Annotated in this window: 219 protein-coding genes, 3 tRNA genes, 3 rRNA genes and 1 pseudogene (2 of these 226 running past the window's edge); 103 read left to right on the forward strand and 123 right to left on the reverse strand. The window is 69.6% G+C overall.

The annotated features are described in order from the left end of the window. The 3 genes in view from C6C15_RS13940 to C6C15_RS13950 are tightly spaced (at most 1 nt apart) and all read left to right on the forward strand, a layout consistent with a single transcriptional unit that may run on beyond the window. Positions 1-796, forward strand: partial view of an amidohydrolase family protein gene (locus tag C6C15_RS13940; protein WP_105950370.1) — the 3' portion only. The gene continues 224 nt to the left of window position 1, outside the view; the window shows 796 of its 1020 coding nt (coding positions 225-1020); the start codon falls outside the window, past its left edge; its stop codon occupies positions 794-796. Position 797: 1 nt separating this feature from the next. Next, positions 798-2090, forward strand: a complete 1293-nt coding sequence (locus tag C6C15_RS13945) for a kynureninase (protein WP_105950371.1) — start codon at positions 798-800, stop codon at positions 2088-2090. Further along, positions 2080-2901, forward strand: a complete 822-nt coding sequence (locus C6C15_RS13950) for a PaaX family transcriptional regulator (RefSeq protein ID WP_082750071.1) — start codon at positions 2080-2082, stop codon at positions 2899-2901. The genes C6C15_RS13945 and C6C15_RS13950 overlap by 11 nt, the downstream gene beginning before the upstream one ends. Here the strand turns inward: C6C15_RS13950 and C6C15_RS13955 are convergent. Continuing rightward, complete coding sequence (locus C6C15_RS13955) at positions 2898-3389, reverse strand: FBP domain-containing protein (RefSeq protein WP_105950372.1); 492 nt, start codon at positions 3387-3389, stop codon at positions 2898-2900. The two genes, C6C15_RS13950 and C6C15_RS13955, sit on opposite strands and share 4 nt — an antisense overlap. Before the next feature lie 291 nt (positions 3390-3680). Between C6C15_RS13955 and C6C15_RS13960 the strand changes: the two genes are divergently transcribed. After that, complete coding sequence (locus tag C6C15_RS13960; protein WP_199787658.1) at positions 3681-4028, forward strand: hypothetical protein; 348 nt, start codon at positions 3681-3683, stop codon at positions 4026-4028. Positions 4029-4049: 21 nt separating this feature from the next. Here the strand turns inward: C6C15_RS13960 and C6C15_RS13965 are convergent, their stop codons facing one another. Further along, positions 4050-4451 carry a hypothetical protein gene (locus tag C6C15_RS13965; RefSeq protein ID WP_025102514.1) on the reverse strand — a complete coding sequence of 134 codons (402 nt, stop codon included), beginning with the start codon at positions 4449-4451 and terminating at the stop codon, positions 4050-4052. A 209-nt stretch (positions 4452-4660) separates the two neighbouring features. On the opposite strand from C6C15_RS13965, the gene C6C15_RS13970 reads away from it, so the two are divergent. Further along, on the forward strand, positions 4661-4849 hold the full coding sequence (locus tag C6C15_RS13970) for a CsbD family protein (protein WP_370670658.1): 189 nt from the start codon (positions 4661-4663) through the stop codon (positions 4847-4849). 69 nt (positions 4850-4918) lie between these two features. On the opposite strand, the gene C6C15_RS17235 is transcribed toward C6C15_RS13970, so the two are convergent. Next, complete coding sequence (locus C6C15_RS17235; protein ID WP_164498167.1) at positions 4919-5083, reverse strand: hypothetical protein; 165 nt, start codon at positions 5081-5083, stop codon at positions 4919-4921. A 121-nt stretch (positions 5084-5204) separates the two neighbouring features. On the opposite strand from C6C15_RS17235, the gene C6C15_RS13975 reads away from it, so the two are divergent. The 6 genes from C6C15_RS13975 (at position 5205) to C6C15_RS14000 (ending at position 10217) form a co-directional block, all read left to right on the forward strand. Beyond that, positions 5205-5471 carry a DUF7218 family protein gene (locus tag C6C15_RS13975; protein ID WP_025102516.1) on the forward strand — a complete coding sequence of 89 codons (267 nt, stop codon included), beginning with the start codon at positions 5205-5207 and terminating at the stop codon, positions 5469-5471. A 5-nt stretch (positions 5472-5476) separates the two neighbouring features. Beyond that, complete coding sequence (locus tag C6C15_RS13980) at positions 5477-6553, forward strand: carboxylate-amine ligase (RefSeq protein ID WP_083370917.1); 1077 nt, start codon at positions 5477-5479, stop codon at positions 6551-6553. A gap of 38 nt (positions 6554-6591) precedes the next feature. Beyond that, the gene (locus C6C15_RS13985; protein WP_060922965.1) at positions 6592-7998 is read left to right on the forward strand and encodes an MFS transporter; all 1407 of its coding nucleotides are present in this window, start codon (positions 6592-6594) and stop codon (positions 7996-7998) included. Continuing rightward, positions 7995-8864, forward strand: coding sequence for an endo alpha-1,4 polygalactosaminidase (locus tag C6C15_RS13990; protein ID WP_105950373.1), 870 nt, complete (start codon positions 7995-7997; stop codon positions 8862-8864). The genes C6C15_RS13985 and C6C15_RS13990 overlap by 4 nt, the downstream gene beginning before the upstream one ends. Positions 8865-8967: 103 nt before the next feature. Beyond that, positions 8968-10014: an iron-containing redox enzyme family protein gene (locus tag C6C15_RS13995; protein WP_105950374.1), complete on the forward strand. Its 1047-nt coding sequence runs from the start codon at positions 8968-8970 to the stop codon at positions 10012-10014. Then, positions 10011-10217 (forward strand): CDGSH iron-sulfur domain-containing protein, encoded by a 207-nt coding sequence (locus C6C15_RS14000; RefSeq protein ID WP_060922967.1) that lies wholly within the window; start codon positions 10011-10013, stop codon positions 10215-10217. Before C6C15_RS13995 ends, C6C15_RS14000 begins: the two co-directional genes overlap by 4 nt. Before the next feature lie 7 nt (positions 10218-10224). On the opposite strand, the gene C6C15_RS14005 is transcribed toward C6C15_RS14000, so the two are convergent. Then, positions 10225-11004, reverse strand: coding sequence for a YggS family pyridoxal phosphate-dependent enzyme (locus tag C6C15_RS14005; protein ID WP_105950375.1), 780 nt, complete (start codon positions 11002-11004; stop codon positions 10225-10227). 71 nt (positions 11005-11075) lie between these two features. Here C6C15_RS14005 and gabT point away from each other — a divergent pair, with 71 nt between their 5' ends. Next, on the forward strand, positions 11076-12419 hold the full coding sequence (gene gabT, locus C6C15_RS14010) for a 4-aminobutyrate--2-oxoglutarate transaminase (protein WP_105950376.1): 1344 nt from the start codon (positions 11076-11078) through the stop codon (positions 12417-12419). Here the strand turns inward: gabT and C6C15_RS14015 are convergent. Continuing rightward, entirely contained in the window at positions 12403-13083 is a 681-nt protein-coding gene (locus C6C15_RS14015) for an HAD-IA family hydrolase (protein WP_105950377.1), read from the reverse strand. The two genes, gabT and C6C15_RS14015, sit on opposite strands and share 17 nt — an antisense overlap. A 26-nt stretch (positions 13084-13109) precedes the next feature. On the opposite strand from C6C15_RS14015, the gene C6C15_RS14020 reads away from it, so the two are divergent. Further along, complete coding sequence (locus tag C6C15_RS14020; RefSeq protein WP_105950378.1) at positions 13110-13823, forward strand: glutamine amidotransferase; 714 nt, start codon at positions 13110-13112, stop codon at positions 13821-13823. A gap of 65 nt (positions 13824-13888) precedes the next feature. Here the strand turns inward: C6C15_RS14020 and C6C15_RS14025 are convergent, their stop codons facing one another. Next, the gene (locus C6C15_RS14025; RefSeq protein ID WP_105950379.1) at positions 13889-14434 is read right to left on the reverse strand and encodes a carboxymuconolactone decarboxylase family protein; all 546 of its coding nucleotides are present in this window, start codon (positions 14432-14434) and stop codon (positions 13889-13891) included. A 124-nt stretch (positions 14435-14558) separates the two neighbouring features. Between C6C15_RS14025 and C6C15_RS14030 the strand changes: the two genes are divergently transcribed. Then, positions 14559-15410 carry an AraC family transcriptional regulator gene (locus C6C15_RS14030; RefSeq protein ID WP_105950380.1) on the forward strand — a complete coding sequence of 284 codons (852 nt, stop codon included), beginning with the start codon at positions 14559-14561 and terminating at the stop codon, positions 15408-15410. A 2-nt stretch (positions 15411-15412) separates the two neighbouring features. Here C6C15_RS14030 and C6C15_RS14035 read toward each other — a convergent pair whose 3' ends face one another. From C6C15_RS14035 to C6C15_RS17145, 5 genes are all read right to left on the reverse strand, one after another. Then, on the reverse strand, positions 15413-16525 hold the full coding sequence (locus C6C15_RS14035) for a DegT/DnrJ/EryC1/StrS family aminotransferase (RefSeq protein ID WP_105950836.1): 1113 nt from the start codon (positions 16523-16525) through the stop codon (positions 15413-15415). A 44-nt stretch (positions 16526-16569) separates the two neighbouring features. Then, positions 16570-16640 (reverse strand) — tRNA-Cys (locus tag C6C15_RS14040). A gap of 13 nt (positions 16641-16653) precedes the next feature. Then, positions 16654-17901 (reverse strand): aminotransferase class I/II-fold pyridoxal phosphate-dependent enzyme, encoded by a 1248-nt coding sequence (locus C6C15_RS14045; RefSeq protein WP_105950381.1) that lies wholly within the window; start codon positions 17899-17901, stop codon positions 16654-16656. After that, positions 17898-19253 carry an aminotransferase class I/II-fold pyridoxal phosphate-dependent enzyme gene (locus C6C15_RS14050; RefSeq protein ID WP_105950382.1) on the reverse strand — a complete coding sequence of 452 codons (1356 nt, stop codon included), beginning with the start codon at positions 19251-19253 and terminating at the stop codon, positions 17898-17900. The genes C6C15_RS14045 and C6C15_RS14050 overlap by 4 nt, the downstream gene beginning before the upstream one ends. Positions 19254-19303: 50 nt before the next feature. Next, positions 19304-19453: a hypothetical protein gene (locus tag C6C15_RS17145; protein ID WP_157547026.1), complete on the reverse strand. Its 150-nt coding sequence runs from the start codon at positions 19451-19453 to the stop codon at positions 19304-19306. A gap of 195 nt (positions 19454-19648) precedes the next feature. On the opposite strand from C6C15_RS17145, the gene C6C15_RS14055 reads away from it, so the two are divergent. Continuing rightward, entirely contained in the window at positions 19649-20338 is a 690-nt protein-coding gene (locus C6C15_RS14055; RefSeq protein WP_105950383.1) for a DedA family protein, read from the forward strand. Between the two features lie 43 nt (positions 20339-20381). Then, a complete protein-coding gene (locus tag C6C15_RS14060) occupies positions 20382-21167 on the forward strand; it encodes a DNA/RNA non-specific endonuclease (RefSeq protein WP_105950384.1) in 786 nt (261 codons plus the stop codon). A 16-nt stretch (positions 21168-21183) separates the two neighbouring features. On the opposite strand, the gene C6C15_RS14065 is transcribed toward C6C15_RS14060, so the two are convergent. The 4 genes from C6C15_RS14065 to C6C15_RS14080 all read right to left on the reverse strand — a co-directional run bounded on the left by C6C15_RS14065 (position 21184) and on the right by C6C15_RS14080 (position 25039). Then, on the reverse strand, positions 21184-22272 hold the full coding sequence (locus C6C15_RS14065) for an alkene reductase (protein WP_105950385.1): 1089 nt from the start codon (positions 22270-22272) through the stop codon (positions 21184-21186). Between the two features lie 62 nt (positions 22273-22334). Continuing rightward, a complete protein-coding gene (locus C6C15_RS14070; RefSeq protein WP_102208798.1) occupies positions 22335-22802 on the reverse strand; it encodes a MarR family winged helix-turn-helix transcriptional regulator in 468 nt (155 codons plus the stop codon). A gap of 52 nt (positions 22803-22854) precedes the next feature. Next, on the reverse strand, positions 22855-23310 hold the full coding sequence (locus C6C15_RS14075) for a MarR family winged helix-turn-helix transcriptional regulator (RefSeq protein WP_025102534.1): 456 nt from the start codon (positions 23308-23310) through the stop codon (positions 22855-22857). Between the two features lies 1 nt (position 23311). Then, positions 23312-25039 carry an MDR family MFS transporter gene (locus tag C6C15_RS14080; protein ID WP_060922712.1) on the reverse strand — a complete coding sequence of 576 codons (1728 nt, stop codon included), beginning with the start codon at positions 25037-25039 and terminating at the stop codon, positions 23312-23314. Positions 25040-25163: 124 nt separating this feature from the next. Between C6C15_RS14080 and C6C15_RS14085 the strand changes: the two genes are divergently transcribed. Both C6C15_RS14085 and C6C15_RS14090 read left to right on the forward strand, forming a co-directional pair. After that, complete coding sequence (locus C6C15_RS14085) at positions 25164-25625, forward strand: DUF2243 domain-containing protein (RefSeq protein ID WP_105950837.1); 462 nt, start codon at positions 25164-25166, stop codon at positions 25623-25625. Then, on the forward strand, positions 25595-26512 hold the full coding sequence (locus C6C15_RS14090) for a cytochrome c oxidase assembly protein (protein ID WP_234024158.1): 918 nt from the start codon (positions 25595-25597) through the stop codon (positions 26510-26512). Before C6C15_RS14085 ends, C6C15_RS14090 begins: the two co-directional genes overlap by 31 nt. On the opposite strand, the gene C6C15_RS14095 is transcribed toward C6C15_RS14090, so the two are convergent. The 4 genes from C6C15_RS14095 to C6C15_RS14105 form a co-directional block, all read right to left on the reverse strand. After that, positions 26446-26814, reverse strand: coding sequence for a hypothetical protein (locus tag C6C15_RS14095; protein ID WP_105950386.1), 369 nt, complete (start codon positions 26812-26814; stop codon positions 26446-26448). The two genes, C6C15_RS14090 and C6C15_RS14095, sit on opposite strands and share 67 nt — an antisense overlap. 56 nt (positions 26815-26870) lie before the next feature. After that, a complete protein-coding gene (locus tag C6C15_RS17240) occupies positions 26871-27035 on the reverse strand; it encodes a hypothetical protein (RefSeq protein WP_164498166.1) in 165 nt (54 codons plus the stop codon). Between the two features lie 107 nt (positions 27036-27142). Further along, on the reverse strand, positions 27143-28468 hold the full coding sequence (locus C6C15_RS14100; RefSeq protein WP_105950387.1) for a flavin monoamine oxidase family protein: 1326 nt from the start codon (positions 28466-28468) through the stop codon (positions 27143-27145). 109 nt (positions 28469-28577) lie between these two features. Next, positions 28578-28952: a VOC family protein gene (locus C6C15_RS14105; RefSeq protein WP_105950388.1), complete on the reverse strand. Its 375-nt coding sequence runs from the start codon at positions 28950-28952 to the stop codon at positions 28578-28580. 114 nt (positions 28953-29066) lie between these two features. Between C6C15_RS14105 and C6C15_RS14110 the strand changes: the two genes are divergently transcribed. The 3 genes from C6C15_RS14110 (at position 29067) to C6C15_RS14120 (ending at position 30248) form a co-directional block, all read left to right on the forward strand. After that, positions 29067-29273 (forward strand): hypothetical protein, encoded by a 207-nt coding sequence (locus C6C15_RS14110; protein ID WP_105950389.1) that lies wholly within the window; start codon positions 29067-29069, stop codon positions 29271-29273. A gap of 49 nt (positions 29274-29322) precedes the next feature. Next, positions 29323-29757, forward strand: a complete 435-nt coding sequence (gene soxR, locus C6C15_RS14115) for a redox-sensitive transcriptional activator SoxR (RefSeq protein ID WP_060922707.1) — start codon at positions 29323-29325, stop codon at positions 29755-29757. A 152-nt stretch (positions 29758-29909) separates the two neighbouring features. Continuing rightward, complete coding sequence (locus C6C15_RS14120; protein WP_105950390.1) at positions 29910-30248, forward strand: DUF7882 family protein; 339 nt, start codon at positions 29910-29912, stop codon at positions 30246-30248. 39 nt (positions 30249-30287) lie between these two features. On the opposite strand, the gene C6C15_RS14125 is transcribed toward C6C15_RS14120, so the two are convergent. After that, positions 30288-31718: a serine/threonine-protein kinase gene (locus C6C15_RS14125; RefSeq protein ID WP_105950391.1), complete on the reverse strand. Its 1431-nt coding sequence runs from the start codon at positions 31716-31718 to the stop codon at positions 30288-30290. A 134-nt stretch (positions 31719-31852) separates the two neighbouring features. Between C6C15_RS14125 and C6C15_RS14130 the strand changes: the two genes are divergently transcribed. Next, a complete protein-coding gene (locus C6C15_RS14130) occupies positions 31853-33253 on the forward strand; it encodes a threonine/serine ThrE exporter family protein (RefSeq protein WP_060922705.1) in 1401 nt (466 codons plus the stop codon). A 10-nt stretch (positions 33254-33263) separates the two neighbouring features. Here the strand turns inward: C6C15_RS14130 and C6C15_RS14135 are convergent, their stop codons facing one another. Then, positions 33264-33779, reverse strand: coding sequence for a GNAT family N-acetyltransferase (locus C6C15_RS14135; protein WP_105950392.1), 516 nt, complete (start codon positions 33777-33779; stop codon positions 33264-33266). 86 nt (positions 33780-33865) lie between these two features. Then, positions 33866-34357 carry a DUF1269 domain-containing protein gene (locus C6C15_RS14140; RefSeq protein ID WP_105950393.1) on the reverse strand — a complete coding sequence of 164 codons (492 nt, stop codon included), beginning with the start codon at positions 34355-34357 and terminating at the stop codon, positions 33866-33868. A 169-nt stretch (positions 34358-34526) separates the two neighbouring features. On the opposite strand from C6C15_RS14140, the gene C6C15_RS14145 reads away from it, so the two are divergent. Then, positions 34527-35357, forward strand: a complete 831-nt coding sequence (locus C6C15_RS14145; protein ID WP_082750093.1) for a zinc-ribbon domain-containing protein — start codon at positions 34527-34529, stop codon at positions 35355-35357. Between the two features lie 16 nt (positions 35358-35373). Here the strand turns inward: C6C15_RS14145 and C6C15_RS14150 are convergent, their stop codons facing one another. Further along, the gene (locus C6C15_RS14150; protein ID WP_105950394.1) at positions 35374-36969 is read right to left on the reverse strand and encodes a DHA2 family efflux MFS transporter permease subunit; all 1596 of its coding nucleotides are present in this window, start codon (positions 36967-36969) and stop codon (positions 35374-35376) included. A gap of 106 nt (positions 36970-37075) precedes the next feature. Between C6C15_RS14150 and C6C15_RS14155 the strand changes: the two genes are divergently transcribed. Continuing rightward, positions 37076-37420: a hypothetical protein gene (locus C6C15_RS14155; protein ID WP_060922700.1), complete on the forward strand. Its 345-nt coding sequence runs from the start codon at positions 37076-37078 to the stop codon at positions 37418-37420. 27 nt (positions 37421-37447) lie between these two features. Here C6C15_RS14155 and C6C15_RS14160 read toward each other — a convergent pair whose 3' ends face one another. Further along, a complete protein-coding gene (locus tag C6C15_RS14160; protein WP_105950395.1) occupies positions 37448-38104 on the reverse strand; it encodes a metal ABC transporter ATP-binding protein in 657 nt (218 codons plus the stop codon). Between the two features lie 55 nt (positions 38105-38159). Here C6C15_RS14160 and aztB point away from each other — a divergent pair, with 55 nt between their 5' ends. Genes aztB through aztD form a run of 4 tightly spaced genes read left to right on the forward strand, consistent with a single transcriptional unit; the run spans position 38160 to position 42418 of the window. Further along, entirely contained in the window at positions 38160-39026 is an 867-nt protein-coding gene (gene aztB, locus C6C15_RS14165) for a zinc ABC transporter permease AztB (protein ID WP_060923545.1), read from the forward strand. Positions 39027-39046: 20 nt separating this feature from the next. Continuing rightward, entirely contained in the window at positions 39047-40273 is a 1227-nt protein-coding gene (locus C6C15_RS14170; protein WP_105950396.1) for an ABC transporter, read from the forward strand. Position 40274: 1 nt separating this feature from the next. Continuing rightward, positions 40275-41189: a zinc ABC transporter substrate-binding protein AztC gene (gene aztC, locus C6C15_RS14175; RefSeq protein ID WP_105950397.1), complete on the forward strand. Its 915-nt coding sequence runs from the start codon at positions 40275-40277 to the stop codon at positions 41187-41189. A 29-nt stretch (positions 41190-41218) separates the two neighbouring features. Beyond that, positions 41219-42418, forward strand: coding sequence for a zinc metallochaperone AztD (gene aztD / locus C6C15_RS14180; protein ID WP_082750176.1), 1200 nt, complete (start codon positions 41219-41221; stop codon positions 42416-42418). 64 nt (positions 42419-42482) lie between these two features. Here aztD and C6C15_RS14185 read toward each other — a convergent pair whose 3' ends face one another. Then, positions 42483-45254 (reverse strand): hypothetical protein, encoded by a 2772-nt coding sequence (locus C6C15_RS14185; protein WP_158698562.1) that lies wholly within the window; start codon positions 45252-45254, stop codon positions 42483-42485. Between the two features lie 113 nt (positions 45255-45367). Here C6C15_RS14185 and C6C15_RS14190 point away from each other — a divergent pair, with 113 nt between their 5' ends. The 4 genes from C6C15_RS14190 to C6C15_RS14205 all read left to right on the forward strand — a co-directional run bounded on the left by C6C15_RS14190 (position 45368) and on the right by C6C15_RS14205 (position 48741). After that, on the forward strand, positions 45368-45901 hold the full coding sequence (locus tag C6C15_RS14190; RefSeq protein ID WP_105950839.1) for a DUF488 domain-containing protein: 534 nt from the start codon (positions 45368-45370) through the stop codon (positions 45899-45901). A 120-nt stretch (positions 45902-46021) separates the two neighbouring features. After that, positions 46022-47113, forward strand: coding sequence for a YihY/virulence factor BrkB family protein (locus C6C15_RS14195; RefSeq protein ID WP_060922450.1), 1092 nt, complete (start codon positions 46022-46024; stop codon positions 47111-47113). Between the two features lie 120 nt (positions 47114-47233). Continuing rightward, positions 47234-47728 (forward strand): ABC transporter substrate-binding protein, encoded by a 495-nt coding sequence (locus C6C15_RS14200; protein ID WP_234024159.1) that lies wholly within the window; start codon positions 47234-47236, stop codon positions 47726-47728. Further along, positions 47725-48741 (forward strand): cation transporter, encoded by a 1017-nt coding sequence (locus tag C6C15_RS14205; protein ID WP_060922452.1) that lies wholly within the window; start codon positions 47725-47727, stop codon positions 48739-48741. The genes C6C15_RS14200 and C6C15_RS14205 overlap by 4 nt, the downstream gene beginning before the upstream one ends. On the opposite strand, the gene C6C15_RS14210 is transcribed toward C6C15_RS14205, so the two are convergent. From C6C15_RS14210 to C6C15_RS14220, 3 genes are all read right to left on the reverse strand, one after another. Continuing rightward, positions 48709-50196, reverse strand: a complete 1488-nt coding sequence (locus tag C6C15_RS14210) for a thioester domain-containing protein (protein WP_105950400.1) — start codon at positions 50194-50196, stop codon at positions 48709-48711. The two genes, C6C15_RS14205 and C6C15_RS14210, sit on opposite strands and share 33 nt — an antisense overlap. Before the next feature lie 304 nt (positions 50197-50500). Continuing rightward, positions 50501-51016 (reverse strand): hypothetical protein, encoded by a 516-nt coding sequence (locus C6C15_RS14215; RefSeq protein WP_105950401.1) that lies wholly within the window; start codon positions 51014-51016, stop codon positions 50501-50503. Positions 51017-51299: 283 nt separating this feature from the next. Beyond that, positions 51300-51920, reverse strand: coding sequence for a cyclodeaminase/cyclohydrolase family protein (locus C6C15_RS14220; protein ID WP_082750075.1), 621 nt, complete (start codon positions 51918-51920; stop codon positions 51300-51302). A 56-nt stretch (positions 51921-51976) separates the two neighbouring features. Between C6C15_RS14220 and C6C15_RS14225 the strand changes: the two genes are divergently transcribed. Continuing rightward, positions 51977-52366, forward strand: coding sequence for a hypothetical protein (locus C6C15_RS14225; protein WP_105950402.1), 390 nt, complete (start codon positions 51977-51979; stop codon positions 52364-52366). A gap of 16 nt (positions 52367-52382) precedes the next feature. Here C6C15_RS14225 and C6C15_RS14230 read toward each other — a convergent pair whose 3' ends face one another. Together C6C15_RS14230 and C6C15_RS14235 are read right to left on the reverse strand one after the other, a co-directional pair. Next, positions 52383-53036 carry a hypothetical protein gene (locus C6C15_RS14230; RefSeq protein WP_158698563.1) on the reverse strand — a complete coding sequence of 218 codons (654 nt, stop codon included), beginning with the start codon at positions 53034-53036 and terminating at the stop codon, positions 52383-52385. Between the two features lie 20 nt (positions 53037-53056). Beyond that, a complete protein-coding gene (locus tag C6C15_RS14235) occupies positions 53057-54865 on the reverse strand; it encodes an oleate hydratase (protein ID WP_105950404.1) in 1809 nt (602 codons plus the stop codon). 131 nt (positions 54866-54996) lie between these two features. Between C6C15_RS14235 and C6C15_RS14240 the strand changes: the two genes are divergently transcribed. From C6C15_RS14240 to C6C15_RS14255, 4 genes are all read left to right on the forward strand, one after another. Further along, entirely contained in the window at positions 54997-55311 is a 315-nt protein-coding gene (locus tag C6C15_RS14240; protein WP_105950405.1) for a hypothetical protein, read from the forward strand. Between the two features lie 34 nt (positions 55312-55345). Next, on the forward strand, positions 55346-55963 hold the full coding sequence (locus tag C6C15_RS14245) for a hypothetical protein (protein WP_158698564.1): 618 nt from the start codon (positions 55346-55348) through the stop codon (positions 55961-55963). Positions 55964-56046: 83 nt separating this feature from the next. Beyond that, a complete protein-coding gene (locus tag C6C15_RS14250; protein WP_060922461.1) occupies positions 56047-56322 on the forward strand; it encodes a hypothetical protein in 276 nt (91 codons plus the stop codon). A gap of 469 nt (positions 56323-56791) precedes the next feature. Further along, on the forward strand, positions 56792-57220 hold the full coding sequence (locus C6C15_RS14255) for a hypothetical protein (protein WP_105950407.1): 429 nt from the start codon (positions 56792-56794) through the stop codon (positions 57218-57220). Between the two features lie 151 nt (positions 57221-57371). Here C6C15_RS14255 and nrdF read toward each other — a convergent pair whose 3' ends face one another. The 4 genes from nrdF to nrdH are packed head-to-tail and all read right to left on the reverse strand — an operon-like array spanning position 57372 to position 61257. Further along, positions 57372-58352, reverse strand: coding sequence for a class 1b ribonucleoside-diphosphate reductase subunit beta (gene nrdF, locus C6C15_RS14260; protein ID WP_060922463.1), 981 nt, complete (start codon positions 58350-58352; stop codon positions 57372-57374). 39 nt (positions 58353-58391) lie between these two features. Next, positions 58392-60536: a class 1b ribonucleoside-diphosphate reductase subunit alpha gene (nrdE, locus tag C6C15_RS14265; RefSeq protein WP_060922464.1), complete on the reverse strand. Its 2145-nt coding sequence runs from the start codon at positions 60534-60536 to the stop codon at positions 58392-58394. After that, on the reverse strand, positions 60533-60967 hold the full coding sequence (gene nrdI / locus C6C15_RS14270) for a class Ib ribonucleoside-diphosphate reductase assembly flavoprotein NrdI (protein WP_060922465.1): 435 nt from the start codon (positions 60965-60967) through the stop codon (positions 60533-60535). The genes nrdE and nrdI overlap by 4 nt, the downstream gene beginning before the upstream one ends. A gap of 56 nt (positions 60968-61023) precedes the next feature. After that, entirely contained in the window at positions 61024-61257 is a 234-nt protein-coding gene (nrdH, locus tag C6C15_RS14275; RefSeq protein ID WP_017202656.1) for a glutaredoxin-like protein NrdH, read from the reverse strand. 377 nt (positions 61258-61634) lie between these two features. On the opposite strand from nrdH, the gene C6C15_RS14280 reads away from it, so the two are divergent. From C6C15_RS14280 to C6C15_RS14300, 5 genes are read left to right on the forward strand one after another with little or no spacing between them, the layout of a single operon-like run. After that, a complete protein-coding gene (locus C6C15_RS14280) occupies positions 61635-62843 on the forward strand; it encodes an MFS transporter (RefSeq protein ID WP_174521434.1) in 1209 nt (402 codons plus the stop codon). Further along, positions 62840-63757, forward strand: a complete 918-nt coding sequence (locus tag C6C15_RS14285) for a sugar kinase (protein WP_105950408.1) — start codon at positions 62840-62842, stop codon at positions 63755-63757. The genes C6C15_RS14280 and C6C15_RS14285 overlap by 4 nt, the downstream gene beginning before the upstream one ends. 40 nt (positions 63758-63797) lie before the next feature. Continuing rightward, positions 63798-64556, forward strand: coding sequence for an alpha/beta fold hydrolase (locus C6C15_RS14290; protein ID WP_105950409.1), 759 nt, complete (start codon positions 63798-63800; stop codon positions 64554-64556). Beyond that, positions 64553-65713: an acyl-CoA dehydrogenase family protein gene (locus tag C6C15_RS14295; RefSeq protein ID WP_105950410.1), complete on the forward strand. Its 1161-nt coding sequence runs from the start codon at positions 64553-64555 to the stop codon at positions 65711-65713. The genes C6C15_RS14290 and C6C15_RS14295 overlap by 4 nt, the downstream gene beginning before the upstream one ends. A gap of 55 nt (positions 65714-65768) precedes the next feature. Continuing rightward, a complete protein-coding gene (locus C6C15_RS14300; protein ID WP_025102615.1) occupies positions 65769-66236 on the forward strand; it encodes an Lrp/AsnC family transcriptional regulator in 468 nt (155 codons plus the stop codon). Positions 66237-66245: 9 nt separating this feature from the next. On the opposite strand, the gene C6C15_RS14305 is transcribed toward C6C15_RS14300, so the two are convergent. Then, positions 66246-67760: a PucR family transcriptional regulator gene (locus tag C6C15_RS14305; protein ID WP_234024161.1), complete on the reverse strand. Its 1515-nt coding sequence runs from the start codon at positions 67758-67760 to the stop codon at positions 66246-66248. Between the two features lie 123 nt (positions 67761-67883). On the opposite strand from C6C15_RS14305, the gene C6C15_RS14310 reads away from it, so the two are divergent. Both C6C15_RS14310 and C6C15_RS14315 read left to right on the forward strand, forming a co-directional pair. Continuing rightward, positions 67884-69368 carry a CoA-acylating methylmalonate-semialdehyde dehydrogenase gene (locus C6C15_RS14310; protein ID WP_060922946.1) on the forward strand — a complete coding sequence of 495 codons (1485 nt, stop codon included), beginning with the start codon at positions 67884-67886 and terminating at the stop codon, positions 69366-69368. A gap of 15 nt (positions 69369-69383) precedes the next feature. Next, the gene (locus C6C15_RS14315; RefSeq protein WP_105950412.1) at positions 69384-70772 is read left to right on the forward strand and encodes an aspartate aminotransferase family protein; all 1389 of its coding nucleotides are present in this window, start codon (positions 69384-69386) and stop codon (positions 70770-70772) included. A gap of 21 nt (positions 70773-70793) precedes the next feature. On the opposite strand, the gene C6C15_RS14320 is transcribed toward C6C15_RS14315, so the two are convergent. Next, positions 70794-71066 (reverse strand): metal-sensitive transcriptional regulator, encoded by a 273-nt coding sequence (locus C6C15_RS14320; protein ID WP_060922948.1) that lies wholly within the window; start codon positions 71064-71066, stop codon positions 70794-70796. 36 nt (positions 71067-71102) lie between these two features. Between C6C15_RS14320 and C6C15_RS14325 the strand changes: the two genes are divergently transcribed. Both C6C15_RS14325 and C6C15_RS14330 read left to right on the forward strand, forming a co-directional pair. After that, positions 71103-72380, forward strand: a complete 1278-nt coding sequence (locus tag C6C15_RS14325; protein ID WP_060922949.1) for a DUF445 domain-containing protein — start codon at positions 71103-71105, stop codon at positions 72378-72380. A 1-nt stretch (position 72381) separates the two neighbouring features. Next, a complete protein-coding gene (locus C6C15_RS14330; protein WP_105950413.1) occupies positions 72382-73296 on the forward strand; it encodes an agmatinase family protein in 915 nt (304 codons plus the stop codon). An 11-nt stretch (positions 73297-73307) separates the two neighbouring features. Here C6C15_RS14330 and hutI read toward each other — a convergent pair whose 3' ends face one another. From hutI to hutH, 3 genes are read right to left on the reverse strand one after another with little or no spacing between them, the layout of a single operon-like run. Then, positions 73308-74474, reverse strand: a complete 1167-nt coding sequence (gene hutI, locus C6C15_RS14335; protein ID WP_105950414.1) for an imidazolonepropionase — start codon at positions 74472-74474, stop codon at positions 73308-73310. After that, complete coding sequence (hutU, locus tag C6C15_RS14340; RefSeq protein ID WP_105950415.1) at positions 74471-76129, reverse strand: urocanate hydratase; 1659 nt, start codon at positions 76127-76129, stop codon at positions 74471-74473. Before hutU ends, hutI begins: the two co-directional genes overlap by 4 nt. Next, positions 76122-77663, reverse strand: coding sequence for a histidine ammonia-lyase (hutH, locus tag C6C15_RS14345; RefSeq protein WP_105950416.1), 1542 nt, complete (start codon positions 77661-77663; stop codon positions 76122-76124). Before hutH ends, hutU begins: the two co-directional genes overlap by 8 nt. Positions 77664-77757: 94 nt before the next feature. Here hutH and C6C15_RS14350 point away from each other — a divergent pair, with 94 nt between their 5' ends. Continuing rightward, positions 77758-78495 carry an IclR family transcriptional regulator gene (locus C6C15_RS14350; protein ID WP_234024246.1) on the forward strand — a complete coding sequence of 246 codons (738 nt, stop codon included), beginning with the start codon at positions 77758-77760 and terminating at the stop codon, positions 78493-78495. A gap of 82 nt (positions 78496-78577) precedes the next feature. Here the strand turns inward: C6C15_RS14350 and rrf are convergent. From rrf to C6C15_RS14405, 11 genes are all read right to left on the reverse strand, one after another. Then, positions 78578-78694 (reverse strand): 5S ribosomal RNA (gene rrf, locus C6C15_RS14355). A 111-nt stretch (positions 78695-78805) separates the two neighbouring features. Beyond that, positions 78806-81908, reverse strand: a 23S ribosomal RNA gene (locus C6C15_RS14360). Positions 81909-82318: 410 nt separating this feature from the next. Continuing rightward, positions 82319-83837 (reverse strand): 16S ribosomal RNA (locus tag C6C15_RS14365). The 16S, 23S and 5S rRNA genes sit together here, the layout of an rRNA operon. A 493-nt stretch (positions 83838-84330) precedes the next feature. Then, positions 84331-85683, reverse strand: a complete 1353-nt coding sequence (locus C6C15_RS14370) for an MFS transporter (protein WP_234024162.1) — start codon at positions 85681-85683, stop codon at positions 84331-84333. Positions 85684-85725: 42 nt separating this feature from the next. Continuing rightward, entirely contained in the window at positions 85726-86940 is a 1215-nt protein-coding gene (locus C6C15_RS14375; RefSeq protein ID WP_105950419.1) for an alpha-hydroxy acid oxidase, read from the reverse strand. Positions 86941-87091: 151 nt separating this feature from the next. Next, the gene (locus C6C15_RS14380) at positions 87092-87820 is read right to left on the reverse strand and encodes a GntR family transcriptional regulator (protein ID WP_105950420.1); all 729 of its coding nucleotides are present in this window, start codon (positions 87818-87820) and stop codon (positions 87092-87094) included. 146 nt (positions 87821-87966) lie between these two features. Further along, positions 87967-88039: transfer RNA gene (locus tag C6C15_RS14385), tRNA-Ala, on the reverse strand. A gap of 630 nt (positions 88040-88669) precedes the next feature. Then, complete coding sequence (locus tag C6C15_RS14390) at positions 88670-89461, reverse strand: AAA family ATPase (RefSeq protein WP_105950421.1); 792 nt, start codon at positions 89459-89461, stop codon at positions 88670-88672. Positions 89462-89641: 180 nt separating this feature from the next. Further along, positions 89642-91396, reverse strand: a complete 1755-nt coding sequence (locus C6C15_RS14395; RefSeq protein ID WP_105950422.1) for a hypothetical protein — start codon at positions 91394-91396, stop codon at positions 89642-89644. 235 nt (positions 91397-91631) lie between these two features. Further along, positions 91632-94559, reverse strand: a complete 2928-nt coding sequence (locus C6C15_RS14400; protein WP_105950423.1) for a DEAD/DEAH box helicase family protein — start codon at positions 94557-94559, stop codon at positions 91632-91634. Continuing rightward, complete coding sequence (locus tag C6C15_RS14405) at positions 94556-96535, reverse strand: site-specific DNA-methyltransferase (RefSeq protein ID WP_105950424.1); 1980 nt, start codon at positions 96533-96535, stop codon at positions 94556-94558. Before C6C15_RS14405 ends, C6C15_RS14400 begins: the two co-directional genes overlap by 4 nt. A gap of 837 nt (positions 96536-97372) precedes the next feature. On the opposite strand from C6C15_RS14405, the gene C6C15_RS14410 reads away from it, so the two are divergent. Beyond that, positions 97373-97876 carry a hypothetical protein gene (locus C6C15_RS14410; protein WP_105950425.1) on the forward strand — a complete coding sequence of 168 codons (504 nt, stop codon included), beginning with the start codon at positions 97373-97375 and terminating at the stop codon, positions 97874-97876. 348 nt (positions 97877-98224) lie between these two features. Here C6C15_RS14410 and C6C15_RS14415 read toward each other — a convergent pair whose 3' ends face one another. From C6C15_RS14415 to C6C15_RS17160, 4 genes are all read right to left on the reverse strand, one after another. Next, the gene (locus tag C6C15_RS14415) at positions 98225-99328 is read right to left on the reverse strand and encodes a tyrosine-type recombinase/integrase (protein ID WP_105950426.1); all 1104 of its coding nucleotides are present in this window, start codon (positions 99326-99328) and stop codon (positions 98225-98227) included. After that, positions 99328-99555: a helix-turn-helix transcriptional regulator gene (locus tag C6C15_RS14420; RefSeq protein WP_105950427.1), complete on the reverse strand. Its 228-nt coding sequence runs from the start codon at positions 99553-99555 to the stop codon at positions 99328-99330. Before C6C15_RS14420 ends, C6C15_RS14415 begins: the two co-directional genes overlap by 1 nt. A 2288-nt stretch (positions 99556-101843) precedes the next feature. Further along, positions 101844-102680 carry a hypothetical protein gene (locus C6C15_RS17155; protein WP_158698566.1) on the reverse strand — a complete coding sequence of 279 codons (837 nt, stop codon included), beginning with the start codon at positions 102678-102680 and terminating at the stop codon, positions 101844-101846. A 313-nt stretch (positions 102681-102993) separates the two neighbouring features. After that, complete coding sequence (locus C6C15_RS17160) at positions 102994-103545, reverse strand: hypothetical protein (protein ID WP_158698567.1); 552 nt, start codon at positions 103543-103545, stop codon at positions 102994-102996. Positions 103546-103586: 41 nt separating this feature from the next. Between C6C15_RS17160 and C6C15_RS14430 the strand changes: the two are divergent. From C6C15_RS14430 to C6C15_RS17245, 5 genes and pseudogenes are all read left to right on the forward strand, one after another. Continuing rightward, a pseudogene (locus tag C6C15_RS14430) lies at positions 103587-103823 on the forward strand (SOS response-associated peptidase family protein); the annotation flags it as partial. A 121-nt stretch (positions 103824-103944) separates the two neighbouring features. Next, positions 103945-104340, forward strand: a complete 396-nt coding sequence (locus C6C15_RS14435) for a hypothetical protein (protein ID WP_105950430.1) — start codon at positions 103945-103947, stop codon at positions 104338-104340. 55 nt (positions 104341-104395) lie between these two features. Continuing rightward, positions 104396-105130, forward strand: coding sequence for a hypothetical protein (locus C6C15_RS17165; RefSeq protein WP_158698568.1), 735 nt, complete (start codon positions 104396-104398; stop codon positions 105128-105130). Positions 105131-105222: 92 nt separating this feature from the next. Further along, entirely contained in the window at positions 105223-105666 is a 444-nt protein-coding gene (locus C6C15_RS14445) for a hypothetical protein (protein ID WP_105950431.1), read from the forward strand. A gap of 8 nt (positions 105667-105674) precedes the next feature. Further along, entirely contained in the window at positions 105675-106748 is a 1074-nt protein-coding gene (locus tag C6C15_RS17245; protein WP_199787659.1) for a hypothetical protein, read from the forward strand. Positions 106749-106953: 205 nt separating this feature from the next. On the opposite strand, the gene C6C15_RS14455 is transcribed toward C6C15_RS17245, so the two are convergent. Both C6C15_RS14455 and C6C15_RS14460 read right to left on the reverse strand, forming a co-directional pair. Further along, on the reverse strand, positions 106954-107580 hold the full coding sequence (locus C6C15_RS14455; RefSeq protein ID WP_105950432.1) for an NAD(P)-dependent oxidoreductase: 627 nt from the start codon (positions 107578-107580) through the stop codon (positions 106954-106956). Beyond that, positions 107577-108065, reverse strand: a complete 489-nt coding sequence (locus C6C15_RS14460; protein ID WP_158698569.1) for a MarR family winged helix-turn-helix transcriptional regulator — start codon at positions 108063-108065, stop codon at positions 107577-107579. Before C6C15_RS14460 ends, C6C15_RS14455 begins: the two co-directional genes overlap by 4 nt. A 17-nt stretch (positions 108066-108082) precedes the next feature. Between C6C15_RS14460 and C6C15_RS14465 the strand changes: the two genes are divergently transcribed. Next, positions 108083-108955 (forward strand): SDR family oxidoreductase, encoded by an 873-nt coding sequence (locus C6C15_RS14465; RefSeq protein ID WP_158698570.1) that lies wholly within the window; start codon positions 108083-108085, stop codon positions 108953-108955. 34 nt (positions 108956-108989) lie between these two features. Further along, positions 108990-109334, forward strand: a complete 345-nt coding sequence (locus C6C15_RS14470) for a DUF7882 family protein (protein WP_105950434.1) — start codon at positions 108990-108992, stop codon at positions 109332-109334. A 48-nt stretch (positions 109335-109382) separates the two neighbouring features. Here the strand turns inward: C6C15_RS14470 and C6C15_RS14475 are convergent, their stop codons facing one another. Both C6C15_RS14475 and C6C15_RS14480 read right to left on the reverse strand, forming a co-directional pair. Continuing rightward, positions 109383-109655 (reverse strand): hypothetical protein, encoded by a 273-nt coding sequence (locus C6C15_RS14475; protein WP_158698571.1) that lies wholly within the window; start codon positions 109653-109655, stop codon positions 109383-109385. 91 nt (positions 109656-109746) lie between these two features. Then, on the reverse strand, positions 109747-110211 hold the full coding sequence (locus C6C15_RS14480) for a DUF7882 family protein (protein WP_374114491.1): 465 nt from the start codon (positions 110209-110211) through the stop codon (positions 109747-109749). Between the two features lie 2 nt (positions 110212-110213). On the opposite strand from C6C15_RS14480, the gene C6C15_RS14485 reads away from it, so the two are divergent. From C6C15_RS14485 to surE, 4 genes are all read left to right on the forward strand, one after another. Then, positions 110214-110531 carry a DUF7882 family protein gene (locus C6C15_RS14485; protein WP_105950437.1) on the forward strand — a complete coding sequence of 106 codons (318 nt, stop codon included), beginning with the start codon at positions 110214-110216 and terminating at the stop codon, positions 110529-110531. Positions 110532-110624: 93 nt separating this feature from the next. After that, positions 110625-110918: a DUF7882 family protein gene (locus tag C6C15_RS14490; RefSeq protein WP_105950438.1), complete on the forward strand. Its 294-nt coding sequence runs from the start codon at positions 110625-110627 to the stop codon at positions 110916-110918. A 93-nt stretch (positions 110919-111011) separates the two neighbouring features. Continuing rightward, positions 111012-112004: a 1-phosphofructokinase family hexose kinase gene (locus tag C6C15_RS14495; RefSeq protein ID WP_105950439.1), complete on the forward strand. Its 993-nt coding sequence runs from the start codon at positions 111012-111014 to the stop codon at positions 112002-112004. Beyond that, positions 112001-112762 (forward strand): 5'/3'-nucleotidase SurE, encoded by a 762-nt coding sequence (surE, locus tag C6C15_RS14500; RefSeq protein ID WP_105950440.1) that lies wholly within the window; start codon positions 112001-112003, stop codon positions 112760-112762. The genes C6C15_RS14495 and surE overlap by 4 nt, the downstream gene beginning before the upstream one ends. Before the next feature lie 148 nt (positions 112763-112910). Here the strand turns inward: surE and C6C15_RS14505 are convergent, their stop codons facing one another. Next, positions 112911-113876 (reverse strand): helix-turn-helix transcriptional regulator, encoded by a 966-nt coding sequence (locus tag C6C15_RS14505; protein WP_105950441.1) that lies wholly within the window; start codon positions 113874-113876, stop codon positions 112911-112913. A 122-nt stretch (positions 113877-113998) separates the two neighbouring features. Between C6C15_RS14505 and C6C15_RS14510 the strand changes: the two genes are divergently transcribed. Both C6C15_RS14510 and C6C15_RS14515 read left to right on the forward strand, forming a co-directional pair. After that, entirely contained in the window at positions 113999-114394 is a 396-nt protein-coding gene (locus C6C15_RS14510) for a RidA family protein (protein ID WP_105950442.1), read from the forward strand. A 188-nt stretch (positions 114395-114582) separates the two neighbouring features. Further along, entirely contained in the window at positions 114583-115290 is a 708-nt protein-coding gene (locus C6C15_RS14515) for a glyoxalase (RefSeq protein WP_105950443.1), read from the forward strand. 183 nt (positions 115291-115473) lie between these two features. Here C6C15_RS14515 and C6C15_RS14520 read toward each other — a convergent pair whose 3' ends face one another. Together C6C15_RS14520 and C6C15_RS17385 are read right to left on the reverse strand one after the other, a co-directional pair. Further along, positions 115474-115662, reverse strand: coding sequence for a hypothetical protein (locus C6C15_RS14520; protein WP_105950444.1), 189 nt, complete (start codon positions 115660-115662; stop codon positions 115474-115476). 158 nt (positions 115663-115820) lie between these two features. Further along, positions 115821-116513, reverse strand: coding sequence for an SHOCT domain-containing protein (locus C6C15_RS17385; protein ID WP_234024163.1), 693 nt, complete (start codon positions 116511-116513; stop codon positions 115821-115823). A 148-nt stretch (positions 116514-116661) separates the two neighbouring features. On the opposite strand from C6C15_RS17385, the gene C6C15_RS14530 reads away from it, so the two are divergent. Together C6C15_RS14530 and C6C15_RS14535 are read left to right on the forward strand one after the other, a co-directional pair. Then, positions 116662-116928, forward strand: coding sequence for a ribbon-helix-helix protein, CopG family (locus tag C6C15_RS14530; RefSeq protein WP_105950445.1), 267 nt, complete (start codon positions 116662-116664; stop codon positions 116926-116928). Further along, positions 116925-117620, forward strand: a complete 696-nt coding sequence (locus C6C15_RS14535; protein ID WP_105950446.1) for a PIN domain-containing protein — start codon at positions 116925-116927, stop codon at positions 117618-117620. The genes C6C15_RS14530 and C6C15_RS14535 overlap by 4 nt, the downstream gene beginning before the upstream one ends. Positions 117621-117647: 27 nt before the next feature. On the opposite strand, the gene C6C15_RS14540 is transcribed toward C6C15_RS14535, so the two are convergent. Next, on the reverse strand, positions 117648-118136 hold the full coding sequence (locus C6C15_RS14540) for a hypothetical protein (protein WP_105950447.1): 489 nt from the start codon (positions 118134-118136) through the stop codon (positions 117648-117650). A gap of 335 nt (positions 118137-118471) precedes the next feature. Between C6C15_RS14540 and C6C15_RS14545 the strand changes: the two genes are divergently transcribed. After that, complete coding sequence (locus tag C6C15_RS14545; RefSeq protein WP_105950448.1) at positions 118472-119377, forward strand: hypothetical protein; 906 nt, start codon at positions 118472-118474, stop codon at positions 119375-119377. A 54-nt stretch (positions 119378-119431) separates the two neighbouring features. Here C6C15_RS14545 and C6C15_RS14550 read toward each other — a convergent pair whose 3' ends face one another. From C6C15_RS14550 to C6C15_RS14575, 6 genes are all read right to left on the reverse strand, one after another. Next, complete coding sequence (locus tag C6C15_RS14550; protein WP_105950449.1) at positions 119432-121447, reverse strand: hypothetical protein; 2016 nt, start codon at positions 121445-121447, stop codon at positions 119432-119434. Continuing rightward, the gene (locus C6C15_RS14555) at positions 121447-121851 is read right to left on the reverse strand and encodes a hypothetical protein (RefSeq protein ID WP_158698572.1); all 405 of its coding nucleotides are present in this window, start codon (positions 121849-121851) and stop codon (positions 121447-121449) included. The genes C6C15_RS14550 and C6C15_RS14555 overlap by 1 nt, the downstream gene beginning before the upstream one ends. Before the next feature lie 98 nt (positions 121852-121949). Continuing rightward, on the reverse strand, positions 121950-122861 hold the full coding sequence (locus C6C15_RS14560; protein ID WP_105950451.1) for a hypothetical protein: 912 nt from the start codon (positions 122859-122861) through the stop codon (positions 121950-121952). A 358-nt stretch (positions 122862-123219) separates the two neighbouring features. Beyond that, complete coding sequence (locus C6C15_RS14565) at positions 123220-124278, reverse strand: DUF3644 domain-containing protein (RefSeq protein WP_158698573.1); 1059 nt, start codon at positions 124276-124278, stop codon at positions 123220-123222. 220 nt (positions 124279-124498) lie between these two features. Continuing rightward, a tRNA-Ser gene (locus C6C15_RS14570) sits at positions 124499-124589 on the reverse strand. Positions 124590-124634: 45 nt separating this feature from the next. Then, positions 124635-125681 carry a hypothetical protein gene (locus C6C15_RS14575; RefSeq protein WP_105950453.1) on the reverse strand — a complete coding sequence of 349 codons (1047 nt, stop codon included), beginning with the start codon at positions 125679-125681 and terminating at the stop codon, positions 124635-124637. Positions 125682-125856: 175 nt separating this feature from the next. On the opposite strand from C6C15_RS14575, the gene C6C15_RS14580 reads away from it, so the two are divergent. Further along, positions 125857-126639, forward strand: coding sequence for a hypothetical protein (locus C6C15_RS14580; RefSeq protein ID WP_105950454.1), 783 nt, complete (start codon positions 125857-125859; stop codon positions 126637-126639). Positions 126640-126642: 3 nt separating this feature from the next. Here C6C15_RS14580 and cydC read toward each other — a convergent pair whose 3' ends face one another. Genes cydC through C6C15_RS14605 form a run of 5 tightly spaced genes read right to left on the reverse strand, consistent with a single transcriptional unit; the run spans position 126643 to position 133084 of the window. Then, on the reverse strand, positions 126643-128310 hold the full coding sequence (gene cydC / locus C6C15_RS14585) for a thiol reductant ABC exporter subunit CydC (protein ID WP_105950455.1): 1668 nt from the start codon (positions 128308-128310) through the stop codon (positions 126643-126645). Continuing rightward, positions 128307-129968 (reverse strand): thiol reductant ABC exporter subunit CydD, encoded by a 1662-nt coding sequence (gene cydD / locus C6C15_RS14590; protein WP_105950456.1) that lies wholly within the window; start codon positions 129966-129968, stop codon positions 128307-128309. The genes cydC and cydD overlap by 4 nt, the downstream gene beginning before the upstream one ends. Continuing rightward, positions 129965-130993, reverse strand: a complete 1029-nt coding sequence (gene cydB / locus C6C15_RS14595) for a cytochrome d ubiquinol oxidase subunit II (RefSeq protein WP_105950457.1) — start codon at positions 130991-130993, stop codon at positions 129965-129967. Before cydB ends, cydD begins: the two co-directional genes overlap by 4 nt. Before the next feature lie 14 nt (positions 130994-131007). Then, on the reverse strand, positions 131008-132423 hold the full coding sequence (locus C6C15_RS14600) for a cytochrome ubiquinol oxidase subunit I (RefSeq protein ID WP_105950458.1): 1416 nt from the start codon (positions 132421-132423) through the stop codon (positions 131008-131010). Beyond that, positions 132410-133084: a helix-turn-helix transcriptional regulator gene (locus tag C6C15_RS14605; protein WP_060922497.1), complete on the reverse strand. Its 675-nt coding sequence runs from the start codon at positions 133082-133084 to the stop codon at positions 132410-132412. The genes C6C15_RS14600 and C6C15_RS14605 overlap by 14 nt, the downstream gene beginning before the upstream one ends. 100 nt (positions 133085-133184) lie before the next feature. On the opposite strand from C6C15_RS14605, the gene radA reads away from it, so the two are divergent. Beyond that, on the forward strand, positions 133185-134552 hold the full coding sequence (radA, locus tag C6C15_RS14610; protein ID WP_105950459.1) for a DNA repair protein RadA: 1368 nt from the start codon (positions 133185-133187) through the stop codon (positions 134550-134552). A gap of 18 nt (positions 134553-134570) precedes the next feature. Here the strand turns inward: radA and C6C15_RS14615 are convergent, their stop codons facing one another. The 4 genes from C6C15_RS14615 to C6C15_RS14630 all read right to left on the reverse strand — a co-directional run bounded on the left by C6C15_RS14615 (position 134571) and on the right by C6C15_RS14630 (position 139175). Next, the gene (locus C6C15_RS14615) at positions 134571-134990 is read right to left on the reverse strand and encodes a hypothetical protein (protein WP_060922495.1); all 420 of its coding nucleotides are present in this window, start codon (positions 134988-134990) and stop codon (positions 134571-134573) included. A gap of 243 nt (positions 134991-135233) precedes the next feature. Continuing rightward, a complete protein-coding gene (locus C6C15_RS14620) occupies positions 135234-135878 on the reverse strand; it encodes a hypothetical protein (protein WP_105950460.1) in 645 nt (214 codons plus the stop codon). Between the two features lie 61 nt (positions 135879-135939). Continuing rightward, on the reverse strand, positions 135940-136440 hold the full coding sequence (locus C6C15_RS14625) for an amino-acid N-acetyltransferase (RefSeq protein ID WP_060922493.1): 501 nt from the start codon (positions 136438-136440) through the stop codon (positions 135940-135942). Positions 136441-136643: 203 nt separating this feature from the next. Further along, a complete protein-coding gene (locus C6C15_RS14630) occupies positions 136644-139175 on the reverse strand; it encodes an ATP-dependent Clp protease ATP-binding subunit (RefSeq protein WP_025105479.1) in 2532 nt (843 codons plus the stop codon). Positions 139176-139350: 175 nt separating this feature from the next. Here C6C15_RS14630 and C6C15_RS14635 point away from each other — a divergent pair, with 175 nt between their 5' ends. The 6 genes from C6C15_RS14635 (at position 139351) to C6C15_RS14660 (ending at position 143659) form a co-directional block, all read left to right on the forward strand. Then, positions 139351-139974, forward strand: a complete 624-nt coding sequence (locus C6C15_RS14635) for a hypothetical protein (protein WP_105950461.1) — start codon at positions 139351-139353, stop codon at positions 139972-139974. Continuing rightward, on the forward strand, positions 139974-140606 hold the full coding sequence (locus C6C15_RS14640) for a hypothetical protein (protein WP_060922491.1): 633 nt from the start codon (positions 139974-139976) through the stop codon (positions 140604-140606). The genes C6C15_RS14635 and C6C15_RS14640 overlap by 1 nt, the downstream gene beginning before the upstream one ends. Further along, complete coding sequence (locus C6C15_RS14645; protein WP_060922490.1) at positions 140606-141358, forward strand: hypothetical protein; 753 nt, start codon at positions 140606-140608, stop codon at positions 141356-141358. Before C6C15_RS14640 ends, C6C15_RS14645 begins: the two co-directional genes overlap by 1 nt. Then, positions 141355-141591: a helix-turn-helix domain-containing protein gene (locus C6C15_RS14650; RefSeq protein WP_060922489.1), complete on the forward strand. Its 237-nt coding sequence runs from the start codon at positions 141355-141357 to the stop codon at positions 141589-141591. Before C6C15_RS14645 ends, C6C15_RS14650 begins: the two co-directional genes overlap by 4 nt. Positions 141592-141753: 162 nt before the next feature. After that, positions 141754-142095: a hypothetical protein gene (locus tag C6C15_RS14655; protein ID WP_025105474.1), complete on the forward strand. Its 342-nt coding sequence runs from the start codon at positions 141754-141756 to the stop codon at positions 142093-142095. A gap of 142 nt (positions 142096-142237) precedes the next feature. Further along, positions 142238-143659 (forward strand): dicarboxylate/amino acid:cation symporter, encoded by a 1422-nt coding sequence (locus C6C15_RS14660; protein WP_174521436.1) that lies wholly within the window; start codon positions 142238-142240, stop codon positions 143657-143659. Positions 143660-143829: 170 nt separating this feature from the next. Here the strand turns inward: C6C15_RS14660 and C6C15_RS14665 are convergent, their stop codons facing one another. Then, entirely contained in the window at positions 143830-145560 is a 1731-nt protein-coding gene (locus C6C15_RS14665) for a cation:proton antiporter (protein ID WP_060922488.1), read from the reverse strand. Positions 145561-145605: 45 nt separating this feature from the next. Further along, entirely contained in the window at positions 145606-145914 is a 309-nt protein-coding gene (locus tag C6C15_RS14670) for a MerR family transcriptional regulator (protein WP_105950462.1), read from the reverse strand. A 129-nt stretch (positions 145915-146043) separates the two neighbouring features. On the opposite strand from C6C15_RS14670, the gene C6C15_RS14675 reads away from it, so the two are divergent. The 5 genes from C6C15_RS14675 (at position 146044) to C6C15_RS14695 (ending at position 149448) form a co-directional block, all read left to right on the forward strand. Continuing rightward, positions 146044-146466 (forward strand): Hsp20/alpha crystallin family protein, encoded by a 423-nt coding sequence (locus C6C15_RS14675; RefSeq protein WP_060922486.1) that lies wholly within the window; start codon positions 146044-146046, stop codon positions 146464-146466. Between the two features lie 67 nt (positions 146467-146533). Continuing rightward, positions 146534-146761: a DUF2795 domain-containing protein gene (locus C6C15_RS14680; protein WP_060922485.1), complete on the forward strand. Its 228-nt coding sequence runs from the start codon at positions 146534-146536 to the stop codon at positions 146759-146761. A gap of 36 nt (positions 146762-146797) precedes the next feature. Beyond that, positions 146798-147835 carry an LLM class flavin-dependent oxidoreductase gene (locus C6C15_RS14685; protein ID WP_060922484.1) on the forward strand — a complete coding sequence of 346 codons (1038 nt, stop codon included), beginning with the start codon at positions 146798-146800 and terminating at the stop codon, positions 147833-147835. Between the two features lie 370 nt (positions 147836-148205). Beyond that, entirely contained in the window at positions 148206-149141 is a 936-nt protein-coding gene (locus tag C6C15_RS14690) for a hypothetical protein (RefSeq protein ID WP_105950463.1), read from the forward strand. Between the two features lie 100 nt (positions 149142-149241). Further along, positions 149242-149448, forward strand: a complete 207-nt coding sequence (locus tag C6C15_RS14695) for a methyltransferase (protein WP_105950464.1) — start codon at positions 149242-149244, stop codon at positions 149446-149448. A 167-nt stretch (positions 149449-149615) separates the two neighbouring features. Here C6C15_RS14695 and pheA read toward each other — a convergent pair whose 3' ends face one another. Then, on the reverse strand, positions 149616-150599 hold the full coding sequence (gene pheA, locus C6C15_RS14700) for a prephenate dehydratase (RefSeq protein WP_060923520.1): 984 nt from the start codon (positions 150597-150599) through the stop codon (positions 149616-149618). Between the two features lie 45 nt (positions 150600-150644). Between pheA and pgm the strand changes: the two genes are divergently transcribed. Then, the gene (gene pgm / locus C6C15_RS14705) at positions 150645-152288 is read left to right on the forward strand and encodes a phosphoglucomutase (alpha-D-glucose-1,6-bisphosphate-dependent) (RefSeq protein WP_105950465.1); all 1644 of its coding nucleotides are present in this window, start codon (positions 150645-150647) and stop codon (positions 152286-152288) included. Positions 152289-152714: 426 nt separating this feature from the next. Here the strand turns inward: pgm and C6C15_RS14710 are convergent, their stop codons facing one another. The 11 genes from C6C15_RS14710 to C6C15_RS14760 all read right to left on the reverse strand — a co-directional run bounded on the left by C6C15_RS14710 (position 152715) and on the right by C6C15_RS14760 (position 165016). Beyond that, the gene (locus C6C15_RS14710; RefSeq protein WP_105950843.1) at positions 152715-153533 is read right to left on the reverse strand and encodes an ABC transporter ATP-binding protein; all 819 of its coding nucleotides are present in this window, start codon (positions 153531-153533) and stop codon (positions 152715-152717) included. An 11-nt stretch (positions 153534-153544) separates the two neighbouring features. Continuing rightward, the gene (locus tag C6C15_RS14715) at positions 153545-154579 is read right to left on the reverse strand and encodes an ABC transporter substrate-binding protein (RefSeq protein WP_105950466.1); all 1035 of its coding nucleotides are present in this window, start codon (positions 154577-154579) and stop codon (positions 153545-153547) included. Positions 154580-154609: 30 nt separating this feature from the next. Then, complete coding sequence (locus C6C15_RS14720; protein ID WP_105950467.1) at positions 154610-155461, reverse strand: ABC transporter permease; 852 nt, start codon at positions 155459-155461, stop codon at positions 154610-154612. A 141-nt stretch (positions 155462-155602) separates the two neighbouring features. Continuing rightward, on the reverse strand, positions 155603-156706 hold the full coding sequence (locus C6C15_RS14725; RefSeq protein WP_105950468.1) for a glycerate kinase: 1104 nt from the start codon (positions 156704-156706) through the stop codon (positions 155603-155605). Next, entirely contained in the window at positions 156703-157770 is a 1068-nt protein-coding gene (locus C6C15_RS14730) for a LacI family DNA-binding transcriptional regulator (RefSeq protein WP_085605956.1), read from the reverse strand. The genes C6C15_RS14725 and C6C15_RS14730 overlap by 4 nt, the downstream gene beginning before the upstream one ends. Before the next feature lie 43 nt (positions 157771-157813). Beyond that, complete coding sequence (locus C6C15_RS14735) at positions 157814-158578, reverse strand: sugar phosphate isomerase/epimerase family protein (RefSeq protein WP_105950469.1); 765 nt, start codon at positions 158576-158578, stop codon at positions 157814-157816. A gap of 102 nt (positions 158579-158680) precedes the next feature. Further along, a complete protein-coding gene (locus C6C15_RS14740) occupies positions 158681-159598 on the reverse strand; it encodes a sugar phosphate isomerase/epimerase family protein (RefSeq protein ID WP_105950470.1) in 918 nt (305 codons plus the stop codon). Continuing rightward, positions 159595-160815, reverse strand: coding sequence for a DUF993 family protein (locus C6C15_RS14745; RefSeq protein WP_105950471.1), 1221 nt, complete (start codon positions 160813-160815; stop codon positions 159595-159597). The genes C6C15_RS14740 and C6C15_RS14745 overlap by 4 nt, the downstream gene beginning before the upstream one ends. After that, the gene (locus C6C15_RS14750) at positions 160812-161981 is read right to left on the reverse strand and encodes a Gfo/Idh/MocA family protein (protein WP_085605948.1); all 1170 of its coding nucleotides are present in this window, start codon (positions 161979-161981) and stop codon (positions 160812-160814) included. The genes C6C15_RS14745 and C6C15_RS14750 overlap by 4 nt, the downstream gene beginning before the upstream one ends. Positions 161982-162083: 102 nt before the next feature. Next, on the reverse strand, positions 162084-163184 hold the full coding sequence (locus tag C6C15_RS14755; protein ID WP_105950472.1) for a substrate-binding domain-containing protein: 1101 nt from the start codon (positions 163182-163184) through the stop codon (positions 162084-162086). Beyond that, entirely contained in the window at positions 163181-165016 is a 1836-nt protein-coding gene (locus tag C6C15_RS14760) for a heparinase II/III family protein (RefSeq protein WP_105950473.1), read from the reverse strand. The genes C6C15_RS14755 and C6C15_RS14760 overlap by 4 nt, the downstream gene beginning before the upstream one ends. 136 nt (positions 165017-165152) lie before the next feature. Here C6C15_RS14760 and C6C15_RS14765 point away from each other — a divergent pair, with 136 nt between their 5' ends. Together C6C15_RS14765 and C6C15_RS14770 are read left to right on the forward strand one after the other, a co-directional pair. Then, a complete protein-coding gene (locus tag C6C15_RS14765; protein ID WP_105950474.1) occupies positions 165153-166166 on the forward strand; it encodes a hydroxyacid dehydrogenase in 1014 nt (337 codons plus the stop codon). Then, a complete protein-coding gene (locus C6C15_RS14770) occupies positions 166163-168118 on the forward strand; it encodes a DUF2264 domain-containing protein (protein ID WP_105950475.1) in 1956 nt (651 codons plus the stop codon). Before C6C15_RS14765 ends, C6C15_RS14770 begins: the two co-directional genes overlap by 4 nt. A gap of 6 nt (positions 168119-168124) precedes the next feature. Here C6C15_RS14770 and C6C15_RS14775 read toward each other — a convergent pair whose 3' ends face one another. Further along, positions 168125-169114 carry a LacI family DNA-binding transcriptional regulator gene (locus tag C6C15_RS14775; protein ID WP_234024164.1) on the reverse strand — a complete coding sequence of 330 codons (990 nt, stop codon included), beginning with the start codon at positions 169112-169114 and terminating at the stop codon, positions 168125-168127. An 81-nt stretch (positions 169115-169195) separates the two neighbouring features. On the opposite strand from C6C15_RS14775, the gene galT reads away from it, so the two are divergent. From galT to galE, 3 genes are read left to right on the forward strand one after another with little or no spacing between them, the layout of a single operon-like run. Next, positions 169196-170383, forward strand: coding sequence for a galactose-1-phosphate uridylyltransferase (gene galT / locus C6C15_RS14780; protein WP_105950476.1), 1188 nt, complete (start codon positions 169196-169198; stop codon positions 170381-170383). Further along, on the forward strand, positions 170380-171564 hold the full coding sequence (gene galK / locus C6C15_RS14785) for a galactokinase (RefSeq protein WP_105950477.1): 1185 nt from the start codon (positions 170380-170382) through the stop codon (positions 171562-171564). The genes galT and galK overlap by 4 nt, the downstream gene beginning before the upstream one ends. A 46-nt stretch (positions 171565-171610) precedes the next feature. Continuing rightward, entirely contained in the window at positions 171611-172588 is a 978-nt protein-coding gene (gene galE / locus C6C15_RS14790; RefSeq protein ID WP_060923382.1) for a UDP-glucose 4-epimerase GalE, read from the forward strand. Positions 172589-172590: 2 nt separating this feature from the next. Here the strand turns inward: galE and C6C15_RS14795 are convergent, their stop codons facing one another. The 3 genes from C6C15_RS14795 to C6C15_RS14805 are packed head-to-tail and all read right to left on the reverse strand — an operon-like array spanning position 172591 to position 176008. Beyond that, on the reverse strand, positions 172591-173916 hold the full coding sequence (locus C6C15_RS14795) for an MFS transporter (RefSeq protein WP_105950478.1): 1326 nt from the start codon (positions 173914-173916) through the stop codon (positions 172591-172593). Further along, a complete protein-coding gene (locus C6C15_RS14800) occupies positions 173913-174839 on the reverse strand; it encodes a polysaccharide deacetylase family protein (RefSeq protein ID WP_060923380.1) in 927 nt (308 codons plus the stop codon). The genes C6C15_RS14795 and C6C15_RS14800 overlap by 4 nt, the downstream gene beginning before the upstream one ends. A 23-nt stretch (positions 174840-174862) precedes the next feature. Continuing rightward, entirely contained in the window at positions 174863-176008 is a 1146-nt protein-coding gene (locus tag C6C15_RS14805) for an ROK family protein (RefSeq protein WP_083370927.1), read from the reverse strand. Between the two features lie 168 nt (positions 176009-176176). Between C6C15_RS14805 and C6C15_RS14810 the strand changes: the two genes are divergently transcribed. Then, positions 176177-176704 carry a GNAT family N-acetyltransferase gene (locus C6C15_RS14810; protein WP_060923583.1) on the forward strand — a complete coding sequence of 176 codons (528 nt, stop codon included), beginning with the start codon at positions 176177-176179 and terminating at the stop codon, positions 176702-176704. Positions 176705-176717: 13 nt separating this feature from the next. Here C6C15_RS14810 and C6C15_RS14815 read toward each other — a convergent pair whose 3' ends face one another. Beyond that, on the reverse strand, positions 176718-178166 hold the full coding sequence (locus C6C15_RS14815) for a gamma-aminobutyraldehyde dehydrogenase (RefSeq protein WP_060923584.1): 1449 nt from the start codon (positions 178164-178166) through the stop codon (positions 176718-176720). A gap of 99 nt (positions 178167-178265) precedes the next feature. Here C6C15_RS14815 and C6C15_RS14820 point away from each other — a divergent pair, with 99 nt between their 5' ends. From C6C15_RS14820 to C6C15_RS14830, 3 genes are read left to right on the forward strand one after another with little or no spacing between them, the layout of a single operon-like run. Beyond that, positions 178266-178733: an Lrp/AsnC family transcriptional regulator gene (locus C6C15_RS14820; RefSeq protein WP_025105441.1), complete on the forward strand. Its 468-nt coding sequence runs from the start codon at positions 178266-178268 to the stop codon at positions 178731-178733. A 26-nt stretch (positions 178734-178759) separates the two neighbouring features. After that, a complete protein-coding gene (locus C6C15_RS14825; RefSeq protein ID WP_083370928.1) occupies positions 178760-180163 on the forward strand; it encodes an NAD(P)/FAD-dependent oxidoreductase in 1404 nt (467 codons plus the stop codon). Further along, a complete protein-coding gene (locus tag C6C15_RS14830) occupies positions 180160-180510 on the forward strand; it encodes a cupin domain-containing protein (RefSeq protein ID WP_060923656.1) in 351 nt (116 codons plus the stop codon). Before C6C15_RS14825 ends, C6C15_RS14830 begins: the two co-directional genes overlap by 4 nt. Positions 180511-180533: 23 nt before the next feature. On the opposite strand, the gene C6C15_RS14835 is transcribed toward C6C15_RS14830, so the two are convergent. The 5 genes from C6C15_RS14835 to C6C15_RS14855 all read right to left on the reverse strand — a co-directional run bounded on the left by C6C15_RS14835 (position 180534) and on the right by C6C15_RS14855 (position 185735). After that, positions 180534-181451: a DNA-methyltransferase gene (locus C6C15_RS14835; RefSeq protein ID WP_083370929.1), complete on the reverse strand. Its 918-nt coding sequence runs from the start codon at positions 181449-181451 to the stop codon at positions 180534-180536. Between the two features lie 104 nt (positions 181452-181555). Then, on the reverse strand, positions 181556-182605 hold the full coding sequence (locus C6C15_RS14840) for a lipoate--protein ligase family protein (protein WP_060922641.1): 1050 nt from the start codon (positions 182603-182605) through the stop codon (positions 181556-181558). A gap of 33 nt (positions 182606-182638) precedes the next feature. Continuing rightward, positions 182639-183376, reverse strand: coding sequence for a DUF1684 domain-containing protein (locus C6C15_RS14845; protein WP_105950480.1), 738 nt, complete (start codon positions 183374-183376; stop codon positions 182639-182641). A 736-nt stretch (positions 183377-184112) separates the two neighbouring features. Continuing rightward, positions 184113-184967: an alpha/beta fold hydrolase gene (locus C6C15_RS14850; RefSeq protein WP_105950481.1), complete on the reverse strand. Its 855-nt coding sequence runs from the start codon at positions 184965-184967 to the stop codon at positions 184113-184115. A gap of 9 nt (positions 184968-184976) precedes the next feature. Continuing rightward, complete coding sequence (locus tag C6C15_RS14855; RefSeq protein WP_105950482.1) at positions 184977-185735, reverse strand: copper homeostasis protein CutC; 759 nt, start codon at positions 185733-185735, stop codon at positions 184977-184979. Between the two features lie 71 nt (positions 185736-185806). On the opposite strand from C6C15_RS14855, the gene C6C15_RS14860 reads away from it, so the two are divergent. The 3 genes from C6C15_RS14860 to C6C15_RS14870 are packed head-to-tail and all read left to right on the forward strand — an operon-like array spanning position 185807 to position 187929. After that, on the forward strand, positions 185807-186247 hold the full coding sequence (locus tag C6C15_RS14860; RefSeq protein ID WP_060922637.1) for a MarR family winged helix-turn-helix transcriptional regulator: 441 nt from the start codon (positions 185807-185809) through the stop codon (positions 186245-186247). 5 nt (positions 186248-186252) lie between these two features. Then, complete coding sequence (locus C6C15_RS14865; protein ID WP_060922638.1) at positions 186253-187584, forward strand: MFS transporter; 1332 nt, start codon at positions 186253-186255, stop codon at positions 187582-187584. Between the two features lie 60 nt (positions 187585-187644). Continuing rightward, a complete protein-coding gene (locus tag C6C15_RS14870) occupies positions 187645-187929 on the forward strand; it encodes a hypothetical protein (RefSeq protein WP_060922636.1) in 285 nt (94 codons plus the stop codon). Positions 187930-188019: 90 nt separating this feature from the next. Here the strand turns inward: C6C15_RS14870 and rocD are convergent, their stop codons facing one another. The 7 genes from rocD to C6C15_RS14905 all read right to left on the reverse strand — a co-directional run bounded on the left by rocD (position 188020) and on the right by C6C15_RS14905 (position 196840). Continuing rightward, the gene (gene rocD / locus C6C15_RS14875) at positions 188020-189288 is read right to left on the reverse strand and encodes an ornithine--oxo-acid transaminase (RefSeq protein ID WP_105950483.1); all 1269 of its coding nucleotides are present in this window, start codon (positions 189286-189288) and stop codon (positions 188020-188022) included. Further along, positions 189285-190163, reverse strand: a complete 879-nt coding sequence (ddaH, locus tag C6C15_RS14880) for a dimethylargininase (protein ID WP_060922634.1) — start codon at positions 190161-190163, stop codon at positions 189285-189287. The genes rocD and ddaH overlap by 4 nt, the downstream gene beginning before the upstream one ends. A gap of 163 nt (positions 190164-190326) precedes the next feature. Next, a complete protein-coding gene (locus C6C15_RS14885; RefSeq protein WP_105950484.1) occupies positions 190327-191325 on the reverse strand; it encodes an NAD(P)-dependent alcohol dehydrogenase in 999 nt (332 codons plus the stop codon). Continuing rightward, positions 191322-191552, reverse strand: a complete 231-nt coding sequence (locus C6C15_RS14890; protein ID WP_060922632.1) for a helix-turn-helix transcriptional regulator — start codon at positions 191550-191552, stop codon at positions 191322-191324. The genes C6C15_RS14885 and C6C15_RS14890 overlap by 4 nt, the downstream gene beginning before the upstream one ends. Then, positions 191552-191986: a hypothetical protein gene (locus C6C15_RS14895; protein ID WP_060922631.1), complete on the reverse strand. Its 435-nt coding sequence runs from the start codon at positions 191984-191986 to the stop codon at positions 191552-191554. The genes C6C15_RS14890 and C6C15_RS14895 overlap by 1 nt, the downstream gene beginning before the upstream one ends. A gap of 554 nt (positions 191987-192540) precedes the next feature. Next, positions 192541-196215, reverse strand: a complete 3675-nt coding sequence (locus C6C15_RS14900) for a proline dehydrogenase family protein (protein ID WP_105950485.1) — start codon at positions 196213-196215, stop codon at positions 192541-192543. Positions 196216-196279: 64 nt separating this feature from the next. Continuing rightward, a complete protein-coding gene (locus C6C15_RS14905; protein WP_025105424.1) occupies positions 196280-196840 on the reverse strand; it encodes an acyl-CoA thioesterase in 561 nt (186 codons plus the stop codon). A gap of 130 nt (positions 196841-196970) precedes the next feature. On the opposite strand from C6C15_RS14905, the gene C6C15_RS14910 reads away from it, so the two are divergent. Beyond that, complete coding sequence (locus C6C15_RS14910) at positions 196971-197480, forward strand: GNAT family N-acetyltransferase (protein ID WP_105950486.1); 510 nt, start codon at positions 196971-196973, stop codon at positions 197478-197480. A 51-nt stretch (positions 197481-197531) separates the two neighbouring features. Here the strand turns inward: C6C15_RS14910 and C6C15_RS14915 are convergent, their stop codons facing one another. Genes C6C15_RS14915 through C6C15_RS14935 form a run of 5 tightly spaced genes read right to left on the reverse strand, consistent with a single transcriptional unit; the run spans position 197532 to position 202587 of the window. After that, positions 197532-198683 carry an acetyl-CoA C-acetyltransferase gene (locus C6C15_RS14915; RefSeq protein ID WP_060922627.1) on the reverse strand — a complete coding sequence of 384 codons (1152 nt, stop codon included), beginning with the start codon at positions 198681-198683 and terminating at the stop codon, positions 197532-197534. 13 nt (positions 198684-198696) lie between these two features. Next, on the reverse strand, positions 198697-199170 hold the full coding sequence (locus C6C15_RS14920; protein WP_060922626.1) for an ASCH domain-containing protein: 474 nt from the start codon (positions 199168-199170) through the stop codon (positions 198697-198699). A 3-nt stretch (positions 199171-199173) separates the two neighbouring features. Next, positions 199174-200835, reverse strand: coding sequence for a cytochrome b/b6 domain-containing protein (locus C6C15_RS14925; protein WP_105950487.1), 1662 nt, complete (start codon positions 200833-200835; stop codon positions 199174-199176). 2 nt (positions 200836-200837) lie between these two features. Beyond that, complete coding sequence (locus C6C15_RS14930; RefSeq protein WP_105950488.1) at positions 200838-201809, reverse strand: electron transfer flavoprotein subunit alpha/FixB family protein; 972 nt, start codon at positions 201807-201809, stop codon at positions 200838-200840. Between the two features lies 1 nt (position 201810). Further along, the gene (locus C6C15_RS14935) at positions 201811-202587 is read right to left on the reverse strand and encodes an electron transfer flavoprotein subunit beta/FixA family protein (RefSeq protein ID WP_060923513.1); all 777 of its coding nucleotides are present in this window, start codon (positions 202585-202587) and stop codon (positions 201811-201813) included. Positions 202588-202762: 175 nt separating this feature from the next. Here C6C15_RS14935 and C6C15_RS14940 point away from each other — a divergent pair, with 175 nt between their 5' ends. Genes C6C15_RS14940 through C6C15_RS14950 form a run of 3 tightly spaced genes read left to right on the forward strand, consistent with a single transcriptional unit; the run spans position 202763 to position 204209 of the window. After that, positions 202763-203299, forward strand: coding sequence for a MarR family winged helix-turn-helix transcriptional regulator (locus tag C6C15_RS14940; protein WP_025105418.1), 537 nt, complete (start codon positions 202763-202765; stop codon positions 203297-203299). After that, on the forward strand, positions 203299-203769 hold the full coding sequence (locus C6C15_RS14945; protein ID WP_060923512.1) for an SRPBCC family protein: 471 nt from the start codon (positions 203299-203301) through the stop codon (positions 203767-203769). The genes C6C15_RS14940 and C6C15_RS14945 overlap by 1 nt, the downstream gene beginning before the upstream one ends. Then, a complete protein-coding gene (locus C6C15_RS14950) occupies positions 203766-204209 on the forward strand; it encodes a YdeI/OmpD-associated family protein (RefSeq protein ID WP_060923511.1) in 444 nt (147 codons plus the stop codon). Before C6C15_RS14945 ends, C6C15_RS14950 begins: the two co-directional genes overlap by 4 nt. Before the next feature lie 92 nt (positions 204210-204301). Here C6C15_RS14950 and C6C15_RS14955 read toward each other — a convergent pair whose 3' ends face one another. From C6C15_RS14955 to C6C15_RS14970, 4 genes are all read right to left on the reverse strand, one after another. Beyond that, positions 204302-205078 carry an enoyl-CoA hydratase gene (locus C6C15_RS14955; RefSeq protein WP_105950489.1) on the reverse strand — a complete coding sequence of 259 codons (777 nt, stop codon included), beginning with the start codon at positions 205076-205078 and terminating at the stop codon, positions 204302-204304. Positions 205079-205180: 102 nt separating this feature from the next. Next, a complete protein-coding gene (gene mmsB / locus C6C15_RS14960; RefSeq protein WP_105950490.1) occupies positions 205181-206059 on the reverse strand; it encodes a 3-hydroxyisobutyrate dehydrogenase in 879 nt (292 codons plus the stop codon). After that, positions 206056-207237 (reverse strand): acyl-CoA dehydrogenase family protein, encoded by a 1182-nt coding sequence (locus tag C6C15_RS14965; protein ID WP_105950491.1) that lies wholly within the window; start codon positions 207235-207237, stop codon positions 206056-206058. Before C6C15_RS14965 ends, mmsB begins: the two co-directional genes overlap by 4 nt. Positions 207238-207246: 9 nt before the next feature. Beyond that, positions 207247-208746 (reverse strand): CoA-acylating methylmalonate-semialdehyde dehydrogenase, encoded by a 1500-nt coding sequence (locus tag C6C15_RS14970; RefSeq protein ID WP_105950492.1) that lies wholly within the window; start codon positions 208744-208746, stop codon positions 207247-207249. 392 nt (positions 208747-209138) lie between these two features. Here C6C15_RS14970 and C6C15_RS14975 point away from each other — a divergent pair, with 392 nt between their 5' ends. Together C6C15_RS14975 and C6C15_RS14980 are read left to right on the forward strand one after the other, a co-directional pair. Next, entirely contained in the window at positions 209139-210113 is a 975-nt protein-coding gene (locus tag C6C15_RS14975) for a hypothetical protein (protein ID WP_105950493.1), read from the forward strand. A 153-nt stretch (positions 210114-210266) separates the two neighbouring features. Further along, the gene (locus C6C15_RS14980) at positions 210267-210869 is read left to right on the forward strand and encodes an antibiotic biosynthesis monooxygenase (protein ID WP_234024165.1); all 603 of its coding nucleotides are present in this window, start codon (positions 210267-210269) and stop codon (positions 210867-210869) included. Positions 210870-210882: 13 nt separating this feature from the next. Here the strand turns inward: C6C15_RS14980 and C6C15_RS14985 are convergent, their stop codons facing one another. From C6C15_RS14985 to C6C15_RS15010, 6 genes are all read right to left on the reverse strand, one after another. Continuing rightward, on the reverse strand, positions 210883-212370 hold the full coding sequence (locus tag C6C15_RS14985; RefSeq protein WP_105950494.1) for an MFS transporter: 1488 nt from the start codon (positions 212368-212370) through the stop codon (positions 210883-210885). A gap of 171 nt (positions 212371-212541) precedes the next feature. Beyond that, positions 212542-213675 (reverse strand): bifunctional 2-methylcitrate synthase/citrate synthase, encoded by a 1134-nt coding sequence (locus C6C15_RS14990; protein ID WP_105950495.1) that lies wholly within the window; start codon positions 213673-213675, stop codon positions 212542-212544. A gap of 77 nt (positions 213676-213752) precedes the next feature. Then, positions 213753-214661: a methylisocitrate lyase gene (gene prpB / locus C6C15_RS14995; protein WP_105950846.1), complete on the reverse strand. Its 909-nt coding sequence runs from the start codon at positions 214659-214661 to the stop codon at positions 213753-213755. Positions 214662-214783: 122 nt separating this feature from the next. After that, the gene (locus C6C15_RS15000) at positions 214784-216310 is read right to left on the reverse strand and encodes an MmgE/PrpD family protein (protein WP_105950496.1); all 1527 of its coding nucleotides are present in this window, start codon (positions 216308-216310) and stop codon (positions 214784-214786) included. Continuing rightward, positions 216307-216972 (reverse strand): GntR family transcriptional regulator, encoded by a 666-nt coding sequence (locus tag C6C15_RS15005; protein WP_105950497.1) that lies wholly within the window; start codon positions 216970-216972, stop codon positions 216307-216309. Before C6C15_RS15005 ends, C6C15_RS15000 begins: the two co-directional genes overlap by 4 nt. Before the next feature lie 194 nt (positions 216973-217166). Next, entirely contained in the window at positions 217167-218111 is a 945-nt protein-coding gene (locus tag C6C15_RS15010; RefSeq protein WP_186326373.1) for an EamA family transporter, read from the reverse strand. Positions 218112-218149: 38 nt separating this feature from the next. On the opposite strand from C6C15_RS15010, the gene C6C15_RS15015 reads away from it, so the two are divergent. The 7 genes from C6C15_RS15015 to C6C15_RS15045 all read left to right on the forward strand — a co-directional run. Then, entirely contained in the window at positions 218150-218686 is a 537-nt protein-coding gene (locus C6C15_RS15015; RefSeq protein WP_105950498.1) for a CGNR zinc finger domain-containing protein, read from the forward strand. Positions 218687-218826: 140 nt separating this feature from the next. Continuing rightward, positions 218827-220095 (forward strand): ABC transporter substrate-binding protein, encoded by a 1269-nt coding sequence (locus tag C6C15_RS15020; protein ID WP_060922545.1) that lies wholly within the window; start codon positions 218827-218829, stop codon positions 220093-220095. A 99-nt stretch (positions 220096-220194) separates the two neighbouring features. Continuing rightward, a complete protein-coding gene (locus C6C15_RS15025; protein WP_234024166.1) occupies positions 220195-221178 on the forward strand; it encodes a carbohydrate ABC transporter permease in 984 nt (327 codons plus the stop codon). Then, complete coding sequence (locus C6C15_RS15030) at positions 221178-222032, forward strand: carbohydrate ABC transporter permease (RefSeq protein WP_017204137.1); 855 nt, start codon at positions 221178-221180, stop codon at positions 222030-222032. Before C6C15_RS15025 ends, C6C15_RS15030 begins: the two co-directional genes overlap by 1 nt. Beyond that, positions 222029-223945 carry a hypothetical protein gene (locus C6C15_RS15035; RefSeq protein ID WP_105950499.1) on the forward strand — a complete coding sequence of 639 codons (1917 nt, stop codon included), beginning with the start codon at positions 222029-222031 and terminating at the stop codon, positions 223943-223945. Before C6C15_RS15030 ends, C6C15_RS15035 begins: the two co-directional genes overlap by 4 nt. Then, a complete protein-coding gene (locus C6C15_RS15040; protein WP_060922547.1) occupies positions 223942-224724 on the forward strand; it encodes a dimethylmenaquinone methyltransferase in 783 nt (260 codons plus the stop codon). Before C6C15_RS15035 ends, C6C15_RS15040 begins: the two co-directional genes overlap by 4 nt. Beyond that, positions 224694-224824, forward strand: the beginning of a protein-coding gene (locus tag C6C15_RS15045) for an aldo/keto reductase (protein WP_105950500.1). The gene runs 814 nt beyond the window's last position; the window shows 131 of its 945 coding nt (coding positions 1-131); its start codon is at positions 224694-224696; its stop codon lies beyond the right edge, outside the window. The genes C6C15_RS15040 and C6C15_RS15045 overlap by 31 nt, the downstream gene beginning before the upstream one ends.

The following is a 224824-nucleotide window of genomic DNA, read 5'->3' on the forward strand; positions in this document are numbered from 1 at the left end:
CGATCCGTCCACGGTGGCGCGGATCGCCGTTCACAACTCAGGAGTTTCGATCGGCGGAGGCGCTTCCGAGGCGGTTCCGGGTGCAGCTGGGCCGGATTCTCCTGAGTTGCGAACCGTCGACTTCGCCGGCGCGTTCCTCACTCCTCCCGGCGGTTACCCCTCGGACCGCGCGTGGGCGCCGGCAGGTTCGGTGCGCGAGATCGCCGACTCGACGGCGGCCGCGACCGTGATCGAGGAGCTGGTGGCGGCCGGTGTCTCCGGCATCAAGGTCGCGAGCAACAGCACCGCCGGCCCGACCTTCTCCGACGCCCTCTTCCGCGCGATCGCCGAGCTCGCCGTGGCGCACGGCCTCCCCGTCGTCGCCCATGCGGAGGGCACCGGCGAAGCGCAGCGCGTCGTCCGCCTCGGAGCGACGCAGCTGGCCCACGCCCCGTTCTCCGAGCGCCTGGACGACGAGGAGATCGCGGAGCAGACCGCCCGCACCTCCTGGATCAGCACCCTCGCCATCCACGACCCCGCCACGAGGGCCATCGCGATCGACAACGTCGCCCGCTTCCATGCCGCCGGCGGCACCGTCCGCTACGGCACCGACATGGGCAACGGCCCGACCCCCGTCGACCTGAACCCCGCCGAGGTCGCCGCCCTCCGCACCGCCGGGCTCGACGACGACGCCCTCCTCCGCGCCCTCGCGCCGGTCGACCCGCTCGATCCCCGCTCTCTCCTCCTCCTGCTGCCACCGGGATCCGCCGATCCCCTGGCCGCCCGCCCCCTCACCCCCGCCGACCTGAAGGTGTGACATGACCGACCGCTCCGCCGACACCGCCCTCCTCGACGCCGCCCGCGCCCTGGATGCCGCCGACCCGCTCGCCGCGCATCTCGACGCGTTCGTCGAGGCCCCGGGCGTCACCGCCTACCTCGACGGCAACTCGCTCGGGCGGCCGCTGCGCGACGTGCCGGAGAAGCTCGCCGCGTTCGTGCGCGAGGACTGGGGCACCCGCCTCATCCGCTCCTGGGACGAGCAGTGGATGGCCCTGCCGATGGAGCTCGGAGACCGCATCGGCGCCGTCGCCCTCGGTGCGGGCGCGGGGCAGACGGTCGTGTCGGACTCCACGAGCGTCCTGCTGTACAAGCTCATGCGGGGGGCCCTTCGACAGGCTCAGGGACCCAGTGGCGCGACTCAGGGACCCAGGGGCGGGGCTCAGGGACCCGCGGGGCGGACGGAGCTCGTGATCGAGGAGGGGAACTTCCCCACCGACCGGTTCCTCGCCGAGGGCGTGGCGGCGGAGATGGGGGCCACGCTGCGCTGGATCACGCCCGATCCGGTACACGGCGTCACGATCGACGACGTCGCGGCCGTGGTCTCCGAGCGGACGGCGCTCGTCTCGCTCAGCCACGTCGACTACCGCTCCGGCGCCCTCGCCGACATGCCCGGCATCACCGCCGTCGTGCACGAGGCCGGGGCCCTGATGATGTGGGACCTCTGCCACTCGGCGGGCGTCGTGCCGATGCAGCTCGACGACTGGGGCGTCGACATGGCCGTCGGCTGCACCTACAAGTACCTCAACGGCGGCCCGGGATCGCCCGCGTTCGCGTACCTCCGCCACGACCTGCAGGGCCTGCTGCGGCAGCCGATCCAGGGGTGGTGGAGCGCGGCCGACATCTTCGCCATGGGCCCGGAGTACGTCCCCGCCGACGGCATCCGTCAGCTCCTCAGCGGCACGCCGCCGGTGACCTCGATGCTCGCGATGCAGGGCATGATCGACCTCATCGAGCAGTCGGGCATCGACGGCGTGCGCGCGAAGTCGGAGTCGCTCACCGCGCTCGCGGTCCGAGCGTACGACGAGCTGCTCGCGCCCCTGGACGTGCGCCTGCTGAGCCCTCGCGACCCGGCGCGACGCGGCGGACACATCACGATCGGCCACCCCGACTTCCGGGAGGTCACCCGGAGGCTCTGGGCCGACGGCGTCATCCCCGACTTCCGCTTCCCGGACGGGATCCGGCTCGGGCTGTCGCCGCTGAGCACCTCGCACGCCGAGACCGTCGCCGGGGTGCTCGCGGTCAGGGATGCGTTGGAGTCCGGTGTCTCCTGACCCCGCGGCGCCGGTCGTGCTCGATGACATCGACGCGCGCCCCGGCAGCACCGCCTCGCTCCTGCGCACCCTGATCGGCCTGTATCTGCGCCCACTGGGAGGCTGGATCTCGGCCGCCGACCTCGTGGCGCTGGCCGCCGACCTCGGCATCCCCGCCGCTCCCGCCCGGACGGGCATCGCCCGTCTCAAGCAGAAGGGCCTGCTCCTGCCGGAGCGCCGCGACGCCGTCGGCTACCGGCTGAGCCCGGCGGCCGTGCCGATGCTGGAGCGCGGCGACCGCCGGATCTTCCGGATGCAGGAGATGGCCGACGACGATCCGTGGTGCCTGGTGTCGTTCTCGATCCCGGAGAGCGCGCGCAGCGTGCGCCATCAACTGCGCCGTCGACTGCACTGGATCGGCGCCGGCGTCGTCTCCCCCGCCCTGTGGATCTGTCCCGGGCACCTCAGGGCGGAGGCGGAGCAGATCCTCGACGAACTCGGTGCCCGCCGCTGGGCGACGCTGTTCGACGCGTCGGCCCCCGCCCCGGCCGGCACGCTGGCCGAGGCCGCCGCCACGTGGTGGGACCTCGACGCGCTGCGCGGCGAGCACGAAGCCTTCCAGGCCTCGCTCACGGCCCTGCCCGAGGAGCCCTTCCCGGCCTACGTGCACCTCATCGACCGGTGGCGGGTGCTGCCCTACACCGATCCGGGGCTGCCCCCGGCGATGCTGCCGGCCGACTGGCCGGGCGGACGCAGCTTCGAGGCGTTCGCCCGGCTGTCGGCGGCGTGGGAGGCACCCGCCCTGGCTCACGTGCGAGCCGTGACGGCCTAGTCGGTCCGGGCGACCTCGCGCACGAATCCGGTCACGTGCTCCTGCAGCCGCAGGATCCGCATCTCGCGCGCGAGCTCGCGGTCGTACCCCGGATAGGCCAGCGGCGGGAGCTTGCGCACCGCCGCGTTGCAGCCGAACTCCGCGCACGCGAGCACGCCGACCGTGTCGCCCTTGCGACCGGCGGCACCGGCGCGTCGGGCCACGTAGAGCTGCACGTCGTTGCGGAGCGTCACGTCCTCGCACCACGAGCACTGCGCACGGGCGAGCACGCGCTGCTCGGCGCGCTGCAGCACGACGCCCACGGGCTCGTCGTCGATCCACACGACGACATAGGCGCGCCGGGGCAGCTTCGGGTCGATCCACCCGAGGTAGTCGAGCCTTTCGAAGTCGGTCTCGGCGAGGTCGGGCGGCAGAGTGATGTCGGAGACCTCCTTGCGGGAGGCGTTGCAGAAGGAGGCGCGCAGGGCGCGCTCGTCGATGGGACGCATGGGAGAAGAGCTTTCGGTGTGATCGCCGGGTCGGCGAGACGGATCGGAGGATCGCCCGGACGATGCCGGGGTACGACGCAGCACCGGGGACGGGGTTCCGCCTCCGGCCGGTCCTCAGCCTCTGCCTGCGGCGCTGAACGCGCCTGCAGCTCCGCTCCGCGCCCCGAGGGCGCTCATCGACGACAGCACCCGGCGAGCCTACACCCGTTTGTTTCGTCGCGTGTCGGGAGGGCTGCGGGATCCCGACCTCATCGACGTACTCTGGCCGGACGCCGATCCGAAGGAGTCCCCGTGTCCACGCCGCTGCACCGCCGTCCGCCCCTCGAGGTGCGTGAGCGTGCGACGTGCATGTGCCGGAACGGCGGCCGCTGCTCCTCCTCGGCCCCCGGCCACGCCCTGCACCTGATCCAGGAGCGCCTCGCCGCGGCGACCCCGGCGCGATGGGCGGACGCGTTCGTGACCGCGGCGGATCCGGTCACCGGAGACCTTGCCGTCCGCACGCTCGACGGCACCACGCACACGCTGTGGAACGGCTCCGGCGCCGCGCTGGAGGCCGCCATCGGCAGCCCGGTCGCCCTCCACCTCGACTACGCCGTCCTCGCCGTCGGGCGCACCCGCTTCAACGTCGCCGTCGTGTGACGAGGGCCTGATCCCTCCGGGTCAGGCGCTCGCCATCATCATGTCGCGGACCGCCATGCACGCGTTCATGCAGGCCTGGCACGCCTGTGCGCACAGGCGGCAGACGTCACTGTGATCGGCGTGCTGCATGCACTCGTCCATGCACATCTGGCACATCGCGATGCACGCGTCCAGCATCGCCATCATCGTGGCAGGGGTCATCCCCTGCATGCGGAGCATCGATCGCATCATCGTGTGGCACATGTCCGCGCAGTTCATGCACGCGGGGGCGCAGTCCATCTCCTGCGTCGCGCACACCGTGCAGGCCTGCTCGCAGGCGGCACACGCGTCCATACAGGCCTGGAGCACCGACATGTCCATCATCGCCATGTCCGGCATCGACTCCATGTTCTTGGACATGGCACCCATCATCATCGCGTCCATCGCACACCGCTCCCTTCGTCCAGGACGACGGGCAGGACGCCCGCCTGGCGCCAGGCTAACCCCTGTGCGGGCGGGAGTCGATGGGGGCGGAACGCTGACACGCCCGTCGGTGAATGTCAATCCCGTGGACGGACCGCGACGGCGGTGCGACGCTCGAAGAGCAATCGATCCGTCCAGGAGAGGAGCCTCTTATGAGTGGCGCAGATGACATGAAGAATTCCGCTGAGAAGCTGGGTGGCAAGGTCAAGGAAGGCTTCGGCAAGCTGACCGACAACGAGAAGCTCGAGGCCGAAGGCCAGGCGGATCAGGTGAAGGCCGACGCGAAGCAGGCCGGCGAGAACGTGAAGGACGCCGCGGGCAAGGCCGGCGACAGCGTCAAGGACGCGTTCAACCGCTGATCCCCTACCCGCTGAACCCATGAAGAGGGGGAGGCTCGCCGATGGCGAGCCTCCCCCTCCGCACTCGGGTCAGACCTTGCGGCTGCCGGTGATCGCTCGGATCAGCCAGGCGATCACGGCGATGGCCAGGAGCACCAGACCGACCCACAGCAGGAACTGGAGCGACTGCACCAGTCCTCCGGTGATCGCGAGGATCACGGCGATGACGATGACGATGATCAGGAGGATGTTCATCGGTCTTTCCCTTCTCTGGGGGCGCGGGCGCCCGACTGCGGTGACCCCACGCTAGACCCGAACCACGCCCTCTCTGGAGGGGGTTGACTTCGACCCTCCCGATGCGCGAAGGAGCAGAGCAATGCCAGGACGACGCAACAACTCCCTGAAGGATCCGGAACTGTACGAAGAGCTGCGCGACGACGGCGCTTCGAAGGAGAAGGCCGCCCGCATCTCGAACGCTGCCGCACGAGACGGCCGCAGCTCCGTCGGCCGCCGCGGCGGGAAGCACGGGGACTACGAGGACTGGACCGTTCCCGAGCTGCGGAAGCGCGCCAAGGAGCTGGGCCTCACCGGCTACAGCGGCAAGCGCAAGGCCGAGCTCATCTCCGAACTGCGAAACCACTGACCCGGATGACGCGCTTCGGGATCGAGGAGGAGTTCCTTCTGCTCGATGAGGATTCGCTCGTCCCCGTCGCCCTCAGCGGTGACATCCTGGAGCGCATCGGCGATGACGTCACCGCCGGGCGCGTGACCACCGAGTACCTGGCCTCGCAGGTCGAGGCCCTCACCGATCCGGTGCGGACCGGCGCCGAGGCCGTCCAGCAGCTGTCGGCGTTGCGCACGGCCATCGGCACGCAGGCACGCGCCCGGCGCGCGATCGCGGCACCGACCGGCTCGCCGTTCACCACTCTCCGCTCGCCGCGTCTCTCGCCGTCGGCGCACTACGACGACGTCGCCCGGCGGCTGGCGCACCTCACCCGCGAGCACGAGGTGAACGGTCTGCACGTGCACGTCGAGGTGCCGGACGAGGAGGAGCGGGTCCGCGCCCTGAACCGTCTCCGCGCCTGGCTGCCGCTGCTGCTCGCCCTCAGCACGAACAGCCCGTTCGGCAACGGTCTCGACACGGGATTCGCGAGCTGGCGGAGCATGCTCATCCGCCGGCTCCCCTCGTCGTGGTGTCCGCCCCGGTTCGCCGACGTCGACGACTACCGGGCGCGCGTGGACCAGCTCCTGGCCCTCGGGACCATCGGCGAGGCGACATCCCTCTCCTGGGCGGTGCGTCTCTCCGAGCGCTACCCGACGGTCGAGGCGCGCGTCGCGGACACGCAGCTCACCGCGGAGGACGCCGTCCTCTCCGCGCTGCTGACCCGCGGGATCGCCCTGGCGTCCGGGCAGCGGATCGTCGCCGACGAGACGGAGACGATCGACGCGTCGATCTGGATGGCGTCGAGAGCCGGGATGACGGCCCGCATCGTGGATCCGCTCACCGGAGAGGTCTGCCCGGCCTGGACCGTGGCGGAGCACCTGGTCGACGACATCGGGCCGGTGCTGGACGACCTCGGCGATGCGGACGCGGTGCGGGCGGGCCTCGACCGGCTGCGGGCCGACGGGACCGGTGCGGCGCGACAGCGTGCGGCGCACGCACGGGACGGCCTCCCCGGGCTCCGACGGCTCCTGCAGGAAGGTACCGGAACACCGGCCGCCTGACGGGCCCTCGCGTCCGTCGCCCGGAGTAGGGTCGGCCTGTGTCATCCTTCGCCCCGCTCCAGCGGCTCGTCATCGCGATCGCCGTGCTGGCCTCGTTCGTCACGTTCCTCGACGGAACAGTGGTGAACGTCGCCCTTCCCGCCATCAGTGAAGAGCTGGGCGGCGGGATCACCACGCAGCAGTGGGTCGTCGACGCCTACCTCATCACCCTCAGCGCGCTGATCCTGCTCGCCGGCTCCCTGTCCGACGCCTACGGACGGGTGCTGGTGATGCGGATCGGCCTCATCGCCTTCGGCATCGCGTCCGTCGCGGTCGCCGCCGCGATCGACCCGCTCATGCTCATCGTGGCTCGCGGGGCGCAGGGGGCGGCCGGGGCCCTGCTCGTCCCGAGCTCCCTCGCGCTCATCACCGCGACCATGCGCGGCGACCTGCAGGCGCGGGCCATCGGCGTCTGGACGGCCTTCACCACGGCGGCTCAACTGGTCGGCCCCCTGCTCGGCGGGCTCTTCGTCGACTTCCTGTCCTGGCGCTTCGTGTTCCTCATCAACGTCCTCCCCATCGGAGTGACGCTGGTGCTGCTCGCCCGCCTGCATCTGCCGGAGCACCCGAGGGGCGTCCGCGTGGACTGGTGGAGCGGTGCACTGTGCGCGCTGGGACTGGGCGCCGTCGTCTTCGCCCTCATCGAGCAGCCGAACCTCGGGTGGGCCTCCCCCGCGATCTGGATCCCCGCCGTGGCCGGGGCCGCACTCTTCGCCGTCTTCCTGTGGCGCCAGGGCCGCTCGGCCACGCCGCTCATGCCGCTGTGGCTGTTCCGGGTGCGCGACTTCGGGTGGGGCAACCTCGCCACGCTCTTCGTGTACGCCGCGCTCTCCCTCAACGGCTTCGTCGTCGGCGTCTACCTGCAGCAGGGGGCGGGACTGAGCGCGACGGCGGCCGGGCTCGCGAGCCTGCCGATGACGATCCTGATGATCCTGCTGAGCTCGCGTGCCGGCGGGTGGGCAGGGCGCTGGGGCCCGCGCATCTTCATGACGATCGGACCGCTGATCATGGCCGTCGGAGCGCTGATGCTGCTGACCGTGAACGCCACCTTCGACTACTGGGCGCAGGTGCTCCCGGCCATGATCGTGATGGGCCTCGGCCTGTCGCTCACCGTCGCCCCGCTGACGGCCGCGATCCTCGGGGCCATCGACGAGAACCACTCCGGCATCGCCTCCGCCGTGAACAACGCCGTCTCCCGCGTCGCGGGTCTGCTCGTGGTCGCGATGCTGTCGACCATCGTCGGGGGCACGCTCGACCTCGACGGGTTCCACAACGCGGCCTGGGTCACGGCGGCGCTCCTCGTGCTCGGCGGCGTCGTGTCGTGGATCGGGATCCGCCGGAACCCCTCGGAGGCGGCGGCCCCGCCCGTCGACGCCCCCGCGCAGCCGACGCCTCAGCCGCGATGAGCGTCCCTCGTCCCCAGCGCGGTCGAAGGACGACACGCCACTCCCCGGCGCCGGCGGCCCTCATCGCCGTCGGGGTCCTCGCCCTCTCCGCCTGCAGCGCGCCACCCGCTCTCCCCGCTGAGGGAACCGGGTCGTCGGCCACTGTCGCGCTTCCCCCGGCCGGCGCCCTTCCGGACTACCAGCTCGGCGGCGCCTACGATCCGCCCGAGGGTGTGGGCATCGTCGGCCGCGACCGCAGCGCGGAGCCCGCCGCCGGCCTCTACTCCGTCTGCTACGTCAACGGCTTCCAGACCCAGCCGGGCGAGCTGGACACCTGGCCCGACGACCTGCTCCTGCACGACGGCGACGAGGTGGTCTTCGACCCCGACTGGCCCGACGAGGCCCTCCTGGACACCGGCAGCGCGGAGCAGCGGTCCCGCATCGCCGAGATCGTGGTCCCGTGGATCGAGGGCTGTGCGGATGCCGACTTCCAGGCGGTCGAGTTCGACAACCTCGATTCGTTCTCGCGCTCGGGCGGCGCTCTGCGCCTGGACGACAACCTCGCGCTCGCGGAACTGCTCGTCGACGCGGCGCACCGCGTCGGGCTCGCTGCGGGGCAGAAGAACGCGGCCGAGCATGCGGACGCCCTGAAAGAGCGCGCGGGCTTCGACTTCGCCGTGACGGAGGAATGCGCCGCGTACGCGGAGTGCGGCACGTACACCGGGGTCTACGGGCCCCACGTGATCGACATCGAGTACACGGATCAGCTCCCGCGGCCGTTCGCGGAGCTGTGCGCCGACCCGGACACCCCGGCGTCGACAGTGCTCCGCGATCGCGACCTCGTCACTCCGGACGATGAAGGGTACGTGTTCGCCGGGTGCCCCTGACGCCGAGGCGCTTGCCTGGCGAGCGCCTCGGCGTCAAGTCCCTGGCGGTCGCCGCTCGCGCGGGTGAGGATGCGGGTGATCGATCCGATGGGAGCCCCTCCTCATGACCGTTTCCACCCTCGACGCCGACACCGCCGTCGCCTTCTCGCCGCGCGGCCCCCTGTCGAGCGCCGTCCTCGGCGTCCTCACGGGTCGCGGTGACGACGCCGCCACCCTCCCCGACCTCGCCGCCGCAGCCGTCGCCGCGAGCGACGATGCGGTCAGGGACGACGACATCCAGCTCGCCCTGTTCGTCCTCTACGCGTCCTCCTACGGCTCGCTTCCGCAGCTCGATGCGAGTCTCGAGTGGGATGCCGGGGTGGTCACGGCGCGCCGCGTCCTCGAGGACGCCTTCGAGGCCGCACTGCGTGACACCGTGCCGGTGCCCGAGCTTCCCGAACCCACGGTCGACGCCGTGGGTCGTGCCCTGTTCGCCCTCGCTGCCGCGGACACCGGCCCCAGCCTGTCGCGGCACATCGCGAGGAAGGCCACCCGCGAGCAGGCGGAGGAGTCGCTGATCCTGCGATCGGTGTACACCCTGCGGGAGGCCGATCCGCACTCCTGGGCGATTCCGCGGCTGACCGGCCGTCCCAAGGCCGCGCTCGTGGAGATCCAGTCCGACGAGTACGGCGGTGGGCGCCCCCAGCGGGTGCATGCAGAGCTCTATGCGCGGGCCCTGCGCGCCGCGGGACTCGACGACACGTACGGCGCCTATGTCGACGACGCCCCGGCGATCACGCTCGCCTCGCACAACATAATGAGCCTGTTCGGGCTCAACCGCCGGCTCGTCGGCGCGATCGTCGGCCACCTCGCCGCGTACGAGATGACCTCGTCGATCCCCTGCCGGTTCTACGCCGACGGCCTGCACCGGCTGGGGTTCGCCGACGAGGTCGCCGCGTACTTCGAGGAGCATGTGGAGGCCGACGCGGTGCACGAGCAGATCGCCGCCCGTGACCTCGCGGGCAGCCTCGCCGAGGACCGTCCGGAACTGCTGGCGGACATCCTGTTCGGCGCGGCCGCGTGCCTCACGGTCGACGGTTGGGCCGGGGCCCACACCCTGGACGCCTGGACCGAGGGCCGCTCGGCACTGCGGGAGAGGACGACGGCATGAGCGGTCGCGAGGAGCCGGTGACCGTCACGGCGTACCCGGACGGCCCCCTGCTCGTGCGGGGCGAGATCGAGTTGCACGCGAGCGACGGCACGGTGATCGACCCGCGCCGACGCACAGTGGCCCTTTGTCGCTGCGGTCTCTCCGCGCTCAAGCCGTTCTGCGACGGCACGCACAAGGCGGCAGGGTTCCGCACCGAGGACTGAGCGGCGGTCAACCCTCCGGCCAGTAGTGGCTGTCGGGGACGGATCGCGCGCCGAAGATCGCTTGCCCGACCCGCACGCACGTCGCCCCCTCCTCGACGGCGATCTCGTAGTCGCCGGACATTCCCATCGACAGCGCGCCGTCGCCGATGAGTTCGGGAGTCTCTTCGCGGGCCCTGTCGCGGAGGGTGCGCAGCAGCGCGAAGCACTCGCGCACCCGGGCGTCGTCCGGTGTGAGCAGCGCCAGGGTCATCAGACCGCGGACGCGAAGGGCGCCATACGTCGGCAGGGCCTTCAGGAAGCCCGGGAGCTCCTCGGGCGGCATCCCGAACTTCGAGTCCTCCGCCGAGGTGTTCACCTGCACGTACACGTCGAGACTGCGCCCCGCGGCCTGCAGACGCCGGTCGAGGGCCTCCGCGACCCGGAGCCGGTCGAGCGCCTGGAACTCGGCGGCGAAGGAGACGACGTCTCTCGCCTTGTTCGTCTGCAGGTGGCCGATGACCACCCAGTCGACGTCCAGGTCAGCCGTCTCCCGGTTCTTGCGTACCGCCTCCTGCACCTTGTTCTCGCCGAGCCGACGCAGGCCGGCGCCGATCGCCACCCGCACGCGATCGGTCGGGACGGTCTTGCTCACCGGGAGCAGATGCACCGCACCGGGTTCGCGTCCCGCCCGCTCGGCGGCGGCGTCGATGCGCGCACGTACCGCCGCGACGTTGGCCTGGAAGTCGGCGACGGTGAACGCCGTCGGGTAGCGGTCAGCACCGTCATCCCCGGGTTCGAACTTTGACATAGGTCAAAATCTAACATAGCTTCGGGACCACGTCGCGCGACCGCCGACGCCCCCTCACGAAGGAGCCGCCCATGTCCGCACCCGGCCTGTTCTCCGACACCTCGCTGTCGACTCCGCGCCTGCGCACCGAGGTGCCAGGGCCGCGGAGTCGCGCGCTGCACGAGCGCCGGCAACGCGTCGTCCCCCGCGGGGTCGGCAGCGTGCTCCCCGTCTACATCGAGCACGCCGACGGACCCTGGGTCATCGATGTCGACGGCAACCGCTTCCTCGACCTCGGCAGCGGCATCGGCGTGACGACGATCGGCCACACCAACCTCGCCGCCATCACCGCCGCGGCGGAGCAGCTCGACCGGGTCACGCACACGCTCTTCACCGTCACCCCCTACGAGGGGTACGTGCGCCTCGCCGAGCTGCTCGCGGAGAAGGCCCCCGGCACCCACGAGACCCGCACGGCCTTCGCGAACTCCGGCGCGGAAGCCGTCGAGAACGCGGTGAAGATCGCCCGCCGGCACACCGGGCGTCGCGTCGTCGCCGCCCTGGACCACGCCTTCCACGGGCGCACCAACCTCGCGCTCGCGATGAACCACAAGGCGGCGCCGTACGGGACCGGGTTCGGTCCGTTCGCCCCCGACATCCATCGCGTCCCCAACTCCTACCCCTACCGGGACGGACTCGACGGTACCGAGGCCGCGGCGCGCACGATCGCCCATCTCGAACAGCGCATCGGCGTCCACGACCTCGCCGCCGTCATCGCCGAGCCCATCCAGGGCGAGGGCGGCTTCGTCGTCCCTGCCGCGGGTTACCTGTCAACCCTGCAGGAGTGGTGCACCCGCAACGGGGTCGTGTTCATCGCCGACGAGATCCAGACGGGCCTCGGGCGCACCGGGACATGGTTCGCGAGCACGCACTTCGGCCTCGTTCCGGACCTCGTGCTCACGGCGAAAGGCATCGCCGGCGGGCTGCCCCTGGCGGGAGTGACCGGCCGCGCCGAGATCATGGACGCGCCCGACCCGGGCGGCCTCGGCGGCACGTTCGGCGGAAACCCGGTCTCGATCGCCGCCGCCCTCGCGGTGTTCGACGAGCTCGAGCACGGGACGTTCTTCGCGGACGCCCGTCGGATCGGCGCCCACCTGTCCGCGCGACTCGAGGGGCTGCGCGCCCGCCACGCCGTGATCGGCGACGTCCGCGGGATCGGCGCCATGCAGGCCTTCGAGCTGAGCACACCTGGCACGACACGACCGCTGGCCGGGGCCGCGTCCATGGTCGCGGAGTTCGCCGCCCAGCGCGGGATCCTGCTGCTCACCGCCGGCAGCGACGGCAACGTGATCCGCTTCCTGCCGACCCTCACGACGACGGACGAGCAGCTCGACGTCGCGGTGGACGTGATCGACGAGGCCCTCAGCGCGCTCCGTTGAGCACCGGGAGACGCAGCGCTCCGCCGCTCCAACGCACCCGGGAGAGGTCGCGCACGATCAGGTCGGGGTGCGCCGACGCAGAGGCTGCGCCCACCCCGACCACGAGCCCTGCTCCGGCTGCCCTCGCCGCATGGATCCCCGGCGCCGAGTCCTCGAAGACCACGCAGTCCCCCGGGTCCCGCCCGAGCAGGAGCGCGGCGCGGAGGTAGGGGTCGGGCGCGGGTTTGCCGCGGTCCACGTCTTCGGCGGCGACGAGCAGGGCGGGCGCCGGGATGCCCGCTCCGCGCATCCGCGCGGTCGCGACGGTCCTGTTGCTGCTCGTCGCGACCGCCCACAGGTCACCCGGCAGCGCGACGAGCAGAGCGGCCGCCCCGGGGATCCCCGCCGTCGCCGACGCGACGGCGAGCTCACGCGCGAGGAGGTCGGCCGTCGCCTCGTCCGCCCGCTCCGGCTCGACGAGCGTCGCGACCACCTCACTCGGTCGCCTGCCGTGCGGGGCGTCTCGGAGGAAATCGAATCCCGGGGCATACCGACGGGCCCAGGCGCCCCACGCGATCGCCGCCGAGGGGACGGAATCCACCAGCACGCCGTCGCAGTCGAACAGGATCCCCGCCGTGCGCACGATCACCTCGGCACCCTGAACCTCGTGTGCTACTTTTGGCATAGGTCAAATCTAACCGAGGAGAGTGCATGTCCGCGTCCCGCACCCCCCGAACGGCCCTCGCCGTCCGCCACGTCCCCTTCGAAGACCTCGGCATCCTCGCTCCCCTGCTGGCGGAGCGCGGCTACGAGACCACCCTCCTCGATGCCGGCATCGACGAGCTCGACGCGGACGCCGTCGCCGGGGCCGACCTGCTCATCGTCCTCGGCGGACCGATCGGGGTGTACGACGACGATCGCTACCCGTTCCTGCGCTCCTCGAAGACCGCCGTCGCGGCGCGACTCGACAGCGGCGGTGCCACACTCGGTGTCTGCCTCGGCGCGCAGCTCCTGGCCGAGTCCCTGGGCGCAGAGGTCCGGCCGACCGGGGCGGTCGAGATCGGCTTCGGCCCGCTCGCATTGACCCCCGAGGGCCGGGAGTCCGTCCTGGCCCCTCTCGACGGCGAGCCCGTGCTCCACTGGCATGGGGACGAGTTCACGATTCCCGCCGGCGCGCAGTCCCTGGCGCACACGCCCGGCTTCCCGCATCAGGCCTTCGCGGTGGGGCGCACTCTCGGCCTCCAGTTCCACCTGGAAGCCGACCACCGCGCCATCGAGCGCTGGCTCATCGGCCACGCCCACGAACTGCATCACCACGGCATCGACCCGCGATCGATCCGCGAACAGGCACGCACGCTCGGCCCGCGGCTCGAGACTCTCGCCACCCGCGTCCTCACCGACTGGCTGGATGCGGTCGAGGTCTAGCGCGAACGCCCGGGCAGCGGAAGAGGCCGGACCCCCAGCGAATCCGGCCTCTGCTCCCCTCGACCTCAGGCGGCGCGACGCAGCGGCACCGTCGGGAAGTCGATCGGCACGTCGAGCGCGATGTTCACGTAGTTCGTGAAGAGGTTCAGCGCGACCTGGCCGATGGTCTCGACGATCTGCTCGTCGTTCCAGCCGTGCGCGCGGAGGGCGTCGACGTCGGCCGAGGTCACCTGACCCCGCTCCTCGACGAGCTTGAGCGCGAAGGCCAGCAGTGCCGCCGTGCGGGGGTCGTCGGAGTTGCCGGCCTGAGCCTCGGCGAGCGCCTCGGTCGTGAGGCCCGCCTTCTTGCCGAGCGCCGTGTGCGCGGCAAGGCAGTAGCCGCACGAGTTGCGGTTCGCGACGGCGACGGCGATCTGCTCGCCCAGGGCCGCACCGAGCGTGCCCCCACCGTAAGCGCCGAACGCGCTCCACATGCTGGTGAGCGCGGCGGGCGAGTTCGCGACCGCGCGGAACATGGCGGGGACGGCGCCGAAGGCGGAGCCGATCTGCTCCAGCTGCTCCTTGACGGCGCCGGTGGCGGTCTCACGGTCGACGAGAGGGACGTTGGGCATGGGTTGCTCCTTTGTGTTTCGGGACGGGCCGGATTCGGCTTCCCCTTCAGTCTTGCTCGCCGCACAGTACGATACGCATCATTTGATCTTGCGTTCGTGACATATCGTCCAGAAGAATGGAAGCATGCCGCCGCTTGACCGCCTCACCCCGCTGCTCGACCGCTTCCGGGTGCGCAGCCGCCTGTTCCACACCGGACCCCTGTGCGGGACCACGGTCTTCGCCGCGAGTGCGGGCCACGGTTTCCTTCACGTGCTGCGTCGCGGCGAGATGGAGGTGACGCACCAGCGCCCGGACGGCCGCATCGAGCGCGAGACGATCACCCGCCCCAGCCTGCTGTTCTTCCCCCGCCCCATCGATCACACCTTCCTCAACGCCCCGACCGAGGAGTCCGACTTCGCCTGCGCGACGATCGACTTCGACGGCGGAGCGACGCATCCGCTCGTCCGCACCCTCCCGTCCGTGATCGTCCTTCCGCTCGACGAGGTGTCCACCCTCGGCCCAGCACTCGACCTCCTGTTCGCCGAGGTCGACAACGTGCGCTGCGGGCGCCCCCTCCTGGCCGACCGCATGTTCGAGGTCGTCCTCATCCAGCTCCTGCGCTGGATGCTCGATCACTCCGGTGATCTGGCCCTGCCGCCGGGGCTGCTGCCCGGCCTGGCCGACGAGCGCCTCGCCCCGGCCCTCGTGGCGATGCACGAGGCGCCCGGCGAACCGTGGACGCTCGACTCCCTCGCGCGGACCGCAACGATGTCGCGCAGCGCCTTCGCGGCGCGCTTCAAGGACGTCGTGGGCCGCGCCCCAGGGGACTACCTCACGGAGTGGCGCCTCACGATCGCTCAGGAGCAGCTCCGCGCGGGGATGTCGGTGAGCGCTGTCGCCGCCGACCTCGGCTATGCGAGCGCCTCTGCCTTCTCCCGTGCGTTCACCCAGCGTCTCGGCCGCTCGCCGCGCGCCTGGCTCGGCCTCGCCGCCTGAAGTCAGCCGCCGGCCGACATCACCGCCGCGACCCCTGTCACGATCCGGTCGAGATCGCCGGCCGTGAGCGAAGGGTGCACGGGGAGGGAGAGCACCTCCTGCGCCGCCCGTTCCGTCTCCGGCAGCTCATCGGTCGGAGCGAAGCGCGCCAGCGAGGGCAGCCGATGGTTCGGGATCGGGTAGTAGACGCCGGAACCCACCCCGTGCTCATCGCGGAGAGCGTCGCGTACCCGGTCGCGCTCCCCCGCCGCGATCCGCACCGTGTACTGGTGATAGACGTGCTCGGCGCCCTCCGCGACCGCGGGCACCGTGAGCCCGTCGATGCCGGCGAGCGCGGCGTCGAGGAACGCGGCGTTCCCCTGTCGCCGCCGGGTCCAGGCGGCGACCCGCCCGAGCTGCACCCGACCGACCGCGGCATGCACCTCGCTCATCCGGTTGTTGTAGCCGACGACCTCGTTCGCGTACTGCGTCTCCATGCCCTGGTTGCGGAGCAGACGGATACGGCGCGCCACCTGCTCGTCCGCACAGGACACCATGCCGCCCTCGATCGCCGTCATGTTCTTCGTCGGATAGAGGCTGAACATGCCGAACGTGCCGATGGTCCCCGCCGGCCTCCCTCGCCACGCAGCGCCGTGGGCCTGCGCAGCATCTTCGTAGATGGCGAGACCGTGGTCGTTGGCGACCTCCTCGATACCGTCCACGAGGAACGGGTGCCCGTACAGATGCACGGGCATGACGCCCTTCGTGCGGGCGGTGACCGCGGCACGGACCCGGGTCGGATCCAGCGTGAAGTGCGTCGGTTCGATGTCGACGAACACCGGCGTCGCTCCGGCCAGCACCACGGAGTTCGCGACCGCCGCGAAGGTGAAGGACGGCACGATCACCTCGTCGCCCGGCCCCACACCGGCGGCGAGCAGCCCCAGGAGCTGCCCGCTCGTCCCGGAATTGACCGCGACGGTGGTGCGCCCCTCCACGAACCGGGTCGCGAACTCGCGCTCGAACGCCGCCACCTCGGGGCCCTGCGCGAGCATCCCGCTGCGGAGCACCCGTTCGACGGCTGTCACCTCGTCGTCGCCGATGAGCGGCGCGGCGGCCGGGATGAAGTCCTTCTGCATGGAGATGCCCTTCGTCGGGAACGGCTCGTCGAGAGCCGGATCGGAGGTGGAGGCAGGAATCGAACCTGCGTACACGGTCTTGCGGACCGCGACCTGGCCACTCGGTCACTCCACCGGGTCAGGTGTCCTCACGCGCCGGGCGGCGAGTACCCCTGCAGGAAGCGGCCGAAGCGCTGCACCGCATCGACCAGGGTCTCCGTCTCGGGCAGGAAGGCGATGCGCACGTGGTCGGTGTCGGCGCCGTTGAAGGCGCGACCGTGCACGAGGAGGATGCGTTCCGCATCGAGGAAGTCGAGGACCAGGCGCTCGTCGTCACGGATGCCGTACACCTCAGGGTCGAGGCGGGGGAAGAGGTAGAGCCCCCCGCCCGCCTCGTGAACGTCGACGCCGGGGATCGCGCGGAGCGCCGCCGTGGCGGCGTCGCGTTGCGCCGTCAGCCGCCCGTCCGCCGAGACGAGCGCATCGAGCGACGTGTCGTGCTCCAGAGCCGCCGTGATCGCATGCTGCGCGGGCACGGACGCGCACATCCGCATCGACGCGAGCAGCCGCAGACCGGAGAGGAACGGATCGTCCGCAGCGAACCCGGTCGTCACCGCCCAGGCGGCCCGGTACCCGGCGACGCGATGGGTCTTGGACAGTCCGGCGAAGGTGACGCAGGGCACATCGGGGGCGACCTGGGCAGTGGAGACGTGCGTGAATCCGGGGTACACGACCCGGTCGTAGATCTCGTCCGAGAGCAGCAGCAGACCGTGGCGACGGGCCAGCTCCGCGATGCCCTCCAGCGTCTCCCTGGGGTACACGGCGCCGGTCGGGTTGTTCGGATTGATGACGACGACAGCGACGGTCCGGGGGCCGATCGCAGCCGCCATGGCGTCGAGGTCCGGAATCCACCCTGCCTCCTCCACACAGGGGTAATGCACGGGCTCACCCCCGGCGAGGACGGTCGATGCGGTCCACAGCGGATAGTCGGGACTCGGGATCAGGACTTCGTCGCCCGGCTCCAGCAGTGCCTGCAGCGTGAGGCCCACCAGCTCGGACACGCCGTTGCCGACGGTCACCGCCTCGATTCCGAGGGACCGGAACCCTGCCCGCCGCGCGTAGTGCGCGCGGATCGCCTCCCTCGTCTCCGGCAGCCCCGGGGATTCCGAGTATCCGTGGGCATGCGGGAGCGCCTCGCGGAGAGCTTCCACGATCACCGGCGGCGCCTCGAACCCGAACGGCGCCGGGTTGCCGATGTTCAGGCGCAGGATCCGTTCTCCGCGGGACTCCAGCTCGGCGGCACGCGCGGCGACCGGGCCCCGCAGGTCGTAGAGCACGCCGTCGAGACGCGAGGATCGCCCGACCCGGAACGCGGTCCCGGCATCTCCGGTCGTCATCCGTCCCCCTCGGCCGGTGCCGGGCCGGAGGCGGCGGCCACGTCGTCGGCCAGGCGTCGCAGGTCGGCGTCATCGAGGTCGTGCACGGTCAGCCGCAGATGGCGTCCACTGGCGGATTCGTCCTCCAGCGCGAACTCCGACCCTGGTCGCACGAGCCATCCGCGGTGCGCGAGCCGCGCGGCGACGACCCCCGCATCCTCGCGGACGTCGACCCACACGTTCAACCCGCTCTCCGCAGCGACGTCCAGCCCTCGAGCGGACGCGAGCGCGGCGAAGGACCTGTTGCGCGCGGCGTACCGGGCGCCTGCCTCCGCGACCAGCCGGTGCACTCCCTCGTCGCGCAGCATCGTCGCCGCGAGCTGCTGCATGACATGGCTCACCCACATGGTGCCGGGACTGAGCCGAAGGGCAAGGCGCTCAGCGGTGACCGGATCGGACGCCGTGAGGGCCAACCGCATGTCAGGGCCGAGGAACTTGGAGACCGACCGCACCAGCGCCCAGCGCTCCTGGGCCGGCCCGATGATGGTGGCGTACGGGGTCGGGGAGAGCAGCGAGAAGTGGTCGTCCTCGATCACCAGCACGTGGGGGTGCGGAGCGAGCACCTCGCGGAGCTCCTCGGCGCGGGAGGGAGTGATGCTGGCCCCGGTGGGGTTGTGGGCGCGAGGCGTGCAGACGATCGCGCGCACGCCGCTCTCCAGGGCCTCACGGACGCCCTCCACCGTCATCCCCTCCTCGTCGACCGGTATCGCGACCGGGGTGTAGCCGGCCAACCGCGCGGTCTGGATGCTGGACAGGAAGCACGGATCCTCCAGGCCCACCCGGTCGCCGTGCACGAGCGTCTGGGCGAGCAGGCGCTCCACCGCGTCGACCGCGCCCGCGGTGACCGAGAGCCGGAAGGGACGAGGCTGATCCTCCGCGATCCATCGTGTCGCCCACTCGGCGAGCTCGGCATCGATGACGGATTCGCCGTAAAGGACGGGATGGGGACGCACGGTCGCGAGAGCGGCGACGAGGTCGGGGAGCAAGGCGGCCTGCGGGTTGCCGTTGGCGATGTCGCGGAGTGCCGTTCCGGGCGTGAAGCCCTCATCCGGCGTGGCTGCAGGGCCGAGCACGGTCGTCCCGGTGCGCCCGCCGGTGGTCGCGATGCGGGCGGTGACGAGTGCGCGATAGGCGGCGAGCACGGTGTTGCGATTCACGCCCAGCCTCTCGGCGAGAGTGCGGACCGGCGGCAGACGGTCTCCGGCGACGAGCGTCCCCCGCTCGACGAGGTCGCGCACGCTCTCGGAGATCTCCGCGGCGGTGACACCGCTGATCGCATCGGTCTCGCCGTCTCTGCTCTCCGCCGTGCCCATGACTCGACGGTAGGGGAGATTTTGACCTATGTCAAAATCTCCCCTACCGCTCAGGGACGGTCGTCGACCTCCACGCCGTCCTCGATCTCCTCCGGCTCCAGATCGGTCACGTCGACCTCCGGCGCGTCGCCGTCGCCGTTGTTCGCGGTCGGGGGCTCCCCGTGGAATCCGGTCGTCTCGTCCTGTCGCGGATCGGTCATGCTGCCTCCTCGGTCGATGGGGTTCCATGATCTCCGCACCGTCCGGCGGCGGCGAGCACCTTGACAATGCCGGCTCCTCCCGCTCCCTGCGCACGCAGGCGGAGTCCAGGGAAGGGCGATACCGTGCAGAGGCGACGTCCGCTCCGATGGACCCGCTCTCCGCACGATCACCGCGATCCCCCGACAGAGGACACGATGACCCCCGGCACCCTGCCCCTCGCCGCTTCCGCCCCCGGCTACGACGGCTTCATCGGCTGGGTGCTCAGCCTCATCGAGACCCTCGGCGAGGTCGGTGTCGGTCTCGCGGTGCTCATCGAGACGTTCGTCCCCCCGATCCCGTCCGAGGCGATCCTGCCCGCGGCGGGCTTCCTCGCCTACGACGGCCGGATGAACGCCTGGGGCGCCTGGGCCGCAGCCACCATCGGCGGGCTCGCCGGTGCGTGGCTCTGGTACGCGCTCGGCGCCGCGGTCGGCTGGGACCGCACCCGGCGCATCGTCGGACGCATCCCACTCCTCGACCACGACGACTTCGACAAGGCGGAGGCGTTCTTCGCGCGCTGGGGCGGCGGCGCGGTGCTGTTCGGCCGCTGCGTGCCTCTCGTGCGCTCCTTCATCTCGATCCCGGCAGGGATCGAGCGCATGGCCCTGTGGAAGTTCACGATGTACACCCTGGTCGGCTCGGCGGTCTGGAACGGCATCTGGATCGGCCTCGGCTTCGCCTTCGGCCCCGCCATCCGGCCGATCCTCGAGCAGTGGAGCGGCGTGATCTCCGACGTGGTGGTCGGCCTGCTCATCCTGCTGCTCCTGGTGTTCATTGCGCTGCGCATCCGCCGCCGCGTGCGGGAAGCCGCGGCACGGCGCGCCGAGGACAACGGGTCCGCCTGAGATACGGCCACCCGATGTCGGCGGGCCGGGGCACGATGGAGGCATGACGGACGGCTACGACCCCGGGTTCCTCGGCATCCCGCTCCCGCTCCCCGTGCCTCCGATGGCGGTGCGCACCCTGCCGGCTCCGCGGTTCACGGTGCTGCTGGACCCGGAGCGGCGGCTCGCCGCGGTGACGGCCGTCACCATCGACGGCGCCCGCCTGCGGGACCTCCCCCGGACAGGTGAGTGGCGCCTCGATCCCCGGGTACCGGCGGAGGAGCAGGCGGGGCCCGCCGTGTACGCCCGGAACGACCTCGACCGCGGGCATCTCGTGCGCCGCCGCGATCCGGGCTGGGGCGATCTCGCCGACGCCCGCGCGGCCATGGAGGCGACCTTCACGTACCCCAACGCCGCCCCGCAGGCCGCCGTGTTCAACCAGTCGAAAGACCTCTGGCTCGGACTGGAGGATCACGTGCTCGCGTATGCGGAGACCACCGCGCAGCGCCTCACGGTGTTCACCGCCCCCGTGCTCGACGACACCGACCCCCCGTACCGCGGCATCCGTGTCCCCCTCCGGTACTGGAAGATCGCGGCCTGGAATGCCGAGGGCCGACTCGCCGCCGCCGCGTTCCTCCTCGATCAGACCGAACTCGTCGACACCCGGGAGGGTGCCCTCGCCGTCGCGTCGCTCGGAGCCTTCCGCACGTTCCAGGTGCCGGTCTCCGAGATCACCGCCCTCACCGGAGTCGACCTCGGCCCGCTGCCCGACGCCGACGTCCTCCCCCGACGCGGGATCCGCGAGACCGGATGGCGCCCGCTGCACACGGCCGACGACATCGTCGTGTGACAGCGGGCGCTCCGCATCACTCGCCGGCGCGCGCGACCTCCAGCGAGGGGTAGTCGATGTAGCCCTCGGCGGTCGAACCGTAGAACAGCTCCGGGCGCGGTTCGTTCAGCTCGGCCCCGGTCCGCCAGCGCTCCACGAGGTCGGGGTTGGCGATGACGGGACGCCCGGCCGCGACCGCGTCCGCCCAGTCCTCGGCCACCAGCTCCTCGGCCGTCGCACGGGTGGTCTCGACGCCGAAGCCGGTGTTGACGATGAGCGGAGCGCCCGCCGCCCGGCGGATGGCCTGGACGAGCTCTCCGGCGGGCTCGGGGTGCAGCACATCGACGAAGGCCAGCCCCAGAGGCGCGAGCCCTTCGGCGAGCGCGGTGTAGGTCGCGAGCACGTCGGCGGCGTCGTCCTCGATGACGCCCTGGATGCCGTGGGCCGGCGAGAGGCGGATCCCGGTGCGGTCGGCACCCACGGCTGCCGCGACCGCCGAGGTCACCTCGACCGCGAAGCGCGCACGGTTCTCCGGCGAGCCGCCGTACTGGTCGTCGCGGACGTTGGACACGGGAGACAGGAACTCGTGGACGAGGTAGCCGTTGGCGCCGTGCACCTCGACGCCGTCGAAGCCGGCCGCGATCGCGTTGCGCGCAGCCTGGACGAACTGCTCGACGACCACCGGGATCTCGTCGAGGGTGAGGGCGTGCGCGACGGGCAGGTCGGCCTTGCCCTTGAGGGTGCGCGTCTGCCCTGGTGCCGCCAGGGCGCTCGGCGCGACGACGCGGGGCTCGCCCGAGATGTCCGGGTGCCCGACACGACCGCCGTGCATGAGCTGCATGACGATGGTGCCGCCCTCGGCGTGCACGGCGTCGGCCACACGACGCCATCCGTCGATCTGCGCGGAGGTCACGATTCCCGGCTGCCCGGGGTACGACTTGCCCTCGAGGACGGGCCAGACGCCCTCGGAGATGATGAGCCCCTGTCCCGCGCGCTGACGGTAGTACTCCTCGATGATCGCGGTCGGCACGCCGTCGGCGTCCGCACGCGTGCGGGTGAGCGGCGCCATGACGACGCGGTTGGACAGGTGCAGCGAGCCGAAGTCGGCGGAGTCGTAGAGAGTCACAGAGGGACCAAGGACGCGGCCGGCCGCTGTATTCCCGTGAATCGACCAGGTGTTCCGGTGTATCAACCGCCCAGATCGGCGACGAGGTTCGCGAAGTGGTCGAGGTCGGCGGCCGTCCAGCCGCGCAGGCGCTCGCCGATGCGCCCCTCGTACCGGGAGCGGGCGAGAGCGACGCGCTCCTCGGCCAGCGGGGTCGCCACCAGGACTCGGGCGCGGCGGTCTTCCGGATCCGGGATGCTCTCGACGAGCCCGAGCTGCTCGAGCTGGCGCACCTGTCGGCTCACGGCGGACTTGTCCGTCTGCAGGCGCTCGATGAGGGCTCCCGCCGAGGTCGCCCGTCCGGCGAGGATCGAGGTCAGGACCTGGTACCCGAGCGGCTGGAGGTCCGGATGCACGGTGGCGGCAGCCTCGCGCCACCCGACGCGGATGCGGGCGAACAGACGGCCGAGCTCATGCTCGACGCGGGCGACCGCCTGGTCGAGATCGTCGAGGGGAGCGTCGTCGGCAGGATCGTCGGACGAGGCGCTCATATCGCCAGTGTACGGCGAAGCCCCGCGACCGCAGGCGGTCGCGGGGCTTCGCTCAGACCTCGGCGAGGAGCCGGAACACCTTGGACGCGGCGTCGATCTCGGCGGGCGTGAGCTCGTCGATCACGGCGCGGAGCCGGGTGCCGTACTCTCGCCGGACCTCGGTGAGAGCGGTGCACGCGGCGGGCGTCGCGGTGAGCACCCGGAGCCGGCCGTCGCGCTCGTCCGGCACGGAGGCGATCAGACCCAGGTCCTCCAGCATCCGCACCTGGCGACTGACGACGGACTTGTCCATCTCGAACCGCTCGGCGAGCTCGTGCGCACTGGCCGAGCCCGCCCGGTCGATGAACGTGAGCAGCTTGTACCCCGCCACCTGCAGCTCCGGGTGGACCCGGGACGCCGATTCCTTCCACAGCGACCGGGTCCGCGCGAAGATGAGGTTGAGATGCGCCTGGAGGTCGCTGAGGGCGGTGTCGACGTCGGGGGTGCCGACCGCCTCGGACGCGATCATGTCAGCGCTCCTGCTTCCGATCGTCGCGCTCGAGCACGCTCACCGACCCGGTGGTGGTCGCTGGTCCGGCCTGCCCGGTGCGGATCGTCCCCGTCGAGAGGTTGGCGCCGACCTCGGCCTCGGAGACCTCGATGACGGACTCCTCGGCCTGCTCGCGCAGCTGCTCCGCGGCGTTCTTGGTGGACAGCGGCTTGTTCTTGATGAACGCGATCGCGATGATCGCGATCACGGCCAGCGGGATGGCGAGGATGAACGCGTCCGCGATGCCGTGCCCGTAGGCGCTCTCGACGATCGTGCGGATCGTGTCGGGCAGCTCGCCCACCTTCGGCACGTCTCCGGAGCCCAGGCGCTCCAGGGCACTGATCTCGTCGGGCGTGGTCGGGACGAAGCCCTTCAGGCCGTCCTTCATGAAGTCGGCCACGCTCGTCGACAGCAGCGATCCCATGACGGTCACGCCGATGGTGCCGGCGATCGTGCGGAAGAAGTTGACGTTCGACGAGGCCGCGCCCAGCTGCTGCGGAGCCGTGTCGTTCTGCACGATGAGAGTCAGGTTCTGCATGACCATGCCGAGGCCGGCGCCGAGGACGAACATGTACACGGCCACCAGGGTGAACGGAGTGTCGTAGCGGAGGGTCGCCATCAGGCTCACGCCGATGGTGGCGAGGATCGAGCCGGTGACCATCCAGCCCTTCCACTTGCCGAACCGGCTGACGAGCTGTCCGATGATGATCGACGCGCCCATCTGACCGATGATCATGGGGATGGTCATCAGGCCCGACTCGGTCGGCGTGGCGCCACGGGCGAGCTGGAAGTACTGCGCGAGGAAGACCGAGGTCGCGAACATCGAGACGCCGATCGCGATCGAGGCGATGACCGACAGCGTGAAGGTGCGGTTGCGGAACAGCGACATCGGGACGATGGGTTCCTTGACGAAGAACTCCACGGCGACGAAGGCGGCGATGGCGACGCCCGCGGTGACGGCGAGCGCGATGCTGGTCCCCGAGTCCCAATCGAACTGGTTGCCGCCCATGGAGACCCAGATCAGAAGGGTCGAGACGCCGACGGCGAGCAGGACGATGCCGAAGTAGTCGATGGACACCTTGGTGCCGCGCTGCGGCTTGGGCAGGTGCAGGGTGAACTGCAGCAGCACCAGGGCGACGATCGCGAACGGGACGCCGACGAAGAAGTTGGCGCGCCAGCCCCAGGCGTCGGTGATGACGCCGCCGAGCAGCGGGCCGCCGATCGTGCCGAGGGCCATGATGCCGCCGACGACGCCCATGTACTTGCCACGCTCGCGCGGGGAGATGATGAGGGCCACGGCGATCATGACGAGCGACATGAGGCCGCCGACGCCGATGCCCTGCACGACGCGGACCGCGATGAGCATGTTCGTGTCGGTGGAGAAGCCGGCGATGACGGTGCCGACCGTGAAGAGGATGAGTGAGATCTGGATGAGGACCTTGCGGTCGACGAGGTCGGCGAGCTTGCCCCAGATCGGCGTCGAGACGGCGGTGGCGAGAAGGCTCGCGGTGATGACCCAGGTGTACTGCGACTGGGTGCCGCCGAGGTCGGCGATGATGACGGGCATCGAGGTCGAGACGACCGTGCCGGAGAGCACGGCGACGAACATGCCGACGATGAGGCCGGAGATCGCGGTGAAGACCTCGCGGGCCGAGCGCGCGGTCTCGGAAGAGGATGAGGTGTGTGTCACGGGGGAATGCTCCTGCATAGAAAGTTGATCGAGATCAACCATACGCCGATAGTTGCGGTTTCGCAACTATCGGCTCGTACCGCACCCGCGGGATGCGGTCAAGGACATCGCCGCAGTGGAGGGACCGGACGACGCTGACCCCATGACCAGCGCAGCCCCCTCCCGCCTCGACCGGCGTCTGCTGCTGTCAGGCTTACTGTTCGGCTGCGGGATCGCCGCCTCGATGATCGACCTCTTCGTCTTCCACCTCGTGCTGCACTGGCATCACTTCTACGACCTGTCGACCTCCGACGTCGCCCTCGTCTCCGACGGGTTCTTCCACGCGTTCGGCTGGTTCCTCACGATCCTGGGCGCCTTCCTCCTCGCCGACGTCCGCCGCCGTGGCCCCCTGCGCTGGACGCGATGGACGGGCGCGGTGATCGCCGGGGTCGGGTTCTTCCAGCTCTTCGACGGCGTCGTCGACCACAAGCTCCTCGGGATCCACCAGATCCGCTACGGCGTCGACCTCGTGCTCTACGACACCGTCTGGATCGTGTCGGCCGTCGTGCTGCTCGCTGCCGGAGCCCTCACGGTGTGGCGGACCCGACCGGCCCCGAGGGGGTGACAGCCGTGCACGAAGGGCACGACGGGCACGACGACCCGCCCCGACTTCCGGGCCTCGATGCGGACGCGACGGGCGGGGGCATCGACGTCCTCCCCTTCCTCGCCCTCGTCCTCCTCCTCGGCGCCGCCGTGCTGTATCTCGTCGCGCTGCGGCGTGCCCGAGACCGCAGTCCCTGGCCGCGGCCACGGACGGCCGCCTGGATGAGCGGTCTGCTGTGCGCCGCGGTCGGCACCGTCGGACCGTTCGCCGCCCTGGCCCACAGCAGCTTCCCGGTGCACATGGCCGGCCATGTCCTCGTGGGCATGCTGGCCCCGCTCCTCCTGGTGCTCGGGCGTCCGGTCTCCCTGGCCCTCCGCGCCCTTCCCGTCGCCGAGGCCCGAGCGCTCTCCCGGGTGCTGCGCAGCGCCCCGATCCGGGTGCTCACGCATCCGGTAGTCGCGGGCACCCTCAACATCGGCGGGTTGTGGCTCCTCTACGCCACGCCGCTGTTCCCCCTCATGCACGCCTCACCGTGGCTCCATGCTGCGGTGCACCTGCACGTCCTGCTGACGGGGTATCTGTTCACCGCGAGCATCCTCGGCCTCGATCCCGATCCGCATCGAGCCTCCGTTACCGTACGGGCGTCCGTCCTCATCGTCTTCATCGCCGCGCACTCGATCCTCGCCAAATGGCTGTGGGCACACCCTCCGGTGGGCGTCGACCCCGGGGACGCGCGGATCGGAGCGGAGCTGATGTTCTACGCGGGTGACGCCGTCGACGTGCTGCTCATCGTGCTGCTGCTCCGGCAGTGGTACGTCGCGACACGACCGCGCGAGTCGGCTCAGCCGCAGAAGGAGGAGAGCCCGTCGTGGAGGCGCTCGATCGCCTCGACCGTCTCCGGGGCCTGAAGGTCGGTCATGCCGCCGAGCTGATCGGCGCCGGAGCGGATGAGGTCGCCGAGCTGCCCGTCCATCCCGTCCGCGACGCCGTCGAGGGTGGCGACGAGGTCGTCGCGTGCGGCATCGAGCTGCTCCGCGGATGCGTCGCCCTGGCTCAGCAGCTCCTGATACTGCGCGTACGCGTCATCGAGGGTCCCGCACGTCTCCGCGACCGGAACTCCGAACGCGTCTCCCGCGGCCTGGGTGACCTGCGCACACCCGGCGAGGAGACCGACGGCGAGCAGCAGAGGGACGAGAGCGATGCGGCGCATGACCCGAGAGTAGCCGCGCCACCTGGGGCGCGGCTGACCCTCGGGCGGTGCGGCGGTCAGCCGCCGGACGGGTTCTCGAGGGGCTTGCCCTCGTCGTCCGTCGTCTCGCGCTCGAGCACGTCGTCGGTGCTCTCGCCGCTGTCGTCGGGAGCGCCGCCGGAGGCCGTGTCGGCTTCCTCGTCGGCGCCGGGGGTGCCCTGCGTGTTCTGGGGGTCGCTCATGCTCTCCTCCTCTGTTCGGTCCGACGACCGTATGCGCGGCGGCGAGGAATGACGCAGGGGGTTGACCGGACGAATGGCGACGGCCACACTGCCGGCGCCGGGACGCGTCACCCCTGCGCCCAGAGCCGTTCGATCGGGACCGCCCGCCCGAGGATGCGCTCGGCCGCACGATGCCCGGAGAACAGGGCCGCGGGCACGGTGGCCGGATCATCGGTCCACGTGGCCTCGCCCGCGAGGTGCAGTACGCCGCCGACCGGGGTGGCGAGGTCGTCGTGATCCGTGGTGGTCGATCCCACCGTCATGTACGCGTACGAGCCGTGCGCGAACGGATCGTCCTGCCAGGCCGTGCGGCGCATTCCGATCGGATCGGGGATCTCGTCGCCGTAGAGCCGGCGGAGCTGCGCCATGATCGAGGCCTGCACCTGCTCGTCACTCCAGTCCCGCGTGGCCGCCGCGGCGGGCCCGGCGGCGAAGGTGAGCAGGAGCGGCTCGTCGTGCAGCGTCGTGAGGTCGTACCAGGAGTGCCACCACCGCGCCTCGGGGCCCTGCTGCCGGAGGGCGTACACCCCGTCTTCCCAGAACCGCGTCGGGAACCGCAGGAAGACCTTCTCGAAGGCGTTCATGCGCAGCCGCCCCAGCGCCTCGGCGTTCACCGGCGGCAGCGGGGGGACGATCTCCATGGTCCCGGCCTGCAGCACGCCGACGGGAACCGTGATGACGGTCGTGTCCCCGGAGAAGTCGCCGTGCGAGGTCCGCACCCAGACGCCGTCGTCGCTCCAGTCGACACGGGTGACGAGGTGTTCCAGCCGGATGTCGAGGCCGGCGGCCAGGCGCTCCGGGAGCACGCCGTACCCGTCGGGGAACACGACCTCCTCGCCCTCGATCGCGTCGTCGTCGAGGCCGTGCGCGGCGAGGTCCTCGATCCACGTCCCGTACTGCTCCTCGGCGCGATGCTCCAGGTACTCCCGCACCCGCTGCGTACGCTCGGCGCTCCATTCCTGGCGGGAGAGGGCCTCGTCCGTGACGTCGCGGTAGGAGGCTGTGGGGCGGGAGGCGGCGATGACCTCCGGGAGCACGGCGTCCACCGCGTGGACATCGGCGGCGAAGGCGCGTGTCTCCTCGGCGGAGAGCGGGCGCCCGTCGGGGCCGTGATAGGCGATCGGCCGGCTGTCCACCTGGAAACCGCCGACGGTGAACTCCACGGTCCGCATGCCGAAGGCCTCGGCAGCCGCCGCTACCGGGCTGCCGTCGACGCCGTGGATCCACGAGGCGCCGAGATCGACGACGCCGTCGGTCCGATCCGTGTGCACCCGGCCGCCGATCCGGTCGCGCGCTTCGAGCACCACGACCGTCCGCCCGGCATCCTGCAGCAGCCGCGCCGCCGTCAATCCCGCCACGCCCGCGCCCACGATCACCGTGTCGACCTGCTCCATGCGCCCCTCCTCGCAGCCCCTCCGCGCGGAGCCGTGCCCCGACGATAGCCCAGCCCCGGCACCCACCGACAGGGCAGCGGAGCCCGACGACCCGCTCCCGACGCCGGGCTCAGGCGGCGTGCTGGATGAGTCCGAGCAGGGTGCCGTCCGGGTCGAAGAACTTCAGGAAGAGGGCGAAGCCGCCGTCGTCGAAGCTCTCCACGTCGACGCCCTCTGCCGCGAACCGCTCGGCGAGCGCGTGGATCTCGGTCGTGCGCAGGAAGAAGACCGGCCGCTCCTCCCCCGACACCGTCAGCTTCATCGGCGAGTGCCCCGGCGCCTGCCAGAGCATGAGATCCGGACCGCCCTCGGCCCGGAGCATGGCGCTCGACCCGTAGTCGGTGAGGACGCGGAAGCCGAGCAGACGCTCGTACCACGCGCTGGACGCCGCGAGGTCGGTGACGGGAAGCTGGATGTGATCGAGTCCGGCGAGGACGGATGCCATGTGGAAAACCCTCCGTGGTCGTGTCCGCCCACCGTAGCGCCACCCACCGACCACACCGCGGGACGGATGACAACCCCCTTGGGTGCCGCACGCGGCACAGCGCACCCTGGGGCCATGAGCCACCACCCCGATGACATCAAGCAGCCCCTGGACCACCTGCCCCCGGCGGACGAGCGGGACAAGGCCGTCGAGATCGACGAGCCGCACTATCCGACGTCGGGCGCGCCGGCCGACAGCCAGGACGTGACGCCGGAGACCGCGGCCGAGCCGGACAAGCCGAACCGCCACGGCGTCGACAAGCTTCCGCCGACCTCGCGCTGACCGTTCCGTCCGTTCCTCAAGTATTGTTGAGGTCTACGAAGGGCGGCGGATGGAACCGGACGATCTCCTCCCGATCGGGGAGGTCACCCGACGCACAGGCGTCGCGCCCTCCGCGCTGCACTTCTACGAGCAGCTGGGCCTCATCGCGTCGACGCGCACGCCCGGCAATCAGCGGCGCTATCGCCGCCACATGCTGCGGCGGATCTCGATCATCGTCGTGGCCAAGCGCATCGGCATCCCGCTCAGCGAAGTCCAGGAGCTCTTCCAGACCCTGCCCGTCGACGCCCCGCCCTCGCACGGCGACTGGCGCCGCGTGGCCAAGCGCTGGCGCGCCGAGCTCGAGGAGCGGCGCACCCAGCTCGAGCACCTGCAGCGCGAGCTCGCGGGCTGCATCGGCTGCGGCTGCCTGTCTCTGAAGGCCTGCCGCCTGCTGAATCCGGAGGACGCCCTCGGCGAGAACGGCCCCGGTCCCCGCCGCATCTGAGGCCGGGGACGTCCGCCACGGACCTGCTGGACGAAAGTGGAGTGTTGCGGAGTCGGGATCGGTGAGAGTGTGGAGACATCCCCACCAGCGATCAGCGTGGTTGCGCCTCTTGGCAACGGGTTCCTGTGGAGATGGAACGAAGGATCCATCCAATGGGCAAGTTCATCTATGAGGGCGGTCCGAAGATCGAGATCGAGGACCGCGCTCTCACACATATCCAGCTCGTCATGACGACGAAGCTCCGGCGCGGCGAGCCGATGCCGTTCTCGTGGAAGGAAGACGCCTCCGTCGGGGGCGGTCGGACGACGGTCTGGGTGCACGCGCACTCGAACATCGTGTTCAAGTTCTTCGGCAGCCGGCCTCCGGCCATCAACCGGCGGTGGGTGGACGCGCTGGCGTTCACCGCGAACACGCCGAACGGCCTGTACCTGGTGCCGGAGCCCACGGAGACGAGCAGCGCCTCACGGCAGCTCGCGGATCTCGCCGTCTGACACCGGCACCGCCGATACGGAGGGCGCAGGCCCGAGGACTCAATCCTCGAGGTCGGCGTCCTCGGTATTCGCTTTCTCCGCCTCCTCCTGGGCCGTCTCCGCTTCCTTCTCGGCGCGCTCCTGAGCCTTCTCGGCCTTCTTCTGCGCGTCCTCCTCGGCCTTCCGCTGCTCGTCGGCGGCCTTCTGCGCGGCCTTCTGAGCGGCCTCCTGCGCCTTCTCCGCCTTCGTGTCGTCCGGTGCCGCGGGCGCCGGTTCCGGTGCAGGGGCCTCGACCGGCGTGTCCACCTCTTCCGGCACGGTCGCGGGCACCACGACCGCCGGCGTCGGAGACGAGCGAGGGGTCGGCTCGGTGTCGACAGGCGTCACCACAGGGTTCGGGTTGAGCGCCCCTGCCGCCCAGAGCGTTCCGGCGACCGTGAGGGCGACCGCGACCGCCACGGCTCCGGTCAGGAGTCCGCGGCGTCGCCGGGTCCGCTGCAGGCGAGGAGTCCGGGGGCGGAGCATCCCGACCTCGGGAGACGGAGGAGTGGGCAGCACGAGGGTCCGTGTCGGAGCGGACGGTCCGGCCGCCTCCCGCTCCGCGAGCGCTGCGGCGGCGATCGCAGCCGGAAGCGGGGGCCGCGGCGGAATCGAGGGGTGGTGCGCGAGGGCGGACACCGCCGCGAAGACGCCGGCGGCGGTCGGCCGGTCCTCCGGATCCGTCGCTGTCATCCGCTGCAGCAGCGCGGACCACGCCGGGCCCACGGATTCCGGGATGACCGGCGCTTCGATCAAGCGGGCCAGGGTGGCACCGATCCCCTCCGCCTCGGCGAAGGCGCGCTCTCCGGTGAGCGCTTCGCGCAGGACCAGCCCCAGCGCGTAGATGTCGGCGGGCGGCGCGGGCGCGGCGCCGTTCAACTGCTCCGGCGCCAGGTATGCCGCGGTGCCGATCACGGTTCCGGGAGACGTCAGCCGGGCCGCGTCGACGAGCACCGAGATCCCGAAGTCGGCGAGCTTGGCACCCGACCGGCTCCCGGTGAGAGAGCGCCCGGTGAGCAGGACGTTGGAGGGTTTGATGTCGCGGTGGACGATCCCTGCGCCGTGCACGACATGGAGGGCCTCTGCCAGATCGGCCGCGAGCGCCGCCACCTCGTCCGAGGGCAGCGGCCCCTGGGCGATCCGCTCTGCGAGTGTCGGCCCGTCGACGAACTCCATGACCAGGTACTCGGCCCGCCCCGGATGCAGCTGCGCGTCATACAGCGTGACCAGAGCCGGATGATTCAGGGAAGCGAGCACGGTCATCTCGCCGCGGGCGCGCTCGGAGGCGGCGCCCTGCTCGGTCTCCGCGCGGAGCATCTTGATGGCGACCGTGCGCCCGAGGAGCGAGTCCTCCGCGCGGTACACGCGCGCCATCCCGCCCTGCCCGACGCACTCCCGGAGGTGGTAGCGACCATCGAGCAGCGCCTCCGTGGGAAGCGAGTCATCCGTCATCGTCGAATCCTCCTGCCACGGCGTCGGGAGCGGCGCGGCGAGACCCCACTGTAGAAGCGCGGTCAGCAGCCGTCTCGGGCCTTGACAGCGGGGCGGTCGATCGGGAGGTCCTCGTCCGCGGGAGAATGGGACATATGCCCGCGCGTTCCCCCCAGCGACTGCTCCTCTCCGTCCGCCGGCTGCTGCACACCGATCCGTCCACCGTCGCCCACACCGAGGCGATGCCGGTGATCGACGAGCACACCGTCCCACGGGTCCTCGATCTGGCGACGCGCATCGGGGAGTCGATGTTCGCGGTCGGCGCCTCTGCGCACGAGGTCACGCTCGCGATCACCCGCGTCTGCGAGGCGTACGGCCTCAAGGGCGTCCAGGTCGACGTGACCTACAACTCGATCACGGTGTCCTTCCACCTCAGCGGGGAGGTCTGGCCGGAGACGCTCGTCCGCGTGGTCCGCGTCGCCGCCCCCGATCACGCGAAGCTGCAGCGCGTGCAGGCGCTCGTGGCCGACATCGACAGCGGCCTGGACCTGGAGGCCGCGCGCACCGCGTTCCGGGTCATCCGCCGCGTGCCGTTCCGCTATCAGCAGCCGGTGGTCATCGTCGCACGGGCGCTCCTCGCGGTCGGAGTGAGCATCATGCTCGGGGCCTCCCCGCTCATCGTGGGTCTCACGTTCGTCGCGGCGTTGGGGGCGGCGCTCACCCAGGCGGGCCTGGCCCGGCTGCGGGTACCGCTGTTCTTCAGCCAGATCGCGGGAGGCCTCGTCACCACGGTCGTCGCGGTCGCCGTCTCGGCGCTCGGCAGCGCGGGGATCGAACCGTTCGTCGGCATCCGCCCCTCGATCATCGTCGCCTCGGGAATCGTGCTCATGCTCGCGGGGCTCACGGTGGTGGGCGCCGCGCAGGACGCCATCGACGGCTTCGCGCTCACGGCCGGCGGCCGCATCCTCGACCTGACGATGCAGACGCTCGGGGTGGTCATCGGCATCCTCGTCGGCCTGGAGCTCGGCGGCGTGCTCGGCTTCACGATGGAGCTGCCGGACGATCCCGCACCCTTCGGCCCGCTGCTCAATCAGTTCGTCGGGGCCATCATCATCGCGGTCGCCGTGGCCGTGTTCAACGGCGCGGGCATCCGCATCATCCTCGTCAGCGCCCTGCTGAGCGCCGTCACCCTCGCCGGGTACGCCGGCACCATCGCCCTCCAGCTCCACCCGGCCGCGGCGAGCGCGGTCGGAGCGCTGCTGGCGAGCTTCGTCGGCATGCTCATCGCGCACAACCTGCACGTGCCCTCGGTCGCGGTGACGACCGCCGCGATCGTCCCGCTCGTGCCCGGTGTCGCGGTGTTCCAGGGTCTCCTCGAGGTCGTGCACGCAGCGGGAACCTCCACCGGGATGCTCACCGTCGGCGGATCGCTGATCGACGCCGCCGTGATCGGCATCGCGCTCGCCTCCGGCGCCTCCCTCGGCCTCTACCTCGGAACGCCGGTGCGAGCGACCCTCGCCGGCGTCGCGAAGACCAGGGCGCGCGTGCGCCGCTGACCCGACGGCGTCATCCCGCCGAGGAGTCGGCGGCGAGGTCGAGCACCCACGCGTTGACCGTGAGCTCGGCCCCACGGAACTGCTCCGTGAGGGTTCCCTGACGGGTGAATCCGCCCCGCTGACACACCGCGTTCGACGCCGGGTTGTCGACCGCGGGGAACGCGAGCAGCGAACGCCCGTCCCCTGCGCGATCGCGGAGGACATCGATGAGCAGCGCCAGAGCCCGGGCGGCCACTCGCCGGCCCTGCGCAGCGGGCAGCACGAACCAGCCGGTCTCCCACGCGGGCTCGTCCTGCCACGCGATCCGCCACGCGCCGATGGAACCGAGAGGCCGCCCGGCGTCGTCGACGATCACGAACATCAGGGCCTCGTCCTCCGCGACGAGGCCCAGATACCGCTCGTGACGCGCCTGCACCTCCGCCGCACTCTCCGGCCCGTTGAGGTGCACCGTCATCTCCGGGGCGTTCGCCGCCTGCAGGAGAGGGAGATCGGCGGCCGACCAGGGCCGGAGGCTCACGGTGTCCACGCTCGCAGCATGTCACGCCCCACCGACACCCGACACGACGATGCGCCCGCCGCGGACGGATCCACAGCGAGCGCATCGGTCGGGGGTCAGTGGCCGCCGAGGTCCTTGACCAGCTCGGCCTCGTCCTCCTTCGACAGCGAGGTCTGCACGACGGTGCCGTTGTACGGGGCCAGCGCCTCGGCGAACTTGTCCTCGGTGATCTTGAGCGCGTAGATGACGACGGCGGACTTGCCGGCCGTCACGGTGGCCTTCACGCGGTCGCGGAACTCGGCGTCGATGCCCGTCTTGTCGAGACCGGAGAACAGGGCCCCGAGGAGGCCGCCGAACACCAGGCCGGCGACCGGGATGAAGAACAGGATGCCGATCAGCGCACCGAACAGAGCGCCGGAGGCGACGCCGAGGCCGATCCTGCTCCCGGCGCCCGGGTACTCCACCTTCGTCTTGCCCTCGCCGTCCACCTTCACGAGCGCGAGGCCGGCGAGCTCGACGACGAGGTCGTCCTGCAGGGCCTGGACGCGGTTGTAGGCGCCTTCCGCGTCGCTCTCGGTGTCATAGGAGATGACGATCAGTTCAGCCATGGTTTCCTGCTTTCGGTTGCGATCGGAGATGCTCTCCACGCGCGCAGAGGCACCGGTCTTCGCCACCGACCCTAGGCGCGCCCCCGGCACACATGACAGAGCAGCCGTCGATGTTCACCCTGGTGACTCCGCAGCGGCGATGTCCGTGGCCTCGCCTACCGTCGCAGTCGTGCCCGAGTCCGTGCAGCAGTGGTGGGCGAGACGCCAGTTCTCGCGCGGACTCGACGTGCCCTACGCGGTCGGCACCTATCGGGCGGCGTGGGCGGCCTACCCCGAGCTCATCCGCCAGTACCACCCGGAGCTCAATCACGGCATCGCGCTCTCGCAGATCCCGTTGGCGGCCGATGTGCTGCTCTGCTGGGAGTGCGCCGTCGGTCACCTGTTCGCGGCGACGCCGACCGAGCAGCGCGAACGCCCGGGGCGGGTGCGACGGCGCTCGTCCTGGTGCCCCGAATGCACGGCACTCGCGCGTCCGCAGCCCGTGATCCTCGGGGAGGCGCGGGCGCTCCCCGCACGCCCGAAGAAGCGGGCGCCGGCGCTGTGCACGAAGACTCCCGCGCTGCCGACGGGCACCGCGTTCCTGAGCGCGTGCGCTCCGAAACCGGCCTCGGCCGCGGAGGGGAAGCTCCGGCAGGCGCTCACCGAACGGCTGCTGTTCCCCGACGACGTCAACGCGATCAAGGTCGCGCGGCCGTACTTCCGGCATACGGAGGTATGGCCCGACATCCTGCTCCCGGAGCTGCGGATCGCGATCGAGTACGACACGGTCGGCCGGCACGGGCTCGAGCACGTCGGGAAGAGGGAGGAGGCCGATCGCCGGAAGGACCGCGCGGTACGCGGCGCCGGCTGGGAGGTGGTGCGCGTGCGGATGGGGAAGCTCGAACCACTCGGGCCGTTCGACCTCCCGCTCGCCTCCCTCGGCGCGAGCGGCATCGCCCGGCTGATCGACCGGCTCCGCGACATCCGCGGCGCCCTCCTGGTCGACGCCTACTTACGCTGACGGCGCCGCCGGCTCTTCACGAGGCGGGCTGCTCCTCCTCCTGCCGCGACCGCGGAGAGCCGAGGGCGACGGTGGAGAGCAGGCCGACGGCGAGGAAGCCCGCCGCCGTCCACGCCGCATAGCGGGTGCCGTCGGAGAACGCACTCCGGGCCAGCTCGGCGAACGGCGCCGTCTCGGGATCCCGATCCAGTCCCGCGATGGCGGCGCCGGCACTGTCCACGACGGCGGACACCACCTGGTCGCGCTCTGCCGACGGTACGCTGCGGTCGTCGAGCGCCGACCCGAGCGCAGCTGCGGTGCTCGTGAACAGGACGGTGCCGAGCACGGCCACGCCGAGCGCCGCACCGAGCTGGCGGGACGTCGACTGCGTGCCGGACGCGGCACCGCTGTCCGCCACCGGCACGTCGGCGAGCACCACGCCGGTGAGCTGCGCCGTCGCGAGCCCCACACCGAGCCCGTACACGAAGAGGAAGGGGACGAGGGGCACCCAGGATGCATCGGGGGCGATCACGAGCCCCACGCCGGCGACGCCGACGATCTCGGCGAGGAGCCCGACCCTGACCACCCAGACCGGGGCGATCCGTCCGCTCGCGGCACCGGCCACCCCGCTGGCGAGGAAGGATCCGCCCGCCAGGGCGAGCAGCAGCAGACCGGTCTGCAGCGCATCGAAGCCCAGAACGAACTGGAGCCAGAGCGGGAGGGCGAGGATGAGGCCGAACTCCCCGAGGGAGACCACGGCGGCGGCGATGTTCCCGTTGCGGAACGACGGGATCGCGAACAGGCGCAGCGCCAGCAGGGTGGAGCGTCCTCGTCGCTGGCGGTGCAGACCCCAGGCGATGAACGCGACGAGTCCGAGGATCGCGACGGCGAACGCGAGCGGGATCGGCGAGAGATCCCCCGGCCAGGTCCAGTCGCCGATCCGCGGGCGCTCGTCCACGAACCACCAGCCGTACGTGCGGCCCTCGATGAGCGCGAAGACGAGGCTGCCCATGGTCAGGACGGAGAGCACGGCCCCCACCACGTCGATCCGCTCCGCGCGCTCGCCGCGCGATTCAGCCACGGTCAGCAGGACACCGATGACGATCAGCAGGCCGAGCGGGATGTTGATGCCGAACGCCCAGCGCCAGGAGAAGGCCGTGGTCAGCCACCCGCCGAGCAGGGGCCCCACCGCGGCCATCCCACCGATGGTCGACCCCCAGACGGCGAACGCGATGCCGCGTTCCCGCCCGCGGAAGGTCGCGTTGATGATCGACAGGGTGGTCGGCAGGATCATCGCACCGCCGACACCCTGCACGAGCCGGGCGAGGATCAGGACACCCCCGCTCGGTGCGGTGGCGGCGAGGACGGAGGCGGCCGCGAACACGACGACACCGACGATCATGATGCGGCGCCGGCCGAAGCGGTCGGCGAGGCTGCCGAAGACGAGCAGCAGGGCGGCGAAGACGAGGGTGTACGACTCCTGCACCCACTGCACCTCGGTGGAGGTGATCCCCAGGTCGTCGACGATCGCCGGGATGGCGACGTTGACGATCGTCGAGTCGACGATGATGAGGCTGACGGCGATACCGATGAAGACCAGCCCCACCCAGCGCAGGCGTTGAGACCTTTCCATGTTCGCTAGCTTAGTTAGATACTTGAGCGGAAAGGCAGTTTTAGCCTCTCCCGCGCGTGAGTGCAACCCCCGTGCGTGACGGCGACGGGCAGGCGATGATGCCCGCATGAAACTCGTCTCCTACGCCGGCCAGCAACTCATCACCTCTGACGACGTCGCGGAGACGCTGCTCACCCTGGCCGCCGCCATCGCCAGGGAGGGCGAGTCCGAAGCCGTCGAGATCCCGATCCTCCTGGAGGGCGAGAAGGACTGGGCCGACCTCCTCGTCGGCGTCGGCAACGACGTGCTCGTCAGCCCCCATCACACCGGGGAACCCGATCCCGACTTCTCCGCCGAGGTCGACGAGCTGCAGGCCCACCGCCTGTTCCCGAAGCCGCGGGGCGACTCGTCGTCGCCGGGCGACATCGAGGTCCCCGCGCTCTCCGACTTCGACATGGGCCACGGCCTCTGATCGCGCTCGGCTCAGCGGCTGCTCCCTTCAGCGCCGCGCGGAGAGCCGCACGCCGTTTCGGAGCGCGACCTCGCGGTCGGCATCCGCGATCAGGGTCGAATCGTGCGTGACGCAGAGGACGACCGCCCCGCGATCCGCCTCCTCCCGCAGCACTGCCCGGATGCGACGGACCGATGCGGCGTCCAGGGCCGTCGTCGGCTCGTCCACGAGCAGGACGCCTGCTTCCCCCGCGACCCCTTGAGCCAGGAGCACACGCTGCTGCTGGCCGCCGGACAGCGTCGCGAACGGCAGGCGCTGCAGAGCCGACACGGCGGTGCGCTCCATCGCCGCCGCCACCGCCGCACGCGCCCGCCGATCCCGCCGCCGGAACGCCCCGAGCCGACGCCACGTCGCGACCGTCACGACGTCTCGCGCGGTGAGCGGAAGGCCCGGAGGCACCGCGGCGCGCTGCGGCACGAAGGCGATCGGACCGGTCACACTCCGCCACCCCCTGGTCGGTGAGCGCACCCCGGCGGCCACCTCCAGGAGCGTCGACTTCCCCGCGCCGTTCGGACCCGTGACCACGACGAACTCGCCCGCCTCCACCTCCAGGGTGACGCCGCGCAGGGCCTCGCGGTCGCCGAGCCGGACGGAGACGTCGTCGAGACGCAGGGCGCCGTCGGCGGTGCGGAGGGTTCTCGTCATGACTCCAGTTTATGAATTTGATAATCATTCTCAACTACGAATAGGCTCGCGTTCCGTGACCCCCTCGCTCGCCGCCCTGCTCACCCCGTTCACGCTCGAGTTCTTCCAGCGCGGACTCCTCGGCGGCGCTCTCGTCGCGGTCCTCTGCGGGGTCGTCGGCACCTGGGTCGTCGTCCGAGGGATGGCCTTCCTCGGTGAGGCCCTGGCCCACGGGATGCTGCCCGGCGTCGCGCTGGCCACGGTGCTCGGGGCGCCCGTGCTCGTCGGCGGGGCGGTCAGCGCCGTCGCGATGAGCATCGGCATCGGCGCCCTGCAGCGACGCGCCCGGCTCTCCTACGACACGAGCATCGGACTGCTCTTCGTCGCGATGCTGGCCCTGGGGGTGATCATCATCTCCCACTCCGGGAGCTTCGCCACGGATGCGACGGCGATCCTCTTCGGCGACATCCTCGCGATCACCCGCCCCGACCTCCTCCTGCTCGCGGCGGCCGCGGTCGTGGGAGTGACGGTCGCCACCCTCTGCCATCGGCCGTTCGTCGCGCTCGCCCTCGACGCCCGCATCGCGACGGTGCTCGGGCTCCGCCCACGGTGGGCACAGGCGGCCCTGGTCGGACTGGTGACCCTCGCGGTGGTGGCGTCGTACCAGGCGGTCGGCTCGCTGCTCGTCGTCGGTCTGCTCCTCGCCCCCGCGGTCGCCGCCGGACAGTGGACGTCGCGCCTGCCCACGCGGATGGCGCTCGCGTGCGCCTTCGGCGTGGCTGCCGTCCTCGCCGGTCTCCTCGCGTCCTGGTATGCGGCCACCGCCGCGGGAGCGTCCGTCGCCGCCGCCGCGATCGCCCTCGCCGGTCTGTCCTGGGCGGCGCGGGTCGCCGTGCGAACACCGCGGCCGATCGCCCCTCCGGCCCCTGTCTCCGCCTCCTGATTCGTCCCGAAAGGCTCATCGTGCACTCCCGCCTCCTTCCCCTCATCACCGTCGCGGCCCTGACTCTCCCCCTCGCGTCCTGCGCCGGGCCCGCGGCGCAGAGCCCCGCCACCTCCTCCTCCGCCGGAGACGGCCACGGCGCGATCGCCGGGGCGGAAGAGGTCGCCGAACCGCAGCTCGGACTCACGACCATCGACGCGCAGGGTCGGGTCACCCACCTCGACCTCCTGGACGAGAGCGTCACCGACATCGGCACGGTGGCCGCCCCGGAGGGCATGACGACCGACGGCCGGTACCTCTTCGCAGACACCGGCGACGGCGTCGAGGTCGTCGACAGCGGCGTCTGGACGTGGGACCACGTCGACCACTTCCACTACTACCGCGCCGATCCCGCCCTGCTCGGCGCGGTGGAGGGCGACGGCGCGGCGACGGTCGCGACGACGAACAGCTCGACCACCGGCGGCACCGGCATCTCCTTCTCCGGGTCCGGAGACGCCGTCCTCCTCGACACGGAGGCCCTGTCGAAGGGGGAGATCCGTGAGCTGTTCCGCATCGAGCGTTCCCCGCACGAGGGGCTGGTGGTGCCGGTCGGGTCGTTCGCGCTGGTGACCGAGGCCGACGGGGAGACGGGCGGAGTCGTCGTCGGCTACACGGCGGACGGCGAGCGCACCGGCCTCCGGAAGGACTGCGCCGCACCGACCGGCACGATCACGACCAGGGTCGGGGCGGTCATCGGCTGCGCCGACGGTGCCCTGCTCGCCCGCGTCGAGGCCGGGGCGCTCACCGTGGACCGCATCCCGTACCCGGACGGATCGCCGGCCGGAGCCGTGTCCGCGTTCCACAACCGCGAGGGGCGCCCCACGGTCGCCGGCCTCGCCGGACCGACCGACATCCGGGTCCTCGACACCCGCGCGCAGGCCTGGACGGTACTCACCGCCCCCACTCCCCTCGCGCAGGTCACCGCGGTCAGCGATGAGGACGACACCCTCCTCGCGCTGGCGCAGGACGGACGCGTGCTCGTGCTCAGCGCGCTCGACGGGACGGTGCGGGCGGAGACCACCCCGCTGGTGGCGGCATCGCTGGCGGCAGGCGAGGCTCCGGCCCTCATCGCCGATCAGCACCGCGCCTATCTGAGTGGCCCGGCGGAGCACCGGCTGTTCGAGATCGACTACGCCGACGACGCCCGCCTCGCGCGGACCTTCGATACCGCCGACGCCCCGACGTTCGTCGCCGAGACGGGACGCTGACATGCGCCTCCTGCGACCTCTCGCCGCCGTTCTCGTCGCGCTCGCCGCCGTCACTCTGACCGCCTGCGCCCCTCCCGCCGATGCGCGGCCGGTGGTCGTCGTCTCGACGAACATCCTGGGCGATGTGGTCGGCGAGCTCGTCGGCGATCAGGCTCGCGCCGTCACCCTCATGAAGCCGAACGCCGACCCGCACTCGTTCGAGATCTCGGCGCAGGAGGCCGCCACGCTGCGGGACGCCGACTTGCTCGTCTCCAACGGACTCGGGCTCGAGGAGGGCCTGCAGCAGCATCTCGACGCGGCCGTCGCGGCCGAGGTGCCGTCCTTCGTCGCGGGCGACGCGATCGAAGTCCTGGACTACCGCGACGGCGACGCTGCGGGAATGCCGGACTCCCACTTCTGGACCGATCCGGCGCGGATGATCGACGTCGTCGACGCCCTGGAGCCCGCCCTGGCCGCGCTCGACGGAGTCGACGCCGACATCCTCGCCGCCGACGTGGCCGATTATCGCGAGGAGCTGACGGCGCTCGACGCCGAGATGACGACCGCGTTCGCCACGATCCCGGAGGATCGCCGGGCGCTCGTGACGAACCACCACGTCTTCGGCTACCTCGCCGACCGCTTCGACTTCGAGGTCGTCGGCGCCGTCATCCCGGGCGGCACCACGCTCGCGGCCCCCTCGGCCTCCGACCTCGCCGATCTCGTGGGTGCCGTGGAGGAGACGGGTGTACCCGCCGTCTTCGCGGAGTCCTCCTCCCCCGACCGCCTCGTCCAGGCGCTCGCCGACGAGGCCGACGTCCACGTCGAGGTGATCGAGCTGTTCACCGAGTCGCTCACCGCGGAAGACGGCGGCGCCCCGGACTACCTGACCATGATGCGCGTCAACACCGAGCGCATCGCCTCCGGTCTCACCCGCTGAGACCATCCCTCACAAGAAAGAAGCACCGCATGAAGACACTCCCCCTGCGCCGGGCGCTGGTCGGGGCGGTCGCCCTCGGCGCCGCCGTGACGCTCGCCTCCTGCTCGACCACGGCCGGAGCCGGCTCCGCCGCGAGCGACGCCCCGGAATCGGACGCCGGCCCCCGGGTGGCCGTCTCGTATGAGGGCGGCATCCTCGTCCTCGACGGCGAGACCCTCGACACCGTCGCCGATTTCGACTCCGAGCCGTTCACCCGCCTGAATCCGGCCGGCGACGGTCGCCACGTCATGGTAACGATGAGTGACGGCTTCCAGGTGCTCGACACCGGGGCCGGATCAGCCGACGAGGCGGTCCTGACCGACACGGTGTTCGAGGCCGACACCCCCGGCCACGTCGTCCGCCACGGCGGCAAGACCATCCTCTACGCCGACGGCACGAGCGACACCACGATCTTCGACACCGCCGACCTCGGCGACGGCGGTCTCCCGGAGGTGGAGACCGTCGACGGCGTCGAGGCACACCACGGCGTCTCGGTGCTGTTGGAGGACGGCACCTTCCTCACCACGGTGGGCGATGCGGACGGTCGCAGCGGCATCGTGGTGCGCGATGCGGACGGTACGGAGATCGCCTCGTCCGACCAGTGCCCCGGCGTCCACGGCGAAGGCACCGCGGCCGACGAGGTGGTCGTCTTCGGCTGCGAGGACGGCGCGCTGGTCTACAAGGACGGCGAGATCACCAAGCTCGCCGCTCCCGACCAGCCATACGGCCGCATGGGCAACGCGTACGTGAGCGAGACGAGCCCGATCATCGTCGGGGACTACAAGAACGACCCCGACGCCGAGGGCTACCTGCTGGGCGCGGTCACGCTCATCGACACCGCGGCGATGACGTCCGAGGTCGTGTCCCTGCCCGAGGGGGCGGAGTACACCTTCCGCGACGTCGCGCGCGGCCCGGGCGACCTGGCCTACATCCTCGGTGCCGACGGCGCCATCCACGTGCTCGACCCGGAGACCGGCGAGATCACCGACTCCTACCCGGTCATCGAGGCGTGGGAAGGGCCCGCCGAGTGGCAGGACCCGCACCCCGCCATCGTCGTCGCCGGCGATATCGCGTACGTGACCGAGCCGGCCGCCGACAGCGTGCACGCCGTCGACCTCACCACCGGCGAGGTGCTCGCGAGCACCGAACTGGAGGTCACGCCGAACGAGATCGCACCGGCCGCCGGCTGAGTCTCGGCACGGTGGGTCCGTCCTCTCCAGGGCGGACCCGCCGTGCGTGTGCGGAGAGGTCAGATCAGCGCGATCCGGGATGCCCGTGCCGCGTGCGCCGAAGCCGCCGCGCCGCGAGGACTCCGGCACCGAGGAGGACGAGCAGACCACCGGCGCCTGCCGCCGCGGCCGCGCCCGGCGCGAGACCTGTCGTGGCCAGGCCGGAGGCCGCCCCGCCCTCCGCCCCGGGTTCGACATCCGTTCCCGGATCCGGGTTCTCGGGTTCGGGTTCCGGCTCGGGTTCGGGGTCGGGACCGGAGCCCGGATCGTAGACGTTCGTCACCGTGCACACGGTGTCGACCCCTGCGGTCACCTGGACGATGTCGCCTTCCAGCGCTCCCCCGATGCACTCCCAGCCGTCGCTGCGGTAGTCCGCGGTTGGCGCACCCGCGACCGCCCGCTCCGAGAGTCGGAACGCACCGGCCCCGAGCGGAGCCAGGGTCACCGCCGTCTCGCCGGACGCTCCCTCGATGCGCGGGCGCGGGAACTCCCCGCCGCCGATCGCACGCAGGGTCCAGTCCGTGGCGTCGGCGGGCCCGGTCGGGGCTCCCGGACCGTCTCCGACGACGGTCTTCCGGAGCGTCAGAGTGCCGCCGACGAAGGTGTTCGTGGCGGTGCAGATCGCGTCCTCCCCGAATCCCAGCGTCGCCGTGGTCCCGTCCCAGGTCGTGCCGGTGCAGGACCACTCGCCCTCATAGCCGCTCGGGCCGTCCTCGGAGAAGATGTACTCCCCCGGCGGAAGCTGCATGTCGGTGACGAACTCCGACCCGCTGGGGCCGGAGAGCGCCGCGTTGCCCGGGCCGCGGGCCTTCAACTCGAAGTCACCGGGCACCGCGCGTCCGCGCTCGCCGTTCACGACCTGCTTGACGAGAGTCAGGCTCGGCGTGATCGAGGCGTTGGTCAGGATGCAGACGACATCGGCCGACGGAGGCACCTGGACCACGTCGCCGGTCACCGTCCCGCCCGAGCAGTTCCAGCCGAGCGGATCGTAGCCGGCGGGGCCGTCCCCCTCGCTCAGCGACCATGCGCCGGGGGCGACGGCCGCCTGCGTGACGGCGGGGGAATTGGCGGGCCCCGACACCGTGGCGGCACCGTCGGTCGCGGTCAGGGTCCACGCCGAGGGCAGCGCCGGCGTGCCGAAGGCGGAGGCGACCTGCTTGCGCAGCGTCAGGGTCGACTGGGTCCAACGGTTCGTGACGGTGCAGATCACGCTCTCCAGCGGCACGACCTCGACGGTGTCACCGGTGCCGACGGGGGTGCCCTCGTCATCGACGCACGACCAGCCCTCGCTCACATAGGAGCCCGCCGCCGGGGCGGTGCTCGCCTCCGACAGGGTGAAGACCCCCGGAGCCACCGTCGCGAAACTGACCTTGCCAGAGCCGGAGACGCCGCTGATGACGGTGTCGGCCGATGTCGCGGTGAGCTCCCAGTCCTGCGCGGTGAGGGGACCGCCGCCCGCGTTCACGACGTTCTTCACGAGGGTGAGCTGGCCGACCTCGAGGGTGTTCGTGACCGTGCACGTGACATCCGCCCCCGCCACGACGGTCACGGTGTCGGTCGCCAGGGCGCCGCCCGTGCACGACCACGGCCCGGCCGCGTACCCGGCGGGTCCGTCCGCCTCGGCGAGCGCGTAGTCGCCGACCGGCACCGGGACGCGGGTGACCGCAGCGGATCCGGAGGCCCCGGTCACCGTCTCCGGTCCCGCCGCCGTCAGGGTCCAGTCGGACGGCGGCTGGTCGCTGCCCACCACGTTCTTGACGAGGGTGAGCCAACCGCCCGCGAAGGTGTTGGTGATGCGGCAGGTGATGTCGGAGCTCTCCCGCACGTAGAGAAGCGCCCCATCGATCCCGCCGTCGCCCGTGGCGTCGACGCAGGTCCACGCACCGCCGCTGTACCCGGCAGGACCGCTCTCGGCGAGCGTGTAGGCGCCGGGGTCGACGGAGGCGTGGTCGACCGCGTCCGAGCCGGAAGGACCGGAGATCCGCTCGGGTCCGCTCGCGCTCAGGACGAAGTCCGACGGGGCGGCCAGCGGGTATCCGGTCGCCGCCGGGTCGACGACCTCCTTGACGAGCGTCAGGTGAGGCAGGTCTCCGGTGTTCGTGATCTGGCAGGTCACCGCCCCGCCGAGGGTCATCTCGAACTGATCACCGGCCACGGGAACGGCGGTGACCGCGCCGGTCGTCAGATCCCGCCGCTCGCAGGTCCAGGGCCCCGGCACATAGCTCGCCGGTCCGCCCGATTCGCTCAACGTGTAGGTGCCGATCCGCGCCGGCTGGTTCTGCACCGCGGCCGAGCCGCCCGCCCCCTCGATGGTCGAGGGCCCCTGCGCCCGCAGGGTCCACTCCGACGGGGCCGCGCCCCCGCCCTGCACGTTCTTGACGAGCGTGAGGCTGCTCCGGATCGCGTTGTTCTGCACCGTGCACGTCATCGACTGGTCCGCGGTGATGGTGATCGTGCGCTCGGGCTGCGTCGTCACATCGCCGTCGCAGTTCCAGGAGAAGAAGGCGTACCCGGCCACGCCGCCGGTCTCGAAGATGCGGTAGGTGCCGGGCGGGATGAGGCGCGACTGGATGCCGTTGAGGCCGTCCCCGGTGAAGGTCTCCCCCGTGGCCACGTTGACCGCGTGCATCGTCCACAGGGTGCGGTCTCCGAGACTGGCGCCGGTGTCGAGGTTCTCGATCGCCTTGAAGAGCGAGAGCCGAGCAGCGGGCTCGGCGGCGACGGCGGGAAGAGCACCACCGAGGCCGACCACGGCGGCCAGCAGCACGCCCAGAACTCCGAATCGGACTTTTCTCATCGAACGGCCCCCGCCCCGGGTGCGGACCCCACCCGTCACCTCACCGTAGGTCCGCGGGCCGTGGCAGGGCAAGGGTCGTCCGTGGATGGGGACGAGTGGGCTACGGTCGCCTCATGTCTGAGCCGCTCTTCACCATCGGGCACTCCACCCGCACGATCGACGAGTTCCTCGGGCTCGTGCAGGAGAGCCGCGTGGAGAGTGTCGTCGACGTGCGGCGTCTCCCCGGCTCGAAGCGGTACCCGCAGTTCGACCAGGACGCGCTGGCTTCTTCCTTGCAGGACGCGGGGATCGCCTACCGTCGCGAAGAGGCGCTGACGGGTAGACGCCCGGTGAGCAGGGACGTGCCCTTCGAGACCAACGCGTGGTGGCAGAACCGCAGCTTCCACAACTACGCCGATCACGCCCTGTCCGCGGATTTCGGACGCGCCCTCGATGAGCTCCGCGCCGAGGGTCGCGCGCGGCGCGTCACGGTCATGTGCTCGGAGAGCGTGTGGTGGCGATGCCATCGACGGATCATCGCCGACCACCTCCTCGCGCGGGACGAGGTCGTCCGCCATATCCTCGGTCCGGGGCACGTCGATAGGGCGGAGCTCAGCGGCGGCGCCGTCGTCCGCGCGGACGCGGTGGTCACGTACCCGGCCGCGTGACCCTCCGCCGGCACAGCATCCCCCTCGTCTCGGGTTCGCGCAACCCCCGTGCCGGAACACCTCCTCTCCTCATAGGACTGGATCGCGGGAGCAGCGCTCGCGCCGACGCGAGGAGGAACCATGTCGAAGGCACCCACAGCACGAAGCGGATCCGCGTCCGCTCCACCGCCCGAGCACGACGAGAAGCCGGACAGCCCGACGGATCTGCAGAAACGGTCGTGGAAGTACGTCCTCGTCAAGAGCGTCCGGGAGTTCTCCGCCGACCAGTGCATGGACGGCGCAGCGGCCCTCACGTACTACGCGGTGCTCTCGATCTTCCCCGCCATGATCGCCGTCTTCTCGCTGCTCGGCGTGTTCGGCCAGGGCGGCGCCGCCGCAGACGCGGTGCTGGGGATCATCGGCGACGTGGCACCGCCGGAGACCGCGAAAGCCCTCCGCGGGCCCATCGAGCAGATCTCCCAGGCGCCAGGCGCCGGAATCGCGCTCGTGTTCGGAATCCTCCTCGCTCTCTGGTCGGCGTCGGGGTATGTCGGAGCGTTCAGCCGGGTGATGAACCGCATCTACGAGATCGAGGAGGGGCGGCCGTTCTGGAAGCTGCGTCCCATGCAGCTGCTCGTCACGCTCATCACCGTCGTCTCGCTGACGATCGTCGCCATCGTGCTCGTGCTCTCCGGGGATGTGGTGTCGGCGCTGGGCGACGCGATCGGCGCAGGCGAGGGCGTGCAGCTCGCGTGGAACATCGCCAAGTGGCCCCTGCTGCTGTTCGTCGTCGTCTTCCTCGTGGCGATGCTGTACTACGCGACCCCGAATGCCAAGCAGCCGAAGTTCCGGTGGATCAGCATGGGCGCCCTCGTGGCGATCGTGGTGCTGGCCGTCGCCACTCTCGGCTTCGTGCTCTACGTCACCACCTTCTCCAACTACGAGCGCACCTACGGATCGATGGCGGGCGTCATCGTGTTCCTGCTCTGGCTGTGGATCGCGAACCTCGCCCTCCTGTTCGGCGCCGAGTTCGACGCCGAGCTGGAGCGCGGCCGCCAGCTCCAGGCCGGGATCGCCGCCGAACGCGACATCCAGCTTCCCGCGCGCGACACCCGCCAGAGCGACAAGCGCGCGGAGAAGGAGCGGAAGGACATCGAGGAGGGACGGCGCATCCGCATCGAGAACGACGATGACGCGCCGGAGCCGGAAGACCGGGCGACGAGAGGACGATGACCCGGTCGGGCTATGGTGAGAGCCATGCCCTTCGCGTCGCCTGTGCGGCGCGTTTTTCCTACCCCCGGAGGAGCGAACGAAGCGATGTTCAGGCCTGGTCGTCGCGCGCCGATGCGCAGGATGAGCACCGGAAGACCACACCGCCGCGCGGTCGGGGTCGTCGGAGGATGGCTCGGGATCGCCGCAATGCTCGCCGGCTGCATGGCCATCCCCGCCGACGTCGACGGCACCCTCGACGAGGCCCGCGACGGCGAGATCCGGGTCGGGATCACCCACAACCCGCCGTGGACGGACACGACCGATCCCTCGGACCCGGCCGGGGTCGAAGTGCGCCTCGTGGAGGAGTTCGCCGAGACGCTGGACGCGACCGTCGTCTGGACGGTCGACAGTGAGGCGAACCTCGCCGAACGGCTGCACGACCACGCCCTCGACCTGGCCGTCGGCGGGTTCACCGATGACACCCCCTGGGTCGACGAGGCGGCGATGACCGTCCCGTTCGACGATGCGACGACCGCGGGCGAGACGAAGAAGCACGTCATGCTCACCGTTCTGGGGGAGAACCGGTTCCTCACGACCCTCGAGACCTTCCTGCTCGAACGAGGAGGCGCCCGATGAAAAGCCATCCCGCCCTTCCGCCCGCGCAGCAGGACACGCTTCGCCGGGCGATCCGCTTCGAGTGGTACACGCTCGCGTTCCTCGCGGTGGCGATCACCGGCGTCTACCTCGTGATGGGCAACTCCCAGGCGATGAAGGCCGCCTGGATCGAAGACCTGCTCTCTCTCGCGCCGCCGATCGCCTTCCTCCTGGCGGTCCGCATCATCGCGAAGCCGGCGACCGCGAAGTACCCGTACGGGTTCTTCCGCTCGGTCGGCGTGGCCCACCTCGTGGCCGGCGTCGCCCTGTTCACCATGGGCGCTTTCCTCCTGGTCGATTCCGTCATCGGACTGGTGAGCGGCGACCGGCCGCCGATCGGCTCGGTCCAGGTGTTCGGCCACGTGATCTGGTCGGGCTGGCTGATGATGGGCATGATGGCGTTGACCATCCCGCTGCCGATCTACTTCGGCCGCGTGAAGATGCGCCTGGCCAAGGATCTGCACAACAAGGTCCTCTACGCCGACGCCGACATGAACAAGGCCGACTGGATGACGGCAGCCGGATCGATCGTCGGGGTCGGCGGGATCGGGCTCGGGCTGTGGTGGGCGGACGCGGCCGCGGCGACGTTCATCGCGGGGAGCATCCTCTGGGACGGGTGGCGCAACACCCGCGCCGCGATCACCGACCTCATGGACACCCGGGCCACGACCTTCGACGACGAGAAGCCGCACCCCGACTCCCATGCCGTGCTCGACCACCTGCGTTCCCTGCCCTGGGTGCGCGACGTCGCCGTGCGGACACGGGATCAGGGACAGTTCTTCCACGTCGAAGCGTTCGTCGTCCCCGTCGACGATGCCCTGCCCTCCCTCGCCGAGCTCGCCCGTGTCCGGCAGCAGTGCCAGGGCCTGGATTGGAAGCTCGTCGATGTCGTCCTCGTGCTGGTCCCGGAACTCGCCGACCATCTCACGCGACGGGAGGACGACGACGAGGACGCCGCATCCTCAGCGGAGCGCCGTCCGTCGCCGCACCCGTAGCAGAGCACCCGCGAGCAGGAGACCCAGCCCGGCCACCGTCAGCGCACCCGTCATGGACGTCGGCCCGGAGGCCGCGAGCCCTTCGCCCTCACCGCCGTTGTCACCGCCCTCGCCGCCGCCGTTGCTCGGCGTCTCGACGGGGTCGTACGTGTTGGTCACGGTCACGACGACGGGCTCCGTCGCGGCCGCGTCGACCGTCACCGTCTCCGGTTCGACGGTCTGCGCGGCCAGCGTGACCGCATCGTTGGCGCCGTCCGCGGACTCGCTGACCGTACACGTCGCCCCGTCCGGCAGACCGGTGAAGACGACGGGATCCGCGCTCGTGGCGCCCGCGGGGATCGTGGCGGAGACGACGACGCCTTCAGCCGGGGCGGGTGTGCACGCGAGGTCGATGGTGATGGCGCCCTGCAGTCCCGCGCCGTCTCCGGTGATGATCTTCTGCACGCTGATCTCCCCGGACGCATACGGGGTCGCGCGGACGCCGGTCCGAACCGGGAGCGTCGTGGTCTGTGCCAGGACGAGCTTCTGCGCCGCAGGCCTGTCCGACGACTCCGTGTCGTAGAGGTAGACCGTGCCCTGGGTGAGCGAGACCTGCGCGGTGATCCGGAACCCGTTCACCGGCGCGGCCGGCCCGGTCCACCGCGCCCAGAGCTGCGTGCCGGAAGCGACCGCGCTACCGACGGGAACAGGTTGGGTTCCCGCCTGATCCAGGAAGACCTCCACGCCCACGGCCGCGTCGAGCGTGCCGCTGGTGGTGCCGGAGACCGTGAAGGGTCCCACGATCGATCCGTCCTCCGGCACCGTGGTGGTGTCGGGGTCGATCGCGAGCGTCGGCAGAGCCGGCTCCGGGAGGCCGCCGCTGTCGAGCGCGGCCTGGACGACGGCGGCCGTCGCATTCCGGATGGTCGCGTTGGTCCCCGTCGCCAGCACGAAGCCGTCGCTGAAGTACCAGATCGCGCTCTGCACCGCGGCGACCTGCTGCGAGAGCGGGAGGCCGGAGAGCGGGTTCGCGGTGTTGAAGGGGAAGTAGTTGTTGAGGATGTAGTTGATGTAATCGAGGTTGGGCACATTCGATGCGTCCCACTCCCCGATGTTGTAGCCCGCGCCGATGCCGGTCTCCGTGCTGAAGTCGATGCAGTAGGCCGAGGCGGTCGCTCCGGAGACGGGGTCGGCGATGGTGATGAGCTGCGGGCTCACGGCCTCCACCGAGGCGCCGGTCGCCGGGTACGCGCCGGGAGTAGGCGCCAGGGTCGTGAGCTCCCCCGTCACATTCGTCGGGTACTGCGAGCCGGTGATCGTGACCTGCGTGAAGAAGCCCGCCCGGGGCAGCACGGGGTCGGGATCCCACAGTGCGGACGCCGGCGTCGCACCGAAGAGCACCATCGCCGCCGCGATGGCCGTCGCCAGAAGTGCCCCTGCTGTCCGCGTGCGCGCGCGCGTGGTCTCCGTGTGCATGGTGTCCCTCGATCTCGCCGATGATCCGAGTGACGGGTTCTCCGACTGCGACAGCCCGCCGTTGCCCACCGACGATAAGCCTGCGGGCCGCACGATCACAGGGGCGGGGCTGATGATCACCCGGGTGAGTCGAACCGCGTCGGTGCGGCGGCAGATCGCTCTCACAGCGGAGCGCCCGCCGGGGGAGGGAGTTGGGTGGCAGGCGCTCCGTCGGCCGCAGCGTGACCGTCGAGGCCCCCCAAGCCGGCCCGTGCAGCACGTTCAGGATGAACCATGCGCACGGTCCGCGCAACGGGTGTGTCCGTCAGTGTCCGTGCGCGAGCTGCTGCACGAGCACGACGACGCCGCCGAGCCCGACGAGGATGCCCAGCGCGATGAGCTGCTGCCACCAGCTCAGCCCGGTCCGGCGGACGGCGACGTACCCGATGAGCCCGAGGATCGCGACGTAGACGATCGACGCGACGGTGAGAGCCGTCCGCAGCTCGATCCACCCCAGCACGGCTGCGAGGAGGACGAGCAGCGGCACCGCCGCCGAGCCGAGCGCCGTGCCGGTGAGCCCCAGGACCTCGCGCAGGTCCGCTCCCCGGGGGAAGCTGCCATGCGTCGCGAGGTGCGCGACCAGATCGGCGGCGAAGCCCGCCAGCGCGATCGCGACGATGCCGATGAGCAGGGTCACGGTGGCCTGCAGGGCGCTGGTGTGCTCGACATTGGAGTTCTGAACGAGCACGATGGCGAGGCCCGTGAACGTCGCGTACACCCGCTCCTTGATCGCGGCGCGGTCGTGCTCGGGCCGAGCGGCATCGGAGTCCGGCGTACTCATGGGCGGGATGCTATCAAGACCCGCCCGCCGACCGAAGCAGGGGACCGTCCGGACCGCCGCGCTCCTCGCGTCGACATGGTAGCCGGATCCCGGTTTTAGGTGGCGCCCGTTCGCCGACGTGCGGCTCGAGTCACCTCACCCTGAGGACGACGCGAGTCTGCGCTTCGACATCGATCGGCGCCCACTCCCCGGGGCGGAGACGTATCCCTCGGTGCGCGCGCTGCGCCGACCCTCGTATCGCCTCACGCAGGGGTGAGTCCCTCATGCGCGCTCGGTGCCCGCGTCAGTCCAGACGCTCCGAGAGCTCGGCAGTGATCCCCCCGACCTGAGTGCGCGCCTCGGCCAGACGCGCGACGTCCTCCGTGAGGGACGTCAACATCGGCGTGGTGGCCCCGTGCCTGCGGGCGAGCTGCAGATTCGCGCGCAGGTTCAGAGAGGCCCCCGACAGCCCGCCGCGCAGAGCCTCTGTCGCGACGGCGAGATCCACCGCCAGGTACGGGTTGCCGTCGTCCGAGAGCGTGCGCGCTTCCGGGAGCAGGGCGAGGCCGAGGCGCCCGAGCCGCGCGACCGACTGCGCCGCGTCGACGGCCGCTGCACGGACGCGCTCCTCCCGCGCCCCGTCGTCCGCCGACAGAGCGAGCGCGGCGCCGAGATCCGCCGACACCGGTCCGTCCGCTTCGACCGCCCGCAGGATCTCGGCACGAAGGCGCACGAGGCGGTCGGCGCTCTCGACGGCGGCGGGCTCATCGGGGGTGTATGCGGCCACCATGGACATCAGGGCGGCGCTCAGGCCGAGCATCACTCCCGACGCCGCTCCTCCGCCCGGCGATCCGGTGGGCTGGCTCAGGGCATCGAGCCAGCCATCCATCGGCCGTGATGTCGGGACGTCTGCGGAATCCGTCATGCCGGTCAGACTATCGGCGCGCAGCGTGCGCCTCGTCCTCTCTCTACGATGGAGCCGTGCACCTCGTCGACACCCTGGCCCTCGTCGGTGAGGTGCTGTCCTGGATCGGCCTCGGCGTCGGAATCCCGTTCCTCATCGTGGCCCTGCTGATCCGGCTCGTCGAGGGGCAGTGGATCCCCGTCGAGATCGCCGTGATCGATCGGGACGGTCGGCTCACCGCCCGCTGGTTCGCGGGCGGCGACTTCCACGAGAGACCGCTGCGCCGCGGCGAGCCCACGGCCACCACCGATGGATGGCTCGACGGGTTCCACAGCTCGAACGACCCGGCTCGCATCCGGATCGGTGAGCCGCCTCATCTGCGCCGGGTCCTGCGGGCTGTCGGGGCCGTCTTCGCCGCGGTCGGTGCCGTCGGCCTGATCGTGTCGTTCCTCCCGCTCGTCCTCTGACTCGGCCCGCGGTGCGTCACGCCCTCGACGGGCGCTCCGGGAGACCTCGACCGAACGAGTCCAGCGCCGCGCGGTACGCGGCGGCATCGCTCCGCACCTCATCGGTGACCAGGAGCGCGTGCGGTCCGATCTGCCGGACGTACGTCCCCCGGCAGGGCAGCGTCACCACCCTCGCGAGACCGCGACGCCACGCGTCGGCCAGGGTGGCGACGTCGCGGCGTTCGGGGCTGTCCGCGAGCGTCGTGAGGTGCGTCGCGAGATGTGCCTCGGAACCGCGCCGCTCCCACGCGCGGTACGCCGGATCATCGGACACCTCCGCCCCGAACGCGTCCCGCGCTGTGGGCCCGACGATCCGAGTGAGCACCGCCTCCCGCTCATCAGGACTCAGCGTCGTGGCGAAGGCGCGGTCGAGCAGCGCCTGGTCCGGGTCGGTCGCGGCGTGCGCGACGGCGTCGGCCCAGATCCGGGGCCACACCTCCGTCCAGCGCGCACGGGTCTCCTCGTCCACGCGCCGCGCGGCCGCCACCGGCCGGTCGACCAGCGGCGGCGGGAGCGCGTCATCGGCGGGATCCAGCCCGTGCGCCTCGCGGATCCAGAGGAGCTCCAGCAGCGTGTGCGGTCGGTCCTCGACGGTGAGGGTCATGTCGTGCGGCCACGGGTTCCCGGGCATCGGTCGCGCCGAACGCATGCTCAGGCGATCGCGTCGTCGTCCCGAGGGCGCGGCACCGTCGCGCCGTGCGCGGGGATGAGCCCGAAGTCCGTCAGCAGCTCTCCCATCTGCGTGTTGTCGAGCTTGTCGAGGAGGCGACCCTGGAGGAAGTTCGGGCCGGGGAGGTGGACGGTCTCGCCGTCGCGCAGCCGCGCGGTGGCCTTGAGGAGGTAGCGGATGTCGTAGGTCGAGTTGAAGACCTCCGGCACGCCGCGTTCCACGTCGAGCAACTGATACGTGGCCTCCATCGCGGTGCGCACGGAGTACTCGGTGGTGAAGATCGTGTCGCGCGTCGTCTCGGCGAACTGTCCGAGGAAGGCGAAGTTGACGCTTCCCTCCGGGACCACCTGCGGACGGTCGCCGGCCCGGCGCGGCATGAAGAAGGAGGTCACGTACGGCATCATCACCGGGACCGTCTTGGCCGCCGACGCGGCGAGTTCGGCGATGTCCTCCACCGGCACACCGAGGTGGTAGAGCCACTCCTGCGCGATCTCCTCGCCCGTGCACTCCTGCATCGGCTTCTTGACGTAGTCGCCGAGCGTCTCGACGAAGAGTCCGTATACCCAGACCACGATCTCGTTCGGCTTCTGCGCCTTGAAGTGGGGCTGCCGGTTCACCGTCCAGCTCATCAGCCAGGCCGAGTCCTTGGCGGTGACGATCCCGCCGGTGACGACTTTGCCGCTGAACGGGTCGCGCTTGCAGATCTTCTCGATGTACTTCGGGATGCGCTCGTCGACGGTGGTAACGGTGGCGGACTCCCACTTCGTCTTGTCGATGTCGCTGCAGAACACCTCCGGCCGCCCGAACGCGGGCGACTTCGCGGCGATCCGCTTCCAGAGGTCCCAGGCCGGGGCCGGGCCGGTCTTCAGCTCCGGAGCGGTGTGCTGGTCGCCGTTGCCGGAGTTCTCCGTCAGCGACCCGATCGTCGCCAGACACAGGTCGTCCGGTCCGAGGTCGACGCCGCCGGGCTCGCCGTCGGCGATCCAGTCGATGCGCGTCGCCTGGATGCGACCGTCCTCGATGTCGAACTGGACGTCGGTCACGGTGTGATGGAACCGGAACTGCACGCCGTGGTCGTCGAGGAACTTCCGCATCGGCAGCACGAGCGACTCGTACTGGTTGTACTTCGTGAACTTCAACGCGGACAGGTCGGGCAGCCCGCCGATGTGGTGCATGAAGCGGTGCAGATACAGCTTCATCTCCAGCGCCGAGTGCCACTCCTCGAACGCGAACATGGTCCGCCAGTACAGCCAGAAGTTGCTGCCGAGGAAGTCGTCGCCGAACACCTCGTCGATCCGCTTGCCCTCCATCTCCTCGCGGGTGGCGAGGATGACGGCGACGATCTCCTTCTGCGCCTTCTCCGAGAGGGTGAAGAGCTTGTCCGTATGCGCGTCCTGCCCCTGCTTCTCGGTCACCCGGCACAGGGAGACGTTGGGGTCGTCCTTGTTGAGCCAGTAGAACTCGTCGAGCACGCTGGCACCCTCGATCTCCAACGACGGGATGGAGCGGAACATGTCCCACAGGCACTCCATGTGGTCTTCCAGCTCCCGGCCGCCGCGGATGACGAACCCCTTCTCGGGGTACTTGATCCCGTCCAGCGCGCCGCCGGGCAGCCCCAGCTCCTCGAGGATCGTGATCCGCTCCCCCGCGACCTGCCCGTCGCGGATCATGAAGATCGCGGCCGCCATCGCGGCGAGACCGCCGCCGACCAGCCAGACCGTCTTGTCGTCGGCCCCCTCCGGCTTCCGGGGTCGCGCGAATGCTTCGTAGTTCCCATTGCTGCGGTACATCTGTCCCACCCTCCGATTGGTCGACACCGATGCGCACAGTCCAGCCGAAACCGATGCGGAAAGGAAGGGCTTCCTGTGCGACCGCTCGGAGCTCGCCGTCGCTGACATCGCGTGATCGCTAGGATCGCCCCGTGACCCAGATCTCTCCGTTGCCCCGTCGCCGAGCCTTCGGATGCGGAGTCGCCTCCGCCGTCGTGGCGATCGTCGGGATCCTGCCGACCGCGATCGTCTTCGTCCTGGCGGGGACGGCGGACCCGAACTACGGATGGCTGGTGTTCCTCACGCTGCCGCTCGCGGTCCTCTTCGGCGGCATCGCCCTCCTCCTCGGCGTGATCGGGCTCGTCTTCGCCCGCGCCGACGGCGGAGGGTATGCGTGGCCGGTCGTCGGAGCCGTGCTCGGCGTCCTGGCGCTCCTTCCCGCCGCCGCGTTCCTGTGGGGCGGCTGATCTCGTGCGCCGGAACCCGCCCGCCAACAGGCTGATGCTCGCGATAGCTGCCGCAGTGGCGGCGTTCTTCGTCTGGGGAGCGCTCGTGCGCCCCCTGTTGGACGGCGAGCCGCCCGTCGCGACCTCGCTCGTGTTCGGCGCTGGCGTGGCACTCGCCGGCCTGATCATCTGGATCGTGCTCGGACGCATCCGACGACTGCAGCGCGCCCAGCGGCGAGCGCTGCAGGAGCGTGAGCCGCAGGCACGGATCTTCGGCTCCTACGCCCTCAACGGCGTGGCCGCGTACCTCTCGCGCACGATCCCCCTTCTCGGACTCGGCGCCGCACCGCGCGGCCTGCTCACGGCGAGCCCCACCGGGGTCATCGACCCCTCGGGCTTTCGGCTGATCCGCGGCGGAGCGCGTCTCCTCACGGCCTACAGCGTTCCTCGGGACCGGATCCAGGGCGTGACGAGGGGCGGCATCCAGGAGGGCGCCTTCCTCTATCCGACCCTGGTGATCGTGGTCGCGCAGGAAGCGGGACAGGTCGCGATCCCGGTGCCGGTGACCAGGGACGACGCGCCGCTTCGCCGAGAGTCACCGGACGGCATGGATCGCCTCATCTCCGATGCGGCACGGATCTGGGGCGTCCCCGTGCTCGGGGACGGCGGCTGATGCGAGCGACGCCGCGACCGGAATCGACGCGCGGGCGCGGGTGACTGATGCGTACATCGACAGCGTGGTGGTTGATCGCAGCGATGACCGCCGTCTCGCTCATCGCCCTCGGCCTCGTCATGACCTACCGTTTCGCGACACCGCTCGTCGATCCTGCCCCGCCGACGCCGGACTACGGGGTCCAGGCGCTCGTCGCCGGCGTGACGATGGCGGCAGCGGCGGCGAGTGGCCTCGGCGCGGGCGTGTACGCGACGAAACGCGAGGTCGCCCGAGGTCGAATCGTCGGCTGGACCGCCGCCGCGATGCTCGCGGGCACCGTTCTGGGAGCGGTTCTGGCCTTCGTGCTGAGCGCACGCTGAGGTGTACCCGATAGCCGCCGGAGGGAAGAGGCCCGCGACCCGTGTCATTGCGATGATCTTCGACCTTCCATGAAGGAGGGGAAGTCGGAAGCACCGAGGCCGTCCGGCGCAAAAAACGACTGAACAAAACTCCGGGCCGCTCGTTCCAGCTGCTCGGCTGTGAGGTTGCTACCCCCGAGCGAGAAACCGCACGTACCGTCTTCGGGCCCGTTGGTCCACGTGAAATGGTAGGCGTGCACCCCATCTGAAGGTCCTGATTCGCGTACGTCGAACATCTCCCCGCTGACATCCAGAACCGTGTTCACATCCGCCAGGCTGCTGCGCAGCACAGCGCCACAGAATAGTCTTGCGAATCGCGGCGAGCGCGACCGCGATGACGGTCGTCATCTCTCCTGCGAAGGAGGCCGGCCTATGTCTTGCTCGGTCTGCGGCGGATGGATCTTCCGGGGGCGATGGGTATGCTCACGCCATGGAACCCGCCCCGATAGCCGACCACGGTCCGCAGGAGAAGGGTGCGACCCGGCGCCGCAGGATCCGGGTCGGCCTGATCGTCGCCGCAGCTCTCCTCATCGTGTTCTACCTCGCACGGCTGGGCTGGCTGTTCATGATGGCCGACGAGGGCGACACTCCTCCCCTATCAGCCGTGCCCCTCCCTGCCGGAGCGCAGGTGGTCGGCCAGAGCGAAGGCTGCGGAAGCGGTGGCTGCGCGGTGACGTTCACGGTTCGCCCGCCCGACGGTATGACCCCGGAACAGCTCGCCGCGGAGATAGGGGCGACGCCGCAACTGTCGGTGCCTGGGAACCTGTGGGATCCACGCACCGTGTGGGTCTCGGCGCGGCCGTCAGCGGGCACCTTGAAGCTCGTCGCCGACTACACATCGGGCGAGTACGTGCCGTAGGCCGACCGTTCAGCCTGAGCGCTGACAGCGGACGACCGGACCGCGATCGTCAGACTCACGATGAGCCACCCGACGGCGACTCCGGCCAGCCCGAGGAGCGGGTCGGCCGGAGTCGGACGCATTGCTCTGCTTGCGTCCCCCCGCACAGGACTCAGAAGTCCCAGTCGTCGTCTTCCGTGGCCTCGGCCTTGCCGATGACGTAGGACGAGCCCGACCCACTGAAGAAGTCGTGGTTCTCGTCCGCGTTCGGGGAGAGCGCCGACAGGATCGCCGGGTTCACGTTCGTGACGCTGGAGGGGAACATCGCCTCGTAGCCCAGGTTCATGAGGGCCTTGTTGGCGTTGTAGTGCAGGAACTTCTTGACGTCCTCGGTCAGCCCGACGCCGTCGTAGAGGTCCTGCGTGTACTGCACCTCGTTGTCGTAGAGCTCGTAGAGCAGCGAGAACGTGTAGTCCTTGAGCTCGTCCTTGCGCGCCTGGTCGGCCGTCTCGAGTCCGCGCTGGAACTTGTAGCCGATGTAGTACCCGTGCACGGCCTCGTCGCGGATGATGAGGCGGATGAGGTCGGCCGTGTTCGTCAGCTTCGCCTTCGACGACCAGTAGATCGGCAGGTAGAAGCCCGAGTAGAACAGGAACGACTCCAGCAGCGTCGAGGCGACCTTGCGCTTGAGCGGGTCGTCTCCCTGGTAGTAGTCCATGATGATCTGCGCCTTCTTCTGCAGGTTCGCATTCTCCGTGGACCAGCGGAACGCCTCGTCGATCTCCTTCGTCGACGCGAGCGTCGAGAAGATCGAGGAGTAGCTCTTCGCGTGCACCGACTCCATGAACGCGATGTTCGTGTAGACGGCCTCCTCGTGAGGCGTGATCGCGTCGGGGATCAGCGACACCGCGCCGACGGTGCCCTGGATCGTGTCCAGGAGCGTGAGCCCGGTGAACACCCGCATGGTGAGCAGCTGCTCGTCGGGGGTGAGCGTGTTCCACGACTGCACGTCGTTCGACAGCGGCACCTTCTCCGGCAGCCAGAAGTTGTTCACCAGACGGTTCCAGACCTCGAGGTCCTTGTCGTCCTGGATGCGGTTCCAGTTGATCGCCTGCACGCTGGAGACCAGCTTGAGCGGAGAGTGAGGAGTCATTCTTGTCCTAGTTCCTGGGTCACTGAGCCTGTCGAAGTGTCAGAGCATGCACGAGACGCACTCGGTCATGTCGGTGCCCTCGAGCGCCAGCTGACGCAGACGGATGTAGTAGATCGTCTTGATGCCCTTGCGCCATGCGTAGATCTGGGCCTTGTTGATGTCACGCGTGGTGGCGGTGTCCTTGAAGAACAGCGTCAGCGACAGACCCTGGTCGACGTGCTGCGTGGCCGCGGCGTACGTGTCGATGACCTTCTCGTAGCCGATCTCGTACGCGTCCTGGTAGTACTCCAGGTTGTCGTTCGTCATGAACGCCGCCGGGTAGTAGACGCGACCGAGCTTGCCTTCCTTGCGGATCTCGATCTTCGAGGCGATCGGGTGGATCGAGGAGGTCGAGTTGTTGATGTAGGAGATCGAGCCGGTCGGCGGCACGGCCTGCAGGTTCTGGTTGTAGATGCCGTGCTCCTGGATCGACGCCTTGAGCTGGACCCAGTCCTCCTGCGTCGGGATGTGCTTGCCCGCGAAGAGCTCCTTGACCTTCTCGGTCTCCGGGACCCAGGCGCGGTCGATGTACTTGTCGAAGAACTCGCCGGACGCGTAGGTGGAGTCGGCGAACCCGTCGAACGTCGTGCCGCGCTCGATCGCGAGCTGGTTCGAAGCGCGCAGCGCGTGGAACAGCACGGTGTAGAAGTAGATGTTCGTGAAGTCGACACCCTCCTCCGAGCCGTAGAACACGTGCTCGCGGGCGAGGTAGCCGTGCAGGTTCATCTGGCCGAGGCCGATCGCGTGCGACCGGTCGTTGCCGTCCTCGATCGACCGGACCGAGCCGATGTGGCTCTGGTCGCTGACCGCGGTGAGCGCGCGGATCGCGGTCTCGACAGTCTGGCCGAGGTCGTCGGCGTCCATCGACAGCGCGATGTTCATCGAGCCGAGGTTGCAGGAGATGTCCTTGCCGATCTCCTTGTACGACAGGTCGTCGTTGTAGGTGGTCGGCGTGTTCACCTGCAGGATCTCGCTGCAGAGGTTGGACATGTTGATGCGCCCCTTGATGGGGTTGGCCTTGTTGACCGTGTCCTCGAACATGACGTACGGGTAGCCGGACTCGAACTGGATCTCGGCGACGGTCTGGAAGAACTCTCGCGCGTTGATCTTGGTCTTCTTGATGCGCGGGTCGTCGACCATCTCGCGGTACTTCTCGGTGACCGAGATGTCGCCGAACGGGACGCCGTAGACCTTCTCCACGTCGTACGGCGAGAACAGGTACATGTCCTCGTCGTTCTTGGCGAGCTCGAACGTGATGTCCGGCACCACGACACCGAGCGACAGCGTCTTGATGCGGATCTTCTCGTCGGCGTTCTCGCGCTTGGTGTCGAGGAAGCGCATGATGTCGGGGTGGTGGGCGTTGAGGTACACCGCGCCCGCGCCCTGACGCGCGCCGAGCTGGTTGGCGTAGCTGAAGCTGTCTTCGAGGAGCTTCATGACGGGGATGATGCCCGAGGACTGGTTCTCGATCTGCTTGATCGGGGCACCCGACTCGCGGATGTTCGACAGCAGGAGGGCCACGCCGCCGCCGCGCTTGGAGAGCTGCAGCGCGGAGTTGATGCCGCGGGCGATCGACTCCATGTTGTCCTCGATGCGCAGCAGGAAGCAGCTGACGAGCTCGCCGCGCTGGGCCTTGCCCGCGTTGAGGAAGGTCGGGGTGGCCGGCTGGAAGCGACCGGAGATGATCTCCTCGACGAGGTTCACGGCGAGCTTCTCGTCGCCGTCCGCGAGGGCGAGCGCGGTCATCACGACGCGGTCCTCGAAGCGCTCGAGGTAGCGCTTGCCGTCGAACGTCTTCAGCGTGTAGCTCGTGTAGTACTTGAACGCGCCGAGGAACGTCTCGAAGCGGAACTTCTTCGAGTAGGCGAGGTCGTTGAGCTTCTGCACGAAGTCGAACGAGTACTTCTCGATGACGGCGCCCTCGTAGTACTCCTTCTCCACGAGGTAGTCCAGGCGCTCCTTGAGCGAGTGGAAGAACACGGTGTTCTGGTTCACATGCTGCAGGAAGTACTCCCGCGCGGCGCGCTTGTCGGCGTCGAACTGGATCTTCCCGTTCGCGTCGTACAGGTTCAGCATCGCGTTGAGCGCGTGGTAGTCCAGGCCCTCGTACGCGGGGTTCACCTTGAATGCCACTGTCTCGGTCACTGAAGATTCCACCGTCGTTCCAATCCGTCGCTCACGCGATCCACGTCGTCCTGTGTGCCGAAGATCTCGAGCCGATACAAGTGAGGCACGTGACACTTGCGGCTGATGATGTCGCCGGCGAGGCAGAACGCGTCGCCGAAGTTTGTGTTGCCCGCGGAGATGACCCCGCGGATATGACGCCGGTTGCGCTCGTCGTTGAGGAACCGGATCACCTGCTTGGGCACGGCCCCCTTCTCGACCCCGCGCCCGGCACCCCCGCCATAGGTGGGGGTGACCAGCACGAAGGGCTCGTCGACGACGAGGTCCTCTTCGTTCCGGTGGAGGGGGATGCGTCGGGCGGGAAGCCCGAGCTTCTCGATGAAGCGCGCGGTGTTACCCGACACGCTCGAGAAGTAGACCAGGAGCGGCGCTGCGGTCGCGACGGCGCTCATAGCTCTCTCCTTGGGTTCCTGAGCCTGTCGAAGGGCCGGGTGGCGAGCCTGTCGGACTACGCCAGGCGGGACGCGAGCTCGTCGATCTTGTCGGGACGGAAGCCCGACCAGTGGTCCTCGTCGGTGACGACGACCGGCGCCTGCATGTAGCCGAGCGCCTTGACCTGCTCCAGGGCCGTCGGGTCCTCCGACAGGTCGTGGATCTCGTACTCGATGCCCTTGGCATCCAGGGCACGGTAGGTCGCGTTGCACTGGACGCAGGAAGGCTTGGTGTACACCGTGATCGACATCTGAACCCCTCAAATCTCTGGTTTCTCCGGCAGACCTCCGCCGGGATCTCAATACTACATATAGGGACGGACATTCGGTGCGACCACAAGGGGTAGTAGTTACATCCGTGTAGTTTTTCCACCGCTCTCTACAGATACAACACAGGTTCTCCACCGTTTCTTCCACAGGCGGACCCCCTCTCCCGAGGTCGTCGAGCCGCGGGAAATCGCGGCTGGGAGGAGCCTGTGAGGGATCCATCCACAGGTGGCACCTTACGAGGGGCTTCGGACATCCCCAGGCCTGTGGAATTCGTCCGCCGGCGTGTCCACGGCGTGTCGCGGTGCCGCGGCCACCGGCCCGTCTCCCCGACGTCCCCGCGGCCCGGTACCGTTGTCTGGTGGCGGGCTATCGGGATCTTCTTCGCACGCCGGGAGTGGGCCGCATGATCGCCGCCCAGCTCACCGCGCGCTTCCCCAACGGGATGATGTCCTTGGCGATCCTGCTGCATGTCGAGCAGCAGACCGGATCGTACGGATCGGCGGGCCTCGTGCTCGCCGCGACCAGCGTCGGCCAGGCGGTCGCCGGCCCCATCACCAGCCGGTGGATGGGCGCGTGGGGCATGCGGCGGGTGCTGACCCTCACGCTGTCCGTCTGCGTGATCGCCGTGCTCGGTCTCGGGCTGCTGCCGCTCTCCGTCCCCGGCTACATGGCTCTCGGCATGATCGCCGGCCTGTCGACGCCGCCCGTGCAGGCGGCCGTCCGGACCATCTACCCGAAGCTGGTCAACGCCGGTCAGCTCACCCCCCTGTTCTCCCTCGACGCCTCCCTGCAGGAGATCATCTGGGTGCTGGCGCCGGTGGTCATCACCCTCGTCTCCACCCAGGTCGGCACCATGGAGGGTCTGCTCCTGGTGGCGATCGTCCTCGTCGCCGGCGGCGCGTGGTTCATCCTCTCCCCCGAGGTCGGCCGCGTGCGCATCCCCCGCAGCCGCAATGCGCTGGGCAAGGTCGTCCTCAAGCCGCCCGTGCTCCTCGCCACGGTCATCGGCTTCCTCCTCATCGGCGCCTGCTCGGCGGTCGAGGTCGGCGTGGTCGCGACGTTCGAACACGGCAGCCTCGCGGCGGGCCTCGTCCTCGCCGTCTTCTCCGCCGGCAGCCTGGCCGGCGGCCTCGCCTTCGGCCACATCCCGATCGGACCGTGGGCCATGGCGCGCCGCCTGCTCATCGTCACCGTGGGCCTGGCCCTCACGATGGTGATGCTCAACGTCTACTGGCTGGGCGGCACGCTCATCCTCGCCGGCATCGGCATCGCCCCCGCCCTCGCGGTGCTGTTCGCCATCACCACGGCCAGCGTGAAGTTCAGCGAGACCGCCGAGGCCTTCGGCTGGGCGGGCACCGGCCAGCTCATCGGCGCCGCGGCCGGATCGGCGGTCGCGGGCTTCCTCGTCGACGTCGGCGACTGGCGCGGCGCCTACCTGGCCGCCACCATCTTCGCGGGCGTCGGACTGCTCGTCTCGATCGTTTTCGTGCGCTCCTTCCCCGATCTGCGACACCGCGACGCGAGCCCCCATCCCGACACCGAGCCCCTGGCGGTCACCCCCTCATGAGCCCCTCCGTCCCGTCTTCCTCCCCCGCGATCGTCTGCGTCGGCGAGTCGATGGCACTGATCACGCCCACCGGCGCCGACCTCGCGTCCGCCGACACGGCGTCGATCACGCACGCGGGTGCGGAGGCGAACGTCGCGGTCGGAGTGGCGGCCGCGGGCCACCGCGCCGCCTGGGCCTCCCGCCTCGGCGACGATCCCCTCGGCCGCCGCCTCTCCCGCGAACTGGAGCGGCGCCGCGTCGAGCTGTGGACCGAGCTCGACGCCGAAGCGCAGACCGGCGTCATGTTCAAGGATCCCGGTGTGGAGTCCTCGGCCGTCTACTACTACCGCCGCGGCTCCGCCGCCTCGCGCATGGCACCGGGGTTCCTGTCCCCCGCGCAGCTGGCCGGCGTGCGCATCGTGCACACCACGGGCATCACCCCAGCGCTGTCCGCGACGTGCCTGGCGATGGTCGACCGGCTCTTCGCCGACGCGCGCACCGCGGGAGCCGTCGTCTCGTTCGATGTCAACGACCGCCGGGCGCTATGGAGCCCGGAGGAGGCGGCCGCCACCCTGGCTCGTCTGGCCGACGCCGCCGACATCGCCTTCGTCGGCCGCGACGAGGCCGAGCGCATCTGGGGCACTGCCACAGCACCGGAGATCCGCGCCCACCTCCCGCACTGCGGACTGCTCGTCGTCAAGGACGGCGACGTCGGTGCCACGGCCTTCCTCGGCGACGCGGACCCGGTGTTCGTGCCCGCACCGACCGTCGACGTCGTCGAGCCCGTCGGCGCCGGAGACGCCTTCGCCTCCGGGTTCCTCGCGGCGACGCTCGACGGCGCCGACCTCGAGACCCGCCTGGCCGCCGGACACGAGGCCGCCGCGCGGGTGCTCCGCATCGCGGCCGACCTGCCACCCCTGGAGCCCGCGCGCTGACGCCGCCCGCCGCGTCCCGGCGCGGTCGTAGGCTGGTGTCATGCCCGCTCCCGTCACCCTCCCCCGCCTGAGCTGGGGCGATGCCGCTGCACCGCGACACGCACTCCTCGTGCACGGTCTGGGCTCGTCCGGCGCGCTCATGTGGCGGCTCGGCGACGCCCTCGCGGCGGCCGGCTGGCACGCGACGGCGGTGGACCTGCGCGGCCACGGCGACGCCCCGCGGGCGCTCGACTACTCCGTCGCCGCGTATGCCGCGGACCTCGCGGCGACGCGCCCTCCCGGTGCGGGCGCCTGGGATGCCGTCATCGGGCACTCGCTCGGCGGCGCCGCCGGTACGGTGGCCGCCGCGGACGACGCGGACTGGACACGACGCCTCGTCCTCATCGATCCCGCGATCCACGTCGTCCAGCCGGACGCGGCCGACATCCGCCGCAGCCAGGAACGCGCCTTCGCCGACAACCGCCTCGACGCGGTGCGGCAGGAGCACCCGCACTGGCACCCGCAGGATCAGGAGCTCAAGGTCGACGCTGTCCGGCGGGCGAGCGCGTGGGCGGTGGAGCAGACCAGCGCACAGAACCACCCGTGGGACGTCCGGGCGCACGCAGCCCGTCTGACGGTGCCCACGCACGTGATCGGCGGCGATCCCGCCGTCTCCAGCATCTTCACCGGAGCCCTCGCCGACGAGGTGCTCGCGAGCAACCCCCGCATCTCCCTGTCGGTCGTGGCCGGCGCCGGCCACTCGGTGCATCGCGACCGCCCGGAGGAATCGATCCGACAGCTCCTGGAGGCTCTGGCATGACCGACTTCGACCCGTCGGCGTATCTCCCCGACGACCTGCTCGACCGCATCCGCGAGCGCGCCCCCATCCACGACAGGGAGAACACCTTCCCCCAGGCCGACCTCGACGAGCTCCGCGCGGCCGGCTACCTGTCGATCCTCGTGCCCCGGGAGCGCGGCGGCGCGGGACTCGCCCTCGAGCAGGCCGCCCTCCTCCAGCAGCGGCTCGCGGGGGCCGCGCCCGCGACCGCTCTGGCGATCAACATGCACCTGGTCTGGACCGGCGTCGCCAAGGTCTTCTCGGACCGCGGGGTCCCCGGTCTCGAGTTCGTGCAGGACGGCGCCGTGGCCGGCGAGGTCTTCGCGTTCGGCATCAGCGAGGGCGGCAACGACCTCGTGCTGTTCGGGAGCGACACCGCGGCGGTCCCGGACGGCGCCGGGGGCTACGCCTTCACCGGCACCAAGATCTTCACCTCGCTCGCCCCCGTCTGGACGAAGCTCGGCCTGCACGGGCTCGACACCACGAGCCCCGACGCGCCGAAGCTCGTGTTCGCCTTCGTCGACCGCACGTCCGCGGTCACCACCGCCGACGACTGGGACACCCTCGGCATGCGCGGCACCCAGAGCCGGACCACGCGCCTCGAGGGGGCCGTCGCGGACACGGCACACGTCGTGCGGCGCATCGACCCCGGCCCGAGCCCCGACCCGATCGTCTTCGGCATCTTCGCGGTCTTCGAGATCCTCCTCGCCTCCGTCTACACCGGCATCGCCCGGCGGGCCCTCGAGCTGGCCGTGGCGACGGCCCACCGGCGCCGCTCCAAGAAGAGCGGCGCCGCGTACAGCCAGGACCCGGACATCCGCTGGCGGATCGCCGACATGGCCCTCGCCTACGACGCACTCCCTCCGCAGATCGCCGTACTCGCCCGCGACGTCGACGAGCGCGCGGACCGCGGCGCGGGCTGGTTCCCCGCGCTCTCGGGCGTCAAGCATCGCGCGGTGACGATGGCCAAGCACGTCGTCGACGAGGCCATGCTGGTGGCCGGCGGCGGCTCGTACTTCAGCGCCAATGAGCTCTCCCGACTGTACCGCGACGTCCTCGCCGGCGCATTCCACCCCTCCGACCCGGAGTCGGCGCACGCCACCGCGGCGAGCGCCTGGCTGGGCCCGATCGAGGCCTGAGCGGGCGCACCCACACCCCGTTGTCCACGACCGTCCGCGGTGCCAAGATCACACCATGGCACCGTCGAAGAAGGACCATACCCTCGACGCGATCTCCAAGACCATCGTCGAGATGCTGCAGGAGGACGGGCGGCGCTCGTACTCCGAGATCGGCCGGATCGTCGGCCTGAGCGAGGCCGCCGTCCGGCAGCGGGTGCAGCGGCTCACCGAGTCCGGGGTGATGCAGATCGTCGCGGTGACCGACCCGATGCAGCTCGGCTTCCACCGGCAGGCGATGGTGGGCGTCAAGGTCGCCGGGGACGCCCGAGGCGTGGCCGAGGCGATCGCCGACATCGACGAGGTCGACTACGTCGTGATCACGGTCGGATCGTTCGACGTGCTCGTCGAGGCGGTGTGCGAGGACGACGACCACCTGCTGGCGCTCGTCAACGACCGCATCCGCCCGATCCCGGGGGTGGTGTCGACGGAGACCTTCATCTACGCGAAGCTCCAGAAGCAGCAGTTCGCCTGGGGCACGCGCTGACGGTCGGCCTCAGCGCGGCCGCGTCTCCTCGCGACGGCGGGCGAGGAGGGCGAGGTGCAGGGCGGCGAGGGTCTCCCCGTCGTCCAGATCCGCGCCGAGGAGGTCGCCGATGAGCGCGAGGCGCTGATAGAACACCGAGCGCGAGAGATGGCTCGCGGCCGCCGCCGCGGAGCGGTTGCCGGGGTGCGCGACGAGGGCGGCGAGGACCGCGAGCAGGTCTCCCCGGCGATCCCGGTCGTGACGGACGAGGGGATCCAGCATCTGCTCGCTGTGCGCCTGGAGCCGCCGATCGTCGCGCAGGGCCGACACGAGGCGTTCGAGCGGCCGGTCGGCGACGCGGCGGACCACCGGCACGTCGCCCCCGGACGGCCGTGCGGCGACGTCGAGCGCGGCGCGGATCGAGGCCAGGAGCCCGAGGACGCCTTCGGCGCTCGGTCCGACGGTCACGGGCGCACCCTCGGAGAGGCGCGCGAGGACCGGATCGGTCAGCGCATCGGCTCCGGCGACCACGAGCAGGACCACGTCGGCTCCGCGCCGGGCCCCCACCGCGGACAGCCCCGCCGTACGCGCGCGGGCGACGAGCCTCTCCGCGTCCTCCTCCGTGCGGAAGACGAGGCCGGAGACGGTACCGTCCGACGGGTCGAGACCGAGTCTCCGGAGCCGGACCTCGACGTCTTCCTCGCGGGCGAACCGCGCGCCGAGAAGATCCTCGACGAGGCGGCGATGAGCGAGCACGGTCCACGCCCCCTCCCCATCGGCGAGGCAGCCGAAGGCGAGGGCCGTCGCCCCCAGCTCCAGGACGGTGGCCCGACCGGCGGGATGCAGCGGACCCTCCGCTGCGATGAGCCGGCCCCAGCGCACTCCGCGCGCCTGCACGGGCACCCGGTCACCGCCCCGCTCCGTCTGTCGGAGGGCCTCGCCGACCGGGACGCGGAGCGCTTCGATCGCGACGACCTCTCCCGCCGGATTCTCGAGGCGGACCGGGGCGTCGAGTGCGCGGGCGACCTCGGACACGATGAGGTCGGCCGGTGCGCCACGGAGGCTGAGGGCGGTGAAGAGGTCGTGCAGTCGCTGACGCTCGCGGAGCGCTGCCGTCTGGGCCTCGATCAGCGCCCGGTGCACGGCCTCGGTCACCGCGACGAACTTGACCTCCACCCCGAGCGCGATCAGAGCGAGGCCGGAGGCGGCACAGGCCTCGACGACCGCGGACGGGACGCGGGGCATCCGCGAGCCGAGTTCGACGATGATGCCGGACACCCCGACCGCCGCCAGCTCCGCCACGAGCCCGCGCAACGCTGCGGGGCTCGTCGGCCAGGCCGCGCCGGTCGTGAGCAGCAGCTCGCCGCCGTCGAGCAGGCGGGCGACGGTGGCGCTGTCCGAGGCGTGGACCCACCGCACCCCGGCCTCCAGTGCCGGGCCCCCGACGAGGACGGTCGGCGCCCCCTCCTGCACCGCGGGGAGCGCGAGCACGTCCCCGACGCGCAGCACCGAGGGCGATCGATCCGGACGATCTGTCCGATCCACCGAGAAGTCCTGACGCTCTGCCACTCCGCACCTGCTCCGTTTCCTGTCAGCATGGGCCGAGCCCAGCGTAGCGACCCTCGGTCAGAGTGTGCGAGACGCGATCCCCTCTGCGAAGGAGCATCCGTGGACATCGTCCGTCACGTCATCAACGGCACCGATACCGGCGACGCGGCCCGCCGAGGCCTCGTCTTCGATCCGGCGACAGGAGTCGTCACGAAAGAGGTCGCGTTCGCCTCTGCCACCGAGGTCGACGCCGCGGTGGCCGCCGCGGCCGCGGCCCTCCCGGCGTGGCGGGAGACGAGCCTCATCAAGCGCGCCGACGTGTTCTTCCGGCTCCGTCAGCTCCTCAAAGAGCGCATGGGCGAGCTGGCGGCCATCGTCACGTCCGAGCACGGCAAGGTCCTGTCCGACGCCGCCGGCGAGGTGTCCCGTGGCATCGAGAACGTCGAGTTCGCGGCCGGTCTCGTGCACCTGCTCAAGGGCGAGCGCAGCGAGCAGGTCGCCCGCGGGGTCGACGTGCACTCCGTGAAGCAGCCGGTCGGCGTGGTCGCGGCCATCACTCCGTTCAACTTCCCGGTCATGGTGCCGCTGTGGATGGTCGCCTCCGCCATCGCGTGCGGCAACACCGTCGTCCTCAAGCCCAGCGAGAAGGATCCGTCCGCCGCGGTCTGGCTCGCACGGCTGTTCCGCGAGGCCGGTCTCCCGGACGGCGTCCTCAACGTCGTGCACGGCGACCGGGAGGCCGTGGACGCGCTCCTCGACTCCCCGCGGGTGCAGGCGGTGAGCTTCGTCGGCTCGACCCCGATCGCCCGGTCGATCTACGAACGGGCGTCCGCCGCCGGGAAGCGGGTTCAGGCGCTCGGCGGCGCGAAGAACCACATGGTCGTGATGCCCGACGCCGACATCGACGCGGCCGCCGACGCCGCCGTCTCCGCAGCGTACGGCTCCGCGGGCGAGCGCTGCATGGCGGTGTCCGTGCTCGTGGCGGTCGGCGACATCGCCGACGACCTCGTCGCCGCGATCGCCCGCCGCATCGACGGCCTCTCGATAGGCCCCGGCACGGACCCGGCGAGCGAGATGGGGCCGCTCATCACCGCGGAGCACCGTGACCGGGTCGCCTCCTACGTCACGGAAGCTCCCGGCGAGGGTGCCACGGTCGTCGTCGACGGCACGACGACGCCGTTCGACGGCGACGGCTTCTTCCTCGGGGTGAGCCTGATCGACGACGTCACACCCGGCATGCGCGTCTACGACGACGAGATCTTCGGCCCGGTCCTGTCCGTCGTGCGCGTGGGCTCCTACGCGGAGGCGGTCGCGCTCGTCAACGCGAACGCCTACGGCAACGGGACCGCGATCTTCACGCGCGACGGCGGGACGGCGCGGCAGTACGAGTTCGACATCGAGGTCGGCATGGTCGGCGTCAACGTCCCGATCCCGGTGCCCATCGGCGCCTACTCGTTCGGCGGGTGGAAGGACTCGCTCTTCGGCGACGCGCACATCTACGGCCCCGAGTCCGTGCACTTCTACACGCGGTCGAAGGTCGTGACGACGCGGTGGCCCGACCACACCCCGTCGCAGATCGACCTCGGCTTCCCGAGCAACCACTGACGAGGAGCGCCCACGATGACGACCTTCACCGACCGCCACGGACTCTCCTCCCGGCTCCCCGCCCCGGACGCCGAGGCGCAGGTGCGCGCCGACGACCGCGCCCACGTCTTCCACTCCTGGAGCGCCCAGGCGCTGATCGACCCGATGCCGGTCGCCGCGGGTCGAGGTTCGACCTTCTGGGACTACGGGGGCACCGCGTACCTCGACTTCTCCAGCCAGCTCGTGAACCTCAACCTCGGCCACCAGCACCCGGACCTCGTCGCCGCGATCCAGCAGCAGGCCGGGCGGCTCGCGACCATCCAGCCGTCGATGGCCAACGATGTCCGAGGGGAGCTCGCCCGCCTCATCGCCGAGGTCGCTCCCGACGGGTTCGAGAAGGTGTTCTTCACGAACGGCGGCGCGGAGGCGAACGAATACGCGGTGCGCATGGCCCGGCAGGCCACGGGCCGCCGGAAGGTGCTGTCGATGTACCGCAGCTACCACGGCTCCACCGCGACCGCGATCTCCCTCACCGGCGACCCGCGCCGCTGGGCGAACGACGTCACGGACACCGGGGCCGTGCGGTTCTTCGGACCGTATCTCTACCGCTCCCCGTTCCACAGCGAGACGCCCGAGCAGGAGACGGAGCGCGCCCTCGCGCACCTGGAGCAGACCATCCAGCTCGAGGGGCCGCAGACGATCGCCGCGATCATCGTCGAGACGGTCGTCGGCACCAACGGCGTGCTGCTTCCGCCGCCCGGCTATCTGCTCGGGGTGCGCGCGCTCTGCGATCGCTACGGGATCGTCTTCATCGCGGACGAGGTGATGGTCGGATTCGGCCGGCTCGGCGAGTGGTTCGGGATCGACGCGTTCGAGGCCCGCCCCGACCTGATCACCTTCGCGAAGGGCGTGAACTCGGGCTACGTGCCGCTCGGCGGCGTCGTGATCTCCGACCGCATCGCCGCGGCCTTCGACACCGTCCCGTTCGCGGGCGGACTGACGTACTCCGGGCACCCTCTCGCCTGCACGGCCGGTGTGGCCACGTTCGAGGTGTTCCGCCGGGACGGCATCCTGGAACGGGTGCGCGACCTCGGCGAGCGGGTCGTCGGTCCGACCCTGCGCTCGTGGGCGCAGTCGCATCCGAGCGTGGGCGAGGTGCGCGGTCGCGGGCTGTTCTGGGCGGTGGAGCTCGTGCGGGATCAGCGGACCAGGGAGCCGCTGGTGCCGTTCAACGCGAGCGGTGCCGACGCCGCGCCGATGACCGCGTTCGCCGCCGCCGCGAAGCGGGCAGGGGTCTGGCCCTTCACGCACTTCCACCGCGTGCACATCGCCCCGCCGCTGGTGATCGAGGAGGCGGAGCTGGTGCGGGGGCTGGCGGCGATCGAGGAGGCGCTGGCGGTCGCCGACCGGTACGCGGTCGGCTGAAAGGCCGTCCGCGCCTCTCGCTTACTTGCGGTCGAAGTCGAACGCCTTGAGGAGCTCGCCGACGGCCTTGTCGCGCTCCTCGCCGCCGTCCTCGAACATGTGGGTGACGTGCGTGCGCAGGTGGTTCTCCAGCAGCAGACGGTTGAGCGACTCGAGGGAGCGCTGGATCGCGCGGGACTGCGTGATGATGTCCATGCAGTACTCCTCGCTCTCGATCATCCGCGCGACGCCGCGCATCTGACCCTCGAGAATGCTGGTGCGGTGCAGGGCGCGCTTCTTGATGTCTTCGATCACGTATCGAGGCTACTCGCCCCGTGAAAGGATGACGTCATGCCGCGAACACCGACGACGCTGCTCTCCCTCGCCGACCAGGAGCGTCGGCGCGCGCTGCGGCGGATGAAGGCCGTCGCGCTCGGGGCGCTGATCTTCATGGCCCTCGCCTTCGTCGTCGCGTTCGCGTTCCAGGAGCGGGTCGGTGGGCTCGCGTACGTCCGCGCCGCCGCGGAGGGCGGCATGGTCGGCGCGCTCGCGGACTGGTTCGCGGTGACCGCGCTGTTCCGCCGTCCGCTGGGCCTGCCCATCCCGCACACCGCGATCATCCCGAACCGCAAGGACGAGATCGGCCGCACGCTCGGCGAGTTCGTGGAGACGAACTTCCTCGCCGCCGACGTCGTGCGCACCAAGCTCACCAGCACCGCGATCGCCCTCCGCGCCGGGGAGTGGCTCCGCGAGACCCCGCATGCCGAGCGCGTGGCGGCCGAGGGAGCGACGATCGCGACGGCCGTGCTGAACGCGCTCAGCGACGACGACGTGCGCGACCTCCTCGCCGACCTCGCCCGCGAGCACCTCGTCGCCCCGGAGTGGGGGCCGCCCGCCGGGGCGTGGCTGGAGAAGATCGTGGACGCCGAGGCGCACCACGGGGCCGTCGACCTCGCGGTGGACAGCATCGGGCGGTGGCTCGACGCGAACGCGGCCTCCTTCACCGGACTCGTCTCCCGACGCCTCCCCGGATGGATGCCGAAGATCGCCCACCGCCTCATCGATGACACCGTGTACAACGAGGCGGTCAAGTTCGTCCGCGCCGTGCAGGCCGACCCGCGGCATCCGGCTCGCCTCGCGGTCGACGGGTACCTGTCCCGCCTCGCGGACGCTCTGCAGAACGATCCCGCGACGCGCGAGAAGCTGGAGAACGCCAAGGCCGCGCTCTTCGACAGCCCGCGCGTCGGCGCCCTCGCCGCAGAGGCGTGGAACACCGCCAAGAACGGACTCCTCACCTCCCTCGCCGACCCGGAGAGCGGGCTGCGGCGCCGCGCCGTGCAGGCGCTGCAGGAGGTCGGCGAGCGGCTCACGACCGACGCCGCCCTGCAGCGGCGCGTCGACACGTGGGTCTCCGATGCGGCCGTCTTCCTCGTGGACCGGTACCGGCACGACATCGCCTCGATCATCACCGACACCGTGGAGCGCTGGGACCCCGCCGAGACCACGGAGAAGATCGAGCTCATGGTCGGCCGCGACCTGCAGTACATCCGCCTCAACGGCACCGTCGTCGGCGCCCTCGCCGGCCTCGCGATCTTCACCGTCGCCCACGCCCTGATCCCGGGAGTCTGACATGGCGCTGTCCCACGATCCGCTCTGGCCGCGCGCCGGCGCCTGGCCCGCGTTCGAGGGCACGGCCGATGCGGTGCTCCTCGGCGTCCCGACCTGGCGCACCTCGCTGTCCCCGACCGGGGCGCACGCGACACCGGCCGCGATCCGCGAGGCACTCCCCCGCTACGGCACGACGGTCCTCGGCCCGCCGACGATCGACCTGGACGAGGTGCTCCGCATCGCGGACGCCGGGGACGTGCCGGAGCCGGACGGCGATGCGGGAGAGGCGCGGACGATCGAGCGGGTCCGGGAGCTCGCGGACGCCTCAGACCTCGTCATCGCCCTCGGCGGCGACAACTCCCTCACCTACCCGGTCGCGCTCGGCGCCCGGGCGACGGGCCTGATCACGTTCGACGCCCACTTCGACCTGCGCGACGGCGTCTCCAACGGCACCCCGGTGCGGCGACTCGTCGAGGACGTCCCCGCCGCGGCAGGCGTCCCGACGGCCCGCGTCGACCCCACCCGCATCGTGCAGATCGGCCTCGCCGACTTCGCGAACTCCGCCGCCTACGCCCGCCGCGCGGCGGACTGGGGCATCCGGGTCATCACCCTCGACGACGTGCGTCGTCGCGGCATCGCCGACGTCGTGGCCGAGGCGGTCGCGATCGCGGGCGCGGGCGACGCCGCCCGGGTGCACCTCGACATCGACGTGGACGTGTGCGACCGCGCGGTCGCACCGGGCTGCCCGGCCAGCGTCCCCGGAGGTCTGGCGGCGTGGGAGCTTCGCGCCCTCACCCGGGCGGTCGCCGCTGATCCGCGGGTCGTGAGCGCCGACATCGCCGAGGTCGACGCGACCGCGGACGCCGAGGACCGTCGCACCGTGCGACTCGCTGCCCTCTGCGTGCTCGAGCTGCTCGCCGGCCTCGCGGCACGCTAGCCCGCGCGGCCTCAGACGACCGCGAGGCCGTCCTTCCAGACGCGCTGCACCAACGGCACACCCGGGCGATACGCCAGATGCACGCGGGAGGGGGCGTCGAGCACCACGAGGTCGGCGCGCGCCCCGGGAGTGATCCGGCCGATGTCGTCCCGCCGGAGTGCCCGCGCCCCGCCGGCGGTCGCGGCCCAGACCGCCTCCGCCGTGGTCATGCCCATGTCCCGCACGGCGATGGCGATGCAGAAGGCCATGGACGAGGTGAAGCTCGACCCCGGGTTCGTGTCGCACGCCAGCGCGACCGTCACACCCGCGTCGAGGAGCTGGCGCGCATCCGGATAGGGCTGGCGCGTGGAGAACTCCACGCCGGGCAGCAGCGTGAGCACCGTGTCCGATGCGGCGAGCGCGGCGATGTCCGCGTCGGTGAGGTAGGTGCCGTGATCCACGGAGGCCGCCCCCAGCTCGACCGCCATCCGCACGCCGTCGCCCGAGCCGAGCTGGCTCGCGTGCACCCGAGGAGCGAGACCGCGCGCTATGCCCGCCTCCAGGATCCGTCGTGACTGCGCCACCGTGAAGGCGCCGGTCTCGCAGAAGACATCGATCCACCGGGAGTGCGGAGCGCACGCGTCGAGCATCGGCCCCACGACGAGATCGACATAGGCATCGGGATCGTCGGCGTACTCGACCGGCACCACATGCGCACCGAGGAACGTGACCTCCGGCGTCACCTCGGCGGCGAGGCGCACGAGGCGCTCCTCCTCGGCGACGGCGAGACCGTAGCCGCTCTTGATCTCGACCGTGGTGGTGCCCTGCGCCCGCAGCTCCTCGATGAACCCGCGCAGTCGGGCGCGGAGCTCGTCGTCGGTCGCCGCCCGCGTCGCCTGCACCGTCGAGCGGATGCCGCCCGCCGCGTACGGCTGCCCCGCCATGCGCGCCTCGAACTCCGCCGCCCGATCGCCACCGAAGACGAGGTGGCTGTGGCTGTCGACGAATCCGGGGATCACGGCCCGACCCCCGGCGTCGACGACCTCATCGGCCGCGGGAGCCGCAGCGGACGAGCCCACCCACGCGATCCGCGCGCCGTCGATCAGCACGGCCGCATCGCGGAGCGTGCCGGTCGGGTCGCCCCCGGCGGCGACGTTGGTGGTCAGCTCCCCGATCCCGGAGATGAGCGTCGTCGTCACAGCATCGGCACCTTCAGTCCGCGGTCGCGCGCGACCTCTGCGGCGTGGTCGTACCCGGCGTCCACGTGCCGCATGACGCCGGTCCCGGGGTCGTTCGTCAGCACCCGGGCGAGCTTCTCCGCCGCGAGGGCCGAACCGTCCGCCACCGTGACCTGCCCGGCGTGGATCGAGCGGCCGATCCCCACCCCGCCGCCGTGGTGCAGCGACACCCACGACGCCCCGGAGGCGGTGTTGAGGAGGGCGTTGAGCAGCGGCCAGTCGGCGATCGCGTCGGAGCCGTCCTTCATCGCCTCGGTCTCCCGGTATGGCGATGCGACGGAGCCGGAGTCGAGGTGGTCGCGGCCGATGACGATCGGCGCGGACAGCTCTCCCGAGGCGACCATCTCGTTGAACTTCAGTCCGGCGAGGTGCCGCTCCTGGTAGCCCAGCCAGCAGATGCGCGCCGGGAGACCCTCGAAGTGGACGGCTGAGCCCGCCTTGTCGAGCCAGCGGTGCAGCGCGGTGTCCTCAGGGAAGAGCTCGGCGATCGCGCGGTCCGTCTTGAAGATGTCCTCCGGGTCTCCGGACAGCGCCACCCAGCGGAACGGTCCGCGCCCCTCCTCGAACTGCGGGCGGATGTAGGCGGGGACGAATCCGGGGAACGCGAACGCCCGGTCGAATCCACCGAGCTGCGCCTCCGCGCGGATCGAGTTGCCGTAGTCGAAGACCGCCGCCCCGGCGTCCTGGAAGCCGACCATCGCGGCGACGTGGGCGGCCATGGATTCCCTCGACCGGCGGGTGAACTCCTCGGGGTCGCGCGCCGCCTCCTCCTTCCAGCGGTCCACCTCGATGCCGATCGGCAGGTAGGCGAGCGGGTCGTGAGCGCTGGTCTGGTCGGTCACGACGTCGATCGGCACGCCCCGACGCCGGAGCTCCGGGAAGATCTCCGCGGCATTGCCCACGACGCCGACCGAGAGGGCGTGACCGGCGTCCTTCGCCGCGACGACCCGGGCCACTGCCGCGTCCAGGTCGGTGGTGTACTCGTCGAGGTACCGGTGCTCGACGCGGCGGGCCAGCCGCGTCTCGTCGACGTCCACGATCAGGACCGCGCCGTCGTTGAGGGTCACGGCGAGAGGCTGCGCCCCGCCCATCCCGCCCGCACCGGCGGTCAGCGTCAGCGTCCCCCGCAGGGAGTCTCGCCCGAGCGAGCGGGCGACCGCGGCGAACGTCTCGTACGTCCCCTGCAGGATGCCCTGCGTGCCGATGTAGATCCAGGAGCCCGCGGTCATCTGGCCGTACATGGTCAGCCCCAGCTCCTCCAGACGGCGGAACTCCGGCCAGGTCGCCCAGTCGCCGACGAGGTTCGAGTTGGCGATGAGCACGCGCGGCGCCCACTCGTGGGTGCGGAACACGCCCACCGGCTTGCCGGACTGGACGAGTAGCGTCTCATCCGGCTCCAGCTCGTCGAGCGTGCGGACGATCGCCTCGTATGCCTCCCAACTGCGCGCCGCCTTGCCCGTCCCGCCGTAGACCACGAGGTCTTCGGGGTGCTCGGCGACCTCGGGATCGAGGTTGTTCATGAGCATGCGCTTGGCCGCTTCCGCGCCCCAGCTCTTGGCGGTGCGCTCGGCACCGCGGGCCGCGCGCACCGTGCGCGCTGCGTTCTCCTCAGTCATGCATGTGCTCCTTTGCGACACGGGCGATGGCACCCGACTGGACGAGGTCGGTCACGGCTTCCATCTCGGGCGAGAGGTGGCGGTCAGGGCCGGGGCCTGCGGCGACCGTGCGGACGAGGTCGCGCACGGCTCCGGTCGCCGGCCCCGCCTCGAGCGGCGCGCGGAGATCCAGCGCGCGGGCGGCGGTGAGGATCTCGATCGCGAGGACGCGGGAGAGACCGTCGATCGCCCGACGCAGCTTCCGTGCTGCGGCCCAGCCCATCGAGACGTGGTCCTCCTGCATCGCCGAGGACGGGATGGAGTCCACCGAGGCGGGAACCGCGAGACGCTTGAGCTCGGAGACGATGCCGGCCGCCGCGTACTGCGCGATCATCAGCCCGGAGTCGACTCCGACCTCCGCCGCGAGGAACGGCGGGAGCCCGTGGCTGCGGGCCGGGTCCAGCGCGCGGTCGGTGCGCCGCTCGGACACGGAGGCGACGTCGGCGATCGAGATCGCCAGGAAGTCGAGGACCGCGGCGACGGGCGCCCCGTGGAAGTTGCCGTTCGACTCGATGCGGCCGTCGAGGGTGATGATGGGGTTGTCGATGACGCTGGAGAGCTCGCGCTCCGCGATCATGGCAGCATGCCCGAGCGTGTCACGTGCGGCGCCGTGCACCTGCGGGGAACACCGTAGCGAGTACGCGTCCTGGACACGGCCGTCTTCCGGGCCCTTGTGGCTGGCGACCATCGGCGAGCCGGCGAGCAGGGCACGGAGGTGGCCGGCTGAGGTGGCCTGTCCCGCCTGCGGACGCAGCGCCATGAGATCGGCGGCGAACACCGCGTCCGTGCCGAGCTGCGACTCGACGGACATCGCCGCCGCCACATCGGCAGTGAGCAGCAGCATCTCCAGGTCATGGAGCGCGAGCACCAGCGTGCCGAGCATCCCGTCCGTGCCGTTGATGAGGGCGAGGCCCTCCTTCTCCACAAGCGTGAGCGGCGCGATGCCGGCGTCCGCAAGGGCATCGGCCGCCGGGACGAGTCGGCCCGTGGCGTCGCGGACCTCGCCCTCCCCCATGGCGGCGAGGGCGATGTGGGCGAGGGGCGCGAGATCCCCGGAGCACCCCAGCGACCCGTACTCGCGGACCACCGGCACGATGCCCGCGTTGAGCAGCGCGGCATACGTCTCGACGACGACGGGACGAACCCCCGTGCGCCCGGAGGCAAGCGTCTGGAGGCGCAGCACCTGGAGCCCGCGCACAACCTCCCGCTCGACCTCGGCGCCGGTGCCGGCGGCGTGCGATCGGATGAGGCTCGCCTGCAGCTGCAGGCGACGTTCCGGAGCGATGAAGGTCGTCGCCAGCGCGCCGAAGCCGGTGGACACCCCATAATGCGGGTTCGGGTCAGCGGCGAGGCCGTCGACCACACGGCGGGTCTCGGCGACCCTGTCCAGCGCGGCGGGGTCGACGACGACGGGCACATCGTGACGGACGACGCGGACGACATCCGCGGCAGACAAAGGGGCGGCGCCGACGAGGACAGGGGCAGGATCGCTCATGTCTCGATTCCACACCCGCGGGGTCGACGCGCACGCGGCTTCGTGGCAACCTTTGTCTGTGATCCCAGACAACTCGGAGACCGACGACAGCCAGGTGCCCGCCGCGGCGCAGACTCTGCGTATCCTGAGCTACCTGGCAGGCCGGCCTGCACCGGTGGCGGCCTCCGCGATCGCGCGCGAGCTGATGCTTCCGCGATCGACGGTGTACCACCTGCTGCACACGCTCGCCACCCACGGCTTCGTGCTGCACCTCCGCGAGGAACGCCGGTGGGGGCTCGGGACGTCGGCCTTCGAGCTGGCCGGAGGGTACGCCCGACAGCAGCCGTTGGCGCGGCTCGGACGGCCGCTCATCGCCGGGCTCTCCGACCAGCTCGGGGAGAGCGCGCATCTGGCGGTCATGAGCGGCGGCGATGTGCTGTACATCGTCGAAGAGCGTGCGCCCCGGCGGCCGGCACTGGTGACCGACGTGGGCGTGCGCCTCCCCGCGCACCTGACCGCGACCGGACGCGCGATGCTCGCCGCCCTCCCCCGCGAACAGATCCGGGCGCTGTACCCGGACGCGTCGGCGTTCTCCGACCGCACCGGGCGGGGCCCTCGTCGCCCCGGCGAGCTGCGCGATCTCCTCCGGGAAGTGCGCTCGCGAGGCTGGGCGACGGAGGACGGCGAGGTCGCGGAAGGTCTGCGCTCCGTGGGTGCCGTCGTGCGCGACGCGGCCGGCTGGCCGGTCGCCGCTGTGGCGGTCACCTGGGCCGACGACGACGGCACGGAGTCTTCGCTGGCGAAGGCTGTGCGCGAGACCGCAGCGACGCTCGAGGCACGCTTGGCGCGCTGAAGCGATCCTGCCGGCCGTGCGAAACAGTCGCGTTAACGCAAGAAGGCCACCCAGCATTGGGTGGCCTTCTCGACTAAAAGGAGTCCGGCGGTGTCCTACTCTCCCACAGGGTCCCCCCTGCAGTACCATCGGCGCTGTGAGGCTTAGCTTCCGGGTTCGGAATGTGACCGGGCGTTTCCCTCACGCTATGGCCGCCGAAACACTATTGATGTTTCAATCAAACCTAAAGCAATGATGAATCATTGTTGAAGGTAGTTCTCGACCGTACATCGAGAACCACTCAGTGGACGCAAGCACCAACAAACGGTGTGTTATCAAGTCATCGGCTTATTAGTACCAGTCAGCTGCACACGTTACCGTGCTTCCACATCTGGCCTATCAACCCAGTAGTCTGGCTGGGAGCCTCTCACCCGAAGGTATGGAAGTCTCATCTTGAGGCCGGCTTCCCGCTTAGATGCTTTCAGCGGTTATCCATCCCGAACGTAGCTAATCAGCGGTGCTCCTGGCGGAACAACTGACACACCAGAGGTTCGTCCAACCCGGTCCTCTCGTACTAGGGTCAGATCCTCTCAAACTTCCTACGCGCGCAGCGGATAGGGACCGAACTGTCTCACGACGTTCTAAACCCAGCTCGCGTACCGCTTTAATGGGCGAACAGCCCAACCCTTGGGACCTACTCCAGCCCCAGGATGCGACGAGCCGACATCGAGGTGCCAAACCATGCCGTCGATATGGACTCTTGGGCAAGATCAGCCTGTTATCCCCGAGGTACCTTTTATCCGTTGAGCGACAGCGCTTCCACAAGCCACTGCCGGATCACTAGTCCCGACTTTCGTCCCTGCTCGACCTGTCAGTCTCACAGTCAAGCTCCCTTGTGCACTTACACTCGCCACCTGATTGCCAACCAGGTTGAGGGAACCTTTGGGCGCCTCCGTTACTTTTTGGGAGGCAACCGCCCCAGTTAAACTACCCACCAGGCACTGTCCCTGAACCGGATTACGGTTCGAAGTTAGATATCCAGAGTGACCAGAGTGGTATTTCAACAATGACTCCACGGTAACTGGCGTCACCGCTTCAAAGTCTCCCACCTATCCTACACAAGCCACACCGAACACCAATACCAAGCTGTAGTAAAGGTCACGGGGTCTTTCCGTCCTGCTGCGCGTAACGAGCATCTTTACTCGTAATGCAATTTCGCCGAGTTCGCGGTTGAGACAGTTGGGAAGTCGTTACGCCATTCGTGCAGGTCGGAACTTACCCGACAAGGAATTTCGCTACCTTAGGATGGTTATAGTTACCACCGCCGTTTACTGGGGCTTAAATTCTCAGCTTCGCCTTGCGGCTAACCGGTCCTCTTAACCTTCCAGCACCGGGCAGGCGTCAGTCCGTATACATCGTCTTGCGACTTGGCACGGACCTGTGTTTTTAGTAAACAGTCGCTACCCACTAGTCTCTGCGGCCTCCAAACGCTTTCGGAGCAAGTCCTAATACGTCGAAGGCCCCCCTTCTCCCGAAGTTACGGGGGCATTTTGCCGAGTTCCTTAACCACGATTCTCTCGATCTCCTTGGTATTCTCTACCTGACCACCTGAGTCGGTTTGGGGTACGGGCGGCTAGAACCTCGCGTCGATGCTTTTCTCGGCAGCATAGGATCATCCACTTTTTATCCGCATCGTGTCTCAGCCTGTATGAGTCGCGGATTTGCCTACGACTCGGCCTACGCACTTGCACCAGGACAACCATCGCCTGGCTTGGACTACCTTCCTGCGTCACACCTGTTAATACGCTAACCGCACCAGCATGGGGTCACGTGCTCCCCTCCACGGTGTCACCCGAAGGCGACGATGTGAAGGCTCGGACGTTTAGCACCACTGGATTAGCTTGGGCGGTTCTTCGCCGGTACGGGAATATCAACCCGTTGTCCATCGACTACGCCTGTCGGCCTCGCCTTAGGTCCCGACTTACCCAGGGAAGATTAGCTTGACCCTGGAACCCTTGGTCTTTCGGAGGACGTGTTTCTCACACGTCATTCGCTACTCATGCCTGCATTCTCACTCGTGTAGCCTCCACGGCTGGTTTCCACCGCCGCTTCGCTGGCCACACGACGCTCTCCTACCCATCAACACGGCTGGACCACGAAGGCCTACCAATAATGTCAATGCCACAACTTCGGTGGCGTGCTTGAGCCCCGTTACATTGTCGGCGCGGAATCACTTGACCAGTGAGCTATTACGCACTCTTTCAAGGGTGGCTGCTTCTAAGCCAACCTCCTGGTTGTCAGAGCAACTCCACATCCTTTCCCACTTAGCACGCGCTTTGGGACCTTAGTTGGTGGTCTGGGTTGTTTCCCTCTCGACTATGAAGCTTATCCCCCACAGTCTCACTGCTGCGCTCTCACTTACCGGCATTCGGAGTTTGGCTGACGTCAGTAACCTTGTAGGGCCCATCGGCCATCCAGTAGCTCTACCTCCGGCAAGAAACACGCAACGCTGCACCTAAATGCATTTCGGAGAGAACCAGCTATCACGAAGTTTGATTGGCCTTTCACCCCTATCCACAGCTCATCCCCTCAGTTTTCAACCTAAGTGGGTTCGGTCCTCCACGACGTCTTACCGTCGCTTCAACCTGGCCATGGATAGATCACTTCGCTTCGGGTCTAGGACATGCGACTGAATCGCCCTATTCAGACTCGCTTTCGCTACGGCTACCCCACACGGGTTAACCTCGCCACATATCGCTAACTCGCAGGCTCATTCTTCAAAAGGCACGCTGTCACACCTACCAGGGGTGCTCCAACGGTTTGTAAGCAAACGGTTTCAGGTACTATTTCACTCCCCTCCCGGGGTACTTTTCACCTTTCCCTCACGGTACTTGTCCGCTATCGGTCATCTGGGAGTATTTAGGCTTATCAGGTGGTCCTGACAGATTCACACGGGATTTCACGGGCCCCGTGCTACTTGGGATACTCTCCACGCCAGAACACGCATTTCGACTACGGGGTTGGCACCCTCTATGACCGGCCTTTCAAGACCGTTCGTCTATACGCTTCTGTAACGTCGCCAGCTCGGCAGAACTGACTGGTGAGTCCCACAACCCCGAATATGCAACTCCTGCCGGATATCACACACACTCGGTTTAGCCTGATCCGGTTTCGCTCGCCACTACTAACGGAATCGCGGTTGCTTTCTCTTCCTGTGGGTACTGAGATGTTTCACTTCCCCACGTTCCCTCTACCCGCCCTATATATTCAGGCGGGAGTCACTAGGTCGGCACGCCGCCCAGCGGGGTTTCCCCATTCGGACACCCTCGGATCAAAACTTGCTTATCAGTTCCCCGAGGCTTATCGCAGATTGCTACGTCCTTCTTCGGCTCCAGATGCCAAGGCATCCACCGTTTGCTCTTAAAGACTTGAAATCACATGAGTTTGAATCAAAAACCCGACCAGTCCGAAGACTGAATCAGAAATTGACTAATGATCTTTAAGATCATCTTGCGCAACTGATCAAAGACCAGTTGCAAGATGCTCGCGTCCACTGTGTAGTTCTCAAAGTACGGGCGGAACCCCCATCCACCTGCCCCCACAGGGACAAACAGAAAGAGGTCCAGAGGTTCAGACCAGATCCCGAAAGATCCGCATCGGTCCCTCAGGACCCACAGCGTGCAGGCACCGGTCCCCTCACCCAGAACCTTCCAACCACCGAAGCGGCGTACTAGTCCCGAGATCAGATCTCGATGCCATGTCAAATGTTCCACCATGAGCTCCCAGCGAAGAACGTGTGCCTTCGAACCGGGTTCTGGACGCCGAAGCGTCAGATGCTCCTTAGAAAGGAGGTGATCCAGCCGCACCTTCCGGTACGGCTACCTTGTTACGACTTAGTCCTAATTACCGATCCCACCTTCGACAGCTCCCTCCACAAGGTTAGGCCACCGGCTTCAGGTGTTACCGACTTTCATGACTTGACGGGCGGTGTGTACAAGACCCGGAACGTATTCACCGCAGCGTTGCCTGATCTGCGATTACTAGCGACTCCGACTTCATGAGGTCGAGTTGCAGACCTCAATCCGAACTGGACCGGCTTTTTGGGATTCGCTCCACCTCACGGTATTGCAGCCCTTTGTACCGGCCATTGTAGCATGCGTGAAGCCCAAGACATAAGGGGCATGATGATTGACGTCATCCCCACCTTCCTCCGAGTTGACCCCGGCAGTATCCCATGAGTTCCCACCATTACGTGCTGGCAACATAGAACGAGGGTTGCGCTCGTTGCGGGACTTAACCCAACATCTCACGACACGAGCTGACGACAACCATGCACCACCTGTTTACGAGTGTCCAAAGAGTTGACCATTTCTGGCCCGTTCTCGTATATGTCAAGCCTTGGTAAGGTTCTTCGCGTTGCATCGAATTAATCCGCATGCTCCGCCGCTTGTGCGGGTCCCCGTCAATTCCTTTGAGTTTTAGCCTTGCGGCCGTACTCCCCAGGCGGGGAACTTAATGCGTTAGCTGCGTCACGGAATCCGTGGAATGGACCCACAACTAGTTCCCAACGTTTACGGGGTGGACTACCAGGGTATCTAAGCCTGTTTGCTCCCCACCCTTTCGCTCCTCAGCGTCAGTTACGGCCCAGAGATCTGCCTTCGCCATCGGTGTTCCTCCTGATATCTGCGCATTCCACCGCTACACCAGGAATTCCAATCTCCCCTACCGCACTCTAGTCTGCCCGTACCCACTGCAGGCCGAGGTTGAGCCTCGGGATTTCACAGCAGACGCGACAAACCGCCTACGAGCTCTTTACGCCCAATAATTCCGGATAACGCTGCGCCCTACGTATTACCGCGGCTGCTGGCACGTAGTTAGCCGGCGCTTTTTCTGCAGGTACCGTCACTTTCGCTTCTTCCCTGCTAAAAGAGGTTTACAACCCGAAGGCCGTCATCCCTCACGCGGCGTTGCTGCATCAGGCTTTCGCCCATTGTGCAATATTCCCCACTGCTGCCTCCCGTAGGAGTCTGGGCCGTGTCTCAGTCCCAGTGTGGCCGGTCACCCTCTCAGGCCGGCTACCCGTCGACGCCTTGGTGAGCCATTACCTCACCAACAAGCTGATAGGCCGCGAGCCCATCCCCAACCGAAAAATCTTTCCAAACGCAGACCATGCGGTCACGTCACATATCCAGTATTAGACGCCGTTTCCAGCGCTTATCCCAGAGTCAGGGGCAGGTTGCTCACGTGTTACTCACCCGTTCGCCACTGATCCCACAGAGCAAGCTCCGTGTTCACCGTTCGACTTGCATGTGTTAAGCACGCCGCCAGCGTTCATCCTGAGCCAGGATCAAACTCTCCGTAAAAGAAATTGCATACGAACCGGGGAAAAACCGGAACGCAGCGAGTTTGATGCTGACCAAAGAGACGAATTCATTGCTGACTTCATCCGTTGCCAACCCCACAAGGAGGTTGGTCTTTGATCCAAAGGAATTCTCACCCAGCCGAAGCTAGACGAGGATAATTTGGCATTTGACAAGTGCACGCTGTTGAGTTCTCAAGGATCGGATGCTCCCACGACCCAGCCATCACGACCAGGCCCGCAGGGCAACTTCTCTATCTTACCGATCTCGTTTCCGTTGTCAAGTCCGAGTTTCTTCGGCCTGACCGCGGGAACGGATCAGCATCCTTCATCCTGCTCACTCAGTGAGTGTGTGGGATTCGGGAGGTGTTCGATGCTTGACGGGAGCCGGTCCGAAGACCTCCGCTCAACCGTTTGGGGCGAACAGGTAATAACTTACGTGGGTTCCGGGCATCGGGCAAATCACCGCCGATTCCCGGGCGTGTCGCCCGTTCCCCTCACTCTGACGCGCTTCCGGTCGGCGCGAACCGAGAGGCACCGGAGAGGTCCTCGGGCTGCAGGTCCCCGATGCGCTTCGGTGTCGCGACGACGGCCAGCAGGGACACCAGGCAGGCGCCGATCACGAACAGCACCACGAGCCAGAGTCCTCCCCCGGCGGCCGCGACGAGAGCGGTGGCGATGAGGGGAGTCGGGCCGGCGACCAGGGCGCCGTTGAGCTCCCGGGCCGTCGCGACGCCGGTGAAGCGGTACCGGGTCGGGAAGAGGTTCGTGAGGAAGGTCCCCGTGGAGGCCGCGGTCGCGCCCACGGCAACGACGCCGAGCGCCGTCATCCCGAGGGCGGCCAGCACCGGGTCGCCGGACTGCAGCGAGAGGAAGACCGGGTACGTGAGGACGATCCCGGCGACGGAGCCGAAGACGACCACGCGCTTGGCCCCGAAGCGATCGACCGCGACCCCGCCGAGGACGGGAGCGAAGGCGGTGAGCAGTGAAGAGACCAGGACCGCGATCAGCGCCTCGACCCGGGGCATCCCGACCGTCAGCGTGAGGTAGCTGAGGGCGAAGGCGCTGAGCACATAGTTCGTCACGTTGTGACCGCACACACTGAAGAAGCCGAGGATGAGTTCGCGGGGACTGCGGCGGAAGAGCTCTGCCAGGGGCACCTTCGTCGCGGCGTGCTCGGCGTTCGCCACGGCATCCCGGTACTCAGGCGTCTCCTCGAGTCGGCGACGGATCCACAGCGCGAGGACGAAGAGGACGGCGGAGACCAGGAACGGGATGCGCCAGGCCCAGCCGAGCAGCACGTCGCCGGGAAGCATCGACGCGAACGTGAAGGCCAACGTCGCGAGGAATGCTCCGCCAGGTGCGCCCGAGGTGACCAGTCCGATCACCCGTCCCCGGCGCGGTTCGGGTGCGTACTCCGCGACGAGCGTGAGGGCACCGGCGAGTTCCGCTCCGGCACCGAAGCCCTGGATGAAGCGGAACAGGATGAGCAGGATCGGCGCCGCCAACCCGATCGCCTCGGCGGTCGGGAGGACCCCGATGCCCACGGTCGCGATCCCCATGAGCACGATGGTCAGGATCATCGCGGGCTTCCGGCCGACCCGGTCACCGAGGTGGGAGATGAGGAGGCCGCCGAGCGGCCGCACGACGAAGCCGACGGCGAAGGTCGCGAAGGCGAGCATCGAGGCGGAGGCCGGGATGACGTCCGGGAAGAAGAGCGGGCCGATCACGAGGCCCGCGGCGGCGCCGTAGAGGGCGTAGTCGTACCACTCGATGAGGGTGCCGAAGTAGGCTGCGGCGATCGCGCGCCTCGCCTGCGGGGTCATGGTGCGCTGCTGTTCGTTGGCCATGGGGTGTCCTTTCGTCATTGAAAAGTGCTGGCGTGGTCGTGGCTATCCGGTGGGCGCGAGTACCGCGGTCCCCCGGCCGCGCAGCTCGGCGGTCGTGCGCACGCCGAGGAGCTGCATCGTCGACAGGGTCTCGTTCGCCACCAGGTCGAGCGCCCTCTCGACCCCCGCCCGGCCGCCCGCCATCAGGCCGTACATGTATCCCCGGCCGAGGAAGACGAAGTCGGCCCCCGCGGCGATCGCGGCCACGACGTCGAGCCCACTGCGGATACCGGAGTCGAGCACGATGGGGACGTCGTCGCCGAGGGCGGCCCGCACGGCGCCCACGACCTCGATCGGCGCGATCGCACGGTCGAGCTGGCGCCCCCCGTGGTTGGAGAGCCAGATGGCGTCCGCGCCGGCGTCGATGAAGCGCTCGGCGTCGGTGGCGGACAGGACGCCCTTCACCACGATCGGCCCGTTCCAGTTCCCCCTCAGCCACCGCACGTCGTCCAGGGACAGGGCGGGATCGAACATGCTGCTCACCACGTCGGTGACGCTTCCAGACCGCGGGCCGAAGTTCGCCATGGCCGGTGCGTCGTGCGCCAGAAGGTCGAGCGACCACGCCGGGTGGAGTGCAGACTGCGCGGCAGTGCGCAGCGTCAGACGCGGCGGCATCGAAAGTCGATTGCGGTCGTCGCGGTAGCGCTGCCCCGGGACCCGGGTGTCGACGGTCAGCACGAGCGTGTCGAACCCTGCCACGGCGGCCCGCTCGATGAGGGCGAGCGACGCGGCGCGATCGCGCCGCAGGTACAGCTGGAACCAGCGGCGCGCATCGGGGGCCGCGTCAGCGACGTGCTCGATGCTCCGCGTGCCCATCGTGGAGAGCACGAAAGGCACGTTGCGGTTCGCAGCCGCACGCACACCGTCGGTCTCGCCGGCCGCACGCATGAGGGCGGTGAGGCCGATCGGGGCGATGCCGATGGGCATCGCGTGCTCGCGTCCCAGCAGCCGGGTGGCGAGCGACGCTCCCGCTGCGCTCTCGGTGACGGATGGCACGAATCTCCGGCGGGCGAAGGCCGACTCGTTGTCGCGCGCAGCCTGCTCGGTCACCGCGGCACCCTCGACGTAATCGAAGACGAATCCGGGAACGCGTCGCTTCGCGAGCCGTCGGAGGTCGTCGAGGCTGCGGGCTTCAGCGACGCGCGTCGCCTCGGTGGGAAGCGCGGGCGGAGCGAAGCTCAACAGCTCGGTGAAGGTGCGGATGCGACGTCGCAACAAACCTGGATCCTCTCGGCAACTCCCATCGAGGCCGAAGAGCCGACCGCGGTGTCGGCACCACCATAGCTCCCGAATATCTTGGGCACAATAGCGATATTCCTCAGATATATCTCAAGTGCTCATGACGCCACAAGGATGAGGCCAGGGTGGGTCAGGCTTCGAGGAATGCCTGGAGGACGAACTCCCGCAGCTCGACGAGGTGTCGGCGCATGGCCTCCTCGGCCGCCCGCGGATCGCCGGTACGGATCGCTTCGAGCACCTGCTGGTGCCCGTTGTTCTCGACGTCCGAGTGGATGCGCGCATCGATCGCCGGGATCAGGTGATGACTCCGCGTCGTCTCGTCGAACAGGCCGCTCATGAGCGCCTTCGCCCGAGCGTTGCGTGCCGCGCCGAGGATGCACTCGTGGAACGCGCGGGCCGCATCGGTCAGCTCCGCCGTACCGGAGCCGCTGCGCTGCGCGTCCAGGATCGAGCTGAGCTCCTCGATGAAGGCCTCGTTGCCGTAGCGCGTCGCCCCTGCCGCCATCGGCGGTTCGATGATCAACCGCAGGTCGAGCACCTCGCGCACCTCGCTGATGCCCAGCGGGCGGACGACGTATCCGCGACGAGGGAGCGCGACGACGAGCCCTTCCACGACGAGGATCTGCAGTGCCTCCCGCACCGGCGTCTTCGACACCCCGAACCGCGCGGCCAGCTCGGGTTCGATGACGACCTCGCCCGGCGCGAGCCGCGTGCGGACGATGTCGTCCCGAAGCGCCACGTACACCTTCTGCGTGCGGGACAGCACCCGATTCCCCTCACCGAGGGCCGCGGCACGGCGCTGGCTGTCGACGGCATGCGTGTGCAGGGTCGAGCCGGATTCGCTGGGCGTCGCGTCCATGTCCTCAGCCTAGAGGCACCGAATCGAACCCCCGGCCGCTGCCGAGCGGTCTCGTCGCGGCGATCGGATCGGCCCCGTGCGCCAGCTCCAACGAAAGAACCTCGCCCCGCGAGGATGCGGGGCGAGGTTCTTTCGTTCTGTTCCTGTGGACCTAAGGGGATTCGAACCCCTGACCTCCTCGATGCGAACGAGGCGCGCTACCAACTGCGCCATAGGCCCGTGAACGACATCTACGTTATCACGCTCGCGATCCCGGACATGACGAAGGCCCCGCATCTCCGTCGTTACAACGGGAGTCGGGGCCTTCGTGGTGGCGGTGACGGTGGGATTTGAACCCATTTATGCCGAGGCTTGACTGGCGCGGGCGGAGTGATAACCCCGAGATTCCGCGGCCGCACGGCACGTTCACACCCGCGGAACCACAACTGCACACAACAACGACTGCACCAAAATGCACCACGGCCGACGCCTCTTGGCGCGATTGCTCTGAAATCGGGCTTGTTCCTCGGCCTCCTACGCTTTGCGGAGGCGTTCCAGCGCCGACTGATGATCTGTAGATGGTGCTGCACTAGGGCCGAGGGATGGTGATTCACAAGGAAATCCATGGTGACCTCCGGCCTGCCGATGCGACTTCCTCGCAATTGCGCGTGTGACCGAATGAGGCAGACTCTGGCTGCTGCCGACGGGCAGAAAACACGGGTTGTTCAAACCAATCACCGGACGCCTCGTCGTAGGATAACGAACACGTCAACACCCGCAGCACGCGCGGTGGTCTCGGAGGCGCTCATGAGAACGAGTCAACCGTATGCCGAGCTCTCGCAATAGAGAAATCGTTCTCCGTCCCGACGGCTAAGGCAACCGGATCCGGAGCCTACGCGCTCGCTCCTCGAACGCCGGCTTGCCGCCCTCTAGAATCTCGCAAACTTCGTCGCGCACCCGCGGGTTCTCGAGCCCTCCACTGTCGTAGTTCAGTTCCGGTAGTCCACCGGGCACATGGGCACTCGCATTCGCTACGATGACCTGATCCGCGTCGGTGTTGACCACAAGGTTCGCGTTGTGGGTAACGATGATGATCTGACGCCGGCGCCGCGTCTCCACGAACCGCCCGACAAGTTCGTCGAAGATCGACTTCGGATCGAGGTTCTCTTCCGGCTGGTCGATGATGAGCGGCCGATCGTCGGACTGATCGATGGCCAAGTAGAGCAATAGCAGCACGATGCCACGCGTACCCGGCGAAAGCTGCTCGATATCGACGCCGTCGTACCGCACGCCGTAGCTGACCGTCATGTGGTCAGTGCTATTCAGCCAGTCAGAGACTTCTTTGCCCCATGCCCAGAACGCCTTGGTGTTTCTACGTGGAACCTTGGCCTGCTCCATGAGGTGCTGATTGTGATCAGCCCTGAACGTGTTCATCGCCTCGGCGACTGCGGCGCTCGCACCATGCTGCCACGCCGGGAGCAGCGTATCTCTCGCAACCCGGAGCAGCTCACCGCGGCCTCGGAACTCACCCGTGCGAAGGTCCATTAGGCTCTCGCCGCGCGTTGCCCACGCTTCGACATCGACGACGCGGCGCACGCTGAAATTCAGCTTGCCGAGCGTGCCCAGTTCCGAATCCAGCATTTCCTTCAGCGGCGCGTACATCGCTGTGAGCTCGCCTTGCTCGGCGACAAACCCGTCGAACAGGGACGAGTATGCCTGTTTACGCTTGAGCTGCAGTGCCTTGATTCGGTCGCTCGCGCCCGACGCATTGGCGATCTTCTTCTTGGCCGCAGTGAGGAGAGATTCGTTTCGCGCGATACGCGTATTCAGCGCCTCGAGTTGCTACTGTTTGTCGCTATCGAGGCCGATGAGGTGGCCCAAGCGCCACGCCTCCGTCCGGAGCACGTTAAGAGACTCTTGGGTGAGGTCAGCGTCATCGGCGACGAACGCAGGCATCGCGGCAGGGGGCACATCTGGACGCGTCGGCATGATGCCAGTGAGGCCACTGATGGCGGTCTTCACGCCGGTCAACTTGGCGTCGAGCGTGGCGACCGGGTCTCCGACGAACTGAATTTCGAACGCTTTCCACTCATCTGCAGTCAGGCCTGCGGCTTCGTGGTTCCGGAGGAGGCTCACGGTAGCGCCCGGCAAGCGCCGATTCTTCAGGTCCGTTGTGGCGGCGCGTAGCTCCCCGAGAGCTTGCGCGCGTCGACGGAGTCCGTCAATCGCGGCCTGCCTGGTAGCGAGCTCCGCGATAATCAGATCGAGCCGTTGAGACCGCGCTTCGCCGCCGACGATCACGAGCTTGCTCCGCGCCCTCTTGTCCTCCGTTAGTACCTTGGTGAGCTGGTCCTTTTCGATCTTGAGGGCCGGGAGCTGGTCCAGTGTGGCGTGCTCCGCGTCGATCTCAACGGACAGTTCATCGATCTCTTCCTTTGCGTACTCGCGCAGACCGCGGCCGTGGCTCGCCCGGATGCCGAGTAGTTCTCGGAAGGTAGAAGCACCGAGCCGTTCCTCGAACGGATGCGCCTCGAAGATGACTCGCTCGATCTCCTCGAGCAGTTCATCTGTGACGCCTTCGGACGAGCAGAGCCTCTCAACGAACTGCTGGGACAGGTACTGTACGGCAGGCGTTTCTTCGGGACCCACGACGGGAGGGAATGCCGCGCTGGTCGTGCGGCCATCTGCCCAGGTCAGGTCCACGGCAGCACCCCCAACGTGCCGATTGGCACGCTGAAGGAAGGTCTTGTCGGTTGCATCGTCGCTGGCTGCCCCCGCGCCGGCCGCAATAAGATCAGCGAGAGCCGTCTTTCCGGACCCGCGCGCGCCGATGATGGCGACAAGACCAGGCGAAAGCTGCACATTGCCGTCGCTGAACCACGGAGCGCCGCTCACGGAGATCTCTTGGATCACGCGGTGCGGCAACGCACCAGACGGCGGCGTCTCGGCAACGATGGCCCGCTCGCGCGGCTCAAGGCACGCCTGACGAAGCGCTTCGAGCGTCGCGTCGCCCTTGATCCAGGAATAGCGATTCTCTGCGGGCTTTCCCACGGCTGCGAGGTTGTGGGCGTCGCTTCCATGGAGACACACCTTCACGCCGTCATGCTTTTCGTCCAGTGTCTCGATTGAATCGACGCCGTCACCGATCCAGAACGTGCGCTGCTTGGGCGAGCTCGAGAAGATGACCCGAGCGACGCGCTCGATCTCGGTACGCACGGCGGCAAGGGACGCACCGTCATCGCGCACGCCAGCAGTTCCATCAGTGGAACCGGCGGCTACCGCGACGATGATGTGCTGCTGCGCCCACGCGCTCTCGGAGAACGACTTCTTCAGGTTCTCCATCGCGACTTTGAAGAGGTTGGTGCCCGCGCTGAGCGCGGCGCCCTCATCCAGGATCTTTGCGTTTGACTTCTTGCCCAGGCGGACGAGGTCCCCTGGATTGCAGGAGTAGGTCTCCGCGCCGTACTGGAAGGTGAGGGTGTTGAGGAAGCGCTTCGCCTCTTCAACGTGGTCGGGATCTTCCGGCGAGATGAGCAGGTGGATGTTGACCGGATTGGTCGCGGTCGCGGTGGGCAACCGCTCGACATCGGCGAACAAGAGTCCGACGTCGGGGAGACGGCCACCTTCCTTGAAAGCGACAACCTCCTCGTAGTCGGCAATGCTGTAGTAGTCAGTAACCCGAGTGCCTCGATGCGAGGCTCGGACTTCTCAATGAGCTTCAGGTACAAGTCCCAGTCGTCGGCGCCGAACTGGTTGTTAAGCGCGGTCCCCGGCGCGTGGATGTGCGGGTCCCACCGCCGCCACACGGAGCCCCGCAGGTCCGCCGTGGACGTCACAGCAGTTTCTCTTGCCGCGCGGTGCTGGAGCGACGCAGACGCGCATAGTCCAGCAGCTCGCTCGCGCGCGCGTTCTTCTTCTTCCAGTCCTTCACGATGGTCTCGCCGAGCAGCACGTAGTGCCAGCTCCGACCGTCGCGCTGCTCCTCGGGGAGCTCGTTGATCTGCTCGCACCACGCCAGCGCAGCGCGTCGCTTTCGCTTGACGTTCTCGTCGCTGAGCGCGGACTGCGCCTTGGTCTCGACGACGTAGATGTCGCTACGGGTGCGCACGAGGAAGTCCGGCGAGTACTGCGCGGGCATGCCGTCCGCCTTCAGGTAGGGCCGACGAAGGAAGTCGTGACGATACTCGTGGACCTTCGCGAGCGCTTCAATCGCCGAGTCGCCATCTGCCCAGTGGATGAATGTCCGCTCGAGGCCGCCTGCCCTCGTCGGGATCGGCAAGCGGTCGTAGATGCACTTGTTGACTTCGGCAGCAGAACTCGCGCGCACCGGAATCGTCGCGACGTCCGAGAGCTTGCGGTACTGCACGATCGCGGAGTCGACTTCCTGATTCTCCTGTAGTTCGACAAGCATCGTTGCAAACGTGCCAGCCAGCTCGTGGGCGACGTCATCGAGCATTAGGACGCGCCAGTTCTCGCCCTCGAGCGGGTCGAACGATGCTCCGAACATTCGCTTGCGGATGTAGGTGTCGATCCACCCGAGCAGGAGCGGTCGGTAGGACTGAAGGATCGGAAACTGACTGATCTCCCGATACTTCTTCGCCGATGTCGTCATGTTCCGCCCCAGCGCCTCCGTGACGCGGGTCGTCATGCGCGAGAGGTAGTCGTTGTAGCCCGTCGCAGTCAGCACACCGCCGTCGACGCGGTAGTCGCCGAACTGCGTACCTGTCTGCTGGTCTTCAGAGACGAACCGGTCGCCCTTGCCGACCTGCGTGAGGATGGGCTCAAGCGGGAAGCGGCTCACCGGAAGCTCGATCGGATTGATGCTCGGCTCACGCAGCTCCTCATCGGCGTCGCGAATGATGATCGGAATCTCGAAGTCGTAGGCCTCATACCCCGGGCGGAGATCTACGAACTCCAGGTCACCCGTGGCGGACGTGCTGGTTTCCTCGTCGCCGACCTCGACCGCGAGGCCGCCGTTCACCAGCTCCTCGTAAAAGTCCGAGAATGCCGGGTGTTCGACCACGAAGAGAACGTCGAAGTAGTTGGTCGGTTCGAGTCGCTTGCTCATACGCTCGCGCGTCTCGGCCTTCAGCTCGTCGATCGCGTCATTTCCCCGCCACATGAGGCGAAGCCCGCGCCCGATGGTCTGCTCAAGGAGAATGGATGCCTGCGACGAACGCAGAGGCACGATGACACAAATATTGCTAACGTCGAATCCTTCGCGGAGCATCAGGACCGAGATGATGACCTTCGGCTGTGCGTGCTTGTCGACGTCGAACAGCTTCTCTCGAACCGGCTCCCAGTCCTTCGCTCCGAGCTCAGACTTGCGCCCTGAGTCCACCCGCAGGATGTCGTCGCTCGAAAGGCCTGTGGTCTTGAGGAACTCCTCGACATGCGGCGACACCGTTGTGTCCTCACAGATGACGAGCAGCTTCGGGCACTTGCTCGGATCTGCGTCCTTGAATTGCTCCTCGAGGATCTGGAGCTTGCGAAGGCCAGCGCGCAGCATGACCCTCTGACCGTTCGAGAGACCTGTGACGGCGTTCTGTTCGTCACGCTCGGCCCGGAAATCGAGCGGGAGCGCCGCCACCTCCTTGCGCTTGTCGAGCGCGAGCGCCTTCACGAGGCCGGCTTTCATCGCAGAGGTGAGATCGAAGTCGACGACAATGTGCGGGAAGTATGCCTTGTTCTTGTTCTTCCCGGAACCCACCTCGTTGTAGGGAGTCGCCGAGAAGTCGAACTGCATGAACCTCGCCCCCTTGGTCGACGCGATCTCCGTCAGGCTTTTCTGCCACTCGACGTCAGTAACTTCCTCGGACTTCTTGACCTCGTGGATGTGATGCGCCTCGTCGTTGAAGACCACCAAGCTCGGCAGATCCTTGAGCGCCTCGAGAGGGCCACCGCGAGCGAAGCGTCGGTCGAGGGCGTCGAGTGCGTTTCCAGCCGCCGTACCTGGAGTGAGCGGGAAGATGCTCTGCACAGCGTCTTTGGGGCTGATATCGACGCCCGGTGCGTCGATATCCTCCTCGTAGTCGAGGAAATCCGGGTCTTCTTGGCCGGCGAGGAGGTGCCAGTTGGTGATGGCTATGAGGCCCGATCCGGTGACCTTGCGGCCGATCTCGGTTTTGGTGACAACGGACGACTGGAGAAAGGCGAACACCTTCGTGCGGTAGTTCTCGGGCACGAACAGGTCACGCTGCGAGTAGATGTCGCTCGTCGTGAAGTCGCGCTCTCCGCCGTGTTCCTTGCCCATAAAGGAGTCGAGAAGGCGCTCGTAGACGATGAGGCCCGGCGCAACCAGAAGGAAGTTGCTCGAGAATCGCGGGTCGCTTGGATTGGCTGCGTTGTTTAGGTGCTGCCAGAGCATCAGGGAGTTGAGCACCCACGTCTTGCCAGTACCGGTCGCCATCTTGGCGGCGTACTTCGGGTAGTCGTGACGCTGGCGAGTCACTTCGCCAAGCACGCCACCCTGCAGCAAGTACTCCCCCGCGACAGCCTCGTACAAATCGCGCAGACGGGTCGTGCCAAGCACTTCATGGGCGTAGATGATGTTGAGGATCGCCTGCCGCTGGCCCTCGTGGAAGTTCAGGAAGCGAGTGTCGCAATAGTCCTGCTCGAACCAGTAGCGAAGCAACTCGGCTGTGACCGGTGTGACCTCCTCGAGGATTGACGCACCGAGGCCACCGACAAGGTCGGGAATCTGTGGCGCGAGGAGGGTGCTTAGACCTTTCGCGAGCGGGAAGTCAGCGAAGCCACTCATGCGGACACCTCGACGTTCGGGATGACCACCTCAGACTCGAAGCCGAACACGTCAACGGCGCGGATGCAGATCGTGCGCGGGCCTTCGTAATGCGAGAGATCGAGGGTAGCCGTCGTAACGACACGCAGCGGATCTTCGTCGTTTCCGGTGTTGCCGCGATAGTCCTGCCAAACCGAGCGGAAGACTTCCCCGTCATAGTCAGGGTCGACCGCCCAATACTCGATAAGCGCCAGTGGCTCGTTGTTCATCACGTTTTGCAGGGCGGCACGATTCTTCTCGTCGAGGTTGATTGCTTCCGGAGAGAGCAAAACGTAGTTCTGCAGAGAAACGGTAAGAGACTCGCCTGAGGCGTTGTGAGTGCGCGCCAGAACGTCCGCCCTCAAATACTGGAGGCTGGAGAACCGCACTTCAGACGCGAGCTTATCGGCACCCTTCTTCTTGAGGCGGTCGAGGAGGTCGGGCGGGATAACGAGGACCTCGAGCCTGTCGTCGTTCAGGTCTGAGATGTCCTGACCGATCCCGGCGGCGAAATTCCACCCGAGAATGATCACCTTGTCGAAGCCGCCCATCTTGACTTCGCGGTACCCCTGGGCGCGGCGGAGAGTCGAGACCGTGGTGAGCCGAGCAGGGCTGTCGACCATGACGAGCGTCCGTGTGCCAGGTAGCCGGCCGAGGCTCCCATTGACGTTCTCTTCGGGAGGAAGCGGAAGGGCGCCGTAGACGTCTAGGACCACCTTTGAGAGGTCGCCGACCCGGAAGCTCCGCCCCAGAGTCGAGCGCGCCTGCTCCACCTGATAGTCACCGATCGCCTGATATAGGAAGGGATCTGAGTCTTGGTCGATGAGGCGCTTACGCGTGATCATCGTGGCTGGCTTGCCGAGATCAGTAACGACCCAACGGCGACCCAAGCGTTCGGCCACAGCTGCCGTGGTTCCGGAGCCGACGAAAAAATCGGCGACGACCGCGCCCTCGTCAGTGGACATTGAAATGATTCGCTCAAGAAGCGCCTCAGGCTTCTGTGTCGCGTAGTTGAGACGCTGGCCACCCTTTGTCACCCACGGGACATCTGTCCAGACATCGTCAAGGACCACCCCGGGCAGCTCGTCGAGGAACTGTTTTCGATATAGATTTCCCGTTGAGCCTTCGTGGATGAGGCCTGCTGCACGCATCTCTTCGATTCGCGCATGGCTCGTGGCGGTACCCAAATTCTGATCGGCCCGGTACCTGCGTCCATCTGCATCGATGTACCGGAATCGGGATTTATACTCGTCGGAGTAATCTTCATGGACCGGGTGGAAGACGCTCGGCTTGTTCTTTTCATACCGGTAGATCGTGTCGTGGTTAAAAGGCACCTTGTTCTTGCCTTTGAAGCCGCTCACAGACATTCGTCGCCACACGATCTCGTTGCGGAACTGATCCTTGCCAAAAATCTCATCAAGCAGAATCTTCACGTAATGCCCGACGTGCCAGTCGAGGTGAACAAAAATTGACCCCGAATCGGACAGAAGCTCGCGCATGAGCACAAGGCGTGGTGCAATCATGGCGAGGTAGGAGGCGGTACCATCGGCCCACGCATCCGAGTAGGCGAACTGCTCAAGAACAGTGGGCCGTTGATCTAGGACCACGTCGGGCAAAGTGATGCTCGTCCTATAGTCAGCCTTGGAGTCGAACGGCGGATCGATGTAGATCAGATCGATCTTGCCGCGCATGCTTGGATTGTCTTCATCGCCAGCAAGCAGAGCAGCCATCGCGAGCAGGTTGTCGCCGTAGATGAGCCTGTTAGGAGACGACTGAGTGTCTTCGTCGGCGCGCGATCCCCAGACGTTGATGCCGGCCTTGTCCTTGGCTGGAATCACGAGTTCACGGGTCTGCAGACTGACGCGGTTCTGGCCCTCCAGCTGCTCGAGGATCTGTGCAGCCTGTCGCTTGCCCGTAGCGACGATGCTGGGCAGTTGCTCAAGTAATGATTTGGCCATAGGGTGAGGTCTCCTTCGCCCAGCAGTGCGCAGGTAGGTAGTGAAGCGATCGGGCACTCAAACGATATCGGCGCATTCCGTCATCGGACCGGAGCCGGAGCCGTACGATGTGTCGCCAGAACAGGGCAAGAGTAGCGCACGATCCCCTTACTTCTGACATGACCGGGGATTTCTTGGAGGTATCAGACGCTAGAGGATGTAAGACAAACCCCCACCGAGGCGCCACGAAGTCGCCTACCCCACGTCAAGGCGGCGGTCACGAGCCTAGACTGTTCGACGCTCAGGTCGCCGCTGGCTAGTCCGGCGAGATCGAGGTGGTCCGGGCCCCCAGACCAGGACTTCCCGTGCGCCCTTGTGCCTAACGTCGCCCTGTTGCCAACGCGTGTCAGTGTCGGTCCCAGGCGGCCAGGTCGATCGTGGGTTCCGGCACATCAGCGCTGTCGTCGTGCTGGTCGGCATCCCGACCAGCACGCGGCGCCGGAAAGCGTCGCCAGCAGTCCCCGCCTCGAAGAGAACGAAGACGTCTGGGAGCGCACACCGGCCCTGCGACCAAGTTCCCCGAAGCAGAACGTGCGCCACGCGAACCCGCACCCGAGCTCTCGACGGCGTGGTGCCCGGCCTGGGAGATGACCCGTGGCGTCATGGGTCCCGTGGAAACCGATGAGGCCGCGGCGTGGAAGGCAGAGGTCAAGCGCAAGCGCGAGGAGCCGTCGCACGCCCGGAAAAGGACCGAGGAAGGCCGAGATAGCGGCGACGGGCCCACGAAAAAATCTCGGCGAACTGCGGGCGAGCCAGTACGGTCGAGATGGACAATCGCCGCCTACCGGATGGAGAACGATGACGCTCGACACCGAAGACGCAGTCGCGAAGGCGATCGGCGCCGAGTCTCTCGACAACCTCACGGACGCGCAGGTGGTCGCGCTGGCCGAGCATCTCGGCGATATCACCCCCGAGCTCCAACTCCACCTGATCAAGACCAACCCTCAGCTCCAGATGTACGCCTTGCGCGCAGTGAACGCGGTCGAGAATGATCTCCGCTCCACCCTTTCGGCGATGAACGAGAACAGCAAGCAGGCGTTCGTGGCTCTGGGCGAAACCCGCGACATCATCGCGGGCGAGCTGAACAAGCCCGACCTCAGTGACGAACGCTGGCGTTATCTCATCGACAAGCTGACAGACAACGAAGACAAGGCAAAAGCAGTTGCTGATGAGACCAACCAGCTGGTCGCAGAGCAGTCCAACGCCACACGCGGTGCGAAGGTGGCTATCGCGGCAATGCCCTACGTCGAGGTCGTGCTTCAGGTGGGCATCCGGCTTCTGATCACCAAAGGTCGACTGTAGATCGGTATGTCAGAAACGACGACGCACTCGCTGACGCGGCCGCGGCGCTGACCAAACAATGCCCCTTCCAACCTGCGGGAACGATTGACTGCGGGCCGCCCGGGCAGGGCATCTGCACGATCCAACTCCGAGCGAGTTTTATTGCCTCGCCCCATCCCTTCGAGGAGCTGCTCCTGGCAAGGCATCACGTCTGATCCACATCGGAACAGCGTTCGCTGAAGTCCCGGATGCTGCGCAACCAGATCCGTGCTCGATGCGATGGATCATTCTTCCGAAGCGTCGGCACGGCCGACGCCTGCGTGGCGTTGCGTATTTGTCATGTGAGACGACATCCGCAGCCCGACTCGCTCATTGCGTCTCGGACAGGAGTCTCGCCCGGTGGCGACTCAAAGCGTAAGCAACGTTGTCGAGATCATCCGGGAAGAGCGCAGCATAAGTGTCAAGCGTCACCTTCGCTGACTTGTGGCCAAGCATCCGCTGGATGACCTTCACATTGGCGCCGGCGCTGATCGCCAGGGACGCGGCTGTGTGGCGCAGATCGTGCGGCGTGATTCGAGTCAGCTCGGAATCCTCTGCCATACAACGCGTCATTGCGGCCTGGAACCAGCCGTCCTTGCTGTTCCCAGCTCGCAAGAAGCCGCCGTCCGTGGCGACCCATAGGCGGTCGTCGAGACCCTTCACGCGCACCAGGCTGGCGATCTCCGCGTCAAGGAAGTCGGGATAGGCGACGACTCGCCTTTCGTGACTCTTCACGCCTCCGAGGATGTGCTTCCCGTTGACCTCAGCGACGGCCTCTCGGATCAGCAGGCGCCGCTTGACCGTGTCTACGTTGCGCACTCGCAGAGCGGTAGCCTCACCCCAGCGCAGGCCGGTGTACGCGAGGAAGCGCACTAGCGTCGGATATCGAGATACTCGTGCGAGCGCCTCCACCTGCACGTGCGTCAAAAACGTCTCGTCGGGAAGCGGCTTCCTCTTGATCGCAATACCGCGCGCCGGGTTCTTAATGATGCGCCCATCCTCGATCGCGTCGTCGAAGATGCCGCCCAGAAGGTCACGGGCGCGCGCGACCGTGGTGTGCGATCGAGTCTCGCCCAGCTCGGTCAACCACTGAGCGAGGTCGCGACGCGTGACCGCGCCGACCGAGTAGTTGCCCCAACGTGGAAGGACGTGGACTCGCCAAGTGCTCTCGACCGAATGGTGACTGCTGGCCGTGACCTTGGACTTGTGCCGCTCAAGCCAACCCGGTCCGAGTTCCGAGATACGAATCTTTGAGTCTGCCGGGTCGACGTACGATCCTCGGAGTTTCGCGACCTCGACAGTGGCGAGGTGCGCTTCCGCATCACGCTTGAGCTTGAAGCCGCGGTCGTGTCCGCGCGTGCCGTCGGGCTTGGTGTACCAGACCTCGTACATCCGGCCCTTTGTCTTCGTGGAGTAGGCCTTGACGGTTCCCATCAGGCGGCTTCCTCGGACGTGCTCGCGTGCTCCTGGGCGAGCAGCCATTCGTCGACAGCCTCGGGGCGGTAGCGGGGGCTGCGGCCAATCCGGATGAACTTTGGCCCGCGTCCCGTGATGCGCCATTCGCTCAGGTTGCGCTCGCTCGTGCCGAGGCGGGCGGCAAGTGTTGCCGGCGTGATCAGCGAGTCCAGGAGGCTGGTGCTCGCGGGGGTGGAAATAGGCATGGATCTCCCTCGGAAGTCAAACTTCCAAGAGGACCTCGTAGCCGAACCCGTTAGCGGTTGCTTGGCGTATCCAAATGGTCGGACCGTCGGTGGCCCTGCCCTTTTAGTGTCATTCAGGCTTGCTCACGACTGTACACAGCACGTCGGACAGATCGACAGTGAGCGCTCGGGACGCAGGGCTGAGGGTTGAACGCTCGACGATCGCCATGGGGCGGGTGTACCTGGTGCGTACCTGCCAGATCGGGGGTTCTAGGTACACCTGCAGGTACATCGTGATCCGCGTCGTTTCGCCGATCTCCGACCGCTCATTGGGTGTCGTACCTGGTGTACCTGGTCTATTTATAGAAAGAGAAGAGACCCTGCGTTCCCTCACCCTTGTGCCTACCGGACCCTTAACACTGCTCTCATATATAGGTTTGCCTCTAAGTGCAGGTACACCAGGTACACAATGAAAAATACCCGATCAGCAAACAAATCCGTGATTTCGTTGCATCTGCTTGACGGTTCCCTTTTTCATCTTGGGACCTGGGCTTTCCCTAAACTGTCACGTACCTGGTGCCTCCAGGTACGCGGCAGGTACACGTCCGCACCACGCACCCAACGGTCGCCTCGAACCCAAGTGAGCGAGTCGGGAGCTCTTCTTGCAAAGTGATCCGCGATCGGGCCTTCGCCTCGATCCCTTCGGTAGCGATAGGGCAAACGGAGTGCAGACCGGTCACTATCGATAGCAACCTGAGGAGGGCCCAGTGGGGCGTCCTCGCGCGAGCAGCGCCCACTGCGGAGTGAGGGCCGTCGTAGCGCAGCGGAGACGGTGAGGGAGGCCGGAAGACGGAGCGCAGCGACAGTCGGACGGGTGACCGAAGAGGTGTCGGCTATGCCGACCACCGGTCAAGTTTCGGGCGAGCGAAGCGAGGTAAGAAACGCAGCCCGGTGCCACCTCCCCTTATGCTCTTTCCCTTTGCCTCTCGCATTTCGAGCTTCAGCGAGAAATCGAGGTCATGTTTTGCTGCTGCATCAGGGTAAATGGATGTCCCCATCATCCATGTCCCCATGACCGAACCCGAAGGGCCCGCAGGGGGTCGTGGGGACATGGCGATCCATTTGCCCTGGAAAGTCGGGGGTGGCTTGTCCCCATGGTTTAGAACGCAGTGGCACCGTGGGGACAAGCCTTGAGCGAAGCGATGTCAGAGGCCCGTGGAGCGTGCGGAACGGGACTCGTCACACCCCCGACGCGGCCGCCCGGAGGTGGCCGCCTTCGCCTCGCAGCAGCGCAGGTCGGAGCTTGCTTCGACGTCCTTTCTGACGGTCGTCACACCGTCGATGGCGCCGACGCAGGAGCACCACCTCATCGACGCCGGCCAGGCGCCGGGAAAGCAACCTCACCGGTCGCCAGACCGGCTTCTTCATCGCCTCGAGCGACGGCGCGCGCGAAGCATCCGGGCATCCCTGCGCCGCACATCTGGCGGTCTCCGACCGGGCACGAGGAAGCCCCCGGAGGGGGTGGAAAGCGGCGCGTCAGCCTTTGCGAGTCGTCGGTCGATTGAGGACTCGCAGAGCCGCACTCCTGCGGTCGGCTGCCAGGGTGGGAGCAGCTCAGCAGAGGGACGAGCACGCTTTCGCACATCTTGGATCGGGCGGAGGGCTGGCGCTGGGGCTGCTCCGGGCCCGGCAGACATGAGTCCTCGTAGCGAGCCTCATCGCTTCACGCCCCCACCCCTTCACAGCCCTCTGGGGGGCCTGATCCGGCACCGTGGCGTCGGCGAGCTGACGGTCAGTTTCTGCCCACCAGACGCCCACCTCCGACCGTTTGGAGGCCGTCGGGCGACCAGCTAGCGACCACCGGGAGCGTATCCGAGGCTCCGTCCGAGGAAGCTGCCCCCCGAAACGGGACGGTGACCACCGAGCGACCATGCGGAGGCCAACGTGAGCCCGACGCGAGGCCACGAAGCCGCATCGAGCGCGTCGCGAGCGACGCAGCGCCCCTCAGTGGGCGTGGAGTGACCAGCGTGAGTCCATGTCGAGGCCACTGCGAGTCCACGCGGGCCTCACTGCCGGCGCCCCCTCACTGTCGTGAAGAGGGAGGGCTGAAGACAAAAAGAACACCCCCGCTGCCCAAAAGCAACGAGGGTGTGAGGTGAGTGAGTGATGATCAGCCCTGAGCTGCGACCTGGGGCAGGTGGTCTTGAAGGCGCGGGTGGGACCCTAGTGCTCGGCGTGCTGCTGCTCCTAGGTTTCGTCGCGTTCCTCGCGTGGGTCTTTTCGAAGCGACTGCCTCGCCTCATCGGGTGTCATGCCTCGGCGTTGCCGCCAACTGAGAGAGCGCCTTTAGTAACATCTGCACCGTCTCTGTGCATCGTCGGCTCGTCGAAGAATGAGTGGTAGCGCAGATCGATCCGTGCCGCCGCGCCGTCGATCTCCAGGAAGTGGTGATATCGATCGCTGCCCTCAACGTTGCGTCGAAGCCGGGGGGCGAAATGAGGAGATTGAAGCTCGGCCAACAAGTCGACCATGGGCTTGTGCCGATCCGATGAAGTCAGTAGTTCGACCGCGAATCGTCGCTGGTTGCTCCACCACGAGTCGATAGCGTCGAAGTTCGCGCGGACAAACAGGCCGAGTCGTCGTGCGATTGCGCTCAACGGAACAAGTCGAGCATCGGCCTCATGGTGTGATGCTCGCTCTTGACGGTGAAGCGGGTCACCAAACTTCACGGTTCCGTGAACTCGGTCATACACGTGGGCCAAGCGGTAGGCCTCGAGCTCCCTCAGTGAGATTCCAAGGACCGTGAAGCGCTCAACCTGACCTGGGAAGAAGAAACTGACGCCGGAGCCGCTTTGGTAGTCTTCAAATCGCAAGCGGGCGACTCCGTTTTCGATCTCTGTGTCGTGCCGGGACCACGTGGGTAGCAGACGGCTAAGTGTCGGGGCTAGTCCCTCGGGAGTGGCTTGCATCGTGTACGAACGGGACTCCGCCCAGATTCGTAGTGGCTCAAGCTTCTTGAACTCGCCGCCCTGCCCTCGCGCAGGATCGAACAAGTAGCCGATGCTCCCGATGATCGATCCCTCGAGCCGACATTGCAGCGCCGAAGGTACCGGGACCACCGGGTCGCTCGATCGCAGGGCGCGCACGTACTGGAGCGATTCTTGATAGGGCTCGAGGAGCGCTCGCTTACGAAGATGTACACGTTCGAAAAAGGTAGAGTTCACGATTCTCCAAATGGGGCACCGCCGACCCGACGCCCGGAGACATCGCTGACACTCGTCTACTTCGCATTTCCGGAAAGGCCCGTGCCTCCTTCTCGCGACGAAACCAGGTCGGTGGCTTCGCCTCGAAGGGATCCGAAATCCCCGGTCCAAGGATTCCACATACTTCGCACCGATAGGAATAGCCTCGTGACTAACGATGAAGCCATTGGCCAGTGCCCTCCGACGTGCCCCCCCCCTAATCCGGAGTGACGAATCGACAACGCGCCTTGCCGTGATGCGCCCAAATCTCGTCGTGGCCATCATCGCGGCGGACGAAGCCGAGGACATCCCCCGAGCAGCTCAATGTGCAGGAGCAGAACGGAAGCTCCGCTCCTGCGATCAGACCCTCGCAGACCTCATGCGTGGCGGGCGTCACGGCGACCAGGATCCCCGCCGTTTCTGAGGTGATGTCGATTAGAATTGCCGCAAGGAAGGGCAGGCAACCATGGTCTACCGACGCGTTTCGGCCGGCTTTCTGCACACATCTGCCGCCGATGTGAGCCGCAACCTCGCCCTGATCGAGAAGGGTCAGCAGCTCGCGGGGCACTTCCCCAGCGGCTCCGATCTCGATCGCGCACGTCGCATCCTCAGCGGGGAACTCGCCCCCGACGCGGCGCGTGCCGAGATGCACGAAGCTCTCGCGGCGCTGGTGACTGCCGAGCGCGCGCACACGAATGCCGACTGACGACCGGTACAGGATCCCGACAGCGGTGAAGTTCTTAGGAACAAGCTCGGCCTGACGACGCAAGACGCCGTCGATAAGGCGATGAACTTCGCCAGGAGGCCCGCGACGCCAGCGGAGAGGTGCACGACCGGATGCCCGCGTTCCTGACGCCGGACACCTGGGACGCCTGGCTCACGCCGGAGAAGCTCACCGGGGGCCTCAAGGCCGAGACCCTGGCGACGCTCGAGCACACCTCGAGGGATGTCGCCTCCACCATCCGAGAGCACATCGTCGACCGCAAGGTCAGCAGCAGCCGCACCGTCGACCCGACCGATCCGACGCTGCTCGAACCCGTCGCCTGAGATCTTTAGATCCCTCGGAGGGAGAGTGTCGGGCTAGTGGTTTTCAAGTGGCATCTTCGTAGCTTTCCCAGTGTCGCAGGAGTAGAGTGTGACTACGAGTCAAGGAACAGGAGGCCTGCTGATGACTGGCAAGACGATCGCATCGGCCACGAAGCACGGCGTGCACAAGCGAACGATCAAGCTCGACGTCCGCGAGGTCACGCGCCGACTGAACGCGGCCCTCGGAGGCACGCTGGTCTCCACGCTCGCCGGCGCCAAGGACACCAAGGCCTCGTACAAGTGGGCCAAGGAGACCGGCCCGCAGCCCGGCGCCGAGATCGTCAAGCGACTCATGTTCGCCTACGAGCAGTGGCAGAAGGTCGCGGAGGCGGAGGGCGAGCACGTCGCTCGCGTCTGGTTCATCGGCGCGAACCCCTGGCTCGACTACGACACCCCGATCATGGCGATCCGAGCGGACCGCTTGAAGGATGTCGGCAACGCCGCCCAGGCCCTCATCGATGACAGCTTCAGTGGCTGAGCCGGGCACCCGGCGCATCTGCCAGGACACCGGACTCGCACTAGTTGCGGGTCCGGTGTCCTCGTTCCGGATCGCGCGTGAGTCGTATGGTGCCCTGGCGCCCAAGCCCCGGGAGGCGACCGACGACCCCGACAACTGGGGCCGCTACGACACCGTCGGGCGGACCATCTACAGCAGCGCCGACAAGGTCACCGCGTTCATGGAGCTCCTGGCGCCGTACCGCACCGACATCAACGCCGAGCGTCGAGCGCTGCAGTCAGCTGCGGACGCGATGGGCATGGCCCTGGGCGCCTACTGGGACCAGATCGTCGCCGAGTGGGACGAGGCCGGCAACATGAAGGCCATGTGGCTCCCCCGCGCCTTCCGCGAAGGCCGCGCGCTGTACACGCTGGAGTACCCCGACGGCTGGTGGATCGACGCCTCCGCAACGGAGACGATCGCCGCCACCCATGACCTCTTCTCTGGCCCCTGGCCCACGAAGGACGGCGACTCGGATAAGCCGCTCACGCTGTCCGACCTCACCGGTGACGATCGGGTACTCACCACCGCGATCGCAAGCGCCATCCGAGAGCATGTCCGGCTCGACGACGGCACGCTGCCGCTGGGAATCCAGTTCCTCTCCAAGCACGGCCGTCCCGCAGACGGGTCTGGTGTGTGCTGGGCCTACTGGATGCGCCAGGTCGACAGCGGTCTGGACGAGCCGGCACGCGTCTTGGATACCGAGCCCATCGAAGAAGACAGTCCGGCGTACAAGGCTGCGCAGGTGTTCTGCAAGATCAAGTCCCGGTGACTCGGGCGTGATCCTTGCTCTGTGGGTGGGGCGTGAGAGCATCTCATCAACCCCACCTGCAGGCAGGCAACTAGTGGCGAAAGGAGCCCGACATGACGGCCAACAAGACGGGCTCCCAGCCCCCCTCGTTCCCCATCGATCCCTCCGAGAACGTGGTGGTCCGTTGGGACGGCCAGTACTGGGTCCCTCGCCGCCGCGGCGGTTGGCGTGCCGTGACCCCCATTCCGGAGTCCGAGTACCAGTCGCGTGACACTCGCGCCATCAACCTCGCCATCGGCGGAGCCGCGGCCGTATTCATCGCCTGGATGTTCTCGAACTTCTTCGCCTCGTGGTCCTGGGCTCCGCTCGTCAGTCTGACGATCGGCATCACTGGCGTGGTGGTCCTCGTCACCGGCCTCGTCCTGCTGATCCGCCAGCGGCGGTTCACCTCCTTCATCAAGCTCAATCCCGGTGACCTTTTCGGTATGGCCACTCATCTCAGTGGGCTCCCGAAGCTCGTCGACCTCGACGCCTCGTCCCCTGAAGATCCGCGATAGAGCCGGCCTTGGAGCTCGAGATCACAGCAACACCACGCGAGACGCTCGTGTGGGCGCCGACCGTTGACGCAGCACAGGCGCTCCGTCGCACGCTCGTCGACGATGGGTACTTCATCCGCGACGCAGACCCGTGGGAACTGCAGCAGCTCGGTGTGATCCCCGACGGCGCCCACCTCGAGTTCGACCCGGCCCGCATCTTCGACGTGACCATCGGAGGAGAGGCGAACGCAACCCTCCACGCCCTGTCTGACGACGGCCACCGACTCGTCTGGCATCCGTGGCAGCCCTACCCTGCGCGAAAGGTGTGGGGCGTCACCGTTCTGCTCCCCCGCCGACGACAGCCGCACGCCGCCGCCGGCACCAGTGAAAGCGCCGACCACTTCGGAGGCACGGTACGGAGCCTCCGCGGCCTCGGGCTGAAGATCTCGCGTGAGAACTACGCCACGATCAACAAGCGCTCGACAGCACCCCGCTGGTCGCGCGAGGAAGATCCTGTGCTGTGGGACAGCCTCGACCACATCTTCGAGGACGATGAGCACCGGATCCTCACCGACGAATGGTGCAAGGAGCAGCGCGAGCAGGCACTGATGAACTACGACCTGAACATGGCCCACTTCGCCGCGCTCGACAGGAACGAGTTTGAGGCGGCACTGCAGGCGGCCATCGCGAGCCAGCCGGGCATGATCGAGGTCACGGACCTCAGCGAGTGGGACGGGGTTCCCGGGCTCTACATCATGGTCCTCGACGAGTACGCCCAGGTCTACGTCGGTGCCACCAGCGACAGGGTCGGAATCGCCAAGCGTATCCGTCAGCACTGGACGAATCAGAAGTCCTTCGATCGCCTCCTGTGGGGGCCGGCCGACTCCTCGGTCCTCTCCATCGACAGCTTCCGCGCTCTCGACACCACGAGGATCTTCGCCCTCCAGACCTCACGCTCCTTCGATGACGAGAACCCGCTCCTGGAGCAGTTCCCTGCGAAGTTCACACTGAACCGCGTCATGGGTGGCCGCGACGTCGCTCGCTTCGCCGGTCTCGTCGGAATCGACAAGGTCATGAGGCGCCGGGACTTCTCCGCCTATTGACCTTTGGCCACAGATCCTCAATTCCGGATGAAGAGCATTGCGCGACACCGCTTCGCGGCGCATCCTTGACATGCTCGGGCCGAAGCGCGACGTAGCGGGGGCCGCGCATGACGGCGCCACGAGCTGACGAGGCGTCTGCCGAACCCCTCCCCCTCGGCGGGCGCCTCGTCCGCGCTCAGTGCGTGTGCAGCGGCGTGGCCGATGCTCACCGATCACTGACGAACGGCGCCGACCGTTGATATCCCCCGTCGACGGTGGCGCTTGCGATGAACCGCGCGAGGTTGCTCCGAGTGAGTGTGGTGCGTCGCCCGGAAACCTGTTCGTCGACGTCCACCTCCGTACGCGGGCCGTCGACCAACCGGGGCACCCGGACCAGTGTCCAGTCGAGTCCGCTGCGTTCCCAGACCTCGTACTCGGCGATCTTGTCGTTCGCGAGTTCGCCGCCCAACCGGTTCAGCAGCCAGGAGATGACCTTGTCGCGGGGGCGCTTGCGATCCCCGGGCAGCGTGAGACCCGCGACGCTGATGCCGACGTAGCGGCTGATGTGGGCCTCAGCCATCGCCGCGGTCAGTACGCGGGCACCGTCGCGCAACAGCGTGGTGTCTTTGCCGACGGGTCCGAGTGCCGATGCGACCGCTTTCGTTCCGTCTAGCGTGCGGGCCACGGCGTCCGCGTCGCGGATGTCTCCCTCGATGAGGTCGACGCGGCCCGCTATGTCGGCGGCCTTGCCGGTGTCGCGGACGAGCATCCTGAGTTCGTGCCCCTGCTGGAGGAGGTCTTCGACGAGCAGGGCTCCGGTTCGGCCGGTGCCGCCCAGGACAGCGATGTTCATGATGGGTCTCCTTCAGTGGTTCGCGGCTTTGATGGTGCGGTCGGGGGATGTTCGGCGACGGTCTTCGCGAAGCGCGACAGCAGAGTGGTGAAGGAATCGACGTCCTCAGGCGGCCACCCCGCGAGCGAGCGGCGCAGGTACTCGTGGCGGAGATCCTCGGACCCCCGCCGGAGTCGCCGCCCCTCGTCGGTCAGGGCGAGGGCTCGACGTCGGCCGTCGCCAGCGGTGGGTCGCTTCTCCAGGTAGCCTCCCTCGACGGCGCGGTCGCACAGACGACTCGCCGTGGCCGCGACGACACCCAGGCGCTCTGCGGCCGCGGAGACCGTGAGGACGCCCTGGGCGCTTCCGACGGCATGTACGAGCAGTACTGTCGACAGATCCACGGATGGCGCGGCGTCACGAGCTGCCCGACCCGAGGTGGTCGGAGCCCATAGGCGCCGCATGGCCAACAACGCCTCGTCGATTCTGGTCAGATGATCCTTCACGTTTGTATAGTACAAGCATGAACGCTGACGAGACTCCTGCCGTGTTCGTTACCGGCGCTACCGGCTCCGTCGGGGCCGCCGCGGTGGCCAGCCTGGTCGAGAAGGGCGTTCGGGTGGTCGCCGCGGTGCGCGATGCGTCCGCAACCGGTGCGCTCCCGGCAGGCGCGGAGCACCGAGTGTTCGAGTTCTCTGCCGATCCCGAAGCGATGCGACGGGCACTCGAAGGGTGCGACCGGCTCTTCCTCATGCGGCCGCCGCCGATCGAAGACGTGGAGCAGTTCCTCTTTCCGCTCATCGACGCCGCGATGGCGATGGGCATACGCCAGATCGTCTTCCTGTCTCTGCAGGGAGTGGAACACAACAAGGGTGTCCCGCACTACCGCGTAGAGAAATACCTGGAGCAGATCGGCGCGCCATTCACCTTCCTCCGGCCGAACTTCTTCATGCAGAACCTTTCGACCACCTACCGTGACGACATCCGGGACCGTGACGAGATCTTCCTCCCTGCCGGACATGCGTTCACGGCCTTCATCGACGCCCGCGACATCGGCGCCGTGGCTGCCGCCGTTCTCACCTCGCCCGGCCACATCCGGAAGAAGTACACCCTGAACGGTGAGCAGTCCCTCACCTACCGCAACGTTGGACGGATCCTCTCGGATATCCTCGGTCGGCCGATCCGCTACGCGAGGCCAAGCGAGAAGGAATACCTCGCCCGTCTTACCGCCGAGGGCTATCCGAAGGACTACATCGATGTGCAGCGGATGATCTATCGCGTCGTCCGCTGGAACATCTCGGCGTTCCCGAACCGGGCGGTACGCAAACTCACCGGTCGCCCCGCCGCGACTTTCCGACAGTTCGCCGAGCGGGAGCGCACGGCCTGGGAGAGGTGACGGACCCGAGTTCCGGGTCGGGTATGGTCATCCCATGGGAACAATCCAGTACGGCAGTGGGAGCGAGATTCACATCGAGGACCGCGCGCTCGCGCACCTCAAGGTCGCCATCTCCACGAAGCTCCGACGCAACGAGAGCTTCACACTGTCCTGGAGGCACCCGGAAGGCGACGTGCCCGGACGCTCCACGATTTGGCTGCACCCGTCGATTCCGCTGCGTTTCATCTTCGAGGAGACCGACACCCCGCAGCTGAACGCCCGGTGGATTCAGGAACTGATGATCGAAGCGAGCTCGTCCGGCGGGATCTCTCTTGTCGACGAGGTGATCGACGGTCCCGTCGAGGAGAACGCCTCGGTCGTCTCCTCCGGCGCTCAGTAGGATATCCGCGGTCACACGTCGGGCAGCTCGGCTCCGTTCCGGCTCTCGTCAGATATCCCAGTCGAAGTAGGGCAGCTCGTCATCAGCGACGATCGGTGAGTCGTCACCTCGCTCAATGTAGACGAGGACGCGAGTGTTGGCGGTGATGAGAACACTGATGATGCTGGATGTCGTGGCGATGTCAATGAACGTCGGCTCAGTACGAGCGGCAGCCTCAATCCGGTACATGAGTTCGACGACGTCGTGTTCGTCGGAAACGAGGAAGTTCTGCCCGTCGATCTCGAAATGTGTTCTCGTCGCCTTCAGATTGCCGCGTCCCATCCGCATAGCTTAGGCGTTGACCAGACCTGTGCTCTGGGGCTTGTGTCGCCTCCGTGCACCCGTCACCATGTGACGGAGCCGCGCGACAAGGTCAGACCTGCTCGACAGTGCCGCTGTCCTCGGTGGAGGCGAGGAAGTTCGGCTCCGGAACGAGGTACAGGCCGCTCGGGGCATTCGCGGTGAAGGCCAACGCCTCGACCCATTCGCGGTTGATCGATGGTTGACGACTGCCGTGATACTTGAAGACGATCGAGCTTCCGGGGTGCACCCACACGGTGGTTCGTCCGCCCCCGACGCCGGAGTCTTCCTTCCACGAAAACGCGAACGGCTCGCCTCGTCGAAGCTTCGCAGTCATCACGAGCTGGATGTGCGTCAGAGCGCGGTCTTCGATCTCCGTCTTGACCGTTTCCTCGTAGATGAATTTGCCCATCGCGGTCTTCCTTTTTTCGTCACCGATGCGCCCTCTGACGGCATCCTGCTGCTGACCATCGTACGGCCGACGGTTGCCGCTCCTGCCAACCAGGTGACCAAAGACTCCCAGCCAGATAGGGTTCATTTGTGGGTGAGATTTATTACGGCTCTTCCGATGATCCGATCTACATGGAAGACCGCGCTCTTGCGCATCTAAAAGTAGCGATCGCGACGAAGCTGCGGCGAAACGAGAGCTTCACCTTGTCCTGGGCACATCCGCACACGGAACGCGGCGGCCGGTCGACGATCTGGCTGCACCCGGCGATCCCCCTTCGATTCACCTTTGATGAGTCGGAACCTCCGAAGCTCAACCCAGCGTGGATCCAGAAGCTGCTGGAGTCCGCGAACTCGTCCGGCGGGATCAGCCTCGTCGATGAAGTGCTCGACGCTCCCGGTTCGGAATAGGCGCTTCCGAATCATGCACATGACCTCCGTCGCTCAGCGTTGAGCCGTACGCTGTAACTCGCGAATGACAGGAGATGACGTAGAGTTCTCCGCGTGGGGAATCTTGAATACAACAGCTCTCGTCCTCGCATCGAGGTTGAGGATGCGACCCTCGCACACCTGAAGATCGTCATCGGGACCAAGCTTCGCCGCCAGGAGAGCTTCATGATGACCTGGCCGTCGGACAGAGCCCGTCCCGGCCGCTTCACCGTCAGGATGCACCCCAGCATTCCGCTCATCTTCGAGTTCGACAGCGCCACACCGGTTGTCATCGACCCGAAACGCGTGGAGATGATGATGGGACGGCTCAACGCCCGAGGCGAGCTGGTCTTGGATCAGCTCGACTGAACTCCTTCACCGCTCGACCGTTGCGGCTGGCGGAATGGGACCGGATGCGCAAGGGGCTTCCACCCGGTCTTCACGTTCACCAGGGTGGACGGCATGAGCGATGTCACAATCTTCACCCCGGCCCCCATCCTGACCGTGACGGTCGAAGAGCACCAGAACGGGGACGAGGTGCACATCCATGCCGGCGGTCAGGGGGTGTGGCAAGCTCGGATGCTTCGTAGCCTCGGCGTCTCCGTCTCGATGTGCTGCGTGCTCACCGGCGAAACCGGAACGGTGCTCAAACATCTCCTCGAAGATGAGGGATTCGATGTCGTCGGGGTGGAACGGGAAGGAAGAGGACCGTCTTATCTGCACGACCGGCGGGAAGGGAAGCGGACGGAGATCGCCAAAGAGCTCGGCGACGCCCTCGGCCGACATGACCTCGATGAGGTGTACAGCCTCGTGCTGCGGGAAGGACTCGCCTCGTCCCTGGTGATCCTCAGCGGTCCCGCCGGCGAGGACGTCCTCCCGGCGGACACCTACCGACGGCTGGCTGCCGATCTCCGCCAAGGAGGCGCAAAGGTGATCGTCGACCTGTCCGGCGATCGAATGGATGCGGCAGTCGATGGCGGTGTGGATGTCCTCAAGGTCAGCCACGAGGAGCTCGAGGCCGATGGTCTCATCTCGGAACCGTCCGCCTCGCAGATCCAGGACGCCATGCGCACTCTCCGAGAGCGCGGCGCCGATGTGATCATCGTCACCCGCGCGTCGGACTCTCTCCTGTTCCTCGACGGCGACGGGTTCCTGGAGGTCACCCCGCCCCGACTCGAAGTCGCGGACACGCGAGGTGCGGGCGATTCCCTCACCGCCGGCGTCGTGGCTGCGATGGCGGCGGGAGAATCGCCCCGCGACGCCATCACCCTGGGGGCGGCAGCAGGGGCCTTGAATGTGACCCGGCATGGGTTGGGCACCGGGGATGCCGGCGCCATCCATCAGTTGAGGGGCAGCGTCGCCGTACGAACACTCGACGAGGACCGGCCGCGGGGAGCATCAGGACGAGTGAGCCCTGACGGATTGGCGGCCCTGGCACAGCAGGACGAATCATGACCCGCGTGCTCGTGACCAACGACGACGGCATCGACGCCCCCGGCCTTCACGCGCTCGCCCGCAACGTACGAGACGCCGGCTACGAGGTCACGATCGCCGCGCCCGCCGCGCAATCGAGCGGATCCAGCGCTTCCATCATGGCCGAAGACGCCGATGGTCGAATCGCGATCGAACGTCGTGTCCTCGACGACCTCGACGGCGTGCCCACCTTCGCTGTCCACGGAGGGCCAGGGCTCATCGCCCTGATCGTCGCGCGCGGCGCGTTCGGCGATCCCGCCGATGTCGTCCTGTCCGGCGTCAACCATGGCGCCAACGTCGGCCGAGCCATCCTCCACTCGGGAACCGTCGGGGCTGCGCTGACGGGGGGCCTCAACGGGGCGCGGAGCATGGCGCTCTCTCTCGACGTGGGCATGCGCCCGACCGCGTTTCACTGGAATCCCGCCGCCGCGGCTGGAATCGCTCTGCTGCCCTCGCTCCTGGAGTGCCCGGCCGGGACCGTGATCAACGTGAATGTTCCCAACGCCGCTGTCTCTCGCGGTGTATGTGAAGCGGAGCTCGCTCCGTTCGGCATCGTACAGACCACGCTGACGGAGCAAGACGAGCAGCACATCCGCCTGGCGGTCGAAGATCTTCCCAATGACCCGATGCCCGGAACGGACGCCGCGCTCCTCGCCGACGGCTGGGTGACCGTCACCGCACTCGACCCCGTCTCCCAGATCCCGCTCGGCTTCTCCCTGCCCGCGGCGCCGCGCTCATAGCCATCGCTTCCACTTGAAGACGAGCCAGAGTCCCGCACTCAACGCGATCATGGTCAGCGCCGACGGTCTGCGCCGGTCCGGTCATACCCCGGCCTTGCACGCGCTGCACTCTAGCTTGCTCTCAGCAGACACGTAGTCCGTAGATACGTCAGGGCCGATACCGGGTCGTCAGCGCATCGGCTCGCGCGAGAATCGCATCGCGGACGGAATCCGGCGCGAGGACGTCGGCGTCCGTATCGAGCCGCCAGACCGCCCACACCGCGTGACGCAGGTCGTCGAAGGTCACGTCGAGGCGGATCCAGCCGTCCGGCTCCGGCGCCTCGGCCCGGACGGCTCTGACGTTCTCCAGCAGTTCCTCACGGCGTGACGCCTTGATGCGGACGACGACGGGGAGATGGTCCTCCGAGAGGAATCGTGCCGTGCGCTCTACCCAGATGCGGTCGAGATCGGCCTGGGCGGGACGTTGCGCCGGTTCGGGGAGTGCTTCGGCGCTGAGCATCCGGGACAGGCGGTAGGTGCGATCGGCCCCTGCCCTCGTCGCCACCAGGTAGGTGCGCCCGCGGACGACGACCAGTCCCACCGGATCGACGGTCCGATGCCTCGGAGGTTGCCCGGGTGCCGCGTAGGCGAATCGCAGTCTGCGCCCGATGAGCACCGCGGTTCGCACTTCGCCGATGACGCCGTCGGCCAGGCGTTCGGCCGGGGCACGACGAGAGAGGAGGTCGCTCTCCGGCTCCACGAGGAGCCGTCCGGCCGCGTCGCCGAGGGTCGTCCGATGCCCCTCGGGCAGCGCGTCGACGACCTTGCGCATCGCCGAGGCCAGAGGGGCGCTGAGACCGAAGACCTTCTCGCCACGGGCGGAACCCACGGTGAGCAGTGCGAGGGCTTCGTCGTGGTTCAGCCCGGTCAGCTCGGTGCGAAAGCCCGGGAGGAGGGCGTAGCCCCCGTGGCGGCCGCGGTCGGCGTAGACGGGGACGCCCGCCGTCGAGAGGGCGTCGATGTCGCGGAGCACCGTGCGGGTGGACACCTCGAGCTCTCCGGCCAGCTGGTCCGCGGTCATCCGGCCTCGCTGCCGCAGGAGCAGCACCAGGGAGACCAGTCGGTCTGCGCGCATGTTCTCCTCTCTATCATAAATCACGACACTAGGTGTCGTGTTTCGTTGCGAGGCTGGGAGTGCAGCGCCTACGACGGCGGCCACCGGGTCGCCGGGCGCGGGAACGAGCGGAGGAATCGACGATGGAACGCACGGCAGTGAATCCGGTGACGTGGTCGCAGGAGCTGGGCTTCAACCAGGGCGAGGTCGTCTCGGGTGAGAGGCGGACCCTGTACATCTCGGGGCAGACGGCGATGGACCGGGATGGCCGGCCTGCGCACGACGGGGACATCGCGGCGCAGCTCGCGCTGGCCGTGGAGAACCTCGAGGCCGTGCTCGCCGCGGCCGGCATGTCGCTGGCGGATCTGGTCCGCCTCAACGTCTACACGACCGACGTCGATGCGCTGTTCCCCCACTACGGCGTGCTCGCCGGGAAGCTCGGCGCGGCCGGAGTCGCCCCCACAACCACGATGCTCGGCGTCACCCGTCTGGCGATCCCCGGGCAGCTGGTCGAGCTCGAAGGAACCGCAGTCGCATAGCGCTTCACTCCTCCGGACGACCAGCAAGGCCGGCCCGCTTGGCCGTCTGATGGTCCTAAGAAAGTTCCGTGTCCCACCAGCGACGGCGGGCGGACGCTCGATCCGCCGCGGTCATGATCTGTCCGGGTTGACCGCTAGTCTCGAAGACTCGCTCATGCCGTGATGGCATCCACGACAGGAGAATTCCGGTGTCCGCAGCCGACAGCATCGCCCTGCCCGTCAATGAGCAGGTAGTGCCCACGCTTCCGAGCGACGACGCCGACCACACCGTCCAGTTCTACACAGGCGTTGGCTTTCGGCTGCTCCACCGCCAAGCAAAGCCCTACCCGTACCTCGCACTCGCCTGGCGCAACGTGGATCTGCACTTCACTCGCCGCCCCGAAGGAGCCGATCGGGATCGCGAAGACTTCGCGTGCCTTGTGGCGGTGGACGATGTCGCGCCTTACCACGCTCACTTCGCCGCAGCGCTGAAACAATCACTGGGCCGGGTCCCGGCGACGGGGCGCCCTCGGCTCACCAGACTGCGCCCGGAAGCCTCCCGATTCACACTCGTGGACCCAGATGGCAACAACATCGTCTTCGTGCGGCGCGGTGAACCACGCGCGCTCCACTACGGTGGCTCGCCGGACCTCGTCGGGCTCGCGAAGGCTATCGACAACGCGAGAATCCTTCGTGACTTCCGCAACGATGCTCGGGCCGCATTCCGAGCACTCGACTCTGCACTGAGACGCCCAAAGGCCGGCGACACCGATGCCGACACGGTGACCGCGCTCACCTGGATGCTCGAACTGGCCCAGAACGCCGGGGCAGCTGATCGCCGGTCGGAGCTGGCCCGCGCCCTACTCGATCGCGGCGTCGATCAGTCCACCATCGAGGCGATCAACGGTGGCCAATGAGCCAGCGGGCGTGACTAATGCCTTCATCAACAAGCGCACGCGGCACGGCCGTCTTGCACACGTACGGATTTGTCGAGAACGAACAGAACAGAGGCGCCAGGTGTGGAGAAGAAACAGGACGATGACGTCAGATGGGCCAGCCGCGGCAGCCGCCCACCAGGCCCCACCTGTGTACGCCTTTCCCTAGTTCTGGATCTCGACCAACCGAGCCGACAGCGGAAGCAGCACCGTCTCCCGGCCCGGGATCGGGACGAAGCCCATGTCCTGCCAGTGCCGGACGAGCCTGCGCTGCAGGAACACGTCGCCGTGCCCGCCGTCCCGTTCTGGCGAGACATCACCGAGCCGCAGCGCGACGTAGCGGGGGCCGCGCATGACGGCGCCACGAGCTGACGAGGCGCCTGCCGAACCCCTCCCCCTCGGCGGGCGCCTCGTCCGAGCGCACGGCCTGCCTGACCACCCGCCGCACCCGACACGAAAGAACCGCCCGGAGCGTCATCGCTCGGGCGGCCCTATCGTTCCAGCTCGCGCCGTCAGATCCTCGCGAGGATGTGCGCCTTCTTCGCCGCAAACTCCTCCTCGGTCAGCACGCCTGCATCCCGCAGTGCTGCGAGTTGCTGCAGCTGAGCGGTGAGATCCGGCGCAGCGGCCGCCGGCGCGGGAGTGGCAGGCGCCGCCGCCTGAATGACCACGGGCGCTGAGGCCTTCTCCGCCTGGTCCTGGATGGCACCGAGGATCGCGGAGCGGAACTGCGCTGCCTCGTCCCTGCTGACTCGGAAGGTGATCGTGTTCACCGCGGCGCCGGCAGATGTCTGCACGTCGACGGCGTAGTACTTCAGCCCGTCCTTGCGGCTGGTGACGTTCGTGACGTGCTTGAGCAGGACCATGTCGTGCTCGTCCTTGCCACCCTTCACGCCGGTCGCCAGCAGTGAGACGCCACCGGTCAGCACTCCGGCGGTGATCTTCCCGCCGGAGACTCCGCGCGGGCGCTCCCACTCGAGGCGGTCCGCCCAGAGGCGCACCTTCGCGTTGCGGCCGTCGATGTGGCTCTCCAGCTCGATGATCGGCCGCGGCTCTGCGGTCGTCGTCATCGCGGGTTCAGCCGGGGCGACCGATGCCACCGGAGCCGCTGCCGGTCCCCCACCGGGCACGGCGGCTCGTGCCTTGTCGATGCCCGCCTGCGCCGCCTGAGAGGCGGCGTCCTTCACCTTGTCGAACAGGCCCATTTCTACTCCTTCGTGAGGTCCGTCTCAGCTGAGAGTAGCGGAGGCTCGGGTGCCGACCTGACCCGATCCATCGCCAGCTCCCCATTGCCCTACACGCTGCTGCGCAGTATGGTTATTAACCAGTTACTAACGAATGAGGAGGCGCCCCATGGCCGCTCGACCGATCAGCTTCGCCGTCGAGGACGCAGACGTCTCCCTGCTGGACGAGTTGTCCGCCGAATTCGGTGACGGCAACCGCAGCGAGTTCCTCCGCGTTGCCATGGCTGAGTTCAAGGAGCGTCTCCGGCTGAAGCGCCTGCAGGCGCTCCGCGACGGGATGGAGACCCTCCACGCTGAAGCGCTGGCTGAGCGTGGCGGCAAGGTCTTCACCACCGAGGAGACCCTCGCGCTCATCAACGACCTCCGCGTGCCGTGACCGGTGTCGCCCCGAAGGCGGGCACCCCGAAGATCCCCGTCGTACTCGACATCAACGCCTACCTCGACTACATCGGTCGCAGTGAGGGCCGGATCCTGCTTCCCACGCAGGCTGACATCCCTTCCCCCTCGCCGGCGGCCGACGCGCTCGCCCTCGCCTTCGACGACCGATACGCGCTCTTCGCTTCCCCGCACATCCTCCGCAACATCAACCGTGTGATGCACGTGAACGGTCAGAGCGAGCAGACCCGCCGCAAGTTCATCGAGTTCATCGCCGAGACCTGCCAGTTCACCGGAGGCGCGATCGTCGACCCCATCGCCCGCAATCACGGCATCGGCGACCATGGGGACAACCACATCCTCGCTTTGGCGAAGGACCCCGCCGTCAACGGCGACGTCATCGTCTCCTCTGACCGTCACCTCACCGATCTCGGACCCGCGTGGAACGGTCGGCTGATCATCAAGCCGCGCCAGTTCGTCTCACACATGATGCGTTCTGCTGCTGCGCCTGCTGTCGCTCCAGCGCCGACACGAGCGCCTATGCAGACTCCCACATCGCGGCAGGCGCCACCGGAACCCGCACCCACAGCCGCATCGCGCATGGCTCGATTCCCTGAGCTCCAAGGTGTCACCGTCGACCGCTTCGGACTCGCCGAGTCCGAGGACTCGCAGAGCGACGAACGTCAGCTCTGAAGCGATCAATCACGCAACAGTCGAGCGTTACTGCCCCCGCGGAATCTTCGGGAACGAAACCGTCTCCCCCGCGCCGAGCGTCAGCACGACGCCACCGCTCAGCGTCACAGTGGTCCCCTCGCTCGAGTGCTCGACGCGCTCAATCGCCCCGTCGACGGTGACCCTTCCGATGTCGGAAGCGCCGAGGCTCTCTGCCTTCTTTCGGTGAACCTGCATGGGCCCCGGACCCTCGGGAGCGTCCGGCGCACACGTCTTGCATCGCCGGTACCGACCGACGCCGGCAAGCTGCTCGACGGTCACATACGACGCTGCGTAGTAGCTCCGATCCACGCCCTCGACAGGCCCGATCAGCGAGAGCCCGTCCTCGTATGACTCGAGGACCTCGAATCCGCCTCGCGGAAGCTCCTCACGGACATCGCCGCGCACCTGGTGCTGGATGGTCGGGCAGTCTTCCCGGTGAAGCACCCGCGGCGGCTCGCTTGTGCGATTCAGGATCAGGCGGACGTCGTCAGACATGAAGCCATCATGGTGCACCGGGGCCACCTGGTTCGATGCATCCTGTGGATAACTCCATGGCACGTCAGGGCGCGATACGACGCCTCGTGGGCGGACATCGCCCAGCAGGCGGTCTCCTCCCTGCTCTGAAATGCAGGGCATATCGACCAGCACGTCGGACCCCAAAGCTACACTGGTACTTCGGCGGTCTGGACCGCCACACTCCGAGTTCGATCCCCCACGCGGGTCGGACGCAGAGGACAACCGAGGCGGATCCAGAGCTGCAGTACCTATCGAGTCACCTCCTCATAAGGACCTCGTAGGCGTGGGGTGCGACGTCCAGAAATGAGTACGAGATGACCAACACCGACCGTCACCCGGTGATCGCCCGCGACGCGAAGGCCTGGCGTGTTGCCGCCGGCGTGAAGCTCACCGAGGCGCTACGCCTGATCGAGGATCCGCTCCACCAGGGCATCCTCGGCGATCGCATCGTCGTGCGCGACCTACTTCGCGTCCTCGAGGACCACCCGATCATCGGCTCGAAGCACTCCTCGACCGTGTTCGGCCGCCGAGGTCTCATGGACGACGAGCCGATGGCCGACGACCTTTCGGCCGACCTCCTGCGCGAGACCTTGCTCGCAGCCGAGTTCCTCAGGATGTTCACCCCGGTCAGTGCGGCCGACCGACACGAGCGGAACGATGTCGGCAGCTACACGCTGAAGCACATGGCTGAGGAGCTGCTCGGGCACACGGTGGGTGGCTACCTCACCAACGGCGCACTGATCTGGGCCGCCGCGGCATTGGGCCTCCCCATGCGCGAGAGCGGCAGCGTCGGCGAGAGCCGGAACGTCACGATCTACCTCCTGCGCGAGGAAGTCGACTTCATGCGCGCCGGCCACCCCGCACGGATCGGGCGCCGCACCGGCGCTCACTTCCAGCCTCCCGGCTACCAGCGCCTCACGGCAGTAGTCGAGCGCGCCAGCAACGGCGAGCCGCTCGACGACGAGCTGACGATTCCGATCCAGAATCGACGGTCGTGGTCACCGTTCCACATCTGGCTCTCGGAGCAGGCTGGTCGGGATGGGTTCGAGGGTCGATTCGCCGGCGACTACCTCGCCGGCGTGAGCGCCAGCGACCACCGACCGGCGGCGTCCGGCAAGGACCTGATGAGGATCCTCCGAGGTATCCGCATCGACCCGGAGTTCCTCGCGGCAGCCAAGGCGCTCGTCGCCGAGTACGAGATGACCGGCCCGCGTAGCTGACCCAGGACATCTGAAGAGCCGCCCGGACGCACCGCAACGGGCGGCTCTTCAGGGTCATTCCGGCTGGTGGCCTACACCTGAGACTCGATCCGGATGCAGTCGGTACACCCGGTGCGCTATCCCACCGCGATGCGCGTTCACGAGCACAGGTGCGATCCGAATGCGCTTGCTCTCCTCCAGCCCCCGCCCGAACCGTTGGCGGCGCCAGTGGCCTCGACGGAAGTGCGGTGTCATGGGCGCTGTGTCGCTGTCATCGGCCGCTGGACGACGTGACGACTTCGAGCCTCGGTTCGTCGCCCCGACATCGATGACCCGGATTCCGGCTCCTGAGCGTTTCGCGTCGCGGCGGAAGTCCGCCGTCGAGATTTGCGCCTCCACTTCCGACAGCGGGGTCCCGAGCGGGACATCGGTGCTGTCGTCAGGCTCATGCCATTGCGCCCACGCTACGACAGCGGTGAGGTTGTCCACGACGTCCCTGTACTGCGTCGCCTCTCTCGAGGCCGGAATCACGAAGCGACCCAGAGGAGATCCGTAGGCCCCTGGGATCGCGAGACACCACGCGAACAGATCTGCGGGCTGACCGTAGTCGTCAGACAGCAGGAGGATGCCCTCGATGTGAGCGCCGAATTGCTCCAGAGCGCTGTCGATGTCTACCGCCAGCCACGATTCGTGGCCTCGGCTGATGTCACGATCGGAGATGAACTCCCCCACGGTCAGATCACCACGCAGTGAGTCATGCGCCACGGCCGAGACGAGCTTCCAACGTTCCGCGTCTGCTGAACCCGACACCGGAGCTGCGGTGGGCTCGAAGATCAGAGGCTCGGCGAATGCCAGGAAGACCTGCGGGTACGGCATGATCATCTCGCGGCGGTCGGAGTCGTTCATCGGCTCCGAGTCCGCGAACGCCGCCGTCTGGCCGGCGGGAAGCCAATAAGACGCCGCCGCAGTCAGGCCAACGGCGACCTGACCCCGAACGGCACTGGTCTCGGCGTTGAGCCATGAAGAGTAGGCGGCCCGTGCGTACATGTTCTGGCTCGCGAGCGCCTGACCAGGCTGCGGATGGGGATTCACTTGAGCGAACGGGTGTCGAGCGAGACCCAGTTTCTTGGAGATCCGACCACGAGAGTCGAACACCTCTCGCCATGCGGTCAGCATCTTGGTGGGGCCCTGCGTGACGTAGTGACCTCTGGCCGCGGGGGACGTGCTCGGAAGCGGCAAGCTGATCGTGCTGAATTCGGACGACGTCGCGAATGCCTCTGACGCGCTGTCGATGTACCCGAGGGCAGCACGCCGAGCGCCGGCATCCCTCGGCTCCGAGACGATTCCGCCGGCACCCCAGACGAGCACGGCCGGAACATCGAGATCGTCGGCACGTGCTTTCCAAACCCGTTCCGCAAGAGCGACAGCCTCGTCGAGCAAACCCACCTGTTCCGCATCGAGCTTCGCCCTGTCGGCGATCGTATGGACGCCTTCCGCGTCTCGTTCAACGACTCCTCGTGAGACGAGTTCTTCATGGAACGAGTTGGCAATCATCGAGGGTCCAAGACCCGCCATGTTCAAGAGGACCACGAGGTTCGATAGGCGGCGTGACTCGTGAGACAGGTCCGATGCACCGGTGCGTTCACCGCGTGCACGTTGGATGCGAGTGACCTGCTCGGTGCTGAGGTTCCTCGTCCCGTTCGCGATCCACGCGTTCATGCCCAGTACTCGACCGAAGGACTCGATCTTCTCCACGGGCGTCGAGCCTGGTGCGAGATCCATCGCGGCATCCCCGAAGTGATCCCACGCTGCGTGAACGCGCGAGTGATGAGAGCGGGCGTCTGCGTAGACGCCGCGAAGGAAGTCCCGCTCCGCCTTCAGTGAGCTGGCGTAATCCTGAGCCTCGTTCGCGAGCGCCGCCTGCTCACCGTGCAGATCCTCCTTCAAGCTCGCGACGCGCCCCAGCGCCGCCTCCGCGGCCTTCAGCGCGTTGACTTCAGCCTCGAGCTCGCTCTCGAGCTGAGCAATGGTGGCCTCCTGGGCAGCTGATCGGCGCCCGGCGCTCCGCGCCTTGTGCTTTCCGCGAGCCATCAGTCCAGCTCCCCCACCGTCGGCATCTCGACTCGCAGCTGCTGCCACCGCTCCCGCGTCTGCAAGTCAGTGCGCCACTGGGCTTCGCGATTGAGCTCGGCAACCACGCGCGCGCGTTGCGGGAGGTCGGGCCACTCCGCGTCCGCGCGGAGAAACAGGGTGCGGGTTCGATCAACCTGACGGACCTCGTGGACGATGCTGTCCCGGAGCTCAGCGATTTCCTCTCGCAGGGCATCGGTTTCGCCGGTTGCCCCACTCGATCGGTCCCGAGAGGTTCGCTTGAGCGCGACTTCCAGGACACCCGAGGTCGCGACGGTGCGCTGCGCACTCATCCGGTCCTTGCGCGTCTGTGTGATCTGCTCTCGCAGCCGCGCAATCGTCACAGTCGGATCTTCGTCGTCCACAGCGTCCCCTCACTGATGCGGATCGAGAGCGCGCATGGCTCCCGGCAGTAGCGATTCTGACATGCACGTGAGACACGCGATGAAGTCCGGCAAGCCCCTCAGCCCAGTGGGGTCGCGGCCACCAGTCGTCGACGCGCGGCGAAGTTTTCTGCCGTTCGCTCATTGAACGCGGCGCAGCTGCGCCCGACGAGCCCCTCAACGACCTCGCCCAACGCCTCGCTCTCCGAGGGACGCCCAGGCTGGATGACACCATCTCCGTCCACGACGATGTATCCAATCTCGAAGAGATCGTCGCACCCGAGGCTGCATGCCAGCATCGCGACGGAAGCGAAATCCCCTCTCTGCTTGTCATTCGACAGGGCCCGCGGGGTGATGTGCGCGGCCACCAGCAATGACGCTGGAAGCTCCCGGCCACACAGACCGCACGCTGCTGTGGCTCGTCCGCCCAGTAGGAACGCGCGTAGTTGCCCCTGCTCGCGACGGCGCCGACCGATTGTGGTCGCGTCCGTTTCTCCGCGATCCCAGATCGCATCGACGCGTGCTGTGGGCTCCGTCTCAGACCCAGTCGGAGACGTGCTTACGCCGAGTCGCTCGAGAAGCCGTGCGCCGTCCTCGTCGCTGAGCGCACTCAGATACTTCTGCTGTGGCGAGCCGTCCCGGTCCAGGGGCCCGGGCGCCCCGACGGTGATGATCGACGGCAACTCGCGGAAGTCGAGATCCAGACCGGTCACCGTCGGCTCCACGTGAACGAGCCATCCTGCGTCGAGATCGTGCGCATTCCGCTTCGGATACCCCGTGGGTCGAGCCGCCGGCACCCACTCGGCGACGACGCGACTCACCGCGCGCACGGCCTTGTCCTCGTAATGAAAGACGATGTCGCCGGCGCGAATGCTCTTGATCAGAATCCGGTCTGTCCGGATCGTCCCGTCTGGCCAGGGCGACGTCCACAGGCTCCCCTGAGCGATCGCGGTCGCGTAGTTCCGCCCTTGGCTCGCCCACCAGTACCTCATCGGCGCTCCCTCCGCATTCCGTTTGGCGTCAGCGTACCGGGACCCCTCGCTTCTTTGCGATGACGCAGACCCCCGCGATCCCGCTCGACGACTGGTCACACGCCGCTCACCTACTCAGCCCCATCTCACTTCAACGTCTGGCCTATTACCGACGATAAGAACAGTTATCCGGGCTATCCGGCCTCGCCCCTGCTCACTTCAATTCTGACCCACTACCCCTAATGAGAACGGTTATCAGCACTGTCGTCGCGCACCCTGAGGATGTACGATCAGTTCTGCAAGCTGGACGCTCAGACGTCCCGGCCCAAAATTGTCGGGTGAGCACAGCCGCGCCACCCTGACAAAACGCGATCGCAACTCATACCGGGGATCCCCCGTTGGAGATTTCGCTCGGGAGTCGCCAACCTCGGACTCGTTCATAGACGTCAGGGTCAGCCAGGTGACGAACTAAGTACTCGACCCACGCCGCCGTGTACGTGTACTGCTCGAACGTCGCGTTATAGACACAGAACTGAGGCTTTGTGGCGGCCGGATCATGAGCTCCCGTGTGCGGGCGAACTCCGTAGTACTTCCAGGCCTGTGAGTGCATGTACGTATTGAAGGTAGCGGGGAGGCGGGCATCCACCTGCTCTACGACCTCACCAACCTTGAGCCTCCCCAGATCTTCTACGGGTATCTGCTTCTCGCGGATGATGGTGCGGACCTGATCGACCACCTTTCGCTGATCATCGGTGAGTTCGTCCTCTCGGACGAAGGTCATGGATGCGTCAGCGAGACTCTTCGGGCCCGTGTGAGGAATAAGGTAGATCCGGAAGTCGAATCGCTGATCTTCGCTTAGACCCGGTTCCAGCGATGCATCGAAATCTTGGAGCCAGTCCAAGATCCCCCGCGGCACCTGCGATCGAACGGTCTTGACGGCTTCCACGGCGTCCTGCGTGATTGTCGACACGAACAGTGGAAATCGCAGTTCGGACCCAAGCGCCTCGTCGTCACCGAACCACTCAACCAGCGTCTGCTCGTAGTTGATGAGAAACGCTTGCGTACGTCCAGCGACCAAGGCCGCTACCTTCGCCTCATGCCGATGCTCGATCTGGTTCCGCAGACCGAGAAAGAACACCACGTTGCTCAAGCGGGGGTCAGAGGGTGCAAGCTGCTCACTCAGTAACGTCCGAAGCGGCTTGTACAGGTAGCCGCCTTCGGGATGCTTCCGACGCCACCCGCGACCATCCCTCTCGATGAGATCGCCACCTGCCTCCTCAGTACGCGCCTGAAGCAGCTTGGTCCAACCGAGGTTCATATGGACGATGAAGGCTTCTAGCTGACGCTCATTTCCCGATCGATTGTAGAGATCAACAGCCAACATCACTTCGGACTTTGAGGACTGAAGCGTGTGCCACCAGCGGGGTCGAGGAGCCATGAGCGTGAGCATACGGGTTCCAGACGCGCACTTAACAACGAAGCCCGCATCCCCGTCACTTTCAACGGGAACAGGGCCCCTCGAGGTGACGGAGAAAATTGGGCTTCAAATTGCACCCGGTTTGAGAGATCCCCCGCGGCGCTCGCTCGAAATCTGCACCAAAGATGCACCACACCCCGCTCCAGACACGGAAAAACCCCCGATTTCTCGGGGGTTTCCATGGCGGTGACGGTGGGATTTGAACCCACGGTAGGGGGTTACCCTACACAACTTTTCGAGAGTTGCACCTTCGGCCGCTCGGACACGTCACCGCGGATCAGTTTACGACACCGGGGCCGAGCGCGCGAATCGGCCGGTCACCAGGCGGCGGCGACCTCGGCGTGGGCGCGGAGGATGCCCTCCGTGGACCCGGCGGGGGCGCGCCCGATGCCGCACTCCGTGGCGACGCCGAACTCCGGCGCGAACGGGACGGCGGCGGCGATCCGGCGACGGGCACCCTCCGCGCCGTCCTCCCGGTGCACGAGGCCGAGGTAGAGCTCCTCGACCGGGGTGAGCGCGGCGAGCGGGGCGAAGTAGGCCTCGTCATCGTGGCCGATCGGCACGGGAAGGTGCAGCCAGGTGAGCGGACGGTGGGCCGCGGCGATGACGGCGTTGGCGTAGCGGACGAGGGAGCCGGCGTCGGTCGGCTCGAAGAAGTGCTTCTCCCCCGCGTCGCCGTAGCAGAGGTGCACGCCCACCTCGACGTCGTCCGGGACCGCGTCGACGAGGGCGGCCAGACGCGAGACGAGGCCGTCGAACGGGTCGCCGGGCCACCATGCCTCCATGACGGCACCGTAGCCGGAGGCGCCCTCGATGATGCCCATCTCGCTCGCGACGTCCCACTGCACGGCGAGGTCGTCGTGCGGGATCGCGGCGAGGATCTCGTCGAGCTCGCGGAGCATCGCGGCGGTGTACACGGGTTCGATCGCGGCCCGGTCGTCGCCGAGGAAGAACGAGGAGATGACGGCGAGCGGGGTGGGCAGCGACACCTGGAACCGGGTGCCCGCCGGCACCGCCCCCTCCTCACGCAGCCGGGCGAAGAGGCCGTACGACTCGATCGCCGCGGAGGCGTACCCCAGCGGAGGCAGTGCGATCGTCGCCGGGTCCACGCCCTCGGCGATCCGCAGGCCCCGGGCGTCGATGCCGGCGGGGAACGGGATGGGCTCGTCGCCGATCCGCTCGATGCCGTCCGCCTGGCCGATGACGTCGGGCTGGAACATGATCCAGTGGAACCGTTTGCCCACCTCGCCGTCCGGGATGCGACGCAACCGGTCGCCGAGCAGCTCCGCAGCGGTGCGCATCGTGGTCTCGGCGTCGTCGAAGTTCACACTGCCCACGAGAAGGGCACCCTGGGGCTGCGTCATGGCCTCAGGATATCCCTCGCCGACCCACCCCCTTCCGGCCGAGCCACCCCTCTGCGCGCGGGCGGAAGGGGGTGGGACACACGCAAGGGGGTGGGGCGGCGAGGGAGGTCGGGATTAGGATTGCCTAAGAACCCGCCGCCTCCGGGGGCAGAACGACGGGAAGGATGCAAGCAGCATGGGATTCATCACGTCTGCGGCGCTCGCCGAGACCGGGTACGTGGTCCTCGACGACGAGACCACCCCGGTGGACCCGTCCGAGTGGCAGGACCTCGAGTACGTCGGCTGGCGCTCCTCCGGTATCACCCGCTTCGCACCCCTGACGAGCTACGCCGGCGAGATCGACTGCAACGGTTTCTGGAACCACACGCCGCCGCGCACCGACAAGGACGGCGTCTGGATTCCCTCGCAGGTCGCGATCGCCCCGACCCTGCAGCGCCGCGCCCTGGCCCCGGGCGCCGGCGTCGGCCGCTGCCGGGTCATCGAGCTCCAGCCGAACGACTACGCCGACGCGATCTACAATCTGCACCAGGACGACAACAACCGCCTCAATGAGCCGGGCACGGGCTGGGTGGTCCGCGGGTACTACAACCTCACCGACGACACCGACTCGATGCTCATCCTCCGCTCCGACCGGTTCGACCCGGCCACGGAGGTGCGGCTGCCGCTGCGCGCCGGCTCCCGGATCATCGTCGACACGCAGCGCTTCTGGCATGCCGTGTGGCATCGCGGGACAGGTCCCCGGTACGCGCTCATCACCTCCTGGACCAGCGGCCCCGAGCTCGACGCGTACATCGCCGCGCACCACGGCGACCCGCATCCGCCGACGGTCGACCTCGACCCGCGTCTGGTGGACGAGGCGCAGGTCGAGATGCACCGCCGGATCGAGGAGCGCCGTCGCGCGTTCGAGGCGCAGGGCATCGTGATGGAGCCGCCCGCCGACATGAACCTCGTCGGCTGAGGCTCAGACCGTCCGGCCGCCCTCGATCCGCACGACCCGGTCGACCGTCCCCGCGGGCGGTGCCACGTGCGAGATGAGCAGCACGGACTGCTCCCCCGTCGCCTGCAGCAGGTCGCGCAGCAGAGCGTCCGAGGCCTCGGGGTCGACGCCCGCCGTCGGCTCGTCCAGCACGAGCACCGGGAAGCCCCGGAGCAGCGCACGAGCCAGAGCGATCCGCTGCGCCTGACCCCCGGACACCAGCGCACCGCGGTCACCCACCCGCGCATCGAGCCCCCCGCGCTCGCGCACCCACGCCGCGAGTCCCACGCGGTCGAGCACGGCGAGGAGCTCCTCGTCGGTGGCCGTGTCCCTGGCGAAGAGGAGGTTCTGCCGCACGTCCTCGTCGAAGAGCTGCGGCCGCTGCTCGCACAGACCGACGACGCGGCGCAGGGACGGCCCGGACAGCGACGCCGCCTCGAGATCGCCGACCCGGTACTCGCCGTCCACACGGAGGAAGCCCACGAGCGCCGCCGCCAGCGAGCTCTTGCCCGCCCCGCTCGCCCCGGAGACGAGCACCCGCTCGCCGGGCGCGAGGTCGAGGTCGACGCCGGTCAGCGCCGGCGCTCCTCCGGGCCAGTGCGCCGTGGCTCCCCGCAGCGTGAGCGCGGGGACGCCGTCGACCTCGACGTCCTCCCCCGCGTCGGTCCGCAGCTCCGGCGGCATCCGTTCGGGCAGCACGTCCACGATGCGCTCCGCGCTCGCGCGGACGCTCCGCCACGAGGCCGCCGCGATGGGCACGGCGCCGAACACCTCGAACACGACCATCGGCACGAGCACCGCCACCGCGAGCCACGGGGCGTCGATGGCCCCGGTGGCGAGGCCTGGGGCTGCCACCGCCAGCGCCCACACCGAGGCGGCGCCGGCCATCAGCGAGACGACGCCGGCGGCGACGGCCTGCGCCAACGACGCCCGACCGACGACCCGACGCAGGGCGGCATCCGCGACGCGGATCCGCTCTCGGGCCTGCGCCTCCGCTCCGAACGCGAGCAGCACGTCGAGGCTGCCGAAGTAGTCGACGAGGGCCGCGGACACCTCGGCCCGACGCGCCGACACCGCGGCCTCCGCACGGGAGCCGAAGATCCAGCCCAGCCCGACGGCGGCGAGCGCGGCGACGAGGAGGCAGACGGCGAGGGTGAGCGCGGCGGGCGGCGAGACGAAGGCGAGGAAGCCGACGGCCCCCACGGCGACGACGCCCGAGACGGCGAGCGGCTGCACGACCCGGAGCGGGAGGTTCTGCAGATTCTCCACGTCATCGACGAGGGCCGCGAGCACCTGGCCCCGGTCCGTCGCGCCGAGCCCCGCCGGCGAGAGCGGGATGAGGCGGCGCACCATGTCGGACCGGGTCGTCGCGAGCTGCCGCAGCGCGGCGTCGTGACCGCTCAGCCGCTCGAGGTACCGCGTGACGGCTCGGGTGACGGCGAAGAACCGCACTCCGACGACCGCGATGGACAGCGGCACGAGGGAGTCGACGATCGACGCGCTCACGATCAGCCAGCCGCTCACCGCGAGCAGGCTCACGGCAGCGGCGGCCGACAGCACGCCCCAGATCAGCCCGGGGAGGAAGCGGCGGAACGGGGGCTGTGCGAGCCGGAGCACCTCCCGGACCCGGTCGCTGCGGGTCGTCTCGTTCATGCGCTCACCCCCAGCGCCACGATCCGGTCGGCGATGTCCCTGGCCGAGCGGCGGTGCGAGACGAGCAGGACGGTCGCGCCGGCATCCGCCCGCGTGCGCAGCGACCGCCACAGCCGCTCCTCGGTGTCGGCGTCGAGGGCGCTGGAGGGCTCATCGAGCGCGAGCAGCCGCTCCGGCATTGCGTCGTGGCGGTACAGCGCCCTGGCCACCGCGACGCGCTGCGCCTGTCCTCCCGACAGCCCGGCGCCCTGCACGCCCAGCACGCGGTCGGCCTCGATCCCCTCGGCGCAGGCGGCATCCAGAGCGCTGCGCACACGGGCGAGGTTGGGAGCGGCGTCGCCGAGGGCGACGTTCTCCGCGACCGTGCCGCGCATCAGCCCCGGGGCCTGCCCGGCCCAGGCGAGCCAGTCGGACGGTGCGAGCTCGGCGATGTCCCGTCCGCCCCAGGTCGCCATGCCCGTGGAGTCCACCGCCCCGCGGAGAGCGGCGAGCAGACTCGACTTCCCGGAGCCGCTCGGCCCCTCGATCAGGGTCACCGTCCCCGGCTCCGCGACGAACGACACCGGCGGCAGGTCTCGCACGCGGAGTCCCTCGACCACGAGTCCCCGCCGTTCCGTCCGCACGACCTGGCCACGGCTGCCGGACGAGTCCACGGGGTTCGGTCGTGCATCCGTGCCGGGGTCGTGCGGGCGCACGCCCCTGCGGTCCCGGTCGCGCGCCGCATCCAGCACGTCGAAGACGTCCTCCGTGGCCGCGACACCCTCGGCCGCCGCGTGGAACTGCACGCCCACCTGACGGATGGGGAGGAAGGCCTCCGGGGCGAGCAGCAGCACGAAGAGACCGACCTCCAGACTCAGGTCGCCCGACAGCAGCCGGAACCCGACCGCGACCGCGATGAGCGCGACCGCGAGTGACGACAGCAGCTCCATCGCGAACCCGGAGAGGAACGAGAACCGCAGCACCTTCATGGTCTCGCGACGGTACTCGTCGGCGGTCACCTCGATGCGGTCGGCCGCCCGACGGTCCCGGCCGAACAGCCGCAGCGTCGACAGCCCCTGCACCGTGTCGGCGAAGCGGGCGGCGAGGTGCTGCAGCGTCTGCCACTGCTTCTTCTGCACCGTGCGGGTCGCGATCCCGATGAGGATGAGGAAGAGCGGGATGAGCGGCAGGGTGATGACGGCGGTGAGCCCGCTCGGCCAGTCCTGCCACCACATGACCGCGACGAGCACCGGCGTCGCGATGACGGTGAGCACGAGCTGCGGGATGTACCGCGCGAAGTACGCGTCCAGGGCTTCCAGGCCGTGACCGGCGGTGACGGCGATCTGCGTCTGGTTGCGCTGCGCGAGCCACCCCGGGCCGAGGCGTCCGACGGCCGCGACGAGCGCCGCGCGCAGCTGCATCCCGGTGCGGGCGGCGGCCTGCGTGCCCGCGGCGTCGGAGGCGGCGATGAGCAGACCTCGCAGGAGGGCGGTCCCGAGCAGCCAGAGCAGGGTCACGGTGACGTCGCGCCCCGCGATGGCCCCCACGACCGCCTCGGTGAGGAGCCACGCGAAGGCGATCGTCACCGCGGTCTGGCAGACGCCGATCGCGGCCGACGCCAGGAGGAACCCCCGGGCGGCGGCCGCGTATCGGAGCAGCCTCGGATCGACGGGTTTCACGCGTGCGCCGGAGCCCCCTCGATCGACCGGCGGGTGACGCGCTTGCGGAACACCCAGTAGGTCCAGGTCTGGTACGCGATGACCAGCGGGAGGGCGATCAGCGCGGTCCAGCTCATGATCTGCAGCGTATACGGAGTGCTGGACGCGTTGGCGATCGTGAGACTGTACGCCGGATCGATGGTCGACGGCATGACGAACGGGAACAGGGCGGAGAACAGCATGACGACGGCGAACATGACCGTGAGCATGCCGGAGAAGAACGCCCACCCGTCGCGGCGGACGAGCGAGAAGCCGACCGCCGCGATCAGGCTGACCGCCGCGAGCGCTCCGGCTCCGATGACCAGCCAGAGCAGCGGAGCCTCGCGGCCCATCGCGATCGCGACCGTCCAGATCACCGTCGCGGCCGCGACGAGGATCGTCGGGATGGCGGCCTTCTTCGCGAGCTTCTGCGCGTCCTCGTGCACCTGGCCGTCCGTCTTCAGCGCGACGAACAGCACGCCGTGCAGGAAAAAGAGCAGCAGGGTCGTCACGCCGACCAGCAGCGCATACGGGTTGAGCAGCGAGAAGAAGCCGCCGACGTAGATGTGGTTCTCATCGATCGCCACCCCCTGCACGATGTTCCCGAAGGCGACGCCCCAGAGCAGTGCCGGGACGACCGACCCGATCACGATCATCCGATCGAAGCCCTGCTTCCACTTGCGACTCTCCCGCTGATGGCGGTACTCGAAAGACACGCCGCGGAGGATGAGCGCGAGCAGGATGAGCAGCAGCGGCAGGTAGAACCCGCTGAACAGCGTGGCGTACCACTCGGGGAACGAGGCGAACAGCGAGGCTCCGGCCACGATGACCCACGTCTCGTTGAGGTCCCACACGGGGCCGATCGTGTTGATGACCTGCCGGCGGGACACGTCGTTCTTGCCGAGGAACGGCAGCGACATGCCCACACCGAAGTCGAACCCGTCGAGGACGAAGTAGCCGACGAACAGGAAGGCGACCACCCAGAACCAGATCGTTGCGAGATCCATGATGCTCGTTCCTCTCAGTACACGACCGACGGCAGCTGAGCCGTCTCCTCATGGGGCTGTTCGTCGGTGTCGGGCCCCTTCTGGGCGGCCTTGACGATCAGCCGGACCTCGACCACGGCCAGCGCGGCGTAGATCGCGGTGAAGGCGATCAGCGAGATCAGGACCTCGAGTCCGCTCACGCCGGGCGAGACGCCGTCGCGGGTGGACATCAGACCGAACACGATCCAGGGCTGTCGACCCATCTCGGTGAACACCCAGCCCATGATGTTGGCGGCGAGCGCGAGCGGGAACGACCAGATCGCGACCTTCCACATCCACGGCGCGACCGGCTTGGTGGCCTTCTTGCGGGTGACCCAGAGGCCGGCGACGGCGACGAGGGCGGCGGCCATACCGAGGCCGATCATCCAGCGGAACGACCAGTAGGTGATCCACAGGACGGGGGCGAAGTCGGTGAGACCGGTGCTCGCATAGGTCTGGGCGTACTCGGCGTTCAGGTCGTTGATGCCGTGCACACAGGCGTCGAGCGTGTGGGTCGACAGCAGCGACAGCAGGTACGGCACCCGGATCGAGAACAGCTCCGAGCTGCCGTCCGGCGTGCCCAGCGTGAAGACGCTGAAGGAGGCGTCGGCGCCGCAGACGGTGTTGAACGTCGCCTCGGCGGCGGCCATCTTCATCGGCTGCGCGGCGTACATCGCGAGGCCCAGCTGGTCGCCGGTGAGCACGACGCCCGCGGTGGAGAAGATCATCGCCCAGAGGCCGAACTTCAGCGAGATGCGCATCGTGTCGAAGTGCTGCCCGCGCGCCAGGTGCCAGGCGGACACCGAGATGACGACACCGGCGGCGAACATGAGCGCGCCGAAGATGGTGTGCGGGAACGCGGCGAGGGCGACGGGGTTGGTCAGCAGCGCCCAGAAGTCGGTGAGCTCGGCGCGGTTGGTCACCTCGTTGTAGGTGTAGCCGACCGGGTTCTGCATGAACGCGTTGGCGGCGATGATGAAGTACGCCGACAGGATGCTGCCGATCGAGACGCACCAGATGGTGGCCAGGTGGATCTTCTGCGGGAGCTTGTCCCAGCCGAAGATCCAGAGGCCGATGAAGGTCGCCTCGAAGAAGAACGCCAGCAGGCCCTCGAAGGCGAGCGGGGCGCCGAAGACGTCGCCGACGAAGCGGGAGTAGTCCGACCAGTTCATGCCGAACTGGAACTCCTGCACGATGCCGGTGACGACGCCCATCGCGAAGTTGATGAGGAAGATCTTGCCGAAGAAGCGGGTGAGGTGAAGGTACTGCACCTTGCCGGTACGCACCCACGCCGTCTGGAAGATCGCGGCGACGAGCGCCATGCCGATCGTCAGCGGGACGAAGAGGTAGTGGTAGACGGTCGTCAGGCCGAACTGCCATCGGGCCAGGGCGAGCGGATCAAGCCATTCCATGAGCGACTCCCGTTCTGTTCGACGCCTGCGCGGCGGTGTCGCGCAGCTGCACGGTGCATTCGGAGGGCAGCGCGGCCTCGCGCACGCACTCGGCTTCGAGCGGACCCCCCGCTTCTGCAAGGATGCCCTGCATCAGCCCGAGATGCACCTGGCACAGCATCGGGCGGTCCTCCGGCCGGCCGGCCGCGTGCGGGCACGGACTCAGATCGACGGTCAGACCGCGGTCGTCCACGACCGGCTCGAAGCCGCTCTCCTCCAGGTGCTCGACGAGCGCGTCGAGCTGGTAGGTGGCGTCCTTCCCGAGGGTGGTCCCGGTGCCGGGGAGGACGCTGCGGAGGAGGTCGCCGCGACGGGCGGCGGCCTTGGCCTTGTTCCGTGCGACCGGGCTGGAGGCGTCCGGGGCCCCGGTGGCCGCGCGGTACAGCGTGCGCGGGCGCCCCCGGGTGGTGCGGTGCTCAACGGTCGGGATGACGTAGCCGCCCTCGATGAGCCGCTGCAGGTGCTCCCGCACGGTGTTCGGGTGGAGGCCGGTGGCCTCGCACAGATCGCCGATCGCGAGTTCTCCGGAGGCACCGGAGTGCCCGGCCTCGAAGAGGAGGTGCAGGATGCGCACCCGGGAGTAGCTGGAGATCGGCCCGCAGACGGACCCGCCGTTGGACATGTCTCAATTATCGGCCGGGGCCGGTGGCCGTCGGGGGAACCGGGCCGTGAATAATCGCCTGGTCGATAGGGATGTCTGATGCCGCCGATAGCCTGAGGGCATGGCCACCCGGAAACCCGCTCCCCCCGCGTACGTCTGCACCGAGTGCGGGTGGACGACGGCGAAGTGGGTCGGTCGCTGCGGGGAGTGCCAGCAGTGGGGCACGGTTCAGGAGCAGGCCGCGCAGACCGGCATCCTTCGTCGCGTGAACGCGCTCGCTCCGACCGCCGACCGCGCGGCGCGACCGATCACGCAGATCACGACGCAGGATGCGCCGCGACGCACGAGCGGCGTCGGCGAGTTCGACCGTGTGCTCGGCGGCGGCATCGTGCCGGGTGCCGCGATCCTCCTCAGCGGAGAACCGGGCGTGGGCAAGTCGACCCTGCTGCTCGAAGTCGCCGCGCAGGCCGCGCGGAGCGGGCGTCGAGTGCTCTACGCGAGCGCCGAGGAGTCGCCGGCCCAGGTGCGCCTGCGGGCGGAGCGGACGGGCGCCCTGCACAATGAGCTCTACCTTGCGAGCGAGACCGACCTCGCCACCATCCTCGGCCACATCGACGAGGTGCAGCCGCAGCTCGTCATCGTCGACTCCGTGCAGACCGTGTCGTCGTCCCTCACCGACGGCGCTGCCGGTCAGCCCAGCCAGGTGCGGGAGGTGGCCGCGACCCTGATCCGGGTGGCGAAGGAACGCGATCTGCCGATCATCATCGTCGGCCACGTGACCAAGGACGGCCAGGTGGCGGGGCCTCGGGTGCTGGAGCACCTCGTCGACGTCGTGTGCCACTTCGAGGGCGACCGGCAGACCTCGCTGCGCTTCATCCGCGCGCTGAAGAACCGCTTCGGCCCCACCGACGAGGTCGGCTGCTTCGAGATGACCGGAGACGGCATCGCCGAGGTGCCCGACCCCTCCGGCCTGTTCCTGTCGCAGGGCGCCTCCGAACCCGGGACCTGTGTGGCCATCTCCCTCGAGGGCCGTCGCGCCCTCCCCGTCGAGGTGCAGGCGCTCACCGTGCCGAGCAACGCCCCGAACCCCCGGCGCATCGTGCACGGCCTCGACTCCTCGCGGGTGGCCATGGTGCTGGCGATCCTCGAACGCCGGGCGGGGGTACCCACCGGCAGCCTCGACGTCTACGTGTCCACGGTGGGCGGGGTGCGCTTCACGGAGCCCGCCGCCGATCTGGCCATCGCGATCGCCGTCGCCGGGTCCATCCAGATGATCTCGGTTCCGCGCACGGTCGCCGCCGTCGGCGAGCTCAGCCTCGCGGGCGAGGTGCGGCCGGTGACGCAGGCCGCGCAGCGGCGGTCCGAGGCCGCCCGACTCGGCTACGAGCAGGTGGTCGATGACCGCTCGAAGACACTGCGCGCGGCGCTGGGCGACATCAGGGCACGCAACAACACCCGTCGGCCCGACCGCGACATCCCGCCGTTCTGAGCCGGACGGGCGTCCGGGTCAGGCGTCGAGCGCCTTGAGCAGCTCCACCGGGTCGGCCTGCATCGGGTGCGGTCCCGCGATGTCGAGGAACACGGTCGTGATCGGGTGCGCGGAGAGGAAGGCGCGCAGCCAGGTCGCGTCGTAGATGCCGACGCCCGGCGGCAGGTTCGCCGGCTTGTTCTTCGCGTCGCTGAAGAGCAGCAGGGCGAGGTCTCCCGAGTTCGGGTCGCGGTAGGTCCACACCTCGCCGCTGTCGAGCGGGTTGTCGCGGGCTCCCGGCTTGATGAGCGGGACGACGGTCGTGCCGTGGCGCAACGCGAGGGCGACGGCGGCGACGTCCTGCTTCTCGAGGGCGAGCGCCAGAGCCTCCGACCGGAAGTCCTCGGGGGCGGGCTTCTTCTTCGCGCTCTTCGCGGACTTCGCCTTCTTCGCTGCCATGGTTCCAGCTTAGGCATCGGGGCGGCGCGGCGGCGCCGGAGAGAGATTGGGGCCCTCTCGAGTCCTCCATTGGGGACTGGGGTACTCGAGAGGGCCCTCGGACTCTCGAGCGGCGGTGTCGAAGCGCTGGGGACGCTGTGATTCGACGCCACTGGGGATGGCATGTTGCCGCATAGCGGGAGAGTCACCTCTATGGTATCCCAAAGACCGGGCCCCTGTCAGCACAAGCACCGGCCGCGGCTCTCAGAACAGGAGGATCTGGGTGGTGGTGGCGCTGGGGAACCCGCCGATGGACACGCCCACGTGATACGAGGAGCCACCGCCGGGAGCGCGCTGCCGGTTCTCCTGCGCGCAGGTCTCGACGCTGGATCGGGTGCGATCCCAGACGACCGGCTCCTTGCTCACCACGGTGGACCCGGCGGTGAGCGTGGCGATCATGCTGCTCGGGTTCTCCTGGCAGTCGGTCGAACGCCACCACACGTCCGAGCCGCTGGAGACCGTGAAGACCTGGGTCGTGGAGCCCACGTCGATCGTGCAGTCCCTGGTGCCCTTGTTGGTCAGCGAGATGGAGAGCTTCGGCGTCGCGCCGTCGGCGTACGACTCCGCATCCGTCACGGCCTTCACCTCGACGTCCTTCGCCTCGCACGCGACGACAGCCGGTGTGGCGTCGGCGGACGGCGAGGGGGCCGGGGAGGCAGAACCGGACGGCGTTGGTCCGGGAGAGGCGGAGGAGGTGGGTGCGGGTGCCGGCTCCTGCGCGCCCGTGGACGCCCACGGCCGGGCGATGAGGAGCCAGACGGACGCGCCGACGATCGCGAGGACGAGGATCAGCCCGAGCAGCACCGCCAGCCGCCGACGACGGTACACGGCGGCGGAGTGACGGGGCATGCCTCCAGGTTAAGCGATCCCGCTCCTGGAGCCTGGGAGGCGCGAGGCGGTGGTCCGGGGCTCAGAGCACCTTGAGCATGCGGGTGTTGCCGAGCGTGTTCGGCTTCACGTGCGCGAGGTCGAGGAACTCCTCGACGCCGGCGTCTCCGCTGCGCAGGAGCTGCGAGTACACGTCCGGATCGACGACCTGCTCCCCGATCGGGGTGAAGCCGCGACGCCCGAAGAAGTCGACCTCGAACGTGAGGCAGAACAGGCGGGTGAGCCCGAGCGACCGCGCGTTCTCCTCGAGCCGCTCGACGATGGCCCGCCCGACGCCGTGGTGCAGCCAGTCCTCGCGGACGAGCAGGGTGCGCACCTCACCGAGGTCCTCCCAGATCACGTGCAGGGCGCCGCAGCCGATCAGCTCGCCGCCGGCCTCGGCCACGACGAACTCCTGCACGGCGCCGTACAGCACGGCGAGGTCCTTGCCGAGCAGGATGCGCTGCTCCACCATCGGCTGGAGCAGGTTCCGGATGCTGACGATGTCGGCGCTGCGGGCCGGCCGGACGATGTACGCGCTCACCCGACCAGCCTAGGACCCGCCCCTCCCGACGACTCCCAGACGCGGCACAGCTTCGGAGATCCCGGCCGACACCCCGGCGCCAGGGAGCCTCGCCCCGCGTGTCGTCTCTCATCTCCGAAGTTGTGCCCACGAGGGCGGCGGAGCGGAGACGACGAAGGGGCGGATGCTGTCGCATCCGCCCCTTCGGGTGATCGTGTCGAGGATCAGTCGTTGCCGGTGATCGCCAGGTCGGGCGTGCCGGAGATCGCGCCGCCGCCGGTGTTGACGCCGACCGCGACCTTCTCGCCGCGCGGGCCGTGCTCGAACAGGAACTCCCCGTCCTTCGCGTCGACCTTCACGTGGTCACCCGAGTCGAGCTCGCCGTGCAGGATCTTCTCCGACAGACGGTCCTCGATCTCGTGCTGCATCGCGCGACGCAGCGGACGAGCACCCAGGGCCGGGTCGAAGCCGATCTCGATCAGGCGCTCCTTGGCGGACTGCGACAGCTCGATCGTCATGTCGCGGTCGAGCAGACGCTCGCCGAGGCGCTTCGTGAACAGGTCCACGATCTGCACCAGCTCGTCCTTGCTCAGCTGCGGGAAGACGATGATGTCGTCGACGCGGTTGAGGAACTCGGGCTTGAAGTGCCGCTTGAGCTCCTCGTTGACCTTGCCCTTCATCCGCTCGTAGCTCGTGGCGTTGTTGCCCTCGATCTGGAAGCCGACGGGGCCGCCGGCGATGTCGCGCGCACCGAGGTTCGTGGTCATGATGATGACCGTGTTCTTGAAGTCCACGATCCGACCCTGACCGTCGGTGAGGCGACCCTCTTCCAGGATCTGCAGCAGCGAGTTGAAGATGTCCGGGTGCGCCTTCTCGATCTCGTCGAAGAGGACCACGCTGAACGGCTTGCGCCGCACCTTCTCGGTGAGCTGGCCGCCCTCTTCGAAGCCGACGAACCCAGGAGGGGCACCGAACAGCCGCGAGACGGTGTGCTTCTCGCCGAACTCGCTCATGTCGAGCGAGATGAGCGCGGCCTCGTCATCGAAGAGGAACTCCGCGAGCGCCTTGGCCAGCTCCGTCTTTCCGACGCCCGTGGGGCCGGCGAAGATGAACGAGCCCGAGGGACGCTTCGGGTCCTTGAGGCCGGCACGCTGACGACGGATGGTCTTGGAGAGCGCCGCGATGGCCTCCTCCTGACCGATGACGCGCTGGTGCAGCGCCTTCTCCATGAAGACGAGTCGGCTGGACTCCTCCTCCGTCAGCTTGAAGACGGGGATGCCGGTCGCCTGGGCGAGCACCTCGGCGATCAGGCCCTCGTCGACGACCGCCTGGGTCGCGACGTCGCCCGCACGCCACTGCTTCTCGAGACGCAGACGCTCGGCGAGGAGGCTCTTCTCCTCATCGCGCAGGGAGGCGGCCTTCTCGAAGTCCTGCTCCTCGGAGGCGATCTCCTTCTGCTCGCGCACGGCGGCGATCTTCTCGTCGAACTCGCGCAGCTCGGGCGGGCTGGACAGGATCGACAGACGCAGACGTGCGCCGGCCTCGTCGATCAGGTCGATGGCCTTGTCCGGGAGGAAGCGGTCGGAGACGTAGCGGTCGGCGAGGTTCGCCGCGGCCACGATCGCGCCGTCGGTGATCTGCACCTTGTGGTGCGCCTCGTAGCGGTCGCGCAGCCCCTTGAGGATGTTGATCGCGTGCGGCAGCGTCGGCTCGTTCACCTGCACCGGCTGGAAGCGGCGCTCGAGCGCGGCATCCTTCTCGAAGTGCTTGCGGTACTCGTCGAGCGTGGTGGCACCGATCGTCTGGAGCTCACCGCGGGCGAGCAGCGGCTTGAGGATGCTGGCCGCGTCGATCGCGCCCTCGGCGGCACCCGCACCCACGAGGGTGTGGATCTCGTCGATGAAGACGATGATGTCGCCGCGCGTGCGGATCTCCTTGGTGACCTTCTTCAGGCGCTCCTCGAAGTCACCGCGGTAGCGGGAACCGGCGATGAGCGAGCCGAGGTCGAGCGAGTAGAGCTGCTTGTCCTTCAGCGTCTCGGGCACATCGCCCTTGACGATCGCCTGGGCGAGGCCCTCGACCACGGCGGTCTTGCCGACGCCGGGCTCGCCGATGAGGACGGGGTTGTTCTTGGAGCGACGGGAGAGGATCTGCATGACCCGCTCCGCCTCCTTCTCGCGCCCGATCACCGGGTCGAGCTTGTTGTCGCGCGCGGCCTGCGTGAGGTTGCGACCGAACTGGTCGAGCACCTGCGAGCCGCCCTGCGCACCCGAAGGGGTGTCGTTGGACTGCGCGCCGACGGACGCGGGCTCGCGTCCCGGAGCGCCGGAGAGCAGCTGGATGACCTGCTGGCGCACCTTGTTGAGGTCGGCGCCCAGCTTGACGAGCACCTGAGCGGCCACGCCCTCACCCTCGCGGATGAGGCCGAGGAGGATGTGCTCGGTGCCGATGTAGTTGTGACCGAGCTGCAGGGCCTCGCGGAGGCTCAGCTCGAGCACCTTCTTGGCGCGCGGCGTGAACGGGATGTGGCCGGTCGGCTGCTGCTGACCCTGGCCGATGATGTCCTGCACCTGCTCGCGCACGGCGTCGAGGGAGATGCCGAGCGACTCCAGCGCCTTGGCTGCGACGCCCTCGCCCTCGTGGATGAGGCCGAGCAGGATGTGCTCGGTGCCGATGTAGTTGTGGTTGAGCATCTTCGCCTCTTCTTGGGCGAGGACGACCACTCGACGGGCTCGGTCCGTGAATCTCTCGAACATGTTGACTCCTTATTCGCACGGGGCGAAGACGCATGAAGCGCTTGTACATCGAGAGTAACGACCAGAAATGGCGGGTATGCCCGTGTTCGCCGTGGGCATAGCGAGGCCTTGACGGGTTTATCGACAGTCGTTATGTTAACGAAAGTCGATAAACCCCGACTCTCAGGAGGAGCTCATGCTCGCCACGGAAAGACGCCCTTCGCTCGCCGACGGCATCGCGCTCGGGCTCATCGCCACCGGCGCCGTCAGCGTCGGGATCGGCGCCATCGTCGCCGTCGCCCAGGCCGCCGGTGCGCTGTTCTCTCCCTCGCCCACGGTCGCGATGCCGGTGCACGACGTCGACCTCTCCGCCCTCGACGGCGTGGCGGGGATCGAGGGCGCCGCCGTCGACTCCGCCCTCGTCACCTTCACCGCGCCGCCCACCGGCGCTCGCTGGCTGCTGCTGCTGGAGACGGCGCTCCCCGCGCTCGCCACGGTCGCGCTGTGCGCCGTGGTCTGGTGGCTGGGCGTGTCCCTCATCCGCTCCCGGCCGTTCCGCGCCTCCCTCGGGTGGATGTTCGCCGTCGCCGCCTGCCTGCTGATGGCGGGCACGCTGTTCGGGCAGCTCGCCGGTGGCATCGGCCGGGCCGAGATCGTGAAGGATCTGGCCGCGACCGACCCCGCGGTCGAGGACGTGCTGTGGACGCTGCTCGTGCAGTTCGACCTCGCACCGGTCGGGTGGGCCTTCGCGTTGGCCCTCGTGGCGGGCGTGTTCACGATCGGCCGCCGCCTGCAGCGTGACACGGAGGGGCTGGTCTGATGGCCGCCACCACCACCCGCTCCGAGCGGGCCGACGCGATCACCGTCATCCTCTATGCGGCGGCGGCGCTCGTGACCGTCGGCATCGCGACGGTGCTCCGCGTGGGCAGCACCTTCCGCGACGACGGGATCGCGTGGTCGCTCCCCATCGACGAGCAGCCGATCTCGGCGACCACCGACTCCGGGCAGATCTCGATCGAGGGCATCGCGCAGGAGGCGATGGTCTTCGCGACGGGGGTGAACGGCGTGTCGATCGCCGCCATCGTCGCTGCCATCGCGCTGTGGGCTCTGGCCGCCGTCGCCGTCATCGGCGCGGTCACGCTCGTCGCCTGGAACTTCCTCCGCGGACGGTTCTTCGTGGCGGGCAATGCGCGCGCCTTCGACGTGATCGGCTGGACACTGGTGCTCGCGCCGATGGCGATCGTGATGCTCGAGACGATGGGACGCAACGGCGTGACCGCGGCGCTCGGCCTCGGCGACGGGGAACCCGTGCACCCGATCGAGTTCTGGGCGATCGCGCCGATCTTCGCCACCGGGGTCACCGTCGGCCTCATCGCCGTCGCCTTCCGTCGCGGCATCCGGCTGCAACAGGAGAAGGTCGTGCTGGAGAAGGAGACGGAGGGACTGGTCTGATGATCTCGTTCGGTTCGGAGGCCGTCTGGCCGTCTCTGCTCAACATCGGGATCGCGCTCGCGGTCTGTGCGGCCGTCGTCGCCCTCGTCGTCTGGAACAGCCGCCGCCGTGGCAGCCGCACAGTCGCCCTCGACGCGGCGCTCACGTTGTCCGGGTGGTGGATCACGCTCTCCGCGCTGGGGGCGGTGTCGTTCATCATCAAGGCGTTCGCGGTGGACTGGGCGGAGCTGCACGGCCGGACGATCGTCTTCCTCGACTGGCCCTCGAACCTCCCGTGCTCGGAGTACGGCGACAGCACGACGACCATGCTCACCTGCAGCGGCACGGAGCTGTCGGACTTCACGGTGGGCAACGCCTCGCTCGGGCTGCGCCTCCTCGCCGCGGCCGCGCAGCTCAGCACCCTCGCGCTCACGACGATCCCCGCGGTGATCCTCGCACTCATCTGCTTCCACACCCTCCGCGGCCGCGCGTTCTCCCGCACGGTGACCCGCGCCCTCGTCGGGGGTGCGATCGCGTTCGCGGTGCTGGGCGTACTCTCCGATCTCCTGAGCGGCATCGCCGCCACCATCGGGCTGCGGGAGGCCCTGCCGGCGGACAGCACCTGGTACCCGCACACCTACTGGCTCACCGTCACGCCGCTGCCGTTCGCCGCGGCGCTCGGCCTCCTCGCCCTCGCCGCGGTCTTCCGTCAGGGCATGCGCGTGGAGCAGGAGCGGGCCGCCCTGGAGCGCGAGACGGAGGGGCTGGTGTGAGCCCGGCGGAGAGCGACGACGAGTTCACCGGCATCCACTGCCGTCTGGACGAGCTGCTGGCCGCCCGCGGGATGACGCTGACGGAGCTGAGCGCCGCCGTCGGCGTCAGCATCGTGAACCTGTCCGTGCTGAAGAACGACCGCGCCCGCGCGATCCGCTACTCCACGCTGCGGGCCATCTGCGAGGCGCTCGACTGCGAGGTCGGCGACCTCCTCGTCCTCGCCGATCGCTGACCCCTGTCGACCCACCCCCTTCCGCGCGCCCCGGCCCCTTACGGACGCACGCAGGGGGCCGGAGCGCACGGAAGGGGGTGGCTCGGCGGGAGGGCGAGCATGGTCACGCACGGGAATGCAAGCCCCTTCTATGAGTCGGCTGTGAGTGGGTACCGTCGCCTCATGATCAGCACCCGCATCCCCTCGCGTCGCGGCCTCCGCCTCCTGGCGATCGTCCCGGCCGCTGCCCTCGCCTTCTCCCTCGCCGCCTGCGCGGGAGAGAGCCGCCCCTCGGTCGACGAGGTCGCCGACGGCATCCAGAAGGTCTTCGAGGGCACCCCGCAGGAGGAGGCCATGACCGACGACGCCGCCACCTGCCTGGCTGAAGCCCTGGTCGACTCCGACCTCAGCGACGAGACGCTCGGCTACATCGCCGACGGCGAGGACAAGCAGCGGGACGAGGCCGACAAGGCCCTCACGACCCAGATCATCCAGGACAACCTCCAGGACTGCGTCACGCCCTGAGGGCGGCACGCAGCGAAGGGTGACGGCCTGGGAGGGCGGCCGTCATCCTTCGTCATATCCGCCCAGGGAATTCTCAGGCTCTCCTAGCGTTGAGCCTCATGGCGTGCACCCGGCGCGCCGCGATTCTGGAGTCCCCACCTCAATGAGCACCACCGCACGCGCCCAGAAGGCGCCAGACACCCGCGGGCCGGTCCGGAAGCTGCTGACCTCGTTCGGCTTCCAGATCATCGCCGCCCTCGTCCTCGGCATCGCCGCCGGTCTGATCGGCCGCCAGCTCGGCGCCACGGCCGAGAACCCGACCGCCCTGTCGGCCACCCTCGACACGATCGGCAGCTCCTACGTGACGCTGCTCCGCGCGGCCGTCGTCCCGCTGATCTTCACCGCGATCGTCGCGAGCATCTCGAACCTCCGTCGCGTGCAGAACGCCGCCCGCCTCGCCGGGCAGACGATCCTCTGGTTCGCGATCACCGCCTTCATCGCGGTCATCATCGGCATCGTCCTCGGCCTCGTGATCCAGCCGGGCAGCCGCGCCGGCGAGGGCCTGGAGCCGGGCGAGCCGTACACCGTCGGCACCTGGTGGAACTTCCTCCTCGGCCTCATCCCGCAGAACTTCCTCGGCCTGACCGTCAGCACCTCCCCCGGAGCCACCGAGGGCGCGTTCACCTCGAGCGTCGGCTTCAACATCCTGCAGGTCATCGTGGTCGCGGCCGTCGTCGGCATCGCGGCACTCAAGGCCGGCAAGAAGGCGGAGCCGTTCCTCGTCTTCACCGAGTCCCTGCTCAAGGTCATCCAGCGCGTGCTGTGGTGGATCATCCGCATCGCCCCGCTCGGCACGTTCGGCCTCATCGGCTCCGCCGTCATCAAGTACGGCTGGGAGAAGCTGGCGTCGCTCGGCTGGTTCGCGGCCGCGGTCTACATCGGCCTCGCGCTCGTGCTGTTCGTCGTGTACCCGATCCTGGTGCGCACGCACGGCCTCTCCATCAAGCAGTACTTCTCGGGTGTGTGGCCGGCGGTGCAGCTCGCCTTCGTGAGCCGCTCCTCCATCGGCACGCTCCCCCTCACGGAGCGCGTGACCGAGCGCAACCTCGGTGTGCCCCGCTCCTACGCCTCGTTCGCCGTGCCGCTGGGCGCGACGACGAAGATGGACGGCTGCGCAGCGATCTACCCGGCCATCGCCGCGATCTTCGTCGCGCAGTTCTTCGGCATCGAGCTGAACTTCGTGCAGTACCTGCTGATCGTGATCGTCTCGGTCGTCGGTTCCGCCGCCACCGCGGGCACCACGGGCGCGGTCGTCATGCTCACGCTGACGCTGTCCACCCTGGGGCTTCCGCTCGAGGGCGTCGGTCTGCTGCTCGCGATCGACCCGATCCTCGACATGGGCCGCACGGCCGTGAACGTCGCCGGTCAGGCGCTCGTCCCCGCGATCGTCGCGAAGCGTGAAGGCATCCTGAACGAGGAGCTCTACAACGCACCTCGCGAGGGCCTGCCCTTCGCCGACGACTCCGGCGACGACACCCCCGAGGCCGACGCCGCCTCCACCCCGGAGCCCGCCGGGGCACGCTGACCCGGTCTCCTCACGAGCGCCCCACTTCCTTCATCCAGGAGGTGGGGCGCTCTGCGTGTCCCCCTTCCCCTCCCCCGCCGACCCACCCCTTTGCGCGCGTCCCGGCCCTTTACGCACGGCCGGAACGGGGTGGGTCGACCGGAAGGGGGTGGGTCAACAGGAAGGAGGGATCAGTTGCGGCTCAGGGGGCGGGTCGCGCCGCGGGTGTCGAGTGCCAGTTCCTCGGCGTCCATGGCGGCCAGCAGCTCCCGCATGACCTCCTCGTCGAGCTCCCCGGCGTCCCGCTCCGCGACGAGGATCTCCCGCCGCACCTGCAGCCATCCCTTGGTCAGCGCGACGAGGTCGTCATAGGAGGGGCGGGCGACGGTGTCCTCGACCTGCTGTGCGTCGTCGGTGTCCTTCTCCACCCGGGTCATGCGCTTGGTGAAGGCATCGAACATGCCGAGGTCGACCTCGCCGTGCTTCTGCTCCCACTCCCGGCGCTTCTCGGCGAGGTACGCCTTGCCGGCCTCGCGGCTCTTGGCCTTGACCATCTCCAGCGCCGCGACGTCCTCCTCGTGCTCCTCGTCCCCCGCGATCTCCAGACGGCGGATGAGCAGCGGCAGTGTGAGCCCCTGCAGCAGGAGCGTGCCCACCGTGACGATGAAGGCGACGACGACGATGGCGTGCGCGGCCTCGGTGTCGAGCCCGGCCAGATCCGCGGCGGCCACCGCGATTGCCAGGGTCACCACGCCACGCATACCCGCCCAGGAGATGACGGCGTTGTCCTTCCACGTGAGCTGCAGGCCCGCCATGCGCTCCCGGACGATCTGCGTCCGCAGCTCATCCGTGCTCTGATCACGCCACCGCCGGGACCGCCGGCGACGTTCGTCGAACTCCCCGGATGCGATGCCGCGATCCATGCGGGCGAGCCGGCGACGGTCCTGGAAGTTCGACCACGCGCTGATCGGGTAGATGTAGAGCGGCCGCACGACGAGCACCACGAGCAGCACGGCGCCGGAGAGCAGGAGGATGTGCCCCACCGACTCGCTGCCGAGATCGCTGAGCACCCGCGGGAACTGGAGGCCGATGTAGGCGAACACGAAGCTCTCCAGCAGCAGGTCGGCCGACAGCCACAGCGGCGCCTCCTGCTGCCGGGTCGTGTAGTCGGTGCGCGGGGCGTTGAAGCCGACGAACAGCCCCATGGCCACGACCGCGAGGACGCCGGAGCCGAGCAGGTGCTCCGCGATGTTGTACGCGCCGAACGGGGCGAGCAGACCGAAGGTGCCGATCACCACCGGGTCACCGATGCGCATGCGGAGCTGATGCAGGACGATCCCGAAGACGAGCCCGATGCCCACCCCCACACCGACGGCCAGGAGGAACTGCCCGATGCCATCCCAGATCGACACCGTCGCCCCGGCGAGGATGGCGGCGAACACCCGGTAGAGCGTGAGCGAGGTCGCGTCGTTGATGAGGCTCTCCCCGGACAGCACCGTCATGATGCGGCGGGGCAGACCGAGACGACGGCCGATCGCCGCCGCCGACACCGCATCCGGCGGGGCGACGATGGCTCCGAGCAGCAACGCGCCGGGCAGCGTGAGCGACGGCAGGATCCACCAGGCCACGAGTCCGACGGCGAACGCGGTGAGCAGCACCAGCCAGATCCCGAGACGGCGGATCTGCGGCAGGCTGCGCTTGAACCCGACGAATGACACGTCGAGGGCAGCGGAATACAGCAGCGGAGGCAGCACGAGCCCGAGCAGCAGGTGCCCGTCGATCTCCAGCTCCGGCACGAACGGCAGGAACGAGGCGGCGAGCGCCACGACGGTCACGAGCAGCGGGGCCGGCCACCCCCGCGACCGCGCGACGGCCGCCACGGCGACAGCTCCGACGAGGACGTAGAAGATCCCGGCTTCCATGCGGAAAGCGTAGCGGCGTCGTCGGCGCCCCCTGTCCGCCGGGCGTCAGTCGCGGGCGGAGCGCACGCGCTCCGGCGCCTCCGCATCGAGAGCCTCCCGGAGGCCCGCGTTCTCATCCTGCAGGTCGAGGACCCGCGCGATCCCGGCGATGTTGATGCCGTCGCCGCGGAGCTCGGCCGCGCGGCGCAGGCGGGTGATGTCGTCGTCGCTGTACCGGCGCGTGCCGCCGTCGCTCCGGGCCGGCGCGAGGAGGCCCTTGCTCTCGAAGAGCCGGATCGTCGCCTCGGGCAGGTCGACGAGCTGCGCGGCCACGGCGATGCCGTAGAGCGGGGTGCGCGAGTAGCGTGCGGTCATGAATGTCCTCGTCTCCGGATCGGGGTTGCGAAGATTCCTGCGCGTGTTCTATAACAAATCTATACCTCAGGTGCAGATAATCTGCACAACACCTCAGCCCTTGCAGGGCCGCACGAAAGGAGACACCTCATGGCACTGACCTTCGATCCCTTCAGCCAGCTCGACCGCTTCGCCGCGAGCGTCCTGGACTCCGTGCGCGCGCCCCGGTCGATGCCGGTGGACCTGTACCGCGACGGGGACCGCTACATCCTGCACGCCGACCTCCCCGGCGCCGACCCCGGCTCCATCGACGTCGACCTGGACGGCGGGCAGCTCACGATCCGCGCCCAGCGCACGGCCGACACCCGCGAAGGCGTGCGGTGGCTCGCCCGCGAGCGCGGCGCCGGATCGTTCCTGCGCCAGTTCTCGCTCGGCGACGGAGTGGACCTCGACAACATCAGCGCCTCGTACGAGAGCGGTGTCCTGTCGGTCGTGATCCCCGTCAGCGAACGGGCGAAGCCGCGCAAGATCACTGTCGAGTCCGGCGAACAGCGCCAGGCGATCGACGCCTGATCACCCCGGGGCGGTGCTGCGGCACCGCCCCGGCCGCTCTCCTCTCTTCTCACGGAAAGGACGAACCATGGCACTCTCCTCGACCCTCGACCGGTTCCTCGCCGACATGGAGTACCCGGCGACCCGCGACGACCTCCTGCGCGAAGCCGCGCGGGAGGGGCTGCCGACGGACGACCGCGCGGCGCTGTACGACCTGCCGGAGCAGAGCTTCAGCGCCGCCTGGCTCATCCGCTACCGTCTCGCCAGGAACGCGCTCGCGGACGCGCTCGCCCCCGCCTCGCGCCTCGCCGCGTAGGGAATGCCGGAGCGGCCGCCGAGGTTGCATCCGGAGATGAACGACGTCGCCCTCTCCGTCCTCGACCTCGTGCCGGTCCGCTCCGGCCAGACCAGTGCCGAGGCCATCACCGCCTCCCTCTCCCTCGCCGCGACCGCCGACCGGCTCGGCTATCGCCGGTACTGGTTCGCCGAGCACCACAACATGCCCGCGGTCGCATCGACCACGCCTCCGGTCCTCATCGCGGCCGCCGCCACGCGCACGTCGCGCATCCGCCTCGGCTCCGGCGGCGTGATGCTGCCGAACCACGCGCCGCTGATCGTGGCCGAGCAGTTCGCCGCCCTCGAGGCCATCGCCCCCGGCCGCATCGACCTGGGCCTCGGCCGCGCGCCGGGCAGCGACCCCGTGATCACCCAGCTCCTCCGCGGGTCAGGGACGACGAGCGACGTGGAGCAGTTCCCCCGCCACGTGCAGGACATCGCGGCGCTCTTCACCACCGACGGCGCCACGGTGCGCTTCACCTCCGGCGGGGAGTACACCGTGCGGGCGACCCCCGCCGCGACCGGGGTGCCCGAGGTGTGGCTGCTGGGGTCGAGCGACTACTCCGCGCAGCTCGCCGCCTCCCTCGGCCTGCCGTACGTGTTCGCGAACCACTTCTCCGGACAGGGCCTGGAACGCGCCCTCGACCTCTACCGCACGAACTACCGTCCGAGCGAGGAGCACCCGGAGCCGCGGACCTTCCTCACCGTGAACGCCGTCGCCGCCCCGACGGCGGAGGAGGCCGAGGCCCGCGCCCTGCCGCAGCTGCGGATGATGGCGCGACTCCGACTCAACCAGCCGCTCGTCGCGCTGGAGACCGTCGAGCAGGCCCTCGCCGCGGAGCACGACGCCGCGACCGATCAGGTGGTCGAGGCCGCGCGGTCGCGGTGGTTCGTCGGCACCGGGGAGTCCGTCGCCGCCGAGGTGCGCTCGTTCGCGTCGACCTACGGGGTGGACGAGGTCATGCTCTCCCCCGTCGCCGGTGCCTACGACGCGGAGCCGAAGGACTCGGCCGCGGGACGCGCTCAGACGCTGGAGCTCGTCGCGGGCGCGTGACCCGGCGCGAGCGCGGGCGCGTGCACGTTCCGTCGCGGGCGCGTGCCGTCGCGGGCGCGTGCGCGTTCCGTGGCGGGATCACTAACGCTCCCCCACGCGACCCGGGCGGCACGTTTCTGATCCCGCGTCCGATCGGTCACTTGGTGCGGGAGCGATAACGGTCCCCGGCGCGCCTCCCGCAGCACCTTTCTGATCCCGCCGGCATGCGGGACGGAAAACGTGCCTTCGGCCACGATTGAAGGGCAACTTCTGATCCGGCGCGAGAGCAGGCCCTCCGCCACAATCGCGGGTGCGCTCGAGTTGTCCACAAGAGCCGGGCGGAGGACGATCATCCGTCGGGACGCCGATCGTGCACGGACAGCATGGACGGATGCGACACCGTGTGCCCCTCCCGACCGACCTCGGCCCTCATTTCGCCGTCCGTGACGCCGCTGCCATCGGAGTCGGGCGGAAGAGGTACTCCAGCCGAGACCTCGCGCGGCCGTTCGCCGGGGTGCGGTCCGCGATTGAGCCCGCCACGTTCGACGATCAAGTCGCCGCGTACCTTCCGCGCCTCCGTGATGGCCAGGCGTTCGCCGGACGCACGGCCCTCCGGCTGTGGGGGCTTCCCGCGCCCGTCCGATGGGCCCCCGATGAGCCCCTCGACGTCGCCGTGCACACCGGGACCTCGCCGCCCCGGACGATCGGCGTCCGCGGGCGCCGCATCGCCCCGGGGAGGGCAGACACATGGCGCGTCCACGGAGTGCCGACGGTCGATCCGGTCAGTGCGCTGTTCCTCTGCGCGCGGGAGTTCGTATCCGTGCCGATGGTCGTCGCGCTCGATGCCCTGCTCACCTCGTCCGACGCCTATCCGGGACTGCGGACGGGTCGGCCCGTCGCCACCACCGAGAGCATCGACCGACAGCTGACGCGATGGGGGCGGTTCCCCGGGTGCGGTCGCATACGCGATGCGCTGCCTCTCGCGCGCCCGGGCGTCGAATCGCCGAAAGAGACCGAGACGCGTCTGCTCCTCCGCAGCTTCGGCCTCCCGGAGCCCGCGATCCAGCACGTCGTCTCCGTGGACGGCCGCTTCCTCGCCCGGGTCGACCTCGCCTACCCCGAATGCCGCATCGCCATCGAGTACGAGGGCGATGGCCATCGGACGGACCGTGATCAATGGCGGATCGACATTCGGCGTCAGCGCGACCTCGAAGATCACGGATGGCTCGTGATCCGCGTCACCGAGCTCGATCTGCGCGACGGTGGCGCCGCCCTCGCCGCCCGTGTGCATCGCGCACTCACGGTTCGCCACGGCATCCGGGGATGAGGCGTGCTCACGGGTGGGCGTTCGGTCCTCTCCGCGATGAGGGGGCTGGCTCCGGATGTCAGGGAGGCGTAGCCTCGGCGGCAGAGAGAGGGGTTCGACGATGAGCACCAAGACACTCGCACTCTGGGTCGCGTACGGGACGAACGGTGTGGTGGGAAGCATCCGCCACGACGAGAGCGGCTATGTGGTGACCATGGCGGGAGCCGACGCGGCGGCCGGGACTTATCCCAGCCTCGCCTCCGCGAAGGGCGCGCTGCACGCCAGGATGCTGCCGGGCAGCGCCTGGCCGCGGTTCCAGGAGCACTGACCCGCTCCTCGTCGTGCGGGATCGAAACAGTGCCTCCCGAGCCGGTACGAGGTGCACTTCTGATCCCGCGAGACCTGCTGCGGTGGGAGATCGCGGCGGCGGGGCGCGCGTGCGGCGAACGTGCGTTATCGATCCCGCCAACCGGGAGGCACGCGCGTGCGGGCGGGTCAGGACTCGGGTTCGCCGGAGAGGATGCCGCGGAGCCAGTCGCGGGCCTCGATGAAGACCTCGTCGGAGTAGCGGTCGGGATACTGCACGATCTGCCGGTCGGCGCGCGGGTACGACCCGAGGAACACCACGCGGGGGCTGAAGCGGCGGATCCCGAGCAGGGCGTCGGCCATCCGCTCGTGCTCGATGTGACCGTCCGCGTCGATCACGAACCGGTACCGGCCGAGTTCGTCGCCGATGGGCCGGGACTCGATGAGAGAGAGGTTGATGCCGCGCGTCGAGAACTGCTCCAGCATCTCGAGGAGCGAACCAGGGTGGTCGTGCGGGAGCTCGACGATCAGCGAGGTCTTGTCGGCACCGGTCGGCGCAGGCGAACGCGTGGTGCGGGTGACGAGGACGAACCGGGTCACGGCCGCCGCGTTGTCGCCGATGCCCTCGGCGAGCACGTCCACGTCGTAGTGCTGCACGATGCCGGGAGCGGCGATCGCGGCCTGTGCGGGCGAGGTGCCGTCGAGGACGCCGATTGCCGACGCCACGTTGCTCGCCGCCGGCACATGTGAGTGGGTCGGGAGGTGTTCGCCGAGCCAGCCGTGGCACTGCGCGTAGGCGACGGGGTGCGCGGCGATGACCTCGACCTGGTCGAGAGTGGTGCCGCGCGGCGCGACGAGGACGAAGTTCACCCGCACCAGGTACTCGCCGATGATCCGGAGCCCCGGCAGCGTCGCCAGTGCGTCCTGGGTGGTGGAGACCCCGCCCTCGATGGAGTTCTCGATCGCGATCATGGCTGCGTCGCTGCGTCCTTCGAGGACGTCCGCGAGCGCCTCGCCCACGTTGTGCACCGGTCGCCAGTCCTGCCCCCTGGCTTCGGCCACCTGGTCGAGCGCCGCCTCCGTGAACGTTCCGGCCGGTCCGAGGTAGCTGTAGGTGCGGCGTGCAGTCACGGCGTTCAGCCTATCCCTCGGTGACTCATCGCGATCCCGCATGTCAAGGCGGATGCGAGCATCCGCCTCACGAGGCAGACTGAGAGCATGAGCAGCCGTGCCGGCCTCCCCGCGGAGGAAAGTGACCTGATCGACGTCGACGAGCTGATCGCCGCCTACTACGACCGCGTGCCGAATCCGGATGTCGCGAGCGAGCGGGTCGTGTTCGGCACCAGCGGGCACCGCGGCTCGTCGCTCACGAAGAGCTTCAACGAGCACCACATCCTCGCCACGACGCAGGCCATCGTCGACTACCGCGCAGCGCAGGGCATCACCGGTCCGCTCTTCCTCGGGCGCGACACTCACGCGCTGTCCCTCCCGGCGGAGCGCAGCGCCATCGAGGTCCTGCTCGCGAACGGGGTGGACGTACGCGTCGACGCCCGGGATTCCTGGGTACCGACCCCCGCGCTGAGCCACGCGATCCTCACCTATAACCGCGACCGCGCCGCCGACGACCCAGGTCGCGCAGACGGCATCGTCGTGACCCCCTCGCACAACCCGCCTCGCGACGGCGGCTTCAAGTACAACCCGCCCCACGGCGGTCCCGCCGACACCGATGCGACCGGCTGGATCGCCGACCGCGCCAACCAGCTCATCGCCGACGGCCTGACCGAGGTGCGCCGCGAGCGCTTCGCCGACGTGGACTGGGACGCGATCACCGGATACGACTTCCGCGACGCCTATGTGCGCGACCTCCCGTCGATCATCGACATCGAGGCGATCCGCCGCGCCGGCGTGCGTATCGGCGCGGACCCGCTGGGTGGCGCCTCGGTGGAGTACTGGTCGCTGATCGCCGAGATGCACGACCTCGATCTCACGGTCGTCAACCCCGAGGTCGACCCCACCTGGCGCTTCATGACCCTGGACTGGGACGAGAAGATCCGGATGGACCCGTCGTCCCCGTCGGCCATGGCATCGCTCGTGGCGAAGAAGGGCGACTACGACATCCTCACCGGGAACGACGCCGACGCGGACCGGCACGGGATCGTCACCCCCGACGCCGGGCTCATGAACCCGAACCACTTCCTCGCCGTCGCCATCGACTACCTCTTCTCGCACCGGGAGCACTGGCCGCGTGAGGCCGCGGTCGGCAAGACGCTGGTGTCGTCGATGATCATCGACCGCGTGGCCGAGTCGCTCGGGCGGCGTCTGCTCGAGGTTCCGGTCGGCTTCAAGTGGTTCGTGCCCGGACTGCTCGACGGCTCCGTGGCGTTCGGTGGCGAGGAGTCGGCGGGGGCTTCGTTCCTCCGACACGACGGCTCCGTGTGGTCCACCGACAAGGACGGCATCCTCCTCTGCCTGCTGGCGGCCGAGATCCTCGCGGTGACCGGCAAGACCCCGTCGCAGCGCTACGCCGAACTGGAGGACGCCTTCGGCGCCTCCGCCTATCAGCGCGTCGACGCCCCCGCGACCCCCGAGCAGAAGGCGACGCTCGGCAAGCTCGCCCCGGAGTCGGTGACCGCGACCACCCTCGCCGGCGAGGACATCATCGCGAAGCTCTCGCACGCCCCCGGCAACGGTGCGGCGATCGGCGGCCTCAAGGTGCAGACTCCGCACGCCTGGTTCGCCGCGCGGCCGTCCGGAACCGAAGACGTCTACAAGCTCTACGCCGAGAGCCTGCGCGGTCCCGAGCACCTCGCCGAGGTGCAAGCCGAGGCCCGCGCCGTCGTATCCGCCGCCCTCGGCGACTGATCCTCCCTCCCTCGGCGCCGCCTCCCGGGCGTGCTGCGGGATCGAAACCGCTCCCCTCGGCCGGCGCCGGGGGGAGTTTTCGATCCCACCCTGCGGCTCGGAACGGACGAGCCCGCGGCGGGATCAAGAACGGGCCCACCAGACATCGGGGAGGGACGTTGTTGATCCCGCTCGCCGGGGCGTGGGGGATGGAACGCGCGAAGCCCGTGGCGGGATCGAGAACAGGCCGCCGGCGCCGGTCCGTCTGCCGCTCCTCTTGCGGGATCGAAAACGGGCTCGCCGGGGAACTCGGAGGGACCTTTTCGATCCCGCTCCGCGGACTGCCCCTGCCGCGGGATCGAAAACGGGCCCGGGGGACGCTGGGGAGGGGCGGTTTTGATCCTGCACGCGGGCGGGGGACGGACGGGGGCGGGGACGGACGGGGGGTCAGTCGGCGTCGGTGGAGGAGCCGAGGAGCTCTCGGACGCGGCTGGAGACGCGGTGGAACTCCTCCGTCTCCAGAACATCGGCGTAGCCGCGGCGAGCCGGGAGGTCGACGCGGTGCTCCTCCAGGATCCGCCCGGGGCGCGGCCCCATCACGATGACGCGACTGGCGAGGTAGACCGCCTCCGCGACCGAGTGGGTCACGAGCAGCACGGTCGTGCCGGTGGCGCTCCAGATCCGGTTGAGCTCGACGTTCATGCGCTCGCGCGTGAGGGCGTCGAGGGCACCGAACGGCTCGTCCATGAGCAGCACCCGCGGCTCGTGCAGCAGCGCGCGGCACAGCGACACCCGCTGCTGCATACCGCCGGAGAGCTCGTGCGGCAGCGACTTCTCGAAGCCGGTGAGCCCGGTCATCTCGATGAGCTCGTCGGCACGGGCCTGGGCCTTGCGCATGTCCATCCCGCGCATCTCGGCCTGCAGGAGGATGTTGCCGCGGACGCTGCGCCATTCCAGGAGCGCCGCCCGCTGGAACACGTAGCCGATATCCTGCCGCGGACCGCGGACCTCGTCGCCGCGCAGGCGGATGCTGCCGCGGCTCGGAGTGGTGAGTCCGGCGACGGCCTTCAGGAGCGTCGACTTGCCGCATCCCGAGGGCCCGGCGATGGAGAGGAACTCCCCCTCCTCCACGCGCAGGTCGACGCCCTCGAGAGCCGTGACCTGGCGCCGCTTGGAGGCGAAGGTGATCGCGAGATCAGAGACCTCGAGCGCCGGAGCGGTGCTCGTGGCCGCGGGTCCGCGTTCCTGCTGAACGTGAGTGTCCATGACGATCGGTCTCACTTCCCGGGGGTGAAGGCGTCGTCGAAGTACGTCTCCACGTCGCCGTCGCCCGAGATGAGCCCGGCCTCGGACAGGACCTCCAGCGTGGACTCCCAGTCCTCGGTGGCGTTCGCGCCGGGAGCCTGGCCCTGGGTGGCGTCGGTGTGGAGCAGCTCGATGGTCTCCTCCCACTGGTGCAGCAGGACCTCCTGCGACGGCATCTGCGGGTCCTTGCCCTCCATCGCGGCCACGGCCGCCTCTGGGTCCTCCTGCGCGGCCTCGAAGGCCTCGGAGGTCGCCGCGACCAGCGCCTCGACGAGCTCCGGGTCGTTCTCGATGGTGTCGGTGGGCGCGATGAGCCCGTTGCTGAAGAAGTTCAGGCCGGCGTCGGAGTAGCGCAGGTACTCGACGTCCTTGCCGCTCTTGTCGGCGATGGTCGGGCCCTGGTCGTGCGCGAAGCCGATGAGCCCGTCGACCTTCCCGGACAGCATGGCGGCGATCTTGCCCGCGGCGTCGAGGTTCTGCTGGGTCACGTCGCCCTCCTCCAGCCCCACGGCCTCGAGGTACATCGGGAAGGTCGTGGTCGGGGCGTCTCCCGCGGAGACCGCGATGGTCTTGCCCTTGAGGTCTTCCGGGCTGGAGATGCCGGAGTCGGCGAAGACCTGGACGGCCGACGGCGTGGTCTGCAGGAAGACGCCGACGCTCTTGATGCCGACGCCCTTGTCGATGTTCGCGAGGACGGCCGGGGTGTCCGCCCAGCCGAAGTCGACCTGCCCCTGCCCGACGGCCTGCGCGGTCTTCGTCGAGCCCTGGCCGGCCTTGATCGTGAGGTCGATGCCGTGCTCCTCGAAGATGCCCTGGTCGACGCCGTAGTAGAACGCGGCGTGCTCGCCGTACGGGTACCAGTTGAGCATGAGGGTGACCGGCGTGAGCTCGCCGCCGTCACCGTCGCCGGAGCTCGCCGGGGCCGTCGATCCTCCGCAGCCGGAGAGGGCGAGCACCGCGGCGGACGCGAGGGCGATCGAGCTGAGGATGGTGCCTGACTTCTTCATCAGTGCCTTCTTTCGTGGGGGCGAGGGGGGTCAGAGTCGGACGGTGGCCGCGGCGACGTCGCGCTTGGAGGCGTGCCACGGGATGAGGAAGCGCTCGGCGATCTGGATGATGCCGAAGAGGATGACGCCGAGCAGCGACATGATGATGAGCGCGGCGAAGAGCATGGCGGTGTCGAGGTTGCCGTTGGCCTGGAGGATCACGTAGCCGAGGCCCTCGTTCGCGCCGACGAACTCGCCGACGACGGCACCGGTGACCGCGAGCGTCGCGGCGACCTTGAGGCCGGAGAGGAGCTCGGGCAGCGCCGCGGGCAGCCGCACCTTGAGGAAGGTCTTGAAGCGGCTCGCTCCCATGGTCGAGGCGAGCTGGAGGATCTCCGGGTCGACGGTGCGCAGACCCGCGAGGCCCGAGATGACGACGGGGAAGAACGCCATGAGCACGGCCACGAGGATCTTCGGCTCCGCCCCGAACCCGAGCCACACGACGAACAGCGGGGCGATCGCGATCTTCGGGATGACCTGCGCGAAGAGGATGACGGGATAGAGCGTCTGCTCCAGGCCCCGCGAGTAGACCATGAGTACGGCGACGAGGACGCCGACGACGACCGCGATGACGAATCCGATCACGGTCTCGTAAGTGGTGACCCAGGTGTTCTGCGCGAGGTAGGCGGCGTTGTCGGTGAAGGCGGCCCAGGTGTCGGCCGGCGACGGGATGATGAACGCCGGCACCCACCCGAGGCTCGTGGAGACCCACCAGAGCGCGAGCACCGCGAGCACGAAGATGAGCGGATGCCAGTGGCGGCTCCACCAGCGGACGATGCCCGGAGGCTCGGGACGATCGGCGGCCAGCGCCAGGGTCATGGTCGCGGAGGGGGCAGACGACATGGGGTCCTCGACATCTTCGTGAAGGATTCGGGAAAGCGCATTCCCGTTCGGTGTTGCGAGTCTATGCCGACGCTTCTGCCGTGTCAACGCATGGCCGTGTCCGCACCGTCGTCGCCCCCGCAGGAGGGGCGTCCGGGCCGGTCACCGCGTCCGGGCGAGAGCCGCGCCCGCGACCCGCAGCCAGCGTGCGGGATCGGTCAGGGCGGCGGTCGTCGACCCCGCCAGCGCGGTCAACGACGCCGTCTCCGCGAAGAGGCTCGTGTCTGCGTCGTCCGCGATCCGACCCGCGGCGAGCAGAGGACGCGCCCCTGCCTCGGCGGCGAGCGCGGCGAGGAACGACGGCACCTTCCCGTCGCCCGACTGGCCGTCGTAGGACCCCTCGCCGGTGATCACGACCTCGGCACCACGGACGGCGCCAGCCAGATCGATGAGAGCGGCCACCTCGGCCGCCCCCGGAGCGAGGACCCCGCCCCAGCGAACGAGAGCGGCGCCCGTCCCCCCGGCGGCCCCCGTGCCCGGCAGCTCCGGGTCGACGGGCAAGAGGGCGGCGAGATGGGCGAGCGCGTCGTCGACGCGCGCGATGTCCTCCGGTGCCGTGAGCCCCTTCTGCGGGCCGAACACCGCTGCCGCGCCGCGCGAGCCGGTGAGCGGATTCGTGACATCGGTCAGCACGCGGACGTCGGGTGCCGCGCGCAGGGCCCCGAGATCCGCCGTGACGATGTCCGCCAGTCCGCGCGCGCCCCGCGCGACCGGATCGCCCGCCGCGTCCAGGAAGCGTGCCCCGAGGGCGGTGAGCATGCCCGTACCCCCGTCGGTGGAGGCGCTGGAGCCGATGCCGAGGATCAGGCGTGAGACGCCGTGATCGAGCGCCGCGGCGATCGCCTGCCCGAAGCCGGTCGTGTCGGCGTCCCAGGGGCGCAGACCGTCGAGGAGCTCGATGCCCGAGGTCGAGGCGATGTCGACGACGCCGGTGCCGCCGGGGGCGTCGGTCGTGCTCGGCAGGAGCAGCCACGACGTCTCGACGGGAGCGCCCGCCGGACCGTCGACCGTGATGGGCATCCGTCGCGCGTCGGGCACCGCCGTGGCGAAGGCGGCGACGGTCCCCTCCCCGCCGTCGGCCATCGGACGGAGCACGATGTCCGCAGCCGGCCCGACCTCCCGCCAGCCGTCGGCGAGTGCCGCGGCAGCGTCCGCCGCCGTGATCGTGCCCTTGAAACTGTCCGGCGCGATGACGACCCGGGTCATGCCCGCAGCCCCGGGGTGCTCGCACGCACGACCACCTCGAGCGGGAGCGTCGGCTGCTGCCAGTCCTCATCGACGATCGCGCGGAAGGCCTGGTAGCCGGCATCGCTCAGCGGCACGCAGACCGTGGTGAGGGCCGGGGTGACGTCGCGACTCGAGGGCACGTCGTCGAAGCCGCAGACCGCGATGTCGGCGCCGACCTCCCGCCCCGCTGCACGGATGGCCGCCATCGCGCCGATCGCCACGACGTCGCTGATGCCGAACACCACGGTGCCCTCGGGGACACCGGCGGCGAGGGCTTCGGTCATCGCCGCCGCCCCGGACTCCCGACGGAAGTCTCCGCGGACGGTCTGCGCGACCTCTCCGCCGCCTTCCGCGAATCCGGCGCGGAATCCCGCCAGCCGGTCGTCCGAGGTGCGCACGCCCTCCGCCGCCCCGACGAGTACCGCCGAGCGGTATCCGAGTTCCGCCATGCGACGGCCGAGCGCGGCGGCCCCGGCCCGGTTGTCGATCTCCACCCGGCGATCGCCGTCGCCGTCCGCGCCGAACGCGACGACGCGGCCGCCGAGCCGGGTGAACTCGGCGAGCTCGCGAGCGGTCTCGGCCTGCCCCTCCTCCTGCGTCCGCGAGGCGGCGAGGATGAGGCCCTGCGGACGCTGTCCGCGCAGCGCCCGGACGATGCGCGCCTCCCGCGCCGGGTCGCGCTCGGTGATGGCCACGGTCACGACGAGGCCCTGCTCATCGGCTCCGCGGGCGACGCCCGACGCGATGAGGCCGAAGTAGGGGTCGGCGATGTCGGCGACGAGGAGCGCGATCACCGGCGAGCGTCCGCGGGCGGTGGCCTGCGCGGAGACGTTGGCCGTGTAGCCGAGGGCCTCGGCGGCGGCCTCCACCCGTTCCCGGAAGGGCGCCGCGACCTTGCGTTCGGAGCCGTTGAGCACGCGGGACGCGGTCGCCAGCGACACACCGGCCTCGAGTGCGACGTCATGCAACGTGGGCGCCGGTCCCCGGGCGTGACGGGGGCGACGCGCGGCCGGCGGCTCTGCCGGTGTGGCGGACGGGGTCATGCTCCGAGCCTACCGACGGGAACGGAACCGCTTCGAGGGGCGCTCACGGCTGCCGCCCGAGAAACCCGAGGAGGGCGGCGGCTTCCCCGGCGAGGAGCTCCGGGGCGTCGTCGGGCACGAACTCCAGCAGCGCGTCGCGCGGCGGGTGCGCGGAGGCGGCGGCGTCCGCGAAGAACCGGGTCCACAGTGCGGACCGCGAGCGGAGCGGATGGCGCTCGGTGCGCGGCCACCAGGAGAAGACATGAGCGGCGGAGACATGGGGGCCGAGCCGGCGGAACTCCTCGAGCACCACGGGGACGGGGGCGCCGACCGTGGGCTGCCAGTACGTCGACAGCATCGGATGATCGACCTCGTGCAGCAGCTCGAGGGTGGCCGGGGCGGTGTCGGCGAGCGTGCCGCCGTGGAACTCCAGGGCGAGCCCGATGCCCCGGGCACCCGCTTCGACCGCCGCCGCGCGGAGGCGCGTCACGACGCGGGCACGCTCGGGCGCGGACGCCTCCGCGGAGCCGTGCTCACCGGCCCACACCCGCACGCGGTCAGCACCCAGGGCCGCGGCGCTGTCGAGGACCGCGGTGAGCGACTCCTCCGGACCGGCGCCGAAGTACGACCCGTACGACGCGACGGCGAGTCCGGCATCCGTGGTCATCCGCGCGACCTCCGCCGCGCGGTCGGCCTCTCCCGGCGGCACATGCACGTCTCCGCCCCACTCGATCACGTCGAGACCCGCGGCGGCCGCGAGCGCGACGATCCTCTCCGGCGGCAGGGCACGGAACGTCACCGAGCACAGTCCCGCACGGATCCCCGTCATCCCGTCATCCTCTCAGTCCTCCCGATCCCCCCGACCCCTTCCGGCCCGTTCCCTCCGCCGTCGTCGTGCATCCGGAACCACGGAGGACCGGGGAGTCCGGACTCACAGGTGGGGGGCGACCGCCGTCGCGAAGGCCTCGGCCGTGCGGCGGACCACACGGGCCGGGTCATCGGCCCAGACGTCGGCATGGAAGATCTCCACCTCGATGTCGCGGTCGTAACCGGTGTCCTGCACGGCCCGGGTGAGGGTTGCGAAGTCGATCACACCGTCCCCCGGATAGTGCCGGGAGAGGAGGGGATCTGCGGCGAGGGGGGTCTTCCAGTCGCACACCTGATACGTGGCGATGCGGCCCTCGCGTCCGGCCCTGGCGATCTGGTCGAGCACTTGCGGGTCCCACCAGATGTGGAACGTGTCGACGGCAGCGCCGACCACGGCAGGGTCGAAGTCCGCGGCGATGTCGAGCGCCTGGCCGAGGGTCGAGACCACCGCACGGTCCGAGGCGTACATCGGATGCAGCGGCTCGATCGCGAGGGCGACCCCGGCGGCTCGAGCGTCGTCCGCGAGGGCGCCGATGGCGTCGCGGACGCGCTCCCGCGCCCCGATGAGGTCGCGCGACCCCTCGGGCAGACCACCCGCGACGAGGACCAGCACCGCGGTCGAACCCTCCGCACCGGCCGCCGCGAGGGTGGCCGTCTCCTCGATCGCCCGCCGGTTGTCGTCGAGCGCGGCTTCGCGCTCCGGACCTGCCGGAAGCGTGAAGAAGCCCCCTCGGCAGTGCGTCGTGAAGCGCAGCCCGGAGTCGGTCAGCATGCGGGCGGCGACATCGAGGCCCACCTCCTGCACGGGCTCCCGCCACAGACCGATGGCCTCGACCCCCGCCGCCGCCGTGACGCGCAGGGCTGTCGCGAGGTCCGCGTGCTTCACGGTGGCCTGGTTGATCGAGAGCCGCGGGTGCGGCACGGTCCCGACGGCGGCCGCCCGGGACTCGCGCTCCGCCGCCAGGCTCCGGGTGGCGGTCATGCGTCCACTCCGTTCAGCCGGAGCAGGCCGTGCCAGCGCTCCCGCGCGAGCTCCGGCCGCTCCAGGGCGAGCGCCCCGTTCGCCAGCTCGACGATGCGGCTGAGGTGCGGCAGGCTCCGCGCGGAGTGCAGCCCCCCGACCATCTGGAACGCCGGCTGATGACCGTTGAGCCAGGACAGGAAGGCGACCCCGGTCTTGTAGTAGAAGGTCGGCGCCGCGAACACCTGCCGGCTCAGCTCCTCGGTCGGCCCGAGGAGGGCGAGGTACCGCTCGGAGTCGTCCGCGTCGAGCGCCTGGATCGCGGCGGAGGCCACCGGGGCGAGAGCGGCGAACGCGCCGAGCAGTGCGTCCGAGTGGCCGCGCGACGCGGGCCCCTCGGGCGCGGGGGCGCCGGTCAGGCTGTCCCCGCCGATGAGGCCCACGTAGTGGAAGTCGTCGCCGGTGAACATACGCACGCCCTCCGGCAGCCGCTCGCGCACCCAGACCTCGGACTCCGCGTCGAGCAGACTCATCTTCACCCCGGCGACCGCGGCGCGGTTCTCGCCGATGATGTCGAGCAACACCCCGGCGGCCTCCTGCCACGCGGGACCACCGCTCCCCCCGGAGGACGAGGGCGCGAAGTACCCCGCCAGCTCCGGATCGAACGCGGTGCCGAGCCAGTGCAGCACGACGGGGACCGATGCGCGGGAGAGCACCTCCCGGTACACGCGGCGGTAGTCGTCCGCGCTCTCCGCGACCCTGGCCAGGTGCCGCGAGGCCATGAGCACCGGCCCCGCCCCCTGCTCCTCGGCGAAGTGCAGCTGCTCGAGGTAGGCGGCGATCACCTGATCGAGCGGGATGCGCGCCTCGTCGACGTGGTCGGTGTTGACCCCGACCACGACCGTGCCGCCCTCCTCGCGGGCGACCTCCGCACTGCGGGCGATGAGTTCGCGCACCGCCGTCGCATCCAGACCCATGTTGCGCTGCGCGGTGTCCATCGCGTCGGCCACGCCGAGTCCCCACGAGTACACGTTGCGGCGGAACGCGAGCGTCGCGTCCCAGTCGATGTCGGCCGGCTGCCCCGGGGTGTTGCCCGCGTACGCCTTCGGGACGACGTGCGCGGCGGCATAGGCCACCCGACTGCGGAGCGGACCCTCCGGCCGCGTGACGGCGTCGGCCTCCCGGAGCTCCGTGTCGGCGGTGCGGCCGTCGGCGGCGAGCAGGCGGAGCGTGGTCATGCCCGGTCCAGGGTCAGCGGCTCGAGCACGATCTTGCGTCCCTCGGCACTGGACGCGAGTCCAGCCTCGGCGAACTGGACCCCGCGCGCGCCGGCGAGCAGATCGAACGGGTAGTCGGTGCCGAGGACGAACGAGGTGAGGTACTCCTCCCACTGCTGCCGGAAGCCGTTCTGGAACACGTCGTTCGTCGGCACCTGCTGCCAGTCGGCGTCGTAGTCGTGGCTATCCTCCAGGTCGGGGTTCCACACGGGCTTCGGCGTGGCGTTGCGCGGCTGGATCTTCGCGCCGAACAGCCCCACGACGGCGGAGCCGTGCGTGCCGTCGACCTGGAACTCCACGAGCTCATCACGGTTCACCCGCACGGTCCACGAGGAGTTGATCTCGGCGATCGCCCCGCCGTCGAGCTCGAAGATGCCGTAGGCGGCGTCCTCGGCCGTGGCCGTGTAGTGCTCGCCCTTCTCGTCCCAGCGGTCGGCGATGTGCACCGCGGCCTGCGCGTAGACGCTCTTGACCTCGCCGAAGAGGTTCTCCAGCACATAGTTCCAGTGGGGGAACATGTCGGTGATGATGCCGCCGCCGTCCTCCGTGCGGTAGTTCCAGCTCGGACGCTGCGCGGGCTGCCAGTCGCCCTCGAACACCCAGTAGCCGAACTCGCCGCGGACGGAGAGGATGCGGCCGAAGAAGCCGGAGTCGATGAGGCGCTTGAGCTTCTGCAGACCCGGGAGGTAGAGCTTGTCGTGGACGACGCCGGTCTTCACGCCGGCGTCGCGGGCGAGGCGGGCGAGCTCCAGGGCCTCGTCCAGCGACTCGGCGGTGGGCTTCTCGGTGTAGATCGCCTTGCCGGCGGCGATGGCCTTGCGGATCGCGGACGCCCGGGCCTTCGTGACGAGGAAGTCGGCGTAGATCTCCCATCGCGGGTCGGCGAGGGCGGCGTCGAGGTCGGTCGTCCAGTCCTCGATGCCGTGCTTCGCGGCCAGCTCCGCGAGCTTGGCCTCGCTGCGTCCGACGAGGATCGGCCGCACGGTCACGCGCGTGCCGTCCGGAAGCTCGATCCCGCCCTCGTCGCGGATCGCGAGGATCGACCGCACCAGGTGCTGCCGGTATCCCATGCGCCCGGAGACGCCGTTCATGATGATCCCGATCTCGCGGGTGGGGGCCTGTGCCATCTCGGTCCGTTCCTCTCGGTGGAAGCTGTCGGCGCTGACAGGGGAATCCTGGTAAGCGCTTTCCGAGATCATGGCATGAGACGCACGACCTCGCAACCGTCCCTAGCGCGGAGGGGCCGTGCTGGCGCGCACGTGCAGCGCCGGAGCCACCTCCACGCGCTCCGCGGGTCGCGCCGCCCCCTCGCGCAGGCGCTCGCGGATGAGCTCGACCGCACGGCGCCCGACGTGCTGCTTCGGCGGCCGCAGCGCGGTGAGCGGTGGGGACCCGTGCTCGGCGACCTCATCGTCGTAGGCGATGAGCGAGAGGTCGTCGGGCAGCCGCCAGCCCGCGTCCTGCAGATGCTGCTGGAGCAGGAGCGCCTGCGGGTCGGAGTGCACGAGCAGCGCCGTCGCCCCCGTCTCACGGATCTCGGCGAGCACCGCCGAGACCACCTCCGCCTGCACTGCCCCCTCCATCCGGTCCAGCGCCGCGTCGCGGTCCACCGTCACCGTGAGCCCAAGCTCGGCGACGGCTCGCGACCAGCCCTGCCGCAGCCCGGCGGAGGTCGGCGACTGCGGCGAGGTGAGGATCCCGACCCGCCGGTGTCCGAGCGCGGCGAGGTGCCCGGCGGCGAGCGCGCCTCCGAACGCGTGGTCGGTCGCCACGGTCTGCATCCGGGTGAGGGCGAGAGCCGGCGGGGTCCGGCGCTCCACGAGCACGACCGGCACCGGGAGCGTGTCCAGCCAGGAGAGCAGCGCATGGCCATCGGCGCCCTGCGTCTCGGGGGCCACGATGAGCCCGTGCACGGTTCCGGATTCCAGGAGCGCCGCGATCTGGCGGCGTTGGTCCTGCGCGGCGTAGCTGGCCCCGCGGAGCACGAGCTGCACCCCCGCCTCCATCCCAGCGCTCCGGGCGCCGACGACCACCTGCGGCCAGTAGTAGCTCAGCGACGGCACCACCATCCCGATGCGGAACTGCGGCCCGGGGAGGGCGGTCCGCGCGACGGTCGTGTCCAGCGCGCTCCGCAGCACCGCACCCCCGTGCACCCTGGTCAGCAGCCCGCGGTCCGCCAGCATCGTGATGTCGCGGCGGATGGTGAGCTCCGCCACCCCGAAGTCGCGGGCGAGATCGGCCACGCGCACCGCCCCCGTGCGGCGCAGCTCGTCCAGGATCCGTTCCCGGCGGGAGAGGCCGAAACGCGGGGTCGGGCGCTCCTCGGTCATGCCGCCCTCCCCTGCAGCTCCCAGCGCTCCGGACGGTCGAGCGGTGCGAAGAGGACGCGCGAGACCACCGGCCCCCACGAACGCTCCAGGAGCGCATCGTCCACGGCCCTGCTCTCGACGACGACGTCCGCCGGATCGTGGGCGATGCGCAGACCCCGCTTCCCCTCCGGACCCGGGAGGAGGACGACGTCACCGTGCACCTCGGGCGTCCCCGCGCACACGAGCACGAGGCGGGTGGCCGGGTCGGCGAGCGCCGGACTCTCGTCGCGCACGGTCACCGCACCGCCGCGCAGCAGCACCGTCCGCAGCCACGGATCGCCGCCCGGGAACGCCGCACCGAGGTCGAGGGTCCAGCCGTCGCTCCGCGCCTGCACCGCGGCCCGCCAGGCGCCGCCCGGCTGTTGCTCGCGCCCGCGGACCAGCGGCGTGGAGTGCCAGCCGCTGGTGACGTGCCACAAGCGGTAGCGGGCATCCGAGAAGGTCGCCGCGGTGTACGTAGCCCGACCGACGTCGATCACGACCGGGACGCCGTCGACCGCGATCGCGACCGCGCCGAGGTCGTTGTGGTTGTGGTTCTCGTCGTTGCGACCGCCCTTGACGACGACCGCGAGCCCCCGCGGATGCCCGCTCCGCTCACGGCGCAGACCCACGCCGAGGGAGGCGAACTCGACGCGCCCGGGCAGGGGCGCAGGCCCGGGATGCGCCGCCTGCCAGTCGGCGTCGAACAGCTCGGCCAGCGTCCGGCCGAGACCGGCGACGACATCGGCCTCGTCTCCGACGACGCGCCCCGGACGGCGGTGCCGCGCGGCGAACGCGGCCGTCGCCTCCAGACCGCACAGGACGGCGGCCCGGTGGAGCACGGACCACGGGAGGGCCTCCCCCGTGCGCGCCTCCGCATCCGAGAAGCTCGCCACCCACCCCTCCCCGAGCTGCACGCGCTCCGGGAAGAGGGCGAGCTCCCGCAGCCCGGCGAGGCGTCCGTCCCGGATCGCAGCGGCCACTGCTCCGTCGGTGAGCGCGTCGAGGAGGCCGAGCGCATCGAACGCCCTCCCCGCTCCCTGCCACCAGTAGGCGAAGCCCTCGTCGATGCCGCCGTCGGCGGGAAGCTGGGCGAGATAGCGATCGAGGCCGTCGATGCTGAGGGCGAGCACCCGCGCACGCAGCGGTTCGTCCGCGAAGGCGAGCGCCGCCGGCAGCAGGTTGCCGTGGATCCACGGCGCCCAGTTGTGCACGCGTTCCTCCGACCCCTCCCACGCCCACTCGCGGCGGTCGACGAACGGGCGCAGCACCCGGCGGACCGTCTCGTCCCGTACCCGTGCGACCAGACCGGGCGCGTGCGCGTCGAGAGCGTCGCCGAGCACCAGCACGGCCCACCCCGCCAGCGCCGCCGCCTCCCCCGCGCCGAGGTCGAGGACGGGGCGCTCGATGTCGGGGGCGCGCCGCCCGCGGGCGAACGCGTCGTCGTGAGCGGGCCAGCACCAGGTCGACTGCTCGACCAGGAGCCACAGTCCGTCCGCCACCTCGTCCAGCCGCTCGGCCGCCGGGTCGACGGCAGCGGCCAGGACGGCGCGACGGAGCCGGAGGTCGCGACGGAACACCGCCCCCTCCCAGCCGGCTCGGTCACCGGTGCGGGCGTAGGCGGCCCACTGCGAGAGGAGCGGTTGCGCCCAGGCGGTGCCGCGCTCGCCGTCCGCCGCCGCCAGGATGGTCGCGCGGAGTTCGGGTGCCACGGACGTCCATGTCCCGCGGTCGGTGCTCGGCGGCACGACGGGCCGATCGACGGCGCCGTGCTCTCGCCACAGATCGCTCAGGGTGCCGCGGGGGATCAGCATCCGGTTCTCGCCTTCATTGTTCGAGTCTGTTCGATCAGCAGGGTTTCGGTTCGATCACGTTGCCTGCACTCGAACGCACAGTCTTCACTGGAACCGCGCGCTTCGGCAAGCGCATACCCGAGACCCGCGGAGACCCATGACCCCTCGACCAGTCGTCCTCGCCGCTCTCTCGACGGAGGCGTGGGACCTCGTGTTCGACGATGCGCGGCGCGCCCGCCTGCAGACCCTCGCCGCGCCCGGCGATCCGGTGCACACCCCCGCTCTCGACGCCCCGACGCTGGACGACCGCCTCGCCGCCGTGGAGGTCCTGGTGACGGGGTGGGGCGCTCCGGTCCTGGACGCACCTCTGCTCGATCGGCTCCCCCGGCTGCGCGCGGTGTTCCACGCGGCGGGAAGCGTGCGCGGCCTCGTGTCCGACGCGTTCTGGGAGCGCGACATCCTGCTCACCTCGGCTGCCGAGGCCAACGCGGCCCCGGTCGCGGAGTACACGCTCGCAATGATCCTGCTCGCCGGCAAGCGCGCCCTCCTCCCGCTCCGTGCGGACGACGCGCAGCACGACCTGCGCGTCGGGCCTCGCGTCGGCGGGCGCATCGGCAACCTCGACCGCACGGTCGGCATCGTCGGGTTCTCCCGCATCGGCCGCCGCGTCGTCGACCTGCTGCGGCCCTTCCCTGGGCTGCGGGTGCTCGTCGCCGACCCGTACGCGGACCCCGAGGAGGTGGCCGCGGCCGGTGCCCGGCTCGTCCCGCTCGACGCCCTGCTCCCCGCCGTCGATCTGCTTTCCCTGCACGCACCCGCCCTGCCCGCGACGCGGGGGATGATCGGCCGCGCGCAGCTCGCGGCCCTGCGCGACGGCGCCACGGTGCTCAACACCGCGCGGGGCGCCCTCCTCGATCACGAGGCGCTTCTCGCGGAGTGCGCCGCCGGTCGCCTCGACGCGATCCTCGACGTCACGGACCCGGAGCCGCTTCCGCCCGACCACCCGCTGCTGCACCTGCCTAACGTCGCGGTCACCCCGCACCTCGCCGGCTCCCTCGGCACCGAGGCGCACCGGCTGGCCGACGCCGCCCTCGACGAGCTGGAGGCGTGGGTGACCGGCCTTCCGCCGCGGCACCCCGTGCACCGCGCCGACCTCGCGCACAGCGCATGACCCTCCTCGCGCTGCCTCCGGACGACCGCGCGCTCTCCCCGTACACGGGATGGACGCGTGCGCACCTGATGACGGTGGCCGATGCGATCCTCGACGGGGCCGCCCGACATGCGAGCCCGGCGGGTGCGGGCATCCGCTACCCCGGCGCCCCCGGTGGCTTCGGCTCCGCGGTCGATGCGCTCGAGGGATTCAGCCGCACGTTCCTGTTGGCCGCGTTCCGCATCGCCGGCGACCCGCTCGGCACGGAGTCGCTGGCCGACCGGTACGCCCGGGGCCTCGCTGCCGGTGTCGACCCCGACGGTGCCGAACGGTGGCCGCGCCCTGATGAGGTCGACCAGGCGAAGGTCGAGGCGGCGGCGCTCGCGGTGGGCCTGCACCTCACGCGCGACACGGTGTGGGCGCGCCTCGACGACACGGCACGGACCCACACCGTGGACTACCTCGCGAAATTCGTCGGCGGCAGCTACCCGCCGAACAACTGGGCGTGGTTCCGGGTGCTCGTCGAGCAGTTCCTGGAGAGCGTCGGCGGGCCGACTTCCGCCGCGGACCGCGCCGCCGACCTCGCACTCCTCGACGGCTTCGAACGCGCGGGCGGCTGGAGCGCGGACGGTGCCGCCCGGTCGTTCGACCACTACGCCGGCTGGGCGCTGTCCTTCTATCCGCTGCTCTGGGTGGACATGGTCGGTGAGGAGCCGCGGCACACGGACCGGGTCGCCCGGTACCGCCGCCGGCTCGACGCGTTCCTCGACGACGCGCTGCACCTCGTCGGCGCCGACGGGGGACCGCTCCTTCAGGGGCGCAGCCTCACCTACCGCTTCGCCACGGCGGCCGCGGCCGGGGTGGCCGCGTTCAGCGGCACGTCCCGGCACCACCCCGGCCTGCTGCGCCGCGCGGTGAGCGGGCAGGTGCGGCACTTCGCCGACCGGGGCGCGCCGGACGCGACCGGAGTTCTCCCTCTCGGCTGGCACGGACCCTGGCGCCCGCTCGCCCAGGACTACTCCGGCCCCGGCTCCCCGTACTGGGCGGCGAAGGGCCTTCTGCCCCTCGCGCTTCCCGCCGCGCATGGGTTCTGGACCGCCGTCGAGCATCCCCTGCCGATCGATCGGGGTCCGTTCGCCCGCGTCCTCCTCGCCCCGGGATGGCTGGCCACGGGCACCGCGGACGGCATCGTGCGGGTGGTCAACCACGGCACCGACCACCGCACGCCGGGTGCCCACCAGCCGGATGCGCCGTTGTACGCGAAGCTCGGCTACTCCACCGCGACCGCCCCGGTACTCGCGGGGCCCGGTGTGCGAGACGGGCTGGACGGCACGGTCGCCGTGGTGCGCGGGGGCCGAGCGAGCCACCGCTCGGGCTTCCTGACGGGAATGCTGAGGGAGACGGACGGCACGGCGTTCGGCGGTTCCTCCGGCCCCGTGCACTGGCACGACGGCGTCCGCTCGGAGTTCGACGTCGGCGGAGGCGGCGCGGCCGCCGAGACGACGATCGGCCCCGTGGTCGATGTGGTGTCGGTGGTACGCGGACCGTGGGAGGTGCGGCTCGTGCGGGTCCGGTCGGGCGCGAGGACGGAGGGGGCGATCCACGACGGCGACGTCCTCCGCATCGGCGGGTGGGCGCTATCCGCCCCCATCGTCGTCGAGACCGGCCCCGCGGCCGTCGCCGCCCTCACTCCCGGCGGGGAGACGCAGAGCCGGGTGGTCGGCCTCCACGGCCTCGACGACGCGACCGCAGGCTTCCGGCGGGAGCGGGACGTGACGCCGCTCGGCCCGGAGACCGCCACCCCGTGGCTCTCCGCGGCGGTGCGTCCCGACGCCTGGATCGCGGCGGGCGTGCTGCTCGGGAGTTCGCCCGGGGCTCCCCGGCTCGATCTGCGGCAGGACGATGTGACGGTGTCGTGGCCGGACGGCGCCGCGACGACCCTTCACCCCGAGGAGTTCCTGCCCCGCGGTTGAGCGTTGTCAGCGGCGTGCCGTGCTCGCCCGCTCCACGAGCCGGGTCGGCACCACCACGGGTACTGCGGGATCCGTTGCCGTCCCGTCGCCCTCCACAGCCGCGATGAGGGCGGTGACCGCCCGCTGCGCGAGCGCCGGGAAGTCCTGCCGGACGGTCGTGAGCGGCGGGAGGAAGTTCGCCGCCTCCGGGATGTCGTCGAAGCCGACCACGCTGACGTCGCCGGGCACCGCGCGCCCGGACTCCGCCACGGCCCGCAGCAGCCCGAGCGCCATCTGGTCGTTGGCGCAGAACACCGCCGTCGCCGGTCCCAGGGCCGGTGCCGCGGCGAAGCCCGACTCCGCGCTCCAGTCCCCGCGCGCGACCGCCGGGGGCGTGCGTCCGGCCGCCGCCAGGGCGTCGCGCCACCCGCGCTCGCGCTCCACGGCCGCGAACGACTCCTCCGGCCCTGCGAGGTGGTGGACGGTCTCGTGCCCGAGAGCCAGCAGGTGCTGCGTCGCGGCGCGCGCTCCCGCGAAGTGATCGCTGTGGACGACCGTCGCTCCGGCACCGGCCCGCGCGTCTACGACGACGAGGTGCAGGCCGGGCGGCAGGGTCGCGGCGGGGACGAGCGCGGAGGCCTCGTTCAGCACGACAGCCCCGTCCACGCCCTGATCGGCGAGCCGGGCGAACGCGGCCTCCACGCCGTCCGCGGCCGTGACGACCGTGAGCGCGTAGCCACGCTCCGCCGCCGCCTCGGCCGTGGACTGCAACATGCGCGAGTTGCCGACCGTGGCGAGGGTGGTCACGACGAGGCCGATGGTGTGGCTGCGGCCGGTGCGCAGGGCCCGCGCGGCCCGGTGCGGCCGGTATCCCAGTTCTGACATCGCGGCCTCGACCCGCGCCCGGGTGTCCGGATCGACGCGCGGGCTGCCGTTGACGACGCGGGACACGGTCTGCCCGGAGACGCCAGCGCGCGCCGCCACGGTCGCCATGGAGACGCGAGCGGCGGTCGCCATCGGGCGCTTCTCGACCACGGATCCTCCGTTCACAACTCAGTGATGTTGACGTTAGCACGGCGCCCCACCTAGCATGTTGACGTGAACACGCCCGAATCTCCTGAGATCCGCACCGAGCTTCTCGGCGCCGGCGTCGTCAAACGCGCGACGACCCTCGCCGACGGCCGTGACCTCATCTACTACGACGATCCGGACACCACTCTGGGTGCCGAGCGGTCGGTCGACGCCCGGACCCTGGCACCTCGACCGGACACCGCGACCATGCGGCTCGACGTGCTCACGGGCGATTGGATCACCGTCGCCGCCAACCGCCAGAACCGCGTCATGATGCCGGGAGCCGACGCCGACCCGCTCGCGCCGCAGACGCCGGGGAATCCTTCCGAGGTGCCGTCCCGGTACGACGTGGCCGTGTTCGAGAACCGCTCCCCCGCGTTCGGCCCCGCCCTTGCCGAGCCCGTCGGCACCGCCCCCGGGGCGACGAACCCCCCGCGCGGCCTCGACGACCTCGCGGCCCTCGGACTCGGGCGCACCCGTAGCGCCGTCGGCCGCTGCGAAGTCGTGTGCTTCAGCCCCGAGCACTCCGGCTCCTTCGGGACGCAGACCGAGACCCGCGCCCGCACCGTGATCGAGGCCTGGGCCGACCGCACCGCCGCCCTGTCCGCCCTCCCCGGCATCCAGCAGGTCTTCCCGTTCGAGAACCGGGGCGAGGCGATCGGCGTCACGCTCCCCCACCCGCACGGCCAGATCTACGCGTACCCCTACGTGACCCCACGCACCGCCCGGGTGCTGGACGCGGTCGACCGCACCGCGCCCGACCTCTTCGCCCGCATCCTCGCCGAGGAGCAGGCGTCCGAGCGGGTGGTGTTCCGCGGCGAGCACTGGACGGCGTTCGTGCCCTTCGCGGCGCGGTGGCCGCTCGAGGTGCACCTCATGCCGCATCGGCACGTGCCGGACCTCGCCGAGACCACAGCGGAGGAGCGCGACGAGCTCGCCCCGCTCTACCTCCGCCTCCTCCGCGGTGTCGACGCGCTCTACGACAGCCCGACGCCGTACATCGCCGCCTGGCACCAGGCCCCCGTCCACATCTGCCGCGACACCGTGCGCCTGCACCTGCAGCTCACGAGCCCGCGCCGCGCCGCCGACAAGCTCAAGTTCCTCGCGGGTTCCGAGGCCGCGATGTGGGCGTGGGCCGCCGAGGTCGCGCCCGAGCAGGGCGCCGCCCGACTCCGCGAAGCCCTCGCCCGCACCGATCAGGAAGCCTCCGCATGACCTCCGCACACGACGCCGCCGCCGAGCTCTTCGCCGCTCTCGCCGGGCGCACCCCGGACGGCGTCTGGTCGGCGCCGGGACGGGTGAACCTCATCGGCGAGCACACCGACTACAACGACGGCTTCGTGCTCCCGTTCGCCATCCCCCAGCGGACGGTCGCCGCGGTCGGTCGTCGCGCCGACGGTCGGCTCCGCGTCGCCTCGACCTTCGCGGACGAGCCGGTGGAGGTCGCCCTCGACGAGCTGGACCACCTTTTCCCCACCCCGCCCGGTACGGAGCCCGCGGTGCCGGAGTGGGCCGCCTACCCGCTGGGCGTCGCCTGGGCGCTGCGTGCGGCCGCCGACGTGACCGCGGTCTCCGGGCTGGACATCGCGATCGCCTCCGAGGTCCCGGTCGGCGCCGGGCTCTCGTCGTCCGCCGCGATCGAGGGCGCGACGGCCGCGGCACTGAACGAGCTCTGGGACACCGGTCTCGACGCCGTGGCCCTCGCCCGCGTCGGGCGGACGGCCGAGAACGAGGCCGTGGGCGCGCCCACCGGGATCATGGACCAGATGGCCTCGATGCTCGGGGAGCCCGACGCCGCGATCTTCCTCGACTGCCGCTCCCTCGCCGCCGAGGTCGTGCCGCTGGGCATGGCAGACGCCGGCCTCGCGGTGCTCGTGATGGACACCCGCGTCACGCACGCGCACTCCACCGGCGGCTACCGGGAACGCCGGGCCGCTTGCGAACGCGGAGCCGCGATCCTCGGAGTGTCCGCGCTGCGCGACGTCGCCGTGGCCGACCTCGCCAGCGCCGAGAGCCTGATGGACGACGTGACCTTCCGCCGCGTGCGCCACATCGTCACGGAGAACCAGCGCGTGCAGGACACCGTGGCGACGCTGCGCACCGCGGGCGCACGCGGCACCGGCGACCTCCTCGTCGCGTCCCACGCGTCGATGCGCGACGACTTCGAGATCTCCACGCCCGAGCTCGACGCCGCCGTGGAGACCGCCCTCACGTCGGGCGCGGTGGGTGCACGCATGACCGGCGGCGGGTTCGGGGGTGCCGCGATCGCCCTCGTCGACCGCGACGCCGTGCCCCACCTCGCCGATGCGGTGCGGGGGCGGTTCGCCGCGGAGGGCTTCGTCGCCCCGCACCTGTTCGAGGTCAGCCCGTCCGCAGGTCCGCGCCGCGACGCCTGACACAATGAAGGGTCGAGCCGCCACCGCCGCGGCAGGAGAGGAACGCATGTCCTGGATCGTCACCGGCGGCGCCGGCTACATCGGTGCCCACGTCGTCCGCGCCCTCGCGGAGGCCGGCCTCTCCCCCGTCGTGCTGGACGACCTGTCCAGCGGCGTGGCCTCGTTCGTACCGGAGGGCGTGCCCTTCGTGCGGGGCAGCATCCTCGACCGCGCCCTCGTCGAGGAGACGCTGCGCACCCACGAGGCGGAGGGCGTGATCCACGTCGCGGGCTACAAGTACGCCGGAGTCTCGGTCCAGCGCCCGCTGCACACCTATGCCCAGAACGTGGAGGGGACGCGGATCATCCTCGAGGCGATGGCGGCGGCGGGTGTCGCGAACATCGTCTTCTCTTCTTCGGCGGCCGTGTTCGGCACCCCGGACGTCTCCCTCGTCGTCGAGGACACCGCCAAGCGGCCCGCGAGCCCCTACGGCGAGTCGAAGCTCATCGGAGAATGGCTGCTCCGCGATCAGGCGATCGCCACCGCCGACTCCGACCGCCCGCTGCGCCACACCTCGCTGCGGTACTTCAACGTCGTGGGCTCGGCCGACCCGACGGTCTACGACGTCAGCCCCCACAACCTCTTCCCCATCGTCTTCGAGGCGCTGATCGAGGGCCGCACTCCCAAGATCTTCGGCGACGACTACGACACCCCTGACGGCACGAACGTCCGCGACTACGTGCACGTGGGTGACATCGCCGCCGCCCACGTCGCCGCGGCGCAGCGCCTGGCCTCGGGTGCTCCGATCGAGCCCGCGTACAACCTCGGCTCCGGCGATGGCCTCAGCGTGAAGCAGATCATGGATGCGGTCGCCCGCGTCACCGGCATCGACTTCACCCCGGAGATCGGCCCTCGCCGCCCCGGCGACCCGGATCGGATCGTGGCGACCGGCGAGCTCGCGGCCCGCGACCTCGACTGGACCATGCGCTACACGGTCGACGAGATGGTGCGCACGGGCTGGGAGGCCCGCCGCGCCGCCGGCTGACCTCACACGTCGCGGGTGCGGAGCGGGTAGAGCCAGAAGCACAGCCATCCGACGGCGGTGAACGCCAGCGGGATGACCGCCAGCATGAGCCGGATGCCGCCGTCGACGGCCTCCGGCTGCGCGTCGCCGAGCTCGGCGTCGAAGCCGGTCGCGGTCAGCACGGCCGCGGCGACGATCGCCTGGAGGACCACGGAGCCGCGGACGACGAAGCCGTTCACACCGAAGTAGGCGCCCTCGCGGCGGTGGCCCGTGCGATGCGCGTCGTCGTCGATGATCTGGGCGAGCACGACCTCGAGGAGCTGCAGCAGCCCGCCGACGCCGACCCCGACCGCGATCCCGACGAGAGCCGCCGCTCCCACGGACGTCGGGATGAGGTACCCGAGCACCGCGACCCCGAACACCCCGACGCTCCAGAGCAGGGCCGTGCGCGGGGAGGTGCGCCGGACCACCGCGCTCCACAGCACGATCGACGGGATCGCCGTGAGGAAGATGGCGCCGAGCAGGAGGCTCCCCTCGCCCTCGGCCACCCCCAGCGAGTAGCGGACGTAGAAGGGGACGGCGGCGAGGATCACGGCGATCGAGGTCTGCACGCAGAGCGAGCCCAGCACGTACGGCACGAAGGCGCGGTTACGGAACGTGTAGACGAGCTGATCCCGCCAGCGCATCGCCTCGGAGGCGGCCTCCGGCACCCGGCGCTCGATCATCCCGCCGAGGAACGACCAGGCGAGCAGCACGAGACAGACACCGGACAGCACGAGCGCCATCCCCGGCCAGCCGATTGCGTCATAGAGCGCGGGGGCTCCGGCCGTGCCGAGCACCATGCCGAGGATCGCGAAGATCTGCCGCGGCACGTTCCCGCGGGCGCGCTCCTCCGTGGTGCGGAAGATCTCCGGGAACAGAGCGGAGATGTTCAGCACCACCACGACGAAGGCGATGTCGTAGACCGCGACGACCACGAGGAACCACACGATCAGCCCGGCCGCCGGGAGCGCGGGCGGCATCCAGACGAGGGCGAAGGCCACGACGAGCGGCACGATGCCGAGCCCGATCCACGGGATGCGGCGGCCCCACGGCGTGCGGATCCGGTCGGAGAGCGCCCCGACGACCGGGTTGAGCGCCGCGTTGAGGATGCCGTGCGCGATCATCGCCGCCGCCACCCACCCCGCGGGGACGGCGAGGTGCGAGACGTAGAAGTACACGACGAACGCCGAGAACGTCTGCGTCATCAGCTGCGTCGGGAACCCCGAGGCCCCGAAGGCGATGGTCTGGGAGCGGGTGGGAGCGGCGTCGAGACGGCGGTCGCGCAGCCGTTCGCCGAGCGTCGTCATCGGGCGTCTCCCCGCTGCAGGTCCCGCAGCGCGCGCCAGCCGACGCGGACCAGGCCCTCCTCGGCGATGGTCTGCTGCACGAGAGGGTCGTCGAGCAGCCGCAGCTCGTAGCCGCGCTTGGCCGCCGCGAAGTCCACCGCGGCGCGCAGCTCCTCGCCGTCGGCCATCGGATGCAGGTAGATCTCGGTGACCCCGGGCGGGACGGCGCGCAGCACCGCGAGGAAGCCGTCCCGGACCTGCTCGTACGACTCCTCGTCGGCGGTGCCCTCGCCGCGCAGCTCGAACGGGTGCGTCCACAGCCGGTCGACGATCTCGACGCCGAACGCATCGGCCACTGCCGCGGCCTCGGTGAGCTTCGCCTGCAGCATCGGATCGGCGTCCGCTCCCTCCATCTCGCGGGGCAGGCGGAAGGGGAGGCCATGCCGGGCGGCGAGCTCGAAGACGGCGCGCAGGAAGTCGCGGCCGGTCAGCAGCCCGTAGACGGATCCCATGTGGTTGTCGAGGTGGGTCACGTCGACGCCGGCATCGAGCGCGGTCTGCAGCTGGGCGGCGATCTCGGCCGCGACGTCCGCTTCGGAGGCGTGCTGCTCCACCGTCGCGACGTCGGCGGGGAAGTAGCCGTCGGCGTCGACCAGGGTCGAGGCCCCGGTGAGCGGACGCCATCGGTACCGGCGCCACTCGCTCGTGAGCACGAGGTGCACGCCCACGTCGAGGTCCGGGTGGGCAGCGGCGAAGGCGAGCGCTTCCGGGGACCACGCGCAGGGCACCATCACCGTCGCCGAGTCGATCCGGCCGCGCACGAGGAGTCCGGAGATCGCGGCGTTCGCGGCATGGCACATCCCGAAGTCGTCGGCGTTGAGGATGACCGCCCTGGCTCCGGACGGCAGTCCGAGTCGGTCGGCGAGGGCGGAGGAGGCGGTCATGGCGTGTCCTGTCGGGCGGGCGGTCAGCGGCCGGCGGCGGCTGCGCGGGAGGGGGTGAGGATCCGGGTGAAGACGTCGGCACGGAGCGCGGAGGCCGCCTCGCCCACGGCTCCGACGAGCGGCGCCTCCGGCCCGAACGCCGAGGCGAGGAAGCGGAGCGGCAGCTGCGCGGAGAACTCGTCCGCGACGCGCTCGATCGCGTCCAGGAGCGCCGGGTGTACCGCCTCCCCGCCGAGGATGAAGGCCTCGGGATCGAGCACGAGGGCGACGCTGCCCGCCGCGAGGAAGAGCCGGCGTCCGATCTCGGCGACGAGCGCCTGCGCCGCCTCGTCGCCGCGCTGTGCCGCCTCCAGGTGGGCGAGGAACGGCGCGTCGACATCCAGCCCCAGGCCGAGGGCGAGGTCGCGCACCACCGTGGCCCCCGCGACGGGGGCGCCGATGGGCACCGGCGTCTGCGGGAGGTACATCACCTCGCCCGCCACTCCGGAGAACCCGCGATGCAGCGTCCCGTCGATCACGATCCCGGCCCCGAGGTCGTCGTCGAGCAGCAGGAGCGCGAAGCTCGAGAGGTCGATGCCGACGCCGCTGGTCGACTCGGCGAGCGCGGCGAGGTTGACGTCGTTCTCGACGCGGACCGGGCAGTCGAGGGCGGCCGCGAGAGCCGCGCGGAAGGCGCCGCCGTCCGGCCCCTGGTCGTCGCGGATCGCGCCGTCGGCAGCCACGATGCCGGGCACTCCGAAGACGGCGAGGTGGAGCGCGCCCTTCACGGATCGGCGGCAGGCCGTGACGAGCGCGGCGATGTGCGCGACCCGGTCTTCGCCCGTGGGGAAGGCGCCGTGCCGCTCGGCTCTGACGGTGCCGGTCGCGTCGACGAGGACGACATGGGCGGCGTGATGGTCCACGTGCACGGCGGCCGCGAAGCCGAGGGCCGGGTGCAGCGCGACACGGCCGGCCGCCGGCCCGCGGGTGTCGCGGTCCACCCCGGCCGCGGTGACGGCTCCTGCCGCGTCGAGCATCCGCAGCACCTGGGTCACGGCCGTGCGGGAGAGGCCGGTCGCCGCCATGAGCTCGGCCCGGGTCTGCGGTCCGCTCCGGGCGAGGCGCTCGAGGATCGCGCGGCCGTTGAGTGTACGGAGCAGGGTCTGCGGCCCTGCGAGGGGTCGTGACATGCGGCGGAACCTCTGGGGGGTCGATTCTCGTGCGGAGTCGGTGCCCGCCAGCCTGCCACATCGCGTCGCACCCGTCGACCCGTCTTCTCCGGCCGGGTCGCCAGCACCGGGTCACCGAGTACCGGGAGGGGACGGAAGGACGTCGGCGGGCGCGCATAGGGTGGAGGGATGACGCCCCTGGTGATCCGAGACGCCATCGCCGACGATGCCGAGGCCGTGGCCGGAGTGCATGTGCGCTCGTGGCAGGCGGCCTACGAGGGCCTCATCGACCAGGAGGTGCTGGACGGGTTGTCCGTCTCGGAGCGCGCCGACGGGTGGCGCCGCATCTTCGCCGATCCCCTCCCCACGAGCCTCGGGACCCTGGTGGCCGAGCGCGACGGCACGGTCGTCGGCTGGGCGTCGTTCGGCTCCGGCCGCGACCCCGACGGCCTGGACGATGCGGAGCTGTACGGCATCTACGCCGATCCCACCGCGTGGTCGACGGGGGCAGGGCATGCCCTCCTCGACGCCGCCGAGCAGCGCATGATCGACGCCGGCCACACCCGCGCCTACCTCTGGGTGCTCGACGGCAACGACCGGGCCGACGGCTTCTACGCCCGGCACGGGTGGGAGCTCGACGGGGCCACGAAGATCGATCAGCGCCCGCAGTTCACGCTCCGCGAGCACCGCCGCGTCAAGCACCTCGCCCCGCGCTGAAGCGGTCCCGCCGTCAGTCGAGCGCGCTCATCACGTGCTTGATGCGGGTGTAGTCGTCGAAGCCGTACTGCGACAGGTCCTTCCCGTATCCGGAGTGCTTGAAACCGCCGTGCGGCATGTCCGACACGAACGGGATGTGGGTGTTGATCCAGACGCACCCGAAGTCGAGATCCCGGGAGAAGCGCATGGCGCGGGCATGATCGTGGGTCCACACCGACGCGGCGAGCGCGTACGGCACGTCGTTCGCCATCGCGAGCGCCTCCTCCTCGGTGTCGAAGGGCTGGACGGTGAGCACGGGACCGAAGATCTCCCCCTGCACGACCTCGTCGTCCTGCTGCACGCCGGTCACGACGGTCGCCTCCCAGAAGTAGCCCCGGTCACCCTGCCGCGCCCCGCCGGTCGCAACCGTCGCATGCCCGGGAAGCCGGTCGACGAAGCCCTGCACCTGCGCGAGCTGGGCCGCGCTGCTCAGCGGTCCGTACAGCACGCCCTCTTCGTCCGGCGCCCCGGTCCGCGCGTGCGTGCGGGTCCGCTCCACCAGTGCCGCGACGAGCTCGTCGTGCACCGACGCGTGCACGAGCACCCGGGTCGCCGCGGTGCAGTCCTGCCCCGCGTTGAAGAAGGCCCCCGTGACGATGCCCTCGACCGCCTTCTCGATCGACGCGTCGGGGAAGACGATCGCGGGCGCCTTGCCGCCGAGCTCCAGGTGCACGCGTTTGACGTCGTCGGCCGCCGAGCGGGCCACGGCCATGCCCGCGCGCACCGAGCCGGTGATGGCCACCATCTGCGGCGTCGGATGCTCGACGAGGGCCGCTCCGGTCTCACGGTCGCCGAGCACGATGTTGAGGGTGCCGGCGGGGGTGTGGCGCGCGACGATCTCCGCGAGCAGCAGGGTGGTGAGCGGCGTGGACTCCGCCGGCTTCAGCACGACCGTGTTCCCGGCGGCGAGCGCGGGAGCGATCTTCCACACCGCCATGTTCAGGGGGTAGTTCCACGGCGTCACCTGCCCGATCACGCCGATCGGCTCCCGGCGCACGAAGGAGGTGTGCCCGGGGAGGTACTCCGCGGCGGCTCGACCCTCGAGGCTCCGCGCGGCGCCGGCGAAGAACCGCAGCTGGTCCGCGGACTGCAGGATCTCGTCGGCGACGAGCGTCGCCCGCGGCTTGCCGGTGTCCTTCGATTCGAGGTCGGCGAACTCCTCGGCCCGCGCGGCCATCTCCTCGGCGATGCGGAACAGCGCGAGCTGGCGCGCAGACGGCGGGGTGTCCCGCCAGATCGGGAACGCCGCCGCGGCCGCGGCATACGCGGCATCCACGTCGGTGCGGTCGGAGATCGGGATCTCGCCGTAGGCTTCCTCCGTCACCGGATCGATGAGCGGCAGGCGCCCGCTCCCCGCTGCGGTGACAGCGCGACCGCCGATGAAGTTCTGCAGGGGCACGGTCATCGTCGACGGTGAGGACATAGCGCCATGGTAGCCATCAGAACGCGGAATCTGTAGCTTTTCGTCCACAGATCGACGGATTCGGTTGCGCAGCCCCCATCCGAGTGTCACGATCGGTACATGAGTCCGAAGACGCCTCCCCCCGCCCTCGACGACATCTCGAAGCGCATCGTCGAGCTGCTGCAGGAGGACGGTCGGCGTCCCTATGCGGAGATCGCCCGGGAGGTGGGGCTCAGCGAGGCCGCGGCCCGCCAGCGGGTGCAGCGGCTGACCGAATCGGGCCTGATCCAGATCGTCGCCGTGACCGACCCGCTGCAGCTCGGCTTCCACCGCATGTCGATGATCGGGATCCGGGTGTCCGGCGACCCCCGCGCGATCGCGGAGGAGCTCACGGCGATCCCGGAGCTCGCGTACGTCGTGGTCACTCTCGGGACGTTCGACATCCTCGTCGAGGCGGTGTGCGAGGACGACGACCACCTGCTCGACCTCATCGCCACCCGCATCCGTACCATCCCCGGCATCATCCAGACGGAGAGCCTGCTCTACGCCGGCCTCTACAAAGACCTCTACAACTGGGGAACGCGCTGACGCGCTCCCCTCGCATCGGAGTGAACATGGGCACCACGGTCTTCGAACGCCGGCGTCCTCCGCAGTCCGTCATCGACGACGCCCTGCGCGACACGGCCCTGTCGGTCTTCTGGCTCGACGACGTCGAGCGCCCCGCGCACCCGCCGCTCCGCGGCACCGTGCACACGGACCTCGTGGTCGTCGGCGGCGGCTACACCGGACTCTGGACAGCCGTGCGCGCGAAGGAGCGGGATCCGGAGCGGAGGGTGGTCCTCCTCGAGGCGTCCCGCGTGGCCTGGGCGGCGTCCGGGCGCAACGGCGGCTTCTGCGAGTCCAGCCTCACGCACGGCCATGAGAACGGCGTGAACCGCTGGCCCGAGGAGATCGACCGCCTGGAGGAGCTGGGCCACGAGAACCTCGACGGCATCGCCGAGACCGTGCGGCGGTACGACATGGATGCTGAGTTCGAGCGGACGGGCCAGCTCGCGGTGGCCGTCGAGCCGCATCAGGTCGAGTGGCTGCGCGAGGAGGAGGGCTTCCTCGACCGGGAGGCGGTGCAGGCGGAGGTGCACTCGCCCACGTTCCTCGCCGGCGCGTGGGACCGGGACGGCTGCGCTCTCGTACACCCGGCGAAGCTGGGGCTGGAGCTCGCGCGGGTGGCCGCCGACCTCGGCGTGGAGATCCACGAGCACAGCCTCGTCCGGCGGATCGAGGGCGCGGACTCCGGTCCGGTGACCCTCGTCACGGAGCACGGCCGGGTGACCGCCGACACGGTGGCGCTCGCGACGAACGTGTTCCCCTCGCTCCTGAAGCGCAACCGCCTCATGACGGTTCCCGTGTACGACTACGTGCTGATGACGGAGCCGCTGTCGGCCGAGCAGCTCGCGTCCATCGGCTGGCGGAACCGCCAGGGGCTCGCCGACAGCGCCAACCAGTTCCACTACTACCGCCTCACGGCCGACGACCGGATCCTGTTCGGCGGCTACGACGCGGTCTACCACTTCGGCGGCAAGGTGCGCCCCGCCTACGAGGATCGGATGGAGAGCCACCGGCGCCTGGCCTCGCACTTCTTCACCACGTTCCCGCAACTCGCCGGCCTCCGCTTCACGCACCGCTGGGCCGGAGCGATCGACTCGTCGAGCCGGTTCTGCGCGTTCTTCGGCACCGCCCGCGGCGGCCGGGTCGCCTACGCCACGGGTTTCACCGGCCTCGGGGTCGGCGCCGCCCGGTTCGCTGCGGACGTGATGCTCGACAAGCTCGCCGGCGAGGAGACCGAGCGCACGCAGCTCCGGATGGTGCGCGAGAAGCCGATCCCGTTCCCGCCGGAGCCCGCCGCGTCCGTCGGCATCAACCTCGTCCGTGCCGCGATGGACAGGGCGGATCACAACGAGGGGCGCCGGAACCTGTTCCTGAAGACGCTCGACGCTCTCGGCATGGGCTTCGACTCGTGACTGGCCTCGCCCCGGGGGCCGCCGTCGACGCCGGACGCCTCGCGCTGACGCACGCCTCCCTGCCCGCCGAAGACGTCCGCGACGGCGCGCCGACCACCGCGTACTCCGTGCTCGACGACGCAGGAGGGATCGAGATCGGCGTCTGGGAGATGACGCCGGGCACGGCGGTGGACGTCGAGGAGGACGAGGTGTTCGTCGTGCTCTCCGGCCGCGCGACCGTGACGTTCACCGCGCCCGCGCTCCCTCCGGTGGAGCTCGGCCCCGGGTCCGTGATGCGGCTCACCACCGGCATGCGGACGGTCTGGACGGCGAGTGAGACCCTGCGGAAGGTCTCGATCGGGCTCTGACGCCTGCTGCCGACCAGGCCCGCTCAGGCCCGGCGGACCTCCGCGTGTGGGATGCGCTCAGCCATGACCCGCACCGCCTCCGGGTTGTCGTCCACGAGCACGGCCTCCCGACCGAGTGCGGAGGCCACGGCTCCGGTCGTGCCGCTGCCCGCGAAGAGGTCGAGCACCCGGTCACCCGGCCGGCTCGACGCGGTCACGATGCGCCGCAGGACGCCCTCCGGCTTCTGCGTCGGATACCCGGTCTTCTCCCGCCCGGTGGTGGGGACGATCGTGTGCCACCACACGTCCGTCGGCAGCTTGCCGCGCGCGGCCTTCTCCGCGGTCACCAGTCCCGGCGCCATGTACGGCTCCCGGTCGACGTCGTCGGAGTTGAACACGTACGTCCGCGGGTTCTTCACGTACACCAGGATCGTGTCGTGCTTGGTGGGCCACCGCCGCCGGGACTTCGCGCCGTAGTCGTACGCCCAGATGAGCTCGTTGAGGAAGCAGTCCCGGCCGAACACCGCGTCGAGCATGACCTTCGCGTAGTGCGCCTCGCGGTAGTCCAGGTGCAGGTACAGGGTGCCGTCGTCGGCGAGCAGGCGCCAGGCCTCCTCCAGCCGCGGCATGAGGAAGGCGCCGTAGTCGTCGAAGCTGTCATCGTACGCGCGCAGCATGCCCCGCACCCGCTCGTACCGGTGCCCGTGGAAGCCGTGCCGCACCTCGGGCTCGCCGGGCGCACGTTCAGAACCCAGGAGATCCGATGCGGTGTCGGCCGATTGGGGGCTGCTCCCGTCCGGATCAGCCGATTCCTCCGGAGTTGTGAACGTGCGGCGGGCGGTGACCACCTGCCGCTCCCGCACCCGCCCGGTGTTGAACGGCGGGTCGAGGTAGACGAGCGTGAAGGATGCGGACGGCAGGGTCGCCGCGACCGCGAGGTTGTCCCCCTCGATCACCGACACCCGCCCCGGAACCTGCGTCCCTGAGCCACCGCCCTGGGTCCCTGAGCCCGTCGAAGGGCCCTGGGTCCCTGAGCCTGCCGAAGGGCCTGAGCCTGTCGAAGGGCTCACGGAACCCGGTGCAGCCACGCGTCGGTCGAGAACTTCGACTCCACCAGCGCCTGGGCATCGGCGTACTCGTCCGGCGTGATGCCGCCGTCCTCGGCGGAGGTGAGCGAGCGGAACGTGTCCTTGAAGCGCTCGATGATCTCGGCGCGCTCCAGTCCGGTCTGGCTGCGCAGCGGGTCGACGCGCTTGGCTGCCGAGGTCGTGCCCTTGTCGCTGAGCTTCTCGCGGCCGATGCGCAGCACCTCGGTCATCATCTGGCCGTCGATGTCGTAGGAGAGGGTGGCGTGGTGCAGCACGCCACCGTTCGCGAGGCGCTTCTGCGCGGCGCCGCCGATCTTGCCGGTCGGGCTCGCGATGTCGTTGAGCGGCTGGTAGACGGCGTCGATGCCGAGCGACCGGAGCGCCTGCAGCACCCAGTCGTCGAGGAACGCGTAGGAGTCGGCGAAGGTCATACCCGCCACGAGCGAGGCCGGCACGTACAGCGAGTAGGTGATGATCTGCCCCGCGGCCATGAGCATCGCCCCGCCGCCGGAGATGCGGCGGACGACGTCGAAGCCGTGCGTCGCAGCGCCCTCGGGGTCGACCTCATTGCGGTACGACTGGAACGACCCGATGACGACGGCCGACTCGTCCCATTCCCAGATGCGCAGCGTCGGACGACGGCGCCCCTCGCCCACCCGGGAGGTGAGCACCTCGTCGAGGGCGAGGTTCATGCGCGGCGAGACCGCCTTCTCGTGGACGATCTCCCAGTCGAAGTCGCGCCACCCGGGCGCGGTGACCAGAGCGCGACGCACGGCGGTGCCCACGGCCTCGGGGCTGAAGCCGAGCAGCTGCGACCCCTCGGGGAGGGCACCGCGGACGGCCGCGGCGATGGCCGTGGCGTCGGACTCGGCGGGGAGGCCCTCGACGGCGGCGTTGATGTCGTCGAGCGCGGAGTCCGGTTCGAGGAAGAAGTCCCCGGCGAGCCGGAACCGCGCGATCCGGTCGTTCTCGACCTCGAGGTCGACGACGACGAGCTTGCCCCCAGGAACCTTGTATTCACCGTGCACGGATCCAGCTTAAGGCGCACGCTGCCGCCGTGGTCAGCCGCCGAGCACGACCACGCGTTCCCCGGCCCTGATCGGCGTGGAGTAGCGGTTGCCGGGCGTGGGCAGGGGGCAGATGAACTGGTCGGAGAAGGCGCACGGCGGCAGGTACGCCCGGTTGAAGTCGATCACGGCGGACCCGTCGGCGGCGGGCTCGTCGACGGGGAGGAACCGGAACCGGTACGTCTCCAGCCCGTTCGTCCCGTCGGCGAAGACCGCACTCAGCGCTCCGCTCCCGCTGCGGGTGACCGTGAGCTCGCGCGGGGCCCCGGCGAGCTCGAACCGCAGGCGTCCGGCGATCGCGGTCTCGCGCTCCTCGCCGTCGACCGCCGTGACGACGATCCGCTCGTCTGGCGCGGGCTCGAACGTGGCCGGGATCCGCCATCGTTCGTCGGGGGCGTAGGCGTCGATCGCCGTGAACCACTCCCGCTGCGGACGAGCGGGGTTCCAGACGCGGAGGGCCAGCAGTCCGTTGCGGTCGAACACACGCAGCTCGCGCCGCCCGAGGCGCAGGGTCTGGGTGCCGCGGAGGGTGACGACCGACCCCGACGGTCCCAGTTCGCTGCCGCGGATGCCGCCGTCCCCGGTGAGGGCCCAGAGTCCGGGCACGCCGTCGACCGCGGCGGGTTCGGTGATGAGCCAGTTCGTCGACTCCAGCGCGGACGGCCCGTACTCCGACCCCGCATAGCGCTCGCGCGCCGCGTGCCACTCATGCCAGTCGGTCAGGAAGCTCATCGCCGCGGGCCCTCCCCCTCGCTCGTGCGGATGTGCCCCGAATCTAGGGCTGCCCCCACGGCCCGTGGCCTCCCTCCGTCACACGCCTTCACCCCGCGTCATCCCGCGTCACACTCCCTCCGCCCTCAGCCCCGTCCCTCAGCCCCGCCCCTCCCTCCCGTCCGTCCCTCCCGTCCCGTGCGGGATCAAACCCGCCCCTCCCCGCCCCCTCCCCCGCCCGTTCCTGATCCCGCGCCCGGCGCGCAGCCCGCCACCCCTCGCGCGCGGGATCAAAACCGGCCCCTGGCACCGCGCTCCGCGCCCGTTTCTGATCCCGCCACCGGGACACGCCCGCCCCACACCGCCAGCGGGATCGAAACCGCACCCGCCATCCCGTCCCCCGCCCGTTTCTGATCCGCCACCGCGCGGCCCTCCGCCATGCGCACGCTCCGAACTCACCACCGCCGCCCCGATCAGCGGCGCGGCCCCCGGCGTACCCGCTCACCGCGTGTGTTCGAAAACGCTCTCCCGCAGCCCGCCCCAGGCCCGAAAGTGATCCCGCGGGATGGCTGGAGGCGCGAAAGTGATCCCGATACGTCGCCGCGGACGCCGCCTCGTCGACGCTCGCCGACGCCCCCACTCGTCGCGAGTGCAGAAACGCGCCTCTGCGACGTGTTCCGGGCACCAAAGTGATCCCGCGAGGCGGACGGAGGGTCGAAAGTGGTCCCGGACGGAACTGGAGGGGGCGGGGCGGGGGTCAGCGGGCGGGGATGTGGGCGTCGAGCCAGGCGAGCACGTCGGCGCGCACCTCGTCCTGCTGGAGCTCCTGGAAGATCTCGTGCCGCGCGTCGGGGTAGACGAGGGTCGTGACGTCCGTGAGCCCGGAGCGTCGGCGGTACGCGTCGGCGAGCTTGTGGACGCTGCGGGGACCGCCGACCGGATCGTCACGGCCGACGAGGAGGAGCACCGGGAGGTCGCGCGCGAGGTGCTTCGCGGGACGCCCGTACAGCCGCGCCGCGTCGAGCAGGCCGAAGAGCTTGAGCAGCGGCACTCCCGTCGTGAGCGGATCCTCCTCGAAGGCCTTCCACACCGCGGGGTCGCGGCTCAGCCACTCGTATCCGGTCGCGTCGTCGGCGGCCCACGCGGCGTTCAGCGGCGCCGGGTTCAGGGAGCGGGGTGTGCGCAGCGCCGAACCGGACAGGATGACCGCATCGAAGGCCTCCGCGTGCTCGTTCACCAGCATCTGCGCGAGGAACGACCCCCACGAGTGTCCGAGGAGCACGAGCGGGAGGTCGGGGTTCTCGTCGCGGATGATGCCGGTCAGCTGCCAGACCGCGTCCTTGGCCGCCCGGAGACCCCCGGGGCCGAGCCGTCCGAGCTGGGCGGGGTCGCCGTGCTGACGCATGCCGGTGCGCCCGTGCCCGCGGTGGTCGTCGGCGTAGACGGTGAACCCGGCTCCGGTGAGCGCGGCGATCAGCGCCGGATACCGTCCCGCGTGCTCGCCCACCCCGTGCAGGAGCTGGACGACGCCGCGGGGCGTCCCCTCCGCCGGGTGGACGTCGTAGACGATGGCGATGCCGTGGCTGTCGGTGTACTCGCGGGTCTCGGTCATGATCCTGCCTTACCGGTCCGTCTCCGCGAGCGCGTCGCGGATGGCGTCGCGGATGGCGAAGGCGATGTCGCGATCCGTCACCTCGTAGCCGCCGACCCCGTCGGAGGCGGAGCCCATGCGCACGCCGCCGTCCTCCGTCACGGCCCGCTTCGCGGAGAAGTGGAGGGCGTCCACCCCTGCCCGGGCGAGCACCGGAGCGCTCGCGACGTCGACGCCACTGCCGGCCATCACCTCGATCTGCCCCTCGGCGGCGGCGACGAGCGCGCGCAGGGTGTCGATGCCGTCGATCGCGGCGGATGCCCCTCCGGAGGTGAGCACGCGCCGGAGCCCGAGCTCCCTCGCGGCCCGCAGGGTCGCCACCGGGTCGGCGGTCACGTCGATCGCGCGGTGCAGGGTCGCCGGAGCTCCCCCGGCCGCATCCCGCAGCCGGGCCATGGCGTCGCGATCCAGTCGGCCCTCGCCGTCGAGCGCGCCGATCACCACTCCCGCTGCGCCCGCCGCGACCGCGTGCCGCACGTCGCGTTCGGCGACGGCCAGCTCATCGGCGCTGTAGTGGAAGCCGCCGGCGCGCGGACGGATGAGGACGTGCACCTCGGGGCCGCTCGCCCCCGCGGCTTCGAGCGCGAGCTCCAGGGTGGCCGGCGACGGGGTGAGCCCGCCCAGCGCGAGGGCCGTGGCGAGCTCGACGCGAGCGGCGCCGACCTCGGCGGCGATGCGCACTCCGGCGGGATCCTGGACGGCGATTTCGAGAGGGATCGTTCGGGTCACCCCTCCATTGTGCCCGCTGACCTCGGCTCCCCCGGCCCTCGGGGCAGAAATATTAGATAGACTAACTAAGTATGTCTGCGTCCGATGATTCCCTGCACCTCACCGCCACAGACCTCCGCATGGCCACGTTCCGGCTCGCCCGCCGGCTCCGCTGCGCCCGTGCCGCCGACATGATGAGCGACACTCAGCTCGCCGTCCTCGCCGACCTCCGCATGAACGGTCGGCGCACGATCTCCACCCTCGCCGAGCGCGAGCGCGTGACCGCCCCGTCGATGACGAGCATCGTGAACGGCCTGGAGGAGCAGGGCTATGTCGCCCGCACCCCCGACGAGGACGACCGCCGCCGCGTGCAGGTGGACATCACCCCCGCCGGCGTCGAGATCGTCGTCGAGACCATCCGCCGCCGCGACGTGCTGCTGGCCGACATGCTCCGCGAGGTCGACTACACCGAGGAGGAGCTGGCGACGCTGCGAGAAGCCAGCGCCCTGATGCGGAGGGTGGTGGAGCGATGAACGCCATGTTCCGCTCCTTCGCGAACATCAACTACCGGATCTGGTTCGCCGGAGCCCTCGTGTCGAACGTCGGCGGGTGGATGCAGGCCACCGCGCAGGACTGGGTCGTGCTGACCGAACTCACCGACAACGACGCGACCGCGATGGGCGTCACCATGGCGCTGCAGTTCGGCCCTCCCCTGGTTCTCGTGAGCCTGACCGGCTGGGTCGCGGATCGCTTCGACCGGCGGAAGATCCTCCTGACCACGCAGACCGCGCTCCTCGCTCTCGCGATCGCCGTGGGCTCCCTGCTGCTCGCCGGGGTGATGACCCTGCCGATGATGCTGACCTTCGCCCTCGGATTCGGCATCGTCAACGCCTTCGATGCCCCCGCGCGGCAGGCCTTCGTGTCGGACATGGTGTCCGCGACCGAGACCTCCAACGCCGTGGCGCTCAACTCCGCCTCCTTCAACCTCGCCCGGATGATCGGCCCCGCGGTCGGCGGTCTGCTCATCGTCGCGATCGGCTCCGGCTGGGTGTTCATCGTCAACGCCGCGACCTTCCTCGCCATGATCGTCGCGCTGCTGCTCATGCGCACGCACCTGCTCGCACCGCGGCCGAAGAACCGCAACCGCGGCGGCCTCGCCGAGGGGTTCCGGTACGTCTGGGCGCGCAGCGACCTCAAGGTCGTGTTCGTGACCGTGTTCCTCATCGGCGCGTTCGGCATGAACTTCCCGATCTTCGCCTCGACCATGGCGCTGGAGTTCGGAGCCGGCGCCGACGGCTACGGGGTGCTGAGCTCGGTGCTCGCGATCGGGTCCCTGATCGGCGCCCTCCTCGCCGCGCGTCGGGACCGGGCGAGGGTGCGCGTGGTGATCCTCGCGGCGGGCGGCTTCGGGATCGCCGCCTTCGTCTCGGCCGCGATGCCCACCTACCTCTCCTATGCGGTCACGCTCACGTTCACCGGCTTCATGATCGTGACGCTGCTGACCACGGCCAACGGCTACGTGCAGATCACGACGGATCCGGCACTGCGCGGACGCGTGCTCGCCCTCTACATGGCCGTCATCATGGGGTCGACTCCGGTCGGCGCGCCGATCGCCGGCTGGGTCGCCGACGCGTTCGGTCCTCGTGCCGCCATCATGCTCGGCGGGACCGCCGGCTTCATCGCGTGCGCGATCGGCGTGACCTGGGTGCTCACGTCAGGGCGTCTGCGCCGTGAGGAGAGCAGCCGCTTCCGGCTGACGCTCGACGAGACCCGGCCGCTGCGCGTCGTGCAGCCCGTCGAGCCGGTCGACTACACGGAGAAGGCGGCGGCGACCACGCCCATCCGCCTCCCGCGCCGCGACGGCGAGTGAGCTGCGAAGGCGTTTGTCAACGCCTTCCTCATCACGGCCCGGCGGTCGTAGCGTCGGGTCATGGACGAGAACATGAGCACCCCGCACCCGCAGGATCCGGCCGAAGGCGCTCCCGGCGTCGACGTCCCTGACGAGAACTCCGGCCAGGGCGACGGCACCGGCGGCGCGATCCAGGGCGACAGCTCCCGCGGCGAGTCGACCGGCGGCGCCATCCAGGGCAGCTCCGGCCCGGGCCGCGACGCTCCGCTGGGCGGCGACGAGAACACCGAGGACGAGCTCGCGGCCGACAACGCCGCCGAGGAGGACACCCTCCGCACGCTCGACCCCGACTCCCCGCCGGCCTGATCCGTCGACCCACCCCTTTTGAGACGAGCCACCCCCTTGCGAACGTTCGCAAGGGGGTGGCTCGTGCAGAAGGGGGTGGGTCGGCCGCGGTCAGGCGTCGAGTACCACCTTGAGCTGCTCGACGGCCCAGTCGAGCTCCGTGGCCCGGATGACCAGCGGCGGGGCGATGCGGATGGTCTGCCCGTGCGTGTCCTTCACGAGCACACCCCGGTCGAGCAGCTTCTCCGCGATCTCGCGGCCGGTGCCGATGGCAGGGTCGATGTCGACGCCCGCCCACAGCCCGGCGATGCGCACACCCGTGACCCCGTTGCCGATCAGCGGCTGCAGCGCCTGCTCGAGGTGCGCGCCCAGCGCCCGCGCACGCTCCTGGAACTCGCCCGTCTGCAGCATCTCCACCACGCGGAGGCCGACGGCCGCCGCGAGCGGGTTGCCGCCGAACGTGGAGCCGTGCTCGCCGGGGCGGATCACGCCCAGCACATCCGTGTTCCCCACCACGGCCGAGACCGGCAGGATGCCGCCGCCGAGCGCCTTGCCCAGCAGGTACAGGTCCGGAACGACGCCTTCACGGTCGCACGCGAAGGTCTCGCCGACCCGGCCAAGGCCGGCCTGGATCTCATCGGCGATGAACAGCACGTTCTTCTCGTCGCAGATCTCGCGGATGCGGCGCAGGTACCCCTCCGGCGGGATCACGACCCCGGCCTCGCCCTGGATCGGCTCCACGAGCACGCCCGCCGTGTCCTCCGTGATCGCCGCGGCGATCGCCTCCGCGTCGCCGAACGGCACGCGGTCGAAGCCCGGCGTGTAGGGACCGAAGTCGTCGTGCGCGGTCTCGTCGTCGCTGAAGCTGACGATCGTCGTCGTGCGGCCGTGGAAGTTGCCCTTCGCCACGACGATCCGCGCCTTCCCCTCGGGGATGCCCTTCACGCGGTAGCCCCAGGCCCTGGCGACCTTGATTCCGGTCTCCACCGCCTCGGCGCCCGTGTTCATCGGCAGCACGAGCTCCTTGCCGCAGAGCTCGGCGAGGGCGGCGGCGAAGGGCTCCAGCATGTCGCTCTGGAACGCCCGGCTGACGAGCGTGACCCGACCGAGCTGCTCGGTCAGCGCCGCGACGAGCGCGGGGTGCCGGTGCCCGAAGTTGACCGCGGAGTAGGCGGCGAGCAGGTCGAGGTACCGCTTGCCCTCGACGTCGGTGACCCATGCCCCCTCGCCGCGCGCGATCATCACGGGCAGCGGGCGGTAGTTGTGCGCGACGTGCGGCTCGGCGACCGCGCTGGGTCCCTGAGCCTGTCGAAGGGTCGAAGCGTCCGTTCCCTGGGTCGCTGAGCTCGTCGAAGCGCCCGCCGCCTGCTCGATCGTCACTTCGCACCCCGCAGCTCGAGCGTGCAGCACTTGATCCCGCCGCCACCGAGGAGGAGCTCGGACAGGTCGACGGTGATCGGGTTGTAGCCGCGCTCCCGGAGCTGCTGCTCGAAGCCCTTCGCCCGCGGCGAGATGATGACGTTGTAGCCGTCGCTCGAGGAGTTCAGGCCGAACACCGCGCCGTCCTCGTCCGACACGAGGATCGCGTCCGGGAAGCGCTTCTCCAGCTCGGCACGGCTGGCGTCGTCGAAGGCCCCGGGGAGGTAGGCGATGTTCGCCCGCTCGGGACCGCCGTTCTCCACGCCCTGCACGGGGTCGAGCACCGCGATCGCGGTGTCGAGGTGGTAGAAGCGGGGGTCGGTGAGGTTCAGCGACACGACCTCGCGGCCGAAGACCTCGCCGACCTCGCGGTGGCTGTCGCCGGTGGAGCGGAAGCCCGTGCCCGCGAGGATCACGTCGCCGACGAGCAGGAAGTCGCCCTCGCCCTCGTTGACCTCCTTCGGCATCACCGTGTCGTAGCCGGCGGCGCGGAACCAGTCGGCGAAGGCCGGAGCCTCGCCCTGGCGCTCGACGAACCGGAACTCCGGCACGTAGGCGCGGCCATCGATGAGGAAGCCGCCATTGGCCGTGTAGACCATGTCCGGGTAGCCGGGGAGCGGATCGATGAGCTCGACCTCGTGACCGAGCTCGACGTACAGGTCATAGAGCTTCTGCCACTGGGCGACGGCGTTGGCGGTGTCGGTCGGCCGCGACGGCTCCATCCACGGATTGATGGAGTAGTTCACCGTGAAGTGCTCGGGACGGCACATCAGGTAGTGGCGGCGGTGCGCGGTGCGCGTGGGGGCGGTGGTGACGGCGGTCTCCGGCGTCGACATGGATGCTCCTCGTGTGAACGGGCGCGGCGGACGCTGTCCAGGGGCCCGGCGGTCCTTCGACCCCCTGCTCGGAAGAGGCGGAGGGGAAGATGCGACTCGGGCACGCCGGTGACCATTGTGCCACCGGACCCTGGGCGCCACCAGCATCCGTCCCGTGTCGCCCTCAGCCCTCGCGCTGCGTCACCACGACCTTGCCGACCGTGTGCCCGGCTTCGACGTTCGCGAGCGCGGACACCGCCTCGTCGAACGGATACATGCGCTCGATCACCGGTACCAGATGCCCCTCCTCCACGAGCTCGAGCAGCTTCGTGAGGACCTCAGGGCGCGAGGTCGCCGTGAGCGACACCACCCGGGGCCCGCGGAGCGAGAGCACGGCGGCGCGGATCATCCGCGGCACCGGACCGAGCACGCGCCCGCCGTCGCCGGTCACGAGCACCACGCGGCCACCCGGCCGGACGAGGCGCTGCAGCTCGCGGATCGGCACCCCTCCCGCGATGTCGATGACGGCATCGAACCGCGAGGAGGGCAGGTGCGTGAGCGGAGACGTGCGGTGATCGAGCGTGCGCACGGCTCCGAGGCGTTCCAGCAGCAGGGCATTGCGCGCGCCACACGTCGCCCAGACCTCGGCCCCGCGGAGCGCCGCGAGCTGCACGGCGAACGTCCCCACGCCGCCGGACGCCCCGATCACGAGGACCCGCTGCGCACGGTGCCGCAGCCCCACCCCGGCCGCGTCGAGCGCCTGCCACGCGGTGCCTCCGGCGATCGGCAGGCACGCAGCCGCCTCGGGCGTCACATCGGGCGGGACGGGCACGACGCGGTCGGCCGCGATGCGGGCGTGGGAGGCGAGGCCGCCGCCGCCCTGGAGCTCCCCGACGACGAGTTCACCGAGTTCGGCGTTCACCACGTCGGCGCCGACCGCCACGACGGTGCCGGCGACGTCGAGTCCCCGCACCGGGTGCTTCGGGCGGGTGAGCCCGAAGAACGGCCGGACCAGCAGCGGGTCGCCGAGGAGCAGCCGCACGTCGCCGGCGTTGAGGGCGGTGGCCTGCACGCGCAGCACGACCTCGCCGCGATGCGCCTGGGGGACGGGCTGCCGGGTCAGTGTCGTCCCGGCGGCCGGGCCGTATGTCTCGCGGGTCCAGGCGGGCATCGTCTCGGTCATGCGGCACCTCCGGGGTCGGTCGGATACGCGAACAGGTCGTCGATCCCGACCCCGAACGCCCGGGCGATCTGGAACGCGAGCTCGAGTGTCGGCGAGTACTTCTGCTGTTCGATCGCGATGAGGGTCTGCCTGGTGACCCCGATCGTGCGGGCGAGCTCGGCCTGCGTGAGTCCGGCGCGCTCGCGATGGGCGCGGATGGTGTTGGAGACGAGGGTGGGCTTGACCATCAGCGGAGCCCCCGGCGGTACGCGATCGCCCGGGCGACACCGCCGACGACGGCCGCCACGAGGAACCCGGCGAACATGGTGTTCGCGATCCAGAACACGTCGGCGCCGAGACCGCAGAGGACGATGACCCCGAGGCCGGCGATGGTGACGAAGGCCTGCTCCACGCGGGCTCCCATCCGGCCGATGTCCCGGTCGCGGATGTCGGAGCGGCCGACGCCGTCCGGATCGGACATCCCGGCGATGATCCCCCAGAGGACGCTGAGCACGATCGTCCCGACGATACCCCCGCCGATCGTCCACAGCATCAGCGGGAACCAGTCCGTGGCGGTGAGCGGACCGCCGCCGGCCTGCTGCAGCAGCAGCACGACGTAGACGACCGCGACGATCGGGCTGACGATGAGCCCGGCCCAGACGTTGCGCTCCTCGTAGACCATGCGAATCTCCTCGTGTCAAAAATTCTTGACACGAGACTACGACCGCACTCCCGAGCGTGTCAAGAATTTTTTACACCTGTTCGCGTCCCCACCCCGCCCCACCCCACAGCCTCTCCCGGGATCACAATCGCACCCCCGCACCGCCTCTCCCGTCCGTTTCCGATCCCGCGCCCCTTCCCTCCCCCACACCCCGCGCCGCGGGATCAATAACGCCCCTCCCCAGGCCCCCGGCGGCACCTTTCCGATCCCGCGTCCCAGGAACCTCCCCTGCCCGCCGCAGCCCCCGCCTCCCGCACACCCACCGCAGGCGGGATCGAAAACGCACCCCCGTCGCTCCGGAGCGGCACGTTTTCGCACCCGCACCGAAACCGGCGCCCCCCCCCCCCCCCCCGGTCGGGCGGGATCGAAAACGCACCCCCATCGTTCCGCAGCGGCGCGTTTTCGCACCCGCACCGAAACCGGCGCGGCGCCCCCCCCGGGCGGGCGGGATCAAAAACGCACCCCGGATGGCGCGGGGAGGCACGTTTTCGCACCCGCACCGGAACGGGCGGGGGTCAGATGACGGAGGCGCTCCAGGGGTCGGGGTTTCCGTAGCGGTGCGCGGTGATCGAGACGGACTGCTCGTGCACGAACGGAAGGAGCTCGATGCGGGCGGCCGCCGTCACCTCCGCGTCGTACACCGCGAGGTCCGGGTCACCGCCGGTGGCCACCGCCAACGCGGAGCGCAGCGCCGCCACCGACTCCCGTCCGCCCACGAGCCGCACGCGCTCATGCCGCGGAAGCACCGGAACCCCCGCGTCTCCCGAGGACACCTCGCCCTCGGCCACCTGCATCCGCTGGAGCCACTCGTCCTCCGTCTCCAGGAACACCACGGCGTCCAGGTCGCCCAGAGCATGCCGCACGCCCGCCGGAAGCCCGACCGGAGTCGACACGACGAAGCCGGCGCCCGCACGCACCCCCGCGATCACGACCCGCAGCAGGTCGTGCAGGGCGGCGTCCTCGGTGGCGCGGATCTCCACGGGGACGGGCCGGTAGCGGAAGAGGTTGCGCTCGATCTCCAGCCGCGACACGTCCCGCACCCGCCCGAACTCCCGGTCCCAGGCCAACGCGTCCGACAAGGCCGACCGCCGGAGCCACTCGAAGGACTCGAACGGGAGGGACGGCTGCGCGGCCTCGATGAGCCCCGTGATCCGGGAGTCGAGCCCCCGCAGATGAAGGGTGCTCGACGCCGGGGACCCGTGCTGGGCGCGCCACGACCCGAGTCCGATGAGGTGGTTCGGCCCGCCCGGCTTGGCACCGGCCCCGACGGAGGAGCGCTTCCACCCGCCGAACGGCTGCCGCTGCACGATCGCCCCCGTGGTGCCGCGGTTGACGTAGAGGTTCCCGGCCTGGACACGGTCGAGCCAGAAGGAGAGGTCGTCCGGGTCCTGCGTATGCAGCCCCGCGGTGAGGCCGTAGGCGACGGCGTTCTGCAGATCGACGGCCTTGGCGAGGGTCGGGGCGTGCATGATCCCGAGGACCGGGCCGAAGAACTCCTCGGTGTGGAAGCGGGAGCCGGACTGCACGCCGACCCGCACGCCGGGGCGCCAGAGCCGTCCGCCGCCGTCGTCGGCGGGGTCGAGGGCGGGTTCGATGAGCCACCGCTCCTCGCCCTCCAGCTCGGAGAGGGCCCAGGCGAGCTTCCCCTCCGGTTTCTCGATCACCGGGCCCACCTCGGCGAGCGGATCCGAGGGCCAGCCGACCCGCAGCGAGCGGACCGCGTCGGCGAGCTGACGGGCGAAACGCTGCGAGCGCCCCACCGGCCCGACGAGGATCGCGAGCGACGCAGCGGAGCACTTCTGCCCCGCGTGCCCGAACGCGCTCTTCACGAGGTCGGCCACGGCGAGGTCGAGGTCGGCCGAGGGCGTGACGATCATGGCGTTCTTGCCGCTGGTCTCCGCGAGCAGGGGCAGGTCGGGACGCCAGGAGCGGAACAGCGCCGCGGTCTCCCACGACCCGGTGAGGATCACCCGGTCCACCGCCTCGTCCGTGATGAGGGCACGGCCGAGGTCGCCTTCCTCGATGTCGACAAGGGCGAGAGCCTCACGGGGAACGCCGCCGTCCCACAGGGCCTCCACGAGCACCGCCGCACACCGCCGCGCCTGCGGGGCGGGCTTCAGGACCACGCCGGAGCCCGCGGCGAGCGCCGCCAGCACGCCACCCGCGGGGATCGCGAGGGGGAAGTTCCACGGCGGCGCGACGACGGTCACGCGGGCGGGGACGAACACGGCGCCGGAGATCGCATCGAGCTCACGGCAGGTCGCGGCGTAGTACCGGGCGAAGTCGACGGCCTCGCTCACCTCCACGTCGGCTTCGGCGAAGACCTTGCCGGTCTCCACGGCCGCGACCTCGATCAGCTCCCCACGCCGGGACTCGAGCGCCGCCGCCGCGCGCAGCAGCACCTCGGCGCGTTCGGCCGCAGGACGCGATCCCCACGCCGCCGCCGCGCCCTGCACGCCGCGCACGATGCGTCCGAGGTCGTCGGCGTCGTCGACGCGGGCCGCGTCCAGAACCTCCGTCCCGACCGTCGAGTCCGCGAGCCGGGCGCGGATCCCCGCCGCCCACTCGCGGTTGGCGGGGAGGGCGAGATCCGTGTCGGCCGTGTTCTCGAAGCCCGGGGCGCCCCCGGTGTCCTCCCCGCGCTCGCGCGCCGCGTACACGGCGGTCTCGAGGTAGGCGCCGGTGTCGGCGTCGTCCGAGCCGCGCACGATGCCGAGCACGGCCTTCGTGAGATCGGCCTCCGCGACCGGGCCGACCGGCGCCGGCCGCACGGACTCGTGCACGGGCGCGAGGCGGTCCTGCGTGCGGCGCGGACCGAGGCCGAGGGCCGGGTCACCCGCCCGGTCGAGAGCGTCGAGGAAGCGGTCCGCCTCCCGGCCGAAGAGCGTCTCGTCGTCGTGCCGGTGGAACGCCGCGGAGAGGAAGTTCTCGGACGACGCGTTCTCCTCCAGCCGCCGCACGAGGTAGCTGATGGCCGCGTCGAACTCGGCGGGTGCGACGACCGGCACGTACAGCAGCACCGGACCCACCTCCCGGGAGACCGCCTGCACCTGCCCCTGGGCCATGCCGAGCAGCATCTCGAACTCGACCGCGTCGCGGACGCCGCGCTCCCCGGCCAGCAGCCACGCGTGGGCGATGCCGAAGAGGTTGTGGCCGGCCACGCCGATCCGCACCGAGGCCGTGTGCTCGGGCTGCAGCGCCCAGTCCAGGCAGCGCAGGTAGTTGGCGTCGGTGTCGAGCTTCGTGTCGTAGGGTGCGGGCGTCCACCCGTGCAGCGTCGCCTCGACGTGCTCCATCGCGAGGTTCGCGCCCTTCACGAGGCGCACCTTGATGCGGGCCCCCCCGTGAATCACGCGGTCCTGCGCCCAGGCGGTGAGCTCCTGGAGGGCCGGGAGCGCGTCGGGCAGATAGGCCTGCAGCACGATCCCGGCCTCGAGTCCGGTGAGCCGCGGGTCCTCCAGGAGCCGCGTGAAGACGGCGATCGTGAGGTCGAGGTCGCGGTACTCCTCCATGTCGAGGTTGATGAAGGTGCCGTCTGCCGCAGCCGTCACGTACAGCGGGAGCAGCCGCTCCACGACCCGGTCGACGACCTCGTCGAAGCCCCACATCGAGATGCGGCTGACGATCGCGGAGACCTTGACCGATACGTAGTCGACGTCCGGACGCCGGATGAGCTCGTGGATGCCGTCGAGCCGCCGCTGCGCCTCCGCCTCGCCCAGCACCGCCTCCCCGAGGAGGTTGAGGTTCAGGCGCGACCCCGACTCCCGCAGCTTCTCGATCGCGGGTCCGAGCTTCGCCGGCCGCGCGTCCACCACGAGGTGCCCCACCATCTCGCGCAGCGCCCGCCGCGCGAGGGGGACGACCGGGGTCGGCAGCACCGGGGCGACGCCGCCGCCGAGCCGCACGGCGGAGCGCAGGTACCACGGCAGGAACTCCGGCACGATGGGCGCGATCCGGCGCAGCTGGGCGGCCGCGGCGGTCAGGCTCTCCGGCCGCATCACGCCGTCGACGAAGCCGAGGGTGAACGGCAGACCGTTGGCGTCGCGCAGGACCCCGGCGAGGCGTTCCGCGGCGGGGTCGACGTCGGCCGCGGCCGCCTCGATCACCCAGCGGCGCGCGAGCTCGACGGCCTGATCGGCGAGGGATGCGGATGCCCCCGCCTCCGCGGAGGATGACGACGACTCTGCCATGTGACCACCCTAGGTCTCCGGTCGCGGAATCCCGGGGTGCCCGACCGGGCGGGCCGCAGTCGGGTCAGTTCCAGATGCTGGGGGCGGGGGTGCGCACGGGAGGGAGGGCGGACGCGGCGGCCCAGTCGTGCACCCACGCGTCGATCTCGGGCACACCGTCGGGCTTGCCCACCGCGGCGAAGAGCTCCTCGTTGCTGACCGTGCCGCCGGAGCGGCGCAGCACGCGGGCCCGCACGATGGCCCGGGCGTAGACCTCGCCGCCGACCACGGCGCGATGCTCCAGGAACAGGGCCTTCTCGTCGTGCCCGATGAATCGGGACTGCACCTCGAACCGCTGCCAGAGCTGGAGCGACTTGCGGAAGGTGATGGTCTCGCTGGAGACCACCGCGTACCAGCCCTGCTCCTTCATCACGTCGAACAGCCCCGTGCGGATGAGGTGGTCCCAGCGGCCGAGGTCGAACAGCGACAGGTACCGGCCGTTGTTCATGTGGCGGAGGATGTCGAGGTCCGTGGGCAGGGTAGTGACGGTGACGGTGCCGACGGCGGTCGGGTCGAGGGTCTTCCCCTGCCGCACGCGGCGACGCGCACCGAGGATCACGAGGAGGGTCCGCCAGATCACATTCACGAGCACTGATCGTAGCCATCCGCGCACGACGGTCGAACTTCGTTGTCCGATTCCTCCATGCCCCCGGTGGCCCTCTCGGCGGCCGTCACCCCGATTTCCGATTTCCACGGACCCGCCGTAGAGTCACCGCATGAGCGCCGAAGCCCAGCCCGAAGTCATCGTCCGTCCGGTCCGTGATGTGGATGCGGAAGCCCTCGGTCGCGTGCATGCGCAGTGCTGGCACGAGACCTACGATCACCTCATCAGCAAGGCGGCGCTGGAGAAGGTCTCGCCCCGCCGTATGGCCGAGCTGTGGACGCACTGGGCCTCGCAGGGTCCCGACTTCAAGATGAACGCGGCGCTCGTCGACGGCGAGATCGTCGGCTTCGTCGGCTCGGGTCCCGCCCGCGACAAGGACGCCCCGGCGTTCCGCGAGCTGTACTTCATCTACCTGCTCGACGCATACCACTCGACGGGCATCGGACAGAAGCTCTTCGACGCGGCCGTCGAGAAGGAAGAGCCGCTCTACCTCTGGGTCGCCGAGGACAACCCCCGCGCGCACCGGTTCTACACGCGCAACGGGTTCCACCTCGACGGCGCCGCGCACACCGAGCCGTTCCTGGGCGAGACGCTCACCGAGGTCCGCTTCGTGCGCCCCTGACCCTCGTCCTCACCGGAAGGGCCGCCCCGCGGGGCGGCCCTTCCGTCTGTCTCAGAGGCGTTCGATGATCGTGACGTTCGCGACGCCGCCGCCCTCGCACATCGTCTGCAGGCCGTACCGGCCACCGGTGCGCTCCAGCTCGTTGAGCAGGGTCGCGAGGATGCGGGTGCCGGTCGCGCCGATCGGGTGTCCCAGCGCGATGCCGCCGCCGTTGACGTTCACCTTCTCGTGCGGCGCACCGGTCTCGCGCATCCAGGCGAGCACGACCGAGGCGAACGCCTCGTTGACCTCGAACAGGTCGATGTCCTCGATCCGGAGCCCTGTGCGCTCCAACGCGTGCCTGGTGGCCTGGATCGGCGCGGTGAGCATGAGCACGGGGTCGTCGCCGCGGACGGAGACGTGGTGGATGCGAGCGCGCGGGGTGAGGCCGTGCTCCTGCACCGCCCGCGCACTGGCGATGAGCACAGCACTCGACGCATCGCTGATCTGCGACGCGACCGCGGCGGTGATCCGCCCGCCGGGCGCGAGCGGCGGCAGGCCGGCCATGCGTTCGAGGCTGGTGTCCCGGCGCACGCCCTCGTCGTCATCGAGCCCGGCGAGCGGCGCGATCTCCGCCGCGAAGCGCCCCTCGTCCTGGGCGACGGCCGCCCGGCGGTGGCTCTCCAGTGCGTATTGCTCCATCTCCTCCCGTGAGATGTCCCACCGCTCGGCGATGAGCTCCGCACCCCGGAACTGCGAGATCTCCTGGTCGCCGTACCGCTCCTGCCATCCGGGCGACTCGGCGTACGGCGTCGTGAAGCCGTACTCCCGGCCGACGGTCGCGGCCGCGGTGAGCGGGATCCGCGACATGTTCTGCAGCCCGCCGGCGATCACGAGGTCGCTGGTGCCGCTGAGCACCGCCTGCGTGGCGAAGTGCACGGCCTGCTGACTGGATCCGCACTGGCGGTCGATCGTCACGCCGGGCACGTGCTCCGGGAAGTCGGCGACGAGCAGCGCGGTGCGGGCGACGTTCCCGGCCTGCCCGCCGATCGCATCGATGGCTCCGAGGATCACGTCGTCCACGGCGCCGGGGTCGATGCCGGTCCTGTCGACGAGGGCCCGCAGGCTGTGCGCGCCGAGGTCGGCGGGGTGGATCTCCGCGAGAGCGCCGCCTCGGCGTCCGACCGGCGAACGGACCGCGTCGACGATGTAGGCCTCTGCCATGATCTCCCTCTCCTCAGTCCTCCGCGCCGGCCGGCAGGAGCAGCCGGAAGCGCTCGCACAGCACCGGCATGTCAGGGGCGTAGCCGCGCGGGTTCTCGGAGTGGGTACGCCAGTAGCGCTCGTGCACCTCGCGCCAGTGCGCCAGGGTGCGGTCCCCCTCCCCCTCGGCGAAGGCGTGCGCCGCGTCGACCTCGTCGAAAGGCACGATGTCGATCGCCGTGGTCTCGATCACGGCACGCGGGGCGCCGGTTCCGTCGAGGATGATGCTGAGCTCGCCGACGGTCGGCAGCGGATCCCCCGTCTCCTCGTAGTCCCAGACGGAGGACGCCGTGCCCACCTTGATGCCGCGGAGCACGAGCTCCAGGAGCTCGTCGGCGTGCTCCGGCGTCGCGCCGAAACCCCACGCCTCGGGAAGAGCCTCAGGCAGGTGCGGAAGCGCGATGCGGGCCTCGCGCCAGTAGTCCTCGATGGCGGTGCGGTCGGTCATGGATCAGCGCCCCGAGACCTTGCCGAACGCCTTCGCGATCGGCGCGAGCACGAGCGGGCGCGCCGCGACCCACGCGATCGCGATCACGACGAGCGAGGCGATGAACACCCAGAACCCCGTCCACGTCGCGGCATCCTGGGCGGCGAACATGTGGTTGAGGTTGCGCAGGAAGCCGGTCAGCATCACGAGCGCGACGTGCGCGATGATGAACGCCACGAAGTAGAGCATCACCGGGAAGTGCAGGGCGCGCGCCCACTCCACCGGGTACGCCTTCGACAGGCGCTCCGCCTTCTTGGGCCAGAGCCCCGACATGCGGAACCCGGTGACGGCGGCGAGCGGTGCCGCGAGGAAGACGGTGACGAAGTAGGCGAGCTGCTGCAGGCTGTTGTAGTTGTTCCAGCCGTTCTCGTGCGGCCAGTCGAACGAGATGTACTGCAGCGCCGCCGACAGCGCGTTCGGGAAGACCTCCCAGCTCGTCGGCACGATCCGCACCCAGTGCCCCGTGGCGAACAGCAGCACCACGAAGATCACGCCGTTCAGCAGCCACAGGATGTCGAGCGCCTGATGGAACCAGAGGTTCAGGCTGATCTTGCCCTTCGGGTTGTTCCGCGGCGTCCAGAACACGCTCGGACGCTTCTCGGTGCGCACCTGCAGCCCCGAGCGGATGATCAGCACGATCAGGAACATGTTGAAGAAGTGCGCCCAGTTGACCCACGGCGCGAAGCCGGGCTCGACCGGGATCGGCGACTCGTACTCGCCCGGGAAGGCTGCCAGGAAGTCCTGCATGAACGGGAGGCTCAGCAGCGTGCGGACGAGAGCCACGGCCGCGGCCGCGAGCACGCCGAGAGCGGCGGCGCCGAACAGCACCGCGATCGCCTGGGTCCAGGTCGGGCGCCGGCGAGCGGGCGGGGTGGTCGAGGCGGCGGCCGGGAGGTGTCGGGGGGCACGACCGTTCCAGACCGTGCGGGTCCAGGGCAGCGGTGTGCTGATGTCGGCGGCCGGGGCGAGCGCGGTGCCGGGGATGGCGGGCTCCGCCGTCGCGTGTGCCGCGGCCGGAGCCGGAGTCTCCGCGATCGCGGGGGCGTCCGCCGCCACGGCCGAGGAGGTGTCGGCGGTCGCCCGTGCGGGCACGGTCCCCGCGGGCGGCCAGGGCTCGCCGCCCGGGACACGGGGCAGTCCACGACGGACGCTCTCGCCTCCGGCGGGCGACGCAGCGGCGGGCGTCGCCGCAGGCGCCGAGGCCGTCGCGGCGGCAGCCTGCTCGGCAGCAGGCGCAGCGGCAGCGGCAGCGGCAGCGGCAGCAGCGGCAGCGGACGGCGCGGCCGCCCCCGGAAGCGCGGCGGGTGGGGACGGGGCCGTCGGCGCAGCTCCGACCGCGGGCGGCGGCCAGGGATCGCCGCCGGGCACGCGCGGAAGGCCCCGACGGAGGGCCGGACGCGGTGCGGCATCCTCCGACAGCGAGGGGGTCGCGACAGCGGCCTCGACCTCGGCGGCCCCGCGCTCGATGCGCTCCGTCGTCGCGGACACCGGCGCCTCGACGGCGGCCACCTCGGCCACGGCGGCCACCTCGACGGCATCGACCGCATCGACGGTCACGTCGGCGGGCGGCCACGGCTCGCCGCCCGGCACCCGCGGAAGCCCGCGGCGCAGCACCCGCGTCGCCATGACTACTTCTTCCGCGCCTCGAGCGCGGCGATCACCTGCGGGACGATCGCGAACACGTCGCCGACGATGCCGAAGTCGGCGACGTCGAAGATGGGCGCCTCCGGGTCCTTGTTGATCGCCACGATGTTCTTCGACGTCTGCATGCCGGCGCGGTGCTGGATCGCGCCGGAGATCCCGAGCGCGACGTAGAGCTGCGGCGACACCGAGACCCCGGTCTGCCCGACCTGGTGGGACTGCGGGATGTAGCCCGCATCGACTGCGGCGCGCGACGCGCCGACCGCGGCCCCGAGGGCATCGGCGAGCTCCTCCACGAGCACGAACTTCTCCTTCGAGGCGAGACCGCGGCCGCCGGAGACCACGCGGGTCGCTCCGCGCAGCTCGGGCCGGGACGAGGTGGCCTCGACCGTCTCGACGGGCCCCGCCGTCGCGGCGACCGCTCCGGACGGAGTGACCGCGAGCTGTTCGACCTGCGGGGAGGCGACCGCCTCGGCCCTGGCCTCCACCGCACCCTGGCGCACCGTGACGACGAGCGTGCCGTACGTCGCGGCCGCGTCGACGAGGTACGCCCCGCCGTAGACCGAGTGGTGGGCGACGATGCCCTCGTCGTCACGGGAGACCCCGACCGCATCCACGGCGAGAGCACTCTTCGTCCGCACCGCGAACCGCCCGGCGACATCGCGGCCGGAGATCGAGTTCGAGATGAGGACGGCCGCGGGCTGCACCTGCGCGGCGGCGGCCTGCAACGCGTCCACGATCGGGACTGTCAGCGCGGACGGGTCGCCGTCGGCCGTGAGCACGACCGCGGCTCCGGCCTCCGCGGCCGTGGCGACCGCCGCCTCGGAACCACCGACGATCACCGCGACCGGTGTGCCGATGCCTGCCGCCGCGCCGAGGAGTCCGGCGGTGCTGCTGGCGAGTGCACCGGACGGGTCGACGTCGAGGAGCACGAGGATCGGGTTCTCGGGGTACGCCATGTCACACCAGCCTGTTCTGCACGAGGAACTCGACGAGCTTCTCGGCGGCATCGCCCTCGTCGGTGATCTTGACCCCGGCCGCCCGCGGAGGCTTCTCGGAGACCGCGGTCATGATGGTGCGCGGAGCGAGCGCCGGGTCGGCCGACACGTCGAGGTCGGCGAGGGACAGCACCTCCAGCGGCTTCTTCTTCGCCGCCATGATGCCCTTGAAGTTCGGGAACCGGGCGTCCGGGAGCGCCTCGGTGATGGAGATCACGGCGGGCAGCGGCGCGGTGACCTGCTGGTTGCCCGCGTCGGCACCCCGGGTACCGGAGACGCCCTCGGCGGTGATCTCGACCGCGGTGAGGGCGGTGGCCTGCGCCCAGCCGAGGTGCTCGGCGAGCATGGCGGGGAGGACGCCGCCGGCACCGTCGGTGGACAGGTTGCCGGTGATGACGAGGTCGGGGGCGCCGCGGCGGATCGCGGCGGCGAGCACCTCGGCGGTGAGGCCCAGGTCGGCACCGACGAGCTGCTCGTCGACGATGTGCACGGCTGACCCGGCACCGATCGCGAGGGCGCGTCGCACGGAGGCGGTCGCGCTCTCCGGCGCCATCGTGAGGGCCACGACCTCGGTGCCCTCGTTCTTGTCGGCGTGGGCCAGGGCGACCTCGAGGGCCCGTTCCGTGATCTCGTCGAGGACCACATCCCCCGCGCCGCGTTCGGCGAGTCCGGTCTCGAGATTCAACGTGCGATCGCCATAGGTGTCCGGCACCTCTTTGACCAGGACGAAGATCTTCATCGAATGCTCCTCACGACACGCTGAGTCTATCCGCACGGTCTTCTATGTAGCCAAAGGCGGAGGGATCCGCAGGTGGTACCCCCGATTTCGGCCGCGAATGTATACATAGTCGACAGTCGGGCCCTGCGGCTCGCCGCTGACAGCCGGGGGCGACCTCCCCCGGTACCGTAGAGACGTGGTCCGACCCCGCCCGCTTCCCGTCGACCCGCTCGCCGAGGCGAAGCGGCAGTGGATCGCGCACGGCTGGACCGAGGCCGCGGACGGCATGACGGTGGTCACCTCGGTGATGCGCGCCCAGCAGCTCCTCCTCGCCCGTGTCGACGCGGCCCTCAAGCCCTTCGCGCTGAGCTTCGCCCGCTACGAGGTCCTGCGGCTGCTCGCCTTCAGCCGGGCCGGACGCCTGCCGTTGTCGAGCGTGGTCGCGCGGCTGCAGGTCCACGCCACCACCATCACCAGCACGGCCGAGCGCCTCGTGCGCGACGGCCTCGTCGTCCGCGAACCGCACCCGCACGACGGACGCGCGGCGATGCTCGCCCTCACCGACGACGGCCGCGATCTCGTCGAGCGCGCCACGACCGCGCTCAACGCCGACGTCTTCGCCGACCCCGGCATGAGCGAGGCCGACGCCGCCGAGCTCGTCGCCATCGTCGCCCGCCTGCGTCGCGACGCCGGCGACTTCATCGATCCGCGCCCCCTCCCCGAACCGCTCTGATGCCCCGGTTCGTGCTCGAGACCGTGATCGCGGCATCGCGCGCTGTCGTCTTCGCCGCTGCACTGGACCCGGAACTGCATCTGCAGTCGATGGCGCGCTACGACGAGACGATGATCGAGGAGCCCGCGGGCGGCGCGTTCACCGAGGGGTCCACGGTCACCTGGCGCGCGCGGCACTTCGGCATCCCTTTCCGCCTGCGCTCCGTGGTGTTCGACATCGACGCGCCGCATCGGTTCACGGACCGACAGATCGCCGGGCCGTTCCGCGAGCTCCGGCACGAGCATGTGTTCGAGGAGCACCCGCGCGGCACCCTCATGCGCGACACGATCGTGTTCCGGTCGCCCTTCGGGCCCCTCGGCCGCGTCGTCGACGCCCTCGTGCTCGGCCGGTACATGGAGCGGCTCATCGCCGAACGCAACTCCGCTCTGGTCGCCGCGATCGAGGACAGCGGGCGTACTCTTCCTGCATGAGCGAACTGCGCGTGCACACCGTCCTCGCCGGTCGCGGCCCCGCCGCGGCGATCCTCCTCACCGACGAGCAGGTGGCGTCTTTCGGCGCCGGCAAGGCCTTCCCGGTCGCGGTCACGATCGGCGGGCGCACCGCTCGCCTGCGCCTGGCCCGCATGGGGGGCGAGAACATGATCGGTCTCAGCAAGGCCACCCGCGCAGACCTCGGGGTCGAGATCGACCAGGAGGTCGACGCCGTGATCCGGCTCGACACCGCCGAACGCACGGTCGAGGTGCCGCCGGCGCTGGCCGGCGCCCTCGACGCCGATCCGGCCGTGCGCGCGGCGTTCGACGCCCTCTCCCCGTCGGCGCGCAAGGAGCACGCCAGGGCGGTCGCCGAGGCCAAGCAGGAGGCGACGCGCGAGCGCCGGATCGCGAAGATCGTGGAGTCCCTGCGCGGCTGATCGTTCACAACTCAGGAGAACTGCGGCCCACAACCACGCGCAACCGCCGAACGGCGATTCCGCGACCGGTTCTCCTGAGTTGTGAACCGCGGTCAGCGGTTCTGGAAGTCCGGCGTGCGCTTCTCGCGGAAGGCCGCCATCCCCTCCTTCTGGTCGTGCGTGTCGAACAGCGCCGCGAACGCCTGCCTTTCGTGGGCGAGGCCGGCGGACAGCGTCGTCTCCATCGCCGCATCGAGCGCGGCCTTGGCAGCGTAGACCGACGGCAGCGACTTCGAAGCGATCGTCTCCGCCAACGTCGTCGCCTCGGCCAGGAGGTCCGCCGCGGGGACGACGCGGGACACGAGTCCGGAGCGCTCCGCCTCCTCGGCGCCCATGAAGCGGCCGGACAGCACGAGCTCCGCCGCCTTGTAGTACCCCACCGCGCGGATGAGCCGCTGGGTGCCGCCCATGCCGGGGATCACGCCGAGGTTGATCTCGGGCTGTCCGAACTTCGCGGTGTCCGCGGCGAGGATGATATCGCACATCATCGCCAGCTCGCAGCCGCCGCCGAGCGCGAATCCGGAGACCGCCGCGATGACCGGCGTGCGCACGGCCGCGAAGTCATGCCAGACGCCGAAGTGGTCGGTCTCGAGCATCTCCGCCGCGGACATCCCCTCCATCTCCTTGATGTCGGCGCCGGCCGCGAAGGCCTTCTCGGAGCCGGTCACGACGATGGCCCCGACGCCGTCATCCGCATCGAAGGCCTGCGCGGCCGCGGTGACCTCCTCGGCGAGCCGGCTGTTCAGCGCGTTGAGCGCCTCCGGACGGTGGAGGGTGATCCAGCCCACCCGTCCGCGCTGCTCCACCAGGATCGTCTCGTACTCGGTCATCGCTCCCGCCTTCCTGTCGTCATCCACCCTCTCCTTCGAATCGCCCGATTTGCTGCATTTCGGCCGGATTCGCGACCATTCAGGCGATTCGAAAGCCGGAGGTCAGCCACGGATGTCCGTGATGATGCCGGAGAAGTCGCGGGCCGCGCCCTCGCCGGCGGCGTAGGCGGCATACAGCTCCTGCGCCAGACGACCCATCCGGGCGTCCGTCGAGGTCTGCTCGATGGCCTGCAGCGCGAGACCGAGGTCCTTCGCCATGAGGGCCCCCGCGAACCCCGGCTGGTAGTCCCGGTTCGCGGGGCTCGTGGGCACCGGACCGGGGACGGGGCAGTTCGTGGTGAGCGCCCAGCACTGCCCGGACGCCTGGGACACCACGTCGAACAGGGCCTGATGCTCCAGCCCCAACCGCTCGCCCAGCACGAACGCCTCGGCGACGGCGATCTGCGACACCGCGAGCACCATGTTGTTGCAGACCTTCGCCGCTTGACCGAGTCCCGGTCCGCCGCAGTGCACGATGCGCTTCCCCATGATCTCCAGCAGCGGAAGCGCCGCCGCGAAGTCGTCGTCGGAACCCCCGACCATGAACGCCAGGGTCCCGGCCTCCGCCCCGACCACACCTCCGGATACCGGAGCGTCGATGTGCCGGTGGCCCGCGGCGAGCGCGAGCGCATGGGCGGCCCGCGCCTCGTCCACCGCGATGGTCGACGACTCGATGAACAGCGTCCCGGGGCGCGCGGCCGCCAGCAGTTCCGTGCGGTAGGCCTCGATGACGTGCTTCCCCGCCGGGAACATCGTCACCACGACCTCCGCGTCCGCCACCGCCTCCGCGCCGCTCGCCGCCACGGAGATCCCGCCCGCCCGCGCCGCCTCGATGGCCGCGGGCACGAGGTCGAAGCCGTGCACCTCGTGTCCGGCGGCGACGAGGTTCTTCGCCATCGGCAGTCCCATGTGCCCGAGCCCGAGGAAGGCCACGCGGGTCATGATGCGCTCCGCATCGACGCCGACCCCGCGGGTCGCAGCATCTCCCGGCCGACGATCAGGCGCATGATCTCGTTCGTCCCCTCGAGGATCTGGTGCACGCGCAGGTCGCGGACGATCTTCTCGATGCCGTAGTCCTGCAGGTAGCCGTAGCCGCCGTGCAGCTGGAGGGCGCGGTTGGCCACCTCGAAGCCGGCGTCGGTCGCGAAGCGCTTGGCCATCGCGCAGCGCATCGTCGCGTCCGGCGCCTTCTCGTCCACCGCCTCCGCGCCGTCGCGCACCATCAGCCGCGCGGCCTGCAGGTCGGTGCGCATGTCGGCGATCGCGAAGAGGATCGACTGCTTCTCCGCCAGCGGCTCCCCGAACGCGACGCGCTCGTGCACGTACTGCACGGCCTTGTCGAGCGCGGCCTGCGCTCCACCGAGAGAGCACGCCGCGATGTTGAGGCGGCCGCCGTTGAGCGCCGACATCGCGATCGCGAAGCCGCGCCCCTCGTCCCCGAGCATCGCGGACGCCGGCACCCGCACGCCGTCCATGATCACGGGGCGGGTGGGCTGCGCGTGCCACCCCATCTTCTTCTCCGGGGCACCGAAGCTCAGGTTCTCCGCGTCACCGGGGACGAGGAAGGCGCTGATGCCCCGGGCTCCCGCCTCGCCGGTCCGCGCCATGACGACGTACACCGCGGCCTCACCGGCTCCGGAGATGAACTGCTTCACGCCGGTCAGCACGTACTCGTCGCCCTCGCGGACGGCGCTGGTCGCGATGTTCGCCGCGTCGGATCCGGCTCCCGGCTCCGTGAGGCAGTAGCCGCCGAACTCCTGCATGGCGGTCAGCGACGGCAGCCAGCGCGACCGCTGCTCGTCGTCGCCGTAGGTGTCGATCATCCACACCACCATGTTGTGGATGGAGATGTAGGCGGCCACGGCGGGGTCGGCCTTGGCGAGCTCCTCGAAGATGGCGACGGTGTCGACGCGGGTGAGGCCGGTGCCGCCGAACTCCTCGCTCACGTAGATCCCGCCGAGGCCGAGCTCGCCGCCGCGCTGCAGCGACTCCCGCGGGAACAGGTGCTTCTCGTCGCGTTCCGCGGCGAACGGGGCGAGCTCCGCATCGGCGAACTCTCGCACGGCGTCGAGGATCGCCTCGCGCTCCTCGTCGGTGGTGGTGACGGTGGTCATGGTCATCGCGTGTCCTTAGTGCATCGTGGGGATGACGAAGCTCGCGCCCTCGCGGATCCCCGACGGCCAGCGGCTCGTCACGGTCTTGGTCTTCGTGTAGAAGCGGAAGGCGTCGGCGCCGTGCTGGTTGAGGTCGCCGAAGCCGCTGCGCTTCCAGCCGCCGAACGTGTAGTAGGCGATCGGTACCGGGATGGGCACGTTCACGCCCACCATCCCGACCTCCACGCGAGCGGCGAAATCGCGGGCGGCGTCACCGTCGCGCGTGAAGATGGCGACCCCGTTGCCGTACTCGTGCTCGGAGGCCATGCGCAGCGCCTCCTCGTAGTCGGCGGCGCGGGCGATCACGAGCACCGGGCCGAAGATCTCCTCGCGGTAGATCGCCATGTCGGTCGTCACGTGATCGAACAGGGTCGGTCCGAGGTAGAAGCCCTCCTCGTGCCCGTCGACCGTGAAGCCGCGGCCGTCGGCGAGCAGCGTCGCGCCCTCGTCGATCCCCTGCTGGATGTAGCCCTCGACCCGCTCCACCGCTGCGCGGGTGACCAGGGGTCCGTAGTCGACGTCCGCCGCGAGGGAAGGGCCGACCCGCAGCTGAGCGACGCGTTCGGTGAGCTTGGCGGCAAGCGCCTCCGCGGTCTCCTCGCCGACCGGCACGGCGACCGAGATGGCCATGCACCGCTCTCCCGCGGAGCCGTAGCCGGCGCCGATGAGGGCGTCGACGGCCTGGTCGAGATCCGCGTCCGGCATCACGATCATGTGGTTCTTCGCGCCGCCGAAGCACTGCGCGCGCTTGCCGTGGGCGGCCGCGGTGGCGTAGATGTACTCGGCGATGGGCGTGGAGCCGACGAAGCCGACCGCGCGGATCCGGTCGTCGGTGAGCAGCGTGTCCACCGCCTCCTTGTCGCCGTGCACCACGTTGAGGACGCCGGCCGGCAGCCCCGCTTCCAGGAACAGCTCGGCGAGACGCACGGGCACCGAGGGGTCGCGCTCACTGGGCTTGAGCACCACGGCGTTACCGGCGGCGAGCGCGGGACCCGCCTTCCACAGCGGGATCATGGCGGGGAAGTTGAAGGGCGTGATCGCGGCGACGACCCCGAGCGGCTGCCGCATCGAGTACACGTCGATGCCGGCCCCGGCCCCGGTGGAGTACTCGCCCTTGAGCAGATGCGGGGCTCCGGCGGAGAACTCGATGACCTCGAGACCCCGCTGGATGTCACCCTTGGCGTCGTCGACGGTCTTGCCGTGCTCGCTCGCGAGGAGTTCCGCGAGCGAGGTCATCTCCTGCTGAACGAGGTCGAGGAACCGCAGGAGGACGCGGGCGCGCTTCTGCGGGTTGGTCGCCGCCCACGCGACCTGCGCCTCTTCGGCGTTCGCGATCACGCGGCGCACCTCCTCCGCGGAAGCGAGCGGCACCCGGGCCTGCACGACTCCGGTGCTCGGGTCGAAGACGTCGGCGAAGCGGCCGTCTTCCGGGGTGACATGCGTTCCGCCCACGAAGTGCGGGATAGTACGGGTCATTGTGCGACATCCCTCCGTGCCCTCTTTGGCACATCGGCGAGTTTACTCCGACGACCGTGAAAATACGAGGACGTCCTTGTATCTTTCGGCGCCCCGCGTGCGGATGCCGCCGTCGCCCGTTCTCCGGCCGTTCACCCGCCGGACATCCGGGCCGATTACAACTGCAGATGCACGGCACAGACTCAGACCGGATCGGGTAGTCGCGTCTCCCGTGCACACGGTGAGCACTCTCGCTCCCGAGACCCCCGCCGAATCGGGTCGGCGGGGGTCTTCTCCTTTTTCGAATCGCTTGCTTTGCTCCATTTCGGCCGGGAATAGAGCACAGTGCGCGATTCGAACCGGGGCTGTGGAGACCGATCCCGACGCGGCCGCCGGGGTGGGAGCGTGGGGGCATGGGACGACGACACGAGCTTCCGGCCCGCTTCGGGGTGGACTTCGCGGTACGGACGGCGCGGCTGCACGGCGTGAGCCGCGGTCGATTGCGCGGATCCGACCTCGAGGCTCCGTTCCACGGCGTCCGCGTGCACCCGCGAGCGGACCCCTCGATCGACATCGCCGACCCGTACGAACGTCAGCGACGAGCGCGGGTGGCACGAGCCCAGTCCTACGCGCCGATCTTGCACACCGGACACTTCTTCAGTCACGAGACCGCCGCATCGATCTGGGGAGGTCCGCTACCGCTCGCCTTCGACGACCGCGGGAGCGTCGCGACGGCGGACGACCTCGCCCTCCATGTCAGCGCGTCCGGCGGGATCCCGTTCCCCCGCGCCCGCGGCGTGACCGGACACCGCACGCTGTCCAGCCTCACCTCGATCCGTTATCGGGACGGCCTCCGGGTGACCTCCCCCGCCGCGACCTGGGCCTCCCTCGGCACGCTGCCGCTGGTGGACCTGGTGGCGCTCGGCGACTACTTCTGCCGACACTGGAGGCCGGGGGTCGGACGGCCGGATGTCACGAGGCAGCCCTGGGCGACGATCGATGAGCTGCGGGAGATGCTGGCGGCTGGGCGGAGACGCGGGGCGGCACGGTTGCGGGAGGCGGTCGAGCTCGTGCGGGAGGACTCGTGGTCGCCGCGGGAGAGCCGGATGCGGTGCCTCCTCGTGGCAGCCGGAATCCCGGAACCGCAGCTCAACGTGGACGTGTTCGACGACCGGGGTCGCTTCCTCGCTTGCGTCGACATGGTCTGGGAGGCCGAACGCGTCGCGGCGGAGTATCACGGCATGATGCACGGCGCGCAGTGGGCACGGGATGTCGAGCGGGTCGCGGCGCTCCGGGCTGCCGGGTGGACGGTGATCGAGGTCACCGCACCTCTCCTTCACAGACCCGAGGAGCTGATCCGCCGTGTGGCGTCGGCGCTGGGGCGGTGACCCCGCGTTCGAGTTGCGCGAATGGCGGCATCCGGCCCGGATTCACAGCCAATCGCGCGACTCGAACGGGAACTAGAATCGACCAGGCGCCGCGACCCTGGCGCCACCACCCCGCGTCCGCACCCCGACGCCGCTCACCCCGAGGACCGCACCATGTCCGCATCCGCCCCTGTGTCCGAACCCGTCACCGTCTCCATCCGCCGCGAGGTCGACCCGGAGCGCATCGCCGAGGCCACCGCGTGGGTGCAGACCGGGGTGAACCTCGCGACGAAGTACCCGGGATTCCTCGGCTCCGGCTGGGTCCGTGCCGGCGAGGACTCCCAGGTCTGGCACATGCTCTACCGCTTCGCGAGCGAGGACGCGCTCACCGCGTGGGAACAGTCCGGGGAACGCGCGTGGTGGCTGTCGATGGGCCAGGGCTTCGTCCGCAGCGAGCGGTCCAAGCGCCGCTCCGGCATCGAGGGCTGGTTCGACGAGCCGTCCACGGGCTCCATCCCCGTCGTCGACCCGGACGGCACGACCAGCACCGTGACCGTCCCCCCCGCGCCGCCGCGGTGGAAGCAGGCCGTCTCGATCTGGCTCGGCTTCTTCCCCGTGAACCTCGCGTTCACCTACGCCATGAGCCCGGTGCCGGGATGGGACGCCGTGCCGCTGTGGCTCCGGGTGCTCATCACCACCCTCGTGCTCACGCCGATCATGACGTACTGGGTGCTGCCGTTCGTCACACGCTCCCTGCGGAACTGGCTCGCCCGCTAGCGGAACCGTCTTCTCAGGAGCCGGACTCCGCGCCCGGGGTGACGCCCTTCTTCGCCGGTACCACGAGCGAGAGCGGATCGGCGATGTCCTCCAGCGACTTCCCGGCGGCGCTGACTCCGAAGACACCGCACACGACACCGCCGAACATCATGATCGCCGCACCGAGCACGTAGCCCCAGAAAAGCGGACCGCGGTCGCCGGACTCCGCGCTCGCACCGATCAGTGCACCGTAGAGCACCGGGGCGATGGCGCCGACGAGCTGCCCGATCGAGAAGACGTACGAGATCACCTGGCTGCGCAGCTCGAGTGGGAAGATCTCGCTCACCGTCAGATACGCGGCGGAGGCCCCGGCTGAGGCGAAGAAGAACGACGCACACCAGAACGCCGTGTGCGTGCCCGCGTTCAGCACGCCCGCGTTGAAGAGGAAGGCGCTGACGAGCAGGATCAGTCCCGCGAGCACATAGGTGCCGAACAGCATCCGCCGACGACCCCACGTGTCGAAGAAGTGGCCGAGGATGAGGGCGCCGGCGAGGTTGCCCACCGCGAAGACGATGAAGTACTGCGACGCGGATGCCGGCGGGGTGTCGTAGAAGTTCTCCAGCACGAGCGCGTACGTGAAGAAGATCGCGTTGTAGAGGAAGGACTGCGTGACCATCATCGTGATGCCGACGAGCGTGCGCCGCGGGTACTTCTTGAACAGCACCTTCGCGATCACGAGGAACGGGACGCTGCCGTACTCCTTGACCGTGATGGCCTTGCTCTCGTCGACGGGCTCGATCGTCTTGCCCTCCTTGCGGATGCGCTCCTCGATCTCGTCGACGTTGCGCTCCGCCTCCTCCTCGCGACCGTGGGTCATCTGCCAGCGCGGGCTCTCCGGGATGTGCCGCCGCAGCCAGATGATGAGGAGGCCGAGGATCGGGCCGACGAAGAAGCTCAGCCGCCAGCCGATGTCAGCGGGCAGGATGTCGGTGTTGAGGAAGAACATGTTGGCGACGGCGCCGAGCGCCGCACCACCCCAGTAGGTGCCGTTGATGGCGATGTCGACACGGCCGCGGTACTTCGCGGGGATGATCTCGTCGATGGCCGAGTTGATGGCCGCGTACTCGCCGCCGATGCCCGCCCCGGCGACGAAGCGCCAGATGTAGAAGAACCACGGGGCGAACGCGAGACCGGCGACGGCCGACCCGACGAGGTACACCCCGAGGGAGAGCAGGAAGAGGTTCTTGCGGCCGAGACGGTCGGCGAGACGGCCGAACACGAGGGCGCCGAAAACCTGTCCGAGCAGGTAGCAGGTGCCGGCGAGGCCGACCTCGGCCGGGCCCATCCCCAGCGTCTGCGCGTAGCCGTTAGCCGCGACGATCTGCACCTCGAGGCCGTCGAGGATCCAGGAGAACCCGAGTCCGACGACGATCATCCAGTGGAAGCGCGACCAGGGGAGCCGGTCCATGCGCGCGGGGACGAGCGACCGGACCTCCTTGACGGTGACGTCGGACGCGGACATGGGGCCTCCTTCTCGCGGGACACGCTGTCGTCCCGGATCCGGTTTACTCCTCCCGGAAATCCGCCGCATCCGCTTGACCCCGGGCCGTCGGCACGCTACTGCTCCGAATCGCGCGAATGGCTCCATCCCGCGGTGAGATGGAGCCATTCAGGCGATTCGAACGGAACGGAGTCAGCCGGCCACGTGCCGCTCGTCGGGGCCGTCGTAGTGCGACAACGGGCGGATCAGGGCGTTCGCGCCGGCCTGCTCGATGACGTGGGCCGTCCACCCCGTCACCCGCGCCGCGACGAACAGCGGCGTGAAGGTGAGCGTGTCGAAGCCGATGAGGCTGTACGCGGGGCCGGACGGGTAGTCGAGGTTCGGGTGGATCCCCTTGCGCTCGACGAACTGTGACTCCAGCGCGTCGTACAGCTCGGCGACGTCCTCCCGGCCGTAGTGCGCGACGAGGGTGTCGAGCGCGGCCTTCATGGTCGGCACGCGTGAGTCGCCGTTCTTGTAGACGCGGTGTCCGAAGCCCATGATCTTGCGCTTCTCCGCGAGGGCCTTGTCGAGCCAGGCCTCGACGGCGTCCGCCGAACCGATCTCGGTGAAGATGTGCAGCACGGCCTCATTCGCCCCGCCGTGCAGCGGGCCCTTGAGCGCGCCGATGGCCCCGACCACAGCCGAGTAGATGTCGCTGAGGGTCGAGGTGATGACCCGGGCGGTGAAGGTCGAGGCGTTGAAGGAGTGCTCGGCGTAGAGGATCATCGACCGGTTGAACGCGTCGACCACGACCGGGTCGGCCTCCTCCCCGAAGGTCATCCAGAGGAAGTTCGCCGAGTAGTCGAGGTCGTCGCGCGGAGCGATGAGCTCCTGGCCGCGACGGCGACGCTGGCCGTAGGCGACGATGGCCGGCAGCGCGGCGAACAGGCGGATGCTGCGCGCCAGGTTCTGCTCGGGGCTGCCACCGGCGTCGAGCACGGAACCGCCGGCCTCGGGGTCCGATGCGCCGATCAGGCTCACGGCCGTGCGCACCTCGTCCATCGGGTGCGCCTCGAGGGGCACGAGGTCGATGGCGGCCTTCACGTTGTCGGCCAGGGCGCGGTGCTTCCGCTCCTCCAGCCGGAACGCCGCGAGCTCGTCGCCCGTCGGCAGCTCGCCGTTCCACAGCAGGTACGCCACGGCCTCGAAGGACTGCGTGTCTGCGAGCTCCTGCACCGGATAGCCGCGGTAGAGCAGGCTGTTCGTCTCGGGGTTGACCTTCGAGATCGCCGTCGTGTCGACGACGACCCCCGCGAGGCCCTTCTTGATGTCCGGCTCGGTCATGGTCACTCCTTCGTGTACTTCGACTCGTCGCTGCGCTCCTCGCTCAGCAACCGCGTCGTGTGTCCGCTTCGCTGCGCTCAGCGACCGGTGTTGTCGAGTGTGAAGTTGAAGACGCCGGAGTCGAAACGGTTGTACGACTCGTAGTCGATCAGCTCGTAGAGGTCGGCGCGGTGCTGCATCTCCCCGAGCTTCGAGGTCAGGTGCCCCTCGTCGTTCAGCGTATCGAGCGCACGGCCCGCCGCCCCCATCGCGATCCGCAGCAGCGACACCGGCCAGATGACCACGCGCACCCCGGCATCGCGGAGGCTGTCGACGGAGAACAGCTCGCTCTTGCCGAACTCGGTCATGTTCGCGAGGATCGGCACGTCCAGCGCCGCGGCCATGGCCTCGAACTCGCCGATCGTGCGCATGGCCTCGGGGAAGATCGCGTCCGCCCCCGCGTCGACGAGCGCCTTGGCCCGGTCGATCGCCGCGTCCAGCCCCTCGATCGCCCGGATGTCGGTACGCGCCATGATCAGGAAGTTCTCGTCGCGGCGAGCGTCGGCGGCGGCGCGGATGCGCTTGATCGCGGTGTCCTCGTCGACCACGGCCTTGCCGTCCAGGTGTCCGCAGCGCTTCGGGTTGATCTGGTCCTCAATGTGCGTTCCCGCGAGACCGGCGTCCTCGAGCTCCTGGATCGTCCGCGCGACGTTCATCGGCTCGCCGAAGCCGGTGTCGGCGTCGACTATCGCGGGGAGGTCGGTCATGCGGGCGATCTGCTTCGCGCGCCCGGCGACCTCGGTGAGCGTGGTGAGGCCGATGTCCGGCAGCCCGAGGTCCGCGGAGAGCACGGCACCCGAGATGTAGACGCCCTCGAACCCCTTCTCCTCGATGAGCCGGGCGCTCAGCGGGTTGAACGCGCCGGGGAACCGCAGCAGCTCCCCCGAGGCGAGCCGCTCCCGGAACAGGCGCCGCTTCTCGGCCGGCGTCGCGGTGGAGTACAGCATCAGATCTCCTTCGTCATCGTGCGTCGACAGGCTCAGCATGCTTCGACAAGCTCAGCAACCCAGCGGCGCTTCGACAGGCTCAGCAACCCCGCTGGCTGGGTCCCTGAGCCTGTCGAAGGGCATCAGAACAGGCCCGTCGGGGCGTCGGCGTCGTCGAGCAGACCGGGCTTCGCGACGATCGAGAGCTCGGCGACCTCGGCGGCCGTGAGCTCGGGCAGGCGCTGCACGAGCTCCAGGAACCGCTCGATCTCGGCGGGCTCGAGCACGGGCTCCGCGAGCAGGCGGAACTTGGCGATGTAGTTCTCCCGCGCGAACGGGCGCGCGCCGAGGGGGTGGGCGTCGGCGACGGCGATCTCGTCCACCACGGTCGAGCCGTCGGTGAGGCGGATCTCGACGCGGCCGCCGAACGCCTTCTCGTCCGGGTCCTCCGAGTGGTAGCGGCGGGTCCATTCCGCGTCCTCGGCCGTGGTGATCTTGTGCCACAGCGCGACGGTGTCGGGGCGGCCTGCGCGCTCCGGCGTGTAGGAGTCGACGTGGTGCCAGCCGCCGTCCTGCAGCGCCACCGCGAAGATGTACGGGATGGAGTGGTCGAGGGTCTCGCGGGAGGCCGTCGGGTCGTACTTCTGCGGGTCGTTCGCTCCCGAGCCGATCACGTAGTGCGTGTGGTGGCTGGTGTGCAGCACGATCGAGGCGATGTTCGCGGGGTCGCGGAGGGCCGGGTTCGCGGTGCCGAGCTTGCGGGCGAGGTCGATCCACGCCTGCGCCTGGTATTCCGCGGAGTGCTCCTTCGTGTACGAGTCGAGGATCGCGCGCTTGGCCTCCCCGGCAGCGGGCAGCGGCACCTCGTAGGCCGCGTCCTTGCCGTCGAGCATCCACGCGATCACGCCGTCCTCGCCTTCGTAGATCGGCGCGGGGCTCGTCTGTCCGCGCATCGCCCGGTCGACGGCCTCGACGGCCATCTTCCCGGCGAAGGCCGGGGCGTGCGCCTTCCAGGTGGAGATCTCGCCCTTGCGGCTCTGGCGCGTGGCGGTCGTGGTGTGCAGCGCCTGACCGACCGCCTGGTAGATCGTCTCGACATCGAGGCCGAGGAGGGTGCCGATGCCTGCGGCGGCGGACGGGCCGAGGTGCGCGACGTGGTCGATCTTGTGCTTGTGCAGGCAGATCGCGCGCACGAGGTCCATCTGGATCTCGTAGCCGGTGGCGATGCCGCGCACGAGCGCGCGGCCGTCCTTGCCGGTGTGCTGCGCGACAGCGAGGATCGGCGGGATGTTGTCGCCCGGGTGCGAGTACTCGGCGGCGAGGAACGTGTCGTGGTAGTCGAGCTCGCGCACGGCCACGCCGTTCGCCCAGGCCGCCCACTCCGGGCTGGTGCGGCGGTCGAGGGGTGTTCCGAACAGGTTGGCGCCGACCCCACCCGTCGAGACGGGGTGACTGAACGCCTGCGCGCGGGCGGCGACGATCGGCGCACGGGTGAGGGAGGCCGCGGCGACGGACGCGTTGTCGATGATGCGGTTGATGATCATGTCGACGACGGGCTGCTCGACCTCGACCTGGTCGACTGCGACCTCGGCGATCTTCCACGCGAGCTGATCCTCGCGGACGAGGTTCTCGGAGCTGGCGTGCACGCGGACGTGGTGGGTGACGGTCATGAGTGTCCTTCGCTGTCAGGGAGGGAGTCGAGGATGCCGGTGAGCGCGTTGTGCAGGTGCACGTGCGTGGCATGGGCGGCGAGGTCGCCGTCGCGGGCGGCGAGGGCCTCGGCGATGGTGCGGTGCTCGGCCGCGGAGGCGGCGAGCCGGGCGGGCTTGTCCCGCGCCATGCGCCGCACGCGGACGAGGTGGGTGCGGACCGTGCGCAGCGCCGCAGCGATGTAGTCGTTGGCGACGGCGTCGTCGAGGGCCGCATCGAATCGCGCGATCAGGGCGTAGTAGGCATCGCGGCCCTCCGCCCTGGTGAGGTCCACGTGGGCGAACTCCGCGGCCAGCGCGGCGAACCGGTCGGCGTCACCCCGGACGGCCGCCAGTCGGGCGGAGGTCTCCTCCAGCGCGCGACGGATCTCGAACAGGGACCGGATGTCGTCGGCGTCGAGGTCGGCGACCACGGTCACGCGGGGCGACTGCTGCACCACCAGGCCGTCGGCGGCCAGGCGGCGCAGCGCCTCTCGCAGCGGGGTCCGGCTCACGCCGAGGCGCTCGGCCTGCTCCACCTCGCCGAGCACGTACCCGGCCGGCAGCTCCCCGGACTGGATGCCGTCGAGGAGCGCCGCATAGGCGCGATCGCCTATGGACGTGCGCTCGACGGGAAGAACCATTCCGTCAGTGTATACATAAACCTCCCCAGCTGGTCCGCTTCTCGGGCGCGGGCGGTCGATTCGTATACATAATCTCCGTCCACCCGCCCCGCACTCGGGCACAGCTTCGGAGAGCGCCGGGGACACGCCGTACGGCGGCGCCGGGGGCCGGCGTGTCGGCTCCGATCTCCGAAGTCGTGCCCGCGGGACGCCGCTCAGGGGGCGGGGCGGGGCTCGCCGAGCTTCACGACGACCACGCCGGCGAGCACGAGCACGCCCCCGAGGGCCTGCAGCGGGCCGGGGAGCTGCCCAAGTAGGAGCCAGCCGAAGAGCAGGGCCGCCACGACCTCGGCGAGCGCGACGAACGAGGCCAGCCGGGAGCCGAGCATCCGCGTCGAGACGATGCCGAGCACGTACGCGAGGGCCGTGGCGATCACGCCGATCGCGAGGACCGGCACGAACCACGGCACCGCGCCGAACCGGTAGTCGACGTCGGCCGTCGTCCACGCGAACGGCAGCACGCCGACGAGCGCGGCGAGGCTCAGACCCACGGCACCGAGCAGCAGCCCACTGCCCGCGAGGGCGATCGGCGGGATCCCGGTGTCGGCCCTGGCAGACAGCACGAAGTAGCTCGCGGCCCCCACCATCGCCCCGAGTGCCCAGAGGACACCGACGACATCCACCTGCGCCCCGGCGACGATGTCGAGCATGAGGACGAGCCCGACGAAGGCGATGCCGGCACCGAGGACGCTGCGCCGCGTGGGACGCTCGCCCCGGCGCAGCCAGAGCCAGAGGAGCACGGCGACCGGGGCGGTGTACTCGATGAGCAGCGCGATCCCGACGTCCATCAACGCCACGGCCTGGAAGTAGCAGAGCTGGGTGGCGGCGACGGCGAGGAGGCCGTAGGCAGCGACCATCCCCGCGTTCTGCCCGAGGGCACGCCACCGCCCGCGGAGCGCGAGGACCGTGGGGACGAGCAGCACGAGCGCCGCGACCCAGACCCGCACCGTGACGGCAGCGCCCGGCGTCCATCCCGCGTCGATGAGTCCACGTGCCCACGCCCCGGAGGAGCCGAACGCGAAGGCGGCGGCGACAGCGAGCGGCAGGCCGAGGCGCACCCCGGTCCGGGTGCGCGGAGTGTCATCAGCCACGGTGCTCATGAGGGATGACGCTACGCCCGCCGGAGTAAGCTGTCAACATGGTCTTCACCGATGACACAGAGGATGCGCTGCGCGCGGCGGTCTGGCTCGCGAACTCGGCGGAAGACCCGGACACCCTGGTCGACATCGACGACGAGAAGGCCTTCCTTCGGGTGTTCCCGTACACGGGACGGGTCGACGGGGACACGGTGGAGCTCGACGACCTCCGCGCTCTGCGGTCGCGCCTCCGCGCCATGCTGCTCGCTCCGCGCGACGAGATGGCCGCACACGTCAACGCCGCTCTCGCCGAGGTGCGCCTGACCCCGCGGCTCGTGCGCCACGACGAGCTGGACTGGCACCTGCACGGCCTCGCCGACGAACGCCCGCTCGCCGAACGGGTGCTCGTGGAGACCGCGATGGCCCTGATCGACGTCATCCGCACGGACGAGGGCTCTCGCCTCACCGTCTGTGCGGACGGGACATGCCAGGCGATCGCCCTCGACCTCTCCCGCAACCGCTCCAAGCGCTACTGCTCGACGAGCTGCGCCAACCGCAACGCCGTCGCGGCGTACCGCGCCCGCCGCGCCGCCGGCTGACCCCGCTGCGCGCCCCGCTCGGAGACCGCAGACCGGAAAGCGGTCCGAGCGGAATCGATGCTGCCCGCTCTTCACAAACGATTATCGATTAGTGTAATGTCGCGAGCGGCCCTCCCTCATGCATCAGGAAAGGATCAACGATGATCAAGGCCCGAGTCCTCCCCCTCGTCGGCATCGCGGCGGTATCCGCCCTCGCCATCGCCGGCTGCTCGACCACCGCCGGCGACGACGGCGGCGATGCCGGTGGCGACGTCACCGTCCGCATGCTCGTGAACGTCACCCCGAACCTGACCGAGGAGTTCTGGAACGACCTCGTCGCGCCGTTCGAGGACGCCAACCCGAACATCGACGTCGTCATCCAGAACCCGGGTGCGGAGGGCGTCGAAGCCGCCGTGCCGCGCCTGCTGGCCGCCGGCGACGCTCCCGACGTCGTGCAGTCCATCGCCCCCACCACCAAGCTCGCTCCCGAGCTCGTCGACCTCTCGCAGTACGAGTGGGCGTCGTCCGGTCCGCTCGCCGACCAGTACTCGATCGACGGCAAGAACTACATGGCCGGCATCGGCGTGCAGTTGCAGAGCCTCTTCTTCTACAACAAGACCGCGTTCGAGGAGGCGGGGATCACGGAGGTGCCGACCACGGTCGACGAGCTCACCGAAGCCCTCGGCAAGCTCAAGGACGCCGGGTGGACGCCCGTCCAGACCGGTGGCGACTGGATGACGAGCCACACCCTGCAGGCGCTCGGGCTGCCGACCATCATCGCCGAGGACCCGGAGTGGTTCCAGGACATCTCGGCGGGCGACGTCACCTTCAGCGAGACCTACGGCGATGCGGTCGAGACCTACGCGGACTGGGTGTCCGAGGGCTACATCCCGGGCGACGCGCTGGGCATCAAGTACCCGGACGCCGAGCAGGCCTTCCTCTCGGGCAAGACCGCGGTGTACTCGATGGGAAGCTGGTTCGCCGGCACCCAGGCGAAGGCCGCCGACTCCGCGGACATCGGCGTCTTCCGCGCCCCCGCCATGAGCGCCGACGAGCAGCCCGCGATGGGCGCCAACATCGCCAGCCCGTACTCGATCCTCAAGGCGAGCAAGAACCAGGACGCGGCGGCGAAGCTCATCGAGTTCCTCACCACCGACCAGACCGCGGTGAGCGACCAGCTCGCGGTCGACGGCAACTTCCGCGACGGCTACGAGTACGACATGACGCCGCTCGGCGAGGAGCTGCTGCAGATCGTGGCCGACACCCCGGCTGAGGCCTACACGCCCACCGGTGGCGGCTACGGCGAGCGCACGCTCCCCGACGGCTACTCGGGCGAGATCAACACCCAGACCCAGGCCCTGCTCGGCGGCGCACCCGCCGACCAGGTGCTGCAGGCCATGGACGACTGGTTCGCCGCCAACGCCGGTTGACCCTCGCGGCGCCCGGGACGCGACATCCGTCCCGGGCGCCGTCCCGGCGCTGCCCCAGCGCCTCCCCCTGAACGCGCCACCGAGAACGAGAGTGCCGCCATGACTCCGCCCACCACGACCGCGCCGCCGCCGGCCGCCGCCGCCACCCCGACAGGACCATCGACGCCGATGAGCTCGCCCCCCGCCCCGCGCCGCCGCACGGCGCTGCAGCAGTGGCGGAAACGGATCCCCGGCATCCTCATGGGCGGCCCGGCCGTCGCGGTCTTCCTCGCGATGTTCGTCATCCCGATGATCCTCGCGGCGGTGCTCAGCTTCACCGACTGGAACGGGTACAGCCTCAACTTCAACTTCATCGGCTGGGACAACTACATCAAGGCGTTCCGCAGCCCGCGCTCGACCCAGGCCGCGATCTTCACGGGCATCATCGCGGTGGTGGGCACGATCCTCTGCAACGCCATCGGCCTCGCGATCGCCGCCCTCATCTCCGGGCCCGGCCGCTCGAACACGATCCTGCGCACGATCTTCTTCTACCCGTACGTGATCAGCGCCCTCATCATCGGCTTCCTCTGGTCGGCGATGCTCTCCCCCACCGGCGCCGTCAACGGCCTGCTCAGCACGCTCGGCCTCCCGGCGATGCCGTTCCTCACGGACCCGACCTTCGCCAAGGCGAGCGTGATCTTCACGATCGTGTGGTCGCACTTCGGCTTCAACATGATCCTGTTCCTCGCCGGCATCAAGTCCGTCCCCGCGGAGTACTACGAGGCGGCGACCGTGGACGGCGCCTCGCGGTGGCAGCAGTTCCGCTCCATCACGCTGCCGCTCATCGCCCCCGTCTTCACGGTGAACCTCGTGCTCACCCTCGTCGGGCTCCTCAAGGCGTACGACGTGGTGCTGTCGCTCACCGACGGAGGGCCCGCCGGCTCGACGCAGACGATCGTCTACCAGATCCTCAAGGACTCCTTCGCGAACTCGGCCCTCGGCTTCGGCGCCGCGCAGTCCATGATCCTCCTCATCGTCACCGCAGTCGTCGGCCTCGCCGTCACGCTGGTGCGACGCCGCGCCGAGCAGAAGGCGACCGACTGATGAAGCAGACCCGCAACCGCCCGGCCCTCGCCGTCAGCACGATCCGGTGGATCGTCCTCGGCGTCGTCGCGATCACGATGCTGATCCCGATGTACACGATGCTGATCAACGCGTTCAAACCGCAGGCCGACATCATCGAGAACCCGCTGCTGATCACTCCGCAGATGTTCACGTTCGACTACCTGTGGGCCGCGATCACGAGCAGCAAGTTCAACGTGATCGCCGCGTACGGCATCACGCTGCTGTTCGTCGTGCTCGTGAACCTCTGCTGCATCGCCCTCGCCGCGCCCGTCGCCTACGTCATCGCCCGCGGGCGGTCGAAGTGGCACCTGGGACTGCTGCTCCTCTTCGTCTCCGGGCTCTTCATCCCCGGCCAGGTGACGCTGATCCCCGTGGTCTTCGTGCTGCGGGTGCTCGGGCTCATCAACACGATCCCCGGGTTCATCCTCTTCGAGACCGCGGCGACCCTGCCGGTGACGATCTTCCTGTTCACCGCCTACCTCCGCAGCGTCCCGCGTGACATCGACGAGGCGGCGTCGCTGGACGGCGCCGGGCCCATCCGCGCCTTCTGGGCGTGCATCTTCCCGATCATGAAGCCCGTCGTCGCGACGGTCGTGGTGCTCAACTCGATCGGCGTGTGGAACGACTTCGTGAGTCCGCAGATCATCCTCGGGCCGAGCTCCGGGATCTACACGGTGACCACCGGCGTCTACGCGGCGGTCGGACAGTTCTCGACCGACTACACCCAGGTGTTCCCGACCCTCCTGCTGGCCGTGCTGCCCGCGATGGTGTTCTTCATCGTGATGCAGCGCCACATCATCGGCGGCCTGGTCGCCGGAGCGACGAAGGGATGACCGTGCCGGAGACCCCGCTCACCCGTCCGCTGCGCACGATCCCGGCCTGGGCCGTGCTGCAGCGCCGGCTCTTCGCCGAGGTCGAGGAGGCCCGCCGCCTCTTCCGCGACCGCTACACGCTGCCGGACGGCCGCCTCCGCGGCGTCGCCGAGTTCATCGACCGCGACGGCGTGGACGACCTGTACGAGCCCTTCTTCAACTGGCCCGCGTTCTACCTGCTCGGCGGCTCCGACGAGGTGCTCGCCGACGCCAAGCGGCACTGGGAGGGCGTGACCGTGCAGCTCGCCGACGCGGGCATGCTCACCGAGGAGTACGACAACGGCTACGACTGGTTCCATCAGGGCGAGTCGCTGCTGTTCCTCGCCGGCATCTGCGCCGCCGACCCGGCCGACACCGCGTTCGCCGCGCGTGCCGCCCGGTTCTCGGCCCTCTTCACCGACCCCGCGAAGGGCAACTACGACGCCGAGCGCAACATGATCCGCTCGCCGCACAACGGCGCTCTGGGTGCCCGCGAGGGGCTGGACGAGAAGATCGTGCCGTACACGGCCGACCGGGACGAGATGCGCCCCTACGGTCTGCCGCTGCACGGCCTGGACGGCATCGCCTCCTGGGACGACCTCGCCGACCCCGCCCACGCCCAGCGGATGGCGGAGGAGATGCAGCGCCGCGCGGCGGGTGACATCGCCGTGAACCTGGCTGCGACCTCCCTCGCCGCGAATCGCTGGCTCTACGACGGCGACGAGGAGACGGCCGCGTGGATCCGCCGGTACGTCGACGGCTGGCGCGCGCGGGCGGACGGGGGCCTGCTCCCCGACAACGTCGGCCCCGACGGCACCGTCGGCTCTCTCCACGACGGCCGCTGGTGGGGCGGACACTACGGCTGGGCCTGGCCGCATGGGCTGCACTCCGTCGGCATGAGCGCCCTGATCGGCGCGCTCAACCACGCGCTCGTCACCGGCGACGACGGCGCCCTCGACCTCGTGCGCACCATGCTCGACACCGTGCTCGCCGAGGCGCGCAGCGGCAGCGTCGCGGAGTCCACGTACAGCCTGCGCGGCGGGTGGATGGCTCGGCTCGGCGCCGCCGCCACCGAGCCCGCCCTGCTGGTCCCCTACCGCCACGGCTCGGACGGCTGGTTCGACTACGGTCCGCTGCAGCTCGATCTCCCCCTGTGGCTGTGGTGGTGGTCGCGGCGGCCGTCCGACCGGGAGCGGCTGGAGACGGCGATCGCCGGCCTCCCCTCCTCCGCCGACCTCGTCGCGCCGTTCCGCGACAAGGAGGAGGCGGGTCACGAGGCCGGCTGGTTCGCGTACCTCTCCGGCGACCTGCCCGATTATCCGGTGCGGGCGCTGGAGATGGCGCTCGGCCAGGTGGCACGTCGCGCCGCGATGATGCTCGCCGACGACCGCGATCCCGACGCCGCACACCTGCACTTCTGGCAGCGCGTGAATCCCGTGGTGACGGAGGTGCTGACGCAGCTCGTCGGCGGGGCGCCACAGGTGCTCTACAACGGCGGACTCGGTTTCACGGCGCTCCGCTACGAGGACGTCGACCGCGCGCGGCCCGGACTCCCGGAGGACGTCGCCGCGCTCGTGCACCGCCTCGACGACGACGGCATCGGCGTGCAGCTCGTGAACACCTCTGCCGTGCACACCCGCACCGTGCGGCTGCGCGGCGGGCGCTTCGGCCTCGACCGGATCGTGCGGGTCACGGCGACCGGCGAGGAGCCCGGCTTCTGGCCCGGCGCCTCGGGCACCTACACGGCCCCGGACGCCCCGACCGTCACCACGACCTTCGACGTGGACGACGACCTCGTGGTGACCCTGCCCCCGGCGCACAGCGCCGATCTCGACCTGACCATCGCGCGTGCGACCGGCTCGCCGCGCCACCTGTTCCCTGAAGGAGACGCATGAGCGCCGATCTGATCCGACCCGACTTCGCCCTGCCCGTGCGGGGTGGGGCCTACCAGCGGCCCTCGCCCGAGGTGGTCGAGTCCTTCGACGCGATCTCCTCCGCCACCGCGTGCGCCAAGCTGCACGGACTCGGGATCCGCCGCAGCTACATCGACGGACCGGAGCCGCTGAGCCTCGGCCAGCGCGTCGTCGGCTCGGCGCTGACCCTGCAGTTCATGCCGCAGCGCGAGGACATGGCCTCGGGCGACGGCCAGGAGTACGCCGAGCGGCACACCGCCCTGTGGCACGTGCTCGAGGCCGTGCAACCCGGCGACGTGCTGGTGATCCAGGCGTACGGCAGCCGGTTCTCCGGGTGCATCGGCGACATCCTCGCGCGCTACTTCGCGCGCAAGGGGGGCGCGGGGATCGTCGTGGACGGCCGCATCCGCGACGCCGGCCGCATCCGCGAGCTCGGGATCCCGGTGTGGTCGACGGGCACGACCCCGCACTACGCCTCGCAGTCGGAGCTGGTGCCGTGGGCGTACGACGTGCCCGTCGCGGTGGGCGGGGCCCTGTGCATGCCGGGCGACCTCGTGGTCGCGGACGACGACGGCCCTGTCGTGGTGCCGCAGGCCATGGCACCGCGGGTCGTGGACGACGCGCGCGATCATGAGGAGTGGGAGGTGTTCAGCCGCCGCCGTCTCGACGAGGGCGCACGCCTGAGCGACTACTACCCGTTGACCCCCGACAGCCGCGAGGAGTACGAGGCATGGCGTTCCGTCCAGAGCTCCGTCCGCTGAACCCCGAGGTCGCCGCGCGCGACGACGTCGGACTGGGGTGCGCGCCGATCGGCAACCTCTTCGCCCCCGTACCCGACGGCGACGCGGTGGCGACCGTGCA

Origin of the sequence: Microbacterium sp. str. 'China' (assembly GCF_002993305.1) — a bacterium.
Taxonomy (GTDB): domain Bacteria; phylum Actinomycetota; class Actinomycetes; order Actinomycetales; family Microbacteriaceae; genus Microbacterium; species Microbacterium paraoxydans.

Coding starts and splice junctions, on each gene's coding strand:
- C6C15_RS14845 (WP_105950480.1), bottom strand. CDS start 183,376: ATGAGCTTCCTGACCGACTGGCATGAGTGGCACGCGGCGCGCGAGCGC.
- surE (WP_105950440.1), top strand. CDS start 112,001: ATGACCCGCGTGCTCGTGACCAACGACGACGGCATCGACGCCCCCGGC.
- C6C15_RS14710 (WP_105950843.1), bottom strand. CDS start 153,533: ATGGACACTCACGTTCAGCAGGAACGCGGACCCGCGGCCACGAGCACC.
- C6C15_RS14480 (WP_374114491.1), bottom strand. CDS start 110,211: ATGAACCCTATCTGGCTGGGAGTCTTTGGTCACCTGGTTGGCAGGAGC.
- C6C15_RS14220 (WP_082750075.1), bottom strand. CDS start 51,920: ATGACGGATTCCGCAGACGTCCCGACATCACGGCCGATGGATGGCTGG.
- C6C15_RS14200 (WP_234024159.1), top strand. CDS start 47,234: ATGAGCACCGGAAGACCACACCGCCGCGCGGTCGGGGTCGTCGGAGGA.
- C6C15_RS14645 (WP_060922490.1), top strand. CDS start 140,606: ATGATCTCGTTCGGTTCGGAGGCCGTCTGGCCGTCTCTGCTCAACATC.
- C6C15_RS17235 (WP_164498167.1), bottom strand. CDS start 5,083: ATGAACATCCTCCTGATCATCGTCATCGTCATCGCCGTGATCCTCGCG.
- C6C15_RS14540 (WP_105950447.1), bottom strand. CDS start 118,136: ATGTCTGACGACGTCCGCCTGATCCTGAATCGCACAAGCGAGCCGCCG.
- C6C15_RS14950 (WP_060923511.1), top strand. CDS start 203,766: ATGAGCGAACTGCGCGTGCACACCGTCCTCGCCGGTCGCGGCCCCGCC.
- C6C15_RS14730 (WP_085605956.1), bottom strand. CDS start 157,770: ATGACCCCGTCCGCCACACCGGCAGAGCCGCCGGCCGCGCGTCGCCCC.
- C6C15_RS13945 (WP_105950371.1), top strand. CDS start 798: ATGACCGACCGCTCCGCCGACACCGCCCTCCTCGACGCCGCCCGCGCC.
- C6C15_RS13955 (WP_105950372.1), bottom strand. CDS start 3,389: ATGCGTCCCATCGACGAGCGCGCCCTGCGCGCCTCCTTCTGCAACGCC.
- C6C15_RS14740 (WP_105950470.1), bottom strand. CDS start 159,598: ATGACCGCCACCCGGAGCCTGGCGGCGGAGCGCGAGTCCCGGGCGGCC.
- C6C15_RS14520 (WP_105950444.1), bottom strand. CDS start 115,662: ATGCGCGGCCCCCGCTACGTCGCGCTGCGGCTCGGTGATGTCTCGCCA.
- C6C15_RS14890 (WP_060922632.1), bottom strand. CDS start 191,552: ATGGTCAAGCCCACCCTCGTCTCCAACACCATCCGCGCCCATCGCGAG.
- C6C15_RS14140 (WP_105950393.1), bottom strand. CDS start 34,357: ATGGCTGAACTGATCGTCATCTCCTATGACACCGAGAGCGACGCGGAA.
- C6C15_RS14605 (WP_060922497.1), bottom strand. CDS start 133,084: ATGTCCAACGGCGGGTCCGTCTGCGGGCCGATCTCCAGCTACTCCCGG.
- C6C15_RS14470 (WP_105950434.1), top strand. CDS start 108,990: ATGGGAACAATCCAGTACGGCAGTGGGAGCGAGATTCACATCGAGGAC.
- C6C15_RS14195 (WP_060922450.1), top strand. CDS start 46,022: ATGTCGAAGGCACCCACAGCACGAAGCGGATCCGCGTCCGCTCCACCG.
- C6C15_RS14665 (WP_060922488.1), bottom strand. CDS start 145,560: ATGGAAGCCGGGATCTTCTACGTCCTCGTCGGAGCTGTCGCCGTGGCG.
- C6C15_RS14185 (WP_158698562.1), bottom strand. CDS start 45,254: ATGAGAAAAGTCCGATTCGGAGTTCTGGGCGTGCTGCTGGCCGCCGTG.
- hutU (WP_105950415.1), bottom strand. CDS start 76,129: ATGACTGAGGAGAACGCAGCGCGCACGGTGCGCGCGGCCCGCGGTGCC.
- C6C15_RS15010 (WP_186326373.1), bottom strand. CDS start 218,111: ATGAGCACCGTGGCTGATGACACTCCGCGCACCCGGACCGGGGTGCGC.
- gabT (WP_105950376.1), top strand. CDS start 11,076: ATGTCCGCACCCGGCCTGTTCTCCGACACCTCGCTGTCGACTCCGCGC.
- C6C15_RS17385 (WP_234024163.1), bottom strand. CDS start 116,513: ATGGGCCTGTTCGACAAGGTGAAGGACGCCGCCTCTCAGGCGGCGCAG.
- C6C15_RS14755 (WP_105950472.1), bottom strand. CDS start 163,184: ATGACCGAGGAGCGCCCGACCCCGCGTTTCGGCCTCTCCCGCCGGGAA.
- hutH (WP_105950416.1), bottom strand. CDS start 77,663: ATGAGCGATCCTGCCCCTGTCCTCGTCGGCGCCGCCCCTTTGTCTGCC.
- C6C15_RS14765 (WP_105950474.1), top strand. CDS start 165,153: ATGACCCCTCGACCAGTCGTCCTCGCCGCTCTCTCGACGGAGGCGTGG.
- C6C15_RS14545 (WP_105950448.1), top strand. CDS start 118,472: ATGACCAACACCGACCGTCACCCGGTGATCGCCCGCGACGCGAAGGCC.
- C6C15_RS14965 (WP_105950491.1), bottom strand. CDS start 207,237: ATGACCATGACCACCGTCACCACCACCGACGAGGAGCGCGAGGCGATC.
- C6C15_RS14075 (WP_025102534.1), bottom strand. CDS start 23,310: ATGATCGCGTCCGAGGCGGTCGGCACCCCCGACGTCGACACCGCCCTC.
- C6C15_RS14235 (WP_105950404.1), bottom strand. CDS start 54,865: ATGTACCGCAGCAATGGGAACTACGAAGCATTCGCGCGACCCCGGAAG.
- C6C15_RS14255 (WP_105950407.1), top strand. CDS start 56,792: ATGGAACCCGCCCCGATAGCCGACCACGGTCCGCAGGAGAAGGGTGCG.
- C6C15_RS14680 (WP_060922485.1), top strand. CDS start 146,534: ATGGCACTCTCCTCGACCCTCGACCGGTTCCTCGCCGACATGGAGTAC.
- C6C15_RS14635 (WP_105950461.1), top strand. CDS start 139,351: ATGCTCGCCACGGAAAGACGCCCTTCGCTCGCCGACGGCATCGCGCTC.
- C6C15_RS14025 (WP_105950379.1), bottom strand. CDS start 14,434: ATGCCCAACGTCCCTCTCGTCGACCGTGAGACCGCCACCGGCGCCGTC.
- C6C15_RS14660 (WP_174521436.1), top strand. CDS start 142,238: ATGAGCACCACCGCACGCGCCCAGAAGGCGCCAGACACCCGCGGGCCG.
- C6C15_RS14205 (WP_060922452.1), top strand. CDS start 47,725: ATGAAAAGCCATCCCGCCCTTCCGCCCGCGCAGCAGGACACGCTTCGC.
- C6C15_RS14435 (WP_105950430.1), top strand. CDS start 103,945: ATGACTGGCAAGACGATCGCATCGGCCACGAAGCACGGCGTGCACAAG.
- C6C15_RS14445 (WP_105950431.1), top strand. CDS start 105,223: ATGACGGCCAACAAGACGGGCTCCCAGCCCCCCTCGTTCCCCATCGAT.
- C6C15_RS14805 (WP_083370927.1), bottom strand. CDS start 176,008: ATGTCACGACCCCTCGCAGGGCCGCAGACCCTGCTCCGTACACTCAAC.
- C6C15_RS14400 (WP_105950423.1), bottom strand. CDS start 94,559: ATGAGTGGCTTCGCTGACTTCCCGCTCGCGAAAGGTCTAAGCACCCTC.
- C6C15_RS13990 (WP_105950373.1), top strand. CDS start 7,995: ATGAGCGTCCCTCGTCCCCAGCGCGGTCGAAGGACGACACGCCACTCC.
- C6C15_RS14870 (WP_060922636.1), top strand. CDS start 187,645: ATGGACGAGAACATGAGCACCCCGCACCCGCAGGATCCGGCCGAAGGC.
- C6C15_RS14380 (WP_105950420.1), bottom strand. CDS start 87,820: ATGGACGCGACGCCCAGCGAATCCGGCTCGACCCTGCACACGCATGCC.
- C6C15_RS14575 (WP_105950453.1), bottom strand. CDS start 125,681: ATGACGCAGCCCCAGGGTGCCCTTCTCGTGGGCAGTGTGAACTTCGAC.
- C6C15_RS14405 (WP_105950424.1), bottom strand. CDS start 96,535: ATGGCCAAATCATTACTTGAGCAACTGCCCAGCATCGTCGCTACGGGC.
- C6C15_RS14735 (WP_105950469.1), bottom strand. CDS start 158,578: ATGACGGGGATCCGTGCGGGACTGTGCTCGGTGACGTTCCGTGCCCTG.
- soxR (WP_060922707.1), top strand. CDS start 29,323: ATGGAACCGGACGATCTCCTCCCGATCGGGGAGGTCACCCGACGCACA.
- C6C15_RS14820 (WP_025105441.1), top strand. CDS start 178,266: ATGAGTCCGAAGACGCCTCCCCCCGCCCTCGACGACATCTCGAAGCGC.
- C6C15_RS14695 (WP_105950464.1), top strand. CDS start 149,242: ATGAGCACCAAGACACTCGCACTCTGGGTCGCGTACGGGACGAACGGT.
- C6C15_RS14160 (WP_105950395.1), bottom strand. CDS start 38,104: ATGACGAGAACCCTCCGCACCGCCGACGGCGCCCTGCGTCTCGACGAC.
- C6C15_RS14975 (WP_105950493.1), top strand. CDS start 209,139: ATGGGACGACGACACGAGCTTCCGGCCCGCTTCGGGGTGGACTTCGCG.
- C6C15_RS14850 (WP_105950481.1), bottom strand. CDS start 184,967: ATGACCGAGACCCGCGAGTACACCGACAGCCACGGCATCGCCATCGTC.
- C6C15_RS14985 (WP_105950494.1), bottom strand. CDS start 212,370: ATGTCCGCGTCCGACGTCACCGTCAAGGAGGTCCGGTCGCTCGTCCCC.
- C6C15_RS14370 (WP_234024162.1), bottom strand. CDS start 85,683: ATGGCCAACGAACAGCAGCGCACCATGACCCCGCAGGCGAGGCGCGCG.
- cydC (WP_105950455.1), bottom strand. CDS start 128,310: ATGAACGAGACGACCCGCAGCGACCGGGTCCGGGAGGTGCTCCGGCTC.
- C6C15_RS14770 (WP_105950475.1), top strand. CDS start 166,163: ATGACCCTCCTCGCGCTGCCTCCGGACGACCGCGCGCTCTCCCCGTAC.
- C6C15_RS14035 (WP_105950836.1), bottom strand. CDS start 16,525: ATGCAGAAGGACTTCATCCCGGCCGCCGCGCCGCTCATCGGCGACGAC.
- C6C15_RS14560 (WP_105950451.1), bottom strand. CDS start 122,861: ATGAGGTACTGGTGGGCGAGCCAAGGGCGGAACTACGCGACCGCGATC.
- C6C15_RS15025 (WP_234024166.1), top strand. CDS start 220,195: ATGACTCCGCCCACCACGACCGCGCCGCCGCCGGCCGCCGCCGCCACC.
- C6C15_RS15015 (WP_105950498.1), top strand. CDS start 218,150: ATGGTCTTCACCGATGACACAGAGGATGCGCTGCGCGCGGCGGTCTGG.
- C6C15_RS14760 (WP_105950473.1), bottom strand. CDS start 165,016: ATGCTGATCCCCCGCGGCACCCTGAGCGATCTGTGGCGAGAGCACGGC.
- C6C15_RS14685 (WP_060922484.1), top strand. CDS start 146,798: ATGAACGACGTCGCCCTCTCCGTCCTCGACCTCGTGCCGGTCCGCTCC.
- C6C15_RS14325 (WP_060922949.1), top strand. CDS start 71,103: ATGCCGCGAACACCGACGACGCTGCTCTCCCTCGCCGACCAGGAGCGT.
- C6C15_RS14085 (WP_105950837.1), top strand. CDS start 25,164: ATGACCAGCGCAGCCCCCTCCCGCCTCGACCGGCGTCTGCTGCTGTCA.
- C6C15_RS14505 (WP_105950441.1), bottom strand. CDS start 113,876: ATGCGCGCAGACCGACTGGTCTCCCTGGTGCTGCTCCTGCGGCAGCGA.
- aztD (WP_082750176.1), top strand. CDS start 41,219: ATGAAGACACTCCCCCTGCGCCGGGCGCTGGTCGGGGCGGTCGCCCTC.
- C6C15_RS14565 (WP_158698573.1), bottom strand. CDS start 124,278: ATGGCTCCTCGACCCCGCTGGTGGCACACGCTTCAGTCCTCAAAGTCC.
- C6C15_RS14120 (WP_105950390.1), top strand. CDS start 29,910: ATGGGCAAGTTCATCTATGAGGGCGGTCCGAAGATCGAGATCGAGGAC.
- C6C15_RS14410 (WP_105950425.1), top strand. CDS start 97,373: ATGACGCTCGACACCGAAGACGCAGTCGCGAAGGCGATCGGCGCCGAG.
- C6C15_RS14745 (WP_105950471.1), bottom strand. CDS start 160,815: ATGACCACGCTCCGCCTGCTCGCCGCCGACGGCCGCACCGCCGACACG.
- mmsB (WP_105950490.1), bottom strand. CDS start 206,059: ATGACCCGCGTGGCCTTCCTCGGGCTCGGGCACATGGGACTGCCGATG.
- C6C15_RS14900 (WP_105950485.1), bottom strand. CDS start 196,215: ATGGCAGAGTCGTCGTCATCCTCCGCGGAGGCGGGGGCATCCGCATCC.
- C6C15_RS15040 (WP_060922547.1), top strand. CDS start 223,942: ATGAGCGCCGATCTGATCCGACCCGACTTCGCCCTGCCCGTGCGGGGT.
- C6C15_RS13980 (WP_083370917.1), top strand. CDS start 5,477: ATGACGCGCTTCGGGATCGAGGAGGAGTTCCTTCTGCTCGATGAGGAT.
- pgm (WP_105950465.1), top strand. CDS start 150,645: ATGAGCAGCCGTGCCGGCCTCCCCGCGGAGGAAAGTGACCTGATCGAC.
- C6C15_RS14060 (WP_105950384.1), top strand. CDS start 20,382: ATGACGGACGGCTACGACCCCGGGTTCCTCGGCATCCCGCTCCCGCTC.
- C6C15_RS14045 (WP_105950381.1), bottom strand. CDS start 17,901: ATGACGACCGGAGATGCCGGGACCGCGTTCCGGGTCGGGCGATCCTCG.
- C6C15_RS14015 (WP_105950377.1), bottom strand. CDS start 13,083: ATGCCAAAAGTAGCACACGAGGTTCAGGGTGCCGAGGTGATCGTGCGC.
- C6C15_RS14510 (WP_105950442.1), top strand. CDS start 113,999: ATGGAACGCACGGCAGTGAATCCGGTGACGTGGTCGCAGGAGCTGGGC.
- C6C15_RS14715 (WP_105950466.1), bottom strand. CDS start 154,579: ATGAAGAAGTCAGGCACCATCCTCAGCTCGATCGCCCTCGCGTCCGCC.
- C6C15_RS14615 (WP_060922495.1), bottom strand. CDS start 134,990: ATGGCAGCGAAGAAGGCGAAGTCCGCGAAGAGCGCGAAGAAGAAGCCC.
- aztC (WP_105950397.1), top strand. CDS start 40,275: ATGCGCCTCCTGCGACCTCTCGCCGCCGTTCTCGTCGCGCTCGCCGCC.
- C6C15_RS14640 (WP_060922491.1), top strand. CDS start 139,974: ATGGCCGCCACCACCACCCGCTCCGAGCGGGCCGACGCGATCACCGTC.
- C6C15_RS14290 (WP_105950409.1), top strand. CDS start 63,798: ATGCCCGCTCCCGTCACCCTCCCCCGCCTGAGCTGGGGCGATGCCGCT.
- C6C15_RS14895 (WP_060922631.1), bottom strand. CDS start 191,986: ATGGTCTACGAGGAGCGCAACGTCTGGGCCGGGCTCATCGTCAGCCCG.
- C6C15_RS14055 (WP_105950383.1), top strand. CDS start 19,649: ATGACCCCCGGCACCCTGCCCCTCGCCGCTTCCGCCCCCGGCTACGAC.
- C6C15_RS14620 (WP_105950460.1), bottom strand. CDS start 135,878: ATGCCCCGTCACTCCGCCGCCGTGTACCGTCGTCGGCGGCTGGCGGTG.
- C6C15_RS14990 (WP_105950495.1), bottom strand. CDS start 213,675: ATGACCGAGCCGGACATCAAGAAGGGCCTCGCGGGGGTCGTCGTCGAC.
- C6C15_RS14675 (WP_060922486.1), top strand. CDS start 146,044: ATGGCACTGACCTTCGATCCCTTCAGCCAGCTCGACCGCTTCGCCGCG.
- C6C15_RS14285 (WP_105950408.1), top strand. CDS start 62,840: ATGAGCCCCTCCGTCCCGTCTTCCTCCCCCGCGATCGTCTGCGTCGGC.
- C6C15_RS14020 (WP_105950378.1), top strand. CDS start 13,110: ATGTCCGCGTCCCGCACCCCCCGAACGGCCCTCGCCGTCCGCCACGTC.
- C6C15_RS15020 (WP_060922545.1), top strand. CDS start 218,827: ATGATCAAGGCCCGAGTCCTCCCCCTCGTCGGCATCGCGGCGGTATCC.
- prpB (WP_105950846.1), bottom strand. CDS start 214,661: ATGCTGTACTCCACCGCGACGCCGGCCGAGAAGCGGCGCCTGTTCCGG.
- C6C15_RS14775 (WP_234024164.1), bottom strand. CDS start 169,114: ATGGCGACCGCCGCTCGCGTCTCCATGGCGACCGTGGCGGCGCGCGCT.
- C6C15_RS14230 (WP_158698563.1), bottom strand. CDS start 53,036: ATGCCCGGGAACCCGTGGCCGCACGACATGACCCTCACCGTCGAGGAC.
- C6C15_RS14005 (WP_105950375.1), bottom strand. CDS start 11,004: ATGTCAAAGTTCGAACCCGGGGATGACGGTGCTGACCGCTACCCGACG.
- C6C15_RS14815 (WP_060923584.1), bottom strand. CDS start 178,166: ATGTCCTCACCGTCGACGATGACCGTGCCCCTGCAGAACTTCATCGGC.
- C6C15_RS14865 (WP_060922638.1), top strand. CDS start 186,253: ATGTTCCGCTCCTTCGCGAACATCAACTACCGGATCTGGTTCGCCGGA.
- C6C15_RS14465 (WP_158698570.1), top strand. CDS start 108,083: ATGAACGCTGACGAGACTCCTGCCGTGTTCGTTACCGGCGCTACCGGC.
- C6C15_RS14655 (WP_025105474.1), top strand. CDS start 141,754: ATGATCAGCACCCGCATCCCCTCGCGTCGCGGCCTCCGCCTCCTGGCG.
- C6C15_RS14330 (WP_105950413.1), top strand. CDS start 72,382: ATGGCGCTGTCCCACGATCCGCTCTGGCCGCGCGCCGGCGCCTGGCCC.
- C6C15_RS14080 (WP_060922712.1), bottom strand. CDS start 25,039: ATGCAGGAGCATTCCCCCGTGACACACACCTCATCCTCTTCCGAGACC.
- C6C15_RS14910 (WP_105950486.1), top strand. CDS start 196,971: ATGAGCGCCGAAGCCCAGCCCGAAGTCATCGTCCGTCCGGTCCGTGAT.
- C6C15_RS14810 (WP_060923583.1), top strand. CDS start 176,177: ATGACGCCCCTGGTGATCCGAGACGCCATCGCCGACGATGCCGAGGCC.
- pheA (WP_060923520.1), bottom strand. CDS start 150,599: ATGCGGGATCGCGATGAGTCACCGAGGGATAGGCTGAACGCCGTGACT.
- C6C15_RS14250 (WP_060922461.1), top strand. CDS start 56,047: ATGACCGCCGTCTCGCTCATCGCCCTCGGCCTCGTCATGACCTACCGT.
- C6C15_RS14970 (WP_105950492.1), bottom strand. CDS start 208,746: ATGACCCGTACTATCCCGCACTTCGTGGGCGGAACGCATGTCACCCCG.
- C6C15_RS14600 (WP_105950458.1), bottom strand. CDS start 132,423: ATGGAATGGCTTGATCCGCTCGCCCTGGCCCGATGGCAGTTCGGCCTG.
- C6C15_RS14315 (WP_105950412.1), top strand. CDS start 69,384: ATGACGACCTTCACCGACCGCCACGGACTCTCCTCCCGGCTCCCCGCC.
- C6C15_RS14420 (WP_105950427.1), bottom strand. CDS start 99,555: ATGCCTATTTCCACCCCCGCGAGCACCAGCCTCCTGGACTCGCTGATC.
- C6C15_RS14105 (WP_105950388.1), bottom strand. CDS start 28,952: ATGGCATCCGTCCTCGCCGGACTCGATCACATCCAGCTTCCCGTCACC.
- C6C15_RS14955 (WP_105950489.1), bottom strand. CDS start 205,078: ATGACCGAGTACGAGACGATCCTGGTGGAGCAGCGCGGACGGGTGGGC.
- galK (WP_105950477.1), top strand. CDS start 170,380: ATGACCTCCGCACACGACGCCGCCGCCGAGCTCTTCGCCGCTCTCGCC.
- C6C15_RS14070 (WP_102208798.1), bottom strand. CDS start 22,802: ATGAGCGCCTCGTCCGACGATCCTGCCGACGACGCTCCCCTCGACGAT.
- C6C15_RS15005 (WP_105950497.1), bottom strand. CDS start 216,972: ATGGTTCTTCCCGTCGAGCGCACGTCCATAGGCGATCGCGCCTATGCG.
- C6C15_RS14110 (WP_105950389.1), top strand. CDS start 29,067: ATGAGCCACCACCCCGATGACATCAAGCAGCCCCTGGACCACCTGCCC.
- C6C15_RS14720 (WP_105950467.1), bottom strand. CDS start 155,461: ATGTCGTCTGCCCCCTCCGCGACCATGACCCTGGCGCTGGCCGCCGAT.
- C6C15_RS14415 (WP_105950426.1), bottom strand. CDS start 99,328: ATGGGAACCGTCAAGGCCTACTCCACGAAGACAAAGGGCCGGATGTAC.
- cydB (WP_105950457.1), bottom strand. CDS start 130,993: ATGGATCTCGCAACGATCTGGTTCTGGGTGGTCGCCTTCCTGTTCGTC.
- C6C15_RS14550 (WP_105950449.1), bottom strand. CDS start 121,447: ATGGCTCGCGGAAAGCACAAGGCGCGGAGCGCCGGGCGCCGATCAGCT.
- C6C15_RS14300 (WP_025102615.1), top strand. CDS start 65,769: ATGGCACCGTCGAAGAAGGACCATACCCTCGACGCGATCTCCAAGACC.
- C6C15_RS14095 (WP_105950386.1), bottom strand. CDS start 26,814: ATGCGCCGCATCGCTCTCGTCCCTCTGCTGCTCGCCGTCGGTCTCCTC.
- C6C15_RS15030 (WP_017204137.1), top strand. CDS start 221,178: ATGAAGCAGACCCGCAACCGCCCGGCCCTCGCCGTCAGCACGATCCGG.
- C6C15_RS17240 (WP_164498166.1), bottom strand. CDS start 27,035: ATGAGCGACCCCCAGAACACGCAGGGCACCCCCGGCGCCGACGAGGAA.
- C6C15_RS14750 (WP_085605948.1), bottom strand. CDS start 161,981: ATGGCACAGGCCCCCACCCGCGAGATCGGGATCATCATGAACGGCGTC.
- C6C15_RS14390 (WP_105950421.1), bottom strand. CDS start 89,461: ATGTACGCGCCGCTGAAGGAAATGCTGGATTCGGAACTGGGCACGCTC.
- C6C15_RS15000 (WP_105950496.1), bottom strand. CDS start 216,310: ATGACCGTCACCCACCACGTCCGCGTGCACGCCAGCTCCGAGAACCTC.
- C6C15_RS14920 (WP_060922626.1), bottom strand. CDS start 199,170: ATGACCGACCGCACCGCCATCGAGGACTACTGGCGCGAGGCCCGCATC.
- C6C15_RS14930 (WP_105950488.1), bottom strand. CDS start 201,809: ATGGCGTACCCCGAGAACCCGATCCTCGTGCTCCTCGACGTCGACCCG.
- C6C15_RS14475 (WP_158698571.1), bottom strand. CDS start 109,655: ATGGGACGCGGCAATCTGAAGGCGACGAGAACACATTTCGAGATCGAC.
- nrdH (WP_017202656.1), bottom strand. CDS start 61,257: ATGTCGATCACGGTGTACACCAAGCCTTCCTGCGTCCAGTGCAACGCG.
- C6C15_RS14795 (WP_105950478.1), bottom strand. CDS start 173,916: ATGACGACGCTCGGCGAACGGCTGCGCGACCGCCGTCTCGACGCCGCT.
- C6C15_RS15035 (WP_105950499.1), top strand. CDS start 222,029: ATGACCGTGCCGGAGACCCCGCTCACCCGTCCGCTGCGCACGATCCCG.
- C6C15_RS14980 (WP_234024165.1), top strand. CDS start 210,267: ATGTCCGCATCCGCCCCTGTGTCCGAACCCGTCACCGTCTCCATCCGC.
- C6C15_RS14000 (WP_060922967.1), top strand. CDS start 10,011: ATGAGCGGTCGCGAGGAGCCGGTGACCGTCACGGCGTACCCGGACGGC.
- C6C15_RS14295 (WP_105950410.1), top strand. CDS start 64,553: ATGACCGACTTCGACCCGTCGGCGTATCTCCCCGACGACCTGCTCGAC.
- C6C15_RS14945 (WP_060923512.1), top strand. CDS start 203,299: ATGCCCCGGTTCGTGCTCGAGACCGTGATCGCGGCATCGCGCGCTGTC.
- C6C15_RS13975 (WP_025102516.1), top strand. CDS start 5,205: ATGCCAGGACGACGCAACAACTCCCTGAAGGATCCGGAACTGTACGAA.
- C6C15_RS14825 (WP_083370928.1), top strand. CDS start 178,760: ATGGGCACCACGGTCTTCGAACGCCGGCGTCCTCCGCAGTCCGTCATC.
- ddaH (WP_060922634.1), bottom strand. CDS start 190,163: ATGTCGACGCCGGAGACCGCCGTCACCACCGCCCCCACGCGCACCGCG.
- C6C15_RS14800 (WP_060923380.1), bottom strand. CDS start 174,839: ATGACCGCCTCCTCCGCCCTCGCCGACCGACTCGGACTGCCGTCCGGA.
- C6C15_RS14690 (WP_105950463.1), top strand. CDS start 148,206: ATGCGACACCGTGTGCCCCTCCCGACCGACCTCGGCCCTCATTTCGCC.
- C6C15_RS14915 (WP_060922627.1), bottom strand. CDS start 198,683: ATGGCAGAGGCCTACATCGTCGACGCGGTCCGTTCGCCGGTCGGACGC.
- C6C15_RS14630 (WP_025105479.1), bottom strand. CDS start 139,175: ATGTTCGAGAGATTCACGGACCGAGCCCGTCGAGTGGTCGTCCTCGCC.
- C6C15_RS14725 (WP_105950468.1), bottom strand. CDS start 156,706: ATGACCCGGGTCGTCATCGCGCCGGACAGTTTCAAGGGCACGATCACG.
- C6C15_RS14130 (WP_060922705.1), top strand. CDS start 31,853: ATGCCCGCGCGTTCCCCCCAGCGACTGCTCCTCTCCGTCCGCCGGCTG.
- C6C15_RS14885 (WP_105950484.1), bottom strand. CDS start 191,325: ATGACCGAGACGATGCCCGCCTGGACCCGCGAGACATACGGCCCGGCC.
- C6C15_RS14455 (WP_105950432.1), bottom strand. CDS start 107,580: ATGAACATCGCTGTCCTGGGCGGCACCGGCCGAACCGGAGCCCTGCTC.
- C6C15_RS14215 (WP_105950401.1), bottom strand. CDS start 51,016: ATGAGTACGCCGGACTCCGATGCCGCTCGGCCCGAGCACGACCGCGCC.
- C6C15_RS14210 (WP_105950400.1), bottom strand. CDS start 50,196: ATGCACACGGAGACCACGCGCGCGCGCACGCGGACAGCAGGGGCACTT.
- C6C15_RS14245 (WP_158698564.1), top strand. CDS start 55,346: ATGCTCGCGATAGCTGCCGCAGTGGCGGCGTTCTTCGTCTGGGGAGCG.
- C6C15_RS14580 (WP_105950454.1), top strand. CDS start 125,857: ATGGGATTCATCACGTCTGCGGCGCTCGCCGAGACCGGGTACGTGGTC.
- C6C15_RS14100 (WP_105950387.1), bottom strand. CDS start 28,468: ATGGAGCAGGTCGACACGGTGATCGTGGGCGCGGGCGTGGCGGGATTG.
- C6C15_RS14190 (WP_105950839.1), top strand. CDS start 45,368: ATGTCTGAGCCGCTCTTCACCATCGGGCACTCCACCCGCACGATCGAC.
- C6C15_RS14670 (WP_105950462.1), bottom strand. CDS start 145,914: ATGACCGCACGCTACTCGCGCACCCCGCTCTACGGCATCGCCGTGGCC.
- C6C15_RS14125 (WP_105950391.1), bottom strand. CDS start 31,718: ATGACGGATGACTCGCTTCCCACGGAGGCGCTGCTCGATGGTCGCTAC.
- C6C15_RS14150 (WP_105950394.1), bottom strand. CDS start 36,969: ATGGAAAGGTCTCAACGCCTGCGCTGGGTGGGGCTGGTCTTCATCGGT.
- C6C15_RS14530 (WP_105950445.1), top strand. CDS start 116,662: ATGGCCGCTCGACCGATCAGCTTCGCCGTCGAGGACGCAGACGTCTCC.
- C6C15_RS14050 (WP_105950382.1), bottom strand. CDS start 19,253: ATGGGCACGGCGGAGAGCAGAGACGGCGAGACCGATGCGATCAGCGGT.
- C6C15_RS13995 (WP_105950374.1), top strand. CDS start 8,968: ATGACCGTTTCCACCCTCGACGCCGACACCGCCGTCGCCTTCTCGCCG.
- C6C15_RS14935 (WP_060923513.1), bottom strand. CDS start 202,587: ATGAAGATCTTCGTCCTGGTCAAAGAGGTGCCGGACACCTATGGCGAT.
- C6C15_RS14925 (WP_105950487.1), bottom strand. CDS start 200,835: ATGGCGACGCGGGTGCTGCGCCGCGGGCTTCCGCGGGTGCCGGGCGGC.
- C6C15_RS14155 (WP_060922700.1), top strand. CDS start 37,076: ATGAAACTCGTCTCCTACGCCGGCCAGCAACTCATCACCTCTGACGAC.
- nrdI (WP_060922465.1), bottom strand. CDS start 60,967: ATGAGCGCCGTCGCGACCGCAGCGCCGCTCCTGGTCTACTTCTCGAGC.
- C6C15_RS14860 (WP_060922637.1), top strand. CDS start 185,807: ATGTCTGCGTCCGATGATTCCCTGCACCTCACCGCCACAGACCTCCGC.
- radA (WP_105950459.1), top strand. CDS start 133,185: ATGGCCACCCGGAAACCCGCTCCCCCCGCGTACGTCTGCACCGAGTGC.
- C6C15_RS14030 (WP_105950380.1), top strand. CDS start 14,559: ATGCCGCCGCTTGACCGCCTCACCCCGCTGCTCGACCGCTTCCGGGTG.
- C6C15_RS17145 (WP_157547026.1), bottom strand. CDS start 19,453: ATGACCGATCCGCGACAGGACGAGACGACCGGATTCCACGGGGAGCCC.
- C6C15_RS13970 (WP_370670658.1), top strand. CDS start 4,661: ATGAAGAATTCCGCTGAGAAGCTGGGTGGCAAGGTCAAGGAAGGCTTC.
- nrdF (WP_060922463.1), bottom strand. CDS start 58,352: ATGACTCCTCACTCTCCGCTCAAGCTGGTCTCCAGCGTGCAGGCGATC.
- galE (WP_060923382.1), top strand. CDS start 171,611: ATGTCCTGGATCGTCACCGGCGGCGCCGGCTACATCGGTGCCCACGTC.
- C6C15_RS14495 (WP_105950439.1), top strand. CDS start 111,012: ATGAGCGATGTCACAATCTTCACCCCGGCCCCCATCCTGACCGTGACG.
- C6C15_RS13965 (WP_025102514.1), bottom strand. CDS start 4,451: ATGGACGCGATGATGATGGGTGCCATGTCCAAGAACATGGAGTCGATG.